Annotated in this window: 140 protein-coding genes, 2 tRNA genes and 1 other RNA gene (1 of these 143 cut by a window edge); 80 read left to right on the top strand and 63 right to left on the bottom strand. The window is 69.7% G+C overall.

From position 1 onward, the window contains the following. The 3 genes from ABDW61_RS07560 to ABDW61_RS07570 form a co-directional block, all read left to right on the top strand. Positions 1 to 1,377, top strand: partial view of an FAD-containing oxidoreductase gene (locus tag ABDW61_RS07560; RefSeq protein WP_343637781.1) — the 3' portion only. The gene continues 12 nt to the left of window position 1, outside the view; the window shows 1,377 of its 1,389 coding nt (coding positions 13-1,389); its start codon lies off the left edge, out of view; its stop codon occupies positions 1,375 to 1,377. 140 nt (positions 1,378 to 1,517) lie between these two features. Next, positions 1,518 to 2,321, top strand: coding sequence for a glycosyltransferase (locus ABDW61_RS07565; protein WP_343637783.1), 804 nt, complete (start codon positions 1,518 to 1,520; stop codon positions 2,319 to 2,321). 146 nt (positions 2,322 to 2,467) lie between these two features. Then, entirely contained in the window at positions 2,468 to 2,932 is a 465-nt protein-coding gene (locus ABDW61_RS07570; RefSeq protein WP_343637785.1) for a hypothetical protein, read from the top strand. On the opposite strand, the gene ABDW61_RS07575 is transcribed toward ABDW61_RS07570, so the two are convergent. Genes ABDW61_RS07575 through ABDW61_RS07590 form a run of 4 tightly spaced genes read right to left on the bottom strand, consistent with a single transcriptional unit; the run spans position 2,933 to position 8,298 of the window. Next, a complete protein-coding gene (locus ABDW61_RS07575) occupies positions 2,933 to 3,874 on the bottom strand; it encodes a DMT family transporter (protein ID WP_343637787.1) in 942 nt (313 codons plus the stop codon). It lies immediately after the preceding gene. Positions 3,875 to 3,885: 11 nt separating this feature from the next. Beyond that, entirely contained in the window at positions 3,886 to 5,430 is a 1,545-nt protein-coding gene (locus ABDW61_RS07580; protein ID WP_343637789.1) for an efflux transporter outer membrane subunit, read from the bottom strand. 49 nt (positions 5,431 to 5,479) lie between these two features. Then, the gene (locus ABDW61_RS07585; protein WP_343637965.1) at positions 5,480 to 7,075 is read right to left on the bottom strand and encodes a DHA2 family efflux MFS transporter permease subunit; all 1,596 of its coding nucleotides are present in this window, start codon (positions 7,073 to 7,075) and stop codon (positions 5,480 to 5,482) included. Positions 7,076 to 7,119: 44 nt separating this feature from the next. Continuing rightward, positions 7,120 to 8,298: an HlyD family secretion protein gene (locus ABDW61_RS07590; RefSeq protein WP_343637791.1), complete on the bottom strand. Its 1,179-nt coding sequence runs from the start codon at positions 8,296 to 8,298 to the stop codon at positions 7,120 to 7,122. A gap of 173 nt (positions 8,299 to 8,471) precedes the next feature. Between ABDW61_RS07590 and ABDW61_RS07595 the strand changes: the two genes are divergently transcribed. Further along, the gene (locus ABDW61_RS07595) at positions 8,472 to 8,972 is read left to right on the top strand and encodes a helix-turn-helix domain-containing protein (RefSeq protein WP_343637793.1); all 501 of its coding nucleotides are present in this window, start codon (positions 8,472 to 8,474) and stop codon (positions 8,970 to 8,972) included. 30 nt (positions 8,973 to 9,002) lie between these two features. Here ABDW61_RS07595 and ABDW61_RS07600 read toward each other — a convergent pair whose 3' ends face one another. The 4 genes from ABDW61_RS07600 to ABDW61_RS07615 form a co-directional block, all read right to left on the bottom strand. Next, the gene (locus ABDW61_RS07600; RefSeq protein WP_343637795.1) at positions 9,003 to 9,368 is read right to left on the bottom strand and encodes a hypothetical protein; all 366 of its coding nucleotides are present in this window, start codon (positions 9,366 to 9,368) and stop codon (positions 9,003 to 9,005) included. Positions 9,369 to 9,464: 96 nt separating this feature from the next. Further along, positions 9,465 to 10,094, bottom strand: a complete 630-nt coding sequence (locus ABDW61_RS07605; RefSeq protein WP_343637797.1) for a LysE family translocator — start codon at positions 10,092 to 10,094, stop codon at positions 9,465 to 9,467. A gap of 88 nt (positions 10,095 to 10,182) precedes the next feature. Next, the gene (locus ABDW61_RS07610) at positions 10,183 to 11,013 is read right to left on the bottom strand and encodes an AraC family transcriptional regulator (protein ID WP_343637799.1); all 831 of its coding nucleotides are present in this window, start codon (positions 11,011 to 11,013) and stop codon (positions 10,183 to 10,185) included. Next, positions 11,003 to 11,431, bottom strand: coding sequence for a DUF1810 domain-containing protein (locus ABDW61_RS07615; protein ID WP_343637801.1), 429 nt, complete (start codon positions 11,429 to 11,431; stop codon positions 11,003 to 11,005). Before ABDW61_RS07615 ends, ABDW61_RS07610 begins: the two co-directional genes overlap by 11 nt. Before the next feature lie 761 nt (positions 11,432 to 12,192). Here ABDW61_RS07615 and ABDW61_RS07620 point away from each other — a divergent pair. After that, on the top strand, positions 12,193 to 13,188 hold the full coding sequence (locus ABDW61_RS07620) for a DUF4062 domain-containing protein (RefSeq protein ID WP_343637803.1): 996 nt from the start codon (positions 12,193 to 12,195) through the stop codon (positions 13,186 to 13,188). 62 nt (positions 13,189 to 13,250) lie between these two features. On the opposite strand, the gene ABDW61_RS07625 is transcribed toward ABDW61_RS07620, so the two are convergent. Together ABDW61_RS07625 and ABDW61_RS07630 are read right to left on the bottom strand one after the other, a co-directional pair. After that, positions 13,251 to 13,475: a hypothetical protein gene (locus ABDW61_RS07625; RefSeq protein ID WP_343637804.1), complete on the bottom strand. Its 225-nt coding sequence runs from the start codon at positions 13,473 to 13,475 to the stop codon at positions 13,251 to 13,253. Beyond that, positions 13,472 to 13,936, bottom strand: coding sequence for a hypothetical protein (locus ABDW61_RS07630; protein WP_343637806.1), 465 nt, complete (start codon positions 13,934 to 13,936; stop codon positions 13,472 to 13,474). The genes ABDW61_RS07625 and ABDW61_RS07630 overlap by 4 nt, the downstream gene beginning before the upstream one ends. Positions 13,937 to 14,276: 340 nt before the next feature. Between ABDW61_RS07630 and ABDW61_RS07635 the strand changes: the two genes are divergently transcribed. Beyond that, complete coding sequence (locus ABDW61_RS07635) at positions 14,277 to 14,549, top strand: hypothetical protein (protein WP_343637808.1); 273 nt, start codon at positions 14,277 to 14,279, stop codon at positions 14,547 to 14,549. A gap of 89 nt (positions 14,550 to 14,638) precedes the next feature. Here the strand turns inward: ABDW61_RS07635 and ffs are convergent. Further along, positions 14,639 to 14,736, bottom strand: an RNA gene (ffs, locus tag ABDW61_RS07640) — signal recognition particle sRNA small type. Between the two features lie 281 nt (positions 14,737 to 15,017). On the opposite strand from ffs, the gene ABDW61_RS07645 reads away from it, so the two are divergent. Continuing rightward, positions 15,018 to 15,440, top strand: a complete 423-nt coding sequence (locus tag ABDW61_RS07645; RefSeq protein WP_343637810.1) for a hypothetical protein — start codon at positions 15,018 to 15,020, stop codon at positions 15,438 to 15,440. A gap of 35 nt (positions 15,441 to 15,475) precedes the next feature. On the opposite strand, the gene ABDW61_RS07650 is transcribed toward ABDW61_RS07645, so the two are convergent. Together ABDW61_RS07650 and ABDW61_RS07655 are read right to left on the bottom strand one after the other, a co-directional pair. Beyond that, positions 15,476 to 16,261 carry a methyltransferase domain-containing protein gene (locus ABDW61_RS07650; RefSeq protein ID WP_343637812.1) on the bottom strand — a complete coding sequence of 262 codons (786 nt, stop codon included), beginning with the start codon at positions 16,259 to 16,261 and terminating at the stop codon, positions 15,476 to 15,478. 70 nt (positions 16,262 to 16,331) lie between these two features. Further along, a complete protein-coding gene (locus tag ABDW61_RS07655) occupies positions 16,332 to 16,709 on the bottom strand; it encodes a SirB2 family protein (protein WP_343637814.1) in 378 nt (125 codons plus the stop codon). A 198-nt stretch (positions 16,710 to 16,907) separates the two neighbouring features. Here ABDW61_RS07655 and ABDW61_RS07660 point away from each other — a divergent pair, with 198 nt between their 5' ends. Further along, a complete protein-coding gene (locus tag ABDW61_RS07660) occupies positions 16,908 to 17,435 on the top strand; it encodes a hypothetical protein (protein ID WP_343637816.1) in 528 nt (175 codons plus the stop codon). A gap of 3 nt (positions 17,436 to 17,438) precedes the next feature. Further along, positions 17,439 to 17,816 (top strand): HEPN domain-containing protein, encoded by a 378-nt coding sequence (locus tag ABDW61_RS07665; RefSeq protein WP_343637819.1) that lies wholly within the window; start codon positions 17,439 to 17,441, stop codon positions 17,814 to 17,816. Positions 17,817 to 17,898: 82 nt separating this feature from the next. On the opposite strand, the gene ABDW61_RS07670 is transcribed toward ABDW61_RS07665, so the two are convergent. Continuing rightward, positions 17,899 to 19,029 (bottom strand): AIR synthase-related protein, encoded by a 1,131-nt coding sequence (locus tag ABDW61_RS07670; protein ID WP_343637821.1) that lies wholly within the window; start codon positions 19,027 to 19,029, stop codon positions 17,899 to 17,901. A 107-nt stretch (positions 19,030 to 19,136) separates the two neighbouring features. On the opposite strand from ABDW61_RS07670, the gene dnaX reads away from it, so the two are divergent. The 4 genes from dnaX to ABDW61_RS07690 all read left to right on the top strand — a co-directional run bounded on the left by dnaX (position 19,137) and on the right by ABDW61_RS07690 (position 22,917). Next, positions 19,137 to 21,398 (top strand): DNA polymerase III subunit gamma/tau, encoded by a 2,262-nt coding sequence (gene dnaX, locus ABDW61_RS07675; RefSeq protein WP_343637823.1) that lies wholly within the window; start codon positions 19,137 to 19,139, stop codon positions 21,396 to 21,398. Between the two features lie 125 nt (positions 21,399 to 21,523). Further along, positions 21,524 to 21,853, top strand: a complete 330-nt coding sequence (locus tag ABDW61_RS07680; protein WP_091723332.1) for a YbaB/EbfC family nucleoid-associated protein — start codon at positions 21,524 to 21,526, stop codon at positions 21,851 to 21,853. A gap of 10 nt (positions 21,854 to 21,863) precedes the next feature. Then, positions 21,864 to 22,451, top strand: coding sequence for a recombination mediator RecR (gene recR / locus ABDW61_RS07685; RefSeq protein WP_343637825.1), 588 nt, complete (start codon positions 21,864 to 21,866; stop codon positions 22,449 to 22,451). Between the two features lie 76 nt (positions 22,452 to 22,527). Beyond that, positions 22,528 to 22,917: an MAPEG family protein gene (locus tag ABDW61_RS07690; RefSeq protein ID WP_343637827.1), complete on the top strand. Its 390-nt coding sequence runs from the start codon at positions 22,528 to 22,530 to the stop codon at positions 22,915 to 22,917. 4 nt (positions 22,918 to 22,921) lie between these two features. Here the strand turns inward: ABDW61_RS07690 and ABDW61_RS07695 are convergent, their stop codons facing one another. After that, positions 22,922 to 24,697 (bottom strand): transglycosylase SLT domain-containing protein, encoded by a 1,776-nt coding sequence (locus ABDW61_RS07695; protein ID WP_343637829.1) that lies wholly within the window; start codon positions 24,695 to 24,697, stop codon positions 22,922 to 22,924. Between the two features lie 7 nt (positions 24,698 to 24,704). Then, on the bottom strand, positions 24,705 to 25,490 hold the full coding sequence (gloB, locus tag ABDW61_RS07700) for a hydroxyacylglutathione hydrolase (RefSeq protein ID WP_343637831.1): 786 nt from the start codon (positions 25,488 to 25,490) through the stop codon (positions 24,705 to 24,707). A gap of 26 nt (positions 25,491 to 25,516) precedes the next feature. Here gloB and ABDW61_RS07705 point away from each other — a divergent pair, with 26 nt between their 5' ends. Together ABDW61_RS07705 and rnhA are read left to right on the top strand one after the other, a co-directional pair. Further along, positions 25,517 to 26,500 (top strand): class I SAM-dependent methyltransferase, encoded by a 984-nt coding sequence (locus ABDW61_RS07705; protein ID WP_343637833.1) that lies wholly within the window; start codon positions 25,517 to 25,519, stop codon positions 26,498 to 26,500. Positions 26,501 to 26,533: 33 nt separating this feature from the next. Next, a complete protein-coding gene (gene rnhA, locus ABDW61_RS07710) occupies positions 26,534 to 27,028 on the top strand; it encodes a ribonuclease HI (protein WP_343637835.1) in 495 nt (164 codons plus the stop codon). A 17-nt stretch (positions 27,029 to 27,045) separates the two neighbouring features. On the opposite strand, the gene ABDW61_RS07715 is transcribed toward rnhA, so the two are convergent. Beyond that, entirely contained in the window at positions 27,046 to 28,635 is a 1,590-nt protein-coding gene (locus ABDW61_RS07715; RefSeq protein ID WP_343637837.1) for an alkaline phosphatase D family protein, read from the bottom strand. Between the two features lie 224 nt (positions 28,636 to 28,859). Between ABDW61_RS07715 and ABDW61_RS07720 the strand changes: the two genes are divergently transcribed. Next, positions 28,860 to 29,117, top strand: coding sequence for a type II toxin-antitoxin system RelE/ParE family toxin (locus tag ABDW61_RS07720; protein ID WP_343637838.1), 258 nt, complete (start codon positions 28,860 to 28,862; stop codon positions 29,115 to 29,117). Continuing rightward, positions 29,101 to 29,430 carry a helix-turn-helix transcriptional regulator gene (locus ABDW61_RS07725; RefSeq protein ID WP_343637841.1) on the top strand — a complete coding sequence of 110 codons (330 nt, stop codon included), beginning with the start codon at positions 29,101 to 29,103 and terminating at the stop codon, positions 29,428 to 29,430. The genes ABDW61_RS07720 and ABDW61_RS07725 overlap by 17 nt, the downstream gene beginning before the upstream one ends. Positions 29,431 to 29,459: 29 nt before the next feature. Here ABDW61_RS07725 and ABDW61_RS07730 read toward each other — a convergent pair whose 3' ends face one another. Genes ABDW61_RS07730 through ABDW61_RS07740 form a run of 3 tightly spaced genes read right to left on the bottom strand, consistent with a single transcriptional unit; the run spans position 29,460 to position 30,861 of the window. Next, complete coding sequence (locus ABDW61_RS07730) at positions 29,460 to 29,846, bottom strand: VOC family protein (protein WP_343637843.1); 387 nt, start codon at positions 29,844 to 29,846, stop codon at positions 29,460 to 29,462. A gap of 50 nt (positions 29,847 to 29,896) precedes the next feature. After that, the gene (locus ABDW61_RS07735; RefSeq protein WP_343637845.1) at positions 29,897 to 30,394 is read right to left on the bottom strand and encodes a disulfide bond formation protein B; all 498 of its coding nucleotides are present in this window, start codon (positions 30,392 to 30,394) and stop codon (positions 29,897 to 29,899) included. Then, entirely contained in the window at positions 30,394 to 30,861 is a 468-nt protein-coding gene (locus tag ABDW61_RS07740) for a RidA family protein (protein WP_343637847.1), read from the bottom strand. Before ABDW61_RS07740 ends, ABDW61_RS07735 begins: the two co-directional genes overlap by 1 nt. 63 nt (positions 30,862 to 30,924) lie before the next feature. On the opposite strand from ABDW61_RS07740, the gene ABDW61_RS07745 reads away from it, so the two are divergent. Beyond that, positions 30,925 to 33,318 carry a DNA internalization-related competence protein ComEC/Rec2 gene (locus ABDW61_RS07745; RefSeq protein WP_343637848.1) on the top strand — a complete coding sequence of 798 codons (2,394 nt, stop codon included), beginning with the start codon at positions 30,925 to 30,927 and terminating at the stop codon, positions 33,316 to 33,318. A gap of 96 nt (positions 33,319 to 33,414) precedes the next feature. Then, positions 33,415 to 34,965, top strand: coding sequence for a methyl-accepting chemotaxis protein (locus ABDW61_RS07750; RefSeq protein WP_343637849.1), 1,551 nt, complete (start codon positions 33,415 to 33,417; stop codon positions 34,963 to 34,965). Between the two features lie 20 nt (positions 34,966 to 34,985). Here the strand turns inward: ABDW61_RS07750 and ABDW61_RS07755 are convergent, their stop codons facing one another. From ABDW61_RS07755 to ABDW61_RS07765, 3 genes are all read right to left on the bottom strand, one after another. Further along, positions 34,986 to 35,828, bottom strand: coding sequence for a hypothetical protein (locus tag ABDW61_RS07755; protein WP_343637850.1), 843 nt, complete (start codon positions 35,826 to 35,828; stop codon positions 34,986 to 34,988). After that, positions 35,825 to 36,517: a DNA adenine methylase gene (locus tag ABDW61_RS07760; protein WP_343637851.1), complete on the bottom strand. Its 693-nt coding sequence runs from the start codon at positions 36,515 to 36,517 to the stop codon at positions 35,825 to 35,827. Before ABDW61_RS07760 ends, ABDW61_RS07755 begins: the two co-directional genes overlap by 4 nt. Positions 36,518 to 36,714: 197 nt before the next feature. Further along, entirely contained in the window at positions 36,715 to 36,978 is a 264-nt protein-coding gene (locus tag ABDW61_RS07765; RefSeq protein ID WP_343637853.1) for a hypothetical protein, read from the bottom strand. A gap of 212 nt (positions 36,979 to 37,190) precedes the next feature. Here ABDW61_RS07765 and ABDW61_RS07770 point away from each other — a divergent pair, with 212 nt between their 5' ends. Then, a complete protein-coding gene (locus tag ABDW61_RS07770; protein ID WP_343637855.1) occupies positions 37,191 to 39,350 on the top strand; it encodes a S46 family peptidase in 2,160 nt (719 codons plus the stop codon). Between the two features lie 70 nt (positions 39,351 to 39,420). Here the strand turns inward: ABDW61_RS07770 and ABDW61_RS07775 are convergent, their stop codons facing one another. Beyond that, the gene (locus ABDW61_RS07775) at positions 39,421 to 40,560 is read right to left on the bottom strand and encodes an alpha-hydroxy acid oxidase (protein WP_343637857.1); all 1,140 of its coding nucleotides are present in this window, start codon (positions 40,558 to 40,560) and stop codon (positions 39,421 to 39,423) included. Positions 40,561 to 40,655: 95 nt separating this feature from the next. After that, positions 40,656 to 41,555, bottom strand: coding sequence for a LysR family transcriptional regulator (locus tag ABDW61_RS07780; RefSeq protein WP_343637859.1), 900 nt, complete (start codon positions 41,553 to 41,555; stop codon positions 40,656 to 40,658). 82 nt (positions 41,556 to 41,637) lie between these two features. Between ABDW61_RS07780 and ABDW61_RS07785 the strand changes: the two genes are divergently transcribed. After that, a complete protein-coding gene (locus ABDW61_RS07785) occupies positions 41,638 to 42,078 on the top strand; it encodes a YbaN family protein (protein WP_343637861.1) in 441 nt (146 codons plus the stop codon). A gap of 52 nt (positions 42,079 to 42,130) precedes the next feature. Here the strand turns inward: ABDW61_RS07785 and dinB are convergent, their stop codons facing one another. From dinB to argH, 3 genes are all read right to left on the bottom strand, one after another. Then, on the bottom strand, positions 42,131 to 43,378 hold the full coding sequence (gene dinB / locus ABDW61_RS07790; RefSeq protein WP_343637863.1) for a DNA polymerase IV: 1,248 nt from the start codon (positions 43,376 to 43,378) through the stop codon (positions 42,131 to 42,133). 82 nt (positions 43,379 to 43,460) lie between these two features. Continuing rightward, complete coding sequence (locus ABDW61_RS07795) at positions 43,461 to 43,964, bottom strand: hemerythrin domain-containing protein (RefSeq protein WP_343637865.1); 504 nt, start codon at positions 43,962 to 43,964, stop codon at positions 43,461 to 43,463. A gap of 2 nt (positions 43,965 to 43,966) precedes the next feature. Then, entirely contained in the window at positions 43,967 to 45,430 is a 1,464-nt protein-coding gene (argH, locus tag ABDW61_RS07800; protein ID WP_343637867.1) for an argininosuccinate lyase, read from the bottom strand. Between the two features lie 171 nt (positions 45,431 to 45,601). Here argH and ABDW61_RS07805 point away from each other — a divergent pair, with 171 nt between their 5' ends. Both ABDW61_RS07805 and ABDW61_RS07810 read left to right on the top strand, forming a co-directional pair. Further along, on the top strand, positions 45,602 to 46,759 hold the full coding sequence (locus tag ABDW61_RS07805) for a histidine kinase (RefSeq protein ID WP_343637869.1): 1,158 nt from the start codon (positions 45,602 to 45,604) through the stop codon (positions 46,757 to 46,759). A gap of 34 nt (positions 46,760 to 46,793) precedes the next feature. After that, the gene (locus ABDW61_RS07810; RefSeq protein WP_343637871.1) at positions 46,794 to 47,621 is read left to right on the top strand and encodes a LytTR family DNA-binding domain-containing protein; all 828 of its coding nucleotides are present in this window, start codon (positions 46,794 to 46,796) and stop codon (positions 47,619 to 47,621) included. A 27-nt stretch (positions 47,622 to 47,648) separates the two neighbouring features. Here the strand turns inward: ABDW61_RS07810 and ppc are convergent, their stop codons facing one another. Next, a complete protein-coding gene (gene ppc, locus ABDW61_RS07815; RefSeq protein ID WP_343637966.1) occupies positions 47,649 to 50,393 on the bottom strand; it encodes a phosphoenolpyruvate carboxylase in 2,745 nt (914 codons plus the stop codon). Between the two features lie 374 nt (positions 50,394 to 50,767). On the opposite strand from ppc, the gene hemC reads away from it, so the two are divergent. The 6 genes from hemC to ABDW61_RS07845 all read left to right on the top strand — a co-directional run bounded on the left by hemC (position 50,768) and on the right by ABDW61_RS07845 (position 55,416). Beyond that, on the top strand, positions 50,768 to 51,733 hold the full coding sequence (gene hemC, locus ABDW61_RS07820; RefSeq protein ID WP_343637873.1) for a hydroxymethylbilane synthase: 966 nt from the start codon (positions 50,768 to 50,770) through the stop codon (positions 51,731 to 51,733). After that, entirely contained in the window at positions 51,733 to 52,584 is an 852-nt protein-coding gene (locus tag ABDW61_RS07825; protein WP_343637875.1) for a uroporphyrinogen-III synthase, read from the top strand. The genes hemC and ABDW61_RS07825 overlap by 1 nt, the downstream gene beginning before the upstream one ends. Next, positions 52,581 to 53,774 (top strand): uroporphyrinogen-III C-methyltransferase, encoded by a 1,194-nt coding sequence (locus ABDW61_RS07830; RefSeq protein ID WP_343637877.1) that lies wholly within the window; start codon positions 52,581 to 52,583, stop codon positions 53,772 to 53,774. Before ABDW61_RS07825 ends, ABDW61_RS07830 begins: the two co-directional genes overlap by 4 nt. 10 nt (positions 53,775 to 53,784) lie before the next feature. After that, entirely contained in the window at positions 53,785 to 55,032 is a 1,248-nt protein-coding gene (locus ABDW61_RS07835; RefSeq protein ID WP_343637879.1) for a heme biosynthesis HemY N-terminal domain-containing protein, read from the top strand. Between the two features lie 119 nt (positions 55,033 to 55,151). Continuing rightward, a tRNA-Arg gene (locus tag ABDW61_RS07840) sits at positions 55,152 to 55,228 on the top strand. Between the two features lie 111 nt (positions 55,229 to 55,339). After that, positions 55,340 to 55,416 (top strand) — tRNA-Arg (locus ABDW61_RS07845). A 93-nt stretch (positions 55,417 to 55,509) separates the two neighbouring features. Here ABDW61_RS07845 and ABDW61_RS07850 read toward each other — a convergent pair. Beyond that, complete coding sequence (locus tag ABDW61_RS07850) at positions 55,510 to 56,523, bottom strand: CaiB/BaiF CoA-transferase family protein (RefSeq protein WP_343637880.1); 1,014 nt, start codon at positions 56,521 to 56,523, stop codon at positions 55,510 to 55,512. A 25-nt stretch (positions 56,524 to 56,548) separates the two neighbouring features. Here ABDW61_RS07850 and ABDW61_RS07855 point away from each other — a divergent pair, with 25 nt between their 5' ends. Together ABDW61_RS07855 and greB are read left to right on the top strand one after the other, a co-directional pair. Beyond that, positions 56,549 to 57,553, top strand: coding sequence for a hypothetical protein (locus ABDW61_RS07855; protein WP_343637881.1), 1,005 nt, complete (start codon positions 56,549 to 56,551; stop codon positions 57,551 to 57,553). Between the two features lie 71 nt (positions 57,554 to 57,624). Beyond that, positions 57,625 to 58,194, top strand: a complete 570-nt coding sequence (gene greB, locus ABDW61_RS07860; protein WP_343637882.1) for a transcription elongation factor GreB — start codon at positions 57,625 to 57,627, stop codon at positions 58,192 to 58,194. On the opposite strand, the gene ABDW61_RS07865 is transcribed toward greB, so the two are convergent. Then, on the bottom strand, positions 58,195 to 60,459 hold the full coding sequence (locus tag ABDW61_RS07865; RefSeq protein WP_343637883.1) for a bifunctional (p)ppGpp synthetase/guanosine-3',5'-bis(diphosphate) 3'-pyrophosphohydrolase: 2,265 nt from the start codon (positions 60,457 to 60,459) through the stop codon (positions 58,195 to 58,197). A 247-nt stretch (positions 60,460 to 60,706) separates the two neighbouring features. Between ABDW61_RS07865 and ABDW61_RS07870 the strand changes: the two genes are divergently transcribed. From ABDW61_RS07870 to ABDW61_RS07885, 4 genes are all read left to right on the top strand, one after another. Then, positions 60,707 to 61,327 carry a hypothetical protein gene (locus ABDW61_RS07870; protein WP_343637884.1) on the top strand — a complete coding sequence of 207 codons (621 nt, stop codon included), beginning with the start codon at positions 60,707 to 60,709 and terminating at the stop codon, positions 61,325 to 61,327. A 188-nt stretch (positions 61,328 to 61,515) separates the two neighbouring features. Further along, positions 61,516 to 61,770 (top strand): hypothetical protein, encoded by a 255-nt coding sequence (locus tag ABDW61_RS07875; RefSeq protein ID WP_343637885.1) that lies wholly within the window; start codon positions 61,516 to 61,518, stop codon positions 61,768 to 61,770. A 178-nt stretch (positions 61,771 to 61,948) separates the two neighbouring features. After that, on the top strand, positions 61,949 to 63,049 hold the full coding sequence (locus ABDW61_RS07880; protein ID WP_343637886.1) for a histidine kinase: 1,101 nt from the start codon (positions 61,949 to 61,951) through the stop codon (positions 63,047 to 63,049). Positions 63,050 to 63,059: 10 nt separating this feature from the next. Next, a complete protein-coding gene (locus tag ABDW61_RS07885) occupies positions 63,060 to 63,896 on the top strand; it encodes a LytTR family DNA-binding domain-containing protein (RefSeq protein ID WP_343637887.1) in 837 nt (278 codons plus the stop codon). An 8-nt stretch (positions 63,897 to 63,904) separates the two neighbouring features. Here ABDW61_RS07885 and ABDW61_RS07890 read toward each other — a convergent pair whose 3' ends face one another. The 5 genes from ABDW61_RS07890 to kynB all read right to left on the bottom strand — a co-directional run bounded on the left by ABDW61_RS07890 (position 63,905) and on the right by kynB (position 69,190). Then, complete coding sequence (locus tag ABDW61_RS07890) at positions 63,905 to 64,186, bottom strand: hypothetical protein (RefSeq protein WP_343637888.1); 282 nt, start codon at positions 64,184 to 64,186, stop codon at positions 63,905 to 63,907. A 165-nt stretch (positions 64,187 to 64,351) separates the two neighbouring features. Further along, positions 64,352 to 66,169 carry an aminopeptidase P family protein gene (locus ABDW61_RS07895; RefSeq protein ID WP_343637889.1) on the bottom strand — a complete coding sequence of 606 codons (1,818 nt, stop codon included), beginning with the start codon at positions 66,167 to 66,169 and terminating at the stop codon, positions 64,352 to 64,354. A gap of 78 nt (positions 66,170 to 66,247) precedes the next feature. After that, positions 66,248 to 67,150 carry a tryptophan 2,3-dioxygenase gene (gene kynA / locus ABDW61_RS07900; protein ID WP_343637890.1) on the bottom strand — a complete coding sequence of 301 codons (903 nt, stop codon included), beginning with the start codon at positions 67,148 to 67,150 and terminating at the stop codon, positions 66,248 to 66,250. After that, a complete protein-coding gene (kynU, locus tag ABDW61_RS07905) occupies positions 67,147 to 68,451 on the bottom strand; it encodes a kynureninase (RefSeq protein ID WP_343637891.1) in 1,305 nt (434 codons plus the stop codon). The genes kynA and kynU overlap by 4 nt, the downstream gene beginning before the upstream one ends. Positions 68,452 to 68,542: 91 nt before the next feature. Continuing rightward, positions 68,543 to 69,190, bottom strand: a complete 648-nt coding sequence (kynB, locus tag ABDW61_RS07910; protein ID WP_343637892.1) for an arylformamidase — start codon at positions 69,188 to 69,190, stop codon at positions 68,543 to 68,545. Between the two features lie 223 nt (positions 69,191 to 69,413). On the opposite strand from kynB, the gene ABDW61_RS07915 reads away from it, so the two are divergent. The 17 genes from ABDW61_RS07915 (at position 69,414) to ABDW61_RS07995 (ending at position 86,345) form a co-directional block, all read left to right on the top strand. After that, positions 69,414 to 71,762, top strand: a complete 2,349-nt coding sequence (locus ABDW61_RS07915) for a bifunctional salicylyl-CoA 5-hydroxylase/oxidoreductase (RefSeq protein ID WP_343637893.1) — start codon at positions 69,414 to 69,416, stop codon at positions 71,760 to 71,762. Positions 71,763 to 71,781: 19 nt separating this feature from the next. After that, positions 71,782 to 72,570, top strand: a complete 789-nt coding sequence (locus tag ABDW61_RS07920) for an SDR family NAD(P)-dependent oxidoreductase (protein WP_343637894.1) — start codon at positions 71,782 to 71,784, stop codon at positions 72,568 to 72,570. After that, positions 72,567 to 73,073 carry a MarR family transcriptional regulator gene (locus ABDW61_RS07925; RefSeq protein ID WP_343637895.1) on the top strand — a complete coding sequence of 169 codons (507 nt, stop codon included), beginning with the start codon at positions 72,567 to 72,569 and terminating at the stop codon, positions 73,071 to 73,073. Before ABDW61_RS07920 ends, ABDW61_RS07925 begins: the two co-directional genes overlap by 4 nt. 37 nt (positions 73,074 to 73,110) lie before the next feature. After that, positions 73,111 to 73,950, top strand: a complete 840-nt coding sequence (locus ABDW61_RS07930; protein WP_343637896.1) for an enoyl-CoA hydratase family protein — start codon at positions 73,111 to 73,113, stop codon at positions 73,948 to 73,950. A 2-nt stretch (positions 73,951 to 73,952) separates the two neighbouring features. Next, complete coding sequence (locus ABDW61_RS07935) at positions 73,953 to 75,110, top strand: acyl-CoA dehydrogenase family protein (RefSeq protein ID WP_343637897.1); 1,158 nt, start codon at positions 73,953 to 73,955, stop codon at positions 75,108 to 75,110. Positions 75,111 to 75,120: 10 nt separating this feature from the next. Further along, positions 75,121 to 76,773, top strand: a complete 1,653-nt coding sequence (locus ABDW61_RS07940; RefSeq protein WP_343637898.1) for an AMP-binding protein — start codon at positions 75,121 to 75,123, stop codon at positions 76,771 to 76,773. A gap of 34 nt (positions 76,774 to 76,807) precedes the next feature. Beyond that, positions 76,808 to 78,001: an ABC transporter substrate-binding protein gene (locus ABDW61_RS07945; protein ID WP_343637967.1), complete on the top strand. Its 1,194-nt coding sequence runs from the start codon at positions 76,808 to 76,810 to the stop codon at positions 77,999 to 78,001. A gap of 19 nt (positions 78,002 to 78,020) precedes the next feature. Further along, entirely contained in the window at positions 78,021 to 78,941 is a 921-nt protein-coding gene (locus ABDW61_RS07950) for a branched-chain amino acid ABC transporter permease (RefSeq protein ID WP_343637899.1), read from the top strand. Between the two features lie 4 nt (positions 78,942 to 78,945). Continuing rightward, entirely contained in the window at positions 78,946 to 79,941 is a 996-nt protein-coding gene (locus ABDW61_RS07955) for a branched-chain amino acid ABC transporter permease (RefSeq protein WP_343637900.1), read from the top strand. After that, positions 79,934 to 80,737, top strand: coding sequence for an ABC transporter ATP-binding protein (locus ABDW61_RS07960; protein ID WP_343637901.1), 804 nt, complete (start codon positions 79,934 to 79,936; stop codon positions 80,735 to 80,737). Before ABDW61_RS07955 ends, ABDW61_RS07960 begins: the two co-directional genes overlap by 8 nt. Positions 80,738 to 80,745: 8 nt before the next feature. Beyond that, entirely contained in the window at positions 80,746 to 81,447 is a 702-nt protein-coding gene (locus ABDW61_RS07965) for an ABC transporter ATP-binding protein (RefSeq protein ID WP_343637968.1), read from the top strand. A gap of 43 nt (positions 81,448 to 81,490) precedes the next feature. Further along, complete coding sequence (locus tag ABDW61_RS07970; protein WP_343637902.1) at positions 81,491 to 81,934, top strand: thioesterase family protein; 444 nt, start codon at positions 81,491 to 81,493, stop codon at positions 81,932 to 81,934. A 96-nt stretch (positions 81,935 to 82,030) separates the two neighbouring features. Further along, complete coding sequence (locus ABDW61_RS07975; RefSeq protein ID WP_343637969.1) at positions 82,031 to 82,405, top strand: RidA family protein; 375 nt, start codon at positions 82,031 to 82,033, stop codon at positions 82,403 to 82,405. Between the two features lie 67 nt (positions 82,406 to 82,472). Beyond that, positions 82,473 to 83,666, top strand: coding sequence for an acyl-CoA dehydrogenase (locus ABDW61_RS07980; RefSeq protein ID WP_343637903.1), 1,194 nt, complete (start codon positions 82,473 to 82,475; stop codon positions 83,664 to 83,666). A 118-nt stretch (positions 83,667 to 83,784) separates the two neighbouring features. After that, a complete protein-coding gene (locus tag ABDW61_RS07985) occupies positions 83,785 to 84,606 on the top strand; it encodes a type IV toxin-antitoxin system AbiEi family antitoxin (RefSeq protein WP_343637904.1) in 822 nt (273 codons plus the stop codon). Continuing rightward, entirely contained in the window at positions 84,603 to 85,484 is an 882-nt protein-coding gene (locus tag ABDW61_RS07990; RefSeq protein ID WP_343637905.1) for a nucleotidyl transferase AbiEii/AbiGii toxin family protein, read from the top strand. The genes ABDW61_RS07985 and ABDW61_RS07990 overlap by 4 nt, the downstream gene beginning before the upstream one ends. A gap of 87 nt (positions 85,485 to 85,571) precedes the next feature. Further along, positions 85,572 to 86,345 carry a class II aldolase/adducin family protein gene (locus tag ABDW61_RS07995; RefSeq protein WP_343637906.1) on the top strand — a complete coding sequence of 258 codons (774 nt, stop codon included), beginning with the start codon at positions 85,572 to 85,574 and terminating at the stop codon, positions 86,343 to 86,345. Positions 86,346 to 86,443: 98 nt separating this feature from the next. Here ABDW61_RS07995 and ABDW61_RS08000 read toward each other — a convergent pair whose 3' ends face one another. From ABDW61_RS08000 to ABDW61_RS08025, 6 genes are all read right to left on the bottom strand, one after another. Next, on the bottom strand, positions 86,444 to 97,978 hold the full coding sequence (locus tag ABDW61_RS08000; protein WP_343637907.1) for a C80 family cysteine peptidase: 11,535 nt from the start codon (positions 97,976 to 97,978) through the stop codon (positions 86,444 to 86,446). Between the two features lie 153 nt (positions 97,979 to 98,131). Further along, positions 98,132 to 114,142: a C80 family cysteine peptidase gene (locus ABDW61_RS08005; RefSeq protein ID WP_343637908.1), complete on the bottom strand. Its 16,011-nt coding sequence runs from the start codon at positions 114,140 to 114,142 to the stop codon at positions 98,132 to 98,134. Positions 114,143 to 114,347: 205 nt separating this feature from the next. Further along, positions 114,348 to 115,778: an HlyD family type I secretion periplasmic adaptor subunit gene (locus tag ABDW61_RS08010; RefSeq protein WP_343637909.1), complete on the bottom strand. Its 1,431-nt coding sequence runs from the start codon at positions 115,776 to 115,778 to the stop codon at positions 114,348 to 114,350. Further along, on the bottom strand, positions 115,775 to 117,979 hold the full coding sequence (locus ABDW61_RS08015) for a type I secretion system permease/ATPase (RefSeq protein WP_343637910.1): 2,205 nt from the start codon (positions 117,977 to 117,979) through the stop codon (positions 115,775 to 115,777). Before ABDW61_RS08015 ends, ABDW61_RS08010 begins: the two co-directional genes overlap by 4 nt. Positions 117,980 to 118,019: 40 nt before the next feature. Continuing rightward, positions 118,020 to 125,612, bottom strand: a complete 7,593-nt coding sequence (locus ABDW61_RS08020; RefSeq protein ID WP_343637911.1) for a C80 family cysteine peptidase — start codon at positions 125,610 to 125,612, stop codon at positions 118,020 to 118,022. Between the two features lie 88 nt (positions 125,613 to 125,700). Beyond that, a complete protein-coding gene (locus ABDW61_RS08025) occupies positions 125,701 to 127,593 on the bottom strand; it encodes a glucokinase (protein ID WP_343637912.1) in 1,893 nt (630 codons plus the stop codon). A gap of 489 nt (positions 127,594 to 128,082) precedes the next feature. Here ABDW61_RS08025 and glk point away from each other — a divergent pair, with 489 nt between their 5' ends. From glk to ABDW61_RS08065, 8 genes are all read left to right on the top strand, one after another. After that, complete coding sequence (gene glk / locus ABDW61_RS08030) at positions 128,083 to 129,102, top strand: glucokinase (RefSeq protein ID WP_343637913.1); 1,020 nt, start codon at positions 128,083 to 128,085, stop codon at positions 129,100 to 129,102. Between the two features lie 343 nt (positions 129,103 to 129,445). Beyond that, positions 129,446 to 132,238 carry a TonB-dependent receptor gene (locus tag ABDW61_RS08035; RefSeq protein WP_343637914.1) on the top strand — a complete coding sequence of 931 codons (2,793 nt, stop codon included), beginning with the start codon at positions 129,446 to 129,448 and terminating at the stop codon, positions 132,236 to 132,238. A 137-nt stretch (positions 132,239 to 132,375) separates the two neighbouring features. Next, positions 132,376 to 132,750 carry an XRE family transcriptional regulator gene (locus tag ABDW61_RS08040; protein ID WP_343637915.1) on the top strand — a complete coding sequence of 125 codons (375 nt, stop codon included), beginning with the start codon at positions 132,376 to 132,378 and terminating at the stop codon, positions 132,748 to 132,750. Then, positions 132,747 to 133,988, top strand: a complete 1,242-nt coding sequence (locus ABDW61_RS08045; RefSeq protein ID WP_343637916.1) for a HipA domain-containing protein — start codon at positions 132,747 to 132,749, stop codon at positions 133,986 to 133,988. Before ABDW61_RS08040 ends, ABDW61_RS08045 begins: the two co-directional genes overlap by 4 nt. 135 nt (positions 133,989 to 134,123) lie before the next feature. Beyond that, positions 134,124 to 134,690, top strand: a complete 567-nt coding sequence (locus tag ABDW61_RS08050; protein WP_343637917.1) for a hypothetical protein — start codon at positions 134,124 to 134,126, stop codon at positions 134,688 to 134,690. Between the two features lie 152 nt (positions 134,691 to 134,842). Then, positions 134,843 to 135,205 carry a helix-turn-helix transcriptional regulator gene (locus tag ABDW61_RS08055; protein WP_343637918.1) on the top strand — a complete coding sequence of 121 codons (363 nt, stop codon included), beginning with the start codon at positions 134,843 to 134,845 and terminating at the stop codon, positions 135,203 to 135,205. Further along, positions 135,205 to 136,467, top strand: a complete 1,263-nt coding sequence (locus ABDW61_RS08060; protein ID WP_343637919.1) for a HipA domain-containing protein — start codon at positions 135,205 to 135,207, stop codon at positions 136,465 to 136,467. Before ABDW61_RS08055 ends, ABDW61_RS08060 begins: the two co-directional genes overlap by 1 nt. Positions 136,468 to 136,675: 208 nt before the next feature. Beyond that, positions 136,676 to 136,966, top strand: a complete 291-nt coding sequence (locus tag ABDW61_RS08065; protein ID WP_343637920.1) for a hypothetical protein — start codon at positions 136,676 to 136,678, stop codon at positions 136,964 to 136,966. Between the two features lie 73 nt (positions 136,967 to 137,039). Here the strand turns inward: ABDW61_RS08065 and malG are convergent, their stop codons facing one another. The 4 genes from malG to ugpC are packed head-to-tail and all read right to left on the bottom strand — an operon-like array spanning position 137,040 to position 141,880. Next, positions 137,040 to 137,930 (bottom strand): maltose ABC transporter permease MalG, encoded by an 891-nt coding sequence (gene malG / locus ABDW61_RS08070; protein WP_343637921.1) that lies wholly within the window; start codon positions 137,928 to 137,930, stop codon positions 137,040 to 137,042. Positions 137,931 to 137,940: 10 nt separating this feature from the next. Further along, on the bottom strand, positions 137,941 to 139,578 hold the full coding sequence (malF, locus tag ABDW61_RS08075) for a maltose ABC transporter permease MalF (protein WP_343637922.1): 1,638 nt from the start codon (positions 139,576 to 139,578) through the stop codon (positions 137,941 to 137,943). Then, complete coding sequence (gene malE / locus ABDW61_RS08080; RefSeq protein WP_343637923.1) at positions 139,575 to 140,783, bottom strand: maltose/maltodextrin ABC transporter substrate-binding protein MalE; 1,209 nt, start codon at positions 140,781 to 140,783, stop codon at positions 139,575 to 139,577. Before malE ends, malF begins: the two co-directional genes overlap by 4 nt. Beyond that, positions 140,780 to 141,880, bottom strand: a complete 1,101-nt coding sequence (ugpC, locus tag ABDW61_RS08085) for a sn-glycerol-3-phosphate ABC transporter ATP-binding protein UgpC (protein ID WP_343637924.1) — start codon at positions 141,878 to 141,880, stop codon at positions 140,780 to 140,782. Before ugpC ends, malE begins: the two co-directional genes overlap by 4 nt. 266 nt (positions 141,881 to 142,146) lie before the next feature. On the opposite strand from ugpC, the gene ABDW61_RS08090 reads away from it, so the two are divergent. From ABDW61_RS08090 to ABDW61_RS08110, 5 genes are all read left to right on the top strand, one after another. Next, positions 142,147 to 144,585, top strand: coding sequence for a glycogen/starch/alpha-glucan phosphorylase (locus tag ABDW61_RS08090; RefSeq protein WP_343637925.1), 2,439 nt, complete (start codon positions 142,147 to 142,149; stop codon positions 144,583 to 144,585). A gap of 35 nt (positions 144,586 to 144,620) precedes the next feature. After that, a complete protein-coding gene (gene glgB, locus ABDW61_RS08095; protein ID WP_343637926.1) occupies positions 144,621 to 146,537 on the top strand; it encodes a 1,4-alpha-glucan branching protein GlgB in 1,917 nt (638 codons plus the stop codon). Positions 146,538 to 146,572: 35 nt separating this feature from the next. After that, positions 146,573 to 148,708 carry a glycogen debranching protein GlgX gene (gene glgX / locus ABDW61_RS08100; RefSeq protein WP_343637927.1) on the top strand — a complete coding sequence of 712 codons (2,136 nt, stop codon included), beginning with the start codon at positions 146,573 to 146,575 and terminating at the stop codon, positions 148,706 to 148,708. A gap of 28 nt (positions 148,709 to 148,736) precedes the next feature. After that, complete coding sequence (gene malQ / locus ABDW61_RS08105; RefSeq protein ID WP_343637928.1) at positions 148,737 to 150,260, top strand: 4-alpha-glucanotransferase; 1,524 nt, start codon at positions 148,737 to 148,739, stop codon at positions 150,258 to 150,260. Between the two features lie 149 nt (positions 150,261 to 150,409). Continuing rightward, positions 150,410 to 151,612 (top strand): cation:proton antiporter, encoded by a 1,203-nt coding sequence (locus tag ABDW61_RS08110; protein ID WP_343637929.1) that lies wholly within the window; start codon positions 150,410 to 150,412, stop codon positions 151,610 to 151,612. A 79-nt stretch (positions 151,613 to 151,691) separates the two neighbouring features. Here the strand turns inward: ABDW61_RS08110 and ABDW61_RS08115 are convergent, their stop codons facing one another. From ABDW61_RS08115 to aat, 5 genes are all read right to left on the bottom strand, one after another. Continuing rightward, positions 151,692 to 152,201: a hypothetical protein gene (locus ABDW61_RS08115; protein WP_343637930.1), complete on the bottom strand. Its 510-nt coding sequence runs from the start codon at positions 152,199 to 152,201 to the stop codon at positions 151,692 to 151,694. 210 nt (positions 152,202 to 152,411) lie between these two features. Beyond that, a complete protein-coding gene (locus ABDW61_RS08120) occupies positions 152,412 to 154,451 on the bottom strand; it encodes a glycosyl hydrolase family 18 protein (RefSeq protein ID WP_343637931.1) in 2,040 nt (679 codons plus the stop codon). A gap of 51 nt (positions 154,452 to 154,502) precedes the next feature. Further along, positions 154,503 to 157,103: a glycosyl hydrolase family 18 protein gene (locus ABDW61_RS08125; RefSeq protein WP_343637932.1), complete on the bottom strand. Its 2,601-nt coding sequence runs from the start codon at positions 157,101 to 157,103 to the stop codon at positions 154,503 to 154,505. 568 nt (positions 157,104 to 157,671) lie between these two features. Continuing rightward, positions 157,672 to 158,397: an arginyltransferase gene (locus ABDW61_RS08130; RefSeq protein WP_343637933.1), complete on the bottom strand. Its 726-nt coding sequence runs from the start codon at positions 158,395 to 158,397 to the stop codon at positions 157,672 to 157,674. A 12-nt stretch (positions 158,398 to 158,409) separates the two neighbouring features. Then, complete coding sequence (gene aat, locus ABDW61_RS08135; RefSeq protein WP_343637970.1) at positions 158,410 to 159,174, bottom strand: leucyl/phenylalanyl-tRNA--protein transferase; 765 nt, start codon at positions 159,172 to 159,174, stop codon at positions 158,410 to 158,412. A 58-nt stretch (positions 159,175 to 159,232) separates the two neighbouring features. On the opposite strand from aat, the gene ABDW61_RS08140 reads away from it, so the two are divergent. The 4 genes from ABDW61_RS08140 (at position 159,233) to ABDW61_RS08155 (ending at position 162,208) form a co-directional block, all read left to right on the top strand. After that, a complete protein-coding gene (locus ABDW61_RS08140) occupies positions 159,233 to 159,598 on the top strand; it encodes an ArsC family reductase (RefSeq protein WP_343637934.1) in 366 nt (121 codons plus the stop codon). A gap of 11 nt (positions 159,599 to 159,609) precedes the next feature. After that, positions 159,610 to 160,299, top strand: coding sequence for a riboflavin synthase subunit alpha (locus tag ABDW61_RS08145; RefSeq protein WP_343637935.1), 690 nt, complete (start codon positions 159,610 to 159,612; stop codon positions 160,297 to 160,299). A gap of 464 nt (positions 160,300 to 160,763) precedes the next feature. Beyond that, complete coding sequence (locus ABDW61_RS08150) at positions 160,764 to 161,150, top strand: hypothetical protein (RefSeq protein ID WP_343637936.1); 387 nt, start codon at positions 160,764 to 160,766, stop codon at positions 161,148 to 161,150. A gap of 104 nt (positions 161,151 to 161,254) precedes the next feature. Continuing rightward, on the top strand, positions 161,255 to 162,208 hold the full coding sequence (locus ABDW61_RS08155) for a CsgG/HfaB family protein (RefSeq protein ID WP_343637937.1): 954 nt from the start codon (positions 161,255 to 161,257) through the stop codon (positions 162,206 to 162,208). 168 nt (positions 162,209 to 162,376) lie between these two features. Here ABDW61_RS08155 and acnA read toward each other — a convergent pair whose 3' ends face one another. Beyond that, positions 162,377 to 165,112 carry an aconitate hydratase AcnA gene (gene acnA / locus ABDW61_RS08160; protein WP_343637938.1) on the bottom strand — a complete coding sequence of 912 codons (2,736 nt, stop codon included), beginning with the start codon at positions 165,110 to 165,112 and terminating at the stop codon, positions 162,377 to 162,379. A gap of 295 nt (positions 165,113 to 165,407) precedes the next feature. Here acnA and ABDW61_RS08165 point away from each other — a divergent pair, with 295 nt between their 5' ends. Then, positions 165,408 to 166,748 (top strand): class I SAM-dependent methyltransferase, encoded by a 1,341-nt coding sequence (locus ABDW61_RS08165; RefSeq protein WP_343637939.1) that lies wholly within the window; start codon positions 165,408 to 165,410, stop codon positions 166,746 to 166,748. Between the two features lie 97 nt (positions 166,749 to 166,845). Further along, positions 166,846 to 167,433, top strand: a complete 588-nt coding sequence (locus tag ABDW61_RS08170; protein ID WP_343637940.1) for a PAS domain-containing protein — start codon at positions 166,846 to 166,848, stop codon at positions 167,431 to 167,433. 27 nt (positions 167,434 to 167,460) lie between these two features. On the opposite strand, the gene garD is transcribed toward ABDW61_RS08170, so the two are convergent. The 6 genes from garD to ABDW61_RS08200 all read right to left on the bottom strand — a co-directional run bounded on the left by garD (position 167,461) and on the right by ABDW61_RS08200 (position 175,491). Continuing rightward, entirely contained in the window at positions 167,461 to 169,026 is a 1,566-nt protein-coding gene (gene garD / locus ABDW61_RS08175) for a galactarate dehydratase (RefSeq protein WP_343637941.1), read from the bottom strand. Positions 169,027 to 169,076: 50 nt separating this feature from the next. After that, the gene (locus tag ABDW61_RS08180; RefSeq protein WP_343637942.1) at positions 169,077 to 170,432 is read right to left on the bottom strand and encodes an MFS transporter; all 1,356 of its coding nucleotides are present in this window, start codon (positions 170,430 to 170,432) and stop codon (positions 169,077 to 169,079) included. 85 nt (positions 170,433 to 170,517) lie between these two features. Further along, a complete protein-coding gene (locus ABDW61_RS08185; RefSeq protein WP_343637943.1) occupies positions 170,518 to 171,957 on the bottom strand; it encodes an aldehyde dehydrogenase family protein in 1,440 nt (479 codons plus the stop codon). Positions 171,958 to 171,977: 20 nt separating this feature from the next. Continuing rightward, complete coding sequence (gene kdgD / locus ABDW61_RS08190) at positions 171,978 to 172,892, bottom strand: 5-dehydro-4-deoxyglucarate dehydratase (RefSeq protein ID WP_343637944.1); 915 nt, start codon at positions 172,890 to 172,892, stop codon at positions 171,978 to 171,980. Positions 172,893 to 173,029: 137 nt separating this feature from the next. Beyond that, a complete protein-coding gene (locus tag ABDW61_RS08195) occupies positions 173,030 to 173,656 on the bottom strand; it encodes a hypothetical protein (protein ID WP_343637945.1) in 627 nt (208 codons plus the stop codon). Between the two features lie 230 nt (positions 173,657 to 173,886). Continuing rightward, complete coding sequence (locus tag ABDW61_RS08200) at positions 173,887 to 175,491, bottom strand: hypothetical protein (RefSeq protein WP_343637946.1); 1,605 nt, start codon at positions 175,489 to 175,491, stop codon at positions 173,887 to 173,889. Positions 175,492 to 175,765: 274 nt separating this feature from the next. Here ABDW61_RS08200 and ABDW61_RS08205 point away from each other — a divergent pair, with 274 nt between their 5' ends. Then, positions 175,766 to 176,536, top strand: coding sequence for a heparan-alpha-glucosaminide N-acetyltransferase (locus ABDW61_RS08205; protein WP_343637947.1), 771 nt, complete (start codon positions 175,766 to 175,768; stop codon positions 176,534 to 176,536). Positions 176,537 to 176,563: 27 nt separating this feature from the next. Here ABDW61_RS08205 and ABDW61_RS08210 read toward each other — a convergent pair whose 3' ends face one another. Further along, positions 176,564 to 178,195 carry a hypothetical protein gene (locus ABDW61_RS08210; protein ID WP_343637948.1) on the bottom strand — a complete coding sequence of 544 codons (1,632 nt, stop codon included), beginning with the start codon at positions 178,193 to 178,195 and terminating at the stop codon, positions 176,564 to 176,566. A 204-nt stretch (positions 178,196 to 178,399) separates the two neighbouring features. Between ABDW61_RS08210 and rlmB the strand changes: the two genes are divergently transcribed. The 3 genes from rlmB (at position 178,400) to upp (ending at position 180,826) form a co-directional block, all read left to right on the top strand. Next, entirely contained in the window at positions 178,400 to 179,152 is a 753-nt protein-coding gene (rlmB, locus tag ABDW61_RS08215) for a 23S rRNA (guanosine(2251)-2'-O)-methyltransferase RlmB (protein WP_343637949.1), read from the top strand. 78 nt (positions 179,153 to 179,230) lie between these two features. Then, entirely contained in the window at positions 179,231 to 180,097 is an 867-nt protein-coding gene (locus ABDW61_RS08220) for a DUF6216 family protein (RefSeq protein ID WP_343637950.1), read from the top strand. A 96-nt stretch (positions 180,098 to 180,193) separates the two neighbouring features. Next, positions 180,194 to 180,826 carry a uracil phosphoribosyltransferase gene (gene upp / locus ABDW61_RS08225; protein ID WP_343637951.1) on the top strand — a complete coding sequence of 211 codons (633 nt, stop codon included), beginning with the start codon at positions 180,194 to 180,196 and terminating at the stop codon, positions 180,824 to 180,826. 22 nt (positions 180,827 to 180,848) lie between these two features. Here the strand turns inward: upp and ABDW61_RS08230 are convergent, their stop codons facing one another. Genes ABDW61_RS08230 through ABDW61_RS08240 form a run of 3 tightly spaced genes read right to left on the bottom strand, consistent with a single transcriptional unit; the run spans position 180,849 to position 183,036 of the window. Beyond that, complete coding sequence (locus ABDW61_RS08230) at positions 180,849 to 181,412, bottom strand: chromate transporter (protein WP_343637952.1); 564 nt, start codon at positions 181,410 to 181,412, stop codon at positions 180,849 to 180,851. Further along, entirely contained in the window at positions 181,409 to 182,032 is a 624-nt protein-coding gene (locus ABDW61_RS08235; RefSeq protein ID WP_343637953.1) for a chromate transporter, read from the bottom strand. The genes ABDW61_RS08230 and ABDW61_RS08235 overlap by 4 nt, the downstream gene beginning before the upstream one ends. After that, positions 182,029 to 183,036 carry a D-2-hydroxyacid dehydrogenase family protein gene (locus tag ABDW61_RS08240; protein ID WP_343637954.1) on the bottom strand — a complete coding sequence of 336 codons (1,008 nt, stop codon included), beginning with the start codon at positions 183,034 to 183,036 and terminating at the stop codon, positions 182,029 to 182,031. The genes ABDW61_RS08235 and ABDW61_RS08240 overlap by 4 nt, the downstream gene beginning before the upstream one ends. Before the next feature lie 135 nt (positions 183,037 to 183,171). Between ABDW61_RS08240 and ABDW61_RS08245 the strand changes: the two genes are divergently transcribed. Further along, a complete protein-coding gene (locus ABDW61_RS08245; protein ID WP_343637955.1) occupies positions 183,172 to 183,678 on the top strand; it encodes a DUF1993 domain-containing protein in 507 nt (168 codons plus the stop codon). A gap of 3 nt (positions 183,679 to 183,681) precedes the next feature. Here ABDW61_RS08245 and ABDW61_RS08250 read toward each other — a convergent pair whose 3' ends face one another. Continuing rightward, positions 183,682 to 184,161 (bottom strand): hypothetical protein, encoded by a 480-nt coding sequence (locus ABDW61_RS08250; RefSeq protein WP_343637956.1) that lies wholly within the window; start codon positions 184,159 to 184,161, stop codon positions 183,682 to 183,684. A 426-nt stretch (positions 184,162 to 184,587) separates the two neighbouring features. Here ABDW61_RS08250 and ABDW61_RS08255 point away from each other — a divergent pair, with 426 nt between their 5' ends. The 4 genes from ABDW61_RS08255 (at position 184,588) to ABDW61_RS08270 (ending at position 191,580) form a co-directional block, all read left to right on the top strand. Beyond that, positions 184,588 to 186,441 carry an acetylglucosamine transferase gene (locus ABDW61_RS08255; RefSeq protein WP_343637957.1) on the top strand — a complete coding sequence of 618 codons (1,854 nt, stop codon included), beginning with the start codon at positions 184,588 to 184,590 and terminating at the stop codon, positions 186,439 to 186,441. Between the two features lie 19 nt (positions 186,442 to 186,460). Beyond that, positions 186,461 to 188,854 (top strand): type I secretion system permease/ATPase, encoded by a 2,394-nt coding sequence (locus tag ABDW61_RS08260; RefSeq protein WP_343637958.1) that lies wholly within the window; start codon positions 186,461 to 186,463, stop codon positions 188,852 to 188,854. A 10-nt stretch (positions 188,855 to 188,864) separates the two neighbouring features. Continuing rightward, entirely contained in the window at positions 188,865 to 190,073 is a 1,209-nt protein-coding gene (locus tag ABDW61_RS08265) for an HlyD family type I secretion periplasmic adaptor subunit (protein ID WP_343637959.1), read from the top strand. A 94-nt stretch (positions 190,074 to 190,167) separates the two neighbouring features. Beyond that, positions 190,168 to 191,580 carry a TolC family protein gene (locus ABDW61_RS08270; protein ID WP_343637960.1) on the top strand — a complete coding sequence of 471 codons (1,413 nt, stop codon included), beginning with the start codon at positions 190,168 to 190,170 and terminating at the stop codon, positions 191,578 to 191,580. Positions 191,581 to 191,769 lie beyond the last annotated feature (189 nt).

Genomic DNA, 191,769 nt, shown 5'->3' on the forward strand with positions numbered 1-191,769 from the left:
TTCGATGCCATCGTGATTGGCGCGGGGCAGGCGGGGCCCGCGCTCGCCGAGCGCATGTCGCGCGAGGGCTGGCGCGTCGCGGTCGTCGAGCGTTCGCGCGTGGGCGGGACCTGCGTCAACACCGGCTGCATCCCGACCAAGGCGATGGTCGCCAGCGCCCATGCGGCCTGGGTCGTGCGCGAGGCCGCCCGCTGGGGCGTGCGGCCGCCCGAGCGCTTCGAGGTCGATGTCCCGGCGATCATCGCGCGCAAGGAGCGCATCTCCGGCCAGTCGCGTCAGAACGTCGAGCAATGGCTGCGCGGCATGCCCGGGGTCGAACTGGTCCTGGGCCATGCGCGCTTCGAGGACCCGCACACCATCGAGGTCGCCGGCCGGCGCCTGCGCACCGACCGCTTCTTCCTGAATGTCGGCGGACGGCCGGCGCAGCCCGGCGTCGAGGGCCTGGACTCCGTGCCCTGGCTCACCAACGCCTCGATCATGCGGCTGAGCGAACTGCCCCGGCACCTGGTCGTCGTCGGCGGCAGCTACATCGGGCTGGAATTCGCGCAGATGTTCCGGCGCTTCGGCTCCGAGGTGACCGTCGTGCAGCGCGGCGCGCAACTGGTGCCGCGCGAGGACCCCGATGTCGCCGAGGCGCTGCGCGGCCTGCTCGAACGCGAGGGCCTGACGATCCGCACCGGTGCCGAATGCGTGCGCCTCGCGCCAGCGCAGGAGGGCGTCGCCGTGCGGGTGAACTGCCAGACGGGCGAGCCCGAGGTGCGCGGCAGCCATGTGCTGATCGCCACCGGCCGCCGGCCCAACACCGACGACCTGGGCCTGGACCGCGCGGGCGTGACGCTCGATGAACGCGGCAACGTCGCCGTCGACGACCGGCTGCGAAGCAGCGCGCCGCACATCTGGGCGCTCGGCGATTGCAACGGCCGCGGCGCGTTCACGCACACCGCGTGGAACGACTTCGAGGTCACCGCGGCGAATCTCTTCGAAGGCGCTGATCGCGGCGTCGGCGGCCGCGTCGTGACCTATGCGCTGTACACCGACCCGCCGCTGGCGCGCATTGGTCTGGGCGAACGCGAGCTGCGCGCCAGTGGCCGGCCCGCGTTGATCGGCACGCGGCCAATGACGCGTGTGGGCCGCGCGATCGAGAAGGGCGAGACCGAAGGCTTCATCAAGATCCTCGTCGACGCGGAGTCGAAGGCGATCCTGGGGGCGACGGTGCTGGGCGTCGACGGCGACGAGGCGGTGCAGTCGCTGCTCGATGCGATCGCGTCCCGGCGGCCTTACACCGAGGTGCTCACCGGCGGCGTGCGCATCCATCCGACCGTCAGCGAGTTGCTGCCGACGGTGCTGCAGTCGCTCAAGCCGCTCGACCCCGCGTGAGGCTGCGTGAGGCCGCGTGGTGCCACGTGACACCGCGCGAGGCCTTCCGAGCGGTTTGAGGCCGCTCGATCGGCGCTGCCGCGGGTATGGGGCTTGCCGAACGCGTTGACCGCCCGTCGGGCGGTCGCGAAAGGCGCTCCATGATCCGTCCCGGTCCACGACCCGCCACCGCCACGCCGGCATCGACATCGGCGCTTCACGTCGTGGAGATCGTCGGCGCGCTGCCGCCGGACGGCGAGGGCGCGCCGCTGCTGGTGGCGCGTCTCGTCGAGCGGCTCGGCGCCGGCGATGGCTTCCGCTTCACGGTGCTGTGTCCGGCCGAGGGCCCCTACGCGGAGCAACTGCGCGCGCTGGGCGCGGAGACGGTCGTGGTGCCGATGCCCGACGATCCCGCGTGGCACGCGATCCAGGTGCTGGTGGGGCTCATCCGCAACCGCCACGCGGACGTGCTGCATGCGCATCTGCCCAATGCGCACCGGCTCGCCGGGCTGGCGGGCAGCATCACGCGCACCCCGGTGCTCAGCACGGTGCAAGGCGTGCAGTTGGACATGCCGGATCTGGAGGTCCACCGCCTGGTCGCAAGCCAGCTCAGCGTCGTCAGCGAGGCGGCCTACTTCCATGCCGTGGGCCTGGGCATCGCGTCGGAGCGCATCAGCCTGGAGCCCTTCGACGCCGCTGACGAGGCTCATGCCCAGGCCGGCAGCCTCGATGCGCTGGGGGAGCGCCTGCGCGCACTGGCGCGGCCGCCTGCGGCGCAGCCATCGGGGCCGCCAGCGTCCGCGCCGCGCGCGCCCTTCACGCCTGTGAGCCCGGTGACCCCCGTCTCGCCGGTGGTGCCGATGACGCCGACGACGCCGATGAGCGCGGCGGCGCCGGTGGCGATCCGCGCGGAGCTCGATGAACTCGAGCCTTCCCGCCCATCGAACGCGACGCGGCGGGGTTAGGCGGCGCCAAGGCGAGACGCAGCGCGGGTATCGGGTTTGCCCGTAGTCTTTCGCAGGGCGATCCGCTCGGCGTGACGCGATGCGATGCGACGCGACCCGCGGCCGCTCCCGGCACGACCTCAATCCTCAGCTTTCAGGAGATCCTCATGAACCCCCGTTCCAAGATCACCACCGTGGCGATGGCGATTGCACTGGCTTCCGGCGTCGGCTTCCTGCATGCCCAAAGCGGCGGGCAGGGCGGCAGCTCGGGCTCGGTGGGCGCGCGCGATCAGACCAACGATCCGCTGTCCAACAACAACAACCAGAACAACCCGCCGCGGACCAACAGCTCGACCAGCGCGACGCCCGCGGCCAATCCGGGCACGGGCCAGCCCGCCGGCACGCAGGGTACGCAGGACATGCAGAACACGCAGCCCGCGACCAGCAGCCAATACAACGGCAACAACACCACCACCGAGCAGCGGCAGGATCCCAACGTCCGCACGCCAGTCGCGCCGATGCCGCAGGACAACTCGTCTTCGATGAACAACGGCACGCCGAGCGATTCGTCGATGAATAGCGACAACGCCAACCGCGACAGCACGCTGCCGGCGCGCGCCGACCGCAACTGATCAGCGCGCCGTCCGCCGCGCCAGCCAGACGCCGACCGCCACCAGCGCCATGCCCGCCATGGCCGGAGCGGTCAGCGTCTCGCCGAACAGCGCCCAGGCGATCAGCGCGGTGGCCGGCGGCGTCAGGTAGAAGAGGCTGGCGACATTGACCGCGCTGCCGCGGCGGATCAGCAGGTTGAGCAGGCTGACCGCGCCCAGCGACAGCACGAGCACCAGCCAGGCCAGCGCGAAGACGAACTGGCCGGTCCAGTGCACGCGCATCGTCTCGGTCATCGCGGCGATCGCGCCGGTGACCACGAGGCTGGGCACGAACTGGATGACCGAGCCGGTGCGCAGGTCGAAGGAAGGGCAGAACTTCTTCTGGTAGAGCGTGCCGGCGGTAATGCCGATGAGCGCGATCACCGCGGGCGCCAGCATCGCGGCGAGGGCGCCGCCCGGGACGGCTGCGACCTTCTGCGCGACGACCAGTCCCACCCCCGCGAAGCCCAGCGCCAGGCCCAGCCATTGCATCGGCTGGATGCGCTCGCCGAGGAAGGCGCGCGCGCCGAGCGCGGTCACCAGCGGCTGCAGGCCGACGACCAGCGCGGTGATGCCCGCCGGCAGACCATGGCCGATCGCGGTGAACACGCCGCCGAGGTACACGCCGTGGACCAGCAGCCCCGTGACCGCGATGTGGCCGAAGGCGGCGGGCGAGCGCGGCCAGGGCGCGCGCAGCAGCAGGACCACCGGCAGCATCAGCGCGATCACCGCGGCATAGCGCCAGGCGAGGAAGGTCAGCGGCTCGGCGTCGGGCAGGCCGAACTTGGCGCCGATGAAGCCGGTGCTCCACACGGCGACGAAGAGCAGCGGCAGCAGCTCCTGGATCGAATGGGCGCGCGCGGCGCCGGGCGTGGCTGGCGTGGTCGAAGGCGAAGGCGAGGGCGATGCGGAGGGCGGGCTCATGGGCCCCGATGCTACCGAGCCGCGATGGGGGCCGGCGCGTCCCAGCCGCCGCCAAACGCCCGGAAGGCGGCGACTGCCGCGCGTGCGTGGGCCGCGTCGAGCTGCGCCAGCTGGTCGCGCGCGCCGAGCAGCAGCCGGTCTTCCTGCAGCACCTCGATCAGGCTGGCGGCGCCGCCCTTGTAGGCATCCTCCGCCGCGTCGCGCGCGAGCTGATGCGCGCGGACTTCCTGCGTGAGATCGCCGCGCTGCTGCTCCAGCTCGGAGAGGCTGACGATCGCGTTTTCGACGTCCTCGGTGGCACGCAGCATGCGCAGGCGCACTTGCGCGAGCGACTCGGCGCGCGCGCCATGGGCCTGAGCGACTTCGGCGTCGACGCGGCCGAAGTCGAACAGACGCCAGTGCAGCCCGAGCAGCGCCTGTGGCTGGAAAGCCGCCGCCGACAGCAGCCCGCCATTCAGGCTCGATGCGCCGAGCACGCCGCCGAGCGTCAGGCGCGGGTAGTACTCGGCCGTGGCGACGTCGATGCGCGCCTGGCTCGCGTCGAGCTGACGCTCCGCGGCGATGACATCGGGGCGGCGGCGCATCAGCGCCGCGGGGGTGAGGTCCGCGGGCAGCGACGGCACGAGGTAGGGGGACGAACGCGTGACGCCCGGTTCGGCAGGCGCGGCGGCGCGCGGCGCCTCGGGTGTGTCCGCGATCAGCTTCGCCGCGTAGGTGCCGGCCTGCTCGCCCATCAACACGTCCAGCCGATGCAACTGCTGCGACAGCTCGGTGCGCAGCGGTGCCAGCGTGCCGCGCGCCTGAAGCTGCAGCGCCTGGGCCTCCGCGACTTCGCGCTGCGCCGCCAGGCCGCCGTTGAAGCGGTCCTCGATCAGCCGCAGCAACTGGGACTGGTTGCGCAGATGCGCCTCGGCGACGGCGATGCGAGCCTGCGCGCCGCGCACGCGGAAGTAGGCATCGGCGGCTTCGGCCGCGACGGTCACGCGCGCGCCCATGCGCGCCGCCTCGGCGGCCTGCCATTCGGCGATGGCGGCTGTCTCGCCCTGGCGCAGGCCGCCGGCCAGATCCGCTTCCCAGCTCGCGCCGATGCCGAGCGTCTGCAGCGTCTGCTCGCGCTCGTAACCGGGAAAGCCGTGTGCGAGCTTGCCTTCGGGGCTCTTCAGCGATTGGCGCTGATGCAGCAACTGGCCTTGCAGCAGGCCCTGCGGCAGGCGATTCGCGCCGGCGCCCTGTGCCGCGGCGCGCGCCTGTTCGGTGCGGGCCAGCGCGATGGCGAGGTCCAGGTTCTGGTCGAGCGCGCGCTGGACGATGGCGCTCAATGCCGGATCGTCGAAGCCTTGCCACCAGGCGGCGAGTACTGCGGGCGAGTCGCCGGTCTGGCGCTGCGCGATCAGCGCCTGGCCGGCGAATTGCTCGTCGAGCGCGCGCGGGCGGCCGGCCGGATCGGTCATCGGCGCGCAAGCGGCAAGCGCAGCCGCCAGCATGGCGCTGAGCGCCAGATTCAGCGAAGCGGCGCGCCGTGGCAGGCGGACAGCGGAGGACAGCGGGAGCGTCATGGTGGAACTCCAGGAAGTGCGGCGCGAAGCGAGGGGAGGGCGTGCAAGCTCAATGGGCATCGGCGGAAGGGGCGGATGGCGGCGTGATCCTGCGCAGCAGCGGCACGAACAGCAGTGCCGCGACGAAGCAGACCATCACGAGCAGGAAGGCGTCGGAGAAGGTCATCGTCAGCGCCTCGCGGTAGGTCAGGGACCAGAGCTGGCGCAGCGCCGCGGTGGCCGCTTCGCCAGAAGGCAGCGAGGACAGCGGCGCGCCGGCGGACGCGAGGAAGCCGCTCATCGCCTCGTTGCCGTCATGCAGGCGCTCGGCCAGGCGCTGGAAGTGCAGGTTGGTGCGATCGTTGAGCACCGTCGCGCAGGCCGCGATGCCGATGGCGCCGCCCAGGTTGCGCATCAGGTTGAACAGCCCCGAGGCCAGCTTGAGCCGCGCCGGCGGCAGCGCGCCGAGCGCCAGCGTCACCACCGGCGGCACGCTGAGCTGCTGCGCCATGCCGCGCAGCGCCTGCGGCAGCAGCAGCTGATGCGCGCCCCAGTCGTGCGTGATCGGCATGAACTCCCACATCGAGAGCGCGAACAGCGCCAGACCCGCGAAGAGGATCCAGCGCAGATCGAAGCGGCTGGCGAGGAAGGCATAGAGCGGGATGCTCATCACCTGGAACACGCCGGTCGAGAACACGGCCAGGCCGATGTCCAGCGCGCCGTAGCCGCGCACGCGGCCGAGGAACAGCGGCGTGAGGTAGATGGTGGCGAAGATGCCGATGCCGGTGATGAACGAGAACAGGCTGCCGAGCGCGAAGTTGCGGTCCTTGAGCGCGCGCAGGTCCACGATGGGCCGCGCGACGGTCAGGCTGCGCGCGATGAAGGCGATGCCGCTCAGCGCGGCGGTCCAGGCGGTGATGGCGATGGTCGTGTCGCCGAACCAGTTCCAGCGCGGGCCTTCCTCGAGCGTGTACTCGAGGCAGCCCAGGAACACCGCGAGCAGCGCCATCGACAGGTAGTCGGCGCCCTTGAGCAGCGAGAGGTCGGGCTTGTCCACGCGCACCATCAGCGGCACGACGACGGTGACCACGAGGCCGGGCAGCAGGTTGATGTAGAAGAGCCACTGCCACGACAGCATGTCGGTGATCCAGCCGCCGACCACCGGTCCGAGCGTCGGCGCCAGCGAGGCGATGGCGCCGATGGTGGCCGCGGCGATGACGCGCTGCTTCCCGTCGAAGTACATGAAGGCGGTGGTGAAGACCATCGGGATCATGGAGCCGCCGAGGAAGCCCTGCAGCGCGCGGAAGGCGATCATGCTCTGGATGTTCCAGGCCAGGCCGCACAGCAGGCTGGTCAGCGTGAAGCCCAGCGCCGAGGCGGCGAACAGCCAGCGCGTGGACATCACGCTGGCGAGCCAGCCCGACAGCGGGATGACGATGATCTCGGCGATCAGGTAGCTGGTCTGGACCCAGGTCGTGTCGTCGGCGCCGGCGGAGAGGCCGCCGCCAATGTCGCGCAGCGAGGCCGAGACGATCTGGATGTCCAGCAGCGCGATGAACATGCCGATGCACATGGTCGCGAAGGCGAGCACCTTGTCGCGCGTGCTCAGCTGGGCGACGGGGATGACGTCGTTGGACCAGAAGGCGGGACGCGCGCGTTGCGGCATCGATGCTGGCGCCGGCGAGGACACGGAGGCGGCGGGCGCGGCGCTCATGGCAGGCTCGCGGTCTTGGTGGCGGGGGCGGCGCTGCCGGCGGCGGTGTCGACCTCGACCACGACGGACAGTCCGGGGCGCAGCCGGCCGAGGCGGTCATCCGCGGCGTCGAGCTGGATGCGCACCGGCACGCGCTGGACGATCTTGGTGAAGTTGCCGGTGGCGTTCTCGGCCGGCAGCACGCTGAACTGCGCGCCCGTCGCGGGCGCCAGGCTGCCGAGCCGTCCGTGCATCACGACGCCGGGCCAGGCGTCGGCGCGGATGCGCACGGGCTGTCCGGCCTGCATGCGGGCGAGCTGGTCTTCCTTGAAGTTGGCATCGACCCAGAGGCCCTGCGCGGGGACGACCGACATCAGCGGCGTGCCGACGCCGACGTAGGTGCCCAGCCGCGCCTTGCGGTTGCCGATGTAGCCGTCGCGCGGCGCGCGCAGTTCGGTGTAGCCGACGTTGAGACGCGCGAGTTCGCGCTCGGCGCGGGCCTGATCGAGCGCGGCCTGGGCCTGGCGCTTCTGCGTCGCGATGACGTCGAGCTGGCGCTCCGCGGCGAGTTGCTCGGCACGGGCGCGGGCGGAGCCGGCCTGCGCGGTCTTGAAGGCGGCCTCGGCGCGCTGGCTGCTCTCGACCGAGACGGCCGAGCGCCGCACCAGGTCCTGATGGCGCGCGAAGTCGTCGCGGGCGCGCTGTTCCTCGGCGGAGGCGGCAGCGACGCCGGCGCTGGCCTTGGCGATCACCGCCTGCTGCAGCGCGGCGCTCGCGGCGAGGTTGGCGATGGCGGCCTCCTGCGCCTGGACGGCGCCGGTGGCGCGCTGCAGCGCGGCGTCGTAGTCGCGCGCGTCGATGCGGGCCAGCAGCTCGCCGGCGCGCACGAACTGGTTGTCGGTGACCGGCAGCTCCGCGATGTAGCCGCCGACCTTCGCGCCGACCACGGTGACGTCGCCGCCGACGTAGGCGTCGTCGGTCTCTTCATGGAAGCGGCCGGTGGTCCACCAGTGGGCGCCATAGGCCCCGGCCGCGAGCACGGCGGCGGTCAGCGCGGCCCACGACAGCGCGGTGCGGCCGAACGGCTTGCGCGAGCCGGCGGAGGAAGCGGGAGGGATGGAAGGAGCGGAAGGAACGGAAGGAACGGGTGCCGGGGAAGCGGCCGTGGCGGTGGAGTCGGGGGAAGGGGCGGTCATGGCGGAGCTCCGGCATCGAGGGCCCGCCGGGGCGGCGGGTGATGGAGCGGACTATAGGAACGTCACTTTCATGATGGAAGTGACTGGCGGCGGAATGCACCATTCCAGATTCGTCAACTGACTTCCATGATGGAAGTCAGAGAGAATCGCGGGGCAACCCAAGGAGGCCGCCGATGCGCCGCACGAGTTTTGAGGAGATGGCCTGCCCGGTGGCGCGCACGGCCGACATGCTGGGCGACAGCTGGAGCGTGCTGATCCTGCGCGAGGTGTTCTACGGGCATCACCGCTTCGACGAGTTCGTGAGCGAGCTCGGCATTGCGTCCAACACGCTGACGCGGCGGCTGGCGGAGCTGGTGGACCGGGGCCTGCTGGAGAAGCGGCCCTACAGCGAAAAGCCGCCGCGCTTCGAGTACGTGCTGACGCCCAAGGGGCGCGATTTCCGGCCGGTGATGCTGACGATGCTGAATTGGGGCAACCGGCACGCGGCGCTGAAGGGCAAGCCGATGCGGCTCATCGACACGGAGACCGGCGAGCCGGTGGAGCTGCAACTGATCGATGCCCGCACGGGCAAGGCGATCGGGCCGCAGCACAAGGTGGAGCGCCGCTCGGCCGCGCCGCGGCGCGTCGAGCTGTTTGACTTCGATGGGGAAGTGAAGGACGAGGCGGACGAATGAACGTGGAGCGCGAAGGCGTCGCAGGCACTGTCAGTTCGCGAGTTCGACTTGGTCCAAGTTGCACTTGGAACCATTGCCGCCGGGCTGCGTGTAGGTGATCTTGTGAACGCGTTTGCCGGATAGGTACGCGGCCATCAAGGTGGCGTACAACCCCTTTTTGTCGCTCGTGATGTACGCAACGTCCCAGATGCATTGCTGTGCGAATGGCTCGTGGAAATTTACGTAGTAGTCCGTGCCTTGAGCGGCGATCAACTTGATCCCCTTGTCGGTCTCAGTGAACTGTGGCGTTGTCTGGGCAATCAGTTGTGTGGGACCGCCTATTGCAGCCGCGGCAACGGCGGTGAAGAGAATGGATTTGGCTAGGCAGAGGTTTGCGCCGTCGCGTCGAATACTCATCAGGTTCTCCCTCGTTAGGTGCGCCGGATCTTCGCAGATTTGATACCGGGAGGTATCCGGTGTCCGAGAGTGGAAGGGCCAAAGGACCTCGACGTCTCAGCGCTGCACGAGCGCCAGCTTCGCGCCTAGGCCGACGAAGGCGGCGGCGAATCCGCGGCGCATCCACTGGAGCACGCGCGGCCGCGCGAGTACGCAGTCGCGCACTGCGGCGGCGAAGACGCCGTAGACCGCGAAGACGGCGAAGGTCATCGCCATGAAGACGAGGGAGAGCTCGACCATCAGGTGGGTTGGACGCGGCTCGTCGCGGGCGATGAACTGCGGCAGGAAAGCCAGGAAGAAGATCGAGAGCTTGGGGTTGAGCAGGTTCACGAGCACCGCGTGGACGACGATCTCGCGCGCGGTGCGAGGCGGGCTCGTGGCGTCGATGGCGAGGGCGCCGCGCTCCTGGAGCGACATCCAGGCCATGTAGAGCAGGTAGGCGACGCCGGCGTACTTGACGGCGTCGAAGGCGACGGCGCTGGCGTGCAGCAGCGCGGCCAGGCCGGTGATGGCGGCCAGCATGTGCGGGACGATGCCGAGCGTGCAGCCGAAGGCGGCGATCAGCGAGGCGCGTGCGCCGCTGGACAGGCCGGCGGCGAGCGTCACCAGCGCGCCGGTGCCCGGCGAGGCGACGACGATCAGCGAGGTGATCAGGAACTCGGGGTTGGCGAGGGAGGCGAAGGGCACGGCGGACCTCGATGCGGTGGTTGCGGAGAGGTCATGGTCGTGGCGCGAGGGGCGGCGCGTCTTGGACGAAATTGCAGGGCCGGGAGGCTCAGCGCAGGGCGGCCGCGTAGACGCCGGGCGGGATGCCGAAGCAGCGGACGAAGTGGCGCGTGAGGTGGCTCTGGTCGCAGAAGCCGCTGGCGGCGGCGGCCTCGGCGAGCGGGGTGCCCAGGCCGATGAGGCGGCGCGCGCGCTGAAGGCGGCGCTGGACGAGATAGGCATGCGGCGGCAGGCCGGTCGCGCGGGTGAAGGTGCGCAGGAACTGGAAGCGGCTCAGGCCGGCTTCGCGGGCGAGGTCGGCGAGGCTCACCGGGGAGGCGAGGTCGTCATCGAGACGGGCGCGAGCGGCGGCGATGCCGGAAGGGATCGCGGTCGGCGCTGGCGCGCGGGGATGGAGCAGGCTTTGGAGCAACAGCAGGAGCGCCGAGTCGACGCCCAGCGTGTCGGTCGAGGCGGCGGGGGCTGAGGCCGTCGCGCGGAAGAGCGCCTCGAAGCGGGCGGCGATGCGGGTGTCGTGGAGGGTGGGGTGGTGGAACTCGACATCGAGGCCGGGATGGTCTTCGGCGATGTCGGCCAGGAGGTTCAGCACGAGCTCCGGCGAGAGGTAGAGCATTCGCCAGGCGCGGCCGTGATCGCCGATGGGCAGGCCGTCGTGGACCTCGCCCGGGTTGACGGTGATGAGGTCGCCCGGACCGGCTTCGACGATGCCGCGGCCGCTGGCGGACTTCTGCGCGCCGCGATCGATCAGGCCGATGCCGAACTCGTCGTGGATGTGACGGGAGAAGGCGCGCGCGGTGTCGGCGCGGACGATGTCGACGCCGGGAAGCGGGCAGGGGAGGCGGGTGAAGGCGGCGCCGCGAGGGGCGGAGTCAGCGGCCATCGAGGAGTTCCAGCGTGCGTGGATCGGGCTGGCCATCGTAGAAGCGCTCGAGGGCGTCGAGGAAGAGGGCGTCGTTGCCGGAGGCTCGCGCGAAGAGCGTCAGCGAGGAGCGGAACTTCATGGCGTCGACGTGGCCGAGGATCTGTTCGGCGGATCGGGTGCGGTGCGAGGTCATCAGCGTCACGCATTCGCGAAGACGCGGGCCGAGGACGGGGTGGGCCAGATAGGCGACGGCTTCATCGAGGGATTCGACGCCGTAGAACTGGGCCGTGCTGCTGAGGCCCAGGCCGCGGAGCTGCGGGAAGAAGTACCACATCCAGTGGCTGACCTTGCGACCGCGCTTGAGCTCGTCGAGGACGTCGGCGAGCTGCGGGGACTGGGCGGTGAGGAAGCGGTCGAGGTCGAAGGGGGCCGGCATGGCGGTCGCGGATGGGGCTGGGATTCCGGAGACTCTAGCAAGGGGGACGCCTGAATCGGAGGGAACCCATTCGGTGGGAGGTATCCCCCTGATGGCGGTGGTTCTCCTCAGGATTGATGAAACTCCGCAAGCCTTTGAGGGTTCCTCCGATGCGCCCCACGCCGCGACTCTTCCAGACTGAAGTTTTCAAAGGGAGGAGGCCCATATGGCTCAGATCATTTCTCGGCGTTTGCTCGTGCTGGGCGGATTGCTCGCGCTCGGCATCGGATCGGCGGAAGCCAAAGGCCGCCGGGGCGGTGGAGGGCGAGGCGGCAGTCGCGGTGGCCGTGGAGGCGGAGGCGGTGGTAATAGCGGCGATTGCGGCTCGCGCGGAGGACCGTGAGGGCCTCGCGATAAGAACGGGAAATGTCCGGGGTGGAGGAAGTGAACCGCCCCGGGCCTCTGGGTGCGCATGACGGCGTCTCAACGGGCCGTGATGGTCGATATCGCGTACCAGGTCGGTGACCCCGCTCAGTTCAAGAAGGCGCGGGCCGCACTGGCCGCAGGCAAGACCCAGGAGTTCTCTGACGAGACCCGCGTTTCCTACAGGAACAAGGCGGGCGTCATGGTCGAGGGCCCCCGGGCTCGAGAACTGCGGGCCTCAATGCTGGCCGGGGTGCCGGATTGGAACGCTAGGGTGAGCATGGCGAATCGGTAAGGCAAACCACTTAGGCACTTGCCGAAAGAAATGGTAACGTTTTGCCGGTGTTTGGGGAGACACCATGGCAAAGCCAAGAATTTTTGTTAGCTCTACCTACTTTGACCTTCGCACGGTCCGAGACGATCTAGATCGCTTTATTCGAAGCATGGGCTTTGAGCCCGTGCGTCATGAGCGCGGTCACGTCTCTTACGGAAAAGACGATGCCCCTGAGACTTACGCTTATAGGGAGATTGAGTCCTGCGAAATGCTCGTTTGCATTATTGGCGGACGCTTTGGCTCTACTTCAAAAGAAGGTCCGTACTCGATAACCCAGAAGGAGCTAAAGACGGCGCTCGAAAGAGGTAAGCAGGTCTACATTTTTGTGGAGGAGTCCGTCCACCACGAACATCGCTACTATGCCGCGAATAAGTCCGTGGTTGGCATCAAGTACACCGCTGTGGATAATGTAAAGATCCATGAATTTTTAGAGGAGATATATGCGTTGCCAAAGGGTAATCCCATATTCCAGTTTGGGGTTTCGAGCGACATCACCTCGATGCTTAGCGAACAATGGGCGGGCCTATTTCAAAGACTTCTTGTGGAGAACTCAATTCGGTCCCACGCAACGCTGATAGACGAGCTTCAGCGGAGTCTTCAGACGGTCGGACAGCTAGTGCAGTTTCTGACCGAAGAGAAGGGTAAGGGTGACAAAGCGATCAATGAGATTCTCTTCGCGAGTCACCCCATTTTCGAAGATCTTCGTAAGAAGCTTCGAAATAAGTATCGAATTTACTTCTCCAATGTTGCCGAAATGAAAGAATGGCTAGAGGCTGCAAAGAGCTTCGAGGAGGAGCTCTTTTCTATGGAGACTGAATATTATGAGTTTGTTAAGGAGTATCCGGTTAGAAATAGGGTTGAGATCCAAACATTGCTGATCAGTCGACAATTATTCGAGGACGATGGCCGACTCATCCCGCGCGCGCCGGGCGATTGGAACGATCAATTGGTGCAGGTGCGAAGGGAGACAAAGAAGTCTGACAATAGTGCAACCAATATTGAGGACGAGATTCCATTCTAGGTCGCGTGCTGCAACGGCCTGCCCGGGTCGAGTGGACGGCTCCGCATGGTAGGTTGAGAAACTTATTCGCCCGGGAGCAGCTTGTCTAATGGGAATCCGATTTCCCCCTCGTTCTGCCGGTATTCCTTCTTGAGGAACTCGAAGAACTGCGTGAGGTAGACGTAGTGCTCCTCATGCTCGGACCGGTCGCGGATGGTCTCGCTTCGAAGCAAACCTTCTTGGTAGAGAACGGCGTCGCGGACAGCAGTCATGAGCAGCGCCGCGTAGGGATTCGGGATCGTGATCATGCGGCTTCCTTGATGGCATTCACAGCGAGTTGGTTCAAGAGCATCTTGAACTGGTCCAGCGGCATGTCATGCGCTGGAGCGATGGTGTAGTGGGTGGAGCCCAATCGCGCGTTGAAATTGTCTTTCACGATAGCCAGGCCGTTCGGCAGCACGGTCCCAGCCGAAATGCGGTAATACGACCAGTCCTTTCCGGGCGGCACGCCGGCCTTGTCGAAGGTGCTGATGCCTCTCGGGCTCTTCGCGACGGTGACCCACTTGCTGCCGCCACGATTCACGATGTCGATGTCAGGCGAGCGGATGCGGCCAGCCGAGTAGACAACGACTTCCTCAATGAGGTCGAACAGACCGCCACCCTTTTTGGCGTGAAGGCCGCGCCAGAGATTCACCGGCACCTTGCCGTCGAAGTAGTTGTGATCCTCTCCTAAGGAACGAAGCACATCCTTCAAGGTGGTAACGCTCATCTGTTGCTCCCAGCACGGTTGAAGGAACAGTGTGGGCGGGATGGCGCGGCTCCCGAAGTGACCTAAGTCCTTCGCGTGGCGAAGCCGGAGAGGCGTTTGAAGGGGCCTCTATTTCGTTGATGCGACGCCCGCGAGCTACTCATGGCATCGCCGGGGCGTCGTTGTGCAGCATGTGATCTACGCCTGATACTCCGCGTCCATACGTGAAGGATCGAAAGCAAGGCTGCCCAGGCATCGGTCATGGCCGACCGTCAACTCGCTGACTGGGCCTTGGCATAGCATGGCTGCCCGGGTTTTCCGATGTCGGCAAGGCGAAGACGATATGGTTCTGGGAGGTCAAGTGATTCAGCGCGTGCTCCTCGCCTGCGCGATGCTGGCGAGTTCCTCAGCCGGGCTGCGCTGGCTGCTGTTGTTCTGGACGCCTCGATGCAATGAGGAATGTGCAGCGCCCACGTTGGTCGGCATGTACGGCCTCGTCCTGGTCGCGGCGGTCACGACGCTGGCTCTGGCGGGCTCGGTCGCGCTGGGACGCTTGGCGGTCGGGAGAGGAGCGGTGGTCTACGTCACGGCGGCCATCGTTGTGGCGCTCGTCGCTGCGGTGATCACGCCGTAGACGGAAGCGAGCAATCCGCCTGGACGCAGTTTTCGCCGCAGGTTCCACAAACGAAAAAACCGCCTCCCGGCGGTTTTCACTTGAATGAGGTTGACGAGCCTTACCCTCGGCACTGGTCACAACGGTTAGGGCTGCTTGGTTCCCCACCTGACCCGGTTGGCCGCGCTTCCATGCGAGGAGGCCCGTCGGGGGCGGATTCTAGCCGAGCTTTCGAGGCCCTCCGGACCAGCCTCCCCCTCGCTCACATCTCCACACGCTCTCGCGTGCGAACACCGCCGCCTCGCCGTGGACTCACCGTCCGCGTTTGTGGTTAAATCCGCCCCACGCTTCGAGGGCCAGCCCTCCAAGTCCATCGCCGATTTACCAACTACTTGCGGGCGATTCACAAATGCGGCTAAAGCGTTGCGGCTCCGACTGCCCCCGGGCCGGCAAACGCCGGTGATCTCTGTGGGCTCTCGGAGTTTTTTCATGTCCGCTCGTCTGGCTCAGTTCGACTCGCTGCTGACCCGCCGCCGCGCCGCTCGCGCCACCACCGCGCCCGCCCAGCCCCTGCGCACCCTGCGCGATCCCTGGGGCGAGCCGGTCGCCGAGTTCTCCCGCTTCCCCTCCGACCTCGAGCTGCTCAAGGCCGCCCATCGCCTGCACGGCGACGACTGGATCGGCCCGCTCGCGGACGACGCTCACGCCCAGCGCCTGAATGCCGTCTGGCGCCTCGCGCTGCTGCGCGCCGATCGCCATGGCCAGGCGCGCGTGTCGCGCGAGGTCGGCCCCCAATGGATCAGCGCCCCTCACGCCGCGCGGCCCGGCGAGCGTCCCGCCGAGCTGCGCCGCGCGCTCCTGGCCGCGGCCGTCCGTCAGCTCTGGCAATCGGGCTGGAAGCTGGTCGGCTGATCCGCGCGCGAGCGGGGCGCTCGTCCCGCTTGCCATCACGCCGACGCAAGCCGCTCCGACAACCACGCCTCGGTCGCGTAAGGGAAGGCGATCGCCGGCGCTCTCAGTTCGGCGAAACGATCCCGCAGCGCGCGCAGCCGTTCCGCGACCACGTGCCGCTCCGCCTCCGGCAGCGACGCGATGAAGCTCACCGACAGGATCCGGTCGATCACGACCTGATCGAAAGTCCCCACGTGGCTGTGCGGCAGCACCGTCCGCCGCAGCGGCCCGAACAGCGACTGCCCCTCGAAAGGCTGCTTCCACGTCCCCTTGTAGAAGCGCGGCGCATCACCCTCATAGGGGGTGATGATCTCGGTGATCGCGGCGACCCAGTCGCGGGACTCGTCCCTCACGTTCCACACCAGCCCCAGCACGCCGCCCGGCCGCAGCACGCGATGCATCTCGCGCAGCGCTTGCGCGTTCGCGAACCAATGAAAGGCCTGTGCGCAGACGACCACGTCCGCCGCACCATCCTCCAGCGGTATCGCCTCCGCCGTGCCACCGAGCGCCCGCACGTCAGGCAGGCTTTCCGCGAGCCGCGCCCGCATCGCGTCAACCGGCTCGACCGCCGTGATCGCCGCCCCCGTGCGCGCCAGCAGCTTGGTGAACTTGCCGGTGCCCGCGCCAAGGTCGACGACGCGCGCGCCCTCGCGGACACCGAGCGTCGCGCTCAACCATCCGGCGAGTGCCTCCGGGTATTCCGGGCGGCCACGCTGGTAGCTGTCCGAGGCGCTGGTGTAGCCGCGCTGCGCGGCGTCGTGGATGGGGCGGGGCGAGGTCATCGGTCCATGCTACGCCTGGCATGGCTCGCCGGCGTCAAGGCCATGTGGGCGTGGCGTGCGCGCGGGTGACTCAGAGCCCGAGCAAGACCTGGCGCGTCATCGACACCGCCACGACATAGGCCAGCGCGACCAGCGCCAGCAGATAGCCGATCACGCGGAACTCCCCGCGTCCGATGCCCCAGTGCCCGAGCGCGAAGTAGGCGCCAAGCGCGATGAATTTCGCCGTCATCCAGGGCTCGTAGCGCGGGTCGTAGTGCATGGCGCCCCAGAGGCTCAGCCCGGAGACGACGATCAGCACATGGCTGCTGAACACGAGCGTGCGCAACCGCTCGTCCATCACCCAGACCGCGCCGAACTGATGCGCCAGGCCCCGCACCAGGAACAGCCCGACGCTGCACCACGCGAGCAGCGCATGCATCTTGACCATCGGGACATAGAACCAGTCCATGAGCGCGGAGCTTCGTCACCCGGCCGGGGGATGTCAATCCGGGGAACGCGGGGCAGGGCCACACGGACCCAGCGATCTCCCTCGAAAGTGGGCCCACTTCAAACCCCCCGCCGCCAACCACTTTGAGTCATGGCAAGACGCGCCGCGCTTTCGAGAATGAGCGCCTTCCATCGACGTGGGTCGGTGAGTCGAAAGGTCGTGAAGATGGTTGACCAAGTGGAATGCAAGCCGAGCGGCACGCTGGCCGCGTCGGGCAGGGAGGCGGAGTGGCCGCACTACCGCTGGGTGCGGGTCGACAGCAAGTCCCAGGCGCCTTACAAGTTTCATCCTTGCTTCAATCCGTGCTCGCCGCATGAATGGCCGTACGACCTGCAGGCGTTGCAAGGAACGGAAGACTGGGATGACATCGTTGGTTGGTATCTGGAGCGGCACCCGACCCTGTCCCGCGAGGACGTTCTCAGCTTCGCTCAGGAAGTGATCCGATGCGCGCAAGGCCGTCAACTCAGCGTGGGTGTCTGCAATGACCCTGAGCTGGCTCAACTGAGCCTCTCGTTCACCCTCTGGGGCTACTCGGCGGAAGGGCAGTACGGCCTGGAGTCTCCGGAAGTGCGATCGATCGATCGCATCTGGTTCTCGGTCCCGGCATACAAGCGGCTGTTCGGAGACGTCAGCGTGAACGTGCGGCATTGCGCTTTCGAGGACCGGTTTCGTTCCGCGGGGAGCTGATCCATGCACCAATTCAATCCGGACGAAACGTTCGAGGTCGCCGAGCATCTCGTGACGAGGGAGGGCGAAGGCAATCGCCGCAGCGCGGTATCGCGCGCCTATTACGCTGTGTTCCTCTTGGCGCGCGACTTGGCGGAGATTGAAGACAGGAGTGCGGACGTCCACCAACGAACGCTGCAGCATTACATGAGCCTCGGAGAGAAACAGATCGCCAAGGATCTTCGATTCCTGCGGGACTGTCGCAATGAGGCCGACTATTCGACCAGGCGTTTCTTCACTCGACGTGAGCGCGATGAAGCGATGCGGCGATCAAGGCTTGTCAGGGCTGCTTTGAAGATGCTCGCCGGCCGACTCGACTATTGGCAAGCCGCGACATGCTGATGCTTCATCCACTCTGCCGCGCGGAGATCAATGCGACGAAGGGCGCCATAGCGCCCTTCATTCCCTCAAGACCCGGCCCCGCTCAGCGCAATTGCAGGTCATCGTCTCCGAATCGGATGTTCAGCGGCTCGATCAGCAACTGCTTCTCTCCGTCCTCGACACGGCCGGCGTCCCAGGCCTCGATGCCGCAGGACTTGGCGATCTCCACCACCTTCGCCGCCTGATCGGCCTTCACGAAGATCGCGAAACCCGCGCCCATGTTCAGCGTCGAATAGGCCTCGCGGTCGTCCTGCTGCGCATGCTCCTGCATGAACTTCAGCACCGGCGTCACCGGCGGCACCGTGTGGATGCGGTAGGTGAACTTGCCGGGATGCCGCAGCAGCTTGCGCCAGCCGTGGCCCGTGATGTTCGCGCAGTAGTGCGGCGTGATGCCGGCCTTGTACAGCGCCTCGGTCACCGGCGAGTACAGCGTCGTCGGCGCCAGCAGCGCATCACCGTAGGTCAGGCCCGGCTGGACTTCGGTCAGGTAGCCCTGGGGCAGACGCTCGGTCAGCTTGCGCGCCAGACTCAGGCCATTGGCGTGGATGCCCGACGAGGCCAGCAGCACGATCGCGTCGCCCGCGCCCAGCTTGTCGCCCACCGACAGCCTTTCTTTCGGGTTGATCAGTCCGGTGCAGGACGCCGCCAGGTCGATGCGGCCGCCCTCGACGATGCCCGCCAGCGCCGGCGTCTCGCCGCCACCCCAGGCCACCTGGCACACGTCGCAGGCCTTCTTCCATCCCGCCACCAGCGCCTGCGCGCGCTGCGCGTCGCCAAACCAGTCCGAACCGCCGGCGGCCCAGTAGGCCTGCACCACCAGCGGCGTCGCGCCCACCGTGATCAGGTCGTTCACCGCCATCGCGATCGTGTCCTGCGCGATGCCGTCGTAGTAGCTCTTGCCGGTCAGCGTCGCCATCTCGTCGGCCACCAGCGTCTTGGTCCCCAGGCATTCCACGATCGAGGCGATGTAGAAGGGCCCCACATCCACCACGTATGCCGATTCGCCCCGCGACGCCTTCACCTCGGTGAAGCCATGCGCGCTCATGTGGACGGCCGTGGCGGCCGCGGCGCGCTGGGCGCTGATCTTCAGCGGATCGATCAGGTCGTAATTGACGCCGGCCTGTTCATAGCTCAGCGTGCCGGAGGAAGGATCGTGCGGGGCATGGGTGCTCATGGGCGCGGATTATCCGTCAGCGCCAACCGACCCTCCTGACAAACCCGGACGCGGGGGCCCTTCGGCCCGCCTCGGCGGCGGAGCCAGCCCCCGTAGAATGCCCCGCCATGAGTTACCAGGTCCTCGCACGCAAATACCGCTCCCGCACGTTCGAGGAGCTGATGGGTCAGGAACACGTCGTGCAGGCCCTGGCCAACGCGCTGACGCAGCAGCGCCTGCATCACGCCTATCTGTTCACCGGCACCCGCGGCGTCGGCAAGACCTCGGTGTCGCGGATCCTGGCCAAGTCGCTGAACTGCATCGGCCCGGACGGCACCGGCGGCATCACCGCTCATCCCTGCAATGTCTGCGACGTCTGCCGCGACATCGACGCCGGCCGCTTCGTCGACTACGTCGAGCTCGACGCCGCCTCCAACCGCGGCGTCGAGGAAATCTCCCAGCTGCTGGATCAGGCCGTCTACAAGCCGGTCGTCGGGCGCTTCAAGGTCTACATGATCGACGAAGTGCACATGCTCTCGAACACCGCCTTCAACGCGATGCTGAAGACGCTGGAGGAGCCCCCCGAATATCTGAAGTTCGTTCTCGCGACCACCGATCCGCAGAAGGTTCCGGTGACGGTGCTGTCGCGCTGCCTGCAGTTCAACCTGCGGCCGATGGCGCCGCAGACGGTGCTGGAGCACCTGACCCGCGTCCTCGCCAACGAGCAGGTGCCCAACGAGCCCGGCGCGCTGCGCCTGCTGGCACGGGCGGCGCGCGGCTCGATGCGCGACGCGCTGTCGCTGACCGATCAGGCGATCGCCTTCGGCTCGGGCGAACTCAAGGAAGCCGGCGTGCGCCAGATGCTGGGCAGCGTCGATCGCGGCCATGTGCTGGGCATCCTGAACGCGCTGATCGCCGGCGATGGCGCCGCGCTGGTCGCCGCGTCGGACCGGCTGCGCGACATGGGCTTGTCGGCCGGCGGCACGCTGGAGGACCTGGCCGTCGCGCTGCAGCATCTGGCCGTCGCGCAGGCGGCGCCGGGCGCGCTCGACGCGGGCGATCCCGACCTGGCCGAGCTGCTGCCGCTCGCGAGCCAACTGCCCGCGGACGAGATCCAGCTGATGTACAGCATGGCGCTGCACGGCCGCCAGGAACTGCCGCTGGCGCCGGACGAGTACGCCGGCCTGACCATGGTCCTGCTGCGCATGATGGCGTTCCGGCCGAACGGGCAGGGCGCGCGTCAGCCGTCCGCGCCGGAAGGCAACGCGACGCGGACCGCGCCCGCCCCAGCGCCGGTGGCAAGCGCCGCGCCGGTCTCTCGTCCACCCGTGAGCGCGGCGCCGCCCGCTCTTGCGGAACCGGCGCCCGCGCCGGCGACGCCGGCTCCCGCGCCGGCGCCCGCCGTGCCGCGCGTGGCGGAAGCCGTTGCGCCGGAACCCGAACCAGAGCCCGAGCCCGAGCCTGCGCCAGTCCCCGAGCTCGCATCGCCGCCGGAGCTCGCGCCCGAACCGACGCCGCAGATGGCGCCTCAGACGGCGCCCGAACCGACGCCTCAGCCGGCGCCTGCGCCCGAGCCGGAATCTCAGCCCCAGGCGGTCGCAGCGGCGCCCGAACCCATCGCCACGGCGCCGGCGCCGGCACCCGACCCCGCTCCCGCGCCAATGGTTGCTCCCGCGTCGGAAGCGCCTCGCGCGCCGGCGCCGTCCGGCCCCTTGCGCGCCGCCCCTGCGGGCGCCCCGGCGACCCGCTTCAGCGACCGGTTGCGTCCGCGTGCGGCGCCGCCGGCGGCCGCGAAGGCCGATGCCGACGGCGAAGAGCCGGAAGACCTGTCCCCCCCGCACGATGACGACGGCCCGCCGCCCTGGCTGGACGTGCCGCCGCCGTCGGACGAGGAGGCCTCGCTCGGCATGTCGATGCCGGACATGGACGATCCGGTGCCCGACAACGCCGGTGACGGCATCTATGTCTCGACCGCTGCCGAAGAGGTCACCTTGGTGCCCACGCCGCTGGGCGAGCGCTGGTACGCGATCGCGCCGCAACTGGGGCTGAACGCGCTGACGCGCGAGCTGGCGCTGCAGGCCGAGTGCCTGGAGATCGACGAATCCGCCGAGCCCCAGCGCTGGCGCTTCCGTGTCGAGCGCGAATCGCTGCGCCAGGCCGGCCTGCTGGAGAAGCTGCAGGCCGCGCTGACGGCGCTGTCCGGCAGGCCGGTGCGGGTCGAGATCGAAGCCGGCCGCGCCACCGATTCGCCGGCGCTGCGTGACTCGATGGCGGCCCGGCTGCGCCAGCAGCGCGCCGAATCGATCATCCAGGAGGATCCCGAGGTCCGGCAGCTGCTCGCGCAGTTCAAGACGGCGCGGATCCTGCCGGGCTCGATCAAGCCCTGCTGACGAACCCCACCGCGGGCGCGGACGGGCGGGACCGCGCGCCCGCCCTCGGCGACAATCGCGCCCATCGCACCGACCTCCGGGTCGCACTTCCCCGCGGTTTTTGAATCTCTGAACAAGGAATCACGATCATGATGAAAGGTCAACTCGCCGGCCTGATGAAGCAGGCGCAAGCGATGCAGGACAACCTGAAGAAGGCGCAGGACGAACTCGGCAACATCGAGGTCGAAGGCCAGTCCGGCGCCGGCCTGGTGAAGGTCACGATGACCTGCAAGCATGACGTCAAGCGCGTCGCCATCGATCCCAGCCTGCTGGCGGACGACAAGGACATGCTGGAGGACCTCGTCGCCGCCGCGTTCAATGACGCCGTGCGCCGCGCCGAGCAGGTCAGCTCCGAGAAGATGTCCAAGCTGACCGCCGGCATGCCGCTGCCCCCGGGCATGAAGTTCCCGTTCTGATCGGACGACGGTGACCGCGCTCGACCAATTGATCGAGGCCTTGCGGCGCCTGCCCGGCGTGGGCCAGAAGTCGGCCCAGCGCATGGCCTACCACCTGCTGCAGCACGACCGCGCCGGCGCCGACGCGCTGGCCCGCGCGCTGCAGGACGCGGCGCGCAACGTGCGCCATTGCGAGCGCTGCCACACCTTCAGCGAGACCCCGCTGTGTCCGATCTGCGCCGACCGGCACCGCGACGCGCGGCTGCTGTGCGTCGTGGAGTCGCCGGCCGACCAGGCGGCGATGGAGCGCACGGCCTCGTACTTCGGCTTCTACTTCGTGCTGCAAGGGCGTATCAGCCCGCTGGACGGCGTGTCCACGCGGGAGATCGGCGTCGAGCAACTGCTCGAGCGCGCCACGGATGGGCAGGTCGAGGAGGTGATCCTCGCCACCAGCTTCACCGCCGAGGGCGAGGCGACCGCGCATGTGCTGGCCGAGGCGCTGCGCGCGCGCGGCCTGCGCAGCACGCGGCTGGCGCGCGGCGTGCCGGTGGGCAGTGAGCTCGAATACGTGGACCTGGGCACCATCGCGCACGCGCTGGTGGACCGGCGCTCGACCTGAGGGCAATGGGCCGCGCCGACGACATCGACGAAGCCGGCCGGCGCGCCGGCATGAATCTGCCCGCGGAGGACTTTCGATGACCATCGCCAACACCTGCCTGATCGTCGCCTGCCTGCTGCCGCTGTTGTGCGCCTGGCTGGCGAAGTCCAAGGGGATCGGCAAGCGGCGCCGCGATGGCGGCTTCGACAACCACGATCCGCGCGGCTGGCTTGGCCGGCAGACGGGCTGGCAGGCGCGCGCCAACGCGGCGCAGGCGAACAGCTTCGAGGCGCTGCCGCTGTTCATCGCCGGCGTGCTGGCCGCGCAGCAGATGCAGCACGACCAGGGCCGCATCGACGCGCTGGCGATGGCGTTCATCGCCGCCCGGCTGATCTATATCGCGCTGTACGTGGCCGACCAGCCCACCCTGCGCAGCGGGGTCTGGGCCATCGGCATGGCGCTGTCGATCGCGCTGTTCTTCGTCTGAAGCGTCAGCGCATCGCGGTCTTGGTGGCCACGGTGCGCACCGGCTTGCCGTCGTTCGCGGCCACCTTGGCCGAGCGCGTCTTCGCGTTCGACTTCTTGTTGGTCGCGCTCGAGGCGACCTTGGTGGTCTTGGCCGAGGAGCGCGCCGGCTTCGCCGCGGCCTTGGCCGTCTGGCCCGCCGGCTCCGCCGCCGCCAGCGTCTGGCCCTCGCGCACATAGGCCACGACCTGCTGGCCCGGCTTGAACGAGGCCTTGGTGCTCACGCGGTTCCACTGCGCCACCTGCGTCGTGCCCAGCCGATAGCGGCGCGCGATGCTCGCCACCGTGTCGCCCTTGCCGGCCTTGAGCGTCACGCGGCGCATCGGCGGCAGGTCCGGCGCGAAGCCGATGCTCGCGTTGTCGGCCAGGTGCTCCGAGACATCGCGGTCCCGCCCCGCCGTGCGCGGCACCAGCAGCGTCGAGCCCTTGGTCACCAGCATCCGCGCCGGGATCCGGTTGATCTCGCGCAGGCCGGTCTCGCTCATGCCGACCTGCTTGGCCGCTTCGGCCGGCTTCATCGTGCGCGGCACCACCCAGGCCGTCCACGACGCCAGCGGGCCCTGATGGCGCTCCAGGTTGGCGACGAAGGTGCTGGCGTTGTCGTACGGCAGCAGCAACTGGCCGCTGCTGGCGGCCAGGATCACCGGCTTGTTCATCGACGGATTGAACTGGCGGAAGGTCTCCTCGTCCAGCTCCGCCAGCTGCGCGGCGCGGGCCACGTCGATGTCGCGATCGATGTTCACCGACAGGAAGTACGGATGGTTCGCCACCGCCGGCAGTTCGATGCCGAAAGCCTCGGGACGCATCACGATGTTCTTCACCGCCTGCAGCTTGGGCAGGTAGTAGCGCGTCTCGTCGGGCATGCGCAGGCTGTCGTAGTCGATCGGCAGACCCGCCTTCTGGTTGCGCGCCACCGCCTTGCTGACGTTGCCCTGGCCCCAGTTGTAGGCGGCCAGCGCGAGCTGCCAGTCGCCGTCGAACATCTTGTTCAGGCGCTGCAGGTAGTCCAGCGCCGCCTTGGTCGAGGCCAGCACATCGCGGCGATCGTCGCGGAAGATGTTCTGCTTGAGGTCGAAGTCGCGGCCCGTGGCCGGCATGAACTGCCACATGCCCACCGCCTTGGCGCTGGACTGCGCGTCGTTGCGGAATGCGCTCTCGACGAAGGGCAGCAGCGCCAACTCCATCGGCATGCCGCGCTTCTGCACTTCCTCGACCACGTGATAGAGATAGAGACTGCCGCGGCCCGTCATGCGGGCGACGTAGTCGGGCCGGCTGCTGTACCAGTCCTCGGCCTTGCGCACCAGCTCGTTGTCCAGGTCGGGCATCGCCATGCCGGCGCGCATCCGCGCCCACAGGTCGACATGGGTCTTGGGCGCGTCCAGATCGACCTTCTCGCCGGGATTGAGGTTGTCCTCGAGCAGCACGTCCAGCTTCTCCTCCGGCGCGGTGGCAACGCGTGCCACCGGCGCGGCCGGCGAGGGCACGGCCGAGGCGGCGGCTTCCACCGCCTGCACGGTCTGCTGCGCGACCGCCTGCGCCGCGTCGTTGTCGCCGCTGGCGGCCGGCCGGTGGGCGCAGGCGGCCAGCACCAGCGGCAGCAGCGCGGCGAGCAGCGTCAGGGCGGGACGTGGGGAGGCGTGTTTGGCGGGGGAGGATTGGCCGGCGGCGGCGGCGTCCGCGGCCGCGCGGGGGGCGCGGAGGGCGCGGAGGAAGGGGGTGGTCGAAGTCAGGTGTCGATGCATCGGAGGCTCAGCGAAATTCGTTCTTCCATTGGCGCAGCCCGGCCAGGACCGAGACCGGCTGCGCGGTGACGCTCGGGTCGTGGCGCTGCGCGGACGCGCGGACCTCAGCGTGCCCGCAGCGCAGGAAGGGGTTGATCTGGAGCTCCACGGCGATCGTGGAGGGCAGGGTGGGCAGCGACTGCTCGCGCCGGGCCAGACACCAGGCCTCGTGGCGCGCGACCGCCTCGTTCTGGGGCTCGACTGTGCGAGCAAATCGCAGATTCGACAAGGTGTACTCGTGCGCACAGCACACGCGGGTATCCCCGGGGAGCGCCGCGAGCTTGGCCAGCGACGCATGCATCTGCGCCGGCGTGCCCTCGAACAGCCGCCCGCAGCCGGCCGAGAACAGTGTGTCGCCGCAGAACAGGATCGGCGCGCCGCCGTCGCTGGGACGCTTCAACACGAAAGCGATGTGACCGGCCGTGTGTCCGGGCACGTCCAGCACCTCGAAGACCTGGCCGAGCAGCTCGGCGCGGTCGCCTTCGCGCAGCGGCACCACGGGCACCGGCATCGCTTCATTGGCCGGACCCCAGACCTTCGCGCCCTCGGCCAGCAGGGGCATCAATTCCCTCAGACCGCCGACATGATCGCCATGGTGGTGGGTCACTAGAATGCCTCGCAGGTCCAGGCCGAGCGCGCGAAGGGCATCCTTCACCGGCGCCGCGTCGCCCGGATCCACGACGAGCGCCGATTGGCCGTCATGCAGCAGCCAGAGGTAGTTGTCTGTGAAGGCGGGGACGGCGACGAGGTTCATGCAGGCAAGGGGATCGGGTCCCAGCGATGAAGACTCCGGGTCAGGATGACGAGCGCGACAAGCGCGGCCCACGGGCCGTCGGCATGGACGAGCGAAAGGCGCCGATTGTAGAGGCGCCCTTGCAGCCGGACATCGCCGCGGCGGAGCTCGCGCACTGGCTGCGCACGCCCGCCGGGCGCTACCTGCTGGCCTGGGAACAGCGCTTCATCGATGCCGCGGTCATCGACTGGTTCGGCTATCACGCGCTCCAGCTGGGCTTCCCGCAGCTGCATGGACTGCGGACCAACCGCATGACGAATCGCTGGCTGGCGCTGGACCACCGGCCCCTCGAGGAGCCGGCGGCCGGCCCGCCGGTGCCCGACCTCGCCGCCCACCCGCTCGAATACCAGCCCGAGCCGCGCGCCGAACTCGCGCCCGGCTTGAACGGCGCGGTCCGCACGGCGGTCTATTGCGAGTTCGACGCGCTGCCCTTCGAGTCCAACAGCCTGGATCTGGTGCTGCTGCCGCACACGCTGGAGCAGTCGGCGGATCCGCATCGCTGCCTGCGCGAGGTCGAACGCGTGCTGCGGCCGGAAGGCCGGGTCGTGATCCTCGGCTTGAATCCGGCCAGCCTGTGGGCGGTGAGGCAGAATCTCGCCCGCGTCAACGGCCGCCTGCTGGGCCGTCCGCCGCGGCTGTACCTGCCGGCCGAACGCGAATACATCGGCTACTGGCGGCTGCGCGACTGGCTGCGGCTGCTGTCTTTCGAGGTCGAGCGGGCGCAGTTCGGCTGCTACCGGCCGCCGCTGCTGAGCGATCCCTGGCTGGCGCGCTGGCAGTGGATCGAGAAGCCCGGCGGCAAGTGGTGGACGGTGCTGGGCGCGCTGTACGGCGTGATCGCGGTCAAGCGCGTGCACGGCATGCGGCTGATCGGCCTGGCGCGCGGTGTCAAGCGTGTCGCCAAGCCGGCGCCGGCCGTCGCGGCCGTGCACCACCATCACCATCAGCTCGACGACGCTGAGGTCGATTGACCGCGGCCCTTCCTGGATTCCCCTGTTCCGCTCATGACCGATACCTCCGCCGATACCTCCGCTGCCGCCGCTCCCGCCGCGCCCAAGATCGCCAAGCCCGCCGTCGTCATCTACACCGACGGCGCCTGCAAGGGCAACCCGGGACCGGGCGGCTGGGGCGCCTGGCTCAAGAGCGGCGACCATGAGAAGGAGCTGTTCGGCGGCGAGCGCAACACCACCAACAACCGCATGGAGCTGACGGCGGTGATCGAGGCGCTGAGCTCGCTCAAGCGCAGCTGCAACATCGTGATCTACACGGACAGCGAGTACGTGCGCAAGGGGATGACCGAGTGGATCTCGGGCTGGCAGCGCCGCGGCTGGAAGACCGCGGACGGCAAGCCGGTGAAGAACGCCGAGCTGTGGCAGCGCCTGGACGCGCTGCGCAAGCTGCACACGGTGGAATGGCGCTGGGTCAAGGGCCATGCCGGCGACCCCGGCAACGAGCGTGCCGACGCGCTCGCCAACAAGGGCGTGCTGGTCGCGAAGTAGGCCGCCGGCGTGGCGCTTCAGGCGCGCTGGGGTTCCAGCGTCTTGGCGAACAGGCTGTTCCCTTCCAGATCCTTCAGCGTGACCGTCATCGCGCGGGTGCGGGCGTCGATGTCGACCTGGCCGAAGAACTGCGTGCCCACCGCCGGCGCGGCGTTGGCGACGCCGGGCGCCTTCTGGTAGACGACCTGCATGCCGAAGGTGGCATCGGCCTGGTTGGGGCCGAAGCCGCCGGCGTGCAGCGGGCCGGAGACGAATTCCCAGAACGGCAGGAAGTCGGCGTGCCTGGCCTTGGCGGGGTCGAAGAAGTGGGCGGCGGTGTAGTGCACGTCGGCGGTGAGCCAGACGATGTTGTGCAGCCGGTGCTTCTTGATCTCGCTGAGCAGGCGGGCGATCTCGATCTCGCGGCCGCGCGGCGGACCGTCGTCGCCGTTGGCGATGGCCTCCCACTTGTCGCGGCCCTCGGCGTCCTTGCCGTCGTTGACCTGCAGGCCGATCGGCATGTCGGCCGCGATGACCTTCCATACCGCCTTCGAGCGCTTCAGGCCCTCGAGCAGCCACGCGATCTGCGGGCGGCCCATGAAGGCGCTCTCGGCGTTCTCCTCGGTCTGCAGGTTGGCGCTGTTGGGGCCGCGGTAGCTGCGCATGTCGACGACGAACAGGTCCAGCAGCGGGCCCTGCGGCAGGTGGCGGTAGATGCGCTCGCTCTCGGCGTCGCCGAAGCGGCGCATCGGCGCGTATTCCTGGAAGGCCTTGGTGGCGCGCGCGACCAGCAGCGGGATGTTTTTCTCCGTGTAGCGCGCGTCCCCGCTGACGTCCTTGGAATCCGAGTAGTTGTTGCTGACCTCGTGGTCGTCCCATTGCCAGATCTGCGGCACGTCCGCGGCCATGCGGCGGATGTTGGCGTCCATCAGGTTGTAGCGGTAGCGGCCGCGGTACTCATCGAGCGTCTCGGCGACCTTGCTGGTCTGCTCGGTGACGACGTTGCGCCAGATCGAGCCGTCGGGGAGCTTGATCTCGGCGGGGATGGGGCTGTCGGCGTAGATGGTGTCGCCGGAGTGCAGGAAGAAGTCGGGGTTGATGCGGCGGATCTGCTCGTAGATCTTCATGCCGCCCCATTGCTCGTTGATGCCCCAGCCCTGACCGCAGGTGTCGCCGCTCCACGCGAAGCGCACGTCGCGCAGTGTCCTGCTGCCGAGCGCCGGCGGCAGGCGCAGATGGCCGGCCATGGGCTCGGACATCACGCGTTCGTTGTGCAGATCCTGCAGCAGCACGCGATAGAAGACTTCCTGTCCCGAGGGCAGGCCGCGCAGGTCGACGCGGCCGGTGAAGTCGGAGTCCTCGAGCAGATGCGGCCCGCGCACGCGCTGGGCATCGGCGAAGCTCGCGGTGGTGGACCACTCGAGCCAGAGGCGGGCGGGTCGATCGCTGCGGGTCCAGATGACGGCGGCATCGGCGACCGGGTCGCCGGACTGGATGCCGTGGGGCATCTGCGGGCGCATCGCGTCGCGGGTGATGAGGGCGGGCGCCTGCGCGTGCGCGCCATGCGGCGTCAGCAGCGAGGCGCCTGAGAGCAAGGCGCTGGCGTGGAGGAAGCGGCGGCGGTCCATGCGGGTCTCCCGGCGAGTCGACGAAAGTCCGCGATGCTGCCGGGAAGGCGTGACGGGGTGGTGACCGCCTTTCTCCAAGCTGACAGTCGGCGTGTTTGCAACGCGTCGCATCCCCCAACACCTCCCGCTGGAGAGGGGGCTGAAATCCAATGTTGATCGCGGTCAACCTTGCTGAACGGACATCAGATTAGCGTCACAGAAGCTAATCAAACCGTATAGCATTCATGAATCGCATCAATTGGACCGAGAAGGCGATGCGGCAGATGTTGAGGTTGCCTCGCGAGGCGGTGAAGGCGATTGCCGGGGCCGTCCTCCTCGAGCTCGCGGACCTCAAGAACGCCCGCAACGTGAAGCGACTGTTCAATCATCCCTACGCCTATCGGCTGCGAGTGGGGGACTACCGGGTGTTCTTCGATCTCGCCGTCGAGGTGCGGATCGTCTCCATCGAGGAAGTGAGGAAGCGTGATGAACAAACGTATTGACTTTCAGACCATCCTGGGCGTCGACGGCACGCCGGCATTCGTGGTCTTGGCCTACGACGAGTTCGTGCGGCACTTCGAGGCTGTGGGCGACCTGATCCCGGACGCGGTCGCGCAACTCGTGTTCAACGAGAACATGACCAGCGCAAAAGCGTGGCGCACGCATCTCGGCCTCACGCAGCAGGTCGTGGCTGACCGGCTCGGAATCACGCAGGGGGCCTATGCGCAACTGGAGGCGAGCGGAAGGCCGCGGCGCTCGTCGCGCGAACGGATCGCGAAGGCTCTGGGCATCCGCCCCGGGCAACTGAACTTCTGACGGGGACGGCCCGCGCGGCTGCGGTCAGCTCACTGCCCCGCCGGCGGCTCCCACAGCTCGACCTTGTGGCCTTCGGGATCGATGACCCAGCCGAACTTGCCGTACTCCGAGTCGTCCGTCTTGTCGAGCACCTTGCAGCCTTCCTCGCGCAGTGCCTTCAGCAGCGACGCGAGATCGGCCACGCGGTAATTGATCATGAAGGGCGGATTCGCCGGGCCGAAGCCGTCCGGGTCCGCCGAGCCGATCGACCAGACCGTCGTGCCGCCGCTGGGCTGTCCGTCATCGCCGGTCCACGTGAAGGCGGCGCCGCCCCACGGCAGCACGTCGATGCCCAGGTGCTTCTGGTACCAGGCCCGCAGCGCAGCGGGATCCTTGGCGTTGAAGAAGATGCCGCCGATGCCAGTGACGCGCTTCATGAAGGTTCCTTCACTCGGTTGATCGATCTCAAGGACATCGGCGAGGCCTCTCACCGACGATGCACGGCTCCGCGCTTGAGCGCCAGCAGGCACAGCAGCGCGATCAGGGTGTACAGCGCGCCGCTCCAGATTTCATAAGGCAGGCCGAGCAGCGCATAGGCGGAGGCCTCGCTGCAATTGGCCGTGACCATGAAGACGCTCGGGAACCGCTCCTCCAGCTGCAGCGCCGTCAGCGCGCGGTCGGCGAAGGTCATGTCGCAGCTGGCCAGCTTGGACGCGACCTCATGCTGGTAGCCCGCCGCGGTCAGCCCCGCCACGCCCAGCGCCGCCGTCAGCAGCAGCGCCAGCACGCGGACAGCGCCCACGCGCTGCAGCAGCCAGCCCAGCGCGCTCACCGCCGCGATCAGCAGGAAGATGCCGCGCTGCATCACGCACCAGGGGCAAGGCTTGACCCCGAACTGGTACTGCGCCACCATCGCCGCCGCCACGGCGGCCAGCGACACCAGTGCGCTGAACGCCAGCACGCGCGAAGCGGTCAGGGCGCGCATCAGCCGGCGATCTCGGCGATCAGCTCGATCTCGACGCAGGCGCCGAGCGGGATCTGCGCGACACCGAAGGCGCTGCGCGCATGCGCGCCCTTCTCGGGGCCGAAGACCTGGCCGATCAGCTCGGAGGCGCCATTGGTCACCAGGTGCTGCTCGGTGAAGTCGCCGGTGCTGTTGACCAGGCTCATCAGCTTCACGATGCGTGTGACCTTGTCCAGGTCGCCCACCGCCGCGTGCAGCGTGCCCAGCAGGTCGATCGCGATGGCGCGCGCGGCCTGCTGGCCGGTGGCCGTGTCGGTGTCCTTGCCCAGTTGGCCCACCCAGGGCTTGCCGTCCTTCTTCGCGATATGACCGGACAGGAACACCAGGTTGCCGGTGCGCACGAACGGGACATAGGCCGCGGCGGGCACCGCCACGGGCGGCAGTTCGATGCCCAGTTGCTTCAGGCGGTCGTAGACGGAAGTGCTCATGAGGGTCTGCGCGGAAGTGGAAAAAATCGCCGCGAATCCTACACCCCGGCCTGGCGCTGGACGATGGTTCCGCTGGCGGCCCTGTCCGGCGTGGGGCTGGTGCAGGCCATGCCGGCGTTGCCCGGTTCCCGGGCATGGGGCGCCTGGCTGGCGCTGCTGGTCATCGGGCTCGTGCTCGCCGCCTGGACTGGCGTGCGCCGCAGGGGAGGGTGGTTCGCCTGGGCCTTGCTGGCCGCGCTGGCGGGCTTCGTGCTCACCGCCGTTCGCGCGGACTTGCGCATGGCCGAGGTGCTTCCCGCCGAACTCGAGGGCCAGGTCATGCGCCTGACCGGACGCGTCGCCAGCCTGCCGCAGCGGACCCTGGGTCTCGGCGGCATCGAAGGGTGGCGCTTCGTGCTGGAAGTCGATGTGGCGGCGAGCCAGGCGCGCGCGCCGCCACGCGTGCTGCTGTCGTGCTTCCAGATGCCCGCCGTGCCGCGCGCGGGCGAGCGCTGGCAACTGGAGGCGAAATTGCGCCGTCCTCACGGTCTCATGAATCCGCATGGCTTCGATCAGGCGCTGTGGATGCTCGAGCAGGACCTGCCGGCCGCCGGAGGCTGCCGCGCGAAGGCGCAGCAGCGCCTGGGCGAGGGCGCGTGGAGCGTCGATGCGCTGCGCCAATCGCTGCGGGATGCGATCGACCGGCGGCTCGGCGAGACCCGCGACCGGCGCGGCGCCGGCGTGCTGGCCGCGCTGAGCCTGGGTGACCAGGGGGCGGTGAGCGCGGCGGACTGGTCCCTGTACCGCGACACCGGCGTGTCGCACCTGCTGAGCGTCAGCGGACTGCACGTGACGATGTTCGCGTGGCTCGCCGGTGCGGCCGCCGCGTGGGCCTGGCGCCGCTGTCCGCGCCTGTGCCTGCGCTGGCCCGCGCCGCGCGCGGCGATGTGGATCGGCGCGGCGGCCGCCGTGCTCTACGCCGTGTTCTCCGGCTGGGGCGTGCCCGCGCAGCGCACGGCGGGCCTGCTGACGCTCCTCGCGCTGCTGCGTCAGGCCGGCGCGCGCTGGCCGTGGCCGATGAGCCTGTGCGCGGCGGCGGCGGCCGTCTGCGCGGCGGACCCCTGGGCGCTGACGCAGGCGGGCTTCTGGCTCTCCTTCTGCGCGGTCGCGCTGCTGATGGCGGCCGATCTGCAAACCGGATCGGGCTGGCGCGGCGCCTTGCGCACGGCCTGGCGCACGCAGTGGCTGGTGACGCTGGGGCTCGCGCCGCTGACGCTGCTGCTGTTCCAGCAGCTCTCGATCGTGGGCCTGCTTGCAAACGCCGTCGCCATCCCGCTCGTGTCCTACGTGATCACGCCGCTGGCGATGCTCGGTGCGGGCTTCGCGCCGCTGTGGACGCTGGGCGCGTGGCTGGTCGCGGGGCTGAACGCGCTGCTCGAGGCGATGCGAGCGCTGCCGCTCGCCGTCTGGCATCTGCCTTGGGCGCCGGGATGGGCGCAGGCGCTGGGCCTGGCGGGCGGGGTGGCGCTGGCGATGCCGTGGCCCTGGCGCTTGAGGATCGGCGGGCTTGCGCTCTGCCTGCCGATGCTGTGGCCGGCCGTCGAGCGGCCGGTGCCGGGCCATGTCGAGCTGTGGCTGCCGGACGTGGGGCAGGGCGGCGCGACCCTCGTGCGGACGCACCGGCACGCGATGGTCTTCGACGCCGGGCCGCGCTGGGGGCCGGGCTCCGACGCGGCGCAGCGCGTGCTGCTGCCGTTATTGCGCGGGCTGGGCGAGCGGCGGCTGGACCTGCTGATGGTCAGCCACGAGGACCAGGATCACGCCGGCGGCGCGGCGAGCCTGCTGCGGGCGATGCCGGTGGCGCGGCGGCTCGGCGCCGTGCCGGGCGGTGAGGCCTGCCGGCGCGGGCAGCGCTGGGAGTGGGACGGCGTGCGCTTCGAGGTGCTCTGGCCGATCGACGCCGCGGCAGCGGAGGCCGTGACTACAGCGGCCTCATCAAAGTTGAGGAAGCCCAACGCGCGATCGTGCGTGCTGCGCGTCGAGGCGGCCGGGCGCCGCGTGCTGCTCACCGGCGACATCGAATCGCCCCAGGAGGCGCACCTGGTGCGCGATGCCGCCGAGCATGACGAGCTTGCAGCCGAGGTGCTCGCCGTCCCCCATCACGGCAGCCGGACTTCGTCGTCGCTGGCGTTCGTGAACGCGGTGGCGCCGCGCGTGGCCGTCGTGCAATCGGGCCACCTCAACCGCTTCGGCCATCCGAAACCCGACATCGTGGCGCGATACCTCCAGGCCGGCGCGGCCCTGCTGAACACCGCCGAGTGCGGCGCCTGGCGATGGCGCAGTGATCGCGATGAGCCGGCGCCCTCCGGGTGCGAACGCTTGCGCCGCCGCCGCTATTGGCTGTCGCCGGCCGGGATGTCGTCCCCGGAGATCGCTGGCGACGATGTGGCCGAGGCCACGGCCGTCCCCCCGCAATGAGCGTGCGAGCCTCTGTCGATGGGGCTGGGAATCCTCACGGACTGGTGCTAGCTTTCCCGTTGGACGCCGCACGAACCGGCGCCAAGGGAGCTTGCCATGCGGATGCTGTCCGACTTGAAGGTCGGCGTGAGGCTCGGGATGGGCTTCGCGCTGCTGGTGCTGCTGATGCTGGCGATGGGCGCCTTCTCGGCGAGCCGCGTGGCGCAGGTGGAGGACCGGGTCGAGGACCTGGCCACCAACTGGCTGCCCAGTACCCGGCTGCTCGGGGCGATGGGCGAGTCGATGAACCAGATGCGCCGGGCCGAGCTGCAGATGCTGGTGGGGGGCGATGCCAAGGCGGTCGCCGAGGAGGCCGCCCGTCTGCCCGCGCAGTGGAAACTGCTGCCGGAGCATCTGGCCGCCTACGACAAGCTCGGCGTCAGCGAGCGCGAACGCCAGGTCTTCGACGAACTGGTGCGCCAGATCCAGGTCTACCGCTCCGCGCAGGAGCGCTATGTCCGCCTGCTGACGGAGGGGCAGCGCGAGAGCGCCCTGGCGCTGCTGCGCGGCGACTCGAGGGCCGCCTTCCGCGTCGCGACGCAGCGTCTGTCCGAGCTGGTCGCCATCAATGGCGACGGCGCGGCGCAGGCGCATACCCAGGCGCGGGAGGACTACCGCGTGGTGCTGAGCGCGATCTGGACGCTGGTCGCCGCCGCGATGGCCCTGGGCGCGCTCGTCGGCTGGCTGCTGACGCGCTCCATGACGCAGCCCTTGCGCGCGGCCTCCGCGGCGGCGGACCGCATCGCGGGCGGCGACCTGCGCGATCTGGCCGCGGCCTCGCGGCGCGATGAACTGGGTGATCTGCTGCGCGCGCTCGGACGGATGCGGGACGCGCTGCATGCCTCGGTATCCACCGTCCGCAGCAGCGCGGACCAGATCGCCGAAGCCAGCCGCGAGGTGGCCACCGGCAGCAGCGACCTCTCGGCCCGCACCGAGCAGGCGGCCTCGAACCTGGAGCAGACCTCGGCCGCGATGCACCAGCTCACCGACGCCGCCCGCCACAGCGCCAGCACGGCCGGCGAAGCCAGCCGCATCGCCCAGGATGCGGCCGGCGTGGCGACCCGCGGCGGGGACATGGTCGGCCGCGTGGTCGAGACGATGTCGGCGATCCAGCAGTCCTCGCGCCGCATCGCCGACATCATCGGCGTGATCGACGGCATCGCGTTCCAGACCAACATCCTGGCGCTCAACGCGGCGGTCGAGGCCGCCCGCGCCGGCGAGCAGGGCCGCGGCTTCGCGGTCGTCGCCAGCGAGGTGCGCGGGCTCGCGCAGCGCAGCGCGCAGGCCGCGCGCGAGATCAAGGCGCTGATCGCCGATTCGGTCGAGCAGGTGGAAACGGGGTCGCGCGCCGTCGACGACGCCGGCTCGACGATGAGCCAGGTGGTCGAGGCCGTGAAGCAGGTCCATCAACTGATCCGCGACATCGCGGCCGCCAGCGGCGGCCAGACGCAGAGCCTGACCGAGGTCAACGCCGCGGTGTCGCAGCTCGACGGCATGACCCAGCAGAACGCGGCGCTGGTCGAGGAATCCGCCGCCGCCGCGGAAGCGCTGCGGGACCAGGCCGCGCAGCTCTCGCAGGTCGTCGCGAGATTCCGCCTGAGCGCTTGAGCGCTTGAGCGGCGGCGCGCTCAGGCCGTGAACACCAGCGCGATCTGCTCAGGCTCGCGGATCGCGCGCGCCTTCGCCGAGGGCGCCGCCCTGGATGCCGGCTCCGTCGCCTTCAAGTGATCGACGAGGAAGCGCGCCGTCTCCGGCGAGCGGCTCATCTCCGCCGCCACGACCGCCTCCAGCTCCGACGGCCGCACGTCCATCGCGGCGCACAGCTTGAGCAGGCGTGCCTCGGCCTCCAGGTAATGGCGCTCCACCGTCAGCTTGCGCGGGAACAACCCGATCACCTGGCCCACGCGCAGCAGATGCGTGTCCAGCAGCGCGACCTCCTCGCAGGCCGACCAGGCGCGCACGATCGCCGACGCGCTCTTGGGTCCGACCCCCGGCAGCGCCATCAGCCAGTTGCGCACGTCCGGTCCGGCCTCGAAGTCCGGCGCCGACAGCAGCGCCGGCATCACCGCGGCCAGGTGCCGCGCCTTCTGCGCCGCGAAACGGAAGCCCAAGGGCTTGCCCTGCACGTCGAGCGGCTCGCTCAGCCACTCGGTCAAGGTGGACTCGGACACGCCGGGCTGCACGAAGGCGCCGCGCTCGCGCATCCGCGCGAACGCCGCCAGCCCCACGGCCGCAGGAATGCCCGGCCCGCCCAGCAGCGACGCGCCGACCTCCTCGGCCAGCGAGCGCCCAGAAGCCATGACGGCCGGCGCCTCGAGCCGGTGCTTCAGCGCCTGCTGCGTCCAGTACGCAGGCGTCGGAAACTCCTCGAGGGCGCCCCAGCGCACGCCGGCGAAGAGCAGTTGGTCAGGATCTGGAAGTTCTCGTTGAAGGGAGCCGTGGCGGGAAACGATGGCAACGATCTGGGTCATGGGACTGCGGAAACACCGCTTCTCTGAGCGGCTGGATAAGTGGTGTTCAGCCATTGGGCGAACGCGGCGCGTTCGACCGGGTCCATGGCATGGACACGCTCTTGCAGGCGTTCAAGACGCCGTTTGTTGGTCTGGCGCTCGCGAAAGTTGGCCCCGCGATGCCGGCTGTCATGAAGCACCTCAGGCGGCTCGAAGTTGAACCACAAGGTCTCGGTGCGCACGTCGGTATGCGTCTTCGCACGGAACTCCACCGTGCGCCACCCCCGCAGGAGCGCGTCATAAGCGGGGTGCGCGTAACCCGACACAATCACCCGGCACGGCAGCGCCGCAAGCAGCACCAGCAAGGCCTCATGATCCGAGGCGCCGTACTCGTGCCGGTAGATGCGCGTCCGGCGCCGCGTCTCAGGGTGATAAGGCGGGTCCACGTAGACCAGCTCATCCCCCTCGAATACATGCCGCGCAAGAAAATCCTCCGCCCGGCCGTGAATGAACTCGACACCCGGAAACGCCATCTCGCGCCACCGCGCAATGACCCGCTCGTCGGCATCAATGGCAATCGAACGCGCCGCCGGCAGCTTGTGACGCAGCACCGCGCCTCCACCCACATGCGTCTCGATGTACACCCGGTGCGGAGGCATCAGGTTGATGACGTGCTGGAACGTCTTGCCCTTGCCGCCTGGATACTTCATGCAGCGAATCATCGTCAGAAGTGACGATGATGTCAAGGACGGCCTGCGAAGACGGCCTGCAAGGACCGAGCGCGGACTGGCAGTGCCGGTGCCCCTTTCCGCTCAAGCGCCTGCGCCCGCTCGGCATTCGCTTCAAGGGGCACCGGCACCGCCAGTCCGGGAACCAGACCGCCAATACAGGCATCGGCATCGACCGTTCAAAGGGCCGTCAGCCAGTCGCAGCGCAGGCGGCCCGCATCGTGCAGGCGCCGCCGGCCGCCCGTGTAGACCATCGGCAGCAGCCAGGCCAGCAGACACAGCGGCAGCGCAATCCAGGCCTGCGTCAGCAGCACCCCCGGCACACCCATGAATCCCAGCATCCAGATCGTCAGCACCAGATTCCAGACCGCCAGCTCCACCGGGTGACGCCCGCTGTGCATCACCATCCAGCGCTTCACCTGGCTGAGCTGCTTGAGAGTCATGACGGCACTCCTGAATGGCATCGGGCGGGACGAATGGGCCGGAGTGTAAGTTTCGAGTCAGGGTTTTCCCATCCCAAGAACACGGAGTCCCTGGGCCGTCACGGGTTGTCCCGTGGCGCCGGTCGGGGGGAGGGTGTCCACCGGCACGGGAGCGCTCACCGGCGCTCGTGTATGGTTCGCCCCTTCTCAGAAGGTGGACAGGAGTCCCGCGAATGAACCGAATGATGTGGGCCGCGCTGGCGTTGGGCGCCGCGGCCGGCGCCCAGGCGCATGAAGGCATGTGGATGCCGCAACAGCTGCCGCTGGTGGCCAAGGACATGAAGGCCGCGGGCCTGAAGTTCGATCCCGCCCGCCTGTCCCAGCCGCTGGGCTATCCGATGGGGGCGGTGGTCAGCCTGGGCGGCTGCACGGCCTCGTTCGTGTCCCCGCAAGGGCTGGTGGTGACGAACCACCATTGCGCCTTCGGCAGCATCCAGTACAACTCGACGCCGCAGAAGGACCTGCTGAAGAACGGCTTCCTGGCCGCGTCGCTGGCCGACGAACTGCCCGCCGCGCCGGGCAGCCGCATCCTCGTCACGGTGGCGCTGACCGACGTCACCGACCGCGTGATCGACAAGAAGACCGCCGCGCTGCAAGGCAAGGCGCGTCTGGACGCGATCGAGGCCAACGAGAAGGCGCTGGTCGCCGCCTGCGAGAAGGACGCCGGCCATCGCTGCTCGGTGGGCGCGTTCTACGGCGGCCTGATGTACCAGCTGACCAAGCAGCTCGAGATCCGCGACGTGCGCCTGGTCCACGCGCCGGCCGAAGGCGTCGGCGTGTTCGGCGGCGACACCGACAACTGGATGTGGCCGCGCCACACGGGTGACTACAGCTTCTACCGCGCCTATGTCGGCCCGGATGGCAAGCCGGCGGACTTCAGCGCGAACAACAAGCCCTTCCAGCCCGCGCAGTTCCTGAAGCTGGCGAGCTCGCCGCTGAACGAAGGCGATTTCGTCGCCGTGGCGGGGTATCCGGGCCGCACCAACCGGCATCGCCTGCCGCAGGAGGTCGACTTCGCGTTCGCGTGGGACTTCCCGCATCGCGTCAAGGCGATGGGCGAGCAATTGGACCTGATCAAGGAGGCGACCGCCGGCCGCCGCGACGCCGAGATCAAGCTGGCCAACACCGTGGCCGGGGTCAACAACTACTACAAGAACTACCAGGGCCAGATGGCCAGCTACGCGGGCAGCGACATCCTCGCGCGCAAGCAGGCGGCCTTCGACGAGATGAAGGCCTGGGTCAACGCCGATGCCAAGCGCCGCGCGGCCTATGGCCCGGCGCTGGCCGAGGTGGACCGCCTGATCGCCGAACGCCAGGCCATCGTGCGCCGCGAGTTCCTGCTGAGCTACGCCACGCCGAGTCTGGTCAAGAGCGCCGGCGAGCTGTACGAGCAGGCGCTCGAGCGCCGCAAGCCCGATGCCGAGCGCAAGGCGGGCTTCCAGGATCGCGATCAGTTGCGCCGCCAGCAGGCGCTGGAGACGGTGGATCGCCGCTTCGACGAAGGCGTCGAGAAGAAGGTCGTCAGCCACTTCCTGACGCAGTACCTCGCGCAGCCGGCCGACCAGTTGAACGCCGCGTTCCTGAACGCGCTGGGCGTGCGTGCCGGCATGGACGCCGCGGCGGTGGCCGCGCGCGTGGACGCGCTGTACGCGGGCACGAAGCTGACCGACAAGGCCGAGCGTAGCGCATGGCTGTCGCGCGATGCCGCCGCCTTCGAGGCGAGCGCCGACACGCTGGTCAAGGCCGCCGTGGCGCTGCGCGCCGACGAGCAGGCGCGCGAGGACCGCGACCGCGAACTGGCGGGCCGCATGCAGCAGGCCTACTCGGCGGCGATGCAGGCCGAGATCGACTTCAGGGCCAGCCGCGGCCAGCCGGTCTATCCGGACGCCAACAGCACGCTGCGCGTCGCCTTCGGTCAGGTGAAGGGGCGCACGCCAGGCGTGGACGGCACGACCTGGACCGCGTTCACGACGCTGCGCGGCATCGTGGCCAAGCACACAGGCAGCGGCGAGTTCAACGCGCCGGCCGAGCAGCTGACAGCGATCAAGGCGCGCCGCTTCGACAAGTACGGCGTGAAGGCGCTGGATTCGGTGCCGGTGAACTTCCTGGCGACGCTGGACACGACGGGCGGCAATTCGGGCTCTCCGGTGCTCAACGGCAATGGCGAACTCGTCGGCCTGCTGTTCGACGGCACGCTGGACGCGGTGATCTCGGACTGGGACTTCAACGACCACATGAACCGCAGCATCTGTCTGGATGCGCGCTACATGCTGTGGCAGATGAAGGTCGTCGACAAGGCGGACCGCCTGCTCAAGGAGATGAACGCGCTGTGATGGCGATGTTCCGCTGACGCGCTCCGGCGCTGAAACGCCCCGCCTCGCGCGGGGCGTTGTCATTGCGGCCTCAGCGCGCGAGCAGGACCTGGCGGTCCACGCCGTCCAGCCGGCGATGGCCGCAGAACGCCATCGTGAGGTCCAGCTCGCGGTGGATGATCTCGAGCGCCTTGGCCACGCCGGGCCGTCCCATCGCGCCGAGCCCGTAGAGGAACGCGCGCCCGATGTAGGTGCCTCTGGCGCCGAGCGCCCAGGCCTTGAGCACGTCCTGCCCCGAACGGATGCCGCCATCCATGTGCACCTCGATGCGGTCGCCGACCGCGTCGACGATGCGCGGCAGCGCGCGGATGCTCGATTCCGCGCCATCCAGCTGCCGGCCCCCATGGTTGCTGACGATCAGCGCGTCGGCGCCCGAGGCGGCGGCCAGCTTCGCGTCCTCCTCGTCGATGATGCCCTTGAGGATCAGCTTGCCGCCCCAGCGCTCGCGGATCCACTGCACGTCATCCCAGCTGAGCTGCGGATCGAATTGCTTGGCCGTCCACTCCGACAGCGAGCCCATGTCTCCCACGCCCTTCACGTGTCCGACGATGTTGCCGAACTGGCGCCGCGGCGTGCCCAGCATGCCCAGGCACCAGCGCGGCTTGGTCGCCATGTTGATCAGGTTGGGCAGCGTCAGCTTGGGCGGGGCGGAGAGCCCGTTCTTCAGGTCCTTGTGCCGCTGGCCCAGGATCTGCAGGTCCAGCGTCAGGACGAGCGCGTCGCACTTCGCCGCCTTGGCGCGATCGATCAGGCTGTTGATGAAGCCCCGGTCCCGCATCACGTAGAGCTGGAACCAGAAGGGCGCGGTCGTGTGGGCCGCCACGTCCTCGATGGAGCAGATGCTCATCGTCGACAGCGTGAACGGCACGCCGAAGGCCTCGGCGGCCTGCGCGGCGAGGATCTCGCCATCGGCATGCTGCATGCCGGTGAGCCCCGTCGGGGCGATGGCCACCGGCATCGCGACGGGGCGGCCGATCATCGTGGCCGCCGTGCTGCGGCCTTCCATGTTGACCGCCACGCGCTGGCGCAGCTTGATCGACTGGAAGTCCGCCTCGTTGGCGCGGTAGGTGCTCTCGGTCCAGGAACCGGAGTCCGCGTAGTCGTAGAACATGCGCGGCACGCGCTTTTGCGCGAGCACGCGCAGGTCTTCGATGCAGGTGATGACGCTCATGCGGCGGATGCTAGGTCAGCCGTCTCGCGCCCGGGCGGAAAGTTTGGCGGGCCGCGCCGGAAGAAGCTTCCGGCGGCCTCAGGGACTTCCCGGGGTCAGGCCTGACCCGCGCTGGCGCTCAACGAGTCGCAGTGACCGACGAGCCAGCGCGAGAATGCCCGCGCCGCGTCGCCGTCGCCATGGCGCACCAGCCCATAGGGCATCGCCGCCGGCACCGCCAGGTCGAACAGCCGCTTGAGGCTGCCGCCGCGCAGCCAGGTCGCGGCGAGGCTGGGGCGGCCCAGCACGATGCCCTGGCCGCAGGCCGCCGCCTCGAGTGTCAGGCCCAGGTCCACGAAGCGCGTGCCCTGCGCGGGCTCGGGCCAGTCCAGGCCGGCGGCGCGCAGCCACGGGGTCCACGGCTGCAGCGGCGTGCGCAGCAGCGGCGCCTGGGCGAGGTCCTTCGGCGCGCGGATGGCGGGCAGCCGCGCGAGCAGCGAGGGGGCCGCCATCGGCGTGACGACGTCGTCGAGCAGCACCTCGCCGCCCGCGGGGACAGCGCCGGCGAAGATTTCGACCTCGGCGGGCGGGGCCGGCTGGTCCAGGAAGGGCGTGGACAGCAGCAGCTCGAGCTCGACATCCGGATGCGCGGCCTCGAAGCCGGGCAGGGCGGGCACCAGCACCTGGCGCGCGAAGGTGGGCGGGCTGCTGATGCTCAGCCGCGTGACGCGGCGCTGCTCGCGTCGGTGCAGCGGCACGGCGGCCAGCAGCGACAGGGCCGCCTGGACCTGGCCGAGGTACTCCTTGCCCGCGGCGGTGAGCCGCAGTGGCTGGCGCGTCAGCAGCGGCTGGCCCAGGCGCTCCTCCAGCGTCGCGATGCGCTTGCCAACGGCGCTGGCGCTGACGTGCAGCGTCTCGGCGGCGCGCTCCAGGCTGCCCAGACGGGCAGCGGCCTCGAAGGCCAGCAGGCCGTCGATGGAGGGCAGGCGCGGGGAGTCGCTGGGAGCATCGCTCATGGCGGCGACTGTAGCTTCGCGACGCAGGTGCCGCGGCACGAGCGTCCTCCGGCCCCGGTCTCCTGCGAGCTACAGTCGCGCGATGTCCGATTCCCAGGAACGTCCGCCCATCGCGCTCGGCCAGCGGCCGGCCGCCGACGCCACCGGCCGCGCGCTCGATCAGGCCGCGCTGTGGCGCCGCCTCCCGTGGATGGCGGCGGGCGCGCTGAGCCTGCTGCTCGGCGTGATCGGCATCTTCCTGCCGCTGCTGCCGACCACCCCCTTCGTGCTGCTGGCCGCGTTCTGCTTCGCGCGCGGCTCGGCGCGCTGCGAGGCGTGGCTGGTCGGCCATCCGCGCTTCGGGCCGATGGTCCTGCAGTGGCGCGCCACCCGCGCCGTGCCGCTGCGCGCCAAGCAGGCCGCCTGGATCATGATGGCCGTCAGCTCGGTGATCAGCGCGCTCGTCATGCCGGTCCTGCCCTGGCTGCCCGCTGTGTGCTGCCTCGCCGTCGGCCTGTGGCTCTGGCGGCTTCCCACGGCCTGACAACGGACGGTGGCCGACCGCGGCGGACCACGCCAGACGACGGTGGTCTCGCTCAGTTGAACAGCGGCAGGTTCTCCGGCTTGGGCCGCGCCGGCGACGCGTCCTCCGCCGTCGCCGCAGCGCGTCCGCGCCGCGGCGGCTCCACCTCGCCGGGCCGGCTCAGTTTCCCGACCCGCACGCCCAGCAGCCGCAGGCGCTGGCTCAGGTCTACGCGCTTGAGGCACAGCCCCGCCGCATGCCGGATCGAGGCCGCGTCCTGCACCGGCTCCTCCAGCGTCAGGTCGCGCGTGACGGTGCGGAATCCCTCGAAGCGCAGCTTGATGCCGATGGTCCGGCCCAGGTACCCCTTGCGCTGCAGGTCCGAGGCCAGTTGCTCGCACAGCGCCGTGAAGATCCGCGACAGCTCCGGCCGGTCGCGCTTGGCGTGCAGGTCGCGCTCGAAGGTGGTCTCGCGGCTGATCGACACCGGCTCGCTGTGCGTGACCACCGGCCGGTCGTCGAGCCCCCACGCGGCCTGGTGCAGCCACACGCTGTAGCCGGGCCCGAAATGCTGGAGCAGCAGCTCCTGCGGCGCCGCCGCCAGCTCGCCGATCGTGTGGATGTCCAGCCCATCGAGCTTCGCGCCGGCTTTTGGGCCGATGCCATTGATGCGGCGCACCGGCAGCGGCCAGATGCGCGTGGGCAGGTCGGCCATCGTGATCACGGTCAGGCCGTCGGGCTTGTCGAGCTCCGACGCGATCTTGGACAGCAGCTTGTTGGGCGTCACGCCGATCGAGCAGGTCAGCCCGGTCGCGCTCTGCACCGAGTTCTTGATCTCGCGCGCCACCGCCCGCACGCCGCCCAGCGGGTCATGCCCGACCGCATCGCGCGCGCCCGGCACGTCGGTGAGGTCGATGTAGATCTCGTCGATGCCGCGATCCTCGATCACCGGCGCGATCTCGCGCACCGCCGCCTTGAACAGCCGCGAGTAGTGGCGATACGAATCGAAGTCGGCCGGCAGCAGGATGGCCTGCGGCGCGCGCAGCGCCGCCTTCATCAGCCCCATCGCGGAGAACACGCCGAGGTCCCGCGCCGCATAGGTGGACGTCGTCACGACGCCGCGCCCGGTGTAGTCCGCCAGCTTGAAGAACTGCCGCTTGCCGTCCGGCAGTTCCCGCGGCGTGTGGGCGCGTCGGCCGCCGACCACCACCGGCAGGCCCTTGAGTTCCGGATAGCGCAGCAGCTCCACGGACGCGTAGAACGCATCCATGTCCAGATGGGCGATCAGGCGATCGGGCAAGGCGGGCGTCGGCTCGGCCATGCGGCGGATTGTGGCGGCGCCGGCTGACACGCGCTGTCAGCAGGGCCGGAGCCGCTCCGGACTCCGGCGCATGAAGGGCGGCTCAGTGGCCGCAGGACGCCGAGCCGCAGGCCGGGACCGCGTCCGCGTCCGCGTCCGCCGCTTCGGCCGGGGCGCGGATCGGATCTCGGCATTCGCCGGTCTTCGGATCGAAACCGCGCTGCTGCATCGTGTAGACCAGCGCCGCGTCCATCATCTCCGCATGACCGGGGAACCACTGCGAGAGCTCCGTGCGCACGATGCTCAGCGGCTCGCGGTCGCCGAGGTCCTCGGCATAGCGCACCACCTCGCGCATCACGTTCAGCACCATCGCGTGCTGGCTGCTGTGGCAGTTCTCCGGCTCGAATCCGGTGGCCGCCATCCAGCGCTCCTCCATCGCGAAGTGCGCCTCGGTGTGCGCGAGCAGCGCCTTGAACGCGGGCAGTGCGTCCTCGCCGCGGTCGAGCAGCTCGCCGTAGCGGTTCAGCAGCGCGACGAACTCCTCGTGCGTGTGGTCGAGTTCGGGCTGGTTGAGCACCAGCTCGTCGGTCCAGGCCAGCGTGCTCATGATCAGGCCTTGGCCTCGGCGCCCGCACGCGTGCTCAGGCGTGCGCGATGGCGCGCCACCTGCGCGCGGACCTGCGCCGGCGCGGTGCCGCCCAGGATGTTGCGTGCGTTCAGCGAGCCCTTGAGCGACAGCACCTCGTAGACGTCCTCGCCGATGCGGGCGTCGAACTGGCGCAGCGCGTCCAGCGACAGCGCCGACAGGTCGATGCCCTGCGCCTGCGCCGTCTTCACCGCATGGGCGACGACCTCGTGGGCATCGCGGAAGGCCAGGCCCTTCTTGACCAGGTAGTCCGCCAGGTCGGTCGCCGTCGCATAGCCCTTGAGCGCGGAACGCTCCATCGCTTCGGGCTTGACCGTCAGGCCGGCCATCATCTCCGCGAAGATCCGCAGCGTGTCGCTGAGCGTGTCGACGGTGTCGAACAGCGGCTCCTTGTCTTCCTGGTTGTCCTTGTTGTAGGCCAGCGGCTGGCCCTTCATCAGCGTGATCAGACCCATCAGGTGGCCCACCACGCGGCCGCTCTTGCCGCGTGCCAGCTCGGGCACGTCCGGGTTCTTCTTCTGCGGCATGATGCTCGACCCGGTGCAGAAGCGGTCCGGCAGCGCGATGAAGCCGAAGGCCTGGCTCATCCACAGGATCAGTTCCTCCGACAGGCGCGAGATGTGCACCATGATCAGCGCGGCGGCGGCGCTGAACTCGATCGCGAAGTCGCGGTCGCTGACGGCGTCCAGGCTGTTCTGCGCGACGCCCTCCATGCCCAGCGTGCGCGCCACGCGCTCGCGGTCCAGCGGATAGCTGGTGCCGGCCAGCGCGGCCGCGCCCAGCGGCAGGCGGTTCACGCGCTTGCGCGCGTCGAGCAGGCGCTCGGTGTCGCGCGCGAACATCTCGACGTAGGCCAGCAGGTGATGCCCGAAGGCCACCGGCTGCGCCACCTGCAGGTGGGTGAAGCCGGGCAGGATCACGTCGGCATGGCGCTCGGCCTGCTCGACCAGCACCCGCTGCAGCTCGCCCAGCAGACCGACCAGCGTGTCGATCTCGCCGCGCAGCCACAGCCGCACGTCGGTGGCGACCTGGTCGTTGCGGCTGCGGCCGGTGTGCAGCCGCTTGCCGGCCAGGCCGACCAGCTCGGTCAGGCGCGCCTCGATGTTCAGGTGCACGTCCTCCAGGTCCAGCTTCCATTCGAAGCGGCCCGACGCGATCTCCTCGCGGATCTGCGCCATGCCGCGCTGGATCGCGGCCAGATCGTCGGCGCCGATGATGCCCTGCGCGGCCAGCATGTCGGCGTGGGCCAGCGAGCCCTGGATGTCCGCGGCCCACAGCCGCTTGTCGAAGTCGACGCTGGCGGTGTAGCGCTTGACCAGCTCGCTCATCGGCTCGGAGAAGAGGGCGGACCAGGCCTGCGACTTGTTGGCGAGCTGGTTGTCGGCGGGCTGGCCGGCGTCAGAAGAGAGGTCAGGGGTGGAGGACATCGGCTTGCAAGGCGTTACGACTTCGCGGCGCCCCGGGCGTGTCCGCATGGATCGCGGCTGGACGCCTGGGTGAGAATGAGCCGCCGATTCTAAAGGGGCGCCATCGGGGCGCCCGGCGGGCCGCGGGTGGCCGGGGACAGAGGGCGGACAGTGCGGGGACGGGAGGAGCCGATGGCGACCAGGGCAACGGACGGGCGGACGATGGACACGCCTGGCGACGCCGCGTCCACGTGGCTGGAGCCGATGAGCACGCAGCCGATGAGCACCCAGCCGCTGCCGACGCAGCCGGCCTGGGAGGAAACCCGCCTCGACGCGCGCCCGGCCGAGCCCCCGCGCCTGATCGATGCGCAGCGGCGTTTCGACGTCTGCCATGTCGGCCTCGTGCTGCGGGCCGTGCTCGGCGTGCAGCTGGCGTTCTCGCTCGGGCTGGCGATGGCCAGCGAGACGCCGGGCCAATGGCTCTGGTCGATGGGCGCCGCCTCGGTCGCGTCCTTGAGCGCGGTGCTGGCCTGGCTGCTGATCGTCTGCGCCGCCAAGCGCCTGCTGGCGAGCCTGCCCGAATGGGCGCAATGGGCGCTGCCGATCGCGCTGGGCGCGGCCTGCGCGCATGGCGGCGCGCTGCTGCTGGAGGCCGTCGAGCTCGGCCGGCTCGGCGCGGTGCAGCGCGTGGCGGCGACGCTGTCCGGCGCCGTCGCCGCGGGCGTGCTGCTGGGCTGGCTGAAGCTGCGCGAGCGCGCCCAGGCCCCCGCCGACGCGCTGGCGCGGCTGGTCGAGCTGCAGTCGCGCATCCGTCCGCATTTCCTGTTCAACACGCTGAACACCGCGATCGCGCTGGTGCGCGTCGATCCCAATCGCGCCGAGGAGGTGCTGGAGGACCTGGCCGAGCTGTTCCGCGTCGCGCTCGCCGACGAGGGGCCCGGCGCCGAGGGCGTGCGGCTGGACCAGGAGGTCGAGCTGGCGCGCCGCTACCTGGCGATCGAGCAGCTGCGCTTCGGCGACCGGCTGCGGGTGAGATGGCAGCTCGATCCGCACGCCGCCGACGCGCGCGTGCCGCCGCTGCTGCTGCAGCCGCTGGTGGAGAACGCGGTGCGCCACGGCGTCGAGCCCAACGATCATGGCGGCGACGTCGACATCGTGACCCGCGCGCGCGGCGGCGAGATCGAGATCCGCATCGTCAATACGGTCGGACTGCCGTCGCGCGGCCAGGGGCACGGGCTGGCGCTGCGCAACGTGCGCCAGCGGCTGCGGCTGATGCACGACGTGGCGGCGCGGCTCGAGGCCGGGCCGGGCGAAGGCCGTTTCGTCGTGCGTATCGTGATGCCGCGCTGAGACGCGCCGCGTGAAGAGAAGAGGGAACAAGGACATGTTGACGCACCCCCCGCTGAAGGTCTTGATCGTCGACGACGAGCCGCTGGCGCGCCTGCGCCTGCGCGGCCTGGTCGAGGCCAACGAGGAGCCGCGCGCCGAGGTCGTGGCCGAGGCCGGCAGCGGCGAACAGGCGCTGACCTGGCTCAAGGACCACGCCTGCGACCTGGTGCTGCTGGACGTGCAGATGCCGGGCCTGGATGGGCTGGGGCTGGCGCAGGCGCTGCGGGGACGGCCGTTCGCGCCGGCCATCGTGTTCGTCACCGCGCACGCGCAGCACGCGCTGCAGGCCTTCGAGCTGGAGGCGCTGGACTATCTGACCAAGCCGGTGCGGCGCGAGCGGCTGCAGGCCAGTCTGGCGCGGGCCGCGCAGCGGCTGGACGAGCGCGCGGCGGCCAAGGCGCGCGAGGCCGGCGAGGCCCAGTCGGCCAGCGCTGCTCCCGGCGCCGAGGTGCCGGTCATCAACATCACCGAACGCGGCCGCCTGCTGCGCGTGCCCTTGAGCGAAGTCCTCTACTTCAAGGCCGAGCTCAAGTACCTGACGCTGAGAACCGCGACGCAGAGCCACGTCATGGACGGCTCGCTGAGCGATCTGGAGCAGCGGCTGGGCGAGCGCTTCCTGCGCGTGCACCGCAATGCGCTGGTGGCCAAGTCCGCGGTCCGCGAGCTCGAGCGCCACGTGCCCACCGATGGCGGCGCCGAGGGCGATGGCGACACGGCCGGCGAACTGGGCTGGGCCGTGCGCATCGCCCATGTCAACGAATGGCTCGCCGTCTCGCGGCGGCAGGTCGCCGCGGTGCGGGAGGCGCTGGCCGGCCAGCGCTGAGCGCCACGGCGCCCGGCGCGACCCTGGTCAGCCCGTGTTGCGCAGTCCGGCGGCGATGCCGTTGATGGACAGGTGGATGCCGCGCTGCACGCGCTCCAGCCGCGGATCCTCGGCGCGCTTTTCGGCCGGGATGGCGCGGTAGCGGCGCATCAGCTCGACCTGCAGGTGGTTGAGCGGATCGATGTAGGGGAAGCGGTGCTCGATCGAGCGCGCCAGCGCCGGGTTCGCGGCCAGGCGGCCGTCCTCGCCGGTGATCAGCGTGAGGGCCTCCTCGGTGCGGGCGAATTCGGCCTCGATGGCGGCGAAGATCTTCTTGCCCAGCCGCTTGTCCTCCACCAGCTCCAGGTAGCGGCGCGCGATGTCCAGGTCGGCCTTGGCCAGCACCATGTCCAGGTTGGACAGCAGCGTGCGGAAGAAGGGCCACTGCTTGAACATGCGCTTGAGCAGCGCCAGCTTCTCGTCGCGGCCGATCTTGTCCTTGCCGAGGAAGGCCAGGACCCCCGAGCCGAAGCCGCACCAACCCGGCAGCGTGATGCGCGACTGGCCCCAGCTGAAGCCCCACGGGATGGCGCGCAGGTCCTCGATGGCGCGGTTGGCCTTGCGCGAGGCCGGCCGCGAGCCGATGTTGAGCTCGGCGATCTCACGGATCGGCGTGGCGGCGAAGAAGAAGTCGGCGAAGCCGGGCGTGTCGTAGACCAGCCCGCGATACGCGGCGAAGCTGGCGTCCGACAGCGCCTGGGCCGCGGCCATGAAGGACTGGGGCGCTGGCTTGGTCGGGTGCAGCAGCGTCGCCTCCAGCGTCGCGGCCACCAGCGTCTCCAGGTTGCGCCGGCCGATCTCCGGGTTGGCGTACTTGGAGTTGATGACCTCGCCCTGCTCGGTCAGGCGGATCTGTCCGTTCACCGTTCCCGGCGGCTGGGCCAGGATGGCCTGGTAGCTCGGACCGCCGCCGCGCCCGACCGTGCCGCCGCGGCCATGGAACAGGCGCAGCGTCAGCGGGCCCTGGGCACGCAGCTCGTCGAACAGCTGCACCAGCGCGATCTCGGCGCGGTACAGCTCCCAGCTGCTGGTGAACACGCCGCCGTCCTTGTTGGAGTCGGAGTAGCCCAGCATGATGTCCTGCTCGCCGCCGGAGCGGCGCACCAGCGCGGCCATGCCTGGCAGCTCGTAGAAGCCGCGCATGATGCCGGGCGCGTTGCGCAGGTCGGCGATGGTCTCGAACAGCGGCACCACGATCAGGTCGCTGACCGCCTCGCCATCGAGCGTGCCGCGCAGCAGCCCGACCTCCTTGAGCAGCAGCTGCACCTCGAGCAGGTCGCTGACGTCCTCGGTGTGGGAAATGATGTAGTGCCGCAGCGCCTCGCGGCCGAAGCGCTGGAGTGACTCGCGCGCCGTCTCGAAGATCGCGAGCTCGCCGACGGCGCGTTCGCTGTACTCGGCGCCCAGCACGCGCAGCGGGCGGGTCTGGTTGAGCAGGTCCACCAGCAGCGCGCGGCGGTCCATCTCGCCCAGCGCCGAATAGTCCTCGCAGACGCGCGCGGTCTTGAGCAGCTCGACGATGACCAGCTCGTGCTGGTCGCTGCTCTGGCGCAGGTCCAGCGTCGCCAGATGGAAGCCGAACACCTGCACCGCGCGGATCAGCGGCTTGAGCCGCGGCGCGATCAGCGCGTGCGCGTGGTGATGCTCGAGCGAGTCCTGGATCACGCGCAGGTCGTCCAGCAGATCCTCGGGCGTGAGGTAGGGATCCTGCGGCGCGACCGCGTGGCGCAGCGCCTCGGTGCCGGTCAAGGTTTCGAGCGTCGCCGCCAGCCGCGCGTACATGCCGGTCAGCGCGCGCCGGTAGGGCTCGTCCATGCGGTGCTCATTGCGATCGGGGCTGCGCTCGGCCAGCGCCTGCATCCGCGGCGTCACGCCGGCCAGGCGCAGCGAGATCGACAGCTCCGCGCCCAGCTCGTGCAGCTCGGTCAGGTAGTGGCGCAGCGCGAGCTCGCTCTGGCGGCGCAGCGCCAGCCGCATCGTGTCGGCGGTGACGTTGGGATTGCCGTCGCGGTCGCCGCCGATCCACTGGCCCATGCGCAGGAAGGGCGCGACCTGCTCGCCGGGCAGCGCCTCCTCGAGCTCGGTGTAGAGCTTGGGGATCTCGCGCAGGAAGGTCGCGTGGTAGTAGCTCAGCGCGTTCTCGATCTCGTCGGCGACGGTCAGCTTCGAGTAGCGCAGCATGCGCGTCTGCCACAGCTGCGTGACGCGGGCGCGGATCAGGTTCTCGTTGGCGGCCTTCTCGCGCTCGGTGTGCAGGCGGTCGCGCGCGCCCACCAGCTCGGCGATCGCGCGCTCGGCGTCCAGGATGCTCTTGCGCTGCACCTCGGTCGGGTGCGCGGTCAGCACCGGCGACACGAAGCCGTTCTCCAGCGTGCGCGCGACCTCGGCCGGCCGCACGCCGGCGTCGAAGAGCCGCTCCAGCGCATAGGCCAGCGAGCCGGGCTGCAGCGAGCCCTCGCGCTCGTGGACCTCACGGCGGCGCACGTGATGGCGGTCCTCCGCGATGTTGGCCAGATGCGAGAAGTAGCTGAACGCGCGGATCACGCTGACGGTCTGCTCGCCCGACAGGCCCTTGAGCAGCTTGTCCATCTGCTTGCCGGCCTGCGCGTCGCGCTTGAGGCGGAAGGCCACGGACAACTGCCGCACGCGCTCCACCAGTTCGTAGGCTTCGCGGCCCTCCTGCTCGCGGATCACCTCGCCCAGGATGCGGCCCAGCAGACGGATGTCGTCCATCAGCGGCTGGTTCTTGTCCTTGATCGTCCGGATGGACCGGGCCGCGGAAGGTTTCGCGGCGGTCGTGGCGGCAGTCTTTGCGGCGGTCCTTGCGGCCGGCCTGGCGTTCGGCTTGGCGTTCGGCTTGGCGGCGGGGCGGGCGGTGCGGGAGGCGGTACTGGCGGGCATGGTGTCGTCAGGGTTCGTCAGAGACCGGAAGGGGCGGGGTGATGTAACCGAGTTACCTCCGGCTGACTGTAGCAGTTTCTCCGTGCGCGCCTCGCCCCCGGGCGTGGCGCGCGCGCCGCCCGATGCTCCGGGATCGCGCAAGCGACGCTTCGTGGCAAGCGGTGATCCCTCGGGGCGGCGGGCGGGCTCGGCTAGCATCCCGCCCCATGAACCAAGAATTCGTGATCGCCACGCGCGAGAGCCGGCTCGCGCTGTGGCAGGCCGAACATGTGCAGGCGCTGCTGCGCGCGCGCGGCTTGTCGGTGCGGCTGCTCGGCATGACGACGCGCGGCGACCAGATCCTGGACCGCACGCTGTCCAAGGTCGGCGGCAAGGGGCTGTTCGTGAAGGAGCTGGAAACGGCGCTCGAGGATGGCCGCGCGCAGCTCGCGGTGCACTCGCTCAAGGACGTGCCGATGGAGCTGCCCGCCGGTTTCGTCCTGGGCGCGGTGCTCGAGCGCGAGGACCCGCGCGATGCCCTGGTGTCGCCGAAGCACGCGAGCCTGCAGGCCTTGCCGCACGGCGCCTGCGTCGGCACCTCGAGCCTGCGCCGCGTCACGCAGCTGAAGAATCTGCGCCCGGACCTGCGCATCGAGCCGGTGCGCGGCAACCTCGACACGCGGCTGCGCAAGCTCGACGAGGGGCAGTACGACGCGATCGTGCTGGCCGCGGCGGGGCTGAAGCGGCTGGCGCTCGATGGACGCATCCGCCAGTACTTCGAGGTGGACGAGATGATTCCCTGCGCTGGCCAGGGCGCGCTGGGCATCGAGATCCGCGCCGGGCAGGCGCCGCATGCTTCGCCTCTGGGGGCGCATGCCGAGGCGCATCTCGCGGCGCATCTGGAGGCGCTCGCCCATCGCCCGACCTGGCTGGCCGCGGCGGCGGAGCGCGCGGTCTCGCGCGAGCTCGGCGGCAGTTGCTCGATGCCATTGGCCGCGCATGCGGTCTGGTCGGCCGAGGGCCGCCTGACGCTGTCCGCCGCACTGGGGCACCCGGTCGAGACGGCCCGGCCGCTGCTGCGCTCGAGCGCGCAGGCGGTGGTCGCCGACCTGGCGGCGGCCGAGGCGCTGGGCATCGCCGCGGCGCGCGCGCTGCGGGAGCAGGGCGCCACCGAGTACCTGAAGGACGTCTGATGGCGGCCGCCGCCGCCCCGGACCTGCCGGCCAGACTGCTGCTGACCCGTCCGCGGGCGCAGGCGGATGAGTGGGCGACGCGGATGGCGGCGCTCGGTGTGCCGACGGCGTCGCTGCCCTTGATCGACATCGCGCCGGCGCGGGATCCGGCCTCGCTGGCGGCCGCCTGGGCCGCGCTGCCCGGCACGGACCTGGCGATGTTCGTCAGCCCGAACGCGGTCGAGCATTTCTTTGGCGGGAGAGCCGCTGGCGGCAAGCCCGCGCGCGTCTGGCCGGAACGGACCTGGGCGGCCACCGTCGGTCCCGGCAGCGCCCGGGCGCTGATCGAGCACGGCGTGCCCGCCGCGCGCATCGTGCAGCCGCCGGCGGCGTCGGACAGCCTCGATTCCGAGCATCTGTGGCCGGAGCTGGTCCGTGTCGCCGGCCAGGACTGGACCGGCCGCCGCGCGCTGCTGGTGCGCGGCGATGGCGGGCGCGAATGGCTGGGCGACCGGCTGCGCGAGGCGGGGGCCGAGGTCTCGGCCGTCGGCGTCTACCGGCGCACCTGCCCCGCGCCGTCGCCCGAGATCGCCGCGTTGCTGCGCGAGGCTTTGTCCGAGCCGCAGCGTCACGTCTGGCTGTTCAGCAGTTCGGAGGCCATCGGCCATCTCGACTCGCTCGAACAGGGGACGCGCGGGAACGGCCCTCCCGCCGATTGGGGGCGGGTCCTGGCGCTGGCGACCCATGAACGCATCGCGGCGCGCGCGCGCGCGCTCGGCGCCGGGCATGTGGTTTTGGTGCGACCCGATGCCGCGGCGGTCGCGGCCGGGTTCCGGATGCTGTCAGGGTCCACCCTAGAATCGCCGACGTGAGCGAGACCACCACCCCAGCGGCCGACGTTCCGTCGCCCCACAAGCCCGCCCGGCATTCCGGCGCCACCTTGACCCAGGCCGTCGTGGCCGGGGTCGGCCTGGTGGCCCTGCTGGCCCTCGGCCTGGCCTGGCAGAGCCAGCAACGGCTCAAGCAGGTCGAACAGGAACTGGTCCGGCGCCAGGACTCCAGCCAGAGCGAGGCCAACATCGCCCGCGACCAGGCGCGCCAGGCGCAGGACCTGAGCCGCGACACCGCGGCCAAGGTCGCGCTGCTGGACGCCCGGCTGGCCGAGGTCGCCGTGCAGCGCGAGCAGCTCGAGGCGCTGATGCAGTCGATGAACCGCTCGCGCGACGAGAACGTCGTCGGCGACGTCGAAGCCTCGCTGCGCGTGGCGATGCAGCAAGGCACCATCACCGGCAGCGCCGAGCCGCTGGTGGCCGCGCTGCGCCAGGCCGACGAGCGCCTGGCCCGCTACAAGCAGCCGCGCCTGGAGGGCGTGCGCCGCGCCGTCACGCGCGACCTGGAGCGCATCAGGGCGGTCAGCGTGGTGGATGTCTCGACGCTGACGATCAAGCTGGACGAGGTCGTGCGCCAGATCGACGACCTGCCGCTGCTGGCTGTCGCCCAGCCGGTCCGCGATCAAGCGCCCGCGCAACAGGCCGCACAACAGGCCGCACAACAGGCCGCCGCCGCGCATGCCGGCCTCACCACGGCGGCCCCGGCCGCCCCCGCGAAGACGGCCGGATCGCGCAAGACCGCTCCGTCTGCTCCGGCCCAGGCGGCCTCCGACGGCGAGCCGGGCTGGTGGGAGCGTCTGTGGGAGCAGGCCGGCGAGCGCTGGGACACGCTCAGCGGCGATGTCTGGCGCGAAGCCCGCGGCCTGCTGCGCGTCACGCGCATCGATCATCCCGAAGCGGCGCTGATCGCACCGGAGCAGGCCTTCTTCCTGCGCGAGAACCTCAAGCTGCGCTTGCTCAACGCGCGGCTGGCGCTGCTGAGCCGCCAGTTCGACACCGCGCAGGTCGACCTGCGCGAGGCGCAGGCGATGCTGGACCGCTATTTCGACGCGCGCTCGCGCAAGCTGTCGCTGACCGTCGAGCTGCTGCGCCAGGTGCAGGGCCAGGCCCGTCAGGTCAGCGTGCCGCGCCCCGACGACACGCTCGCCGCGCTGAGCGCGGTGGCCCGCTGAGGAGATCGCCATGCGCATGGTGATCTGGCTGGTGCTGCTGTTCGTCGCGGCGGTCGTCGCGGCGCTGACCCTGGGCAACAACGACGGCTTGGCCAGTTTCTACTGGCGCGGTTGGCGGATGGACCTGTCGCTCAACCTGTTCCTGCTGCTGCTGGTGGCGGGCTGCTTCGCGCTGATGACGCTGATGCAGTCGCTGGATGCGCTGCTGACGCTGCCCAAGCGCGCGCGGCTGTGGCGCATGGCCCAGCGCGAACGCAGCGCCCAGGTCGCGCTGCGCGAGGCCTGGGCCGAGTACTTCGGCGCCCGCTACAGCCGCGCCCAGAAGGCGGCGCAGCGCGCGCTGACCATCCAGGCGCAGACGCCAGACCTCGCCCAGGATGGCGCGTTCATGGCGCTGGCCCATCTGGTCGCCGCGCAGAGCGCCCACAAGCTGCAGGACCGCCGCAACCGCGACGAGCACCTGCGCCAGGCGCTCCAGATGGCGTCGAGCTCGGCCGGCGCGCGGGTGCAGGAAGAGGGCGCGCGGCTGCTGGCCGCGGAATGGGCGCTGGACGACCGCGACGCGCCGCGCGCGCTGGGCTTGCTCGGCGAACTGACGCCAGGCGTGGCGCGCCGCACGCAGGCGCTGCGCCTGAAGCTGCAGGCCAGCCGCCTGGCCCGTCAGCCGCTGGAGGCACTGCGCACCGCGCGGCTGCTGGCCAAGCACCAGGGCTTCTCGAAATCGGCGGCCCAGGGACTGCTGCGCTCGCTGGCCTGCGAGGCGCTGGAGACGGCGCGCGACATCGATCAGTTGCGCGGCATCTGGCAGCAACTGGATGCGTCGGACCGCCGCGACGTGTTCGTGGCGGCGCGCGCGGCCCACTGCGCGGCGGCGCTGGGCGCGCCCGAGGACGGACGCGGCTGGCTGCGCCCGTTCTGGGAATCGATCGCGGAGCAGGGCGCCGACGAGCGCCAGGCGCTGGCCGAGGCGCTGGTGCTGTGCACGCCGGGGCTCGGACCGGAATGGCTGCAGCGGCTGGAAGGCGCGGTGCAGCGCTTCCCGCGCGACGGCACCATGGCGCTGGCGCTGGGCCATGCGCTGGCCGAGCGTCAGCTGTGGGGCAAGGCGCGGCTGATGCTGGAGCAGGCGGCCGACGATCGCGAACTGTCGATCGCGGCGCGCCGCCGCAGTTGGCTGCGTCTGGCCGAGATGGCGGAGCAGGACGACGACCCGGAGCGCCGCGCACGCTGCTTCGAGGCCGCCGCCCGCTTGGGCTGACGGCCGTTGAAGACGGCCTCATGCCCGGGTTCCAGCAAGCCTTGGCGGTGGGTTCTGAATATTTTTCGTAGAGATTCTTGCGCACCTCCAAAAACGCATGCTATAGTCGCAGTCTTTCAGCGGCTGTAGCTCAGTTGGATAGAGTACTTGGCTACGAACCAAGGGGTCGTGGGTTCGAATCCTGCCAGCCGCGCCAGAAAAACTGCTGAATCAGAGGGAAACCAATGATTCAGCACTCAGAAGAAAAAGCAACAACAAAAACCAGGGGCCGCTTCCACGACGGTGGCTTCTGATCAGTAAAAGTCGTGCGGCTGTAGCTCAGTTGGATAGAGTACTTGGCTACGAACCAAGGGGTCGTGGGTTCGAATCCTGCCAGCCGCGCCAAATCGAAAGGCCAGTGTTGCAAAACACTGGCCTTTTTCTTTGCCTGAGTTCTTTGCCTGAATGGCAGGCGGCGGCCGAGTATTCGGCGGGGAATCACTCCGGGCGAATATCGTCCGCGCCGGATACTCGGTCTTGAGTATCTGGCAGAGCCGCAGAGCCCGGCCTTGCCGGCGTCCGCGAGAGTTTGGGGGCTGGCATCGGCCAGGCCTGTCCGTCCTGAATGAAGAAATTGCGCCGCACCTGCTGATGCGGGTGATGCGGCGCCTCGGCCAGGGTCAGCACTGGCGCCGCGCAGGCATCGCTGCCGTCGAAAACCGCCACCCAATGCGCCAGTGGCCGCTCGCGCAGGCGCGCAGCGACCTGCTCGCGCAGCTCGGGCCACTGCGCCGGGTCGTCTTGGGGTGACATCGGCGACAACCCGAGCCGGCGCATGAGTTCCTCATGGAAGTCCGCTTCGATGGCGCCCAGCGACAGCCAACGGCCATCCGCGCATTCGAAGCAGTCGTAGAAATGCGAGCCATGGCGGAAGAAGTTTCGCGAAGCGTCATCGCTCCAGTGTCCATCGGCGCGCAGGGCCTGGATCAAGGTGCCCATGTAGCCGACGCCGTCGAGGATGGCGGCGTCGATCACCTGGCCGCGGCCGGAGCGGCGTGATTCCCATAGCGCGCACATCAAGCCGAACAGCATCGTCAGCGCACCGCCGCCGATGTCGCCGAGCAAGGTGGCGGGCAGGGCGGGGGGCTGGCCGGGACGAGCGGCGAACGGCATCAGCCCGCTCAACGCGACGTAGTTGATGTCATGGCCGGCGGTTCGCGCGAGAGGGCCGGTCTGGCCCCAGCCAGTGAGCCGCGCGTAGACCAGGCGCGGATGCGCCGCCAGCAAGGTGTCGGGGCCGAGCCCCAGCCGCTCCATCACGCCAGGACGGAAGGCCTCGATCAGCGCGTCGGCGCCTGCAATCAAGTCGCGCACGCGCGCCAGATCCGGCGGTGATTTCAGATCCGCCTGAACCACCGTCTTGCCGCGATGAAGCGCCGCGCCGCCGCCCACCCGCGAGGTACCGCCAGGGCGTTCGATCACCGTGACCTCGGCGCCGAAGTCGGCCAGCACGAGACCGGCGAAGGGCGCGGGGCCGATGCCGGCGAACTCGACGATCTTCAAGCCGCTCAATGGGCCGTTCGTGTTGTTCGCCGTTGCGTGCGCCATGCCGGGTGCCTCCGAATTGGGGCCTCGACGATATCGCGCCCGGGCGACGGCGTCCGAACTGGTCCACCCATCTGTCGTACTGGACCTGCCGCGCGATGCCTCGATCAGTCACCTCATCGATCGGGCATTCGAGCGCCAAATTCGACTACTTCGGAGAATCGAAGACATGTACTTCAATCACTTCCAGTCAGACTACGCGTCCGCAACGCCAAGCTTCGGCTCTTTTCCCGTCATGAATCAGATGCGTCCCTGGAGCTGGCCCGGCGCGCGCATGAACGCGATGAGCCAGTTTCTGGGCAATTGGTTCATGAGCCAGTGCGCTGCGTGGATGGGAGGCTGTGGTTGCCCGTCATACCCGCAATCTCCTTGGTATGGCCGCGGCGATTACGGTCATGCCGCCCGCTGGCCCGCAAATCCCGTCCCCGTCCCTGTGCCCGTCCCCGTCCCCGTCCCCGTCCCCGTCCCGATGCCGGTGCCGGTGAACACAACCCCCGTCACTCCCGCGCCGACACCGGCCCCGGCCCCGGCCCCGGCGCCAGCCATCGTCGCACCTCGCGAAGGGCTGTGGGATGCCTCCAAGGGTGGATACATCGTCGGACAGAGTGGCGAGGTGCAAGTAACTTGCGGGAAGAGCGATGAGAACTCCGCACTGCAATACAGGACCTCTGGAGGAACATGGACTGAGTTGGGATGGGGGGTTACGTCGACCATTTCCGCTCCGCCGAACTCAAAGATCGAGTTCCGGATCCGGAATGGCAACGATAAGAACGAGTTTTACCGTGCCGGCACCACCCAGAACGTTGACGGGAAGGATCACGGCAGGGTCACCGCGACCGGGGCTGGCTATCGACTGGGATTCGACGAATGGCGCAACGATGATGGGGACTACGACGACCTCGTCGTCAATCTGACTGATCCCAAGGCGCGCGGCTGATTCAAGCCTCCGCTGAGCAGGGGCCGGCTCCGAAGGGCGCCGGCCCTTTTCGTTTTCGTCACAATGTCTGGATGAGCAAGGCATTCACGAAGGAAAACGACACCGCGCCCGGCGATGACGACGAGGACGGCCCGTCGCTGCCCGCGCTGCCCAAGGGCTCGCGCAACTACATGACGCCGGCCGGCTACGCGCGGCTGCGCGCGGAGTTCATGCAGCTGCTGGACGTCGAGCGGCCCAAGATCGTCGAGATCGTCTCGTGGGCCGCCAAGAACGGCGACCGCTCCGAGAATGGCGATTACCTCTACGGCAAGAAGCGCCTGCGCGAGATCGACCGGCGCCTGCGTTTCCTGACCAAGCGCCTGGACATCGCCGAGGTCGTCGATCCCAGCGCGCATCACGGCAGCGACCAGATCTTCTTCGGCGCGACCGTGACCTACGCCAACTCGAAGGGCGAGGAGAGGACCATCACGATCAAGGGCATCGACGAGTCGGACAGCCTGGCCGGCGAAGTGAGCTGGGTGTCGCCGATCGCGCGCACGCTGCTGAAGGCCCGCGAGGGCGACGAGCTGCAACTGGTCACGCCGGGCGGCGTGGAGTCGATCGAGGTGGTCGAGGTGAGCTACCCCAAGCCAGGGGGCTGATCAGGGCTTCACGCGCCAGACGCGCATCACCGCGCTCGAGCGCTTCAGCGTGCGCAGCGTGTCGGCCAGGTGCAGCCGGTCTCTGACCGCCAGCAGCAGCGTCATCTCGGCCGTCTCGCGCTGCTGCGAGTCGTCGCTCATGGCGATGTGGGTGATGTCGGCCTCCGCGCTGCTGACGGCCGTCGCGATCTGCGCCAGCACGCCCTTGCCGTTGCGCATCAGCACGCCGACCTCGGCCTCGAAGCTGCGCGACAGTTCCTCGCCCCAGCCGACCGCGATCCAGTGCTCGCTGTCGCGCTGGAAGAGCCGCCGTCCCACCGAGCACTCCGCCGTGTGGACGACCAGCCCCTCGCCCCGGCCCAGATAGCCCTTGATGTCGTCGCCCGGGATCGGTCGGCAGCAGGTGGCCAGGCGCACCGACGCCCCCTCGCTCCCGTCGATCAGCACCTGGCCCTGGGCCGGTGCGTCGTCGGTCGAGAAGCGGCCCATCGTGAGCAGCACCGCGTCCGGGCGCTGGCCCTGTTCGGACAGGGTGCGCGCCAGCTTCTTGGCGACGATGGTCGCGATCTTGCGGCCCAGGCCGATCTCGACCAGCAGTTCGTCGACGTTGCGGTTGCCCGCCCAGCGCGCCAGGTCCTGCCACAGCGCGGCGGCCGATTCGTCCTCGGCCTTCAGGCTGGGCAGCGCCAGTCCCTCGGCGCGCAGCGCCTGCGCGAGCATCTTGTGGCCGAGTTCGCGCGATTCCTCCTGCTCCAGGTTCTTCAGGAAGTGGCGGATCTTGGAGCGGGCCCGGCCGGTGCGCACGAAGCTCAGCCAGGCCGGATTCGGCCGCGCGCCGGCGGCGGTGACGATCTCGATCACGTCGCCGCTGCGCAGCTCGGTGCGCAGCGGCACCGGCTCGCCGTTGACCTTGGCCGCGACGCAGTGGTCGCCGACGTCCGAGTGGATCGCATAGGCGAAGTCCACCGGCGTCGCGCCCTTGGGCAGCGCCATGATCTTGGACTTGGGCGTGAACACGTAGACCGCGTCCGGGAACAGGTCGATCTTGACGTGCTCCAGGAACTCGGTCGCGTCGCGGGTCTCGTCCTGGATGTCCAGCAGCGACTGCAGCCAGCGCGAGCCCAGCTGCTGCGCGCCCTTGGCGTCGCCCTTGCTCTTGTAGAGCCAGTGCGCCGCGACGCCCTTCTCGGCGACCATGTGCATCGCCTCGGTCCGCATCTGGAATTCGACCGGCGTGCCCAGCGGGCTCACCAGCGTCGTGTGCAGCGACTGGTAGCCGTTGGGCTTGGGAATCGCGATGTAGTCCTTGAAGCGGCCCGGTTGCGGCTTGTACAGCTGGTGCAGCACGCCCAGCGACCAGTAGCACTGCGGCAGATCCTGGACGATCACGCGGAAGCCGAAGATGTCGCTGACCTGGGCGAAGCTCAGGTGTTTCTCGCGCATCTTCTTGTAGATGCTGAACAGCGTCTTCTCGCGGCCCTGGATCTCGACGCGCAGGCTGGCCTCGGCGAAGGCCTTCTGGACGTCGCGCTCGATGCGCGCGACCAGGTCGCGCCGATGGCCGCGCGCCTTCGTGACCGCCTTGGCCAGCGCCGCGTGGCGCCAGGGATGGATGTACTGGAACGAGAGCTCCTGCAGCTCGCGGTAGATCTCGTTGAGGCCGAGCCGGTGCGCGATCGGCGCGTAGATGTCCAGGGTCTCGCGGGCGATGCGGCGGCGCTTGTCGAAGGCCATGTGCTGCATCGTGCGCATGTTGTGCAGGCGGTCGGCCAGCTTGATCAGGATGACGCGCACGTCGCGCGCCATCGCCAGCAGCATCTTGCGGAAGCTCTCGGCCTGGGACTCCTCGCGGGTCGAGAACTGCAGCTTGTCCAGCTTGGTCAGGCCGTCGACCAGCTCGGCCGTCGGCGCCTCGAAGCGCTCGATCAACTCGGTCTTGGTGACGCCGCAGTCCTCCATCGCGTCGTGCATCAGCGCCGCCATGATGGCCTGCGCGTCCAGGCGCCAGTCCGCGCACAGGCCGGCGACGGCGATCGGATGGGTGATGTAGGGCTCCCCGCTGGCCCGGAACTGCCCCAGGTGCGCCTCGTCCGCGAACTTGTAGGCCTCGCGGATGCGCTTGACGTCGGCCTTGGGCAGGTAGTGCAGGCGATGGACGAGCGCGTCGAAGGACGAGGCCTCGGCGGCGGTGTCCGGCGCGGTGCGGGAACCGGCCAGCCCGGTCAGGCCGGGGATGTGAGCGGTGGCGAAGGAACGGAGACCCATGCGTGGCAATTTAACCGATGGCGACAGGGGTTTCCGGCAAGTGGAATTGCGGCGCGGGTCGCCCCTGGACGGTGCGATTGAGGGTTTTCACCTATCAAGAAGGTGCGAAAGGCGGCTGTCGGGGCCTAAAGTCCGGAGATCGCCCGCCGATAAACCGAACATGCCCAGGAAGGGCATCGGCTTGGATTCCGTTCCGAGCCCGGCGCCCGCTGGCCGGAACGTGCGGAAACCTCGCGGGAGGCTCGCCATGATTGCTGCCCTGAACAACACAACGACTTCAAATGGTCCCGGTGCGACCACCGGGCAGTCGGCACGCCTGCGCGATGCCGAGGTCTACGACGCCTCGACCGGCCAGCCGGCCGAGGCGTCCGCCGTGGTGAGCCTGTCGCCGCAGGCGGCCAACCTGGCCGCGGCGCCCCAACCGGCTCCGGCCGCGTCCGAGCCGGCTCCCGCGGCCACCGCGCCAGCTCCCGCCGCTTCTGTGCAAGCGCCCGCTGAGCCCGCGCCAGCGTCCGCTGCGCCAGCGCCCGCCGCATCGGCGCCGGCTCCTGCCGTTTCGCTGGCGCCGACGCCCGCTCCCGCGCTGACCGTGACGGCGCAATCGACCTCCTTCCAGCCCAGCAACGCGCTCGCCGCGGCGGTGGGGCAGTCGACGGTGGAGAAGTTCCCGCCGTCGGTGAGCCTGATTCCCAACCTGGTCTTCGCGGAAGCCGACCGGGACCAGAACGGCGTGGTGTCCCCGGCCGAGCGCCGCGCATATGACGTCGTCCATCCCAAGCTGGGTGAGCGGCCGGCGGATGTCCCGCCAAAGCGGGTCGTGGACGCCGAACTGCGCGAATACAACGCGATCGCCAACAAGCAGTTCTGACGCGCGGCTCCTCTGAAGCCTCGCCCGAACGCGGCGCCCCCATCGCCCGATGGGGGGATGCTTGCGGACTACCCCCCTTACGAGGGCCCACCTCAGTTGGGTAGGCATCGCGGCTTGCGTCGCGCAAAGTGACTCCATCGCGGCCCCTTCCGGGCCGCTCGCGCTCGGAGGCGCTGAAGGAGTCAGCCATGCATTTCGCCGAAGTCGACACCGGGGACTACCGCATCTATGCCGGCGCGATCGAGCGCCCGCGCCAGTTCGGCTACGTGGCGGCGGTGGTCGTCGTGCGGATGGGCGCGATCGAGTCGATGAACCGGCGCGAGGCCTTCCGCGACGAGAACCTGGCCGGCGGCTACGGCTGGGCGACGCCGGCCGAGGCGCTGCGCTTCGCGATCAGCGCCGGCAAGGAAGCGGTCATGTGCCGGATCGGGATGTACACATGAACGACGCGCTGTTCGAGGACTTTCTGCGGTCGCTGCCCCGCGTGAGCGCGGCGGCCGGCCAACAGCCCGGGGCGATTGCCGGCCCGCGAGCCGTGGCTCAAGCGGCCCATCCCGTGATTCGTCGCGTGGCCCCCCGGCCCGGCTTGGATCCCTCCGGCGCGGCCGCTATCGTGCGGGCATGTCGACCCCGGTCCTTCCCGCCAGCCCGCCCGAGACCGCGCGCCCCGCGCACCCGGCCTGGCACGGCTTCGTCTCCTACCTGACGCCGCAGCGGGTGCTGCTGGCGCTGGCGCTGGCCACCGTCTTCGCGCTCGCGCTGCAGCCGATCTTCATCACCCCCTTCCCCGTCCTGCTGGGGCGGACGATGTTCGTGGGCATGCTGGCGTTGCTGGCCTTCTCCGCAGCCGGGCAATGGCCGCGGCGGCTGCCGCGCTGGTGGGCGCGCTGGCTGTTCCAGGTGGTCGTCGTCGCGGCGGCCGTGCCGCTGGCGACGCTGGCGGTCTACATGGTGGCCGTGGGCGGCGACTTCTCCAGCTTCGTCGAATCGGAATCCCGCATGCTGGGCTTCCTCTGGATCGCCGGGTCCGGGCTGGTCGTGGGGCCGCTGCTGGCGATGGGGGCGCTCTACCGGCAGCGCGATGCCGAGGCTCGCAGCCAGGCGCTGAGCTTCGAACTCGAACGCAGCGAGCTCGAGCGCCAGGCGCTGGACGCCCGGCTGCGGCTGCTGCAGGCGCAGGTCGAGCCGCATTTCCTGTTCAACACGCTGGCCAACGTGCGGGCGCTGGTCGAGACCGGCTCCCCCCAGGCCGCGCCGGTGCTGCGCAGCCTGATCGCCTACCTGCGCGCCGCGATGCCGCGGCTGCAGGGGGACTCGACGACGCTGTCGGACGAACTGGCGCTGGTGCGCGCCTATCTGGAACTGATGCACCTGCGGATGCCGGACCGGCTGGATTTCTTCGTCGATGTGCCGCCGGAGCTCGCGAGCCTGCGTTTCCCGCCGATGGCGCTGCTGACGCTGGTCGAGAACGCGGTGCGCCACGGCATCGACCCGGGCGAGGAGGGCGGCCGCATCGAGGTCGGCGGCGCGCTGGACCAGGGTCAGGTGACGCTCTGGGTGAGCGACACCGGCGTCGGCATGACGCAGAGCATGGGCACCGGCACGGGCCTGCGCAACCTGCGCGAGCGGATGACGCTGTTCTACGGCCTCAGTGCCGGTCTGTCGCTGACCGAGAATTCCCCGCACGGCCTGCGGGCCGAACTGCGCTTCACGCCCCATTGAGAGGACTGCCTTGCCGACCGCCCCCACGGCGCTGATCGCCGACGACGAACCGCTGCTGCGCGACAGCCTCGAGCGCAGCCTCTCCCAGCTATGGCCGGAGCTGCGCGTCGTGGCGCAGGCGCGCAACGGCCGCGAGGCCGTGGAGATGTTCGAGGACCACCGCCCCGACATCGCCTTCCTCGACGTGCACATGCCGGGCCTGAACGGCATGGAGGCGGCGCGGCAGATCGCGCGCCAGGCCCATGTGGTCTTCGTCACCGCCTATGAGGAGTACGCGCTGCAGGCCTTCGAGCGCGGCGCCATCGACTACCTGGTCAAGCCGGTCGACGAGTCGCGGCTGGCCGACACGATCGAGCGCTTGAAGGAACGCATGAGGGAGCGCCTGGCCGAGCGTGCGCCGAGGGCCCCCGGCGCGCCCGGCCAGGCCGCGCTCGAAGCGGTGATCGATGAACTCGCGCGGCGCATGGCCCGGCCGCCGGGCGTGTCCACGCCGGCAGCGGGCGGCCTGGGCGCCGACACGGGTCCGCTGCAGTGGATCCGGGCGTCGGTGGGCTCGACGCTGAAGCTGATCCCGGTCGACGAGATCCTGTTCCTGCGTTCCGACGAGAAATACACCTTGGTCGTCACCGGCGACGGCGAGGCCTTGATCCGCACGCCGATCCGGGAACTGATCGAGCGCCTGGATCCGCAGCGCTTCGTGCAGGTCCACCGCTCGGTGGTCGTGAACCTGCATGCGATCAGCCACGTCACGCGCGGCCCCAACGAGACAGCGGACCTCCATCTGAAGGCCCGACCCGAGGTACTGCCGGTCAGCCGCAGTTACCTGCACCTGTTCCGGCAGATGTGAGCAGCGCTTCAGCGCTTGGGCTGAGCCTGTTCGAGCGGCTGCGGCGCCGCCGGCAGCGGCACGTTCTGCGCCTTGCCCTGCACGACGACCGGATCCAGCCGCCACAGTTGCACGCCCATGTTCACCATTTGCACCACCGCCATCACGGCGACCGCGATGACCGCGGCCATCAGCGCGGTATGCATCGCACCGTCGGAAAAGCGATGCAGCGTGTGTTCGTCATGGGCCGGCGTGGCGCCACGTCCGTGCATGCGCCAGTCGTGCCAGGCCTGAGAGAGTCGGGTGTCCATGGTCTCTGCTCCTCGTCGACAACCTGAATCAAGTCTAGGTGCCGGTTCGAAGCGCTTCCAGGGCGTCCGGACGTAAAAAAGCGCGGCTGATCCGCGCTTTTCCTCGCTCTGTCGCAAGCCCGGCCGCGAGTGGTCTGGGACCAGTCGCGACCAGCGCCCGCAGGCTCACCGGGTCAGCGGCTCGGTGCGCGTGTTCAGCCAGGCCAGCGCGTCCCCGTCGACCAGTGGCGCGAGACGGCGGCGCACTTCCGCGTGGTACGCGTTCAGCCACACGAGTTCTTCATCCGACAGCAACGCGATCGCGATGCAGCGGGTGTCGATCGGGCACAGCGTCAGCGTCTCGAAGGCCAGCATCTCGCCGAACTGCCCCTGTTCGGGGGTGTCGCGGGGGACGTTGAGCACCAGGTTCTCGATCCGGACCCCCCATTGGCCGGGGCGGTACAGACCCGGCTCGATCGAGGTGATCATGCCGGGCTCCATCGCCATGTTGGCGTCGGGCACGGCCTTGGAGATGCTCTGCGGGCCTTCGTGCACGTTCATGAAGTAGCCGACGCCATGACCGGTGCCGTGTCCATAGTCCAGGCCATGGGCCCACAGCGGCGCGCGGGCGAGGGCATCCAGCATCGGGCTCAGCGTGCCGCGCGGGAAGACCGCGCGCGACAGCGCGATCGTGCCCTTGAGCACCAGCGTGTAGTCGCGGCGATGGTCCTCGGTGATGGTGCCGATGGGCCAGACGCGGGTGATGTCGGTGGTGCCCCCCAGGTACTGCGCGCCGGAGTCGATCAGCAGCAGGCCGTCGCCCTGGATCTGCGCGAAAGCCTCCTCGGTGGCGCGGTAGTGCGGCATCGCGCCGTTGGCGTTGAAGCCGGCGATCGTCGAGAACGACAGGCCGACGAAGCCCGGGCGGCGGGCGCGCTCGGCGCTCAGCCGCTCGTCGATGGTGAGCTCGGAGATCGATTCGCCGCGCGCCATCGCCGCCTCGAACCAGGCGTAGAACGCGCACATCGCGGCGCCGTCCTGCTCCATGGCCTGGCGGATGAATTGCGCCTCGGCGGCGTTCTTGCGGCTCTTGAACAACGTGCTGGGGTTGATGGCCTCGACGACGGCCGCCGCCGCGGGCAGCGCCTCGCGCAGGCCCAGCGTCACGCGGCGCGGGTCGATCAGCACCTTGGCCGTGGCGGGCAGCGCGCCCAGCGCGGCGCGGGCCTCGGTGTAGGGGGCCAGGCGCACGCCGTCGGCGGCCAGCCGCTGCGCCAGCGCGGCGTCGATCTTGCCGGGCTGCACGAACAGCGTCGCGCCCTGCGCGTCCAGCAGCGCATGCGCCAGGAACACCGGGTTGTAGGTCACGTCCGAGCCGCGCAGGTTGAACAGCCAGGCGATGTCGTCGACGCTGGAGATCAGGTGATGCGACGCGCCCTGGCGCGCCATCGCCTCGCGGACCTGCTGGAGCTTGTCGGCGCGGCTCACGGTGGCCTGCGGCGCGGCATGCTCGTAGATCGGGGCGTCGGGCAGGCCGGGACGCTCCTCCCAGGCGTGGTCGATCAGATCGAGGCTGGTGTCGAGCTTCACGCCCTTGGCGCCGAGCGCCGCGCGCAGCTGCTGCGCCAGCGCCAGGCCGAGCACCTGGCCGTCGACGACCAGCGTCTGGCCGGGCTGCAGCGTGTCCGCCAGCCAACTGATGTGCTGCGTCGACGCGCCGGTGGGGATCTTGAAGAGGTTGATGCCGCTGCCCGCGAGCTCGCGCTCGGCCTGGGTCCAGTAGCGGCTGTCGGCGAAGAGTTGCGCGTCGTCCAGCGTGACGGCCAGCGTGCCCATCGAGCCGGTGAAGCCCGACAGCACTTCGCGCGCCTGCCAGCGGCGCGGCAGGTATTCGGAGAGATGGGGGTCGGCCGAGGGCACCAGGATGGCGTGGGCGCCGGCGTTGCGCAGCGCGTCGCGCAGCTTGGCGATGCGCAGCTTGATCTGGGAGAGACGGGTGTCCATGGGAGAGCCTCGGCGGGTTGGCGGGCAAAGACAAGGGGGCCGCCGGATGGGCGGCCCGCGTCGAAGCCAGCGATTGTGTCAGAGCTCGGTGCGCAGCGCCCACAGCTCGGGGAACAGCACGACGTCGAGCATCTTGCGCAGATAGCTGACGCCGCCGGTGCCGCCGGTGCCGCGCTTGAAGCCGATGACGCGCTCCACGGTGGTGACATGGCGGAATCGCCAGAGGCGGAAGGCGTCCTCCAGGTCCACCAGTTCCTCGCCCATCTGGTACAGGTCCCAGTGCTCCTTGGGATGGCGATAGACCTCCAGCCAGGCGGCCTTGACGCCCTCGTCCGCGGCGTAGGGCTGCGTCCAGTCGCGTTCCAGGCGCGCGGCCGGCACGTCGATGCCGCGGCGCTTCATCAAGCGCAGCACCTCGTCGTACAGCGAGGGCGCCTGATAGGCCGAGGTCACCTCGGCCAGCAGGTCCGCGCGATGCGCATGGGGCTTGAGCATCGCGGCGTTCTTGTTGCCGAGCATGAACTCGATGCGCCGGTACTGCGCGCTCTGGAAGCCGCTGCTGTTCGACAGATAGGGCCGGATGGCCGAGTACTCCGGCGGCGTCATCGTGCCCAGCACGTCCCACGCGTGCACCAGCTGCTCCATGATGCGCGAGACCCGCGCGAGCATCTTGAAGGCCTCGGGCAACTGGTCGGCCGCGACGTGGGCGACGGCGCCCTGCAGCTCATGCAGCATCAGCTTCATCCACAGCTCCGAGGTCTGGTGCTGGATGATGAAGAGCATCTCGTTGTGGTCGGGCGAGAGCGGATGCTGCGCGCTGAGCACCTTGTCCAGGTGCAGGTAGTCCCCGTAGCTCATGTCCTTGGAGAAGTCGAGCTGCGCGCCTTCCTCGCGGACGATCGCTTCGCCGCCCGGCGCCGGCGTGTCGCCCGCACCGCTTCCCGTGACGGCGCCGGTGCCGTGTCCCATCGGGCAGCTCATGTCACCGCCGCCTTGGTGTTGAAGCGGGCCTCGCGCCATTCGCCGCTGGCCAGCACCTGATGCAGATGCTCGACCGCATCCCACACGTCGGCGAAGCCGATGTACAGCGGCGTGAAGCCGAAACGCAGGATGTGCGGCACCTGGTCCAACCGCGCCGCATCGCCGGCGCGGAAGTCGCCGACCACACCGCGCTCGATCAGTGCCTGCACGACGGCGTAGCCGGCCTCATGCAGCGGCGCCTTCAGCGCCAGGCAGACCTGGCTGCCGCGCATCGCGGCCTCGCGCGGCGAGACGACGTAGACGCCCTGGGCGCCGCAGCGTTCCTCGGCCAGGCGCGCGAAGAGCTCGGTCAGCGCGATCGATTTCTCGCGCAGCGCCGCCATGCCGCCGAAGGGCTCGGCCGCGAGCAGCGTGTCCACGCCGCATTCGAGCGCGGCGGTCGACAGGATCGCCGGCGTGCCGCAGATGTAGCGCTTGATGCCGGCGGCGGGCGCGTAGTTCGACGTGAACTGGAACGGCGCCGCATGGCCCAGCCAGCCCGACAGCGGCTGCCAGAAGCGGTCCGCGTGGCGCGGGTGGGCCCAGACGAAGGCCGGTGCGCCGGGGCCGCCGTTGAGGTATTTGTAGCCGCAGCCGATGGCGAAGTCCGCGTCGGCGCCATTCAGATCAACCGGGATCGCGCCGGCGGAGTGCGCCAGGTCCCACACGGTGAGCGCGCCCGCGGCGTGCGCCGCCGCGGTGACCGCCTTCATGTCGTGCTTGCGGCCGGTGCGGTAGTTGACCTCGGTGAGCATCAGCACAGCCAGGCGTTCGTCGAGCAGGCCGGGGATCTCATCGACGTGATCGACCAGATGCAGCGTCATGCCGTGCTGCTCGGCCAGGCTCTCGGCGATGTAGAGGTCGGTGGGGAAGTTGCTGCGCTCGGACACGATCAGCGTGCGGCGGCCGCTGGTGTCGTCGCTCCTGACGATGCGCAGCGCGGCGGTCAGCACCTTGTAGAGGTTGAGCGAGGTGGAGTCCGCGACGATGGTCTCGCCGGGCCGGGCACCGATCAGCCGGCCGATCTTGTCGCCGATGCGCGCGGGCAGGTCCATCCAGCCGGCGGTGTTCCAGCTCTTGATCAGGTCGCGGCCCCACTCGTCGGCGATGACCTGCTGCACGCGGGCGGCGGTCGCCTTGGGCATCGCGCCGAGCGAATTGCCATCGAGATACAGCGTGCCCGCAGGCAGCGAGAACTGGTCCTTCAACGGCGCCAGCGGATCGGCGGCGTCCAGGGCCAGGCAGTCTTGTCTTGTCGTCATGGGCGTTCCAGACAGAGCGATGAATGGGAAAGGGAGGGAAGAGAGAGGAATGCGAGAAAGCGAGAAAGAGAGGGGAATGAGGGTCTGTGTTTCAGAGCGAGCGCAGCACCGCGCGCACCGGAGATGCGCAGGCGCCGGCCAGCTTGAGCGGCAGTGCGATCAACTCGTAGTCGCCTTCGGGCACCTCGTCGAGCACGAGGTTCTCCAGCACGCGCAGGTCCAGGCGCAGCAGGCGCTGATGGCTGTCCAGCGTCTTGCTGCTGGCGGGATCGACCGACGGCGTGTCCAGGCCGATCAGTTTGACGCCGCGCGCCGCGAGCCACTCGACGGTCTCCGGCGCATAGGCGCTGAACTCGGGATTCCAGACCGTGTCGGCGCGCTCGTTGCAGCGCACCAGCACGCGCGGCGGCAGCTCATGCGCGGCGTGCTGGAGGTGCTCGACGTGGATCAGCGGGCCACAGCCGATCGCATGGATCACGCGGCAAGGGCCGAGGTAGGGATCGAGCGCGACCTCGGCCGCGCTCGCAACGCCATCGGCGTAATGCAGTGGTGCATCGGCATGCGCGCCGACATGCGGTGACATCGTGATCGCGCTCAGGTTCACCGGGCATTGCGGCGACAGGCGCGCGGTCCACGTCAGCGCGTAGGGTTCATCGCCGGGAAAGATCGGCGCGTCGGGCGCCACCACCGGCGAGATGTCCCACAGCGTGCGCTGCGGGTGGGGACTCGTTGACTTCATCTGCTGCTCCTGCCGGTCCTCGGGACGGCGGCGCGCACGTTAGCGCCGGGCCGGTGGCCGTGGTGTCGGTTAATTCCAACAAGGCCGGATCGTTTCCGCAAGCCGCCCGGCCTCGCGATGCCGATGGGCTCAGGGTTATCCAGATCGTTGACACCTCAACTATCAATGCCTAAAGTGCTCCCGTCAAGCAGTCATCGGCCGGCGCGAGCGGGCCTCGGGAAACATGCGCATCACCTGCATCGGCGGCGGTCCCGCCGGCCTGTACTTCGCGCTGCTGATGAAGCGGCAGGACCCGGCCCATCACGTCACGGTGCTGGAGCGCAACCGCGCCGGCGACACCTTCGGCTGGGGCGTCGTGTTCTCCGACCAGACGCTGGCCGCGCTGCGCGAGGCCGACCCGAAGACGGCCGAGCAGATCCTGCAGTCCTTCAATCACTGGGACGACATCGCCGTGCACATCGGCGGCCGCACCATGGTGTCTGGGGGACACGGCTTCTGCGGCATCGGCCGCCGCAAGCTGCTGGACATCCTGCGCGCGCGCTGCGAGGAACTGGGCGTCGAGATCCGCTACGAGACCGACGTCACCGACGACGCCGGCATCGACGCCGACCTGATCATCGCGGCCGATGGTCTCAACAGCCGGCTGCGCCAGAAGTACACCGGGACCTATCAGCCCGACATCGACCTGCGCCACTGCCGCTTCGTCTGGCTGGGCACGACCCAGCTCTTCGACGCCTTCACCTTCGACTTCCAGCAGACCGAGTGGGGCTGGTTCCAGGCGCATGCGTACCGCTTCGACGAGACGCATTCGACCTTCATCGTCGAGACCCCCGAGCAGGTCTGGAAGGCCGCCGGCCTGGAGGACATGAGCAAGGAGGAAGGCATCGCCTTCTGCGAGCGGCTCTTCGCCAAGGTGCTGGACGGCCATCCGCTGATCTCCAACGCGGCGCACCTGCGCGGCTCCGCGCAGTGGATCCGTTTCCCGCGCGTGGTCTGCAAGCGCTGGGTGCATCACAACGGCCGCGCGCCGGTGGTGCTGATGGGGGACGCGGCGCACACGGCGCATTTCTCGATCGGCTCGGGCACCAAGCTCGCGCTCGAGGACGCGATCGCGCTGGCCAGGGACATCGCCCGCCACGGCGGTGGCGTCGAGAGCCTGTCTTTGGCGCTGGACGAGTACGAAGCCACGCGCTCGATCGAGGTGCTGCGCATCCAGAACGCGGCGCGCAACTCCACCGAATGGTTCGAGAACGTCGAGCGCCACGCGCGCCTGGCGCCGGAGCAGTTCGCGTATTCGCTGCTGACGCGCTCGCAGCGGATCTCGCACGAGAACCTGCGGCTGCGCGACGCGCGCTACGTCGGCGAGTACGAGGGCTGGCTGGCGCGGCGCGCGGGCCTGGATCGCGCCGCGCCACCGATGTTCACGCCGTTCACGCTGCGCGGCGTGACCTTGAAGAACCGGGTCGTCGTGTCGCCGATGGCGCAGTACTCGTGCGAGGACGGCCAGCCCGCCGACTACCACCTGACGCACCTGGGCGCCCGCGCGATGGGCGGCGCGGGGCTGGTGTTCGTCGAGATGACCTGCGTGTCGCCCGACGCGCGCATCACGCCGGGGTGTCCCGGGCTGTGGAACGACGCGCAGCGCGACGGCTGGGCGCGCATCGTCGATCACGTGCATCGCCGCTCCACCGCGAAGATCGCGATGCAGCTGGGCCACGCCGGCGCGAAGGGCTCGACCCGCGTCGCCTGGGAGGGCATCGACCAGCCGCTGGCGGAGGGGAACTGGCCGCTGATCTCGGCCTCGCCGCAGCAGTACCTGGAGGGCGTGAGCCAGTGGTCGCGCGCGATGACGCGCGAGGACATGGACCGCGTGACGGCCGACTTCGTCGCCGCCACGCGCCGCGCGGCGCAGGCCGGCTTCGACTGGCTCGAACTGCATTGCGCGCACGGCTATCTGCTGTCGAGCTTCCTGTCGCCGCTGACCAATCAGCGCACCGACGACTACGGCGGTCCGCTGGAGAACCGGCTGCGCTATCCGCTGGAGGTCTTCAGCGCGATGCGCGCGGCGTGGCCGCGGGACAAGCCGATGTCGGTGCGGATTTCCGCCAGCGACTGGGTGGCCGGCGGCACGACGGTCGATGACGCGGTCGCGATGGCCGAGGCCTTCAAGGCCGCGGGCGCCGATCTGATCGACGTGTCCTCGGGCCAGGTCAGCAAGCGCGAGAAGCCCGTCTACGGCCGCATGTGGCAGACACCGTTCAGCGAGAGCGTGCGCAACCGCGCCGGCATCGCGACGATCGCGGTGGGCGCGATCTCGGAGGCCGACCATGTCAACAGCATCATCGCGGCCGGCCGGGCGGACCTGTGCGCGATCGCGCGGCCGCATCTGGCCAATCCGGCCTGGACGCTGACCGAGGCGGCGCGCATCGGCTACCTGTCGGGCCCGGGCCTGGACTGGCCGGTGCAGTACCTGTCCGGCAAGAGCCAGATGGAACGCGACTTCGAGCGCCAGCGCGCGATGGGCGGCGGCGCCGCGGCGCAGGAACAGGCCAACCGGGCGCTTGGCGTCTGAGCGGCGGAGGAACGCATCGATGAGCGGCAAGTACCCCCTCGAAGGCCTGCACGCGGTGGTGACCGGCGGCGGCTCCGGCATCGGCGCCGCGATCGCGCAGGCGCTGATCGCCGACGGCGCGCGCGTCACGCTGATGGGACGGCGCCTGGACACACTGAAGGCGCAGCGGGACCGGCTCAGCGTCGACGGCGGGCCGTCGATCGGGCTGCAGGTCTGCGACGTCGCCGACGAGGCCGCCGTGAGGCAGGCTTTCGCCGCCGCGGTCGCTGAGGCGGGACCGGTCGACCTGCTCGTCAACAACGCCGGCCAGGTCGAAACGGCGCCGCTGGGCAAGACCTCGCTGGAGACCTGGCGGCGGCTGCTCGACGTGAATCTCACCGGCAGCTTCCTGTGCAGCCGCGAGGTGCTGCCGGCGATGAGCGAACGCCGTTTCGGCCGCATCGTGAATGTCGCGAGTACCGCCGCGCTGAAGGGTTACGCCTATGTCGCGGCCTACTGCGCGGCCAAGCATGGCGTGCTTGGCCTGACGCGCGCGCTGGCGCTGGAGACGGCGCGCAAGGGGGTGACCGTCAACGCGGTCTGTCCGGGCTACACCGAGACCGACATCGTCGCCAGTGCCATCGACACGATCGTCGCCAAGACCGGCCGCACGCCTCAGGAGGCGCGCGCCGAGCTGGCGTCCGTCAATCCGCAGGGGCGGCTCGTCGACCCGGCGGAGGTCGCGTCGACGGTCGCATGGCTGGCGCGGCGCGACAGCGGCGCCATCACGGGCCAGGCCATCGCGGTCGCCGGCGGGGAGGTGATGTGAGCCTCGACGCAGACCAGGACCTGGGCCCCGACCTCGAGTCGCGGCTGCAGGACGGCGATCACCAGGCGCTGCGCGTGTGGCTGCGGCTGCTCTCATGCACGACGCGCATCGAGGACCAGATCCGCCAGCGCCTGCGCAGCGATTTCGGCACGACGCTGCCGCGCTTCGACCTGCTGGCGCAGCTCGAGCGCAGTCCCGACGGGATGACGATGCGCGAGTTGTCGCAACGGCTGATGGTGACCGGCGGCAATGTCACCGGCATCACCGATCAATTGGAGGCCGAGGGACTCGTCGTGCGCGAGCCGCATCCGTCGGATCGCCGCAGCGTGACGGTGCGGCTGACGCCGGCGGGCCGCCGGCAGTTCAAGCGCATGGCGGCCACGCACGAGGGCTGGATCGTCGAGCTGCTGGCCGGCTGGTCGCCCGAGCAGAAGACCGCGGTGAGCGAGCTGCTGGCGGGGCTCAAGGGCCACCTCGCCCAGCTCGACGCCGCCCGCAAGTGAATCCGTTTCCAAGCAGTCCCCCGATCAAGGAGTTCCGATGGACAGCCATCTCATCACCGGCAACCGGCGCAGCCTCGAAGGCTTCGCGCCGCGCCACTTCAGCTGGCGCCAGGACGGCGCGGTCGGCGTCATCACGCTGAACCGGCCCGAGCGCAAGAACCCGCTGACCTTCGAGTCCTATGCCGAGCTGCGCGACCTGTTCCGCACGCTGGCCTGCGTCGACGAGGTGAACGCCATCGTGGTGCAGGGCGCGGGCGGCAACTTCTGCTCCGGCGGTGACGTGCACGAGATCATCGGCCCGCTGACCCGGATGGCGATGCCGGACCTGCTCGCGTTCACGCGCATGACCGGCGACCTGGTCAAGGCGATGCGCGCCTGCCCGCAGCCGGTGATCGCGGCGGTGGACGGCGTCTGCGCCGGCGCGGGCGCCATCATGGCGATGGCCTCGGACCTGCGCGTGGGCACCGCGCGCAGCAAGACCGCCTTCCTGTTCACCCGCGTCGGGCTGGCCGGCTGCGACATGGGGGCCTGCGCGCTGCTGCCGCGCATCGTCGGCCAGGGCCGCGCGTCGGACCTGCTCTACACCGGGCGCAGCCTGGGCGGCGAGGAAGCGCATCAATGGGGCTTCTTCAACCGTCTGGCGGAGCCGCACGCGCTCGAGGCCGAGGCCGTGACCTGGGCGGCGGAGATCGCCGCCGGTCCCAACTTCGCGCATGCGATGACCAAGCGCATGCTGCATCAGGAGTGGACGATGGGCGTGGACGAGGCCATCGAGGCCGAGGCGCAGGCCCAGGCGATCTGCATGATGACGCAGGACTTCCACCGCGCGTACCACGCGTTCGTCGCGAAGCAGCGCCCCGAGTTCAAGGGCGATTGAACATGGCCATCAACCAGTTGAAGCATCTGGACTGGCCCTTCTTCGAGGACCGGCATCGGGCGCTCGCGAGCGACCTGGACGCGTGGTGCGCCAAGCACCTCGCCCAGGGCGCGGTCGATCACGAGGACGTGGACGCGCGCTGCAAGGTGCTGGTGAAGGCGCTCGGCGATGGCGGCTGGCTGACGCATGCGGTCGCCGGCGAGGGCGAGGTGATCGACACACGCGCCATCTGCCTGCTGCGCGAGACGCTGGCGCGGTACGACGGTCTGGCGGACTTCGCCTTCGCGATGCAGGGCTTGGGATCGGGCGCGATCTCGCTGATGGGCACGCCGGCGCAGCGCCAGGCCTATCTGCCGCGCGTCGCGCGCGGCCAGGCGCTGGCGGCATTCGCGCTCTCCGAGCCGGAGGCGGGCTCGGATGTCGCGGCGATGCAGTGCGCGGCGCGCGAGGACGGCGACCACTACCGGCTCGACGGGCAGAAAACCTGGATCTCGAACGGCGGCATCGCGGACTTCTACGTGGTGTTTGCCCGCACTGGCGAAGCGCCCGGCGCCCGCGGCATCAGCGCCTTCATCGTCGACGCGGGACTTCCGGGATTCGACATCGCCGAGCGCATCGACGTGATCGCGCCGCACCCGCTGGCGACGCTGCGATTCACGAATTGCCGCGTGCCGAAGTCGGCGATGGTCGGCGCGCCGGGCGAAGGCTTCAAGGTGGCGATGCGCACGCTGGATGTGTTCCGCACCTCGGTTGCCGCGGCGGCGCTGGGCTTCGCCCGTCGCGCGCTGGAGGAAGGGCTGTTGCAGTCGAAGGCGCGCGCGATGTTCGGGGCGACGCTGGCGGACCTGCCGCTGACGCAGGCCAAGCTGGCCGACATGGCCTGCACCGTCGACAGCAGCGCGCTGCTGGTGTACCGCGCGGCCTGGGAGCGCGATCAAGGCCGCACCATCACCCGCGAGGCCGCAATGGCCAAGCTGATGGCCACGGAAGGCGCGCAGCGCGTCATCGACGCGGCGGTGCAACTGCATGGCGGGCGCGGTGTGCGGCGCGGCGAGATCGTCGAGTCGCTATACCGCGAGATCCGCGCGCTGCGCATCTATGAAGGGGCCAGCGAGGTCCAGCAGCTGATCATCGGACGAGACCTGTTGAAGAACGGATAAGGACTTGCTCATGCACCGCAGCGCCCACCAGGACACCTTCGCCCGCGACAACCTCCCGCCGCCGGACCAGTGGCCGGCGCTGGTCTTCGACCTGCCGTCGCTGCGATTCCCGGAGCGGATGAACTGCGCGCATGAGCTGCTGGATCGCTGGGTCGAGGCGGGGCAGGGCGATCGCCCATGCGTGATCGGGAGCGGCGGAAGCGATGGAAGCGGCGGAAGCCGCGGGGAAGTGTGCTGGACCTACGCCGAGCTGCAGGCGCAGGCCAACCGCATCGCCCAGGTGCTGGTGAACGAGATGGGCGTGGTGCCCGGCAATCGCGTGCTGCTGCGCGGCGCCAACACGCCGCAGATGGTGGCCTGCTGGTTCGCGGTGATGAAGGCTGGCGCGATCGCGGTCGCGACGATGCCGCTGCTGCGCGCGAAGGAGCTGGGCCAGGTCATCGAGAAGGCGCGCATCTCGCATGCGCTGTGCGACGCGGCGCTGGCCGGGGAGCTGGAGACGGCGCGGGCGCGGTTCCCGGTGCTGGAGCGGGTCTGCCTGTTCCGCAGCGAGGCGGCCGATGGCCTGGAGCCCTTGGCCGGGCGTCAATCCGATCGTTTCGACAACGTCGACACCGCGTCCGACGATTGCGCGTTGATCGCGTTCACCTCCGGCACCACCGGCCAGCCCAAGGGCACGATGCACTTCCATCGCGACGTGATCGCGATCTGCCGCTGCTGGCCGGAGCACTGCCTGCGCGCGAACGCCGGCGACGTGTTCATCGGCAGTCCGCCGCTGGCCTTCACCTTCGGGCTGGGCGGGCTGGTGCTGTTCCCCTTGAGCGTGGGCGCATCGACGGTGCTGTTGGAGAAGGCCTCGCCGGACGCGCTGCTGCCGGCGATCGCGAAGCATCGCGCGACGGTGTGTTTCACCGCGCCGACGTCCTATCGCGCGATGGCGGCGCAGGCGGCTTCTCACGACCTCTCGTCGCTGCGCAAGTGCGTCAGCGCCGGCGAGGCGCTGCCCGCCGCCACGCGCCAGTTGTGGAAGGACACGACCGGCCTGCAACTGATCGACGGCATCGGCGCGACCGAGATGCTGCACATCTTCATCTCGCACACCGAGGAGACCGCGCGGCCCGGCGCGACCGGCAAGGCGGTTCCGGGTTACCGCGCGCGAGTCGTGGACGACGAGGGGCGCGACGTGCCGCCAGGGCAGGTGGGCAAGCTCGCGGTGCAAGGGCCGACCGGCTGCCGCTACCTGGCCGACGACCGCCAGCTGAAGTACGTGAAGCAGGGCTGGAACCTGACCGGCGATGCCTATCTCATCGATGCCGACGGCTATTTCGTCTATCAGGCGCGCACCGACGACATGATCATCTCCGGCGGCTACAACATCGCCGGCCCGGAGGTCGAGTCCGCGCTGCTCGCGCATCCGGCGGTGGCGGAGTGCGCCGTCATCGGCGTGCCGGACGACGAGCGCGGCCAACTGGTGAAGGCCTTCGTCGTGCTGAAGCCGGACGCGGCCGGCGCCGGCGACGAGGCGGCGCTGGTCAAGGCGATGCAGGACTTCGTCAAGGCGACGATCGCCCCGTACAAGTACCCCCGTGCGATAGAGTTCCGCGCCAGCCTGCCCCGGACCGAGACCGGCAAGCTGCAGCGCTTCCGTCTGCGTGAGCAGTAACCGCAGCCTTCCGACCGTCTGTTCCTCCGTGGAGATGCCGATGAAGAAGTCGCCGAAGTCCCTCGCGTTCCTGCTCGCCATCGCGGCCGCCTGCGCCGTCCTGCCGTCCGCGGCGATGGCCGCCGACAAGCTCAAGGTGGGCATGCTCAGCACGCTGTCTGGCGCGGGCGCCGGCCTGGGCGTGGACATCCGCGACGGCTTCGCGCTGGCGGTCCAGCAGGGCGGCGGCAAGCTCGGCGGCCTGCCGGTCGAGATCGTGATCGCCGACGACCAGCAGAACCCCGAAGTCGCCAAGCAGTCCGCCGAGCGGCTGATCAAGCGCGACAAGGTCGACGTCATGACCGGCATCGTGTTTTCCAACGTGATGCTGGCGGTGGGGCCCGGCGTCTTCGCGGCGCAGGTGCCCTATGTGAGCGCCAATGCCGGCCCGTCGCAGTACGCCGGCGAGCAATGCAACCCGTACTTCTTCAACGTCGCCTGGCAGAACGACAACTTGCACGAGGCCATCGGCAAGACGGTGACGGACAAGGGCTTCAAGAAGGTTGTCGTGCTGGCGCCCAACTACCCGGCGGGCAAGGACGCGGTGGCCGGCTTCAAGCGCTACTACAAGGGCACGGTCGCCGATGAGATCTATACCAAGCTCGGCCAGCTCGACTATGCCGCCGAGCTGGCGCAGGCCCGCGCCGCGAAGCCCGATGCGATGTACATCTTCCTGCCCGGCGGCATGGGCATCAACTTCATCAAGCAGTTCGTCGGCGCCGGCCTGTCCAAGGACGTCACGCTGTTCGGGCCGGGCTTTTCCGCCGACGAGGACGTGATCAAGGCCGTCGGCGAGCCGATGCTGGGCATGTTCAACAGCTCGCACTGGGCGCATGACCTGGACAACCCCGTCAACAAGCGCTTCGTCGCGGACTTCGTCAAGGCGTATGGCCGCCTGCCCTCGCTGTACGCGAGCCAGGGCTACGACGCGGCGCTGCTGATCGGGGCCGCGGTGCGCGACGTGAAGGGCAAGGTCGAGGACCGGCCCGCGATGCTCAAGGCGCTGAAGGCGGCGAAGTTCGAGTCGGTGCGCGGGGCCTTCCGCTTCAACCACAACCAGTACCCGGTGCAGGACTACTACCTGCGCGTCATCACCAAGGACCCGCAGGGCCGCGTGACCAACCGGACGCTGGGCAGGATCTTCGAGCAGCACGCCGACGCCTACGCGCCGCTGTGCAAGATGAAGTGACGGCGGCGGACGCGCATCGATGGATCTCATCCTCGTCGCCGAGCAGGCCCTGAACGGGCTGCAATTCGGGCTGATGCTGTTCCTGCTGGCCGCCGGCCTGACGCTGGTGTTCGGGATCATGGACCTGATCAACCTGGCGCATGGCTCGTTGTACATGGTCGGGGCCTACCTGACCGCGGCAGCGCTGGTGGCGGGCGCGCCCTTCCTGGCGGCGGTGCTCGCGGCGATCGCGGGCACGGCGCTGCTGGGCATGGCGCTCGAGGTCACGCTGCTGCGGCGCCTCTATCAGCGCGACCACCTCAGCCAGGTGCTGGCGACCTTCGCGCTGATCCTGATGCTCAACGAGGGCGTGCGCATGATCTGGGGCGAGCAGCCGCTGATGCTGAACACGCCGGCCGCGCTGTCCGGCCCGGTCGAGCTGCTGCCGGGCTTGAGCTATCCCGCCTACCGGCTGCTGATCATCGGCGTGGGATTGGCGGTCGCGATGGCGCTGTACCTGCTGGTGACGCGCACGCGCTGGGGCATGTGGGTGCGCGCGGGCGCGTCCAACCGCGCGATGACGTCCGCGATGGGCGTGCCCGCCGACCGGCTGTTCACCGCCGTCTTCGGCATCGGCGCGGCGTTGTGCGCGCTGGCGGGCTCGCTGCTGGGGCCGCTGCTGGCGGTGCAGGTCGGCATGGGCGAGAGCATCCTGATCCTGGCCTTCGTGGTGATCGTCATCGGTGGCATCGGCTCGATCCGCGGCGCGCTGGTGGGCGCGCTGCTGGTGGGACTGGTGGACACCGGCTCGCGCACGCTGCTGCCGGCGGCGCTGCGGCAGGTGGCCTCGCCCGAACTCGCGTCCAGCGTCGGCCCGGCGGTGGCGTCCATCCTGATCTACGTGCTGATGGCGGCGGTGCTGTTCTGGAAACCGCGCGGCCTGTTCCCCGCGAGAGGCTGAGCCGATGAGCACGCCGGCCTCCCCCGCGCGCCCGCCGCGCCAGACCTTGCTGCATCACCGCGGCCTCGGGCCCTGGACCTGGGCCGTGCTTGCGCTGCTGGCCGCGCTGCCGCCGCTGCTTCAGGTGATGGGGCTGGAGTTCTACACGGTGGTCGCGACGCGGGTGCTGATCTTCGCCATCGCGGCATCGAGCCTGAACCTGATCCTGGGCTTCGGCGGCCTCGTGAGCTTCGGCCACGCGGCCTTCGTCGGCCTGGGGGCCTACACGGTGGGCGTGCTGATGGAGGCGGGCGTCGCCTCTGCGTGGATCGCGTGGCCGGCGGCGATGCTGGTGTCGGGCCTCGCGGCCGCGGTGATCGGCGCCATCAGCCTGCGCACGCGCGGTGTCTACTTCATCATGATCACGCTGGCCTTTGCGCAGATGTTCCATTACCTGGCCGTCTCGCTGAAGGCCTATGGCGGCGACGACGGCCTGCCGCTGGCCGCGCGCTCGAGCTTGACGGCGCTGCCGGTGAACCTCGCCGATGACGCGTCGTTCTACTGGGTCGCGCTGGGGCTCTTCGCGCTGGTCTTCGCGGGTTTGCAGCGGCTCGTCAACTCGCCACTGGGCTGGCTGCTGCAGGCCGCGCGGGAGAACGAGACCCGCGTCACCGCCACCGGCGGCCGCGTCTTCGCCGTGCAGTGGAGCGCCTTCATCATCGCGGGCGCCCTCGCGGGCCTGGCGGGCGCGCTGCTGGCCAACCTCAACGGCATGGTGTCGCCGCACCTGATGCACTGGTCCCAGTCCGGGCAACTGATGGTGATGGTGATCCTCGGCGGCGCCGGCGCGGTGTGGGGGGGACCGCTGGGCGCGCTGGTCTTCCTGCTGCTCGAGGAACTGCTCTCCGGCGTAACCATCCATTGGCAGTTCGCGCTTGGCGCGATCCTGCTCGCGGTGGTGCTGTTCGCGCCGCGTGGTCTGGCGGGACTCTTCCGGCCCCGGGGAGATGCGCATGCGTGAACACGGCAACACCGAACGCGCCTCGCCGTTGCCGGCGCTGTCGCTGCTTCAGGTCCATCGACTGGTGAAGCGTTTCGGCGCGCTGACCGCGACGGATGAGGCGAGCTTCGACGTCCGCGCCGGCGAGACCCATGCGCTGATCGGCCCGAACGGCGCCGGCAAGACCACGCTGATCCACCAGATCTCCGGCGCGCTGGCGCCCGATGGCGGCGGGCTCTTCTTCGATGGCGAGAACGTGACCGCGCTGCCGATGCCGCGGCGCGTGCAGGCGGGCCTGGTGCGCTCGTTCCAGATCACGAGCCTCTATCGCCGCTTCACGGTGCTGGACAACGCGGTGCTGGCGGTGCTCGCACGGCGGCCGAAGGCCCCGTCGTGGTGGCGCCCCGCCCGCGCCGACGAGGCCGCCTTCGCCGATGCCGAGGCGATGCTGGCGCTGGTCGGACTCGGTGCGCTGGCGGGCCGCGTGGCGGGCAGCCTCGCGCACGGCGAGCAGCGCCAGCTGGAACTCGCGCTGGCACTGGCCGCCCGGCCGCGCCTGCTGCTGCTCGATGAGCCGATGGCCGGCATGGGGCCGGACGAATCGGCGCGGATGGTCGAGCTGCTGCTGGCGCTCAAGGCCCAGCGTTTGACGCTGCTGCTGGTCGAGCACGACATGGATGCGGTGTTCCGGCTCGCCGACCGCGTGTCGGTGCTGGTTGGCGGGCGCGTCATCGCGACGGGGACGCCGGACGAGATCCGCCAGGATGCGGCGGTGAAGCAGGCTTATCTTGGCGAGGACGCGGAGACCGGCGCATGAGCGAGGCCCTGCTCGAGATCGACGGCCTGCGCGCCGGCTATGGCGGCAGCCAGGTGCTGTTCGGGCTGGACCTGCGCATCGCGTCCGGCGAGGTCGCGACGCTGCTGGGCCGCAACGGCATGGGCAAGAGCACGACACTGCGCTGTCTCACCGGCTGGCTGGCGCCGAGCGGCGGCCGCATCCGCTTCGCCGGCGAGGACGTCACCGGCTGGCGCGCCGACCGCATCGCGCGGCTCGGCCTGGCGATCGTGCCGGAGGGGCGGCAGGTCTTTCCCAACCTGAGCGTGGCCGAGCACCTGCGCGCTTTCGCGGCCAATCGCTGCGGCGCGGCGCAGCCCTGGACCATCGAGCGGGTCTTCGCGCTGTTCCCGCGGCTGCGCGAGCGCGCTGATCATCTCGGCGGCCAGCTCTCCGGCGGCGAGCAGCAGATGCTGGCCATCGGGCGCGCGCTGGTGACCAATCCGCGGCTGCTGGTGCTGGACGAGGCCACCGAGGGCCTGGCGCCGCTGATCCGCGAGGACATCTGGCGCTGCCTGGAGACCTTGCGGCAGGCGGGGCAGACCATCCTCGTCGTCGACAAGTACGTGAAACGGCTGATCCGCCTCGCGGACCGGCACAGCATCCTGGAACGCGGCCAGGTCGTGTGGCGCGGCGATTCCACGGCGCTGTCGGCCGACCCGGGGCTGTGGCACCGCCATCTGGGCGTGTGAGCGCGGCGGCCGCGATGTTCGAACTCTCAAGGAGCACGACGACATGAGCGCCATCTTCGAGCGCGAGGTGCTGATCCGCTTCGGGCACTGCGACCCGGCGGGCATCGTCTTCTTTCCGCGCTACTACGAGCTGCTGAATGCCTTCGTCGAAGACTGGTTCAACGACGGACTGGGCGTGCCCTATGCCGAGCTGCTCGGCCCGCGCCGCGTGGGGCTGCCGACGGTGCAGCTGCAGACCAGCTTCGAACGCATCAGCCGGCAGGGCGACCGGCTCACGCAGCGGCTGTGGATCGAGCGCGTGGGACGCAGCTCGCTGACGCTGCGCATCAGCTTCGACGGCGCCGACGGCACGCGCGTGAGCTTCGGCCAGGTGCTGGTGTGCACCTCGCTGGACACGCACCAGTCGCAACCCTTCCCCGAGGACGTCCGCGCCGCGCTGGTGCGTGCGGTCCAGCAACAGCAATCCCATCAATCGTCATCGCAGTAGAGGAGTCCGACGATGAGCAACGACAACGATCACGACAACGACAACGAGTTCGGAAGGACGGGCGCCGGCAAGCGCCTGCTGCAGCCGCAAGGCTGGATGGCGCCGCGCGGCTATGCGAACGGCGTGGCCGCGGCGGGCACGCAGGTCTTCGTGGCCGGCCAGATTGGCTGGAACGGCCAGTGCCAGTTCGAGAGCGATGACTTCGTCGATCAATGTCGCCAGGCCTTGACCAACATCAAGGCGGTGCTGGCCGAAGCCGGCGCCGAACCGAGGCACATTGTGCGGATGACCTGGTACCTGCTCGACAAGCGCGAGTACGTCGCCCGCGGCCGTGAGGTGGGGCAGGCGTATCGCGAGGTGCTGGGCAGCGAGTACGGCATCGCGATGACCGCCGTGCAGGTAGCGGGGCTGATCGAGGATCGTGCGAAGGTTGAAATCGAGGTGACGGCGGTGGTGCCGGCGCGGGACTAGGATCGGTCCCAGCCTGCGCCGCGTCCCCGGGACGCAGGGTCACATCAACAGGAACGGAAGAGACATCATGAGCCAAGCATCGAAGGCCTCGAAGGCCGCATTCCACTGGGACGACCCGCTGCTGCTCGAGCAGCAGCTGAGCGACGACGAGCGCGCGGTGCGCGACGCGGCGCGGGCCTACTGCCAGGACCGGCTGGCGCCGCGCGTGCTGGAGGCCTTCCGGCACGAGAAGACGGACGCGGCGATCTTCCGCGAGATGGGCGAGCTGGGCCTGCTGGGCCCGACGATTCCGGAGGAGTACGGCGGCGCGGGGCTGAACTACGTGTGCTACGGCCTGATCGCGCGCGAGGTCGAGCGCGTGGACAGCGGCTACCGCTCGATGATGAGCGTGCAGAGCTCGCTGGTGATGGTGCCGATCAACGAGTTCGGCAACGAGGCGACCCGGCGCAAGTACCTGCCCAAGCTGGCCAGCGGCGAATGGATCGGCTGCTTCGGCCTGACCGAGCCCAACCACGGCTCGGACCCGGGCTCGATGGTGACGCGGGCGCGCAAAGTGGAGGGCGGCTACTCGCTGAGCGGCAGCAAGATGTGGATCACCAACAGCCCGATCGCGGACGTGTTCGTCGTCTGGGCGAAGGATGATGGCGGCCAGATCCGCGGCTTCGTGCTGGAGAAGGGCTGGAAGGGCCTGAGCGCGCCGGCGATCCATGGCAAGGTGGGGCTGCGCGCGTCGATCACCGGCGAGATCGTGATGGACGAGGTGTTCTGTCCCGAGGAGAACGCCTTCCCCGACGTGCGCGGCTTGAAGGGGCCGTTCACCTGCCTGAACAGCGCGCGCTACGGCATCGCATGGGGCGCGCTGGGCGCGGCGGAGTTCTGCTGGCATACCGCGCGGCAGTACACGATGGATCGCAAGCAATTCGGCAAGCCGCTGGCGGCGAACCAGCTGGTGCAGAAGAAGCTGGCGGACATGCAGACCGAGATCACGCTGGGGCTGCAGGGCTGCCTGAGGCTGGGCCGGATGAAGGACGAGGGCACGGCGGCGGTGGAGATCACGTCGATCATGAAGCGCAACAGCTGCGGCAAGTCGCTCGACATCGCGCGCGCGGCGCGGGACATGCTGGGCGGCAACGGCATCAGCGACGAGTTCGGCATCGCGCGGCATCTGGTCAACCTGGAGGTGGTCAACACCTACGAGGGCACGCATGACATCCATGCGCTGATCCTCGGCCGTGCGCAGACGGGGATCGCGGCGTTCTGACGGCGATCGTCAGGGGACCGGAATGAAGGGCGCCGCGGGCGCCCTTTTCTGTTCTTGCGATCTCCCATCTCATATGCAGAAACTTGCAAATTTGCATGTTCCTGCATATGGTTTGGGAATGCCTTCCACCCTTGAGCGTTTCGTCGATGAGTTGCTGATGAATGGTCGCTCGACGTTCTCCCGCGAGGACGCCGAGGCCATGCTGCCGCTGACGCGGTCCGGACTCGACACTGCGCTGGTGCGACTGGGACAACGGCGACGCATCGTCAACGTCTACAAGGGCTTCTATGTCGTCCTTCGACCGGAAGACGTCGCCTATGGCGCACCTGATCCTGCGCAATGGATCGGTCCTCTGATGGAGCACCTGGACCTCGACTACCGCGTATCGCTGTTCCGTGCAGCAGCGCTTCATGGCTCGTCACACCAGGCCGCGATGGTCTTCCAAGTGATTGTTCCCAAGCAGTTGCGCGGCTTCGAGATCGGCCGCATCAGGATTCAGTTCCTCACGCAGGCCGCGGCGGCCTTCCTTGCGGTGAATCAGCGCGAATTTCTGACAAACATCAAGTCGAGGGCTGGCTTCGCGAAAACCGCGGGCGTCGAATTGACCCTCCTCGATTCGGTCCGCTATTCAGCGAAGGCGGGCGGCATCAATGGTGTTGCGCAGATGGTGATGACCTTCGGCGACAAGGCTGTTCCAAGGCGCTTGTCGGAGTTGGCAGCCCATTACGAGACACCGTGCGTGCGACGACTTGGATTTCTTCTCGAGCACTTTCACCACGTGAGGCAGGCGAAGGCCCTGGAGGTCTTTGCGGAGCGGGCGAAGACGGTGGCTTTGCTGGATCCGTCCGCCAAGCCGATCATCACCTCGCTGGCGGAGGATTTCGAGACCGATACCAGATGGAAACTCCTCTTGAACGGGGAGGTGGAGATAGACCTTTGATTCCTCGGACCTACCTCGAAACCTGGGTGAATGTCGCGCCCTGGATGGAAGAGCGGCAGGTGGAGCAGGATCTGCTCATCTGCCGCGCTCTGTGCGACCTGTTCAATGCGCCGGCCTTGAAGGATCGGATCGCCTTCCGGGGCGGGACGGCGATCAACAAGCTGTTGTTCCCTCAACCGCTGCGCTACTCGGAAGACATCGATCTCGTGCAGACCAGGGCCGAACCCATCGGTCCGACGCTCGATGCGATTCGCGAGGCGCTGTCGTGGCTCGGAACGCCCTCGCGGAAGATCGCCGGACACTCGATGCATCTCATGTATCGGTTCAGCCCCGAAGTGGCACCGGATGAGCGGCTTCAGCTGAAGGTGGAGATGAACACTCGGGAGCATGCTCATCTGATGGGTCTGCGCGAGATGCCTTTCAAGGTGGACAGCGGCTGGTACAACGGAGCGTGCGAGATCACGACGTTCGCCCCGGAGGAGCTGTTCGGAACAAAGCTTCGCGCGCTGCTTCAGCGACGGAAGAATCGGGACCTCTTCGATCTGCACCACGGACTCGATGCGCTCGGACTCGACCCAGACCGAGTGCTGGCGGCGTTCGATCACTACCTGAGGCTGGAAGGCATTTCGATCACCCGGGCACAGGCCGAGGAGCGCATGCTCAAGCGACTCGTGGCGAGCCTGACAGACGACATCGGACCGCTGCTGCCGGCAGGTGTGCGCTTCGACGAGTCCGATGCGCTCATCGCCTTCGAGAACGTCTGGCGTCAACTGATCCAGCGTCTGCCTGGCGACGGATGGAAGCTGACCTCCAAGGTGCTCGACGAACTGCGGGAGAAGAAGTTCCCCGGCCTTCTATCGCCGACGGCCCTGTCCTGAACGCGACAGCCACTCCCGCGCTCCGGGGGGACGATCCGCGGCGGACCGGGCCCGCGCGATGGCCCGGCGCGACCAGGAGACGCGTTCATGGACGACATCACCGCCCACATCCCTTCGCTCAAGGGCCAGGTCAGCGACGCTGAATGGCAGCTGCGCGTGGACCTCGCCGCCTGCTACCGGCTGGTGGCGCGCTACGGCTGGAGCGACCTGATCTTCACGCACATCAGCGCGCGCCTGCCCGGCGAGGCGCACGAGTTCCTCATCAACCCCTATGGGCTGATGTTCGACGAGATCACGGCCTCCAGCCTGATCAAGGTCGACGCGCAGGGCAACAAACTGCAGGACACGCCGTTCCCGGTGAACCAGGCCGGCTTCATCATCCATGCCGCGATCCACGCGGCCCGGCCTGATGTGGGCTGCGTGCTGCACACGCATACGCGGGCCGGCGTCGCGGTGTCGGCGCAGCAGGGCGGGGTGCTGCCGATCTCGCAGCAATCGACCTTCGTGCTGGCCTCGCTGGCGTACCACGACTACGAGGGCGTCGCGATCCGTCCCGACGAGCAGCCGCGGCTGCAGAACGATCTCGGCGACAAGATCTTCTACTGCCTGCGCAATCACGGCCTGCTGACCGTGGGGCGGACCATCGGCGATGCCTTCCTGTCGATGTACACCTTCGAGAGCGCCTGCCAGATCCAGATCGCCGCGCAAGCTGGGGGCGCCGCGCTGACGCCGGTCGATGACGCGATCATCCGCGGCACCGCCGAGTCGATGCGCGTGCAGACCGGCGGATTGGGGGGCGCCTTCGTGTGGCCGGCGCTGCTGAGACAGGCCCGCCGGCAGTGCGCCGGGTTCGAGACCTGAGGCACGGCCTTCGGGCTGGCGGAGGAGGTGCTGGCGGGTTGGTGATGGCGGGTTGGTGATGGCCGGCTGTTGATGGCGGCCGGCCGGACGGGCGCGCGTCAGTCGTCGTTGGGCACGAACGGGGCCTGCCGCGGGCCGGTCCACCCGTCGACGAGGGCCATGCCCCGCGATGAGGCCGGCGCGCCCGCATCGTCCACCGACGCCATCGCCTGGGTCAGCAGCGCAGCCCAGCGATTCGCGGCCTGGCCGCTGGCGGTCCCGCTGACGAGCGGCGCGGGCGCGACCACCGTGCGCAGGTCCAGGAGCTTGGCGTTCTCCAGCGGCTGCAGCGCACCGAGCGCGCGGTTCATGAGGTCCAGGACGACCTTGCCTTCGCTCGTATCCCCCGCAGGCATCCGCAGCTGCAGCGGCTGCCAATTCGCAGCGGCCTTGAGCGCCAGGAGATTCAGGTACAGGGGCACTGTGGCCTTCAGCGCCTGAATGGGGTCCTGGCCCTTGGCGAAGCGGTCGAAGAGCGCGTCGATGAGGCGCTCATGGACGCTCAGCACCCCGACGACCGTCTGGTCCTCGTATGCGAGCGCCGCCGGTCGCCTGGGCGGCCCCAGGACTGCGAATTGAGCGAGGCGTCCAGCGGTCGGGCCCTCCCGCTTGAAACCCTCCGATGTGAGGCAGTTGAACGCCAACATCAACGACTCGGTCCGGCCCAGCGCCGCGTCCAGGAAGTGCTGCGGGACGTAATCGGGCAGCGGCTGGCCACCCGCCAGGCCAAAGGTGTCGAGCACCAAGGCGGCGACGTGCGAGCGCAGGGGTTCAAGTGTCTCGGGCCGGATCAGCGCAGATTCAAGCACCGGCAGTCTCGATGCGATGGCCCTCATCCGTTGCGAAGCGGTGCTGGTGCCCTCGGGCGGCGCGATCGGCCCTTCGATGCCGACCTCGGCGGTCTCGAAGGTCACCTCGGTGAACCAGGCCTCCGTTGGCATGCCACCGCCTGCACCCATGAGCCGATAGGCGCGATGGGGAGCCCCCTGGGTGTTGACCTTCCAGATCAGCGTGGCGTCCACGTTCTCGAAGAAGAGGTCGGGCGAGACGTCGATCCATTGATCCTCGGCGGTCAGCGCCTGGACCTTCAGCCGCCCCTGATTCATCGAGTGCGGATCCGCCTTGGTCTCGCTCGGGTCGGGCCGCAGCTTGAGTTGGAGCCTGATCTCGGTCAGCGCGATGGCGTGCTGGAAGTCGAAGCGGATGAAGACGGGGGAGGCGGGGTCTTCGTAGTTGAACAGGGGCGGCGCGCGGCGTACGCCTGTTCCGTCGTCCTTGGAGAGCGTGAAGAAAGGGCGCCAGGCCGTCACCTCGTCCGGCAGCGTCGATCCGTCGACCAGGTTGCCTGGCGTGCTGCGTCCGAACCAGGCGCCCCCCGCTCCGAGACGTTCGATGCCGACCAGCCCCTGATTGAACATCTGGACGACCGAGGACAACGGGGGCGTGTGCTTTTTCACATAGGAGTCGCGGTGGCGCTCGACGTACTCGCGCGCCTCCTTGGTCCAGTGCTTGTAGGGGTCATCCAGCCCTTCCTTGCGATTGAACGCGTCGGTCAGCCGCTGGATGGTCTCGTACCGGTCGTTGTTGGCCGCGGCGGGATCCGGCGACAGCCCGTTCGCGTCCACGACCTGACCCGGAAGGAGGTGGTACGTGACGCCGGGCCGTGGCGTCGGATCGTTGAGTTCGATCTTGCCGTCATAGTCGAACTTGAGGTAGTTCTTGACGAGGTAGCGTGCGAGCGAGTTCGGTGGCTGCCTGAAGAGGTCGCAGGTGCTGACCTCGATCACCGCGGAGCGGTCGCCGTCGCCCTCGTACAGATGCCGGTTGGCATTGCCGATCACCAGGTCCTGCACCGAGACCTTGGCGGCGTGCAGCCGCTTGAGCTGGTCGAGGTCGTTGACGCCCGCGCGCAGCATGCCGTCGACCCAGTCCCTGTCCAGCGTGACGGCCACCATCGCCTCGGCCAGGGCTTCGATCACATCGTCGGGCCGGCCGTCAAGCCGCAGCGCGATCGTCAGCAGGGCGCGGGTGTCCGGCGTGATCGCGGCGTCCGCGCCGTGGCGGCCGTCCAGCAGGCGATCGAACTCCTCCATGGCGCGGATCGCATGCGCGCCGGCCAGGCCGCCTTGGGCATGCTGGCTGGCCCAGGCCTCGAAGGCCAGGAGCGCCTGGCTCGACAGGCCGTGCTTCAGGACCGCCTCGACATAGTCCCAGGGCAGGGCGCGCGCGGCGAGCGACCTGATCAGCGCGCCGTGATGCGAGGCGTTGAGCGGCGTGTCCACGCTGCTGGCGGCGTAGGCGTCGATGAAGGCGGCGGGCAGCGCCGTGCGTCCATCCGAGGCGGCCGCGAGCAGACGATGCACACGGCGCAACTGGTGCGTGGTGGTCGATTGCACGGCGTTCGCGACCTCCGCGCTCAGGCCCTTCAGGCGCAGATAGGTCCGCACGGCGGCGAGGTCATGCGCGATGTCCTCCGAGGGCGCGCCCTGGGCCGGCGAACGCTCCTGCGGATCGATGGACATCCGTGACACCGCCGTGCTCACCGGGCGGTTCCAGCGCGGCGGGCTCCCCTTGGCGGCGTGCTCGGCCGCGGTGCCCTTGGAAGGCTCGAACCTGAGCGTCGTGTCCCGCCGCAGATCGGTGGAGATCCCCGACACCGCCTTCACCATCGCGGGGTCCTTGATGCCGGCGCCATGCAGCAGCGGCGCGATCCAGGGGTCGGCGTCGAGATCGCGGTAGATGTGCAGCCAGAAGTCGCGGAAGTTCTCCGGCAGCAGCGGGGGTGAGTGCTCGTGAGTGAGCTGCTTCATGATCCAGGCGGTCTCGTCGCTCAGCGGCTCGAACCTGAAATGCCCCGGTGCGCGGAAGTAGTCGAGCACGTGGACCGTGGTCCGGTCGGCGCCTTCGCCGGCGGTGACCTCCAGGGACCGGCCCCTCATGTGCGCCGTTGCGCCTGGCCGCACGTGGATCACGCGCGGTGTGGCCGGCGACCACGGCGCGCCCGGTCCGGACTCGACGATATGGACGCCTGGCGCGGTGGCTTGCACCGGGCGGTCGTCATCGGCGGTGTAGACCTTCGCGGCGCTCTTGCGGCTCAAGACCGGCGCGGCGGTCGATGCCTCGAGGACATCGCCGGCATCGCCGGCATCGTGGACGGGGACCTGCGCAGGTGCATGAACAGACGCTCGAGCAGGCGCTTGAACAGGGGCCCCGGCGGCAGGCGCCGCGCGCCGCATCGCGCCTTCGTCGGGATCTGCGGGCGCGGGATGCGCCAGCTTGACCGCGGCCGTCTCGTTCGTGGCGCCGCGGGCCCAGAGGGACAACTGCCCGTGCGAGGCGGACCAGTCCCGTTTCGCGTAGCCAGGCAGTGTCAGTCGCAGCGGCTTGAAGTCCGCGGGCGCATCCGCTGGCGGCGACTCGATGAGGATGAGGTCGTCGCCCTTGCGCTCGTAGCGCAGCCGCGCGATCTCGATGTCCAGCGTGACGTCCATCGGCATCAGGGTCCGCGGCGCGAGGCGGAAATCGCCGCTCCCCGACAGCAGATGGTGGCGCGTGAAGGCATGGTCGCCGGTAAGGGCGCGGCGCGGCTCGGGCGTCGAGGCATCGAAGGACAGATGCTTGTCGACCGAGTCGCTGCCGCGCATTGCGCCCTCGAGCCGGCGTGGGTCGGCGAGCGTCAGATGCGTGCCGACGGCGTCGACGATGAAGAGCCTTCGCGGCCCCTTGGACGTGGCGTTGGATGAGACGAAGAAGTCCAGCAGCGTCAGCGTATCCGCGCCGTTGCCGATGAACAGCGTCGTGCCTTCGCGGCGGAAGCTGAGCGACTCGTGCAGGACATCGGTCCGCAGCATCAGCGGGGTGTCGGCGGGCTTGCCATCGAAGTCGATCGTGGCGCTGACGCCGCGCGACCAGATGGCGGCATCGCTGGAGCTGCTGACGATGCGGTTGCCCGGGCGCAGCACGTAGGTATTGCGGCCGCCGCCGCCGGCGATGTCGGTCTGCAGGCCCGAGACATCGAAGCGCTCGTCGCCGGCGCCGCCCGTGACGTGCGCCGACTCGGCATCGCGCACGGTGATGGACTCGACGTCCGTCAGCGCGGCATAGTGCGCCCCGGTGAATCCCGCCCCCGTGCGGGACATCGTGTACAGCAGTCCGGCCTGTTCCTTTGCGGGAATCATCTTCAGGTGACGCGAGCTCGCATCGAGCACCAGTTCATCGGTGCCCCTCCGTCCGTCGACATGAACGAAAGACTGCCCATCGAGCAGGAAGACGTCGGCTTCCTCGCCGCCCGCGAAATCGCCCTCCACGCCCTGGAGCTCGAACAGCTGCGCACCGGCGGCCGCGGGCAGGGTGGGCCAGGACAGGCCGCGCAGGCTGAGCCAGGCGGTGCCGGAGGCGGCCGCCGGGCTCGACGGCACGCGCCGGCGCTCCCAGTCCTGCAGGACACGCGCGGGATCGTCCTGAAGGACAAAGGCGAACGGGGGATCCCCATCGGGGACGCGGAAGGTGGCGGGCCAGACCTTCTGGTCCACCTTGGGATACAGGATGGTGCCGTAACGGCCGGTCTTGGCGAGCTGCTTCCCCCGGAACGCCAGGTACTCCTGCCGCTGCCTCACCAGGAAATCAGCGCGCGCCTTCGCCGCGTCGTGGGCGGTCTTGGCCACCTCGGCATGCCTGAACGTGTCGGTCTCGAAACCGAACATCTTGGCCAGCGTCCCCTTGACCACCTCGCCCCAGGGCGTGGACGGATCGATGTAGCCGGCGTACTCCTCGGCCCACAGGAAGCAGTTGACCGCACCGGCGACGGCGACGGCCGCGACGGCGAAGGGAATGGCCGCGGCACTCATCACGCCGGCCGCGGCGCCCAGCAGCGTGCCCGCGACGGCCTCGGCGCCGCCGGCGGCCAGGACCGCCAGGTTGATGCCCGTGCTCACCAGCGAGTGCAGCAGGAACACGGCCGCCACGGTGGTATTGGCCACCAGGCTTTTGTAGGCGTAGCCGCCCACCGGCTGGCCGGACTTCCAGAAGTCCCGCCATTGCAGGCCGCACATCAATACGCCCAGGCTGGCCAGACCCACGTCGAGCGAGCCGGCCATCAGCACCGTCCCCAGGCGCGAGAAGGCCGCGCCGGCCAACGCGCTGGGGCGGGACTCGGCGGCCACCGCCTTGAGGTCATCGGCCCAGCTCTGGAGCCACTCTCCGACCTTGACCGTGAGCGGCGTGGTGACGATGCCGCTGATCTGGGCGACGGAGAGCCACTTCTGCGCCGCGTCCATATGGCGCCAGCCCTGGGCGATCTGGAAGGCGCCGACGACGGTGTTGGCCCAGCCGAAGGCGTGGCCGCCGACGGCCTGCCAAGCGGTGCCCGAGGACCGCGAGACGCCTTCGGCGCGGACCTGGCGGACCTTGTCGAGCAGGCTCCTGCCGCGCGCGGACGAGTCCGCGTGCAGATCGTCCAGCAGCGGCTCGGGGAGCTGCAGAAGCGCCGTGCTCACGCGCATCAGCGCGGCGTCGTCCGCGCCGGCGATGAGCGTCGCCAGATGCGATTCGTCGAGCCGGATCGTACCGTTGGCGTTGATCTCCAGCGCGCCGCTGGCGTGCAATTCGCTCAGGGCCTGCGCGGACGTCATGCGCGAGAGCCTGCCGAGCTCGAGCGGATCCTTCGCGTCGCGCACGATGTCCTTGAGCTCGCGCTCCTGCGGTGTGTCGCCCGTTTCGTCCGTCTCGCCCGTGTCGCCCGTGTCGCCCGTCTCGCCCGTCTCGCCCGTCTCGCCCGTGTCGGTGCCCCCGGCCTCCGGGGCCTGCGGCTCGACAGCGCCGGGCTCGCTGACCGCGGCCAATGGCGTGGTGTCGCCCGGCGCTGCATCCGGCCCTCCGTCCGCGACGGCTGTCAGCCATGCGACCAGGTCGCCGGCGCGGCTGGAGGCGGTGCCGTGGAACAGGGGCTTGTGCTCGCCGGTCTTCGCCTGCCGGGCCCTGAGCCAGGCCTGGAGCGCGACCAGCCGCGCGGCGCTGTCCTCGCCTTCCGGCAGCAGCGGCAGCAGTTGCTCGAAGCGCGCGGGGTCGAGCTGGACGCGGCCGCTCAGATCGGTGTGCCCGTTGGCAGTGGCCAGACGCAGCGAATCGGCGGTGAGCGGCTGACCGTCCAGGCGCGCGCCCAGCGACGCGAGGAACTCGGCCGGCAGTGCCACCCCGTCCAGCGTCAGCGCGAGCCCCGCCAGCGAGTCGTCGATCAACTCATGCGCGGCGATCGCCGTCGATGCCGGCTGCTGCGCCTGATCGCGCAGTGCCTGCCCGATGTCGGACCGCAGTTGCAGTTCCTCGGTCAGATCCCCGGCGACGCGTTGCAGCCGCGCGTCGTCGATGCGGCCGGCCCCGTCGGTGAACAGCTCCTTGAGCGCCTCGGAGGGCTCGCCGTCGAGCGCGGGCTCGTAGGCGTCGAACAGGTCCTCGAGGACGGTGTCGACGTGGTCGGCGGTGTCGTCCTCCCGGACGTCCAGCGCGGAGGCGTCGTACTGCGTGTCCGGGTCCGTGGTGCCATCCAGGACGTGCCTGGGTCCCGCGGGGTACTTGTCCTTGATCCTGTTCTCCGTCTGGTGCGAGCCCTTCGTGATGAAGGTCGTCTCGCTGGCCCGGTGCAGCCGCGGGCCGCCCGGCCATTCCCGCGTGAAGCGCTTGGTGGAGGCCGGCTCGTCATCAGGGAACAGGACCGGTCTGGCGTAGCTGGTGACACGGATCGACGGCAGCCTGGCCGGGCGCTCGTTGGATCCGGTCGATCCGGTCGATCGATTCAGATAAAGGCTCCTGATGAAGCTGTCGCCGTAGTGCCCGGCGGCGAACGGGCTCTCCAGCGCGCAGGACAGCAGCGTGACGAACCGCAAGCGGCTGAAGTGCCCGGCCAGGCTGGGCTCGGCGCCGGCCAGCCGCCCCAGTTCCGTGCTCGTGCGGCCGCTCAGCAAGGGCCGATGCATCGCGTCCAGGGAGGACTTCCCGATGATCACGAGCTTGAGCGGTGCGGCCGGCTCCTTCTCCAGCAGATCCGCGCCTGCCAGGACCCTGCGCCCGCCGTCAGCATCGTGCTGGATCCAGGCGACACGACCCTGGTACTTGGTCGCGAATCGCAGGCTGGCCTCGAAGGCGGCCGGTGAGTCGTCCAGCTGCAGCACGATCCGCAGCAGCTTGTTTTCCCAGTACTGCGCTTCCATGCGCGGCCGCTTGGCGGGAGGTTCGCCGGGCGTCAGGATCGCCTGGCGCGCCTTCAGCCACGCCTCATGATGCTCATGGGCGGGTGTGAGCGCGTTGCGCCACTCGTGCACCGGACGCTCGGCAGGCTTGTCGACGACGACCCGGTCCAGGAATGTCCGGACCAGACGCCTGGCCGCCGGGATGTCTCGCAGCCGGCCGTCGGCCTGTCGCTCGGCCACCTGGATCTCCTGGGTGGGTTCGTCCGAGTCGCGCACGTGGATGCCAGTGGCATCCACGCGCAAGCGCCGCGGGAAACCCGTGACCGGGACCTGCGTGCCATCGGGCTTCTCGCTCCAGCGCAGCAGCCACTCATCGACCTCGACCGCGTAGTCCTGGGAGAACTGGCCCAAGGCATCCGACACTTGCGCGGCAAGGTAGCGGGGGTTGCGAATGTTCTGCCGGATGGTCCGCTTCAGCAGAATCTCGCCATTGGAGGGATTGAACGAGGTGCGTCCGCCGGGCGGATCGAGCATCAGCTGACGCGCCTCCCACCCCGGCAGCGGCATGTCCGGCGTGGCCCGCAGCGGGGTCGCCCAGGCCAGGTTTGGCGGCCGGTCGGGGTCCAGTTGCTCACGCACGGACTGGGGGTCGGGAGCGTGGGACCGGAGCGGGCCGATCAGCCCCTCGCCCGACAAGGATTCCAGGACGGGGAAGAGCTGCAGGAAGTGCGCGGTGAGCGCCTGCGCCTCGGGCGAGGTGCCCTTGAACCAGCCGCGGATGCGCTCGACGTCGAAGGTGATCGGCGTCTTGCGGTCGGCCGAGTCGAGTGCCATCAGCAGCAGTTCGGCGCTTTCGCGCTTGGGGGAGCCCGGGCTGTCGCGGAGCCCGGACCAGCTCGTCGGGTCCTCGTCCTGCATGAAACGCAAGGTGTCGCCCGGCGTCCAGGTGCCGGGCGAGGCCGCCGCGCCCGGCTGACGATCCAGCAGCCTGCGCAGGCCGAGCAGGGTTTCATGGAGCGTCAACAGGTCGAACGGACGGATGAACTGCGTCCGGACATGGCGCAGCGCGATCAGGGATTCCCTGTTCTCCTTGAGGTACTCCAGGGCCGCTCGCCGCCCCGTCTCGTCCAGTTGCGGCTGCATCCGCTTGAGGAGTTGATCGGCGTAGTCCGGCGACAGGCGCCTGCGCGCATGTTGCTGAAACCCGCGGGCGTTGAGCTCCAAGCGTCCCGCCACCAGGGCGCGCGCGACGAGCGCATCGCTGTCGCGAGGCGCCAGCGCGGGACGGGGCCGCGCGCGCTCCTCAGGCGCAGGCGGCTGTACGGCAGCGGGGGAGGGATCGAGCACCGTGCCGGCGTCCACAGGCGGCATGCCTTCCGGCACGGTGCCGCGTCCAAAGACCGACTGGAAGGCCGGCGTCCGGGCGTTCCTGCCCGCTGCCGTCACCATCGTCACCAGAGCGTCGGCGAAGTCGGCCACCTTCTCGCTGACGCCACTGGCCTTGATCCTGTCACGCAGCTTCTCCGCCGCGTCGATCCGGCCGCGCCACGCCTCATCGCTCATGCCGGCCGCGCGCTCGGCGAGCGGCTTGTCGAGCAGCGCGTTCAGCGCTTCCTCCGTCTCGGTGGCCCAGTCCTCCAGGCTCTGGACGGCTTCATCGTCGGCGCCGTCGAAGGCCTGGCTGTCAAGATCCGCGATGTAGTCCCGCCAGGGCCCGCTCAGATCGTCGCGGCGAAGCACGAGGATCTCGCTGCTGGACGGATCGAAGCCGACGTTGCGCCAGCGCTCCGCCAGCAGATCGCGCGATGTGCGCCATGTCGAGCTGGGCGCGTCGAAGGTCCAGCCGTGTGCTCCGTCGTTGTGCGGCACCCGCCGGGCGGCGTACGCGACCGGGCCGATCACCCCGGCGCGCGTCATCAGCGCGAGCTGGTCGCGCATGGACACCACCAGCCCTGCATAGGCCGTCGCCCGGGCGCTGCGGGCATAGTGGCGCTCGATGGCGTCCCTCATCTGTTCGACGTCCAGCGTCAGCGGGGTGTCGCGATGCGTGGCCGAGATCAACAGGTCCGCGAAGAACGAGGCGAGCACGCGTCCGCGGACGTGGCGGCTGTCGCCGTCAGCGCGGGCGGCGATGAGCGTCTCCGCCCGGCGCACGATGCGACGGAACTCTTCGGCGGCCATCGCCCGCGCCACAGCCGGATCCATCGCGCCATCGCGGGTGGCGCGGATCAGATCCATGGTCATGTCATAGGTCCGGCGCAGGGCGGCCACCGAGGCCTCCCGGATCGCCTGCGCGACGCTGCGCCCGATGGCGCGGGACCTGTCCTTCACGGTGCCCTGGCTGTCGCCGGACCGCGGCGGGGGGAGAGGATCCGGTCCCGCCGCCGCGGCGCCGGTTGCGGCGGGATCGCGCCACCCGTCGAGGACCCGCTGCAGCATCGCGCACACCATGTCGACGTTGCCGGCATGCTGCGCCAGGTGCTCCGGGGAGGCGCCGGATCGCCGCGGAGCGGCGGGAGCGACCGGCGCGCGATCGAAGCTGCGGGCGCTTGTCAGCTCCAGGAAGCCGGCGTGCGGCTCGAAGCGCCAGTGCGCGCGCAGGACTCTCATGTCCGAAGCGCTTTGGAATTCATCGCCGGACGGGATCCAGTCCGTGCCGGGGCGCTGCTTCCGGGTGACCCATCTCACCGGCCCGATCACCCCGTCGCGGCTGAGCGACGTCAGGGTGTCGTAGAGCTCGAAGCGCACGCCCAGGGAGGCCTGCGTCGAAGGCAGGTGGCTGTCCTGCCCGGAGAACTCGAGCCCGTCGAAGTCCAGCTTGAGCATCTGGCCCGGCGCTGCGACGACGGCAGCCTCGAAGAGTCCGGCCAGCGCGTGGGCGGTGTTGGCGGGGTACTCCGGCACGGCCGCGGCGATCCCGTCCCAGACGAGCCCCCGGAGCCGCCTGAACACGAGCGCGGTGCCGTTCAGTCTGGCCGGGGTGCGGAGCCGCTCGGGGTCCACCGCGTCGAGCAGCGTCAGATAGGCGTCGCGGTTGCTCATCAGGGAGCCGTTCAGCAGGGCATCGAGCATGTGGCCAAGCGCCGCCTCGCGCGGCGCCGCGGGCACGATTCGGAGCTCCGTCGCCGCGGCGTTTCGGAGCCCGGGAAGCACGCGCTCGCGGATGCGGTCCGCGTCGGGGGTGACGAGCGGCCAGCCGGCGGTGTCCGCCAGCAGCGCGGCCGCGATCGCCGTGGCCCGCTGCTCCGGCGTCATGGGACTCGTCAACGAGGGAGGGCGTTCCACAGTGGGCAGGAGCGCCAGGTTCTCGCTCAGGCGCCCGGGGAACGTGGCCATGAGGCTTTTCAGGGCCGCGGCGATCGGATGTCCGCTGTCCGGGCCCTGATTCAGCGCGTCGATCAGCAGTTGGGCTTCCTGCATCCGGTTCTGCCATGACGGCGCGCCGAAGTACCGTTCCCATGCCGCGGCCGGCCTTCCATTGCACTGGGCAATGTCATCGAGGACGGCGTCCGCGAATGTCTCCACGCGATTGAATGTCGAGCCCGCCGCTTCATCCGCCGGCGCGAACGCGCCGGCGCTGCCGGCCAGAGAATCCCAGGGACCGCGCAGCTCTTCCAGCACGTCGCGGACGCGGCCGGAGGCCGGATCGAACTGGAGCTCCGTCAGGGCCAGGAGCGCATCGTCCTGGGGAGCCAGATAACTGCCGTCCGTCTCCCGGATCCAATCGGCGTCGAACTCGTCCGCAGGCGCCTGCGCGGCGAATCGCAGCGGTCCGATCACGCCGGCCGACGACAGCAGCGCCAGCCGGTCGGTGGCCGCGAGCAGCAGGCCGGCATGCATCCGCGATGCCGGATCGACGTCGGGACGCATCGCATCGACGATCTCATCCAGCTGGATGGTGAAGGGACGGCCCGGCCCAAGCGAGCGCAGCGCGTCAGCGAAGACGCGCGCCATCGCGCGGCCCAGGGCGGCGTGAACGGCCCCCGCGGCGTTGTCCTGGCGCAGGAGCACCCGATCCGCGATGTCGCGCAGTTGCTCGAACGCCTCGAGCGCGCGATCACCGACCACCTCTGGCGCGTGTTGGCCCTGCTCGGCCGCGACCAGGGTCTCATGCACCTTCAACAGTTCGGCGGGGGACCCGTCGAGCACGGCGTTGAAGTAGTGCGCCGCGAGGCTTCGGAGCGCGCCGCCGTCGAGCGTCGCGTCGATGTCGCCGAGCGGCTCCCGGCTGAACTCCGCCAGCAGCGAGGACCGGAGCGCGGCGTCCATCGAGGCGCCCGCGGGCCAGGCGCGGGTCACCTCCTCCAACAGGGTGGCGATGGCGGCGCCGCGCGTGGGGCTGCCCGGGCCGGCGGCCAGGGCTGCGCCGGATGGCGGGAGGGGCGGGACGGCGGATTGAGGGATGGCCATGGCGAAGCGGGAGAGGTGGATGGAGCGGCCTCAGTGCGCCTGCCACCCCTCGGGCGAGATCGCTTCCCTCGACATCCTGCATCGCCCCCGGATGCGGTGTCGCCTGAATCGCCGGACGCCGCCGTTGTCCGTCGCCATCGGGGATCGCGGGGGTCAGACGGGCATCGCGGGCACCAGCGCCGGGAACGGTTCGCGGCCTGCGGGCGTGCCAGCCGTGCTGGCGGGCGCCCCCGCCGTTCCGATGCCGCTCCCCGATGCCATGGCCTGCGTCAGCAGCGCCGCGGCCGATTGCCGCGAAGCCTGGGCGGGCGACTGCGGCCGCTCGAGGACTTCCCGCGCGATGCTCTCCCTGGTCATCTCGCGGGACCCGCGGCGAAGCTCGATCGCACGGCGCATGGTCTCCTCGGTCCGGATGCCCTGGCCGACGAGCCACCTGAAGTCGTCCACCTCGAAGCTGCGGCGGAATTCGATGGCGCGCGCGCGGGCGGACGGCCCCGCCTTGACCAGCGCCTTGGCGTCGTCCGGGGCGTAACCGATGTACCCCAGCTGTGCGACCAGCGGGTCCGCGCCGGCTTCGACGGTGCTGAATGCGACTTCGCTGAACCAGACGTCCGCCGGCATGGCGCCTTGCTCGCTCACGAGCCGGTAGGAGCGATGCGGGCGGCCCTGGGTTTCGATGCTCCAGAAGATCACGTCGGCTTCATTGCGGATCACGGTGCCGGGCGCCACGTCGAGCCACTGGCCGTCAGCTGCCAGCGCCTGGACCTTCCAGCTCCCCTGGGTCCGCCCGTCGGGTACCGGTCCCGACGGGTCGGCGGCGATCAGCAGCCTGAGCTGGGCCACGGCGATGGCGTGCTGGAAATCGAAGCGGATGAACTGGCCCGTCTCCAGCGGGAGAGGGCTTGGGGCGGGCCGCCAGGCGGTGACTTCGCCAGCGGCCGTGTGCCCGTCGACGAGATTGCCGGGGAGGCTGCGGCCGCCCCAGGCGGTGTCGGTCACCGTCGTGCTGACCGCGTCGACGCTGCCGGCGTCCAGCAGGCGGATCACCGATGAAACGGACAGGTGCTCCTTGAGGTAGTTCTGCCAGGCGTCCTCCTTGCGCTGGTAGGACGTCAAGCCGTCGTAGGAGTTCTGCCGGAAGAGCGAGGTCTCGCCGCCGGTGTAGCCCGACTCGAAATTGCGCCGCAGGCGGGCCTTCGTCTGTTCCAGCTCGTGCCGGTAGGCGGCGAGTTCCGGGGCGTTTCCGCCTTGGTCCAGGACGTCGCCGGGACGCAGGTGGTAGCGGCCGCCAGCGTCCTTCATCGTCGGCCTGCCGTTGTCGCCCAGGTCGAGGTAACCCTTGGCGACATAGCGGGTGACCGAGGCCGGCGGAGCCCGGAGTCCGGAGGAGGTGCTGACCTCGATCACTGAGGAGCGGTCGCCATTGCCTTCGTAGAGATGGCGGTTGGCGTTGCCGATCACCAGGTCCTGGACCGGGACCTTGGCGCTGCGCAGTTGCTTCAGCACCTCGTGGCTGTCGACGCCGGCGCGCAGCATGCCGTCGACCCAGTCCCTGTCCAGCGAGACCGCCACCATCGCGTCGGCCAGCGCGTCGATCACATCGTCGGGCCGGCCGTCGAGCCGCAGCGCGATGGCCAGCAGGGCGCGGGTGTCCGGCGTGATCGCGGCGTCCGCGCCGTGGCTGCCGTCCAGCAGGCGATCGAACTCCTCCATGGCACGGATCGCATGCGCGCCGGCCAGGCCGCCTTGGGCATGCTGGCTGGCCCAGGCCTCGAAGGCCAGGAGCGCCTGGCTCGACAGGCCGTGCTTCAGGACCGCCTCGACATAGTCCCAGGGCAGGGTGCGCGCGGCGAGCGACCTGATCAGCGCGCCGTGATGCGAGGCGCTGAGCGGCGTGTCCACGCTGCTGGCGGCGTAGGCGTCGATGAAGGCGGCGGGCAGCGCCGTGCGCCCGTCCGAGGCCACAGCGAGCAACTGCCGCACGCGCCGCAGCTGGCGCGTGGTGGTGGACTGGATGGCGTTCGCGACCTCCGCGCTCAGGCCCTTCAGGCGCAGATAGGTCCGCACGGCGGCGAGGTCATGCGCGGTGTCCTGCGAGGGCGCGTCCTGGGCCGATGGCTCCTGCCGCAGATCGATGGAGATCCTCGACACCGCCCGGACCGCGGCGTGATCCTTGATGCCGGCGGCGTACAGCAGCGGCGCGATCCAGGGATCGGCATCGAGGCCGGCGTAGATGCCCAGCCAGAGGCCGCGGAAGTTCTGCGGCAGCAGCGGTGGCGACTGCTGGCCGGTGAGCTGCTTCATCGCCCAGGCGGTCTCACTGTTCAGCCGTTCGAACGTGAAGTGTTCGGGAGCGCGGAAGTAGTCGAGCACGTGGACCGTGGTCCGGCCGGCGCCTTCGCCGGCGGTGATCTCCAGCGAGCGGCCCGTCATGCGCGCCGTCGCGTCCGGCCGCACGTGGATCACGCGCGGTCTGGCTGCCGACCACGGCGCGGCCGGTCCGGACTCGATGATGTGGATGCCCGGTGCGGTGGCTTGCACGGGGAGCCTCCCGTCCGCGGCGTAAACCTTCGCGCCGTTCTTCTTGCTGACGGCCGGGATGGCGACGTCCGATGCCTGCTCCGCAATGGCGGGGGCCTGGGTGGCGCCGTCAAGACCCGGGACCGCGGCGGGCTCGTTCGCCGGTGAGCCGGCTGCCTGGGAGTCGGGTTCAGCGCGCCGCATCGCGCCTTCATCGGGATCGCCTGGCGCGGGATGCAGCAACTTGACCACGGCCGCCTGGTCGGAGGCGCCGCGGGCCCATAGCGCCAGCTGTCCGTGCGAGGCGGCCCAGTCCCGCTTCGCGTAGCCGGGCAGGGTCAGGCGCAGCGGCTTGAAGTCCGCGGGCGCATTCACTGGCGGCGTCTCGATGAGGATCAGGTCGTCGCCCGTGCGCGCGTAGCGCAGCCGCGCGATGTCGATGTCCAGCGTGATGTCCATCGGCATCGCGGTGCGCGGCTGGACGCGGAAGGCGCCGCTGCCCGAGCTCAGGTGATGCCGCGTGTGCGCGTGGTCGCCGGTGAGGGCGCGGCGCGACTCCGGCGCCCAGGCATCGAAGGACAGGTGCTTGTCCAGTGCCGTGGCGCTGCGCGCCGTGCCATCCAGCCTCCGCGGATCGATGAGCGTCAGGTGCGTGCCGACGGCGTCGACGATGAAGAGCCCTCGTGGCGCGGCGGGCGCGGCGTCGGTGGCGGCGAAGAAGTCCAGCAGCGTCAGCGTGTCCGCGCCGTTGCCGATGAACAGCGTCGTGCCATCGCGGCGGAAGCTGAGGGACTCGTGCAGGACATCGGCCCGCAGCAGCAGCGGGGTGTCGGCGGGCTTGCCGTCGAAGTCGATGGTGGCGCTGATGCCGCGTCCCCAGATGGCAGCGTCGCTGGCGCTGCTGACGATGCGGTTGCCCGGACGCAGCACGTAGGTGTTGCGGCCGCCGCCGCCGGCGATGTCCGTCTGCTGGCCCGAGACATCGAATCGTTCGTCGGCGGCGCTGCCGGTCACGTGCGCCGAGGCGGCGTCGCGCACGGTGATGGACTCGATGGTCTCCAGCCTGTTCTGCCGGGCTTCGTCCAGGCCGGACGCCTGGAGGGCGATGGCGTACCGCAACCGGTCCTCGCCGTTGGGACGGATCCTCACGTGGCGCCGGCCGGCGTCCAGGACCAGCTCATCGGCGCCGCCCAGGCCGTGGACGTGAGAGCTGGAGTCGCCATCCAGCAGGAAGATGTCGCGCTTGGGCCCGCCGTAATACTCGCTGCGGGTCCCCTGGACCTCGAACAGCTGCTCGCCGAGTTCCCCCGGCAGGCTCGGCCAGACCGTGCCGCGCAGACCCAGCCAGGCGATCCGGGGAACCGCGCCGGCAGTGCGCGGCGCGCGCCAGATCTCCTGCCCGCTGTGCACGGCTTGAAACGGGCTGCGGTCCTGAAGGACGAAGGCGTAGGGGGGATCCTGGCCCGGGACAGGGAATGTGGTGTGGCTGACCGGGTGATGCAGGTGCCCATACCGGACCGTGTTGTAGGTGCCGGACTTCATGACCTGCTGGCGCCTGAAGACCATGAAGTCCTTGCGCTGCCGGTCCAGCATCGCGGAGCGCGCGACCGCCGCGTCGTGGGCGCTCTTCTCGACTTCGGCGCGCTTGAACGCGTCGGTCTCGAAGCCCAGCATCTTGGCCAGCGTCCCCAGGATCACCTCGCCCACCGGGGTGGCGGGGTCGACGTAGTCGGCGTACTCGTCGGCCCACATGAAGGCGTTGACCGCGCCGGCCAGGGCGATGGCCGCGATGGCGAAGGGCAGGGCCGTGGCACTCATCACGCCGGCCGCGGCGCCCAGCAACGTGCCCGCGACGGCCTCGGCGCCGCCGGCGGCCAGGACCGCCAGGTTGATGCCCGTGCTCACCAGCGCATGCATGGCGAAGATCGTGGCCACGGTGGTGCCCGCCACCAGACTCTTGTAGGCGAAGCCGCCCACCGGCTGGCCGGACTTCCAGAAGTCTCGCCATTGCAGGCCGCACAGCACCAGGCCCAGGCCGGCCAGGCCGACATCCGCGCTGCCGGCCATCAGCGCCGTGCCCAGGCGCGACAGCGCCGAGCCGGCCAGCGCGCCGGCGCGGGACTCGGCGGCCACCGCCTGGAGGTCATCGGCCCAGGTCTTGAGCCACTCGCCGACCTTGACCGTGAGCGGCGTGGTCACGATGCCGCTGGTCTGGGCGACGGCCAGCCCCTTCTGCGCCGCGTCCATGTGGCGCCAGCCCTGGGCGATCTGCAGGGCGCCCAGGATGGTGTTGGCCCAGCCGAAGACGTGGCCGCCGACGGCTTCGAGGTCGATGCCCGAGGCGCGGTCGGCGCCCCCCGCGCGGGCCTTGCGAACCTGCTCCAGCAGGCTTTGTCCTCGTGCCGACGAGTTGGCGTGCAGTTCATCCAGCAGCGGCTCGGGCAGGTGCAGGAGCGCCGTGCCGACACGCATCCGCGCGGCGTCATCGGTGCCCGCGATGAGCGATGCCATGTGCGCGTCGTCGAGCCGGATCGCGCCGCCAGCGTTGATCTCCAGAGCGCCGCTGGCCTGCAGTTCGCGCAGCGCCTGCGCGGCCGTGACACGCGAAAGCCGGTTCAGATCGAGCGGATCCTTCGCACCTTCCACGATGTCCCTGAGCGCGCGTTCCTCGGGCGTGTCGCCCTCCAGGACCGGATCGCTTCCCAAGGTCACGTCGACCGCGAGATCGAGGTCCTCGGGCGGGGCGGTCCATCGCCCCTCCTGCTCCCGCTTCGATGCCGGGCCGGGGTACTTGTCGGTGACGATGCGCTCGCCGCTGACCGGGTCGCGCGTGATGCGCAGCGTGTCGCCGGGCATGTGGTGGCGCAAGCCGCCGCCGCGCGCGTCCGGCCGGCCGGTGACCTTGATGATCCGCGCCGATCCGCCCGCGCGGCGCTCCTGCACGACGTGCAGATGTCCGGTCCGCGCCGTCACGGGGGCGCCGCGTGTGGACGGATGGCTGTCGAGCGCTTCGGCGAAGGCCAGCGCGAAGGACTTGCCGGGCAACTCCCGGGCCAGGTCGCAGGCGACCAGGCTGACCTGCTTCAACTGAGGCCGCTGGCTCTTGGGCGCCGTGCGGAAATGCGGGAACAGCCCGTTGATCACCGTGGCAAGCTGGTCCGGCGTCCAGCCGCTCAAGGTGCGCTCAAACGAGGCCGACACGCGGCCGTGGCCCACCACCTGCACATCGACTTCCGTCGACGGCGCCAGCGGCCTCACCAAGGAGCGTCCGCGCCGGTAAGTCCAGCTCGAGCCACCGGTGATCGGCTCATGCGCCACCGAGATCCACACGGCTGCGTCCCCATGGCGCTTGGCCAGCAGCCAGGCGGCCGTGGCGCTTTCGCGGTCATCGGCCATCTGGAGGATGACCTTCACCCGGCCGGGGCCCTTCTTCCGGCCGGGACGAGCCGTCGCGGGCGGTTCCGGCAGCGGCTCCGGCGGCTCGAACGCAGGCGGCTCCTGCGCGTGGGCGTAGCCGGCTCCCCACACCGTCCGTCTGGCTGCTTCGAGGTTCTGCTCATCGGGCATCCATACCGGCGGCAACAGGAGGTTGGCCTGCGTGTCCCGGTTCGCGACGATCCGATCGCCGATCTCCAAGGTGTCTTCCTCCAGCAGCACCTCCGGCGGGAGGTCCGGGAGCAAGAAGGGCGAGGAGCCGCCCGGCCGGCGCGCCGGCTCGAAGTAGCGGAGCAGCATCGATTCGACCTGCCGGATGTCGGCGTCCTGGCGCAGGATCGCCAGACGCTCGGGCTCTCCGGCGTTCTGGAACTCGCGCAGCGGGCGGACCCGGATCCGGGTCCGCCGCTCCAGCAGCGGGTGCGACAGCGTGATCTCGCCCGAGATCCGGTCCAGGGTCTGCTCGACCTGCGGCGCGCTGCTGGCCAGGGCCGCGAGCGGCCGGCGCCTGGGCAGCGGCTCGACCGCGCTTTCGTGCACCGCGGCCAGCCGCGTGGCGAGTTCCTTGCGCAACCGCTCCAGTTCGCGCGCCACGCCGCTGCGCACCGCCGTCATCTTTTCGTGGGCGACGCGCGCGGCATCGCTGGCCTGCCGCGGGAGTTCGGGCGGCAGGCCCAGCAGACGGTCGTCGGAAGACGCCAGGGTGAACCACTTGAGTTCCGCGAAGGTCTGCCTGGCCCGGGCGATCACCCGGCCGCGAAGCTCCTCGTGCTCGAGGCTGCCATCCCGCTGGGCCTGATGAATGTCCTCGTCCTCCTCGGAGGTCGGCGTGGCCCTGAAGATCTGCTCTTGCTGAAAGAGCAGGTGCTCGATGGCGCGGTTGATGAACCGCGTCTCCTCGGATAGCAGCGCCGGATCGGCCCGCTGTGCGCGCAGTCTGGCGATGCCCTGGTCGAACAGATCGCGGATGCCTTGCAGATGCCGCTGGACGTCCTCGGGCGTCGACGTGGACCAACTGACCCGGCCGTCCCGCTCATGCGCGACCACATGCCGGAAGGGCGGGCCGAGGTCGAACCGGTGAAGCTGGGCGACCGCGATCTCGTGCTCCACGTTGCCGTCCAGGCGCTTGAAGACCTTCTTGCCTCGCAGATAGGGCGAATCGGTCGCCGCCTCCCAGGCGCCGCCATTCGCGCCCAGCGTTGTCAGATGCGGCAGCAGGTCGCGGGCGCGGACCAGTTCGATGTCCGCGTCCGTGGCCGGGGCGCCCGGCGACAGGTCGAGCACCAGCGCGCCCTGCGTCGCCGCGGCCCCGACGGCGGCATGCATCAGCGCCGCCTTGCCGAGGAAGCGTTCCCAGACGCCGGCCCCCCGGTCCGCCGCGGTCCGAGTCAGATGCTCGCGGGCGGCGCGCAGCGCCTCCACGAAGTAGCCGGAAGCCGCTCCGATGCGGCGTGTCTCGCCCAGCTCGGCGCGCAGCGTCTGCTCGGTGCGGGGCAAGGTGCCGGCGCGGGGAAACCAGAGGGAGTCGCTGAGGATGACGGCGTCAGCGGCGAGCCCGGCCTGCAGGAGGGGCAGGTAGGCCTGGCGGAGCCGGCCGGGCTTCCCGAGCAGCCCCGCGGCGACGTGCCCGGATACGTCCTTCAGCACGCCCGCTTCAAGTGCCGGGATCTCGCCGGCCTGCGGATTGAAGTCCACCAGCACGCGCAAGACCTGGTCGGCGAGCTCCCTTCTGAGAGTCGCCGTGGCTGCCTGGTCGTCGCCCTGCCAGGCCGGGAGCTGCTCCAGCGCGTCCAGGGTCCGGTAGACCCGCAGGGTCTCCGCGGACAGTGGTGTCTCCGTCGGGGTGGGCGAGGCGGCGGCGATCTGATCGTCCGGGCCGCCGAAGGTGAGCGGGTCCTCGTCGATGGCTGGGACGAGCGTGCCGGCGCCGGCATCGGCGTATTTGTCGGCGTGATGCACCGTGCCGTCCTCGACCCAGTACTGCCAGGTCCGCCCGGACGCGCGGTGATACCGGGGCGAGCGCCTGTCCGCCATGGTGACGAAGCGCAGACCGGAGGGGCCGGCGTCGGGGCCCACACGGTCCGCATACACCGTGGCGCGCATGCCGGGGCGCGACCATTGCTCGTCATGCGCGGCACCGACGAAGGCCGCGCCGAAGTTGCGCTCCGCCGCCGGGCTCTGCAGCACGCATCCGAGCAGGCGCACGCTGTCCACCTGGGACGTCATGCCGGGGCGCAGGGCTCCGAGCAGGCGCCCGATGGCCCGGGCCAGTTCCTCGGGCGTGAACCCGCCCAGCAGACGGGCCTTGGTCTGCGGGTCGGTGAAGCCGTGCGCGGCGACGATCAGGCGCAGGCGGGTTTCCGGCGCGGAGGCGTTGACCAGGTCCCGGCCTGCGCGGACCTGCCAGGACCCGTCCTTGGCCATCCTCACCCAGACCAGCCGATCCCCGTACTTCTCCAGCAGCGCGAGTCCGGCCACTTCCATCGCCTTGTCGTCCTGCGCCGCGATGTAGAGGCGCAACGCCTCCCGTGCCTCGTCGAGATGGGCGCGAACCCTGGGCTCGCGCGGCAGTTGCACGTGGTTCTCCCACTGATTGGCGGGCACCGTGAGGTCGGGGAGCGCGGCGGCCGACTCGCCCTGGGGCATCACCGTGCGCAAACGCCGCACCGCCTCCTCGTCGATGAGCCAGCGGCCCGAGTCATCGCGGCGCGCGAGCACCAGGCCGTTGGCGCTGAACTGGTCCGCGCCGAGGCTGATCCGCGACGGCAGCTCCCGCGCCGGCAGATCGATCAGTCCGAGCCGCGTCATCAGCCGTCCCAGCGTGTCGAGGTTCGCGCGCGCTGCACCGCGGTCCTCAGGCGAGGCCGGGAACAGCAGCCTGACCGTCGCGTCCGATCCCGGCATCGGCGTCAATCGGACCTCGCCACGGTCGAGGTCCCACTCGATGTGGTCGGGCGCATGCCGCAGGCCCTCGAGGAAGGACGGCTGGCCAGCGTCCGTCCGTCCTGCCGCGGCGGGCGATGGCGACGGCACCTGATCGACGGACGTGACGCTCCAGCGCGCGTTCAGCGCCGACCAGCCCGGCCCGGAGCGCCGGGCCGCATCGCTGCTGATGAACCGGATCGGGCCGATCTCTCCCGTGGCGGCCAGCCGCTTCAGTGCGGGGTAGAGCGCGTGCAGGGCGTCGCCGCGCTGCGTCGACGCGGGCGCCGGGGTCCCGGCACGGCTGTGCTGCAGGTCGGCGTCGATGAAGAACGGGGACCCATCCAGGCCGCTGGCCAGCGCGGCGCGCCACAAGCGGATCTCGGCCGCCAGCCGGTGCGGCTGCTCCACGATGTCCGGCCGGGCCTCGATCAGCGCCGGCATCACGTCGAGCAGGTCCAGCATCAGCGCCGTCCGCCGCCGGATCTTCGCGCCCGAGGCCAGCGTCTGGCGAAGCGGCTCGTCGATGCGCAGGCGATCGATGTCGCCAAAGGGGCCGTCCGTCAGCGCCGCTTCCTGCAGGCTGGCGTCGCTCGTGAGATCGAGCTGCCTGCCGAGCGTGTCGAGCATGCGGTGCAGCGACGACGTGCCGCTGAGCAGCAGCTCATGTGCCGTGGCAACGACGCTTCTGCGGATGAACGCATCCGAGACCTCCGGAAAGCGCTCGCCGATGATCCGCACCAGGTCGTCGCGCATCTGCTCCCAGGCGCGGAACTGCTCTGGCGTGAACGAGCGCGCCGGGGTGTCGGGCACCGCCTGCGCGAGCGTCTGCTGAATGACCTTCATCAAGCCGGACTCCGACGCGGCGCTGCGGGCCGGTTGCGGCTGGGCGGCGCGCTGCTGCTCGACGTCCAGCGCTGAGCCGTCGTACTGGGTGTCCGGATCGTCCGCGGGTTCATCGAGGGTGTGGCGCTCGCCCCCCAGGTATTTGTCCTCCCGCTTCACTTCGGACCAGATCGAGAAGGTGGTTTCGCTGGCGTGGTGCCGCAGCGGGCCGCCGGGCCATTGACGCGTGTAGCGCGTGGTGGACGACGGATCGTGATCCGGGAAGAGGACTGGCCGGCTGTACGTCGTCACCTTGAGCTTGGGACTGATCGTGGAAGAGGACGGATCCAGCCTGGACTTGACGAAATTCCTGCGGAAGGTCTTGCCAAAGGAGGTGTCCGCGAGCGGACTTTCCAGAGCGCAGGACAGCAGGGTGACGCTCTCGACGCGATCGAGACCGGTGTGAAGCTCGACCTCGTCGCGGGCCAGTTCCGCGAGCCGGGCGGGGTCGTGGCCGCTCAAGCGTGTCTTCTGAAGCGCATTGAGGGAGGACTTCCCGACGATCACCAGCTTGACGAACCGGTCGGCCACCTGCGACAGGAGGTCCGCGCCGGCGACCACCCGGCGTCCACCCCGGGCATCGCGCTGCACCCAGGCGACCCCGCCCTTGTCCTTGTACTTGGTCGCGTAGCGCAGGCCGGCCTCGAAGGCGGCCGGCGAGTCGTCCAGCTGCAGCACGATCCGCAGCTTTCCGCGCGCCTCGTGGTCTGCGGCAATGCGCGCGCGCTTGGCCGCAGGCTCGCCCTCGCCCTCGGCGTCGCGGACGGCATGCCACGCCTTGATCCATCGCGGGTCCGCCGCGTGGGCGGGCGTCATCTCGTTGCGCCACTGCGTGACCGGTGGACGGGGCGGTTCCTCGAGCACGACGCGGTCCAGGAAGGCCTGGACGACGCGCATCGCCGCCGGGTCGAACCGCAGCCGGCCGCTCGGCAATCGCTCGGCCACCCGGATGGAGAAGCGGTCCTGAGCCGAATTGAGGACGTGCATGCCCTGGTCGTCCACGCGCAGGTATCGGGGCTGGCGGCTGCGAGGGATGGCGACGCCGCCCGGACCTTCGCTCCAGCGCTGCGTCCATTCGTCGACTTCGGCGGCGAACGCGGCCGCGAACTCGCCCCGCGGAGCCACCAGCTTCGCGGTGAAGAAGCGATCCTGGTGGCTGCCGTCCGGCTCGTACCGGTAGACATGGATCTCCTGCTTGTCGAGCTTGAACAAGGGCTTGCCGCGTGCCCCGTCCGGCAGATGCTTGCGCGTGGACCAGGCGGGCATTGGCATGTCCGGCCTGGCGAACACCGGTTCGGGCCATTCCACCGGCATCCAGCCGGAGGGCTTCGGATCCGGCGGCGCTTGCAGGAGCTGGCGCACCGTCTGGACGCTGTCCGCGCGGTTGGCAGGCGTGGCGGCCGGGCCGGCCCCGGGCGGCCAGACCGGGACGAGCTTGCCGATCAGGCCAAGGTCCGACAGCGCTTCCAGCGCCGGGAAGAGGCGCTTGAAGGGCCGTGCCAGGCTCAGGGCGGCCGGCGTGACGTCGTGCAGCCATTCGCGGATGAAGTCGATGTCGAAGGGCATGGGCCGCTTCGTCCGCGCGGATTCGAGCGCCATGAGCACGAGTTCGGCGCTCAGCCGCTTCGCAGACGGCGCGCCGCCCTCCATGCCGGACCAGCTCGTGGGGTCGTCGGCCTCGATGAAGCGCAGCGTGTGCAGCGGCGTCCAGGGCTTGGGCGACCCGGCCGCGCCGGACTGCTGATGGATCAGTTCCCGCACCCGCACCAGCGTCTCGTCCAGCAGAAGCAGGTCGAGGGGGCGGATGAACTGCGGCCTGTCGTAGCTCAGGGCGGCGAGCTTCCCTTTTCCCCGGCGCAGGACGATGAAATCTTCGACCGTCCGCCGCGCTTCGCCCTCCAGTTCGACGCCCATGTGCGCCAGGATGCGATCAATCACGCCATCGCGGATGCGTGTCTTCGCCTCTTCGACGGGGCTCTGCAGATCCAGCCGCGCGGCCACCAAGGCCTTCGCGGCGAGGGAGCCGCGGTCCACCCGCGCCTGCCGGCCGCCAGCCTGCGCGGCCTCCGAGGGCAGGCCGGCCGGCGCCTCGGCCGCCGTTTCAGCCGCCATTTCGGTCGCCGTCTCGGGCGCCGTTTCAGCCGCTGCTTCGGCAGGCGGCTCGGCGCCGGAGGCCGCTTCCGCTGCGTCGACGCCCTGCGCTGGGCCGCCGTCCGTCTGGTCCCGCGGCGGCTCACCGCTGGTGCCCGGCTGCGGCGAATCGTCCTCCACGCTGATGTCGGAGTACGAGTCCGGATCGTCGTCGCCCGAAGGGAGCCTGAGCGGCGGCTCCGGCAGCGCGGCCCAGTCTTCGAACGCTGGCAGCGTGCCGCGGCCGAACGCGGACTGGAAGGCCGGCGTCATGGCCTGGTCGGCGGCCCGGCGCGCCACGTCCACCAGCTCGCCCGCGAGCGCGATGACCTCGCCACTGGCGCCGCCCTTGGCGATCTCCGCGCGCAACGCGAGCGTCTTGTCGACCCGGCGCTTCCACGCGGTGGCGTCCATGCCTGCGGCGCGATCGCGTCGCGGCCTGTCGACGAGCGCATCGAGTTCGGCCTCGATCTCCTCGGCGCAGTCATCGAGCCGGCCGGCGGCCTCCTCGTCCTCGTCGTGGCCGAAGGCCAGGCTCGTCAATTTGTCCCGGTAGCGCGTCCAGGGGCCGAGCAGGTCGCTGCGCAGCAGCACCTTGACCCGGCCCGTGGATGGATCGAAGGCGGCGGTCGGCCAGCGCTCAAGCAACAGACCCTCGGGCGTCAGCCATCGCCCCCCCGCCTCGTCGCGCATCCAGGCGCCGCCCGAGGCGACGGTCCGTTCGTCCCGGGCGCGGAACCGGACGGTGCCCAGCACGCCGGTGCGGGTCATCAGCGCGAGCTGGTCGCGCATGGCCGTCACCAGGCGCGCGTACGCGGTGGCCAGGGCGCTCGGGGCCGCGGCGGGGTGCAGCGCCTCTTCCAGCAGGTCCGCGTTCAGCGTCAGCGGGGTGGCAGGATCTGCGGACGAGACCAACAGGTTGGCGTAGAAGGCCGCCAGCACGCGTTCGCGGATCCTGAAGCCGGGCGCGTCCGGCTCCGCGGCAATCAGGGCCTCGAGGTCGGCGACCCTGCGCCGCAGCAGCACGGCCGCCGCCACCTGCGCCGGCCGGCCCGCCTGGCGGGGATCGGATCTGACGCTGTCGATGCACAGCTCGTAGGCCCGGTGCAGCGTCGGCACCGAGCCTTCCAGGATGCCGGCGAGCAGGGTCCGGGCGAACGGATGGAGCGTGGCCGACGCCGGACCTCCGGATTTCTGGAGCCACTGCCGGCTGTAGCGCTCGATGAGCGCGTCGTGCGAGGCCGTATCCGTGGCCGTGCCCGTGGCCGTGCCCGCCGCGCCCGCCGGGGACCAGCGGTCCACCGCCTCGCGCAGGAGCGAGGTCATCACGTCGACGCTCCCCGCCCGGTCGGGTCCCTGAAGGGCGACTGGGATGTGCGAGGACATGCCGGCGCGCACCGTTCCCGCTGCCGTTCCCGCTGCCGTCGCCGCCGCGGATCTCGCCGCTGTTTCCGCCGCCGCTGCGAAGGTCCAGCCCTCCGGCCCCAGGCGGGCGATCTCCCCGTGGCCGTCAGTCAGGCGATCCGGCGACAGCGTCAGCACCAGCGGCAGGGCGTCCAGGTCCGCGCCGCCGGGCGCGGCGACGTAGGCCGTGATCAAGGTGTCAAGCGTCTGCAATTGCCTGAGCAGCGCCGCATCGGCGTCCGCCGCGCCGAGCTGCACCAGCGCATGGCGGTGGACGCCGCCGCGGACCCAGGCCAGCGCCACGGTCCGCGCGCTGGCATCCCACGTCTGCGTCAGGCCCGGCGCCAACTGCGCCAATGCGCGAAGCGGCCGGGCCGGGTCGATCGGGGCGGGTCCAAAGCTTCGGCTCGTCGCCGCCGTGTCGAAGCCGGCCGTCGCCACCGAGCCGATCACGCCGGCGCGGCTGAGCGCATTCAAGGTGTCGTAGAGCGCGAAGCGCACGCCCGCCGAGGCCTGCGCCGTCTGCGAGTGCAGCTGAAGGGCGTCGATGTCCAGCTGGAGCCGTTGACCGGGGCTGGCATCGAGCGCGGCGATGTAGACATCGATCAGGGCCTGCGCGGTGGCGACGCCCAGGTGCGGCGAGGCCCGCCCGGCGGACTGGATCACGCGGTCCCAGACCACTTGCTTCAGCGCCCTGAAGGTGATCGAGGTGTCCGCCAGCTCGACCAGGGTCCGGCGGCGCGCCGGGTCGATCGCGTCGAGCAGCGCCAGATAGGCGTCACGGCTTCGCAGCGGGGATCTGTGCAGCAACGCCTCCAGCATGGGGCGGATCACCGCGTCGCGCGCCGACTCGGACAACTTGCCGAGCACTGCCGCCGCTGCACGCCGGAGTTCGGGCAGCAGTTGCTCGCGCCGCTCGTCCGCGCCGGCCATCGTGACGGGCCAGTGGGCGGTGTCCGCCTGCAGCGCGGCAGCGATGACGCTCGCGCGTTGCTCGATCGTCAGCGCGCCGGTCTCGTCCGCGGTCCAGCGCGCCGGCAGCCGGGCCGGGCCGCTGGGCCCGGCGTCCTCGGAGGGCCGCGGGCTCCACGGCGAGTCGTCGAAGCCGTCCGAGCTCTCGCTGGAGGCCGGGGAGGCGCTTCCCGAAATGCCACTGCCGGCGGGCGACGCAGGCGCGTGCGTCGAGCCGGGCAGCGTCGCCGCAGCCTCCAGCGAGGCCCGCGGCACCTGTGCCGCCAGCGCCGCTTGCGCCGCCAGCGCCTGCTCCAGCAGGCCGGCGGAGCCGGAGAGCAGGCGTTCCAGCTCCTGCGCGATCCTCAGCCGCGCGGCATCGGCGCCCGGGGCGTTGCGCAGGGCCGCGATCAGCGGCGCGGCCGTCCTCGTCCGCTCCTGCCAGGCGGCGCGGTCGAGCAGGGGGCTGAGTTCCGGCCGCTCCAGCGCATCGATCCCCGCGATGTCATCGATGACGGACGCCGCCAGATCCACCAGGCTCTCGAAGAGTGACGCGTCCGCCGGATCCTCCATCGGGTAGGTGGCGACCTCGCCGGCGAAGACGTCCCAGGCCTCGTCCAGCTCGTCCGCGACGTGGCGCACCCGGTCGGACTCCGGATCGAACCCGTAGTGGCGCAGGGCCTGGAAGGCGGCGTCCTGAGCGATGGAGAAGCCGCCGCCCGGCAAGGGGGACCACAGGGCCGCCGGGGTCTCGCCGGGGACCTTCGCCGCGACGAATCGCAGGGGACCGATCACGCCGCTCGACGACAGGCGCGCGAGCCGCTGGCGTGCCGTCAGCAGCAGGCCGGAGCGGATCCGAAGATCCGCGCCGGCAGCGCCCTCGCGCGCCATGAAGACCTCGTCGAGCCGGATGGTGAACGGCTGGTCCGGCGCCCGCGAGCGCAGCGCGTCGGCGAAGAGGTTCGCCATGGCGCGGCCGGTGGCGGTGCGCGTTTCGGCCTGGGCGTCGACCGCGTCGAGCAGCACCTTCTCCGTCGCGTCGAGCAGGCGGTCGAAGGCCCGCGCCACGTGGTCCTCGAGCCGCGCGGGCGCGATGTTCCCGCGCTCGGCCTCGACCAGCGCGCCATGGATCTGGGCCAGCTCCATGGGCGAGGCGTCGAGCACGGCCTGCAGGAATCGCGAGGCGAGCGCTCTCAGCTCATCGCTGGGCAGCGTGATCGCGAGTTCGTCCAGGTGCTGGCCGAGCGCCTCCTGCAGCGAGCCGGCGAGCGCGCCGTCCACCGGCGCGTTGCGGGGCCAATGGCGGACTGCCTCGTCGAGCATGGCGGCAATCGCGCCGGCGCGGTCCTGGGGCTCCGCGGAGACCGCCCCGTGCAGGCGCGACAGCGTGGCCGCCAGCTCGGGGGCAAGGCCGCCCAATGGCAGCTCCGGCCTTTGCGCCGATTGGCGCAGGGCGTCGATGAACGCGCTGGCCAGGGCGTCGGCGGTCTCGCGCTCCGCCGGCCCGAGCGCGTTCATGGCGGCCACCTGGCGCTTGAGCCGCTCGAGTTCATCCAGCGCCATGTCCTTGGCGCGCGGCACGTCCGGGTGGCCGAAGGCCTTGAGCAGTTCCTGGTGGGCCGTCTGCAGGTCGGCGAAGGAGGCGTCGAGCATGCCGCTCAGCAGCCGCTCCACCGCCAGGTCCATGGACCGGCCGTTGACCAGGTTCGGTGAGTGGCGCGACCTGAGCTCGGCCTGGAGACCCGGCGCCCATTGCCTGATCAGGTCCGCGGCGCCCGGGACGGCCAGCCGCCAGCCCTGCAGGCGTGATTGCAGCTCGCCGGCGATGGCCAAAGCGCGCTGTTCGAGCGGGGTCCGCGGCGCGCGGGCGGCGCCGGCGGGCGTGGAGGAAGCGGCGGCAGCAGGGGATTGAGCCATGGCGGGACGGGCGAGGAGTGAAGGGGTCCGCCTCAGTGGACCGCCCCCGGCGCGGCCCCGATCGGTTCCCCCGGCAGCGTCGGGTGACTCCGATTGCGGTGTCGCCCGCCTCACCGCCCTGCGCGGGCCATGCGTCTGGCGCGGATGGCGCGGATGCCCGATGGCACCGGGCATCCGCGCTCGCGCCGCCGCGCCGTCAGCGCCGTCAGCGCTCGCGCAGGCTCTCGCTGCCCGTGCGCTCGATCGGGCTCAGCAGGAAGCCGATCACGCGGCGGCTGCCGGTGCGCACCTCCGCGCTCAGCGCCATGCCGGGGCGCAGCGGCTGCGGCTGTCCGTCGACCTCGATGGTGCGCGCGTCCAGCGTCAGCGTCACGGCATAGAGCGGGCCGCGCTGTTCATGCTCGATGGCATCGGGGCTCACGCGCGTCACCGTGGCCGGCAGCGTGCCATGCCGCGTGAACGGGAAGGTGTCGAGCTTGATCGCCGCCGTGTCGCCCACGCGCACGAAGCCGATGTCCTTGTTCTCGAGCATCACCTCCGCGGTGATGGGCGCATCGTCGGGCACGACCACCATCAGCGTCTGCGCCTCGGTGACCACGCCGCCAGGCGTGTGGACCGCGAGCTGCTGCACCGTGCCCGCCACCGGCGCGGTCAGCCGCGTGAGCGCCTCGCGCCGGCCGGCCTTGCGATGCTCGGCGCGCAACTGCGCCAGCCGCGTGCCGGCCTCGTCGCGCAGGTCGTGCCAGCGCTTGAGGGTCTCGGCCAGCAGCGCCGAGCGCGTGGCCCGCGCCTCCGCCAGCGCGGCCTCGCTCTCGCGCAGCCGGGCGCGCTGCGTGGCGAGTTCGCCCGCCAGGTCCAGGCGTTCGCGGCGCCGGTCCTCCCAGGCGTGGGCCGAGGCGAAGCCTTCGTCCACCAGCGCGCGCAGGTCGTCCTCGCGCCGCAGCGCGATCGGCAGCGCCGTCTCGACGCGCGCGATCGTGGTCAGCGCGGTCTCGCGTTCGGCGAGCCGCCGCGCCGCCTCCGCATCCAGGCGGTCACGCCGCGCGCGCAGGTCCGACCAGTCGGCCCGCAGCAGTTGCGCCGCCGCGCGCCGGTGCTCCTGCGGCCAGTCGGCCGGGGGCGAGGACGCCGGATCCGCGTCCGCCTCCAGCGCCGCGATCAGCGTCTGGGCGCGCCAGCGCTCCGAGGCGGCGCGCTGGCGCTGGTCACCCAGGCTCTCCCGGTCCGCCTGCGGCGCGGTGGGATCGAGCTCCAGCAGCGTCTGGCCCGCCGTCACGCGGTCGCCGTCCCGCACCAGCACGCGGCTCACGACCGACCGCTCCAGCGGCTGGATGAGTTTGGCGCGGTCGCTGACGACCAGCTTGCCGGGCGCCACCGCGACGATGTCCACCTGGCCGACGATGGACCAGACCAGCGCGATCGCCGCGACGCCCATCAGCACGAACGCGGTCCGCCGGGGTGCCGGATGCATCGGCGTGTCGCGCACCGCCAGCGCCGCGGGGAGGAAGGCCGCCTCGTCGGCGAGCCGCGAGGGGCCGGTCAGCTCCTTGCGCATCGCCCACGCGGCGGCCGCGATGTCGCGGTAGCGGCCCAGCAGCGCGCGCGCCGCGCTGCCCGCCTGCAGGCGCCGCATCATGGCCGGCCTCCCACGCCGTCCTGCATCGACCACAGGTGGCGGTAAATGCCGTGCGGCAGGCGCAGCAGCTGCTCGTGCGATCCCTGTTCGGCGACCCGCCCGCGTTCCATCACGACGATGCGATCAGCACCGCGCACCGCGCTGAGCCGGTGGGCAATGATCAGGACGGTGCGTCCCTCGCAGATCTGGGCCATGTTCCGGTGCAGCACCGCCTCGCTTTCGTAGTCCAGGGCGCTGGTGGCCTCGTCCAGGATCAGGATGCGCGGATCGCTGAACAGCGCCCGCGCGATCGCCACCCGCTGCCGCTGGCCGCCCGAGAGCGACCCGCCCTGTTCGCCGACGATGGTGTCGTAGCCCTCGGGCAGCTCGCTGATGAAGTCGTGCGCGCCGGCCAGCCGGGCCGCGCGGACGACGGCCTCGATCGGCGCGGCCGGATCGGTGATGGCGATGTTCTCGCGCAGCGTGCGGTTGAACAGCACGTTGTCCTGCAGCACCACGCCGATCTGCCGCCGCAGCTGCGCCGCATCGATCAGGCCGCTGTCGATGCCGTCGATCAGCACGCGGCCTTCCTGCGGCAGGTGCAGCCGTTGCACCAGCGTCGTCAGCGTGCTCTTGCCGCTGCCGGAGCGGCCGACGATGCCGATCACCTCGCCGGCGCGCACCGACAGGTCGACGCCGCGCAGCGCCGGGGCGGCCTCGGGCCGGTAGCGGAAGCTGACGTCGCGCAGCTCGAGCGCGCCGCGCAGCGCGGGCAGTTGCGCGGCGCTGGCTGGCGGCGCCTCGGTGCGCGTGTTCAGGATGTCGCCCAGGCGCGCCATCGACAGGCCGGTCTGCTGGAAGTCGGTCCACAGGTTGGCCATGCGCATCACCGGTTGCGCCACGTGCTGCGCGAACATGTTGAAGGCGACGAACTCGCCCACCGTCAGTGCGCCGGCCATCACCTCCTGCGCTCCCCACCACAGCGTCGCGGCCTGCGTCAGCTTGCCGACCAGGCCCACGCCCTCGTGGCCCCAGGCGGCCAGGTTCTGCGTGCGGAAGCTCGCCGACACATAGGCCGCGAGCTGGCGGTCCCAGCGCCGCGAGAAGGTGGGCTCCAGCGCGCCCGCCTTGACCGTCTGGATCGCGGTGACGGACTCGACCAGCATGGCCTGGTTCTCGGCGCCGCGGGCGAACTTCTCGTCCAGCCGGCGGCGCAGCACCGGCACGATGAGCACGCTGAGCAGGACATAGCACGGCAGGCTGGCCAGCACGATCAGCGTCAGCGGCACGCTGTAGGCGAACATCACCGCGATGAACACGACCGAAAAGAACAGGTCCAGCACCACGGTCAGCGCCTGCCCGGTGAGGAAGGCGCGGATGTGCTCCAGCTCGCGCACGCGCGCCACCGAATCGCCGACGCGCCGGGCCTGGAAGTAGGCCAGCGGCAGCGCGGCCAGGTGGCGGAACAGCCGCGCGCCCAGCTCCACGTCGATGCGGCTGGTGGTATGGCTGAGGATGTAATGGCGCAGCCCGCTGAGCAGGCTCTCGAACAGCATCACCACCACCAGCCCGGTGACGACCACGTGCAGCGTGGACAGGCCCTGGTGGACCAGCACCTTGTCCATCACGACCTGGAAGAACAGCGGGTGCGCAAGTCCGAAGCCCTGCAGCACGAACGAGATCAGCAGCACCTCGCCGAGCAGGCGGCGATGCTTGACCAGCGCGGGGATGAACCAGGAGAAGTCGAAGCGCGCCATCTCGCCGACGAGGCTGGCGCGGCTGGCGAGCAGCAGGACCTCGCCGTTCCAGCGTTCGCGGAACGCGTCGTGCGCCAGCAGCATCGGGCGGGCGTCGCCGACGGCGGGGTCGGCCACCAGCAGTTCGCGCTCGCCAACGCGGCCGAGCACCACGGGGCGCGCGGGACTGTCCGCCGGCGCGCCCTCGTCGCGCAGCCAGGCCAGCGCCGGCAGCGGCAGGCGCGCCAGGCGTTCGAAGCGGATCGGCAGGCGGCGCGCCTTCAGGCCGATCAGGCGGGCGGCGCGCAGGACCTCGTCGGGGCCGGCGTCGTCGTTGGGACCCAGACCCAGTTGATGCGCCAGCTGGGCCGGATCGGCGGCGATCTCGTGGAACGCGGCGATCAGGCAGAGCGCGGCGAACGGCGAGACGCGCGGCGCGCCGGACTGCGGGGAGGGCGGGGAAAGGAGGAGAGTGGGGTCGTCCATCGGACTCAGGGGGCTTGGAGAAGGCACCGTGAGTGACCAGTCAGCCAGCTTGCGTCGTGAGCAACGCCAGAGGCGCGCTTGTTCGAACGATCGCCGGCGGCCCGGGTGTCACCGGACCACCATGGCCACGGGTCTGCGTGGCCGCGGCCTGGACCAGCAGACCGGCCTGCCGGACCGGATCGCTGGCCGGCGTGGCGCCGGCGTCGGCGGTGGTGAAGCTCACTTCGGTGAACCAGGTGTCGGGCGCGAAGTGGCCGGCGAATCCCGTCAATCGATATCGGCGGTAAGGCACGCCGCGGGTGTCGATGTCGATGCGGACGGGCTCGCGCCCATCGATGCGGACGCCCCGCGAAACGGTCAGTTCCTGGCCGGTCGGACCGACCGCGTGGACGCTCCAGGAGCCGGCGCCTGATCGGCGCGGCGCGTTGCCGGGGCGCTCCGCCGGCGCGACGGCGAGTTCGAAGCGCGTCAGCGCGAGCGCGTCCTTGAAGCTGAAGTCCAGCGATGGCTGGGGGCCCTGCATCGGCGTGACCAGCGCGAGCGGCACGTCCCCCGGCTGCGCTGGCGGCCGCCATGCGGTGGCTTCACCAGGCGCCGCGGAGCCGTCCACGAGATTCGACGGCGAACTGCGGCCCCATCCCGCGGCCGGGGGCCGCGCCGGCACCTTCACGATCCTCGCGAGCCCGGCTTCCCGGAAGCGCACGCTCGGGTCCGGCGCCACGATGTGGGGAAAGGCGCTTCTGTCCTTCTTCCAGCCCGATCCGCTGCCTTGCGGAAAGCGGCGTGCCGCGCGCTGTCTGGCGTCATCGTGAAGCGCCGCCACGACGGCGATGTCCTGATCCGCGCGCAGCGTCGGCAGGACGAGCTCACCGGGCGTGAGCTCGTACGCGATGCCGCTCTGGCCGTGGTCGTCGGCCCGGTCGAACCAGTCGCCGTCGCGGTCCAGGCGCAGGTGCTTCGTGAGCACCAGACGGGAGCTGCCCCATGAGCGCTCTTCCCCAAGATCGCCCCGCGTGCCGACCTGGATCAGCGCGGTCCGATCCCCCGATCCTTCGTACGCGGCGCGGCGCGCGTTGCCGCGCACCAGGTCTTCGACCGGGACGCGCGCGGCATGGAGCCGCTTGAGCATCGCGTGGTCGTCAACGCCCGCGCGCTGCATGCCGTCGACCCAGTCTTCATCCAGGGTGTCCACCGCGGTCATCGCCGCCGCGAGCGCCTTGGCCACCTCGGGCGGCCGGCCGCGGACCCTCAGGATGAGTTCGAGCAGCGCCGGCGTGTCGGCGGTCGCGGCCAGTGCATCGCCCGGCTTGGCGCCGAGGAGGCGGACGAGATCGTCAAGGGCGGCCAGCGAGCCGTCCGGGCGGTCCTGGCCGTCGGGACCGGCGGGCCGCGAACCGCTCCAGGTCTCGAAGGCCTCGAGCATGTCCAGCGCAATCCCGTGCGACAGCACGCGCTCCGCGTAGGTCCACGACCGCTCGTTGACGATCAGGTGCCGAAGCAGCTCGCCATGGGCGGTGGCCGACAAGGCGGCGACCGCCGGACTGGCGGCGTAGCCGTCGATGTAGCTGGCCGGCGGCATGGTCCCCGCTGCCGAAGCCGCGGCCAGCACGTGATGGGCGCGCCGCACCTGCGCCGGGGTCATGGACCGCAGCCGCGTGGCGATGTCCGGCGGCAGGCCCTTGAGCCGGAAATAGGTCCGCACGGCCGCGAGCTCGTAAGGCCCTGGATCGGAGGCTTGCGCGCTGCGGACATCCCGCGCGATGCGCGAGATCGCCTTCACTCGCCGCTCGTCCACGATGCCCTGCGCCCGCAGCAGGGCGACGATCGAGGCGTCGGCGCCCTGGGCCTGGTATCGCCGCCAGTCCGTCTCGAGCTCCTCCGGCAGCAGCGGTGAGAGCGGGTCGCCGGTGAAGTCCTCCATGACCCGCGCCTTGTCCCGCGTCATCGGATCCGGCCGGTGATGCTCGGGAGCGAGGTAGTAGTCCTGCAGGAACACCGTGGAGGACGCCGGCCCCGGTGCGGGCCCCGCATGCGACGTGAGCAGCAGCGATCGGCCCTCGATGCGGGCGCTGGCGTGGTGGCGCAGCAGCACGGCCCGCCGGCGCGCGGGCCGGGGCGTCCAGGGCGCTTCGGGCGCGGCCAGCACCAGATGGCGGCCCGGGATGAAGCCCGGCACCTCGCTTTCGGTGCAATTGGCGCCATTGGCGCCATCGGGGCTGTACACCATCAGTCCGCTCTCGTGGATGACCGGCAGCGCGTAGACCATGCCCGGATAGCCCACGAGGGTCAGCGTCAGGCGCCGGGCCAGCGGATTGACGGCGTGTTCGCGGATCCGGACGGTCGAGCCGCCGCCCTCGATGACGAGGTCGTCGCCATCACGCCGCAGGCGCAGGTCCGCGGGCGCGATCGCCAGGTGGAGCACGTCGTGCGCCGAGTCGCTCGCGCTGTTGTCGATCACGGCCGACAGGCCGGCCGGCACGCGATAGGTGTCGGCGCCATCGCCGCCCGTCATCACGGCGCGGGGATGCACGGCGCCGGCGTCGATGACGTCATCACCGGGCGTGCCGAGGCCGGCGTTGGCCGGAAGGCTGACCCGCGGTGGCGGGTCCGAGGACCGCGTCCCGGGCGCCTCCCGGTCCTGCGCCAGGCGCATCGCCCCGTCCGGCCCGCCGGGGGATGGCATGAGGAGCGGGGCGTCCGCCCCGGAGCGCCCCTGGGCGCGGGCCCACAGCGCGAGCGGCGGCTGCTCGCCGGCGTCGGCGCGCGCACGGCGGGGCAAGGTGAGCCTCAGCGGCCGGTAGCTGGCGGCGGCGTCCGCCGGGGCGACTTCCTCGATGACGAGGTCGTCCTCGACGCGGCGATGGCGCAGGCGCTCGACGGGCACTTCCAGTGCGATGTCCATCGGGACCGCGGTGCGTGGCAGCGCGCAAAAGTCGCCGCCGCCGGCCATCAGGTGATGCCGTGTCCGTGCGTTCTCGCCCGTCAGCGACCGGCGCGAGGCGGGGACGCGCGCATCGAGGAAGAGGTGCCTGTTCATCGATGCCGAGGGCCGGTCCCGATCGCTGGCCTCTTGCGCGTTCATCCACATCATCCGCACCTGCGTCGCGTCGACGATCACGACCGGCGGATCGTGCGGCGCGCCCGTGCCGAGGAAGTAGCGGGCCAGCGTCAGCGTGCCGCCCTCGCACCGCAGGAGCAGATCGTCGCCGGAGCGGCGCCAGGCGATGGATTCGTGGAGCCCGTCGACGCGCAGCTCCAGCGCGGCCGCGCGGCCCAGGAATTCAATGGTGGCGCTGACGCCGCGCGGCCAGAAGGCTGTGTCCGCCGACGAGACCACGATCCGGTTGCCGCCGCGCAGCAGGTAGACGTTGCGGCCGCCGCCGCCTTCGATGCGCGCCCGCCCGGCCGTCACGTCGAAGTGCTCGTCGCCGGGGCCGCCGAGCAGGTCCACCTCAGCGGCGTTCTGGATCGTCCATCGCTCGATGCCGGCCAGATCGTTGTGCCGGGCCTTGCCGGTGGCGATGTCGTCGACGGAGAACTGGTACTTCCCTGTCCCCGCGTAGCCGCCGGCTTGTCTGGCGAGCAGCTTGACCTTGAGGCCGGTGGCATCGAACACGAGTTCGTCGGTGCCGGGGCCGCCATCGATGCTGGCGTGACTGCGCGCATCGAGCAGGAAGCGGTCATGGCCCGCGCCGCCCTTGAAATCGCCGGCCGCGCCGAAGAGCTCGAACAGCTGGTCGGCCTTCGCGGTCGAGGCGCCCGGCAGTTCGAAGGTCCGCATTTCATGCACGTCCAGCCATGCCGTCGAAACCGTGTCCGCCGCGCGGGCGTCCGCATGCGGACGGGTCACGATCGCGGAGCTGCGCGGCACCGGAGCGCGGTCCTGCAGGACGAAGGTGTAGGGCGGGTTCGCGCCTGGAATCTTGAAGGTCGCGTGCTTCACCGGAAACGCCAGATCCGGATGGCGGATGCGGCCGTAGCCGGCCTTGGCCAGCGACGCGCCGCGGAAGGCGAGGTCGGCCTCCCACGCGGCGCGGCGCGCGGCGGACCGTTTGCGGGCCTCGCCGATGGCCAGCTTCTCGACCTCGGCCCGGCGGATGACATCGGTCTGGAAGCCGAAGGTCAGCGCCAGGCCCGCGAGGAAGGCATCGCCGCTGGAGGTCCCGCGCCGGATGAAGGCGCCGTACTCGTCCAGCCACAGCCCCGTGTTGACGGCGCCGAAGGTGGCCATCGCCAGCAGCGCGGCCGGCAGCGCCGCGGCGCCGGCCACGGAGAAGGCGGTGCCCAGCGAGGTGCCCGCGACGGCGCTGGCGCCGCCCGCGTACGCGGTGGCCAGCTGCACGCCGTTCGTGGCCAGGCTGAAGGCCGTGAAGAGACTGGCCAGCACCGTGTTGGCGACGAGGCTGCGATGCGCGTGGTTGTCGGTGTCCAGGCCGCTGCGGTGGAATTCCCTCCACTGCAGGCCGAGTACGACCAGCCCCAGCCCGGACAGCCCGACGTCGGCCACGCCGCCGGCCAGCGCGCAGGAGATGGCGCTCAGCACGCGGCTGCGGCCGGCGCTCCGCGAGAGCGCGGCCCCCAGCCGCAGCGTCAGCGGCGTGATCACGACACCGCCGAGCTGCGTCAGCGACAGGCCTCGCATGGTCATGTCCATCGTCTGCCAGCCATGCGCGAGCTGGGCGGCGCCGATCATCGTGTTGATCGCGCCCAGGCCCTGGTTGGACAGGGCGTTCCAGTCGATGCGGCGCAGTTGCTCGCGCAGCGAAGTCCGAAGCGCGCGGGCCTTGTCGAGGAAACGCCTGGCCGCGCCCTGCACGGTCGACACCAGGCGGTCGAAGGCGAAGTCGGACAGCTGGAGCAGCGCGGCGGCGGAGCGCAGCAGCGCGGCCTCGTGCCTGCCGGCGATCAGCCCGGACAAGCGGTCCGCCCGCAGCCGCGGCGATCCGCGGGTGCCAGCCTCGATCAGGCCCAGCGCCCGCAGATGGTCCAGCGCGTTGTCCGCGGAGATCCTCGACACCTCCCGCAGCACCTGGGGCGGCCCGAGGGCGTCATCGGCGATGCCCGCCATCACGCGCTCCAGCGGCGTGCCCCGGTGGTCGGAGAAGAGCTCGCGCACGGCCTTCGCGCCCGGACTGTCCATCGCGACGTCGTGCGACCAGTCGAGGTCGGAGGCGGTGAAGCGCTCGTCCGACGGCAGGATGCCGGGCGGCGCGGGATGCCGTTCGACGACCCGCACGCTGGCGCTGTCGCGGTCGTAGGTCATCACGACGAGGTCGCCGGGCCGATGGTGGGTGAGCCTGCGTGTGCCATCGGCCTGCACGTGCATCGTCAGCTTGCGGATCTTGCCGGCGCCGCCGCCGTCGCCGCGCGACTCGGTGAGGTGCAGTTCCCCCGTCGGCGCGGTGAGCGGGACGCCGCGTGCCCACTCGTAGGTGTCGAGCGTCTTCAGGAAACGGGTCGCGAAGTTCGGGTCCAGCCCGGGGCTCGCGACATCGCAGGACACCAGCTGGATGCCGCTGATGCGGCCGCGCGCCGGGGCGGCCAGCGCCAGCTTCGTCAGCCAGACGTCCAGCTGGCCGGCGAGGCGCCACGACGGCCATCCGGCCAGGCCCTGCTCGCTGCCGCCGTCCAGGCGGCCGGAACGGCCCACCAGCGCGATCCTGACCTGCGTGGCGTCGCCGGCGGCGTTCAGCAAGGCCTGACCCCGCAGGATCCGGGCCTCACCCCGGTTCTCGCCGCCGCGCTGGAGCCACGCGGCCTCGCCGGCATGCTTGCGGTACTGCAGCCACGCGGCCGTGTAGCCCTGCGCGGAGTCGTCGAGCTGAAAGATCAGCCGCAGCCGCTTCGGGGGCGCGGCCGGGGCCGGCGGCTCGTCGGGCAGCGGCAGGTTCAAGCCGTGCGCGCCCCAATGCGCGGCATCGGCGGCCGGTGGCGGTCCTGGGCGCAGGAGCCGCAGGGCCGTGGCGACGTTGTCGCGGTCAGGCTGCCAGGTCACGGTCGAGGTGGAGCTGTCGTAGTCCGCGATGGGCGTGTTCGTGGCCGCGAGCACCAGATCGCCGGCCCGGATCTCGCGCCCGCGCAGTTCGAGCCGGGGCAGCAGGGCGATGGGGCTCCGGCCGTCCCTGGGACGCAGGTGGCGCAGGATGAAGAGCTCCAGCGTGAACAGGTCCAGGTCCTGGCGCCATTCGGCATCCCATCGGGACAGACGCGGGTTCCGGCTCCGATAGTGGCGCAGCGCAGGCACCTTCATGCGGGCGAGCGCGCGTCCCTCGCGCAGGAAGGTCACCGACCCGTCCTCTCGATCCAGCACTTGCGCCAGTCCGGGCGTGACCCACTTGAGCGCGGGCATGGGCAGGAAGGATTCCAGGGAAGCCGGCCAGGCCAGCGCCGAGGATGCCGCGGCGAAACGGATCTCGTCGGTCGCCCTGATCTGTTCCAGCAGAGGGGCCATGTCCGGGGAGTCCTGGAACAGGGGCAGCAGCGGCGCGATCCGGCCCCGGCGCTTCCAGCGCACCAGGTCGTTGATCGCATCGTTGCCGGCCTCCGCCAGCGCACCGCCGCTTCCCTGCAGTTCGGCGGCCCGGCCGGCCCACTCGATCTTGTCGTCGAGCTCGTCCATCAGGTGGGCCAAGGCCCGGGTTTCGTCGGCGCTGAGCCTGCGGCCATGCGCGATCTCGAGTTGAAGATGCTGCAGATCCTCGCGCCGCAACCTCGCCCAATCGGCCTGCTGCTCGAGAAACCAGGACTTGAACTCGCCGGGGCCAATCCAATCGAAGTCCAGGTCCTCGGTCAGCATCAGCAGCAAGGGCAGTTCGTCCGCGAACGACGCGCTGGTGGAGATGAACTGACCGTCCTCGGTGGCCGTCCATGCATCCGCCCGCCAGGATGGCGGTGAGCGCCGCGTGACCACCGGCGGCGGCATGAGATCGAGCGCGGCCATGCGTCGCAAGGCGGGCTCCGACTGGGCCAGTTGCGCGTGCCACCCTTCAAGCAGCGCCGCCGACGGGCGATGCGCGAGCGGGTCGGCGGACGAGGGCGGGTCGAGTTCGATCCTGAACGGGTGGCCGGTCAGGCTTGATCGCAGTGCGCGCGTCAGCACGCGGCGATGCGCCGCCGTGCTGCCGAGGCCTTGGGTCTGGAGGCCCGGGCTGGTGCGCTGGAGGTGGGCGCTCAGGAAGCCGTCCAGCGCGTCGAGCACCCGCAGGAAGACGACGTCGGCCGAGGCGGCGGAGGAGCGGCCGGCGGAGGACGGACGTCCATCGCTCAGGAAGGGATCCGTGACGTCGATGCCCGGCGGTGCTTCGAGCCAGTTGATCCCGGGGCGGATGTCCAGGCGATGCAGCCCGTCCAGCGCCTGCTTGAGCCGGCCGGCATCGTTCAGGCCGGCGGCGAGATCGGCGCCGATGGCTTGCAGCGCCGGATCGCTCGGACTGGTGAGCAAGGCGGCGGCCAGGGCCCTGATGGCGATGCCCTGGATCGCGCCGATCGTCGTGTCGGTCAGGCCGGCGCCGCGCACGGCGTACAGCAGGTCGATCACCGCATGCGTGCGCTCCAGGGAGGAGAGCGCCGTGATCGGCGACCAGCCGGCCGCCGGCACGCGCGACGCGGCGGACGCGGAGGGAAGGGGATGCATGACGACACCTGGCGCGGAAGTGGACCAGCGCCCTGAGTGCCGGATCCATCGCGGCCCCGAAGGGCCGCGCCGCGTCCCGCGGTGAGGTTCAGCGGCTGTGCGCGGTCAGCTTTGCCAGCGGCGCGGCCAGCGTGACGCCCGGCGCGCTGGACAGCACGCTGTCGATCGACTCGTCCAGTCCCGGCTGTGCCGCGCGCAGTACCGGCGCGGCGTTGTCGCGCCGCATGGCCACGCCCACCGCCAGCATGTCGATCACGAGCAGGTGCAGGATGCGGCTGATCATGGGCAGGTGCGTGGCGACATCCTCGACGTGGTCGACGATCAGCGCCGCGTCGGCCTTCTTGGCCAGCGGCGACTGGCTGGCGGTGATCGCCACCACGTGGGCGCCGCGCTCGCGCGCCGCGTCGGCCACGGCGATCAGCTCGGGCAGCTTGCCGCTGCTGCTGATCAGCACCGCCACGTCGCCCGCCTTGAGCGTGCGCGCGGCCAGCAGCTGCAGACGCGGCTCGACGTAGGCGTTGCAGGCGATGCCCAGGCGCAGGAACTTGAACTGCGCGTCCTGCGCGACCACGCCGTAATGGCCGATGGCGAAGAACTCGATCCGCGGTGCCTTGAGCAGCAGTTCGATGCTGCGGTCGATGGTGTCGCGGTTGAGCTGGCTGCGCACCTGCAGGATCGCCGAGGCGGTGTTGCCCAGCACCTTCTCGCCGAGCTCCACCATCGAGTCGTCCTGCGTCACCTGGGTGTGGCTGACCGGCACCGTGCCGGTCAGGCCCGAGGCCAGCCGCAGCTTGAAGTCGGACAGCCCCTCGCAACCCAGCGAGCGGCAGAAGCGGATCACCGTCGGCTGGCTGACATGGGCCGCCTTGGCGATCTCGGCGATCGGGTCGTTGAGCACCTTGCGCGAATGGGCGAGCACGTGGTCCGCCACGCGCTGCTCGGCCGGCGACAGGCCGTCGCGCGCGCGCCGGATCTGACCCACGATCGCCGACGCGCCGCCGGTGCTCTGCAGGCTGCGCATCTGCGCCTCCAGGATCGCCGAGGCGCCCTTGAAGGTCGCGTGCTCGGCGGTGATCACGTAGGTCGGGATCGCGGCGACGTAGCTGGAGAAGCGCCCCTTGTCCTCGAAGCGGGCGCGAAAGCGCGAGCGGTCGAAGTACTCGCCCAGCCGCGGCACGATGCCGCCGCCGATGTAGATGCCGCCCAGGGCGCCCAGCGTCACGGCCAGGTTGGCCGCGGCCGTGCCCAGCAGCGTGCAGAACAGCTCCAGCGTCTCCTCGCAGACCGGGTCGGTGGCCTCGAGCGCGCGGGCGGTGATCTCGGGCGCGCTCAGCGGCTCGCAGGGACGCTTCAGGTAGTCCGCCATCGCGCGGTGCATCAATTCCAGGCCGGGGCCGGACAGCAGCCGCTCGAAGGAGACGTGTTCGTACTCGTTCCAGGCGAAGCGCAGCAGCGCGATCTCGCGCTCGTCGCGCGGGGCGAAGTTGGTGTGGCCGCCTTCCGAGCCCAGCGAGATCCAGCCTTCGCCGGCCGGGATCAGGCCCGAGACGCCCAGGCCGGAGCCCGAGCCCAGCAGCCCGATGACGCTGTGGGCGCGCGGCTCGCCGCCGCCGATCTGGCGGATTTCGCTGCCGCGCAGGCGCGGCAGCGCCATTGCCAGCGCGGTGAAGTCGTTGACGACCACCAGTGTGTCCAGGCCCAGGCGCTGACGTGCCTCCTCGATCGAGAACTGCCAGTGGTAGTTGGTCATGCGGACCAGGTCGCCCTCGACCGGGTTGGCGATCGCGATCGCCGCGTGCGCGATCTGGAGCTGCTTGGGCAGGCGGTCCATGTAGGCGCGCACGGCGGCATGGAAGTCGGCGTGTTCCGAGCAGCGCAGCAGCGCGATGTGCTCGAACTCTCCCGGGGCGGTCTCCAGGGCGAAGCGGGCGAAGGTGCCGCCGATGTCGGCGATCAGCCGGGGACTGTCGAATTCACGCATGAAAGAGGGTGGATGGCCGCGGCCGGACGCGCGCGGCGAAGGGAAGGGCGATTATGTCCCGGCGCTCGAAAGCCGCCGGAAGGGTTCGCCCTAGCGATCCGGAGGCCCCCGAGCAAGAACTCCCTCGCCCCCCGCGAGGGGGGAGAAGGCAGGGGAGAGGGGGTGCTTCGAAGGGCAGCAGCGGTGTGGCGCGATCCCCCTCTCCCCTCCCTCTCCCCGCTGGGGCGAGGGGATGACTTCGACGAGCGGTGGGTGGTTCATGCTGTAGTGTGACTACATCAATCGCCCCGGCGCACTGCCGGTGAAAAATCTCAATGACAGCAGCGAGTTAATCGCGCTTGCACATTCGATTGCCACCCGAAGGTGTCGCCGTAAACCCCGCCTTCGGGACTCCTCTCTTGTGTGAGCTGTGTAGTTTTGCTACCTTTCTCGGCTTCGCCGATCCGGCGCTGACCAAGTAGGGCAAGAAGAGTGCAAACAGAACCAGGTATGACCATCAGCCGGACCGGGGTCTCCGGCAGTCGAGGCGGTGCCGCGGGCTATCCGTGGCTGGTCGCGGACATTGGCGGCAGCAATGCCCGCTTCGGCTGGGTCGATGGTCCCGGCCGGCCGGTGGAGCATGTACGCAAGCTCCCCGTCCCTCGCTATGAATCGCTGCACGCCGCAGCCGAGGCTTATCTGGCGGAACTCGCCGGACTGGGTGTCTCCGCTCGTCCTCGCCGCGCCTCGCTGGCGCTGGCCACGGCGATCAAGAGCGACCGCATCGAACTGACCAACAGCCACTGGACCTTCTCGCGCAGCAAGTTGCAGGCCGATCTGGGCTTGGATGAGCTGCGGCTGCTCAATGACTTCGAGGCGCTCGCACTGTCGCTGCCGGGTCTGACCTCCGAGCAGACGGCCGCCGTGCCCGGCCCCGCGCTTGCCGGCAAGCCGCACGGCACGCTGGCGGTCATCGGACCCGGCACGGGGCTTGGCGTCGGCGGCGTGATCGAGACCTCCGGCGGCTGGGTCGCGCTGCCCGGCGAAGGCGGCCACATGACGCTGGCGCCGACCAACGATTACGAAAGCGAGTTGCTCGCCGTCGCGCGCCGGGAGTTCCCGCATGTGTCGGCCGAGCGCTTCCTCTCCGGCATCGGACTGCCGACGCTGCATGCGACCGTCGCGACGGTCGAGGGTCAGCCGTCCGCGCAGCGCCTGACGGCGGAGCAGATGCTGGAACGCGCCCAGGCGGGCGACGCGATCTGCGCCAAGACGGTGGAGCAGTTTTGCGCCTTCCTCGGCAGCTTCGCCGGCAGCGTCGCCCTGGCGCTGGGCGCGACCACGGTCTACATCGGCGGCGGCATCGTTCCGCGGCTGGGTGACCGGTTCTTCGAGTCTCCCTTCCGTGCTCGCTTCGAGGCCAAGGGGCGCTTCGCCTCCTATCTGGGCGCGGTTCCTTGCGTCCTGATTACCGACACGCTGACCGCGCTCGCGGGCGCCGCGTTCGCGCTGGAGCAGTCGGTCCGATGAGCTCGTAGTCGAGCTATCGCTGAGTTGTAGTCGAGCTACATAACCCACTGATAACGGCGGCCCCTAGGGTCGCCGTTTTGCATTTGTGCTCCATAACTTGCTGTTTTATTGGTGTTAACCCGAAAATGTGGCGTCGTTTTTCTGCCATTGGAGGGTTCTCACTGGCCTTCCAGGGTTTGCGAGAACTTGGTTCGACATCTAGTTTTAGTACAGAATTCTTTTCGAACGTTGGGTTCCGTGGTCCCTGCAGCGTGAACCTTCAGGTCGCAGTGCCCCGCAGGGCGAGCCAGAGATGGACGCCGGATGGCGTTCCAGAGCAGCAAGAGCTACAGGAGACAGACAAATGAAGACATCGCACGCCTCGCGCGAGCTGTTCCGCGTGCAGCCGGTCGCGGCCGGCTGCCTGGTGGCGCTGGCCGTGATGGCCGGCGCCGCGCACGCGCAGCAAGCCCAGACCGAAGCCGACAAGGAAGCCGCGGCCAAGGCCGCCGCCGACAAGACACTGGAGACGGTGACCGTCACCGGCATCCGCCGCGGCATCGAGGCCGCGATCTCGGTGAAGAAAAACTCCGACCTGATCGTCGAGGCGGTGTCGGCCGAGGACATCGGCAAGCTGCCCGACGTGTCGATCGCCGAATCGATCGCCCGCCTGCCCGGCCTGTCGGCCCAGCGCGTGGCGGGACGCGCGCAGGTGATCTCGGTGCGCGGTCTGTCGCCCGACTTCGCCACCACGCTGCTCAATGGCCGTGAGCTGGTCTCCACCGGCGACAACCGCAGCGTCGAGTTCGACCAGTACCCGTCCGAGCTGCTCAGCGGCGTGGTGATCTACAAGACGCCGGATGCCGGTCTGGTGGGCCAGGGTCTGTCGGGGACGATCGACATGCAGACGGTGCGGCCGCTCAACTTCAGCACCCGCGTGGTGACGCTGAACGCGCGCGGGCAGCGCAACTCGCTGGGCAAGGCGGCCAACGCGAGCGCCACCGGCAATCGGCTCAGCGCCAGCTACATCGACCAATTCGCCGACCGGACGATCGGCGTGTCGCTGGGCTACGCGCACCAGCAGACGCCGGTGCAGGAAGAGCAGGTCGGTTTCTACGAGCCGTGGGACCAGACCAGCCGCACCGGGCTGCCGGCGGGCACCTACAACTCGGGCGGCATCAAGGCGCTGCGCCGCACGGGCAAGACCGAGCGCGATGCGCTGATGGGCACGGTGGAGTTCCGCCCGACCAAGAACTGGACCAGCGTCGTCGACGGCTTCTGGACCAAGGCCAAGCAGGTGGACACCGCCAACCAGTTCGAGATGAACCTGGGCTGGAACGGCAACAACGCGCCGGCCGGGCTGAGCTGGTCGAATCCGGTCATCAACGAGAACGGCACGCAGACCGGCGGCACGCTGCTGAATGCGTATCCGCTGGTGCGCGGCATGTACAACAAGCGCGACGACAAGATCGTCGCCGCGGGCTGGAACAACAAGCTGCGCTTCGAGAGCGGGCTGTCGCTGACGGCGGACGTCAACTACTCGCGCGCCACGCGCAACGAACTGAACCTGGAGAACAACACCCAGCTCGCGCGGGCCTCGGCGACCAACTGGCCGCTGGACAACGTGGCGCTGGCGTTCAAGACGGGCGACTTCTCGCAGATCGTGCCGACGCAGAAGTACTCGGACCCGGCGCTGCTGTACCTGCAGGACACGATCTACGGCTCGGGCTACGGCAAGGTGCCCAGCGTCAAGGACGAGCTGACCGGCTTCAAGCTGGTGGCCAACCTCCCGGCGCCGGACTTCGCATCGGGGCTGTTCTCGGATTTCGAGGCGGGCCTGAACTACGCGGACCGCTCGAAGAAGAAGCGTCAGCCTGAAGGCAACATCAATGTCGGCGCGCAAGGCCCGACGACGATCGCCTCGGACCTGCAGTACAGCCCGGTGGACCTGAGCTTCGCCGGCCTGGGTCTGATCCCGGCCTGGAACGTGCCGGGCGCGGTCGGCCGCTACATGACCTTCAATCCGGGTGAAACGGCCAGCTACCTGATTCCCAAGGCCTGGCAGGTCAAGGAGAAGGCGGCGACGGTTTATCTGAAGGGCAACCTGGACGCGACCACCTTCGGCATCCCGATGCGCGGCAACGTCGGCCTGCAGGTGGTGCGCACGGACCAGTCCTCGCAGTCCAACTACTGGGACTCGACGCTCAACAACGGCACCGGCGGCGTGAAGCCGATCGAAGGCGGCAAGACCTACACGGACTACCTGCCGTCGCTGAACCTGTCGTGGAGTCTGCCGGGCGATCAGACGGTGCGCTTCGCGCTGGCCAAGCAGATGGCGCGTCCGCGCGTGGAGCAGATGAACGCGGGCCTGGAGTTCGGCGTCAATGGCACGACCGGCAGGCCGGGCGCCACGGGCGGCAACCCGACGCTGAATCCGTGGCGTGCCAACGCGGTCGACCTGTCGTGGGAGAAGTACTTCGGCAACAAGGCCTACGTGGCCGCGGCCGCGTACTACAAGGACCTGCGCAGCTACATCTACAAGCAGACGGTGGATGGCTACGACTTCTCGCGCTTCGTGGTCGATTACAAGCCGCAGCCGGGCCAGCCGCCGGCGCAACTGACCGGCGACTTCACGGCCCCGTACAACGGCCAGGGTGGCCAGCTCAAGGGCCTGGAGCTGACGGCGTCGCTGCCGCTGAACCTGATCAGCTCGTCGCTGAATGGATTCGGCATCACGGCCAGCGCGACCTTCAACGACAGCAACATCTCGATCAAGGATCCGGACAGCGCGAGCAGCGTGGGCAGCGGTCCGATCGCGCTGCCGGGCCTGTCCAAGCGTGTGTACAACCTGACCGCGTACTACGAAGCCAATGGCTTCGAGTTCCGGATCAGCCAGCGCAGGCGCTCGGACTTCATCGGCGAGATCGGCAACTTCAACGGCTCGCGCACGCTGCGCTACGTGGTGGGCGAGAGCATCGTGGATGCGCAGATCGGCTACACGTTCAACGATGGTCCGCTGAAGGGGCTGGGGCTGCTGGCGCAGGTCAACAACCTGACCGACGAGGCGTACCGCACCTACGCGCAGAGCAAGGATCGCCCGCTGGAGTACATCAAGTGGGGCCGCACCTTCCTGCTGGGCGCGACCTACAAGTTCTGATCGCCGGCCGAGCCCGCGAGCCTGAATGACGCAGCCCCGTCCGGCGTGAGCCGGGCGGGGCTGTTTGCATGGCGTCATCGAGGCTGCTGAGATGAGATATATATCTGCAGATTCGCTGATGTACTAATATATATGTCATGCCAAAACGCAGCGCCGCCGCCGACCAGATGCCCATCGCGGTACTCGCGCACCTGCGGGAACTGGGGGAAAACCTGTCGCTTGCCAGGAAGCGGCGGCAGGAGCCGCTGAAGTCCTGGGCGAAGCGGATCGGTGTGTCCGAGCCGACTCTGATGCGGATGGAGAAGGGCGATCCGACCGTCTCCATGGCCGTCTATGCGACGGCGCTGTGGCTCATGGGGCGGGACTCGGCGCTGCCGGATCTCGCCGCGCCCGAACATGATCGCGGCGCGCTCGAGCAGGCCGTGCGGGTCGCGAAGCAGCGCGCGGTGCGCAAGCGCACGACGATCGATGAGCGGCTCGCCGCGGGCAAGGATCGAGGAGGCGATGCATGAGCAGGGAACGAGACTATGAGCCGTCCGAAGCGCTTTGGCTGTGGTGGCTGGGCGATCCGGCGGCGCCGATGCTGATTGGGGAATTGCGCATCGCGCGGGCCCTGAAAGGCGTATCCCTGATCTATGGGCGGGACTGGCTGCAGAAGGGCTTCGCCTTGAGCGAGGATCTGCCGCTTGATCCCGGGGAGAAGTTCCCTGCGGAAAAGGAGACCGCGGCCGGCGCGGTCGATGACGCGCGACCCGATCGATGGGGTGAGCGCGTGATCCGCTTCCTCGACAAGCCCAAGCGCCTGGCGGTGCTGGACTACCTGTACTTCGCTGGACACGAGCGCTTCGGGGCGCTCGGTGTATCGACATCGCCCGAGGTCTACGAACCTCGCCGCCTGGGGCCGCTGCCGCATCTCGCGGACGTGGCCTCGATGGACGAGCTGGTGCGGCGCATCCTCGCGGGCGAGCCGGTGGACGACGCGGGACGGCGCCTGATCGCTCCGGGCGTCACGTTCGGTGGCGCGCGCCCGAAGGGCTTGATCACGATCGACGGCGAGCAGTGGGTCGTCAAGTTCTCGGAGCCGGGTGAAGACTTCGACATGCCGCTGGTCGAGCACGCGACGATGACGCTGTGCGCGCGTGCCGGCATCCGGGTCGCCGAGACCCGCGCATTGACGCTGCCGCAAGGGCATGCTGTCGCGGTGCGGCGGTTCGACCGGGCGGGAAGCCGGCGCGTGCATGCGATGTCGGCGAATGTCGCGCTCAAGGCGATGAAGGCTGGGCTCGGCTATCCGGAGCTGTCGCAGTTGCTGAGGCGACGGGGCGTCATTGAAGGCGATCGGTCGCAGATGGAGATGCGCGAGCTGTTCCGGCGGATGGTGTTCAACATCCTGATCGACAACACCGATGACCATGAGAAGAACCACGTGCTGCTGGTCACGCAGCGCGGAGAGTTGTCCTTGTCACCCGCGTTCGATGTGCTGCCGTCCGGACAGGCGCTGGGATATCAGCAACTGCGGGTCGGCGTGGAGGGGCACGATTCGACGATCGACAACGCCATGTCTGAGGCTCATCTCTTCGGGATGAAGGACAAGCAGGCGGCGGAAGAGGTCGCGCGCGTCGCCGAAGTCGTCAACGGCTGGAAGGCTCATTTCCAACAAGCTGGTGTGTCGTCGAGGGACATCGAGCTGCTGGCCGAGCAGATCGATCGACCGGACCTGGCCTCGCAGCACGTGAAGCGGCGGAGCTGAATCGGGTGAGCTGAATGACGCAACCCCGTCCGGCGTGAGCCGGGCGGGGCTGTTTGCATTGGATCTAGGCGCCGGAACCCGCCTCTGCGAGCGACGGACTGACGCGCCTTCTTCAGGGCGTGGTTGGAGCTTGTCGTGGGATTGCAGTTGTTGCTGTGCGCGTTGCGCCGGGTGGGGGTTGTCGCCATGGCGCTGTTGGGCGGCATGAGCATGACGCCGGTGTCGGCGCAGTACCGCGAGCAGCGCATCACCACGGCGCAGGGGACCTATGTCTTGCGCAGCGATGCCGACGATGACGAGCGGATGGAGGGCTGGTCCTCGTCGTTGATGGTGCATCGCCCGGACGGCACCGAATTGCTGTTCGCGGAAGTCGGCCTGGTGGTGGGCTGCTGGGAATTCACGCCGCAGGTCGTGCAGGTGAAGGCCAGGTCCGGACGTCAGGTTTCCGTCGTGTTGTTGTGCGGGACTCCCGCCGGGGCTGGCAACTGGCGCCTTCACGACGCCCGCGGTGCCTTTGGCTCCTTGGCAATGGCCTGTCGTGGAGCACGGATGGTCCCGCCAGGATCGAATCTCGGACCTCATCAAATCACTGGAAGCTCAGCCTCGCGGCTACATCGACTCGCATCGCTTCGATGCGAGTGGGGCTTCCATTTCCACGCGCCAACGGTTCAGACGTTCGGTGGGGGAGATGTGGGCACCTGAACGCGGGCGACCCAACTCTGTCCGGCTGACGCGGGCGGATTGCGTCGTGCGAGATCACTCATTCGACGGGCGGTGCAAGGCCGTGCTTTTGGCGGTGTAGATATGTTCATCATTCTGGACAAAAAATGGATCGGATGGCTAGAATGATGAACATGCCAAGCAAGCCGCCCATTGTGTTTCCCCAAGAGCAGCGCATGCTCGCCCAGTTGGGCGAGCGCATCCGTCTGGCTCGATTGCGTCGCCAACTGAGCAGCGTTGCAGTGGCCGGACGAGCAGGCATTTCGCGCACGACGCTCTACAAGGTGGAGGTCGGCGACGCCGGTGTCACGATGGGCACCTATCTGCGCGTCTTGGCGGCGCTGGGCCTTTCCGGTGATCTGGACGCCGTGGCGGCGGACGACCGGGTGGGGCGGCGTCTGCAAGATCTGGCACTGGAGTCGCCCTCAGGGACGCCTCGGAGGCGGGCTGCCGCCAATTCCGCCCCTCGCTCCGGTTCTTCCGGGAAGGAGGAGTGATGGCGGATCGGGATGAGGTATTGGAGGTCTGGCTGGACGGGGATCTCGGCCCGGCGATCTTGGTAGGGCTGCTCACCCACGATCGCGGACAGGTGCGATTTCGCTACGAACGCGTCTGGCTGGAAGATCCTCGAGCGTTTGCGTTGGATCCAGATCTCTCGCTGGATGCTCACCCTTTCTTCCCGAAGCCCGAATGGGGGAATTTCGGAATCTTCCTGGACTCGTCGCCGGATCGGTGGGGGCAGACGCTCATGAAGCGCCGGGAAGCGCTTCAAGCGAAGGACGAGAAGCGTCCAGCGAGGACCCTTTATGCGTGGGACTTCCTGATCGGAGTCCAGGACTTCACGCGACAGGGGGCGTTGCGATTCCGGCGCGCGGGTGCACAGGACTTCCTCGGCAATGAAGGTCTTGCCGCGCCCCCAGTGACCACCTTACGCGAGCTGGAGTCCGTGGCCATGGCGCTCACGAGCCGGCGCCTGGACAACCTCGATGCACTGCGCCGATGGCTGGCGGTGTTGGTCGCGCCCGGCGCTTCGCTAGGTGGTGCAAGGCCCAAGGCCAATTTTTCGGACACGGACGGCGCGCTATGGATCGGCAAGTTCCCCGCGCGCGACGACGATCGGGACGTCGGAGCCTGGGAGTATGTGGCGCATGTGCTTGCGATGAAGGCAGGCATCGAAGTTCCGCCGGCACGAGTCGTCCGGCTGAACAGCGAGTTCCACACCTTCTGCGTACAGCGCTTCGATCGAGTCCACGGCAAGCGGCGTTTCTATGCTTCCGCGATGACGCTCCTGGGAAAGGAGCAGAGCGAGGGAACGAGCTATCTGGAGCTGGCTCAATTCATCCGGGAGCGTGGGGCAGGAGATCATGTGAAGAGCGATCTCGAGCAGCTCTTCCGGCGCGTGGCATTCAACGTCGCGATTGGCAATCGTGATGATCACTTGCGCAATCACGGCTTTGTCCTGGACAAGCTCGGCTGGCGCCTCGCGCCTGCGTTCGACGTCAATCCAAATGTTGACAAGGCGGAGCACGTACTCAACATCGACGACAGCGACAACCGGCCGGATCTGAAGACCGTGCTGGCTACGGCCGCCTTCTATGGGCTGGCCGAGGCGCGCGCGCAGGCGGTTGTTGAAGAGGTCGCCATTGCGGTTGATGGCTGGCGCTCCCAGGCCCGTCGCGCGCGAATCGCCGCAGCGGACATCGAGCTGACCGAAGCGGCGTTTTCTGCGCACGCGCAGTACCGCGGCAGCGCCGCTTGATCGCGGTGGTGCGCTTGTCCCGATCAGACACGCAGGCGATGCGCAGAACTTGCCTCAGAGGGAGATGGACTGACGCGCTCTCCACGGGCGCCGCTGAGGGGCTGCAAGAGTCTCTCAAGGCCTGCGGAGATCGTCTTGCGATCCGGAGTTCACAGCTCTGAATCGCTTGAACGTTCACGATGACATCTCTCTTGAAGGAGTAAACGCTATGGAATCTGTCGACGAGTCCCAAGCCGTCCCCCCCACGATTGACAACCACCACGAGGAGGGGCGTGGAGCCGCGAACAATCTCTGGGACACTGATGAGATTCGGCGGCGCCAGCTGGTGGAACCTGGCGAGATAGTCGAGACGAGGGATGCCGCTGATCACGCCATCGCGATTTCGGTCGCCGAGTTGACCGCGATGATGGCTGGCATAGCGGCGCGCGACGGCGGGGTGCCATCGCAGGGCTCGGCGCCGCCGCAGGAGATCCGGCCGACGATCGCCGCTCAGGCCTGAACGCGCGCGCTGGAGGCGCGGCGATTGCCTCGCGCCCCAGCGCTGTCACCGCGGGCGGGCCAGGGCCGCTGCTTCAGCCCTTCACCCCGCCCGCCGTCAGCCCCGACACGATCCAGCGCTGTGCCAGCAGGAACACCGCCGTGATCGGCAGCCCCGACAGCACCGCCGCCGCCGCGAAGTCGCCCCACAGGAAGCGCTGGTCGTGCAGGTAGTACTTCGAGCCCACCGCCAGGGTCAGGTTGGCCTCCTCGCGCAGCAGTACCGACGCGACCGGGTATTCGATGATGCAGCCGATGAAGGCCAGCACGAACACCACCATCAGGATCGGCACCGCCATCGGCAGCAGCACCAGCCGGAACGCCTGCCAGTGCGACGCGCCATCCACCTTCGCGTTTTCCTCGATCTCCACCGGGATCGTCTCGAAGTAGCCCTTGATGGTCCAGATGTGCGTCGCCACACCGCCCAGATAGGCCACGATCACGCCCGCATGGGTCTCGATGCCCAGCCATGGCACGAAGCTGCCGATGGTCTCGAAGATCGCGTAGATCGCCACCAGCGCCAGCACCGGCGGAAACATCTGCAGCAGCAGCATGCTGTTCAGGATCCCGCCCTTGAACGGGAACCGCAGCCGCGCGAAACCGTAGGCCGCCGTCGTCGAGATGCCCACGATCAGCAGCGCCGAGATCGTCGCCACCTTGATCGAGTTCCACAGCCAGGTCAGCACCGGGAACGGCGGCTGCACCAGCGAGCCGTCCGCCGCCTGGTACGGAATGCCCAGCGCCAGCTGCCAGTGCTCCAGGCTGATCGTCGTCGGGATCAGGCTGCCCGTGGCGAAGTTGCCCGGCCGCAGCGAGATCGACACCACCGCCAGCAGCGGGAACAGCGTCACCGCCAGGAAGAGCCACAGCAGCACATGCGCCGCGACGACGCGCCAGCGCGCCTGTTTGCCTCGAACGATGGCCATGGTCGGGTCCTCAGCGGTTGGCGTTGCGCATCAGGCGCAAGTTGAGGAGGGACATCCCTGCGACAAGGATGAAGATCAGCGTCGAGATCGCCGCCGCCAGGCCGAAGTCCGTGCCCGAGTCGCGGAACGCGATGCGATAGGTGTAGCTGACCAGGATGTCGGTCTGCCCGGCCGGAATCTTCGTCGACAGGTAGTCCGGCCGGCCATCGGTCAGCAGCGCGATCAGCACGAAGTTGTTGAAGTTGAACGCGAACGCCGACACCAGCAGCGGCGACAGCGGCTTGATGATCAGCGGCGCGGTGATCTTGAAGAAGTTGGTCAGCGGTCCCGCGCCCGCCAGCGCCGAGGCCTCGTACAGGTCCGACGGAATCGCCTTCAGCAGCCCCGTGCACAGGATCATGATGTACGGATAGCCCAGCCACACGTTGACGATCAGCAGCATCGTCCGCGCCAGCCCCGGGTCCGCGAACCACGCCGGCCGCACGCCGAAGAGCGCATCCAGGATCGCGTTGATCTCGCCGAAGTTCTGGTTGAACAGGCCCTTGAACACGAGGATCGAGATGAAGCCCGGCACCGCGTACGGCAGGAACAGCAACGTGCGGTAGACCGTGCGATAGCGCAGGTCCTCCCAGTTCAGCAGCACCGCCAGCATCATCCCGATCGCGGTGGCGAAGACCACCGTCAGCAGCGAGAACACCACCGTCCAGCCGAAGATCGACAGGAAGGGGCCGCGGAACTCCGCGTCGAACAGCATGCGCCGGTAGTTCTGCGCGCCGACCATCACCTTGTAGCCCGGCGCCAGATGCGTGCCGGCCGCTGTGCCCTGACCCTCGTAGTAGCCGGTGGTGGCGTCGGGGCGGAACAGGGCGCCATCGGCGGCGCGCTTGAGCGCGCCATCGGGCTGCTCCTCGAAGTGCGGCCGGATCGGGCCGAACTCGCGCAGGCCCAGGTAGCGCAGCACCGCCGCGTCGCCGGACGCGCCCGGCAGGCGCAGGCGCAGCTGCGCCAGCGCCTGGCGATGCGCGACCAGCTCCTTGAGCGTCAGCGCCGTGCCCAGCGTCGCGTCGGACGGACCGGCCGCTTGCATCGCGACCTCCACCGGCTTGTCGCCCTGGCGCAGCGCGAGCGGCGGCGACACGAACTGCGCCGCGCCGCTCGCCGGATCGCGCAGCACCAGGCGGAAATCCTTGCCCACGCCGTGCACGCTGTAGTCGCGCACCTCGTCGAGCACCGTGTCGTGCTGCTCGAGCAGGAACTCGCGCACGCGTTCCTGGCTCAGCAGATGGGCCGACGAGTAGTTGGTGAAGCCGATCTGCGTCGTGAACGCGAGCGGAAACGCGATGAACAGCAGCATCCCGGCCACGCCCGGGAACAGGTAGCGATACGCGAAGCCCGTCTTCGACAGATAGACCGCGAAGCCGGCGCCCGCCAGCAGCAGCACGCCGAGCGCCCAGGCGGTCAGCCCCGCCGCGTACAGCATGAAGACGAGGTACAGCGCCGCCAGGGCGAGCACCGCGATGGCGGGCCAGTAGAGCGCCTGGCCCAGGCGGTCCAGCGCGCCGGGCGGCTGGCGGGTGTAGGCCTGGGACAGCGGCGATCCGGACAAGGTGGCGGCGAGCGCCGAGGTCGATGCGGTCGTGGCGTTCATTGCTTCAGCAGCATCCGGCCGGAGGCGCCATCCAGCGCGTCCTTGGGGCTTTGCAGGCCGTTGGTGATCGCCTCCAGCGCCGCGTCCATCGCGGTCCAGAAGCGGCCCACCTCGGGAATGTTGGGAATGGCCTGGCCGGCGCGGGCGTTCTCCATGCTGGCGCGGATCAGCGGATTCACCGACAGCGCCTGGTAGAAGGCCTTGTTGGCCGGCACGCCGATGGGCACGTCGGCGTCGAGCACCCGCAGCGCCTCGGGCCGCATCAGGTGGCGCTCGATGAATTCGCGCGCGAGGTCCTTGTTCTTCGACGGCGCCGAGATCATGCAGCCCAGCACCCCGACGAAAGGCCTGGACGGCTTGCCCGCGATCACCGCCGGGATCGGCGCGACGCCGATCTCGATGCCCGCCTTGCGCGCGTTGTCCCAGGCCCAGGGGCCGGAGAGCATCATCGCGATCTCGCCGCGCGCGAAGCTCGATTCCATCTCGGCGTAACGCGCACCACGCGGCATCACGCCCTCCTTGATCAGGCGCTCGAGCATCCGCCCGGCGGCCAGCGCGCCTTCGTTGTTGACGCTGACCTGGCGCGGGTCGAAGTCGCCTTGCGCGTCACGCCCGAAGATCACGCCGCCGGCGCCCGCGAACATCGGCCAGCTGAAGAAGCTCTTGTTGTAGTCCCACAGGATCGCGTGCTTACCGCGCTTGCGGAGCTCCTGGTCGAGCGCGATGACCTCGTCCCAGGTCGCGGGCGGCTTGCTCACCAGCGCCTTGTTGTAGATCAGGCCGGTGGTCTCGATCGCGATCGGATAGCCCCAGTACCGGCCCTGGTAGCGGAAGGCCTGCCAGGCCGCGGCCTCGACCTCGTCGAACAGCGCCTTGCGCGGCTGCACCGGCGTCAGCAGGCCGGCCTTGGCCCATTCGCCGACGCGATCGTGCGGCCAGCAGAACACGTCGGGCCCCTTGCCGGCGCCGGCCGCCTGCGTGTACTTCTCGGGCGCGTCGACCGGATGCTCGACGACGACCTTCACGCCCGATTCGCGCTCGAACGCGTCGCCGACCTTCTGCAGCCCGTTGTAGGCCTTGTCGCCGTTGATCCAGACCAGCAGCTTGGGCGCGGTCTGCGCGGCGGCCTGCCCGCTTGCGCCGAGCAGCGCGATCGCCGCGAGCGCCGCGGCAGCCAGCTTCAGGCGTGTCGAAGGCGCCGTCATGCCGCGGCCTCGAGGCGCCTGAACGCCAAGCCCTGTGCGTCGAAGAGGTAGCAGAGGTCCGGCGGCAGGTGCAGCTGCAGCGTATCGCCGGAGCGCACGCGCTTGCGGCCGTCGAATTCGCAGGTCAGCGCGTCCTCGACGCCCGGATAGGCGCAGTACGCATGCGTGACGCCGCCCAGCGATTCGACGAAGGTCACCGTGCTGGAGATCAGGTTGGCATCGCCGCCGACCTCGAAGTGCTCGGGCCGCAGCCCCAGCGTCACCTTGTCACCGGCCTTGGCGCGCGAGGCGTCGACATGGGCGCGGATCACCGCGCCGTCGCTCAGCCGCAGCACCGCGTGATCGGCTGCGGCGCTGACGACCTCGGCCTCGATGAAGTTCATTTTCGGGCTGCCGATGAAGCCGGCGACGAAGAGGTTGTCCGGATGCTCGTACAGCTCCAGCGGCGTGCCGACCTGCTCGATCTTCCCGGCGCTCAGCACCACGATGCGGTCGGCCAGCGTCATCGCCTCGACCTGGTCGTGCGTGACGTAGACCATCGTCGTCTTCAGGTCCTCATGCAGCTTCGCGAACTCGTAGCGCATGCGCACGCGCAGCGCGGCATCGAGGTTGGACAGCGGCTCGTCGAACAGGAAGACCTCGGGCTTGCGCACGATCGCGCGGCCGATGGCCACGCGCTGGCGCTGGCCGCCCGACAGGTCCTTGGGCTTGCGCTCGAGCAGATGCTCGATGTGCAGGATGCGCGCGGCGTAGCGCACCGCGCGCTCGATCTCGTCCTTGGGCACCTTCGCCAGCTTCAACCCGAACGCCATGTTGTCGTACAGGTTCATGTGGGGATACAGCGCGTAGCTCTGGAACACCATCGCGATGCCGCGCTCGGACGGCGGCACGTCGTTGACCAGCCGGCCGCCGATGCGCATCTCGCCGCCGGTGATGTCCTCCAGCCCCGCGATCGTGCGCAGCAACGTCGACTTGCCGCAGCCCGACGGCCCGACGAAGACCATGAACTCGCCGTCCCGGATCTCCAGGTCGATGCCATGCAGGATCTTGGTCTCGCCATAGGCCTTGACCACGCTGTGCAGCTTCACATCCGCCACTTGGGTGCCTCCGCGCGCGCCCGGGAGGGCGCCGCCTGTCTCGCTCGTTGGTGTCGATCCATCGCCGGTCCGCATCCGCGTGGCAGCGGCACGTTCTTCGACGATGTCTGTAGAGAATATACATACCAAACGACCATTCCACAACGCGGCTTCACCCCGACGCGAGCTGTTGAATTGCATGAAATCAACGACTTGCGATGACTCTCGGGATAACCCGATGTAGTGAAACTACAGAAATTTCTTTGGCTTGAGGGATACTTCGTGCCATGACGACCGCTCCCATCGATCTGACCGCCGCCTTCCAGCAGGCGCTGCAACGCGAACTCCACATCGCCGGCACGGCGTCTGGCCCGCAGGCGCTCATGCGCGCCGCGGCGACGGCCTGCCGCGAGCTGCTTGGCCAGCGCTGGGCCGACACGCAGGCGGCTGACGCCGCGCGCGGCGATCGGGCCGAAGTGCGCCGCGTGCACTACCTGTCGATGGAGTTCCTGATGGGCCGCGCACTGGGCAACGCGCTGGCGGCGCTGAAGCTGGACGATACGCTGCGCGCCGAGTTCGAGGCCCGGGGCCAGTCCTTGCCCGACGTGCTGGAGCGCGAGAACGATGCGGCGCTCGGCAATGGCGGGTTGGGGCGGCTGGCGGCCTGCTTCCTGGATTCGTTCGCGGAGCTGGGGCTGCCGTCCTTCGGCTACGGCCTGCGCTATCAGTATGGGATGTTCGCGCAGGGCATCCGCGATGGCCGTCAGGTCGAGATCCCTGACGACTGGATGGCGCAGGGCAATCCGTGGGAGACCCCGCGGCCCGAGTTGCGCTACCCGGTCGGCTTCGGCGGCCATGTCGAGGTCAAGCCCGACGGCTCCCGCCGCTGGTGGCCCTCCGAGCACCTGGTCGCGCAGGCCTACGACTTCGTCGTGCCGGCGCACCACAGCGCGCGCGTCTCGACGCTGCGCCAGTGGCACGCGCAGGCTGCGGCGCCGATCGACTTCGCCGCCTTCTGCCGCGGCGACCACCACGGCGCGGCTGCGCACCGCGTCGCGGCGGACGCGCTCAACTGGGTGCTCTATCCCGATGACAGCACCGAGGCCGGCCGCGTGCTGCGCCTGAAGCAGGAGTCCTTCCTGGTCAGCGCATCGATGCAGGACCTGATCGCGCGTCACCTGCGCGAGTTCAAGTCGCTGGAGCGCCTGGGCCGCCTCAACGCGATCCACCTGAACGACACCCATCCCGCGCTGGCGCCGGCCGAGCTGATGCGGCTGCTGCTGGACGATCACGGCCTGGGCTGGGACGAGGCCTGGGCCATCACCCGCGAGGCGGTCAGCTACACCAACCACACGCTGATGCCGGAGGCGCTCGAGACCTGGCCGGTGCGCCTGTTCGAGCAACTGCTGCCGCGCCACCTGGAGATCGTCTACGAGATCAACCAGCGCTTCCTGGACGACGTGCGCCGCCGCTTCCCCGGCGACGTGGACCTGCTGCGCCGCGTCTCGCTGATCGACGAGGGCACGAACGGCGGTGAGCGCCGCGTGCGCATGGCCGCGCTCAGCATCGTGTGCTCGCACCGCGTCAACGGCGTCGCGGCGCTGCACTCGGAGCTGATGGTCAAGACCATCTTCGCGGACTACGCGCGACTGTTCCCGGACCGCTTCCACAACGTCACCAACGGCGTGACGCCGCGCCGCTGGCTGCAGCAGGCCAATCCCGGCCTGTCGGCGCTGCTGGACGCGCGCATCGGCACCGGCTGGCGCCGCCGCCTGGACGAGCTGGAGAAGCTCCAGCCGCAGGCCTCGGACCCCGCGCTGGGCGAGCAGCTGCTGGCGGTCAAGCGCGAGAACAAGCAGCGCCTGGCCGCGCGCATCCAGCGCGAGCTCGGCGTGACGGTCGACGTCGACAGCCTCTTCGACGTCCAGATCAAGCGCATCCACGAATACAAGCGGCAACTGCTCAATCTGCTGCAGGTCATCGCGCGCTACCAGGCCATCGTCGCGAACCCGCAGGCCGACTGGGTGCCGCGCACGGTGATCATCGCGGGCAAGGCGGCGTCGGCCTACGTGGCGGCGAAGTCCGTCATCCAGCTCGCGCATGACATCGGCCGCGTGATCCATGGCGATCCGCGCGTCGGCGACCGGCTCAAGCTGGTGTTCATGCCCAACTACGGCGTGTCGCTGGCCGAGGCCATCATCCCGGCCGCCGACCTGTCGGAGCAGATCTCCACCGCCGGCACCGAGGCCTCGGGCACGGGCAACATGAAATTCGCGCTCAACGGCGCGCTGACCATCGGCACCTGGGACGGCGCCAACATCGAGATGGCGCAGGCCTTCGGCGTGAAGAACATGTTCACCTTCGGCCTGAAGGCGGAGCAGGTGGCCTCGGTCAAACGCACCGGCTACGCGCCGCGCCGCATGGTCGAGGACCAGCCCCGGCTGCATGCCGTCATCGACGCGATCGCGCGCGGCGATTTTTCGCAGGGCGACACCGAGCGCTACCGCGTGCTGGTGGACCGCCTGCTCAACGAGGACTACTACCTGCTGATGGCCGACTTCGGCGACTACCTGCGCGCGCAGGGCGAGGTCGACGCGCTGTTCCGCGATCGCCGCGCCTGGGCCGAGCGCGTGGCGCTGAACATCGCCGGCATGGGCATGTTCTCGTCGGACCGTACGATCGAGCAGTACGTCGACCGCGTCTGGTCGGCCAAGAGCCTGCGCTGACGTCCCGCCGGCGCGCGATTCCCGAGGTTCCGCCCATGCCGCTGCTGCCTGAAGCTGAACTCGCGCTGCTCGCGCGCGGCGAGCACCCGCGCCCCTGGCTGTGGCTGGGCGCGCATCCGATGGCGCTGGAGGGCGCGGACGGGGTCCGCTTCGCGGTGTGGGCGCCGTCCGCATCGCGGGTCGCGGTGGTCGGCGACTTCAACGGCTGGCAGGGCGCGGCGCATCCGATGCGCCGCCGCGATGAGCACGGCGCCGGGATCTGGGAAGTCTTCGTGCCCGGCGCGGCGCGCGGCCAGTTCTACAAGTACGAGATCACCGGCCCGGACGGCGCGCTGCTGCCGCTGAAGGCCGATCCCTACGCCTTCCGCGGACAGCTGCGTCCGGACAACGCGAGCGTCGTCCACGAGCTCCCCGCGCCGCATCCGCTGCCCGCCGGCCGGGCCGCGCTGAACCGCTGTGATGCGCCGGTCAGCATCTACGAACTGCACGCGACCTCCTGGCGCCGGGAGCAGGGTGGCGGCCCGTTTCCCGATTCATTCCCCGATTGGGACTTCCTCGCCCGCGAGCTGCCGCCGTATGCGGCGGGGCTCGGCTTCACCCATGTGGAGCTGATGCCGGTCACCGAGTTCCCCTATGACGGCTCCTGGGGCTACCAGACGCTGGGCCTGCATGCGCCCACCGCGCGGCTGGGCGAGCCCGGCGGACTGCATCGCTTCGTCGCGGCCTGCCACGCGGCGGGACTGGGCGTGCTGCTGGACTTCGTGCCCGCGCATTTCCCCGAGGACCCGCATGGCCTGGCGCGCTTCGACGGCACGCCGCTGTACGAATACGCCGATCCGCGCGAGGGCTGGCATCGCGACTGGCACACCCGCATCTACGACTTCGGCAAGCCGCAGGTGCGGCAGTTCCTGTGCGGCGCGGCGCTGTTCTGGGCCGAGCGCTACGGCATCGACGGCCTGCGCGTCGACGCGGTCGCCTCGATGCTGTACCGCGATTACTCGCGGCCCGACGGCGAGTGGATCCCCAACATCCATGGCGGCAAGGAGAACCTCGAGGCGATCGCGCTGCTGCGCCAGCTCAACGAGCGGCTCGGCGCCGAGGCGCCCGGCGTGATCACGCTGGCCGAGGAGTCGACGGCCTTCCCGCTGGTGTCGGCGCCGGCCTCGGCGGGCGGTCTGGGCTTCCACTACAAATGGAACATGGGCTGGATGAACGACACGCTGCGCTATCAGCGCGAGCAGCCAGTCCATCGCTCCTGGCACCACGAGGCGATGAGCTTCGGCCTGGTCTACGCCTTCAGCGAGAACTTCCTGCTGCCGCTCTCGCATGACGAGGTGGTGCACGGCAAGGGCTCGCTGCTGGGCAAGATGCCCGGCGAGGACGGCGATCCGGGCGAGTCGCAGCGCTTCGCCAACCTGCGCGCCTACTTCGGCTTCATGTGGGCGCATCCCGGCAAGAAGCTGCTGTTCATGGGCCAGGAATTCGCGCAGCGCGCCGAATGGAACTTCGAGCGCGCGCTGCCGTGGGAGCTGCTCGACGACCCGCGTCACGCGGGCGTGCAGCGGCTGGTCGGCGACCTGAACCGGCTCTATCGCGAGCAGCCGGCGCTGCATCGGCTCGACGGCGAGCGCGATGGCTTCGAATGGCTGGTCGAGGACGATCGCGCGCGGTCCGTCTTTGCCTGGGTGCGCCGCGGCGGCGCGGGCACCGAGCGCGCCAGCGTCGTCGCGGTCAGCAACTTCACGCCGGTGCCGCATGCCGGTTATCGGCTGCCGCTGCCGCATGGCGGCGCCTGGCGCGAGGTCCTCAACACCGATGCCGCGATCTACGGCGGCAGCGGCGTCGCGAGCGGCGCGCACGATCCCGGCCAGCCGGCCATCGCGCCCGACGGCGATCCGGCCCTCACGCTGACCCTGCCGCCAATGGCGACGATCTTCCTGATGCCGGCCTGAGCCGGCACCACCGCCGATTTCCGGGCCATCCTCGCATGAGCGCTTCCTCCGCATTCCCCGATTCCATCGAGCCCGGCCGGCACGAGCCGCTGGGCGCCACGGTCCGCGATGGCGGCGTCAACTTCGCCGTGTTCTCGGAGCACGCGCATCGCGTCGAGGTCTGCCTGTTCGACGAACGCGGCACGGCCGAGCTCAAGCGCTATGCGCTGGAGGGCCCGGTCGACGGCCTCTGGAGCGGCTTCCTGCCTGGTATCCAGGCGGGGCAGCTCTACGGATTGCGTGCGCATGGGCCGCACGCGCCGTGCGAGGGCCATCGCTTCAACGCGAACAAGCTGCTGCTGGACCCGTACGCGCGCGAGATCGTCGGCCAGTTCCGCAACCTGCCCGAGGATCACGGCTACCCCTTCGGTCACCCGGAGGGACCGGCCGCCTTCGACGAGCGCGACAACGGCGCGACCGCGCTGAAGGCGCGCGTGGCCGCGCCGCTGCGCGGCCTCAGTCCGCGCGCGAACGCGCCGCGCCATGCGCCGCGGGACGTGGTGCTGTACGAGGTCCATGTGAAGGGCTTCTCGATGCGCCATCCGGAGATTCCGGAGGCGCTGCGCGGCAGCTACGCGGGCCTGGCGCATCCGGCCGCGATCGCGCATTTCAAGCGCCTGGGCGTGACGACGCTGTCGCTGCTGCCGGTGCAGTTCGCCGTCGACGAGCCGCACCTGTCCGGCACCGGCCTGCGCAACTACTGGGGCTACAACACACTGGGCTTCTTCGCGCCGGATCCGAGGCTCGCGTCGGGCGCCGTGCGTCATGATCCCGCTGCGGTCGCCGCCGAGTTCCGCGCGATGGTCCATGCGTTGCACGAGGCCGGCCTCGAGGTGGTGCTCGACGTCGTCTACAACCACACGCCCGAGGGCAACGAATGGGGACCGACGCTGTCGCTGCGCGGTCTGGATCAGAAGAGCTACTACCGCCTGCAGGCCGATGATCCGTCGCGGATGGAGAACCTCACCGCCTGCGGCAACACGGTCAACGTCGAGCATCCGCGCGTGGCGCAGCTGGTGCTGGACTCGCTGCGCTTCTGGGCCGGCGAGATGGGCGTCGACGGCTTCCGCTTCGACCTCGCGCCGGTCCTGGGCCGCACCGCGGCGGGCCACGATCCGCGGGCGGCGTTCTACACGGCACTGCGCCAGGACCCGCTGCTCGCGCAGGTCCATCTGATCGCGGAGCCCTGGGACGCCGGACCCGGCGGCTATCAGCTCGGCCGCTTCCCGGGCCGCTTCATGGAATGGAACGACAAGTTCCGCGACACGGCGCGGGGCTTCTGGCTTGGCCACGGCCCCGATGGCCAGGCCGTCGGGCGGGGCGAGTTCGCGCGCCGCTTCACCGCGTCGAGCGACGTCTTCCGCCCCGACCCGCCCACGAATGGGAGCGGGCAGCGCTCGCCGCTGGCGTCCATCAACTTCCTCGCGGTGCACGACGGCTTCACGCTGAACGACCTGGTCAGCCACGGCCGCAAGCACAACGAGGCCAACGGCGAGGACAACCGCGATGGCCGCGATGGCGAGCTGTGCGGCAACTTCGGCGTGGAAGGCCCGGCCAGCGATCCGGTCATCCGCCAGGCCCGCGAGCGCGCACGCCGCGCGATGCTCGCGACGCTGCTGCTGTCGCAGGGCACGCCGATGCTGTATTCGGGCGATGAGTTCGGCAACAGCCAGGGCGGCAACAACAACGCCTACTGCCAGGACAACGAGATCGGCTGGCTCGACTGGCCGAGCGCCGACGAGGCGCTGATCGCCTTCACCGCGGGCCTGGCGCGGCTGCGCCGCGAGCACGCGCTGCTGCGCCACGCCCAGTGGTTCGGCACGGCGGAAGGCGGCCCTTCGCTGCGCTGGTTCCATCCCGACGGCCACGAGATGCGCGAGCACGACTGGCACCAAGGCGGCCGTCACGCGCTGGCCGCGCTGCTGAGCGACGGCCGCGAGCGCCTGCTGCTGATGGTCAATCCCGGCGCGGTGCCGGCGCGCTTCGCGCTGCCGGCGGGCGAGGGCGCGCGCTGGTCGCTGCTGCTCGACAGCAGCGGCGAGCTGGCGCCCGCGCCGCTCGACGCCGGCGCGATGACCGCGCCGTCGCGCAGCCTGCTGCTGTGCATCGACCGCCGCTTCCAACCCCTTTGAGCGACCCCCGACGATCCTGAGCGACACCATGACGATCGACCTTCACAAGCGCCAATCCGGCGTCCTGCTGCACATCACCTCGCTGCCCGGCCCCAATGGCATCGGCGACTTCGGGCCCGAGGCCTTCCACTTCGTCGACTGGCTGCAGTCGGCCGGCCAGTCGATCTGGCAATGGCTGCCCAGCACGCCGATCGGCCCGGGCGAGAGCCCCTATCAAGGCGTGTCGGCCTTCGCCGGCAGCCCCTGGATGGTGGCGCTGGAGCCACTGGTGGAGAAGGGCTGGCTGGCCGCGCCGGCGCTGCCCGAGGGCGGCTTCGACGCGCACCGTGTCGACTACGGCCGCGTGCTGCCGTGGCGCGAGCAGCAGCTGCGCGCGGCCGCGGCCGGCTTCTTCGCCAAGGCGCTGCCGCAGGAGCGTCAGGCCTATGAGGACTGGTGCCTGTCGCAGCGTCACTGGCTGGACGACTACGCGCTGTTCATGGCGATCCGCTCGCCGCGCAACGGCCAGCCGTGGTGGGAGTGGCCGCGCGACCTGGCGGCGCGTGAGCCGCGCGCATTGGCGACGGCCCGCGCCGAGTACGCCGGCGAGGTGTCGTTCTGGCAGTTCGTGCAGTGGTGCTTCGATGTCCAGGCCGGCGCGCTGAAGGCCTACGCCAACCAGCGCGGCGTGCACATCATGGGCGACCTGCCGATCTTCGTCGCGCATGACAGCGCCGACTGCTGGGCCCGTCCCGACCTCTACGAGCTCGACGAGCACTTCCAGACCACGGTCGTGGCCGGCGTGCCGCCGGACGCGCTGTCGGCGACCGGCCAGCGCTGGGGCAATCCGATGTACCGCTGGGACAAGATGGCGCACGAGCACTTCGCGTGGTGGACCGCGCGGGTGCAGCGCATGCTGAGCTCGGCCGACGTGTTCCGCATCGACCACTTCCGCGGCTTCGCGGCCTACTACGAAATCCCCGGCGACAGCCCCGACGCGACCCGCGGCATCTGGAAGACCGGCCCCGGCAAGGCGCTGTTCGACGCGATCGCCAAATCGCTGGGCGAGCTGCCCATCGTCGCCGAGGACCTGGGCTTCATCACGCCCGACGTGCACGAGCTGCGCGACGCGCTGAACTACCCGGGCATGAAGATCCTGCAGTTCGGCTTCGGCGGCGACGGCGGCCACGAGTTCCTGCCGCACAACTGGCCGCGCGCCGCGGTTGCCTACACCGGTACGCACGACAACGACACCGTGCGCGGCTGGTGGAACCAGGCCAGCGCGCACGAGCGCGCCTTCGCCGCCTCCTACCTCGCCTGCGGCGACCACGACATCCACTGGGCCATGATCCGCGCCTGCGCCAACTCGGTGGCCAACGTGGCGGTGTATCCGCTGCAGGACGTGCTCGGCCTGGGCTCGGAACACCGGATGAACATTCCGGGCGTCCTCGGCGGCAACTGGGCATGGCGCTTCACCTGGGACATGGTCGGCCCCGAGCCGGGCCGCGTGCTGGGCCTGATCGCGGCGACCAGCGGGAGAGCCCCTATTGCCCTGGCGAAGCTCCCGGAGTGAAATGATCTGAAACCGCTTTCATAGGGGTTAGCGAGGGCGGCGATCGTGGGGCAGGGCCCCCACAATCGAAATCCGGGTAGACAACGTTGTCGGAGATCGGCGGACGCCGTGGCGTCCCGCCAGCGGAGACAGCGCGCGAGGAGCCGCCGATGAGCACGACCGAGATCTTCCTGATCGCGATGGCGATCATCTTCACCGTCCCCTATCTGGTGTGGCGGCTGGGCGGCACCGACTACGTGGCGCCACTCGTGGTGGTGCAGATCATCACGGGCATCCTGCTCGGCCCGGGCGTGCTTGGCCGCGCCTTTCCGGACTATTACGGGTTCGTCTTCAACCCGGCCGTGGTGCAGTCGCTCAACGGCGTGGCGTGGTGGGCGGTGATGCTCTTCGTCTGGATCGCCGGCATCGAGCTCGACCTGAAGAAGGCCTGGGCCCATCGCGTCGAGAGCGGCATCACCGCCGGGCTGGCGCTGGGCGTGCCGATGCTGCTGGGCGCGGGTGCCGCGCTGGTGCTGATGGGCATGGGCACCCAGTGGATGGGCGCGCGGGGCCAGTCCTGGCAGTTCGTCGTCGGTGTCGGCATGTCCTGCGCGGTGACGGCGCTGCCCATCCTGATCCTGTTGATGGAGAAGCTGGAGATCCTGCGCCAGCCGATCGGCCAGCGCATCCTGCGCTACGCCAGCCTGGATGACATCGCCATCTGGGGTGTGCTGGCGGTGATCCTGATGGACTGGTCGCGGGTGGGGAAGCAGGCGCTGTTCCTGGCGGCCTTCGCGGCGGCGACGGTGCTGTTCCGGCGCCTGATGCGCGCGATCCCGGCGCGCGATCGGTGGTACGTGGGCCTGATCTGGCTGGCGGTGTGCGCGCTCGGAGCGGACTGGTCGGGGCTGCACTACATGGTCGGCGCCTTCCTGGCTGGCGTCGTGATGGATGCCGAGTGGTTCGACCAGGCGCAGATGGATGCGCTACGGCATCACGTGCTGCTGGTGATCATGCCGGTCTTCTTCCTCAGCACCGGGTTGCGGACGCAATGGGGACTCGAAGGCGGGGAGGTGTTCCTGGCGGCCGGGTTGCTGCTGGCGGCGTCCGTGGGCGGCAAGCTGCTCGGGACCCACATCGCGGGACGGGTGCTCGGATGGGCCCCGGGCGAGGCCGGCATCATCGGCTGGCTGCTGCAGACCAAGGCGCTGATCATGATCATCTTCGCCAACGTGCTGCTCGACAAACAGATCATCACGAGCGAAACCTTCACCGCGCTGCTGCTGATGGCTGTCGGCTCGACGATGCTGACCATCCCGGTGGTCGCGCCGCGGCTGGCGCGGATCAGGGAGCTGGTGTTCCGGGCCAGCTGAGTCGAGGCCTCGCCTCGCCGCGGGACGACGGCCGCCGGCGTGCGTCAGTGGCTGAAGCGGCTGGAGAGGGGCCGAGGGCTCAGCGCGCGAACGCTGCCGCATGCGCCATCACGGGCGCCTGAGCCATCAGCGCCACCGGTGCGACGATCGCGGCCTGAGCCGCCGCGCTGACCACGACGGCTGCCGTGGCGGACCAGGGGAGTCCGACGCGCGCTTCGGAGAGCAGCCGGGCTGGCGCCTCGATGGCGTTGGGGATGATGCTCAGGAACTCGTCGGCGCGGGCGAGCTCGATCTCCTGTTCCGACATGCCGACGAACACGTGCGCGAAGCCGCGTTCGATCGCGTCGAGCGCGGCCTCGGTCGCGCGGCGCCAGCGCTTGACGGCGGCCACGTCGGCGCGGGCGGCCGACTCCGGCACGGGCCAGCGCGGATCGCCGCCGGTCACAGCCTGCGCGGCATGAAAGGCGTCCACGACGCCGGCCGGTCCGCCCAGCCGGGCATCCAGCACCTGGCTGGCGATCACCCGCGCCAGATCGCGCTGGTGATAGGGGACCATGACTCTCTCGAGGATGACTTCATAGCGGCGCATGACGGTGTTCCTTGGTGGCGGGCTGCTCAATGGGAGGAAGGAGAATACTGGATGGACATACAGTATTCAACCAAGACCATGGAGGCAGAAGCCGGGGTGCTGCCAAGCGCTGTCAGCATGAAGAACGCCCCCGCCGGTGACCCGGACGGGGGCGGGGCGGACGGTCCTCGGAGGGCGGCGGCCTGGGCCGCGCCTTCCGCCGTCAGCCGCTTACTTCAAGCCGTTGCCCATCGCCTTGGCCAGCGAGCCCGTCGGGTCGTCGCCCGAGAACTCCCAGAAGAACGCGCCGCCGAAGCCCTTGGACTTCACGTAGCTCATCTTCTCGGCGATCTGCGCCGGCGTGTCGAAGCTCCAGAAGGTCGTGCCGTTGTAGATCCACTGTGCGCGGCTCTGGCTGTCCACGTAGCTGGTGTAGCCGGTGAGGTTCTTCAGGACCTTGTAGTCCTCGTTGCCCGCCTCATACGTGCCCGGCGCCGCCGTGCCGGTCTGGTACAGCCCGTTGTTGGCCTTGGGCACGTTGGTCCAGCCGCGGCCGTAGAAGCCGATGCCCACGTTCAGCTTCGAGGCCGGCACGCCCTTGTTCAGGAAGGCCTGCATCGCATCGTTCGTGTTGTACGCGCGGACATCCCCGGTCGACGGATCGGCCGTCGAGCCATACAGCGCCGAGTGGAATCCGGTGATCGGATCCCAGCTGCCGTGGAAGTCGTAGGTCATCACGTTGATGAAGCTGAGGTAGGGATGGAACTTGTCCGGATCGAACTGCCGGATCTTGTCCACGCCCGCTGGCGCCGCGATCGTCAGCAGCAGGCCCGGACGCACCGCGTCGAGCTGCTTGCGGAACTCCGCCATCAGGCCGGTGAAGTTCTCCCGGTCCTCCGGCGCGCCGCAGGCCAGGCCGCAGGCGTTGGGGTACTCCCAGTCGATGTCGATGCCGTCGAACACGCCGGCCGCCGCGCCCGCGCCGCCCGCGTTGTCGGTCACCGGCAGGTTGCCCTTGATGTAGGCATCCACGCAGCTCTGCACGAAGGCCGCGCGGTTCTCCGGCCGCGCCGCGCTCGAGAAGCCCCGCGACCAGGTCCAGCCGCCCAGCGAGATCAGCACCTTCAGCTTCGGATACTTGGCCTTGAGCTTCTTGAGCTGGTTCCAACTGCCACGCAGCGGCTGGTCCCAGGTGTCGGCCTTGCCGTCCACGCTCTGGTCGGCGCCATAGGCCTTGCTGTAGTCGGCGAACGCGTCGCCGCCGGCGCCGGTGTTGGGGTCGCTCGGCACCGTCAGGCCGACCTCGCAGCGGTTGTTGCGCACGTTGCCGAAGGCGTAGTTGATGTGCGTCAGGTTGGCCGCCGAGCCGCTGGTGTCGATGTTCTTCACGTGGTAGTTGCGGCCGTAGATGCCCCACTGCGCGAAGTAGCCCAGCAGCACCTTGCCGCCCGCGGTCTGCGCGTCGGTCTTGACCGTGATCGGCGCCGAGGGCTGGGATGCGCCCGCCTGGTTGAACGCGCTGACCGTGAAGGTGTAGCTGGTGTCGGGCGTCAGGTTGGCCACGCTGGCGCTGGTCGCCGCGCCCTGCGCCACCTGCGTCGCGCCCTGGTTGACGCGGTACTGCACCGTGCAGTTCGGGCCGGCCGCGACCGCGTTCCAGGCCAGGTTGACGCTGGTGGAGGACTTGGACGGCGAGGTGAGGCCCGAGGGCGTCGCCGGCGCCGCGGCGCAGTTGCCGCTGGCGGTGCTGGTCAGCAGCGCGGCGCTGGCGGCCGAGACGTTGCCCGCCTTGTCCTTGGCGCGCACCTGATAGCTGTACGAGGTGCCCGCGCTCAGGCCGCTGTCGGTGTAGCTGGTGGCGGCCGGCGAGGCGATCAGCGCGCCGCCGCGCAGCAGCTCGTAGTTGGCCACGCCGCTGCCGGCGTCGGTCGAGGCGGACCAGCTCAGCGTGATGCTGCTGGTGGTGATGTTGCTGGAGCTCAGGCCGGACGGGACGCTCGGGGGCGTCGTGTCGCCGCCGCCGGTGTCGCAGGCCCCCAGCGATTTCCAGACGTCCCATTGGCCGGAGTGCGTGGCCGGCGCTTCGTTCTGGGTCCACCACTTCGCCTGGTAGGCGACGTTGTTCTGCTTGGCGTAGCTGTTGGAGGTGCCGGTGTAGACCGCCGAGGCGGACCACTCGGGCACGTTGCTGCAGTCATAGGCGTGGGCGCTGCCGGCAGCCATCGCGGCAGCCAGCGCGATTGCGCCGAGCTGAGCCAGTCGGTTCGTCATGTCGAGCTCCTGAAAAGGAAGTTGGGGGGGTGGGTGGGGAGGTCCTGGAAATCACGGGCGCGCCGTGGCCGCGGTCTTCGCGGCCGTGGCGGCCGGCACCGCGCCGCGGCGCGCCTCCTGCGCCAGCGCATAGCTGCGGCCGCCGAACGTCACGGTCCAGTTGCTGGGCATGGGCATGGGCAGGTAGTAGTTGATCGTCACGGTGACGCTGGCGCCGGGGGGCAGGCTTTGCCAGCCAGGCAGCTTGAAGCTGGCGCGGTGGAAGTCGTTCTTCAGACCGCCGACGTTGTTGCCCGCCGCGTTGGAGCCGTTGCTGATCACCGTCAGTCCGAAGCCGCTCTGGTCCGTGACCGTCGCCGGGATGGCGGTGGGGACGTCGAACTGGAACTCGGTGCCGCCGGGCAGCGTCGTCGTGCTGTTGTTGGTCAGCGTGAGCTTGGGCGTGATGGGGTAGTTGCTGTCGCCCAGCGCGAAGCCGCTGAGCGCGAAGCCGATGTCCAGCGTCTGGGCGGGCAGGCTGGCCGGGGTCAGGCGGTTGCCGTAGGCGCTCGCGGTCTTGAGCTTGTCGTAGAGCAGGCTCGTCAGCGTGTTGCCGATGAAGTACTCGTTGCGGGCGGTGTTGAACGCGTAGTCGCCAGCGAATTCCCAGAACATCACGCCGCCGATGCCGCGGTCCGCGACGTACTGCGCCTTGACGCCCAGCGACTGCTCGTCCTCGATGCTCAGGAACACCTGCTTCTGCGCGTTCCACAGCCACGGCGCCACCAGCGTCGCGTCGTAGTGGCGGACATAGCTGCCGGTCAGGCGGTCGGCCGGGTTGCCGGCCGGATCCAGGCCGTAGGCGGCCAGGTAGCTGCCCGCGCGGCCCGAGGCCAGGTTCATCGTGTGCCACAGCGGGTTGGAGCCGGCGGGGACCTCCTTGCTGGCGACGTCCAGGTCATGCCAGAGGTTGTCGATGCCGATCGCGCCGTTGCCGCACTTCTGCACGGTGCCGCCGCCAGTGCCGGCCGGGCACTTGCTCTGGTCGGGCAGCGCGGCCTGGCCGCCCAGGCCGTTCGTGCCACCGCTGACCCCTTGCCAGCCGCGGGTGTAGTAGGGCACGCCGATGTTGATGCGGCCCGCCGGCATCGCGCCGCGGAAGTAGTGGTAGGCCCAGTCGGTGTTGAGGTAGCCGATGCGGCCGTACTGGCTGCTCGAGTAGTAGTTCCAGGCCGACAGCTCCGCGTCCTTGCCGTCGTCGTACAGCGCCGCGTTCGGGCCGACGAACTGGTTCCAGGCGCCGTGCAGGTCGTAGCTCATGATGTTCACGTAGTCCAGGTACTGGGTCACCTGGAAGGCCTCCATCCCGCGCAGCAGGTAGCCGGAGGAGGGCGCCGCGATCGTGAGCAGGTAATGGCGCTGGTCGGTCTGGCTGGCCGCGTCCAGCTTCGCGCGCAGCGTGCGCATCAACACCACGTAGTTCTTCATCAGCGCCGCGCGGCGCGCGTTGCTGATCGCGAAGTCCACCGGGTTGCCGGCGTCCTTCATGCTGGTGGGGTACTCGTAGTCGATGTCCACGCCATCGAAGCCGTACTGCCGCAGGAAGGCCACCGCCGAATCCGCGAAGGTGTTGATGCCGGCGGTGTTGGCCGAGCCGTCGGCATTGGTCGTCATCGTGTAGAAGCCGGTGGTCTCGGCCCAGCCGCCGACCGAGATCAGCGTCTTGACGGCCGGGTACTGCTTCTTGAACTTGTTGAGCAGGTTGAAGTGGCCCTTGTAGGCATAGGCCGGGTCCATCTCCGCGCCCGCGGTGCCGGGCCAGGTCAGGCCGGTGGCGGGGTTGGCGGCGTCAGCGGTATTGCCGACGGAGATCCTGTTGGCCGCATCCACATGCGCGAACGCGTAGTTGATGTGCGTGACCTGCGCCCAGGGGATCTGATGCGCGAGGAAGGCGGGCTGGCCGGTCTTGCCGGTGCGCCAACTGGTGAAGTAGCCGATGATGCGGCGCGGCTTGTCGGCGCCCATCTTCTCGCGGCCCTGGTCGTCGTAGACCTTGCAGTAGGCGGGCGCGGTGCCGGCGGTGGTCACCAGGCCCTCGGGGCGGCAGCGCTCGTCGCCGGTGACCTGGCCCTGCACGGTGATGCGCACGGCGCTGCTCTCGGTGGTCGCGCCCTTGTCGTCGGTGGCGCGGGCGGTGATGTCGGCCACGCCGGCGCGCGCGGTCCAGCTCACGCTGAAGGGCGCGCTGGTGTCCTCGGCCACCAGCGCGCCGTTGACGTAGAAGCCGACCTTGGCGACCGAGCCATCGCTGTCCGCCGCGGTGGCCGACAGCGTGACCACGTCACCCGCCGCCGGTGAGCTGCCCGCGCCGGGCGAGCTCAGCGTCACCGTCGGCGGCTTGTTCGTGCCGCCTCCGCCGCCGTCACAGGCGCCCAGCGGCTTCCACACGTCCCACTGACCGGAGTTCGTGGCCGGCGCATTGTTCTGCGTCCACCACTTGGCCTGGTAGGCATTGCTGTTCTGCTTGACGATCGCGTTGCCGTTGTAGGCCGTCGCGGCGCTCCATTCGGCGACGCTGCTGCAGTCGTAGGCCGAGGCGGAGTTGCCGGCCAGGGCCAGCATCGCCGGCAGCAGCCATGGCAGCGCCGGGTGGGGCAGGGGGCGAAGTCTCATCGTTGTCTCCTGAGCAGGTGTTGTCTTGGTGGTCGATCGGTCACTGCGGGATGAGCGCGGCCGCGCCGTGCGGCTGCGGACGCAGCGCGGCGGAGACGGTCGTGCTCGGGAAGAAAAAGCGCCGGCGGGTCAGCCGGCGAACCGGGCGGCCGGTCGGACCCGGCCGCCAGGGCCGGCGCTCAGGCCGGCCACTCGGGGGCAGCGGAGGAGGGGAGAGGCGCGGCGGGCGCGTTCAGGCGCTCGGCGGCGCGGTCAGCGGTGCGGGCAAAAGCGCGTGCAGGCATGGAGTCACTCCTCGCTGTCGACAGGCGGTCCGCGGCGATGCAAGTCCGCGGCGTCCACGAGATCGGTACCGCTGCTGATCTCATAGTGGTATGCAATGTAGATACCACTCGCACACTCATCATTCAGGTTAACCCTCGGATGAGGGGTAACGTGTCGTAATGATGTCGTCAATGCGGTGTAAGGACGTCAATTTCCGTCAGAAGAGCGAAAAGAGAGCGCTCCCGCAGCCGGGTTTAGGAAAAACCAATGTGGGACCAGTTATTGCCCTGGCGGGCGCGGCGCTTCAGCGCTCGACGCGCTGCCACTGCCCCTCCCGGAGCAGCTCGTGCGGCAGGAAGCGGGCCTTGTAGGCCATCTTGTCGCTCTGTGCGATCCAGTAGCCCAGGTACAGGTGCGGCAGGCCCAGGTCGCGGGTCTGGCGCAACTGCCACAGCACGTTGTAGGTGCCGTAGCTGACGTTGGCCTCGGGCTCGTAGAAGGTGTAGACCGCCGACAGCCCGTCGCCGAGGATGTCCAGGATGGACACCATCTTCAGCGCGCCGTCGGGCGTGCGGAACTCGACCAGCCGCGAGTTCACCCGGCTCTGCAGCAGGAACTGGGTGTACTGGTCGACGCTGTCGTGGTCCATGCCGCCGCCGCTGTGACGGCCGGCCTGATAGCGCAGATAGAGCTGGTAGTGCTCGTCGCTGTAGCCCAGGCGCATGACGCGCGCCTGCAGCGATTGATGCTGGGTCCAGGCGCGGCGCTGGCTGCGGTTGGGGTGGAACTCCGCCACCGGGATGCGCATCGGCACGCAGGCCTTGCAGCCATCGCAGTAGGGCCGGTACGTGAACATGCCGCTGCGGCGAAAGCCGGCGGCCACCAGGCTGGTGTAGGCGTCGGCGTGGATCAGGTGGCTGGGCGTGGCGACCTGCGAGCGGGCCTGCCGGTCGCTCAGGTAGCTGCAGGGATAGGGCGCGGTCGCATAGAACTGCAGCTCGGCCAGCGGAAGTTCCTTGGGATGCGTCACGGCGTTACAGCGTCACGGAGGCAGGCGGTCGTCGGGGGTTTCGTGCAGGCCCAGACGGGCCCACAGGCGCGGATGATAGGTCCAATCCCCGGGCGCCTGCAGGCCCGCATACGCCGAGAGATGGGACTCGAAGGCCTCGCGCGTGACGGGTGCCGCGCCCAGCGAGGCCAGGTGCGCGGTCTGCTGCTGGCAGTCGATCCAGGGGATGCCGAACTCGCGGCACAGGCAGATCAGCGCGGCCAGCGCGATCTTGGAGGCGTCGGTCCTGCGCATGAACATCGACTCGCCGAAGAACATCCGGCCCAGGTTGACGCCATACAGCCCGCCGGCGAGTTCGCCGTCCATCCAGGTCTCGACCGAATGCACCGTGCCTTCCTCGGCCAGGCGCAGGTAGGCCTGCTGCATCTCCGGGACGATCCAGGTGCCGTCCTGCCCGTCGCGCGGCGTGCTCGCGCAGGCGCGCAGCACCGTCTCGGTGGCGCTGTCGACGCGGATCTCGCAGCCGGGCGTGCGGATGAAGCGCGCGATCGTCTTGCGCAGCGAGCGCGACAGCTTGAAGTCCGCCGTCTTCAGCACCATGCGCGGATCGGTGGTCCACCAGAGGATGGGCTGGCCCTCCCCATACCAGGGGAAGATCCCCCGGGCGTAGGCCGCCCTCAGCCGGGCGGGGCGCAGGTCGCCGCCGGCGGCGAGCAGCCCCGGCGCGTCGCTGCGCGGGCCGAGGGCGCGGCGCGTCGGCGGGAAGTCCAGAGAGTCATCGTCGAGCCAGGGGATCATCCGCTTCATGGTAGCGTGCCGGCTTCTTTCATCCGCCCCCTCGAAGCCCCGCGTTCCCATGATCACCCTCTACGGCATTCCCAATTGCGACACCGTCAAGCGCGCCCGCGCCTGGCTGGACGAGCAGGGCCTCGCGTACCAGTTCCACGACTACAAGAAGCAGGGCGTGCCCGCGGCGAAGCTGCCGCGGTGGATGGGGGAACTCGGCTGGGACAAGGTGCTGAACCGCGCCGGCACCACCTGGCGCAAGCTGGACGAGGCGGCCAAGGCCGGCGCCTCGGACGCGGCCGGCGCCGCCGCGCTGATGGTGGCGCAGCCCAGCGTCATCAAGCGCCCGATCGTCGAATGGGCTGACGGCCGCCTGAGCCTGGGCTTCTCGCCCGAGCTGTTCGCCGCGCATGCGGCCCGCGCCGCCGCGCGCTGAAGGAGTTCCGCATGTTCACCGGCATCGTCCAAGGGATCGCGCAGGTCGCGGAGATCACCGACAAGGAAGGGCTGCGCAGCTTCACGCTGAGCTTCCCGCCCGGCTTCTGCCAGGACCTGGAGATCGGCGCGAGCGTCGCCTGCGACGGCGTCTGCCTGACCGTCACCGCGCTGAAGGGGGACACGCAGGCGGACTTCGACGTGATGCAGCAGAGCCTGAACCTGACCACGCTGGGCCGGCTCGAGCGCGGCGGCCGCCTCAACGTCGAGCGCGCGGCCAAGGACGGGGCGGAGATCGGCGGCCATCCGCTGTCGGGCCACGTCGACTTCATGGCGACGGTCGAGTCCATCCGCCGTCCCGCCAACAACCACGTGATCCGCATCGCGGTGCCGGCGCCGTGGATGCGCTACATCTTCGCCAAGGGCTACATCGCGGTGAACGGCGCCAGCCTGACCGTGGCCGAGGCGGGCCGCCATCCTGACGGCTCGGGCTGGTTCGAGGTCTGGCTGATCCCGGAGACGCTGCGGATGACGACCTTCGCCGACAAGGGCGAGGGCGCGCCGCTGCACATCGAGATCGAGCGCCAGACGCAGGTGATGGTGGACACCGTCCGCGACGCGGTGGCCGAGAAGATCGGCGCGCTGATGCCCGCCTTGAAGGCCTTCGCGCGGGAGCGCGGCCTGGACCTGGGCCTGGACTGAGCGGCCACCGGGGGACAACCCGCATAGCGGGTTCCCCGGCATTTCCCATCCCTACAACACTGGGTGACCTAAGTCACCAGGCTGGCGCTCCTCGCCCGTCGCCGAGGCCCGATCCGGGCCCTTCCGCCCCCTTCCAGCATCGCCGCGAAGCGGCTTTCCAGCCCCTGGTGCCAGGGCTTGCCCTCTGACGGCGCGCCGCATGCCACCCGCCGCCAGGCCGCGCCAGCCCTGGCGATGACGGGGCCAGGACTTGCGCGAGCGTTCGCCTGTCCGCCCTTGCGTGCGAGTGGCGGAGCGTACATCCCGGTCCAACGCCGTTTCGCCATCCCGCCATCTAGGGGGACGTGGAATCCACCACGATGGGGGCCTCGCTTTTTCGTGTCGAGGCCCTAACAATCCGCGACGTTTCGTTGAAATCGTTTGGTTTCGAGACAAGCTTTCGAGACAACAGGGGGAGAAGACGAATGTTGGCCAAAGGCCTGATGGCTGCCGGATTGATTGCCGCGTCGATCGCCGCGATCGCGCAGGTGCCCTATGTGTTCAGCTACAACCCGGGTCCGACCCGGGGCACCAAATGGATGGCCAAGGCCTCCGATGGCGACACCGAAGGCTCGGCCGCGGTGGTCTCGTCGGCGCCGCGCCCGGTGTGGGCCCGTGTCTGCTACACGATCGGCCCGTCGGATAGCGCCGTGTCCGTCTACGCACAGACCCGCAACGAGGAGCCGCGCGCGCTGGAGATCGCCTGGGGCGGCTGCAGCGATGTGTTCGGCACCAGCATCTGGATCGGCAACCCGCACGGCCAGCCGGTCGGCGGCTATTACGGCGTCGCGTCGGCGACGCCCCTTGATTGACCCCTGTTCCCCGAGTCCCGGCCGGCCGGTCCCTTGCGGGCCGCGTCCGTGGCCGCCGACCTGTTCGCAGTCCTGAGATGTCGCTAGAAAAAATGGAGGATCCCATGCTTGCCACCCCCCGCTTCACCCCTGTTTCCGGCTTCGCGCTGAAGTCCGCCCTGTTGCTGTCGCCGCTGCTGCTGGCCGGTTGCATGGCCACCGCGCCCACGATGGGCGACAACAAGGGCACGGTGTCCGGCGCCGCCGGCGGCGCGACGGCCGAGAACAAGAACAGCCAGCTCGAGCATTGCGACGAGACCCTGGGCACGCTGACGATCTTCGAGGACACGAACGCGCCGTGGTGGTCGCAGCTGCGCGACCGCCAACTGGGCTCGACGGTGCCGGTGCTGCGTCTGATGGTCCAGCAGTCCAACTGCTTCGTGATCGTCGAACGCGGCAAGGCCTTCGCCAACATGGAGCGCGAGCGCGCGCTGATGCAGTCCGGTGAAGTGCGCGCCGGCAGCAACTTCGGCCAGGGCCAGATGGTCGCCGCCGACTACACGATGAGCCCCGAGATCCAGTTCGCCGGCAAGACCGGCGGCGGTGGCGGCGGCATCGGCACCGGCGCGATCGGCCTGCTGACCGCCGTGGCGGCCAACATGAGCCAGAACGAAGCGTCGACGACGCTGCTGCTGGTGGACAACCGCTCGGGCGTGCAGATCTCGGCGGCCGAAGGCACGGCCAAGAACTTCGACTTCGGCATCGGCGGCGCCAGCTTCTTCAGCAACACCGCGGTGGCGGGCGGCGCCTACGGCAAGACGCCGGCGGGCAAGGTGATCGTGACCGCCTTCGCGGACTCGTACAACCAGATGGTCAAGGCGCTGCGCAACTACAAGGCGCAGCAGGTCAAGGGCGGCCTGGGCACTGGCGGCCGTCTGGGCGTGCAGGGCGGCTCGACCGCCGCGTCCAAGGAACTGGATCAGGCCGCGCCGGCCGGCACGCCGAAGGCGGCGCCGAAGCCGGCCGCCAAGTCGGCGCCCAAGAAGAGCAACAGCGCGACGGGCACCGGCACGAAGTGAGACAGGCCTGACTGCGTGACCGCCGCATCGGCGGTCATCACGCTCACCGCTTGCAGCGGAACGAAGAAAGGGCGCTGGCGAAAGCCAGCGCCCTTTGAACTTGCTTTGAACTTGCTTTGACCTTGAGAGGCGCCCGAAGGCGCTGCAAGTCCTCGGGTCCTCGGGGCCTCAGGCCGCGATCAGCTGCCGCAGCACGTAGGGCAGGATGCCGCCGTGGCGGTAGTACTCGACCTCGATCGGCGTGTCGATGCGCAGGATCAGCGGCACGCGGCGCTCGGCGCCGTCGGCCGCATGGATGACCAGCGTCGCGGCGGACTGCGGCTTGATCTCGTCGCCGAGCTCGATGTCGATCACCTCGTCGCCCTTCAGGCCCAGCGACTCCCAGGAGTCGCCCGGACGGAACTGCAGCGGCAGCACGCCCATGCCGACCAGGTTGGAGCGGTGGATGCGCTCGAAGCTCTTGGCCACGACCGCCTGGATGCCCAGCAACTGCGTGCCCTTGGCCGCCCAGTCGCGGCTGGAGCCGGTGCCGTACTCCTCGCCGGCAAAGATCACCGTCGGCACGCCCGCAGCGATGTAGCGCATCGCGGCGTCGTAGATGAACTCCTTCTGGCCGCCGGGCTGGAACAGCGTCAGGCCGCCTTCCTCGCGCGAGCCGTCGGGCTTGGCGGGGATCATCAGATTCTTGATCCGCACGTTGGCGAAGGTGCCGCGCATCATGACTTCATGGTTGCCGCGGCGCGAGCCGTAGCTGTTGAAGTCGGCCTTGAGCACGCCTTGCTCCTTCAGATAGGCGCCGGCGGGAGAGGCCTCCTTGATCGAGCCGGCCGGCGAGATGTGGTCGGTGGTGATCGAGTCGCCGAACAGCGCCATGATCCGCGCGCCCTTGACGCCGGCTTCCTGGGCCTCGGGAATCTGCGTGAAGCCGTCGAAGAATGGAGGTTGCGCGATGTAGGTGCTCTTGGGCCAGCTGTAGACTTGGCCGGTGCCGCCCTTGATCTTCTCCCACAGCTTGCCGGGCTCCGACTTGACCTTGCCGTAGTTGGCGCGGAAGGCGTCCGGATTGAGCGCCAGCTTCAGCAGCGCGTGGATCTCGTCGCTGGTCGGCCAGATGTCGCCCAGGTAGACCTCCTTGCCGCCGGTGCCCAGGCCGACCGGCTCGGTCATCAGGTCGCGCGTCACGTTGCCGGCGATCGCGTAGGCCACCACCAGCGGAGGGCTGGCGAGGAAGTTGGCCTTGATGTTGGGGTGGATGCGGGCCTCGAAATTCCGATTGCCCGACAGCACCGCGGCGCAGACCAGGTCGTTGCTGGTGATGGCCTCGTTGATCTCGGGCGTCAGGTCGCCGGCGTTGCCGATGCAGGTGGTGCAGCCGTAGGCGGCGACGGCGAAGCCCAGCTTCTCCAGATAGGGGAGCAGGCCGGCCTTCTCCAGATACTCGGTGACGATGCGCGAGCCCGGGGCCAGCGAGGTCTTGATGTGGGGCTGGACCTTCAGGCCGGCCTCGACCGCCTTCTTGGCCAGCAGGCCGGCGGCCAGCAGCACGCTCGGGTTGGAAGTGTTGGTGCAGGAGGTGATCGCCGCGATCAGCACGTCGCCGTTGAAGATCTCCAGGCCCTTCTGCTTGCCGCCGAGCGCGAAGGCCTTGGGCAGCTTGTCCACCGGCTGATTGAAGCCGTTCTCGGCCACCGGCTTGGTGAACAGCGAGGCGAAGGTCTTGGCCAGGTCGGTGATGACGATGCGGTCCTGCGGGCGCTTGGGGCCGGCCAGCGACGGGGCGACGCTGCCCAGGTCCAGCGACACGACCTGGCTGTAGCGGATGTCGCCGGTCCTCGGCACGCCGAACAGGCCCTGGGCGCGGAAGTAGGCCTCGAAGGCCTCGATCTCGTCCTGCGTGCGGCCGGTGCCCTTGAAGTAGTCGATGGTGCGCTCGTCCACCGGGAAGAAGCCCATCGTGGCGCCGTACTCGGGCGCCATGTTGCCGATGGTGGCGCGGTCGGGCACGGACAGCGAGGCCGTGCCCTCGCCGAAGAACTCGACGAACTTGCCCACCACCTTGGCCTTGCGCAGGATCTCGGTGACGGTGAGCACCAGGTCGGTGGCGGTGACGCCCTCGCGCAGGCGGCCGGTCAGCTCGAAGCCGACCACGTCCGGCGTCAGGAAGTAGACCGGCTGGCCCAGCATGCCGGCCTCGGCCTCGATGCCGCCGACGCCCCAGCCCACGACGCCGATGCCGTTGATCATCGTCGTGTGGCTGTCGGTGCCCACCAGCGTGTCGGGGTAGTACACGGGGCCCGCGCCGCTGCCGGTCTGGCCGCCGGTCTTGTGCACGCCGCGCGCCAGGTATTCGAGGTTGACCTGGTGGACGATGCCGAAGCCGGGCGGGACGACGCCGAAGGTGTCGAAGGCCTGCATGCCCCACTTCATGAATTCATAGCGCTCGCGGTTGCGCTCGAACTCCAGCTTCATGTTCAGGTCCAGCGCCTTGGGGGTGCCGAAGTGGTCGATCATGACCGAGTGGTCGACGACCAGGTCGACCGGCACCAGCGGCTCGATCGTCTTGGGGTCCTTGCCCTGGGCCTGGGCGACGTTGCGCATCGCGGCCAGGTCGGCCAGCAGCGGCACGCCGGTGAAGTCCTGCAGCACCACGCGGGCGACGACGAACGGGATCTCCTCGTTGCGCGGCGCGTTGGGCTGCCAGTTGGCCAGTTGCTCGACGTGCTCGGCGGTCACCCGCTTGCCGTCGCAGTTGCGCAGCACCGACTCCAGCACCAGCCGGATCGACACCGGCAACTGCTTCACGTTGGGGAAACGCTCGGCCAGCTTGGGCAGCGAGTAGTACTTGCCGCTCTTGCCGGATGCGGTCTTGAAGCTGGCGATGGTGTTGGCGAATGCATCGGGCATGGCTCACTCCTTGGCTTTGATCTTGGCGTTCTGGCCGTCGATGGGGGCTGATTGTGGCCTCGACGGCCGATGTTGTGATGACCCCTTTGGGCGAGGGTGTGCGAGGGCGCAACGCCCCCTCTCGAGAGGGGCGGGCACGCGGATTGCAGCAATGCCCCCAATCGGGGCGGGGCGAGGGCCGTTGGCTAACAATGCCCCGAGGACTTGCAGGCCGCCAGCGGCCGGGGCGCGCAAGAACTGACCCCCCGGCTGCTTCCGACCAAGCTTCTTTCGTGTTTCGCGGACGAGGAATCGCATGGATCAGGAACTGATGCCGCCCACGTCGACCACCGCCGCGCGCGCGGCCGAGGCGATCGCCAGCGCGGCTGGCGCGCCGCCGCTGCCGCCGGCCGGCTTGACGCTGCTGCAGCGGCTGTTCTCGGCCTACCCGGGCAGCATGGGGCTGAAGCTGGGGCGCTGGGAGGCCCGGCTGGGCGCGCAGGCACAGCGCGCGCCCGACTTCACGCTGGTGCTGAACGACCCGGCCGCGCTGCGCCGGCTGCTGCTGGGGCGCGACCCGCTGCGTTTCGCGGAGGCCTATTTCACGCAGCAGATCGATGTCGAGGGCGACTTCTTCGCCGCGCTGCAGCTCAAGGATCACCTGCCGGAGCTGACCCTGTCCTGGAGCGACCGGCTGCGGCTGGCCGTGCGGCTGCTGGCGCCGCCGCCCGGCGCGGCGGACGCGGAGCTGCGCGCCGGCGGCGTGCGCCGCCACACGCGGGCCGAGAACAAGGCCGCGATCGCCTTCCATTACGACCTGTCCAACGACTTCTACGCGCTGTGGCTGGACCCGGCGATGGTGTACTCCTGCGCCTATTACGAGACGGAAGGCACCACGCTGGCGCAAGCGCAGTGGGCCAAGCTGGATCACATCTGCCGCAAGCTGCGCCTGCAGCCGGGGGAGGAACTGCTGGACGTGGGCTGCGGCTGGGGCGCGCTGGTGATGCACGCGGCGCGTCATTACGGCGTGAAGGCGGTCGGCATCACGCTCTCGGAGCGTCAACTGGCGCTGGGCCGCGAGCGCATCGCCGCCGCGGGTCTGCAGGGGCAGGTGGAGGTGCGGCTGTGCGATTACCGCGACATGACGGGCCAGTTCGACAAGGTCTCGAGCGTCGGGATGTTCGAGCACGTCGGCTTGAAGAACCTGCCGACCTATTTCGCCAGCGTGCACCGGCTGCTCAAGCCGGGCGGCCTCTTCATGAATCACGGCATCACCCATGAGGAGGACGGCTGGGGCCAGGCGCTCTCGTCGAAATTCATCAACCGGTATGTGTTCCCGGACGGGGAGCTGGACCGGGCGAGCAATGTGCTGCGCGTGATGGAGCAGCAGAAATTCGAGATCCACGACGTCGAGGGCTTGCGCATGCATTACGCGCGCACGCTGCGCGCGTGGGTGGCGCGCCTGGAGGAGAACCACGAGCAGGCGCTGCAGTATGTCGACGAGGCGCATTACCGCATCTGGCGCCTGTACATGGCGGCTTCCGCGCTGGAGTTCGAGACGGGCGAGCTGGGTCTGTACCAGATCCTGGCGAGCAAGCGCGATGGCGGCCCGGCCCCGGTGCCGCTGACGCGCCGCTACATGTACGACCCGCGCTAGGCCAGCGCCGCCGGCCTGTGGCGAGCCGGCACCAGTCTCCGCCTTTGCGGGGAACCCGCGTTGACCGTCCCCCGGCGCACGCGCAAGATGCCCCGCCATGGGGATCCGTCATGACGAAGTCCGGTGCTGGCGGACGGCGATCGAGCGAGGCGCCTTCGGCGTCTGGGACCTGAAGCCGCCGCTGGAACTGGTGCACTACTCGCCGCGCTGGAAGGAACACCTGGGCTTTCCGCATCCGGAGCAGCCTGACAGCACCGCGTTCTGGCGCTGCCGGGTGCATCCGGAGGACCTGGAGCCGATGATGATGGCGCTGCGCGCGCACTTCGACGGGTTCACCGAGGGCTATGAGCATCGATTCCGGCTGCGGAGCAATGGCTCGGGGTACAGGACGGTGCTGTCGCGGGGCAGGGTGGTGCAGCGGGACCATCGGGGCGACGTGGTGCGGATGCTCGGCACCATGGTGGATCTGACGGAGCGGCCGGTGACGCCGTTCGATGACCGGTTTCTCGGCGAGAACCTGTCGCCCGCGGCCTTGGGATGCACGCCGTTCCATGCGCTGCTGGGCGTGCCGGCGACGGATGCGGCGCCGTATGACCCGATGTATGACGACGATGCGGCGCAACTGCTCGACCTCGTCGCGGAAATCCTCGATCAGTCGTTCAGGCAGGCGATGAGCATGCCGTGACCGCCACGGGCCGGGGAAGCCGCTCGGCTAGGTCACCGGCGCCGGATTGAACAGCACGAGCGCGTTCGCGAGCTTGTGCTGTTCCGCCCAGGTCTTCTTCCCGGACGCGACATCCAGCATCAGCCTGAACATCTCCCATCCGAGCTCCTGGATCGTCTTCTCCCCATCGGCGATCTGCCCCGCGTTCACGTCCATCAGGTCATGCCAGCGCCGCGCCAGGTCGCTGCGCGTCGCCACCTTGATCACCGGGCATTGCGCCAGCCCGTACGGCGTGCCGCGCCCCGTCGTGAACACATGCAGGTTCATCCCCGCCGCCAGCTGCAGCGTGCCGCAGATGAAATCGCTCGCCGGCGTCGCCGCATAGATCAGCCCGCGCTGATCGCGCCGCAGCTTGTCCCCGGGCGACAGCACGCCCGAGATCGCCGAGCTGCCGCTCTTCACGATCGAGCCCATCGCCTTCTCGACGATGTTGGACAGCCCGCCCTTCTTGTTGCCCGGGGTCGTGTTGGCGCTGCGATCGACGCTGCCGCGCTTGAGGTACTCGTCGTACCAGGCCATCTCGCGCACCATCGCCTGCGCCACCTCCGGCGTGCTCGCGCGGGAGGTCAGCTGCGCGATGCCATCGCGCACCTCGGTGTTCTCGCTGAACATCACCGTCGCGCCCGCGCGCACCAGCAGGTCGGCGCAGAAGCCCACCGCCGGATTCGCCGTCACGCCCGAGAACGCATCGCTGCCGCCGCACTGCACGCCCACCACCAGCTCCGACGCCGGCACCGTCTCGCGCCGGCGCGCGTTCAAACGCGCCAGGTGGACGCTCGCCTGCGTCATCACCGAATCGATCATCGACATGAAGCCGACGTGCTTCGCATCCTGCAGGCACACGACGTCGAGCCCCTCGTCCGCCGCCTCTGCGCGCCGATCCGCGATCGGGATCACGCCGGGCGGCATCAGCCGCTCGGGCTGCAGCTTCTCGCAGCCCAGGCTGACGACCATCACTTCGCCGCCGAAGTTGGGATTGAGGCTGATGTTGCGCACCGTGCGGATCGGGATCACCGCATCCGGCGCGTCGATCGCCACGCCGCAGCCATAGCTGTGCGCCAGCGCCACGACGTCGTCGACGTTCGGATACTTCGGCAGCAACTCGCGCTTGATGCGCTCGACCGCGAACTCGACCACCCCCGCCACGCATTGCACCGTCTGCGTGATCGCCAGGATGTTGCGCGTGCCCACCGAGCCATCGGCGTTGCGGTAGCCCTGGAAGGTGTAGCCCTCGAGCGGCTCGTGCGCCGGGGCCTGGACCGTGGCCATCGGCAGGCCTTCGAGCTCGCGCGCCGGCGGCATGCGCAGCAGCCGCTCGTGCACCCAGCTGCCGGCCGGGATGTCCTGCAGCGCGTAGCCGATGGGCACCTGGTAGCGCAGCACGGCCGCATCGGCCGGCAGGTCGGTCAGCGCGACCTTGTGGCCTTGCGGCACATGGTCGCGCAGCACCAGGCCGGAGGGCAGCACCGAGCCCTCGGGCAGTCCGCCGTCGTTGGCGACGATGGCGACGTTGTCGGCCTCGTGCATCTGGATGGTCAGCGGGGAGGTGATCATGGAGACTTCCTGGGACGGGTCAACCTGGGAGGGACGGGAACGGCACGGGCTCAGACCGGCTTGAGCTCGACGCGCTTGATCTCGCCGACGATCAGCAGATAGCTCAGCACCGCCACCAGCGCATGGGCGCCGACGAACACCAGCGCGCCGTTGAACGAATGCGTCGTCTGCACGATATAGCCGATGACGATGGGCGTGACGATGCCGGCGACGTTGCCGAAGGTGTTGAAGAGCGCGCCCGACAGGCCGGCGATCTCCTTGGGCGAGGTGTCCGACACCACGGCCCAGCCCAGCGCCCCCAGGCCCTTGCCGAAGAACGCCAGCGCCATGATGCCGACCACGACGGCCTCGATGCCCACGTAGTTGCACGCGATCATCGAGGTCGACAGCAGCATCCCGATCACGATCGGCAGCTTGCGCGCGAAGGTCAGCGAATGGCCGCGGCGCAGTAGCCAGTCGGAGATCACGCCGCCCAGCACCCCGCCGGCGAAGCCGCAGATCGCGGGCAGCGCCGCGACGAAGCCGGCACCCAGCAGCGACATGCCGCGCTCCTTGACCAGGTAGATCGGGAACCAGGTCAGGAAGAAATAGGTGAGCACGTTCACGCAGTACTGCGCGATGTAGACGCCCAGCAGCATGCGGTTGCCCAGCAGCTGCTTGAGATAGCCGAGCCTGGGGCCCGGCGCTGCCTTCGCCGACGCGCCGCCGCAGAGCAGCGCGCCGCCAGCCTCGATGTGCTCGCGCTCCGCGGCGCTGATGGCGGGATGCTCGGCCGGGCTGTTGTGCATCGTGCGCATCCAGACCACGCTCATCAGGATGCCCAGGCCGCCCATGAAGTAGAAGACCTCGGACCAGCCGATGGCATGGACGATCCACGCCATGATCGGCGCGAACAGCACGGTGGCGAAGTACTGCGCCGAGTTGAAGATCGCCGACGCGGTGCCGCGTTCCTTCACCGGGAACCAGGCCGCGACCATGCGGCTGTTGGCGGGGAAGGAGGGCGACTCCGCCAGGCCCACCAGCAGGCGCATCAGGAACAGCGCCGACACCGCCAGCGGCAGGCCGAGGAGCGTCGAGTCCATGCCCATGTGATGCACGGTGCCCTGCAGCATCGTGAACAGCGACCACAGCAGGATGCTCCAGGCATAGACCTGCCTGGCGCCGAAGCGGTCCAGCAACCAGCCGCCGGGCAGCTGGCCCAGCACGTAGGACCAGCTGAAGGCCGAGAAGATGAAGCCCATCTGGACGGCGTCGATGCCCAGTTCCTTGGACAGCACCGGACCGGCGACGCCCACGGTGGCGCGGTCCGCGTAGTTCAGGACGGTGACGATGAAGATCATCGCCAGCACGCCGAAGCGCGCGCGGCCGACCGCGCCCGCGGCCGGGGAGGAGAGGGATAACTGCATGTTGTCTCCGGATCGCATTCGAGGGCCGGTCTGCGCCGGCTTGCATGGCAGGGGAGGAGGAGGCAGGCCTGGTGCAGGCCTGGGCTCAGGCTTGCGTGTAGGCGGTCTTCACGGTGGTGTAGAACTCGGCGGCGTAGCGGCCCTGCTCGCGCGGGCCGTGGCTGGAGGCCTTGCGGCCGCCGAAGGGCACGTGATAGTCGACGCCCGCGGTGGGCAGATTGACCATCACCATGCCGGCCTGCGCGTGGCGCTTGAAGTGCGTCGCATGCTTGAGCGAGGTGGTGGCGATGCCGGACGCGAGGCCGAACGGCGTGTCGTTGGCCAGCGCCAGCGCCTCGTCGTAGTCCCTGGCCCGGATCACGCTCACCACCGGCCCGAAGACCTCTTCGCGGTTGATGCGCATCGCCGGCGCGGTGTCGGTGAACAGCGCGGGCGTCAGGTAGAAGCCCGGCGCGCCCGCGCTGCTGACGGCGATCGCCTCGCCGCCGGCGGCCAGCGTCGCGCCCTCCGCCTGGGCGATGGCGATGTACTCGAGGTCCTGCGCGAGCTGGCGTTCATCGACCACCGGGCCGATGTCGGTGCCGGCCTTGCGGGCGTCATCGACCTTCAGCGACTTCATGCGGTCGACCATCGCGGCGACGAAGCGGTCATGGATGCCCGCCGTCACGATCAGGCGCGAGGACGCCGTGCAGCGCTGTCCGGTCGAGAAGAAGCCGCTGTTGATCGCGGCCGCGACGGCGACGTCCAGGTCCGCGTCGTCGAGCACGACGAACGGGTTCTTGCCGCCCATCTCCAGCTGGAATTTGGCGCCGCGCGCGACGCAGGCCGCGGCGACGCGCTGGCCGGTGGCGACGCTGCCGGTGAAGCTGATCGCGTCGACCTGGCGGTTCTCGAGCAGCTCGGCGCCGACCTCGGAGCCGCGGCCCATGACGAGGTTGAACACGCCGTCGGGCAGGCCCGCGCGCTGGAGGATGTCGGCCAGGGCCCAGGCCGAGCCCGGCACCAGGTCGGCGGGCTTGAGCACGACGCTGTTGCCGAAGGCCAGCGCGGGCGCGATCTTCCAGGCGGGGATCGCGATGGGGAAGTTCCACGGTGTGATCAGGCCCACGACGCCGATGGGCTCGCGCGTCACCTCGACGCCGACGTTCGGGCGCACCGAGGCGATCACGTCACCGCCGGCGCGCAGCGCCTCGCCCGCGAAGAACTTGAAGATGTTGCCGGCGCGGGCGACCTCGCCGATCGCCTCGGGCAGGGTCTTGCCTTCCTCGCGCGCCAGCAGGTCGCCCAGCTCGGCCTTGCGGGCCAGGATCTCGGCGCCGGCGGCGTCCAGGATGTCGAAGCGCTGCTGCGGCGTGGACAGGCTCCACTTGCTGAAGGCGGCACGCGCCGCGTCGATGGCGGCGCGGGTCTGCGCGACATCGGCCTGCGCGTACTCACCGACCACGTCGCCGGTGTCGCTCGGGTTGATGTTGCGCGAGGCGCGGGCGCCCTCGACCCACTCGCCATTGATGAGATTCTTGAACATGGGCACTGCTCCGCGCGCGCTCACTGCGGGCCCAGCTTGGCCATCAGCGCGCCCAGTTCGTCGAACTCGGCCGGCTTGAGGTCCGACAGCGGCGGCCGCACCGGCCCGGCGGTGTGGCCGGCGAGCGTGGCGCCGGCCTTCACGATCGAGACCGCGTAGCCCTGGCCCTTGTTGCGCAGCGCGATGTAGGGGAGGAAGAAGTCCTGGATGAGGCGGTCGGTGGTCGCGGTGTCGCCGGCGGCGTGCGCGTTGTAGAAGTCGATCGCGGTCTTGGGGATGAAGTTGAAGACGGCCGACGAGTACACCGGGCAGCCCATCGCGCGGTAGGCGCCGGCGAAGACCTCGGCGGTGGGCAGGCCGCCCAGGTAGCTGAAGCGGTCACCGAGCCGCTGGCGGATCGAGACGAAGGACTCGATGTCGCCGATGCCGTCCTTGAAGCCGATCAGGTTGGGGCAGGTGTCGGCGAGCTTGAGCAGCGATTCGGGCGTCAGGCGGCAGGCGCCGCGGTTGTAGACGATCACGCCGAACTTGACGCTGCGGCACACGGCCTGCACGTGCGCCACCAGACCCTCCTGCGAGGCCTCGGTCAGGTAGTGCGGGAGCAGCAGGATGCCCTGCGCGCCCAGGCGCTCGGCTTCCTGCGCGTACTGGATGGCGACGCGGGTGGGACCGCCGGCGCCCGCGATGATGGGCATCCTGCCCTGGCAGGTCTGGACGGCGACGCGGATGACGTCGCTGTACTCCTTGGGCTCGAGGGAGAAGAACTCGCCGGTGCCGCCGGCCGCGAACAGCGCGGTCGCGCCGTAGGGCATCAGCCATTCCAGGCGCTCGGCATAGGGCTTGGGCGCGAAGTTCAGCTGGGCGTCGAAGTCGGTCAGCGGGAAGGACAGCAGGCCGTGGGAAATGGTGGCCTTGAGGTCTTGCGGCGAGGTCATGAGGGCGTGTCTCCGTGGCTACAACAGCGCTGGCAACTCCGATCGCACCAGGATTGGTACCGGTACCAGCATGAGGCGCATCGTAACGAGCGCCGCCACGGCGTTCAAGAAGAAGTCGTACAACTGCGGGTATGTACCTAGATGGCGGGCGGGCGCCGTCGGGCGCGCGGTCTTCCCGCCGCCCACAGCAGCGGCAGCACGCCTGCGGACCAGAGCCACGCCATGCCGGGCTCTGGAACGACGGTGGGCGCCGGGAGGTCGACCAGGGACGGGCCGACGATGTGCCCGAAGTCGACGAAGCCTTCGTAACCGGGCGGGCCGCTGGTGCCGCCGCCGGTGAAGAGATAGAAGTTGTTGGCCGTGTCGGTGCTGACGCCCCGCGGGGTCGAGAACCAGAACACCAGATCGCCGGTGTACGTGGCATTGACGGTCCTGTTGGTCCATCCCCAGTACGAGCCTGAGATCGACAGCGGCGGCGCCGCGTCCCCGACCAGCATCACGAAGTTGAAGTCGTCGGGCTGGCCGGTGGCGACGGGCAAGGGGAAGGACCAGTTGCCCTTCAGGTTCTCGCGGACGGCGAACTCCACGTACCCGAGCGACGAGAGCGCGCGCGAATCGACCGTGTAGGTGTAGGTGTACAGCTTGGTCGCCGCGTTGTAGCTCACGGCGCCGGTGACCGCCGAGGCGGCTTGCGCCGGCGGCGTCGCCGTCAGCGCGGCCAGCGCGGTGAGCGCGCAGCCGGCGATGCTCAGCACTCGCTTCATGGGACTCTCCCTGGTCCCCGCGACAACCACGCGTCGAGGACCTCCACCGACTCTAGACGCGGGCGCCCCGAACACAAGCCGTCATCGGGCCTGGAAGCCGTTCACGGGGACATGGGGCGGCGGCGTCCCTTTGGCCACGCGATTTCCGAAGAAGCCGACGCGATCGCCATCAGCCGGTCCGGATGGACCTCCGCCTGCGCCACCAGCGCGCCTGAGAGAGACCGCTGCGGTCAGAGCTCCGCGACGAAGTCGTCGATCTGGAACGGCACGCAGATCGTGTGCGTCCGGAGACTGCTCTTGCTGAGCTTGACCACCAGCTTCACGAGCTCCGAGCTCTCACGGCAGTCGCCGCGCTGCAGGCCCGCGAAGCGATGCTTCGCCCCGCTCAGCGACGCCAGCAGGTCTGTGGTGTTCTGGGCGGGGACCAGCGAGTCCGTGCTGAAGTGGTAGAGCTTCACCTGCGCCTGCGGCAGGTCGTAGACCTGAGTCGTGCCGGCGAGCGTGTTCGCGCCCAACTGCGCCACGAGGTCGGGCTGGTTCCGGTTTTTGTACGAGAGCAGGAAGGCTGGCAGGAACTGGCCATCCGGCGAGAAGACCTGCGCAGGATCGAAGGGCAGATTTCCGTAGGCCTTGTAGCTGCTCATCACATCGCGGACGTGGCTGGGCAGGAAGCTCATGTCCTCATGCAGCGCGTAGGCGTCGGGGGCCGCGCCGCCGGCGGTCAGGAGGGGGCCATTGAAGGTGCGATAGATGTCGTAGGGGCCCTCGGCTACGGAGATCATCCGGATCGTGCCTTCCCGCGCGAGATGGGGCAGCGCCGCGATCGCCGAGTACCCGCCTTGCGAAGCGCCGATGATGCGCAGGTCGGGTCCGGGTTTCGCGAGATGCTTCTGAAGGAAATGCTCGCGCACGGCGCGCAGCATGTCCTGCGTCTGCGCGGCGGTATCCGCCGCGACCAGGTAGGCCTGCGGCAGGGCGGCGCTCTCGCCCAGACCGATCAGGTCCGGCGCCAGGAACAGGTGACCTTTCGCGGCGGCGATCAGGCCAGGGACCGCGATCGCGTTGGCGCCCAGCGACGGCGCGTCCGCCTGATCTCGTATCGCGCCGCGCTGCCCGACGACCACGGGCATGCCGTTGTAATCGACCGGGGTGCCGCCGAGGTTCTGTTCCGGTGCGATGACCAGGCCGCTCAGCGTGACCGGATTGCCGCGCGAGTCCGCGCTGCGATAGGTGATGCGGCTCAGGTGTGCGCCATGCTTCGCGTCGGGCCGGGCCAAATGGGGCAGCTCGCGCCGCAGCATCGCCTTGAGCAGCGCTGCCTCGAATGGCCGGTGCTTGGCGAGCCGTTCGGCGAAGGCATCGAGGACGCCGTCGATCGCCGCTCTGGAGACATGCGCCGACTCCGGTATCGGCGACAGCTTCAGCGCCTGGTCGCTGACGGCGACCAGACTGCCGCGGCGCTCCGTGCCCGTCGTGAAGAACGTCACCGTCTTGCCGTTCAGGTGCAGCGCATAGGGCGTGCCGGGGCGAAGCGGCTGGACGGGCTCGAGGGTGCGGGTGCCGACGATGCCGCCGTCGGGATTGGTCCATTCATTGGCCGTGACGACGGCCGTGGGGACCTTGGCCATGGCCTTGTCGACCAGCGCGATGTCATCGCAGGCGCCAGCTTTTTCCGACGAGTAGACGACGGTCATCAGCGGGTCGATGAAGCCGGCGGTGACGGAGGCCTCGGGCGTGACGCGCAGCACCTTGCAGGCGGCCGTCGGCGCGGGTGGCGGGTCGCCCTTGTCCTTGCTGCCACCGCAGGCGGCCAGGAGGATCGGCAGCGCGAGCACCGGCAGGAGCTTGGACAGAAGGGAGTGAGGAGGTCATCGCATGGGAGAGTGATGGTGAGTGGGAGCCGGAGATGGTCTCGACGCCGTGACACCGGCTCAATGCGCAGACCTGGCGTCCGCGGCATGCCCAGGTGACTCATCGGGGGGGCGGACTCCCCCTGTGTGGGGAATGTGGCTTGCCGGAGATCGGATGCCGGACGCCTGTCATCGACGTGCGTACCGCTCTGTGTAGACTCTTCCCCCGATGACTTCGACGGCCCGTTTCCTGACCTCAATGCCTGACCCCGTCCCTGGCACCGACGCCGCGGCGGACGCGCCGCCCGCACGGGCGGCGACGCCGCGATTCGACCGGCTCGACGCGTTGCGCGGCGTGGCGATGGTCTGGATGACCGCCTTCCACTTCTGCTTCGACCTGAGCTACTTCAAGCTCATCCTGGCGGACTTCTACCGCGACCCCTTCTGGACCTGGCAACGCAGCGCGATCGTCAGCCTGTTCCTGCTGTGCGCGGGCATGGGGCAGGCGGTGGCCCTGTCGCAGGGCCAGACGGCCGACCGCTTCTGGCGCCGGTGGGGGCAGATCATGGGCTGCGCGCTGCTGGTGTCGATCGGCTCGTGGTGGATGTTTCCGCGTTCGTTCATCAGCTTCGGCGTGCTGCACGGCATGGCGCTGATGCTGATCCTGGTGCGTTTCGGCTTCGCGCGGCTGCCCACCGCCGCGCTGTGGGCGCTGGGGGCGGTGGCGATCGCGCTGCCTTTCCTGATCGCGCATCCCTTCTTCGACACCCGCACCACCAACTGGGTGGGCCTGGTCACGCACAAGCCGCTGACCGAGGACTACGTGCCGGTGCTGCCCTGGCTGGGCCCGATGCTGTGGGGCTGCGCGCTGATGCGCGCCGCGGCGGTGCGGGCCTGGTTCACGCGGCCGCTGCTGCCCGCGCTGAAGCCCTTGTCGGCGATGGGACGCTGGTCACTGTCGTACTACATGGTCCATCAGCCGGTGATGATCGGCGCGCTGATGGGGGCGCGGCAGCTGGGCTGGCTCTAGGCGCGGACCTGCCGCGGCGATGTCCCGTCACAGTTCGCCGAGGAAATCGTTCAGCACGAACGGGAAGCAGATCAGGTGCGTCGTGGAGACGCTGCGGGCGTGCTTCAGGATTTCTCGCACCACGGGCGAGTGCTCACGGCAGTCTCCGGGTTCCGCGTGCGGGACATCCGGGCGCTGTTGCTGCAGCCGGGCGAGCATGTCGTCGGTGTTGCGCGCGGCCAGCAGTGTGTCGCCGCTGTAGCGGTAGAGCTTGACCGTCGCCAGCGGCAGATGATGGCGCTGCGAGCCCTCCGCCAGGCTGTTCACGGCGAGGTGCGCGGTCAGCGCCGGATGCTTGCCGTTCCTGTAATCGGCCAGGAAGCCGGGCAGCGGCGCGCCGCGCTCGTCGAAGGTGGTCGCCGGGTCGTAGCGCAGGCCCTGGTAGGCGGCCATCGCGTCCAGCATCGGGCGCAGGTACTCGGGCAGGCGGGCCAGATCGGCATGCGCGGAGTAGTCGTCGCGAGCCTCGCCGGCGGCGGCCCGCAGCGCGCTGTCCACGGTGCGATGGATGTTGTACGGCCCGGCGCCGCCGTAGACGGCGCGCACGGTGCCGTGGCGCGACAGCGCCGGCAGCGCGGCCATCGACGAGAACGCGCCCTGCGACAGTCCGACCACGCGCAGGTCGGGGCCGGGCTGGGCGGCGTGGACCTGCTGGAGATGCTCGCGCACCGCGGCCAGCATGTCCTCGGTGTGCGCCGAGGCGTCCTTGGCGATCACGAAGGCCTGCGGCCGCGTGGCCGACTCGCCCAGGCCGATCAGGTCGGGGGCGACATAGAGGTGGCCCTTGCCCGCGGCCCAGAGGCCCGGCAGCAGCATGAAGTTCGCGCCTGAGGAGGGCGCGGGATCCGTGCTGGCCGTGGACGGATGCTGTCCGAGCACGAGTGGCAGACCGTTGAGGTCCACGGCGGCACCGCCCTTGGCGGCGGCGGGCAGCACCAGCAGGCCGCTGAGCGTGACCGGCGCGCCGGAGGCATCGGTGCTGCGGTAGAGCACGCGCTGGACCTGGGCATCATGGATCGCGCCGGGGTCGGCGATGCGGGGCAGTTCCAAACGCAGCAAGGGCATGAGCATGGCCGCGAGCTCGCTGGGAATGTCGTGCGCCTTCAACTGCCCCTTGAGGAGGATGTCGGCCAGTTGGTTGATGTCCTTCCTGGGGATGCGGCTGGCGGCGGGCAGGCCTGGAACGTTCACCGTCACGTCCTGGACCGCCAGCACCTGGCCGCGCCGTTCGGTGCCGGCCGTGAAGGTCGCGACCGGCGTGCCGGCGAGCACGATGCCGTAGCTCGCGGACGGCTCGAGGCCGCTGGCCGGTTCGATCGTCATCGACCCTGCCACGCCGCCGTCTGGCAGGGCCTGCTCCGTGGCAGCCACGGTGCGGGTGGGCAGGGGGCGGCCTGTCGCGTCGTGGAGCGAGAGCGAGGCGCAGCGTTCAGCGACTGGCGATCGATAGATCGCGGAGATCCGCGGATTCACGGCTGCCCCCTTCAGCGCATTGGCGGGCGTGACGTGCAGGAGCTCGCAGCTGGGCGGTTCGACGGCCGCTTCCGGGGATCCCTGGCTCTTGGGGCCGTCGCAGGCGGCCAGCAGCAGGGACAGGATCAGGAACAACGAGGGGCGCATGGTGCGGCGAAGCAGGGATGGGCGTTGATCGTCGGCGCGCCGAGGAGAAGCTTCAATGCGGCGTCCTGATGGCGTGGCCCGGCGCGACTGACCGATGGAGGGCAGGGTGACTGCGGCGATGCGGGTCCGGTGTTCGACGGCTCGCCGTCCAGCGGCACGCCAGGACGCTGGCCGATGCGGCGGGGCCTGCCACAATCGCGCCCCATGAGTGCCCCTTCCAAGACCCAGATCCTGTTCGGCTTCCACGCCGTCACCGTGCGCCTGAAGACGGCGCCTGAATCGGTGCAGGAGATCCTCTTCGACGCCACCCGCAAGGACCAGCGCATGCGCGGCTTCCTCGAGAAGGCCGAGGCCGCGGGCGCGCGGCTGGTCGAGAGCGATGACGACCGGCTCAAGGCGCTGTGCGGCACGCACCGCCATCAGGGCGTGGTGGCGCGGGTCAAGGCGGTGGCCAAGTCGCACTCGCTGGACGAGGTGCTGGACGAGGCCGAGGGCCCGCCGCTCGTGCTGGTGCTGGACGGCGTGACCGATCCGCACAACCTCGGCGCCTGTCTGCGGGTGGCTGACGGCGCGGGCGCGCACGCGGTGGTCGCGCCCAAGGATCACGCGGTGGGTCTGAACGCGACGGTGGCCAAGGTCGCCAGCGGCGCCGCGGAGACGGTGCCCTACCTGATGGTGACGAACCTGGCGCGCACGCTGGGCGAGCTCAAGGAGCGCGACATCTGGGTGATCGGCACCTCGGACCAGGCGGAGAAGACGCTGTACGACCTGGACCTGACGGGGCCGGTGGCGCTGGTGCTGGGCGCTGAGGGCGCTGGCATGCGGCAGCTGACGGGCAAGACCTGCGACGAGCTGGTGCGCATCCCGATGCAGGGCGCGGTGGAGAGCCTGAATGTCTCGGTCGCGGCCGGCGTGTGCCTGTACGAGGCGCTGCGGCAGCGGCAACGCGCGAAGTAGTCCGCGCTGCCCGGACCTTGGGTCGCGCCACGAGCCGGCGCCGTGTGATCCTGAGGCTGTTCAAGTCGAGCGAGAGCCATGGAACAACAGGTCATCAACAGCATCGCGGATTGGCTTCCGCTGCCCTTTGCCCTGGTCGTGATGCTGGGGTTCTTCGGGATGCTGTACTGGATCATTCGGCGCACCCGTTCCTTCAGCGTGGTGTTCGAGCGCATCTGGCAATTGCTGGCCGGACATGCCATTGATCCGGACCGGGATGCCGGCGCGATGCTCCGGGACCATCGGGAGCTGATCGAGATCCGCTTCCGATTCCTTCCCCAACTGCGCACGCAGCGGCAACTGACGGCGCTGCGGTCATGGCTGCGGAGTCACGACGAGGACATCGGCGATATCGGCCGCTGTGGTCCGAATCTCTTCGACGTGGACGCGCTGGCGGTTCGTGAGGATCGCCTGTGGCCCAAGCGCTGGCTCGCGGCGGCGATGGCGGTCTCCATTCTGTTGGCGCCGTTGACGCTGGCCTCCTCGATCGCCATGTGGCTGCCTCATCCCATCCTCAACTTCAGGTCGTCCGGCACGATGTTCGTGCTGAAGGATGAGTCGGCGCGGGGGTTGTTCAACCGTGACGAGGTGACGCGGGGTGCGTGCGAAGCCTCGAAGGCGCATCCGGGCCAGGCGGAAGGGAAAGCGGCAGGTGCCGGAGAAGGCTTTGCGCCCGACGAGCGTCAATCGCTCTGCGGTCTGCTGGCGGACCCGGTCCTGATGAAGAAATTCCGCGACGATGTGCCGCTGCAGAAGTTCGCTTTCATGATCGCGACGGGGATGTGCCTGTTCGTGGCGGTCTCGGCGTGGCTGGCCAGCAGTCGTGGCATGGCGGCGCACGAGCTGCTCGAGCGCTTGAAGCAGCGGCCCCCTCCACGCCCGGTGATCGATCCGGCGCTCATGTAGCCGGCGCGAGATAATTGCGGCACTGCGGCCCCTCCGGGCCGCGTCATCATTTGAAGGCGCCCGCGAGGGCCCGAACGTCTACCGGAACCGCAAGCCATGGCCGTCATCGAAGTCACGCACCCCCTCGTCAAGCACAAGATCGGCCTGATGCGGGAGGGCGACATGTCCACCAAGAAGTTCCGCGAGCTGACCGGCGAGGTCGCGCGGCTGCTGGCCTACGAGGCGACGGCGGACTTCCCGCTCGAGAAGACGACGATCGACGGCTGGTGCGGGCCGGTGGAGATCGATCAGATCGCCGGGCGCAAGGTGACCGTGGTGCCCATCCTGCGCGCGGGCCTGGGCATGCTGGACGGCGTGCTGGACATGATGCCCAACGCCAAGGTCAGCGTGGTCGGCCTGGCGCGCGACCACGAGACGCTGCAGCCGGTGAACTACTTCGAGAAGTTCGTCGGGCAGCTGGACCAGCGCACGGCGCTGATCGTCGACCCGATGCTGGCGACGGCGGGATCGATGATCGCGACGGTCGATCTGCTGAAGAAGCGCGGCTGCAAGGACATCCGCGCGCTGGTGCTGGTCGCGGCGCCGGAAGGGGTGGCGGCGCTGAACAAGGCCCATCCGGACGTGCGCTGCTGGACCGCGGCGATCGACTCGCACCTCAACGAGAACGGCTACATCATCCCGGGACTGGGCGACGCGGGGGACAAGATCTTCGGTACCAAGGACGCTTGAGGTCCTGCGCGCACGGGGCCGGTCAAACGAATCCGAACGCCCCCAGCACGCCGCCCGCCAAGACCATCCACACGATCCCGATCTTGGTCCGCATCGTGAGCACCACGGTGGCCACGATCATCGCCAGCGTGGCCCAGCGGTGGCCGGGCTCGACGAGGTAGGGCGCCGCCAGCAGCCAGCCGGTGGCGATCATCAGCCCCAGCGTCAGCGGTGCCATGCCCACGGTGAACGCGCGCACCCCCAGATGCTCGCGGTTGTTGCGCGCCCAGCGCGTCGCCGCCACGACCAGCGTCGTGGACGGCAGCAGGATGCCCAGCATCGCGGCCGCCGCGCCCACCAGCCCCGACACGTTGAACCCCAGCACCGCCACGAACAGGATGTTCGGGCCCGGTGCCGCCTGCGCCAGCGCGATCGAACTGGTGAAGCTCTGATCGGTCAGCCAGTGCCGCTCGTCCACCAGGTAGCGGTGCATGTCCGGCGCCGTCGTGATCGCGCCGCCGATCGACAGCAGCGACAGCATCAGGAAGTGCAGCATCAGCGCGCCCAGCTCCGGCCAGCTGAGCGGGCCCATCAGCAGCGCGCTCATGCGCGGCTCCGCTTCAGCGCGATCAGCGCCAGCGTCATGCCCAGACCGCCCACGCTCAGCACGATCCAGAACAGCGGCAGCTTCAGCCACACCGTCGCGCCGAACACCAGCGCCGCCAGCGCCAGCCCCGGCCACAGCCCGACCGGGTTCGTGCGCAGCGAGGGCAGCAGCTTCAGCCCCGTGGCCAGGATCAGCCCCGCCGACACCGCGCCCATGCCGCGCAGCGCGCCCGTCATCGCCGCAGACGCCAGCCAGGTCGTCGACAGCGCCGCCAGCGTCAGCACGATCAGCGCCGGGAAACCCATCATCCCCAGCAGCGCCACCATCGCGCCGCGCAGGCCGAAGAAGCGGTCGCCGATCATCAGCGAGATGTTCACGATGTTGGGCCCCGGCAGCACCTGCGCCACGGCCAGCGTCTCGACGAACTCCTCGCGGCTCATCCAGCCCAGCCGCTCGACCAGCTCCCGCTGCGCCACCGCCAGCACGCCGCCAAAGCCCTGCAGCGCCAGCCGGCTGAAGGCCCAGAACAGATGCGAAAGGGATTCGGGCCGCGCCAGCGCCACCGCGGGCGCCGGATCGCCGTCCGGGAGCACGGGCGCGGGGGAGGGGGTCGGGCTCACCGGTGCACCTTCAGCGCATCCGGATTGACGATGTTGGTGGGCTTGCCCGCCATGTAATTCAGCACGTTGTCGAAGGCCGCGTCGAAGTACATCTGATAGCTGTCCTGCTCGACATAGCCGATGTGCGGCGTGCACACGGCGTTCTCGAGCCGCAGCAGCGGATGCCCTTGCAGGATGGGTTCGGATTCGAACACGTCGACCGCCGCCATGCCGGGGCGGCCGCGGTTCAGGCCGGACACCAGCGCGCCGTCGGCCACCAGCTCCGCGCGCGAGGTGTTCACGAACAGCGAGGTCGGCTTCATCCGCGCCAGGTCCTCGCCGGTGACCAGGCCCGTGGTCTCGTCCGAGAGCCGCAGGTGCAGCGACAGCACGTCGGCCTGCTCGAAGAAGGCCTCGCGGCTGTCGGCCGCCTGATGGCCGTCGGCCTGGGCGCGCAGGCGCGAGCCCTCGCTGCCCCACACGATGACCTGCATGCCGAAGGCCTTGCCGTAGCCGGCCACGAGCTGGCCGATCTTGCCGTAGCCCCAGATGCCCAGCGTCTTGCCTCTGAGCACCATGCCGAGTCCGAAGTTGGGCGGCATCGAGCCCGATTTCAGCCCCGACTGCTGCCACACGCCGTGCTTGAGCGTGGCGATGTACTGCGGCAGCCGGCGCATCGCGGCCATGATCAGCGCCCAGGTCAACTCGGCGGGCGCGATCGGCGATCCGCCGCCTTCGGCCACGGCGATCCCGAGCCGGGTGCAGGCGTCCAGATCGATGTGCTTGCCGACCCGGCCGGTCTGCGAGATCAGCTTGAGCTTGGGGAGTTTTTCCAGCAGTTGGCGCGGGAAGTGGGTGCGTTCGCGGATCGTTACGAGGACTTCGGCATCCCGCAGCCGGATCGACAACTGGCCGATCCCCTTGACGGTGTTGGTGAAGACCTTGGCGTTCAGCGCGTCCAGCTTGGCGGCGCAAGGCAGCTTGCGCACGGCGTCCTGGTAGTCGTCGAGGATGATGATGTTCATAGGCGTGCGGGGGTTGATCCTACTCGCCTCGTTTGACTCGCTGAAGGCCATTGGGCGAGCGCCGTGCAACAGATCGGAACAGCGACTAGCATCGCGCCGCTTCGCATCCCCCCAGTCCAAGACAAGGAGACTTCCATGGACCTGTACGCCGCCACCGTGCCGGTGTTCGACCGCATGCTCGCCAACATGCAGACCTGGATCCGCACCGCGCGCGATCACGCCAAGGCCAAGGGCTTCGACGAATCGGTGTATCTGACCCTGCGCCTGGCGCCGGACATGTTGCCGCTGGCGCGGCAGATCCAGATCGCCAGCGATTCCGCCAAGAGCGGCGCGGCGCGCCTGGCCGGCATCGAGGTGCCGAGCTGGCCCGACAACGAGGCCACGCTCGACGAGCTGCTGCAGCGCCTGCAGAAGACGCGCGACTTCCTGAAGACCGTCGACGCCGGGCAGATCAACGGCGCGGAGACGCGCCCGATCAGCGTGCCGCGGCGCGACAAGGAGCCGCTGCAGTTCGAGGGCCAGGACTTCCTGCGCTTCTTCAACCTGCCCAACTTCTACTTCCACGCCACGACGCTGTACGCGCTGCTGCGCCACGCGGGCGTGCCGCTGGGGAAACTGGATTTCCTGGGGCAGCCCAAGTAAGGCTCAGCCTCGGTCCAGGAGCCTGCGCAGCAGGCTCTTTCCCTGCTCGAGCTGCCGGTTGAGCATGAGCAGCCGCGCCTCGGCCTCCGCCTGATCGAAGGCCCGCGCCACTTCGGTGTAGATCGCCGTGCGCAGATGCCACAGGTCCTGCGGATGCCGCGCGTGCACCAAGTGGCGGAGCAGGGCGCCCACGCGCTCCCGCGTCTCCTCGTCGGCGGTCTGCGCCCCATCCGCCAGATCCGACACGCTGGCGCGGAAGGCCGCTCGCAGCCTCGCCATCGCCCGCGCACTCGCCCGGGCGCTCGCCTGCGGCCGCCGGCCATCCCCCGGCCACAAGCGCATCAGGCTCTGGAAGATCGAATCCCCGTGCCGCCGCCGCGTGAGCTCATCATTCATCGCCCGCGTTTCGACCTCGTCCAGCCCGGCGGCGGGCGCCGCTTCCACCAGGTCATCCCAACGAGACAGTTTTGGCTTGGCCTTCATGTGCTTCTTGTGGTTTCTTGCGGGTGTCGGAACGCGCGTCCCTCGACGTCCATCGGACCATCCTCGCGCGGCGTCCCGGCTCTGAGGCCCGGATCGCGGGGCGATTGTGGAAGTCGCCCCGGCCGCCGCAACGCCCGATAAGACCGTGACGGATGCCTCAAATCGTGCTCAAGTTCCCGATCCGGCGGCCGATATGGGCTCATTGGGCGGGTCGCCGGTGTTCCGCGGCGCGCCCAGGGCGGGATCGCCTGGCAGGGAATTGGACGGTCCGCACCGTCCATTTGCCGGGATACCTCCGGGAACGCAGGGACACAATTCGAGAAGGCGGCCTTGGGCCCGCGCCGGAGCGTCCGGCCGCGCCCGCCGGCTGCGTCAGCGCCCTGAAAGCCCTCTCACATGGACATCGCCCGCCCCAGCATGCCGAACTTGAGCGTTCCCGCCCCGCTGGCCCCGGAATGGGAGCAGCTGCTGATCCGCGCCCGGGAGGGCACGCTCCCGCTGCCGGAACTGATGGACCGGGGCAACTTCTTCCAGGGCCAGAACCTGGGCGACGCCGCCGCCCATCTCTACGAAACCTGGCTCAGCCGCACCGACCAGCCGCCCGCCGCGCGCCTGGTGGCGCTCTACAACTGGGGCACGGTGCTGGGCAACATCCAGCAGCATGAGCGCGCCGAGCAGGTCTACCGCCAGGCGCTGGCCATCAGTCCCAGCTTCGCGCAGGGCCGCCTGAACCTGGGTCATCAGCTCGAGCACCTGGGCCGCGTCGACGAGGCGCTCGACGCCTGGCGCGCGGTCTACGAGAGCGAAGGCCCGATCGAGGCGCTCGGCGCCGACGTCACCGGCCTGCGCACCCACGCCTTCAACAACGCCGCCCGGCTGCTCGAGCTGCAGCGCCGCTACGAGGAGTCCGAGGCGCTGATGGTCCGCAGCCTGACCCTCAACCCCGAGCAGACGGACGTGATGCAACATTACGTCCACATCCGCCAGAAGCAGTGCAAGTGGCCGGTGTACCAGCCCTTCGGCGAGGTCACCCACAACAGGCTGCTGATCGCGACCTCGCTGCTGGCCACGCTGAGCGCCACCGACGATCCCGCGCTGCAGATGGGCGCCGCCCAGCGCTTCGTCCACGAGAAGGTGACCCGGCAGAAGGACGCGCTCTGGAAGCACCCCGTCTCGGTTGCCGCGCGCCAGCAAGGGAAGATCAAGATCGGCTACCTCTCCGGCGACCTGTGCATGCACGCCGTGGGCCTGCTGACCGCCGAGCTCTACAGCCTGCACGACCGCGAGAAATTCGAGATCCACGCCTTTGACTGGAGCCGCGACGACGGCACCGCGCTGCGCAAACGCATCCTGATGTCGATGGACAAGGTCTGGCGCCTGCACGGCCTGGACGACGCCACCGCCGCCAAGCTGATCGCGCAGGCCGGCATCGACGTGCTGGTGGACCTGCAGGGCCTGACCAGCGGCGCCCGCCCCAACATCCTGGCGCACCGCCCGGCGCCGGTGCAGGTCAGCTATCTGGGCCTGCCCGCGACGTCGCTGCTGCCCGGCGTGGACTGGATCATCGCGGACCGCTTCGTGATGCCGCCGGAATACCTGCCGTACTGCAGCGAAAAGCCGATCTACCTGCCGCACTGCTACCAGGTCAGCGACCGCCAGCGCGAGATCGGCGCCGACCCGACCCGCGCCCAGTACGAGCTTCCCGAGGACGCCTTCGTCTTCTGCTCGTTCAACAACAACCACAAGATGAATGCCGAGATGTTCGGCGCCTGGATGCGCATCCTGCATGGTGTGCCGGGCTCGGTGCTGTGGCTGCTGGCGGACAACGAGTGGGCCAAGGCCAACCTGCGCCGCGAAGCCGAGGCCGCCGGCATCGATGCCGCCCGCCTGATCTTCGCCCCGCGCGTGGCGCCGCCGGACTACCTGGCGCGCTTCCAGCTGCCGGACCTGGTGCTGGACACCTTCCCCTACAACGCCGGCACCACCGCCAGCGACTGCCTCTGGATGGGCACGCCCATCCTGACCCGCTCCGGCCGCAGCTACATCTCCCGCATGTGCGGCAGCCTGCTGACGGCCGTCGGCCTGCCGGACCTGATCACCTTCTCGCTGGAGGAATACGTCCAGCGCGCCATCCAGATCGGCCTGAATCCGGGCCGCGCCAAGTCCTACAAGCGCTACCTGCGCGACGCCGGCCGCGACAGCGCACTTTTCGACATGCCGGCGATCGTGCGGGCCATCGAGCGTGAATTCGAGCAATTGGCCCTCGCCCATCGCGGCTGACATGGACAAGATTCGATAAATGAACCGGCCGCACGACCCCTTCTTCGACGGCGACCAGCGCGCCCGCCGCCCCGGCCTGCGCCTGGCGGCCGAGGACGGCCAGCGCGCGCCCGGCATGCCGGAGGAGCCGCACGATCCGCTGGCGGATCTGGCCCAGCAGCCGGCCATCGATCCGCTGCTGCAGTGCCTGGCGTGGCTGACCCAGCACCATGGCCGCGCGCGCTCGGCCGAGTCGCTGCGCGCCGGCGCCCCGGTCGAGGGCGCCATCAGCCCCGACCAGGCCATCCGCCTGATGCGCGAGGCCGGCTACAACGCCGGCCTGCTGCGCAAGGGCATCGAGGAGATCAACCAGCTGCTGCTGCCGGCGGTGCTGCTGCTCAATGGCGGCGACGCCTGCGTGCTGGTGCGCCGTCTGGAGGACGACGCCGCCAGCGGCGTGCGCTACGAAGTCGTGTTCCCCGGCCCGGAGGCCGCCGCCTGCGTCGCCCCGGCCGCGGAGCTGGATCAGGAGTACAGCGGCTTCATCCTGGCGGTGACGCCGCAGGAGGTCTCGCAGGCCAAGCCGATCGCCGGCGGCATGAAGGACGAGGCGCCGCTGCTGCAGGCCGGTTCGCACTGGCTGTTCGGCACGCTCAAGCGCTTCATCCCGTACTACCGCGCGTCGATGCTGGCCGCGCTGCTGAGCAACGTGCTGATGATGGTGTCGGGCCTGGTGACCTCGGTCATCTACGACAAGGTCATCCCGCACCAGGCCTTCGTCACGCTGTGGACGCTGGCCGTGGGCGCCGGGCTGGCGCTGGTCTTCGACCTCTTCGCGCGCCAGTTGCGCGCCCACCTGATCGACCTGGCCGGGCGCAAGACCGACCTGATCGTCGGCGCCAAGCTGTTCCGCCAGACGCTGGGCGTGCGCATGGAACACCGCCCCGCGTCGGCCGGCTCCTATGCCCACTACCTGGCCCAGGTCGAGGTGGTGCGCGACTTCTTCACCTCCGCCACCATGTCGGTGCTGACCGACCTGCCGTTCGTGGTGCTGTTCGTGGCGATGACCTTCATCATCGGCGGCCCGCTGGGCTGGGTGCTGATGGCGGCGATCCCGCTGATGCTGCTGATGAGCTTCGGCATCCAGGGCTACCTGCGCCGCGCGATGCGCACCAACATGACCGAGGCGGCCGACCTGCACGGCACGCTGGTCGAGGCGCTCGAAGGGCTGGAGGATCTCAAGACCACCGGCGCCGAAGGCCGCTTCCTGCGCCGCTACGAGCAGTCCACCGCCATCGTCGCCGAGTCCGCGCTCAAGGCCCGCACCATGGCCAGCTGGAGCATGAACATCTCGATGACGATGCAGCAGCTGATCAACCTGGTCATGCTGGTGTGGGGCGTCTACCTGATCAACGAGAGCGTGATCAGCGCCGGTGCGCTGATCGGCGCGGTGATGTTCGCCGGCCGCGCCACGGTGCCGCTGAACAGCCTGGTCAGCCTGGCCACGCGCTATCAGGGCGCGCGCGCCGCGATGCTGTCGCTGAATGCGGTGATGAGCGCGCCGGTGGAGCGCGACGCCACCCGCAACTACGTCCCGCTGAACCAGATCACCGGCCGCATCGGCCTGAACGACGTCGGCTTCTCCTATCCCGCGCAGGGCGACGCGCAGTCGCCCAAGGTGCTGCGCAACGTCACGCTGCGCATCCAGCCGGGCGAGCGGCTCGCGATCCTGGGCCGCATCGGCTCGGGCAAGTCGACGGTGCTGCGCATGCTGGCCGGCCTCTACCAGCCGACCGAGGGCAACGTCGAGATCGACGGCATCGACCTGCGCCAGGTCGATCCGGCGGAGTTCCGAGGCAAGGTCGGGTTCGTCTCGCAGGAGCCGCGGCTGTTCCACGGCACGCTGCGCGACAACGTGCTGATGGGCCGCCATGTCGACGCCCAGCGTCTGGTCGAGGTCGCCAAGCTGACCGGCCTGGACCGCGTCGTCGCCGGCCACCCGATGGGCTGGGACCTGCCGGTTGGCGAGATGGGCTCGCTGCTCTCGGGCGGCCAGCGCCAGCTGGTGGCGCTGGCGCGCAGCCTGGTCACCAAGCCGCAGATCCTGCTGATGGACGAGCCCACCAGCTCCATGGACGCACAGTCCGAGATCGCCTTCCTGCGCCAGCTGCGCGACGCCGCCGGCAGCTGCACGCTGATCATGGTCACGCACCGCCCGGCGGTGCTGGAGCTGGTCTCGCGCATCGTCGTCGTCGACAGCGGCCGGCTGGTCATGGATGGTCCGCGCGACCAGGTCCTGGCCGCGCTGTCGGGCGCCCGTCCGCCGGGCCAGCAGCCCGCCCAGCCGCAGCCCCAGCCGGGCCAGGCGCCGCAGGGCGCTCCCGTCCACGTGCATCCGGCCGCGCAGGCCGTGAACCGCGCCGCGTCCGTCTGAGCTCCGCGCCATGTCCAAGTCCACCACCCTCAGCCGCGAGGAAGGCCTGTTCGTCAGCAGCGTCCAGTCGGCGTTGATCGACGAGCCGCTGCCGCGCGCCGTCTGGGCCCTGTACCTGCTGGCGGCGGTGCTGCTGGTGGGGCTGGTCTGGTCCTCGATCGCCACCGTCGACGAGGTCACCCGCAGCGACGCGCGCATCGTGCCCGACGGCAAGGAGCAGGTCATCGCCAGCCTGGAGTCCGGCACGCTGGGCAAGCTGCTGGTGCACGAGGGCGAGGAGGTGGAGGCGGGCCAGCCGCTGGCCGAGCTCGACCCGACCCGCGCCGAGGCCGCCGAGAACGAGAGCCAGGCCAAGCGCCTGGGCCTGATGGCGCAGGTGGCGCGGCTGCGCGCCGAGGCGCTGGGCGTGCCGCTGAAGTTCCCCGACGAGGTGCGCAAGGTGCAGCGCCTGGTCGACAGCGAGACCGAGGTCTTCGACACCCGCCGCCGTGTGCTCGACGAGGCGACGTCCAGCATCAACCGCAGCATCGGGCTGCTCGCCACCGAGCAGAAGCTGGCGCAGGACATGGCGTCCAAGGGCCTGATGTCCAACGTCGAGGTGATGCGCGTCACGCGCCAGGTCAACGAGCTGCAGCAGCAGCGCAACGAGCGCATCAGCCGTTTCCGCCAGGACGCCAGTACCGAGCTGTCCAAGGCGCAGACCGATCTGGCGCAGATGGACGAGCAGCTCGTCGTGCGCCGTGACGCGGTGACGCGTTCAGTGCTGAAGTCGCCGGTCAAGGGCCTGGTCAAGAACATCAAGATGAACACGGTGGGCGGCGTGATCGCCTCCGGCGCGCCCATCATGGAGATCGTCCCCATCGGCCCGCGCATCCTGATCGAGGCGCGCATCAAGCCCAAGGACATCGGCTACATCCAGGTCGGGCAGCAGGCCATCGTCAAGCTCAACGGCTACGACTTCAACGTCAACGGCGGGCTGCACGGCAAGATCGAGTACGTCAGCCCCGACGCGCTGGGCGAGACCGAGAAGAACAACGAGGGCACCTACTACCGCGTGCTCATCACGGCCGAGCGCAACACGCTGCGAGCCAAGGGCGAGCCGCTGCCGGTGATTCCCGGCATGACGGCGATGGTGGACATCCGCACCGGCGAGCGCTCGGTGCTGAGCTATCTGTTGCGGCCGATGATGAAGTCCAAAGAAGCGCTTCGCGAGCGCTGAACTGACCGGTCTGGCGCCGCCTTATCGGCGCTTCGGTTTGCTGCCAAGCTGGTCCAGTAGAGGGCATGGGAATTTGCTTGCAGTACGCGTGACCATGACCATCTCGACTCCGCGCCGGAGCATGCGGCGCGCCTCCTTCCATCGCCTGTCCGCCTGGAGCGCCGCCGTCGCGGCCGCGCTCGCGGCGTTCAGCGCGCCCGTCCTCGCGCAGGACCCGCCGCCCAGCCGCTGCTCGGACGAGCGCACGCTGCCGCCCGCGCAGCTGTCCGCCAAGGATGCCGCGCTGCTGGAAGTGGCCGACTCCGATCCGCGCACGCAGCTGCAGGAGCTGGTCAACCGTGCGCTGAACCGCAGCAAGGCGCTGGGCGCGACTCGGCTGCTGACGCAGGCGGCCGAAGCCGACTTCGAGGAAGCCAAGGCGCAGCGCATGCCCACGGTGACGCTGGGCCTGACCGGCGCCCACACCGGCACCATCCTGCCGGGCGATGGCCCGGGCACGCACACCAGCGGCCTGCAGGGCCGCGGCTCGCTGAGCGTGACCGCGCCGATCTACGACTCGGGCCGCATCACCAAGCTCACCGAATGGAAGTCGCAGTTGCTCGAGGCGGCGCGCTACGGCCAGTCGAGCGCCGAGGAGCAGGTCGCGCTGCAGACTGTGTCGCTGGCGCTGGACCGCGGCCGCTACCAGCTGCAGGCGCAGGTCTACAGCCAGTACGTGCGCAAGATGGCCTGCCTGGTCGAGGCGCTGGACATCATCACCAAGGCCGACCGCGGCCGCGCCAGCGAACTGGTGCAGGCGCAGAAGAGCCTGCAGCAGGCCGACCTGTCCTATGAGCAGACGACGTCGGCGCTGCGTCAGACGGAGGTGCGGCTCAAGCGCTTCGTCGGTGACGAGCTGCCGCGCGGCGCGGCGATGAGCTCGGTGCTGGCGCGCCTTCCTGACCTCAATGAAATGCTGGCCGACGTTATGGTCTCGCCGGACGTGGCCGCGGCGGCCGCGCAGGCGCAGGCGCAGCGCAGCTACGCGGAATCGGTGCGCGCCGGGCAGCAGCCCAGCGTGAGCCTGCTGGTCTCCGGCAACACGACGGTAGGCCAGGCGCGCCAGACCGACTGGGTGGGCGGTGTGACGGTCAACATCCCGATCGTGCAGCCGGGCGCGGATTCGGCGCTGACCTCGGCGCGCCGGCGCGCGCAGGCGGCGTCGCTGCAGCGCGACGAGACCATCGATGCCAAGCGCTACCGCGTCCAGGAGATGTACGAGGCGGCGTCCTCGTCGCTGGACCGCTCGCGCCGGCTGGTGGACATCCTGCGCAACAGCGAGCGGGTGCGGGGCTTCACGCTGCAGCAGTGGCAGCAGCTCGGCAAGCGCTCCCTGTTCGACGTGATGGCGGCCGAGGGCGACTACTACTCGATGCGCATCGCGCATGTGAACGCGCTCTACGACGCCCAGCAGGTCGTGGCGATCATCTGGTCGCAAGGCCGGGGCGTGGTCACGCCGCTGCGCTGACTCCCCGGCGAGGCGCCATTCCCCCAAGCGGCGCCACACCAACTCCCTCGCCCCCACGGGGGGAGTGTATGGACCGGGGACATAGGTAACAGGTGTGCCAGGACATGGGTAACAGGTCCAATCCAGGTTAGTCAGCCTGGCACAAGTCGATCGTGCGCACTTTGTGATGGCAGAAGTAGACGTCGAAGC

It is taken from the genome of Roseateles sp., from assembly GCF_039595595.1.
In the GTDB taxonomy this organism is placed as follows: Bacteria; Pseudomonadota; Gammaproteobacteria; order Burkholderiales; family Burkholderiaceae_C; genus Roseateles.

What these genes read in the sequence shown, in the direction of transcription:
- ABDW61_RS07565 (WP_343637783.1), top strand. Translation starts at nt 1,518, where the DNA reads ATGATCCGTCCCGGTCCACGACCCGCCACCGCCACGCCGGCATCGACA.
- ABDW61_RS07570 (WP_343637785.1), top strand. Translation starts at nt 2,468, where the DNA reads ATGAACCCCCGTTCCAAGATCACCACCGTGGCGATGGCGATTGCACTG.
- ABDW61_RS07575 (WP_343637787.1), bottom strand. Translation starts at nt 3,874, where the DNA reads ATGAGCCCGCCCTCCGCATCGCCCTCGCCTTCGCCTTCGACCACGCCA.
- ABDW61_RS07580 (WP_343637789.1), bottom strand. Translation starts at nt 5,430, where the DNA reads ATGACGCTCCCGCTGTCCTCCGCTGTCCGCCTGCCACGGCGCGCCGCT.
- ABDW61_RS07585 (WP_343637965.1), bottom strand. Translation starts at nt 7,075, where the DNA reads ATGCCGCAACGCGCGCGTCCCGCCTTCTGGTCCAACGACGTCATCCCC.
- ABDW61_RS07590 (WP_343637791.1), bottom strand. Translation starts at nt 8,298, where the DNA reads ATGACCGCCCCTTCCCCCGACTCCACCGCCACGGCCGCTTCCCCGGCA.
- ABDW61_RS07595 (WP_343637793.1), top strand. Translation starts at nt 8,472, where the DNA reads ATGCGCCGCACGAGTTTTGAGGAGATGGCCTGCCCGGTGGCGCGCACG.
- ABDW61_RS07600 (WP_343637795.1), bottom strand. Translation starts at nt 9,368, where the DNA reads ATGAGTATTCGACGCGACGGCGCAAACCTCTGCCTAGCCAAATCCATT.
- ABDW61_RS07610 (WP_343637799.1), bottom strand. Translation starts at nt 11,013, where the DNA reads ATGGCCGCTGACTCCGCCCCTCGCGGCGCCGCCTTCACCCGCCTCCCC.
- ABDW61_RS07615 (WP_343637801.1), bottom strand. Translation starts at nt 11,431, where the DNA reads ATGCCGGCCCCCTTCGACCTCGACCGCTTCCTCACCGCCCAGTCCCCG.
- ABDW61_RS07620 (WP_343637803.1), top strand. Translation starts at nt 12,193, where the DNA reads ATGGCAAAGCCAAGAATTTTTGTTAGCTCTACCTACTTTGACCTTCGC.
- ABDW61_RS07625 (WP_343637804.1), bottom strand. Translation starts at nt 13,475, where the DNA reads ATGATCACGATCCCGAATCCCTACGCGGCGCTGCTCATGACTGCTGTC.
- ABDW61_RS07630 (WP_343637806.1), bottom strand. Translation starts at nt 13,936, where the DNA reads ATGAGCGTTACCACCTTGAAGGATGTGCTTCGTTCCTTAGGAGAGGAT.
- ABDW61_RS07645 (WP_343637810.1), top strand. Translation starts at nt 15,018, where the DNA reads ATGTCCGCTCGTCTGGCTCAGTTCGACTCGCTGCTGACCCGCCGCCGC.
- ABDW61_RS07650 (WP_343637812.1), bottom strand. Translation starts at nt 16,261, where the DNA reads ATGACCTCGCCCCGCCCCATCCACGACGCCGCGCAGCGCGGCTACACC.
- ABDW61_RS07655 (WP_343637814.1), bottom strand. Translation starts at nt 16,709, where the DNA reads ATGGACTGGTTCTATGTCCCGATGGTCAAGATGCATGCGCTGCTCGCG.
- ABDW61_RS07665 (WP_343637819.1), top strand. Translation starts at nt 17,439, where the DNA reads ATGCACCAATTCAATCCGGACGAAACGTTCGAGGTCGCCGAGCATCTC.
- ABDW61_RS07670 (WP_343637821.1), bottom strand. Translation starts at nt 19,029, where the DNA reads ATGAGCACCCATGCCCCGCACGATCCTTCCTCCGGCACGCTGAGCTAT.
- dnaX (WP_343637823.1), top strand. Translation starts at nt 19,137, where the DNA reads ATGAGTTACCAGGTCCTCGCACGCAAATACCGCTCCCGCACGTTCGAG.
- ABDW61_RS07690 (WP_343637827.1), top strand. Translation starts at nt 22,528, where the DNA reads ATGACCATCGCCAACACCTGCCTGATCGTCGCCTGCCTGCTGCCGCTG.
- ABDW61_RS07695 (WP_343637829.1), bottom strand. Translation starts at nt 24,697, where the DNA reads ATGCATCGACACCTGACTTCGACCACCCCCTTCCTCCGCGCCCTCCGC.
- gloB (WP_343637831.1), bottom strand. Translation starts at nt 25,490, where the DNA reads ATGAACCTCGTCGCCGTCCCCGCCTTCACAGACAACTACCTCTGGCTG.
- ABDW61_RS07705 (WP_343637833.1), top strand. Translation starts at nt 25,517, where the DNA reads ATGAAGACTCCGGGTCAGGATGACGAGCGCGACAAGCGCGGCCCACGG.
- rnhA (WP_343637835.1), top strand. Translation starts at nt 26,534, where the DNA reads ATGACCGATACCTCCGCCGATACCTCCGCTGCCGCCGCTCCCGCCGCG.
- ABDW61_RS07715 (WP_343637837.1), bottom strand. Translation starts at nt 28,635, where the DNA reads ATGGACCGCCGCCGCTTCCTCCACGCCAGCGCCTTGCTCTCAGGCGCC.
- ABDW61_RS07720 (WP_343637838.1), top strand. Translation starts at nt 28,860, where the DNA reads ATGAATCGCATCAATTGGACCGAGAAGGCGATGCGGCAGATGTTGAGG.
- ABDW61_RS07725 (WP_343637841.1), top strand. Translation starts at nt 29,101, where the DNA reads ATGAACAAACGTATTGACTTTCAGACCATCCTGGGCGTCGACGGCACG.
- ABDW61_RS07730 (WP_343637843.1), bottom strand. Translation starts at nt 29,846, where the DNA reads ATGAAGCGCGTCACTGGCATCGGCGGCATCTTCTTCAACGCCAAGGAT.
- ABDW61_RS07735 (WP_343637845.1), bottom strand. Translation starts at nt 30,394, where the DNA reads ATGCGCGCCCTGACCGCTTCGCGCGTGCTGGCGTTCAGCGCACTGGTG.
- ABDW61_RS07740 (WP_343637847.1), bottom strand. Translation starts at nt 30,861, where the DNA reads ATGAGCACTTCCGTCTACGACCGCCTGAAGCAACTGGGCATCGAACTG.
- ABDW61_RS07745 (WP_343637848.1), top strand. Translation starts at nt 30,925, where the DNA reads ATGGTTCCGCTGGCGGCCCTGTCCGGCGTGGGGCTGGTGCAGGCCATG.
- ABDW61_RS07750 (WP_343637849.1), top strand. Translation starts at nt 33,415, where the DNA reads ATGCGGATGCTGTCCGACTTGAAGGTCGGCGTGAGGCTCGGGATGGGC.
- ABDW61_RS07755 (WP_343637850.1), bottom strand. Translation starts at nt 35,828, where the DNA reads ATGACCCAGATCGTTGCCATCGTTTCCCGCCACGGCTCCCTTCAACGA.
- ABDW61_RS07760 (WP_343637851.1), bottom strand. Translation starts at nt 36,517, where the DNA reads ATGAAGTATCCAGGCGGCAAGGGCAAGACGTTCCAGCACGTCATCAAC.
- ABDW61_RS07765 (WP_343637853.1), bottom strand. Translation starts at nt 36,978, where the DNA reads ATGACTCTCAAGCAGCTCAGCCAGGTGAAGCGCTGGATGGTGATGCAC.
- ABDW61_RS07770 (WP_343637855.1), top strand. Translation starts at nt 37,191, where the DNA reads ATGAACCGAATGATGTGGGCCGCGCTGGCGTTGGGCGCCGCGGCCGGC.
- ABDW61_RS07775 (WP_343637857.1), bottom strand. Translation starts at nt 40,560, where the DNA reads ATGAGCGTCATCACCTGCATCGAAGACCTGCGCGTGCTCGCGCAAAAG.
- ABDW61_RS07780 (WP_343637859.1), bottom strand. Translation starts at nt 41,555, where the DNA reads ATGAGCGATGCTCCCAGCGACTCCCCGCGCCTGCCCTCCATCGACGGC.
- ABDW61_RS07785 (WP_343637861.1), top strand. Translation starts at nt 41,638, where the DNA reads ATGTCCGATTCCCAGGAACGTCCGCCCATCGCGCTCGGCCAGCGGCCG.
- dinB (WP_343637863.1), bottom strand. Translation starts at nt 43,378, where the DNA reads ATGGCCGAGCCGACGCCCGCCTTGCCCGATCGCCTGATCGCCCATCTG.
- ABDW61_RS07795 (WP_343637865.1), bottom strand. Translation starts at nt 43,964, where the DNA reads ATGAGCACGCTGGCCTGGACCGACGAGCTGGTGCTCAACCAGCCCGAA.
- argH (WP_343637867.1), bottom strand. Translation starts at nt 45,430, where the DNA reads ATGTCCTCCACCCCTGACCTCTCTTCTGACGCCGGCCAGCCCGCCGAC.
- ABDW61_RS07805 (WP_343637869.1), top strand. Translation starts at nt 45,602, where the DNA reads ATGGCGACCAGGGCAACGGACGGGCGGACGATGGACACGCCTGGCGAC.
- ABDW61_RS07810 (WP_343637871.1), top strand. Translation starts at nt 46,794, where the DNA reads ATGTTGACGCACCCCCCGCTGAAGGTCTTGATCGTCGACGACGAGCCG.
- ppc (WP_343637966.1), bottom strand. Translation starts at nt 50,393, where the DNA reads ATGGACGACATCCGTCTGCTGGGCCGCATCCTGGGCGAGGTGATCCGC.
- hemC (WP_343637873.1), top strand. Translation starts at nt 50,768, where the DNA reads ATGAACCAAGAATTCGTGATCGCCACGCGCGAGAGCCGGCTCGCGCTG.
- ABDW61_RS07825 (WP_343637875.1), top strand. Translation starts at nt 51,733, where the DNA reads ATGGCGGCCGCCGCCGCCCCGGACCTGCCGGCCAGACTGCTGCTGACC.
- ABDW61_RS07835 (WP_343637879.1), top strand. Translation starts at nt 53,785, where the DNA reads ATGCGCATGGTGATCTGGCTGGTGCTGCTGTTCGTCGCGGCGGTCGTC.
- ABDW61_RS07855 (WP_343637881.1), top strand. Translation starts at nt 56,549, where the DNA reads ATGCCGGCGAACTCGACGATCTTCAAGCCGCTCAATGGGCCGTTCGTG.
- greB (WP_343637882.1), top strand. Translation starts at nt 57,625, where the DNA reads ATGAGCAAGGCATTCACGAAGGAAAACGACACCGCGCCCGGCGATGAC.
- ABDW61_RS07865 (WP_343637883.1), bottom strand. Translation starts at nt 60,459, where the DNA reads ATGGGTCTCCGTTCCTTCGCCACCGCTCACATCCCCGGCCTGACCGGG.
- ABDW61_RS07870 (WP_343637884.1), top strand. Translation starts at nt 60,707, where the DNA reads ATGATTGCTGCCCTGAACAACACAACGACTTCAAATGGTCCCGGTGCG.
- ABDW61_RS07875 (WP_343637885.1), top strand. Translation starts at nt 61,516, where the DNA reads ATGCATTTCGCCGAAGTCGACACCGGGGACTACCGCATCTATGCCGGC.
- ABDW61_RS07880 (WP_343637886.1), top strand. Translation starts at nt 61,949, where the DNA reads ATGTCGACCCCGGTCCTTCCCGCCAGCCCGCCCGAGACCGCGCGCCCC.
- ABDW61_RS07890 (WP_343637888.1), bottom strand. Translation starts at nt 64,186, where the DNA reads ATGGACACCCGACTCTCTCAGGCCTGGCACGACTGGCGCATGCACGGA.
- ABDW61_RS07895 (WP_343637889.1), bottom strand. Translation starts at nt 66,169, where the DNA reads ATGGACACCCGTCTCTCCCAGATCAAGCTGCGCATCGCCAAGCTGCGC.
- kynA (WP_343637890.1), bottom strand. Translation starts at nt 67,150, where the DNA reads ATGAGCTGCCCGATGGGACACGGCACCGGCGCCGTCACGGGAAGCGGT.
- kynU (WP_343637891.1), bottom strand. Translation starts at nt 68,451, where the DNA reads ATGACGACAAGACAAGACTGCCTGGCCCTGGACGCCGCCGATCCGCTG.
- kynB (WP_343637892.1), bottom strand. Translation starts at nt 69,190, where the DNA reads ATGAAGTCAACGAGTCCCCACCCGCAGCGCACGCTGTGGGACATCTCG.
- ABDW61_RS07915 (WP_343637893.1), top strand. Translation starts at nt 69,414, where the DNA reads ATGCGCATCACCTGCATCGGCGGCGGTCCCGCCGGCCTGTACTTCGCG.
- ABDW61_RS07920 (WP_343637894.1), top strand. Translation starts at nt 71,782, where the DNA reads ATGAGCGGCAAGTACCCCCTCGAAGGCCTGCACGCGGTGGTGACCGGC.
- ABDW61_RS07930 (WP_343637896.1), top strand. Translation starts at nt 73,111, where the DNA reads ATGGACAGCCATCTCATCACCGGCAACCGGCGCAGCCTCGAAGGCTTC.
- ABDW61_RS07935 (WP_343637897.1), top strand. Translation starts at nt 73,953, where the DNA reads ATGGCCATCAACCAGTTGAAGCATCTGGACTGGCCCTTCTTCGAGGAC.
- ABDW61_RS07940 (WP_343637898.1), top strand. Translation starts at nt 75,121, where the DNA reads ATGCACCGCAGCGCCCACCAGGACACCTTCGCCCGCGACAACCTCCCG.
- ABDW61_RS07945 (WP_343637967.1), top strand. Translation starts at nt 76,808, where the DNA reads ATGCCGATGAAGAAGTCGCCGAAGTCCCTCGCGTTCCTGCTCGCCATC.
- ABDW61_RS07950 (WP_343637899.1), top strand. Translation starts at nt 78,021, where the DNA reads ATGGATCTCATCCTCGTCGCCGAGCAGGCCCTGAACGGGCTGCAATTC.
- ABDW61_RS07955 (WP_343637900.1), top strand. Translation starts at nt 78,946, where the DNA reads ATGAGCACGCCGGCCTCCCCCGCGCGCCCGCCGCGCCAGACCTTGCTG.
- ABDW61_RS07960 (WP_343637901.1), top strand. Translation starts at nt 79,934, where the DNA reads ATGCGTGAACACGGCAACACCGAACGCGCCTCGCCGTTGCCGGCGCTG.
- ABDW61_RS07970 (WP_343637902.1), top strand. Translation starts at nt 81,491, where the DNA reads ATGAGCGCCATCTTCGAGCGCGAGGTGCTGATCCGCTTCGGGCACTGC.
- ABDW61_RS07975 (WP_343637969.1), top strand. Translation starts at nt 82,031, where the DNA reads ATGGCGCCGCGCGGCTATGCGAACGGCGTGGCCGCGGCGGGCACGCAG.
- ABDW61_RS07980 (WP_343637903.1), top strand. Translation starts at nt 82,473, where the DNA reads ATGAGCCAAGCATCGAAGGCCTCGAAGGCCGCATTCCACTGGGACGAC.
- ABDW61_RS07985 (WP_343637904.1), top strand. Translation starts at nt 83,785, where the DNA reads ATGCCTTCCACCCTTGAGCGTTTCGTCGATGAGTTGCTGATGAATGGT.
- ABDW61_RS07995 (WP_343637906.1), top strand. Translation starts at nt 85,572, where the DNA reads ATGGACGACATCACCGCCCACATCCCTTCGCTCAAGGGCCAGGTCAGC.
- ABDW61_RS08000 (WP_343637907.1), bottom strand. Translation starts at nt 97,978, where the DNA reads ATGGCCATCCCTCAATCCGCCGTCCCGCCCCTCCCGCCATCCGGCGCA.
- ABDW61_RS08005 (WP_343637908.1), bottom strand. Translation starts at nt 114,142, where the DNA reads ATGGCTCAATCCCCTGCTGCCGCCGCTTCCTCCACGCCCGCCGGCGCC.
- ABDW61_RS08010 (WP_343637909.1), bottom strand. Translation starts at nt 115,778, where the DNA reads ATGATGCGGCGCCTGCAGGCGGGCAGCGCGGCGCGCGCGCTGCTGGGC.
- ABDW61_RS08015 (WP_343637910.1), bottom strand. Translation starts at nt 117,979, where the DNA reads ATGGACGACCCCACTCTCCTCCTTTCCCCGCCCTCCCCGCAGTCCGGC.
- ABDW61_RS08020 (WP_343637911.1), bottom strand. Translation starts at nt 125,612, where the DNA reads ATGCATCCCCTTCCCTCCGCGTCCGCCGCGTCGCGCGTGCCGGCGGCC.
- ABDW61_RS08025 (WP_343637912.1), bottom strand. Translation starts at nt 127,593, where the DNA reads ATGCGTGAATTCGACAGTCCCCGGCTGATCGCCGACATCGGCGGCACC.
- glk (WP_343637913.1), top strand. Translation starts at nt 128,083, where the DNA reads ATGACCATCAGCCGGACCGGGGTCTCCGGCAGTCGAGGCGGTGCCGCG.
- ABDW61_RS08035 (WP_343637914.1), top strand. Translation starts at nt 129,446, where the DNA reads ATGAAGACATCGCACGCCTCGCGCGAGCTGTTCCGCGTGCAGCCGGTC.
- ABDW61_RS08040 (WP_343637915.1), top strand. Translation starts at nt 132,376, where the DNA reads ATGCCAAAACGCAGCGCCGCCGCCGACCAGATGCCCATCGCGGTACTC.
- ABDW61_RS08045 (WP_343637916.1), top strand. Translation starts at nt 132,747, where the DNA reads ATGAGCAGGGAACGAGACTATGAGCCGTCCGAAGCGCTTTGGCTGTGG.
- ABDW61_RS08055 (WP_343637918.1), top strand. Translation starts at nt 134,843, where the DNA reads ATGCCAAGCAAGCCGCCCATTGTGTTTCCCCAAGAGCAGCGCATGCTC.
- ABDW61_RS08060 (WP_343637919.1), top strand. Translation starts at nt 135,205, where the DNA reads ATGGCGGATCGGGATGAGGTATTGGAGGTCTGGCTGGACGGGGATCTC.
- ABDW61_RS08065 (WP_343637920.1), top strand. Translation starts at nt 136,676, where the DNA reads ATGGAATCTGTCGACGAGTCCCAAGCCGTCCCCCCCACGATTGACAAC.
- malG (WP_343637921.1), bottom strand. Translation starts at nt 137,930, where the DNA reads ATGGCCATCGTTCGAGGCAAACAGGCGCGCTGGCGCGTCGTCGCGGCG.
- malF (WP_343637922.1), bottom strand. Translation starts at nt 139,578, where the DNA reads ATGAACGCCACGACCGCATCGACCTCGGCGCTCGCCGCCACCTTGTCC.
- malE (WP_343637923.1), bottom strand. Translation starts at nt 140,783, where the DNA reads ATGACGGCGCCTTCGACACGCCTGAAGCTGGCTGCCGCGGCGCTCGCG.
- ABDW61_RS08090 (WP_343637925.1), top strand. Translation starts at nt 142,147, where the DNA reads ATGACGACCGCTCCCATCGATCTGACCGCCGCCTTCCAGCAGGCGCTG.
- glgB (WP_343637926.1), top strand. Translation starts at nt 144,621, where the DNA reads ATGCCGCTGCTGCCTGAAGCTGAACTCGCGCTGCTCGCGCGCGGCGAG.
- glgX (WP_343637927.1), top strand. Translation starts at nt 146,573, where the DNA reads ATGAGCGCTTCCTCCGCATTCCCCGATTCCATCGAGCCCGGCCGGCAC.
- malQ (WP_343637928.1), top strand. Translation starts at nt 148,737, where the DNA reads ATGACGATCGACCTTCACAAGCGCCAATCCGGCGTCCTGCTGCACATC.
- ABDW61_RS08110 (WP_343637929.1), top strand. Translation starts at nt 150,410, where the DNA reads ATGAGCACGACCGAGATCTTCCTGATCGCGATGGCGATCATCTTCACC.
- ABDW61_RS08115 (WP_343637930.1), bottom strand. Translation starts at nt 152,201, where the DNA reads ATGCGCCGCTATGAAGTCATCCTCGAGAGAGTCATGGTCCCCTATCAC.
- ABDW61_RS08120 (WP_343637931.1), bottom strand. Translation starts at nt 154,451, where the DNA reads ATGACGAACCGACTGGCTCAGCTCGGCGCAATCGCGCTGGCTGCCGCG.
- ABDW61_RS08125 (WP_343637932.1), bottom strand. Translation starts at nt 157,103, where the DNA reads ATGAGACTTCGCCCCCTGCCCCACCCGGCGCTGCCATGGCTGCTGCCG.
- aat (WP_343637970.1), bottom strand. Translation starts at nt 159,174, where the DNA reads ATGATCCCCTGGCTCGACGATGACTCTCTGGACTTCCCGCCGACGCGC.
- ABDW61_RS08140 (WP_343637934.1), top strand. Translation starts at nt 159,233, where the DNA reads ATGATCACCCTCTACGGCATTCCCAATTGCGACACCGTCAAGCGCGCC.
- ABDW61_RS08145 (WP_343637935.1), top strand. Translation starts at nt 159,610, where the DNA reads ATGTTCACCGGCATCGTCCAAGGGATCGCGCAGGTCGCGGAGATCACC.
- ABDW61_RS08150 (WP_343637936.1), top strand. Translation starts at nt 160,764, where the DNA reads ATGTTGGCCAAAGGCCTGATGGCTGCCGGATTGATTGCCGCGTCGATC.
- ABDW61_RS08155 (WP_343637937.1), top strand. Translation starts at nt 161,255, where the DNA reads ATGCTTGCCACCCCCCGCTTCACCCCTGTTTCCGGCTTCGCGCTGAAG.
- acnA (WP_343637938.1), bottom strand. Translation starts at nt 165,112, where the DNA reads ATGCCCGATGCATTCGCCAACACCATCGCCAGCTTCAAGACCGCATCC.
- ABDW61_RS08165 (WP_343637939.1), top strand. Translation starts at nt 165,408, where the DNA reads ATGGATCAGGAACTGATGCCGCCCACGTCGACCACCGCCGCGCGCGCG.
- ABDW61_RS08170 (WP_343637940.1), top strand. Translation starts at nt 166,846, where the DNA reads ATGGGGATCCGTCATGACGAAGTCCGGTGCTGGCGGACGGCGATCGAG.
- garD (WP_343637941.1), bottom strand. Translation starts at nt 169,026, where the DNA reads ATGATCACCTCCCCGCTGACCATCCAGATGCACGAGGCCGACAACGTC.
- ABDW61_RS08180 (WP_343637942.1), bottom strand. Translation starts at nt 170,432, where the DNA reads ATGCAGTTATCCCTCTCCTCCCCGGCCGCGGGCGCGGTCGGCCGCGCG.
- ABDW61_RS08185 (WP_343637943.1), bottom strand. Translation starts at nt 171,957, where the DNA reads ATGTTCAAGAATCTCATCAATGGCGAGTGGGTCGAGGGCGCCCGCGCC.
- kdgD (WP_343637944.1), bottom strand. Translation starts at nt 172,892, where the DNA reads ATGACCTCGCCGCAAGACCTCAAGGCCACCATTTCCCACGGCCTGCTG.
- ABDW61_RS08195 (WP_343637945.1), bottom strand. Translation starts at nt 173,656, where the DNA reads ATGAAGCGAGTGCTGAGCATCGCCGGCTGCGCGCTCACCGCGCTGGCC.
- ABDW61_RS08205 (WP_343637947.1), top strand. Translation starts at nt 175,766, where the DNA reads ATGCCTGACCCCGTCCCTGGCACCGACGCCGCGGCGGACGCGCCGCCC.
- ABDW61_RS08210 (WP_343637948.1), bottom strand. Translation starts at nt 178,195, where the DNA reads ATGCGCCCCTCGTTGTTCCTGATCCTGTCCCTGCTGCTGGCCGCCTGC.
- rlmB (WP_343637949.1), top strand. Translation starts at nt 178,400, where the DNA reads ATGAGTGCCCCTTCCAAGACCCAGATCCTGTTCGGCTTCCACGCCGTC.
- ABDW61_RS08220 (WP_343637950.1), top strand. Translation starts at nt 179,231, where the DNA reads ATGGAACAACAGGTCATCAACAGCATCGCGGATTGGCTTCCGCTGCCC.
- upp (WP_343637951.1), top strand. Translation starts at nt 180,194, where the DNA reads ATGGCCGTCATCGAAGTCACGCACCCCCTCGTCAAGCACAAGATCGGC.
- ABDW61_RS08230 (WP_343637952.1), bottom strand. Translation starts at nt 181,412, where the DNA reads ATGAGCGCGCTGCTGATGGGCCCGCTCAGCTGGCCGGAGCTGGGCGCG.
- ABDW61_RS08240 (WP_343637954.1), bottom strand. Translation starts at nt 183,036, where the DNA reads ATGAACATCATCATCCTCGACGACTACCAGGACGCCGTGCGCAAGCTG.
- ABDW61_RS08245 (WP_343637955.1), top strand. Translation starts at nt 183,172, where the DNA reads ATGGACCTGTACGCCGCCACCGTGCCGGTGTTCGACCGCATGCTCGCC.
- ABDW61_RS08250 (WP_343637956.1), bottom strand. Translation starts at nt 184,161, where the DNA reads ATGAAGGCCAAGCCAAAACTGTCTCGTTGGGATGACCTGGTGGAAGCG.
- ABDW61_RS08260 (WP_343637958.1), top strand. Translation starts at nt 186,461, where the DNA reads ATGAACCGGCCGCACGACCCCTTCTTCGACGGCGACCAGCGCGCCCGC.
- ABDW61_RS08265 (WP_343637959.1), top strand. Translation starts at nt 188,865, where the DNA reads ATGTCCAAGTCCACCACCCTCAGCCGCGAGGAAGGCCTGTTCGTCAGC.
- ABDW61_RS08270 (WP_343637960.1), top strand. Translation starts at nt 190,168, where the DNA reads ATGACCATCTCGACTCCGCGCCGGAGCATGCGGCGCGCCTCCTTCCAT.